The sequence below is a fragment of the Streptomyces lasalocidi genome (genome assembly GCF_005280215.1).
Classification (GTDB): domain Bacteria; phylum Actinomycetota; class Actinomycetes; order Streptomycetales; family Streptomycetaceae; genus Streptomyces; species Streptomyces longwoodensis.
In genome coordinates this window covers 2,551,885-2,759,185 of record NZ_SZNQ01000001.1, presented here as the reverse complement: position 1 = coordinate 2,759,185, position 207,301 = coordinate 2,551,885, and the positions used below count along the sequence as shown (strand labels likewise).

Below are 207,301 nucleotides of genomic sequence, written 5' to 3'. Positions count from 1 at the left end.
CCGCCGGGGGAGCCTCTTCGTCGTCGTGGGCGGGGCGGTGGAGGCCGCTCCACCGCCCCGTCGGGCGCGGTGGACTACCGCGGGGTGACCGCCGGGTCGCGGTCCTGCTCGCCGCCGTCCGTGACCTGCCGCGGACTCCGCCTCGACAGGCCCTCCTTGACGAAGGCGATGACGAGGACGACCGCGGCCACGAGCAGCGACAGCAGCACCGTCTCGCGGCCGTCGTGCTCGGTGTCGGTGAGCATGTAGCCGAGGACGAAGACGATCAGCGCGGCCGTCGCCCAGGTCAGGTACGGGTACAGCCACATCTTCACGACGAGCTTCTCCGGGGCCTCGGCCTGGATGATCCGGCGCATCCGCAGCTGCGAGAAGCAGATGACGAGCCACACGAACAGGGCCACCGCGCCACTGGAGTTGACCAGGAAGAGGAAGACCGAGTCCGGGAACTTGTAGTTGAAGAAGACGGCCACGAAACCGAAGACGACGGACACGACGATCGCGGCCATCGGCACACCGCGCGTGGTGGTCCGGGCGAACGCCTTGGGCGCGTCGCCGCGCTCACCGAGCGAGAAGGCCATCCGGGAGGCCGTGTAGAGGCCGGAGTTCAGACAGGACAGCACCGAGGTCAGCACGATGAAGTTCATGATCTGACCGGCGTGCGCGATGCCGAGGGAGTCCAGGGCGGCGACGTAGGAGCCCTTGTCCTTGATCGACGGGTCGTTCCACGGCAGCAGGCAGATCACCACCAGGATCGAGCCCAGGTAGAACACGGCGATGCGCCAGATGATGCTGTTGGTGGACTTGGTGACGGCCCGCTGCGGGTCCTCGGACTCGCCGGCGGCCAGCGTGGCGATCTCGCTGCCCATGAAGGAGAAGACGACCAGCAGCACACCGGTGAGGATGGCGCCGGGCCCGTGGGGCAGGAAGCCGCCGTGGTCGGTGAGGTTGGACACGCCCGCCTTGTCGCTGTCGACGCCGGGCAGCACGCCGAAGATCGCGAGGGCGCCGACGACGATGAACGCGCCGATCGCGACGACCTTGATGCCGGCGAACCAGAACTCGAACTCGCCGTAGGAGCCGACGGACACGAGGTTGGTGGCGGTCAGCACCACCATGACGATCAGCGCCCAGCCCCACTGGGGCACGGCGGGGATCCAGCCCTCCAGGATCGTGGCACCGGCGGTCGCCTCGACGGCCAGCACGACCACCCAGAAGAACCAGTAGAGCCAGCCGATGGAGAAGCCGGCCCAGCGGCCGAGCGCGCGGTCGGCGTGGGCGGAGAACGACCCGGAGGTCGGGTTGGCGGCCGACATCTCGCCCAGCATGCGCATCACCAGCACCACGAGCGTGCCGACGAGGGCGTAGGACAGCAGGATGCCGGGACCGGTGGTGGCGATGCCGGAGCTGGACCCCACGAAGAGTCCGGCGCCGATGACACCACCGATGGCGATCATCGTCAGATGGCGGTTCTTGAGTCCGGCCTGGAGTCCGGAACCGGGTTCCCCGGATCCGTGCGGGCCTCCGTGGCCGCTTCCGGCCTTCGACAGGGTCGGCTGCGAAGTCATGGACGGATTTCCTTTGCGCCGCTTGAGGGGGTTCCTCGTACGAGCGGTGTACGAGTCGGTCCAGTGAATCGGAGGTGTACGGATCTGGAAACCTTTGATTCCGGATCGTTATTTGAGGTTTCCCTGAGGTTCTGTAGTCTGAGTCACAGGCTGTACGTCGGCCACCCCACGCTGCTGCCCCCTGGCCCCCGTGTCACACTGCACCCATGCGCGTGTATCTCGGCTCGGACCATGCGGGCTACGAACTCAAGAACCACCTCGTCGACTGGCTCAAGGCGGCCGGCCACGACCCGGTCGACTGCGGCCCCCACGTCTACGACGCCCAGGACGACTACCCGCCCTTCTGCCTGCGCGCCGCGGAGCGGACCGCCGCGGACCCGGACTCCCTCGGCATCGTGATCGGCGGCTCCGGCAACGGCGAGCAGATCGCCGCGAACAAGGTCAAGGGCGTCCGCGCCGCCCTCGCCTGGAGCGAGGAGACGGCGTCCCTGGGCCGCCAGCACAACAACGCCAACGTCGTGGCCGTGGGCGCCCGCATGCACAGCACGGAGGAGGCGACGAAGTTCGTCGAGACCTTCCTCGGCACCCCGTTCTCGGGCGACGAGCGCCACGTCCGCCGCATCGACATGCTGGCGTCCTACGAGACGACGGGCGACCTGCCCCCGATCCCGGCGCACCACCCCCAGCAGTAGCGGCCGGCAGGCGCGCGGGGGCGGACCGGAACGGGACGGAAGGACAGGATCAGCGTGCCGGAGGGGCACACCATTCACCGGCTGGCCGAGGACTACGCCGCCCACCTCACGGGCGACGTCACCGCGACCAGCCCGCAGGGCAAGTTCTCCGACGCCGCCGCCCTGATCACCGGCACGCCCCTCGCCACCACCGAGGCCCACGGCAAGCACCTCTTCCTGGGCTTCACCCCCGACACCTGGGTCCACATCCACCTCGGCCTCTTCGGCAAGGTCGCCCTCGGCCCCGCCCCCGCGCCCCCGCCCACCGACACCATCCGGCTGCGCCTGACCACGGACACCGGCTTCGCCGACCTGCGCGGCCCCACCATCTGCGCCCTCGTCACGGACGACGAGAAGCGGGCGGTCCACGCGCGCCTCGGCCCGGACCCCCTGCGCCCGGACGCCGACCCCTCCCTCGCCTGGGCGCGCATACGCCGCAGCCGCACCACCGTCGCCGCCCTGCTGATGGACCAGAAGGTCATCGCCGGCGTCGGCAACGTCTACCGCGCGGAGGTCCTCTTCCGCCACCGCATCGACCCCTACCGCCCGGGCCGCGACATCACCGCCGCCGAGTGGGACGCGCTCTGGACCGACCTGGTCGCCCTGATGCGCGAGGGCGTCCGCACCAACCGCATCGACACCGTCCGCCCGGAACACACCCCCGAGGCCATGGGCCGCCCGCCCCGCGTGGACGACCACGGCGGCGAGGTCTACGTGTACCGCCGCGCGGACCGCCCGTGCCACCTGTGCGGCACCCCCGTCCGCACCGCCGACCTCGCGGCCCGCAACCTCTTCTGGTGCCCCACCTGCCAGACACCCTGACGCGGGTCCCGGGAAGAACCCGTCAGAACCCGTGCGGCAGCCACGGCGCCACCGTGCTGCCGAAGCCCACGGAGGCCTCGGCGAGCGCCCCGCCGCGCAGCTCCCGCACCCGCCCGGCCGCCGCGAGCGACGCCAGCGACACCCCGCCGAGGTACGCCGCACCCAACTCCCGTACCGACAGGGCGAGGTCCGCCGCGTCCGTCGTACGGTCGCAGCTCGCGCCCTTGGTGTCGCCGCTGAGCCGCCAACGCCCGGCGTTCCACGGGCAGAAGTCGTCCGTCACCTCCAGCACGACGTCCACCGGCGCCTGGTACGTCCGCGCCTGGAGCGCCGCCCCGACGTCCACCGGCCGCACGTACAGCGAGTCGCGCACCTGCAGCCCGCACCGCCGTACGTCCGACACCAGGTGCTGCCAGTCCTCGTCGAGCGGCCGCCCGCGCGTCTTCAGCGACGACGTGAGGTCCAGGTCGAACAGGAACCGCCACAGCGCCGCCCGCGCCGCCGGGTCCACCCCGGCCAGGTCCTTGAGCAGCACCTGCCCCTCGGCCCCGGACGGCGTCCAGTCCGGCCGCACCCGGTAGCGCGCGAACCCGACCGTCTCCCCGTCCCGCTGCGCCAGCACGCACTGCAACGGCGACGCCCCGCCCCGCTCGCTCTCCGGGTCCAGCAGCCCCACCCGCTCCCAGCCGGGCCGCCGCGCCAGCATCCCGGGCCGCTCCGGCACCGTCCGCGCGTACACCGCCTCGCACGCCGCGAGCGCGTCACCGGGCGCCGCGTACCGCAGCCGTACGTCCTCGGTGCCGGGCGGCGGGGACAGCCGTACCCGCGCCGTGTCGATCTCCGCGCTCACCGCGAACGTCGCGGCGCCGTACCCGAACCGGCCGTAGATCGCCGGCTCGGACGCCGTGAGCACCGCCAGCGGCTCGCCCCAGGACCGTACGTCCTCCAGCTGCCGGCGCATCATCGACGTCAGCACCCCGCGCCGCCGGTGCGTCGCGGCCACGCTCACCATCGTCACGCCCGCGGCCGGCACCGACGCCCCGCCCGGCACGGTCAGCCGGAACGAGAACGCCCCGGCCGTCCCCACGCACGCGTCCCCGTCCCACACCCCGAGCGACCGGTCGAGCTCGGTCAGCGCCCGCCACGTCGCGCGCTCCTCCGGCGCCTCCGCGACCCCGCCGAACGCCCGCAGCAGCGTGTCGTACCAGCCGTCCCACTCGTCCCGCCGCAGCACCCGGAGGTCGCCCGCGAAGCCACCACGCCCGCTCATGTCACCGTCTCCTCGGTCGGTCCCCCGGTCACCATGGGTCCATCCGTACCAGGGCCGCGCGGGCCCGGGCGAGGCAATTTCCCCGACCCCGGGGCGCGAGCGCTTTCCGTGCAGTTCACTGGAGTCCGCTGTGGAGGCGGGCCCCGGACGGGGGACAAGTGGGACCTCCCGTGCCAAGCAGCGGGTTCGATGGATAGGGTCCCGAACTGATGGCAGCAGGACGAGGGCGGCGCGCGGAAGCCGAGACGGTCACGGCCCGGTTGAAGCACTTGATGCACCGGGTCCGCACCGGCGTGCGCAAAAGCGCCGTCGACTACTTCCGCGGCGACGGCTCCGACTGGATCGCCCTGGCCGGCCTGCTGCTCACCGTCCCGCTCATCGCCGCCGGCACCCTCGCCGCCCCGGTCTGGTGCTCCCCGGCCGCGCTCGTCCTGCCCATCGTCGCCGGCGGCCTCCTGCTGCGCCCGGCCAGCCTGCTCGGCCTGTACGCGGCGGCGGCCACCGCCCTGATCGTGGAGTCGGTGCGGCTCGGCCCGTACACCGAGGGCGGCGCCTCCCGGGTCACCCCCGGCGTGGTCCTCGTGGTCGCGGCATGCGGTTTCTTCGGCCTGCTGATCGCCCAGTTCCGCAGCCGCGTCGGCGTGCCCTGGCGGCGCGGCGGCACCATGCTCTTCGACCTGCGCGAACGCATCCGCGTCCAGAGCAAGCTGCCGAAGCTGCCCAAGGGCTGGCACCAGGAGATGGCGCTGCGCCCGGCCGGCGGCCAGTCCTTCTCCGGCGACTTCGTGGTCGCGGCCCGCACCAACGGCGGCCGCACCCTCGAAGTCGTCCTCACCGACGTCTCCGGCAAGGGCATGGACGCCGGCTCCCGGGCCCTGCTGCTGTCCGGCGCGTTCGGCGGCCTGCTGGGCTCCCTGCCCCCGCACGCCTTCCTCCCCGCCGCCAACGGCTACCTGCTGCGCCAGGACTGGGACGAGGGCTTCGCCACCTCCATCCACCTCGTCCTCGACCTCGACTCCGGCGACTACGAGCTGTACTCCGCGGGCCACCCGCCGGGCCTCCAGCTCAGCGCGGGCAGCGGCCGCTGGGAGGAGAAGGCCGCCGAGGGCCCGCTGCTCGGGGTGTACGAGGGCGCCCAGTTCGACCCGGTCAAGGGGTCGCTGCGCGCCGGCGACGTGCTGATGCTGTTCACCGACGGCCTCGTCGAGACCGCCGAGCGCGACATCGCCGAGGGCATCGACCGCCTCACCGGCGAGGCCGACCGCTACGTCGCCGGCGGCTTCCAGGGCGCCGCCTGGCACCTGATCGAAGCGGTCGCCAAGGACGTCAACGACGACCGGGCCCTGCTCCTCATCTGCCGCGAGGGCGCCACGGCCCTGTCCGGGCCCCGCTGACGCCGCGCGGCAATCGTCCTCCTGTGTCCCGTTGCGCGTCCCCATGACACGGTCATGGAACTGTCCCATGCACGTAACTAGGGCCGGATCCTGATTGCGACGGCAATCGGACACTTGCTACAGATGGGATGCGTACAGATGTGGCAGACAGACCCCAACGGGGGAGGGCGGGTTCGGTATGAAGTTCGACATGGGTGCGCAGACGTTGTCGACCCTGATGCGTGATTCGCGTGGGTCGAGTGACGATCTCGGTTCGTTGATCCGGCAGTTGGTGCAGGCGGCGCAGCCGTTGGAGGGCAAGTTCAACGGCAACGGCCGGGTGATGTTCGACCAGTTCAAGGCGCGTGCGGATGAGATCGCGAGTGAGCTGAACGGTTCGCTGTCGGCGATCCTGGGTGGTCAGTCGGGGATGGAGTCGGCGTTCAGCACGGGTGACCAGGAGCAGGGTGACAACGCGCGGCAGCAGATGTCGGCGGCCAACTTCGACGCGGCCCGCTTCGGCGCCCGCTGAGCTCCAACTCAAGTACCAGTACGTAGCGTTGATTTCCACGGGGAGTGATCTGTGATGGCGGGTGCGGGTTCGGATCGTCGTTCGTACGACGTGGGTGCGTCGACGGATGCGCAGGGGAACATCCAGAGTGTGATCGCGCGTCTGGAGGAGGTCATCGGTCAGCGTGACCGTCAGGTGAAGGCGGCGATGGCGGACTTCACGGCGGATGGTGTGGCGGATGAGTACCACGGCAAGGAGCAGCGCTGGAACCGTGCGTCGACCGAGGTGAAGAACATCATCGGCCTGTTGAAGTCGACGCTGGAGCAGAACGACGGTACGGCGCAGTCGACGCTGTCGCGGGCGAAGTCCGCGGTCGACAACATCGGCTGACGCGGGCGCGACGGCCCGTGGGGCGGCGAGTCCTCGAGCTCGCCCCTGACCTTGACTGACGTAGACGTACGGGGGTTGCAGTGCCCGGCTGGGATCTGAAGCCGCAGGGTATTTCGGGTGTGCTGAAGACGACGGGGGAGACGGCGTCGCATCTGCAGAAGCATGCGACGGCGTTCGGTGAGCATCTGACGTCGGCGGCATCGAGTGCGGGGACGATTTCCGCGGATGCGCCGTCGGGTGGTGAGCAGGCGCAGGGCGGTCTGGTGGCGCTGGCTCTGTCGCAGTACGCGGAGCGGGCGTCGAAGGACTTGTCGTTCGTGGCGGCGCGTGCGGGCAAGTCGTTGCAGGGTGTGGTGGACGCGACGACGGCGTACCTGAACGGCGACGAGGAGATGGCGCTGGAGGCGCAGCGCAACACGCTGAAGGCGCCGAAGCTGGACGCGCCGGGAGTGGGCAAGGCGTGATCAATCCGGAGGAGATCCCGCAGTACACCGGCAAGCCGGGACAGTTCGAAGTGGCCTACACGGCGCTGAAGAAGGACGCCGGGAACATCCGGGACACGGGCAAGGACGTCCACACCCAGTTCCAGGGGCTGTCGGCGTTCTACAAGGCGCCCGAGGCGGAGCAGTTGTTCGCGACGACGAAGCCGGTGCAGGACCGGGCGGAGGATTTCGCCACGGATCTGGAGACGGTGTCGGGCGCGTTGTCGTCGTACGCGACGGAGATCCGTCCGCTGGTCGCGAAGCTGGCGGAGCTGAAGACGAAGGCGCAGACGTTCGTCGCCTCGGTGAAGGACGACGACGACTGGGAGTACGACGAGGACAAGGTCGGCGAGCACAACCAGTTGCGTGATGACATCACGGCGACGGTGGCTGCTTTTTGGGCGGCGGAGCGGACGTGCCACAACAAGATCACCGCGATCTGGAACGGCACGCAGATGGTGGCGGGGGACGGTTCGGAGCGTAAGGACCAGTACGGGTTCAACGCGGAGGACTTGAAGAACGCGAAGCTTCCCTGGGGTGACCCGGTGGAGGAGAAGCACCACTGGTACGAGGTCGGCCACTGGGTGAAGTCCTTCGTGTGGGACGGGCTGATCGTGGACGGGGTGTGGGGCACGATCAAGGGCCTGGGCACCCTGGTGGGCTTCGGCGGCTGGGACGCGATGGGCCAGGCGTGGAAGGGCCTGGCGCAGTTGGCGACCGGCTTGGTGATCACGTCGATGCCGGGTGTGGGCACGGCGTTCTGGCTGCTTCCCGACGACAAGTTGCCGTCCTGGCTTCGTGATTCGCGTACGGCGATGAAGGAGACGGGCAAGGCGCTGGTGGCGTGGGACGAGTGGGGCAAGAACCCCGGCCGCGCAGCGGGCGCCGTCACCTTCAACGTCCTGACGACGGTGTTCACGGGCGGTGCGGGCGGTGCAGCGGCGGGCGCGGGCAAGGCCGGCGCGGTGGCGAAGGTCCTCTCGGTGGCGGGCAAGGCGGGCAAGGTCATCGACCCGATGACGTACATCGCCAAGGGCGCAGGCGCGGGCCTGTCGAAGATCGGGGACATCACCAAGGCGCTGAAGGGCGTCGGGAACATCGAGATCCCGAAGCTGCCGGAGACGGCCATCCATCTGCCGGAGGGGACGTCGGTCCTGCCGGACGGGACGGTGCACCTGCCGGAGGGTGCGGCGGTGCCGGCGGGGCTGCACGAGTTGCCCGGTGGCGGGTTCAAGGTGCCCGACGACGTGCCGGTGGTGCACGAGGACGCGCTGCCGGTGAAGGCGGAGGGCGGCGAGCCGACCCTGTACGCCGACGGCCACGGCAACATCGTGGACGGCCAGGGCAAGATCAAGCTCGACGTGCACAAGCCCGGCCCCCCGGAGCCGGCGCACGGAGCGGGCGGCTCGGACAGCACAGGTCCGGCGGGGTCGGACGTGCCGCGCGTGGACTCCCCGGCGAAGGTCCCGGCGATGGCGGGCGCGGCCCCGCACACGGTGGACGCGGGCACGCACATCAACCTGGGCGACAGCCTGGGGGACGTGGGCCGGGTCGGCGAGGACGTACCGGTGACGCCGGGGGTCCACGCGGGCGGAGACCTCCCGAACGTGCACGCGGGCGGCGACCTGCCGGGCGCGCAGGTGGGCGACCACCTGCCGGGTACCCACGCGGGCGGCGATCTGCCGGGCGGCAGCGCGTCCCACGCACCGGGGGGTTCGGCGGATCACCTGCCGGGCGGCTCGGCGGACCACTTGCCAGGTGGCTCGGCCCACGAGCACGGTGCCGGTCCGTCGGCGAGCCACGAGCCGCCGAGCACCCACCCGGGCGGTCATGGCGACGGCACCGGTCAGGGTCCCAACGGCCACTCGGCCGACGGTGCTCATGACGGCTCGGGAGCAGGTCACCACGACGGCACCACGCACGGGCACGCCGACACCGACGGCGCCGGCACGGGCCATGGCGACGACGCGTCGGGCCACGGCCACGGGAGCGACGCCTCCGGCGGTCACACGGACGACGGCGGTGCCGCCCCGCAAGATCATGCCGACCACAGCGGTCACGGCGATCACGGTGGGCACGACCCGGTCGAGCGGGACGTACGCGTGCCCAGGGGTTCGGCCGTGGAGGACGCGGCGCGGCGGTCCGCGGACCCGATCCAGCTCGGGGACGAGCCGCTGCCGGCTCCGTCCGCGGGCGAGAACTCCCTCGGCCAGGTGCCGGAGAGCCGGGTCACGCGCGACGCGGACGGCCTGATCACGCAGGTCGACGGCCGCAACTTCGAGCACTTCCTGAAGGACCTCTCCTTCCAGCGCGGTGAGGCGTTCCGCCAGGCGAAGGAGATGGGCACGCTGTCGCGCAGGCAGGTCGGGGCGTGTGCCGGCCAGGTCATGGACCTGCGCACCGGGCACATCGTCGAGGCCATCAACGGCAAGTCCGACAACATCATCCCGCCGGACCGCGTCCACCCGACGCTCGCCGCGAACTTCGACGCCCTCCCCGACCCCGTCCCCGGTTACGACCACCCGCTGGGCCATGCCGAGGTGAAGGCGGTCAACGAGCTGCTCTGGGAGCGCACGAAGCAGGGGCTGCCCGACGGTCCTTCGGCCTTGGGCGAGCTGCGTGCGGCGGTCGAATTCCCCTACACGCCGCACATGCAGACGCAGCTGCCCGGACGACCGGCGCCTTTCTGCGTCAACTGCCACCATATGCTGAAGGACGTGGACAGCCTCCACGGCAGGTTCACTGGGAAAGACGCCGACGACAGCAATTGGATTCCGTGATGGCCGAGCCGACCCGTATTGACATCGACGACCCCGAAGTCGATATGGACCCCATGCAGCGCTTGCTGTACCGGGGCGAGCTGTTCACGGGCGAAGTCGTGGAACACCTGGGTGACGCGCTGGTCAGCCTCGAGTGCTACGAGGAGGGCGTGCGGCACGGTCCGAACAAGGAGTGGTACAAGGACGGCACGCTGCGCTCAGAGGGCACGTCGCGCAACGGCCGCCCGGTCGGCGTCTCCCGCGAGTGGCACCCCAACGGCACGCTCGCACACGAGCGGGTGTTCGCCGACGACGGGCTGACCATGCTGGCGGACAGCGAATGGGACGAGGAAGGCCGACCGACGCGGGCGTGGCGCAGGGAGCAGTAGGAGCGGCACACCTGAATGGAAGCCACGACCACTGTCGCACGCTGGACCTGGGGCCGTGACCTCGAAGGTGCCCCCGCCGTCGAGAGCGGCGTGGGTGCGTGTCTGCGAGAACTCCTCACGGCCCACCAGGTCTTGCGCAGTCACCGGCTCATGGTGGGCACCCCGCGGATGTCCGTTTCCGTACACGAAGCCGGCAAGAAGAACACCTACCTCTTCCGGGACGAGACCCAGCCCACGGTCGCTGATTCACCCGTCGAAGCCGCGCAAGAGGTGGCTCGACGCGTGCACGAGGCCATGAGTTCCGGCGAGATCGGGTCCGTGTACGCGCACATCGACAGTCCTGGCGATGTTCTCCTCGGGGATGACTTCCGGAGGGAACCGGGCCTCTTCCTCCTGGGGGGATCGGCTTTGCTGGGCTATGTCGGCGTGGACCTGGCGACCCGGACGGACTTCTGGCTGCCTCATGACCTCAAGGGCAGGGCGCAGCCCGACGTCTACGCCGCGAATGCGCCTCGCTTGTCAGCAGCCCTGCGTGACCTCTCGGAGGCACTGGACTCGGATACGGATCCCGACGACCCGACCTGTTTCGCCAAGCCCAACGAGACGGGCGCCGAGAACTACTTCGACGAGGGCGGCAACGCGCAGGACGTGTGGGACAGTTTCGAACGCCACCCGGTGCGCGGGAGGGCGTGGTGACCGAGCGCACTCGTACCGATAGCGAGACCAGTTGATGGAAAAGGGGACCTCTCGGGGCGGAGCAGCATGTCCCTGTTGATGCGTGCGCCGCGGGCGTGCGCCTCCTGGTTCTGGGACCTTGAGGACTACGCGCCACCGGCGCTCCGGTCGGCGCTGACCGTCGCCGCACGGATGTCCGCGGTCCTGCGCAAGCACGATCTGTTGCAGCCCACGACGCTTGAGTGGCACTGGCTCGTGCCCGCCCTGGGTGGCGCCGTCGGGAAGTCCAGCGTCGGTCTCCTGCGCCCGCTGGACGACGACTGGACAGTCCGGAGGGTCTAAGAACTACGCCCCGTCGCTTTCCCGGAGGCGGAGACGAGCGGCTTCCACGTGCTGAGCACCGGTGAGTGGTCCGACGCGGACGGCGCCCGACACCGCGAGGAGCGCCTGGTCGAACTGACCGTCTCCGCCGAGCCGCTCGGCCTCTCGGCCGATGTCGCCGTGTTCCACGACGTCTGGGGCCCGTTCGACTTCCGGGGATCTCCGCACCCGGCGGCGCACCGGCACAACGCCCCGCGCCTGGCTGCCGCGTTGAGGGAGCTGGAGACACTGCTGGGCGTGCCGGCCGAGCCCGGAGACGCGAGTGCTGGACTCTGAGGCCATCCTTCAGACTCCGCCCCTTGTGTCCCCCATGACTTGGTCACGGGTTTGTGGTGCCTCTGTGACGGCGTGGGGTACCCGATTGCACAGGCAATCCCTCTGTTGATAGGGATGAGTCTGCGTGTAGTGCGCTGTGACGTGAGAGCAGTGACCCAGTGACCTGGACGGGGGCCTTCATGAAGTTCGACATGGGTGCGCAGACGTTGTCGACCCTGATGCGTGATTCGCGGGGTTCGAGTGACGATCTCGGTTCGTTGATCCGGCAGTTGGTGCAGGCGGCGCAGCCGCTGGAGGGCAAGTTCAACGGCAACGGCCGGGTGATGTTCGACCAGTTCAAGGCGCGTGCGGATGAGATCGCGAGTGAGCTGAACGGTTCCCTGTCGGCGATCCTGGGTGGTCAGTCGGGGATGGAGTCGGCGTTCAGCACGGGTGACCAGGAGCAGGGTGACAACGCGCGGCAGCAGATGTCGGCGGCCAACTTCGACGCGGCCCGCTTCGGCGCCCGCTGACCTTCCGACGCGGTCGTTCCGGTCGGGTTCTTTCCTTTTCTTCTCACGGGGAGTGGTTCGTGATGGCGGGTGCGGGTTCGGATCGTCGTTCGTACGACGTGGGTGCGTCGACGGATGCGCAGGGGAACATCCAGAGTGTGATCGCGCGTCTGGAGGAGGTCATCGGTCAGCGTGACCGTCAGGTGAAGGCGGCGATGGCGGACTTCACGGCGGATGGTGTGGCGGATGAGTACCACGGCAAGGAGCAGCGCTGGAACCGTGCGTCGACCGAGGTGAAGAACATCATCGGGTTGTTGAAGTCGACGTTGGAGCAGAACGACGGTACGGCGCAGTCCACGCTGTCGCGAGCGAAGTCCGCGGTCGACAACATCGGCTGAACGCCGCCGAGGAGGCGGCGAGTTGGGTGACGTACGAGGACGACGGGGGTGACTTCCGGTGCCGGGCTGGGATCTGAAGCCGCAGGGTATTTCGGGTGTGCTGAAGACGACGGGGGAGACGGCGTCGCATCTGCAGAAGCATGCGACGGCGTTCGGTGAGCATCTGACGTCGGCGGCATCGAGTGCGGGGACGATTTCCGCGGACGCGCCGTCGGGTGGTGAGCAGGCGCAGGGCGGGTTGGTGGCGCTGGCTCTGTCGCAGTATGCGGAGCGGGCGTCGAAGGACTTGTCGTTCGTGGCGGCGCGTGCGGGCAAGTCGTTGCAGGGTGTGGTGGACGCGACGACGGCTTACCTGAACGGTGACGAGGAGATGGCGCTGGAGGCGCAGCGCAACACGCTGAAGGCGCCGAAGCTGGACGCGCCGGGAGTGGGCAAGGCGTGATCAATCCCGAGGAGATCCCGCAGTACACCGGTGATCTGGCGCAGTTGGAGCTGGATCACGCGGCGTTGAAGAAGGACGCCGGGAACGTCCGCGACACGGGCAAGGACGTCCACTCCCAGTTCCAGGGGCTGTCGGCGTTCTACAAGGCGCCCGAGGCGGAGCAGTTGTTCGCCACCACCAAGCCGGTCCAGGACCGCGCCGACGACTTCGCCACCCACCTGGAGACCGTCTCCGGCGCGCTGTCGTCCTACGCCACCGAGATCCGTCCCCTGGTCTCCAAGCTGAAAGAGCTCAAGACCAAGGCGCAGACGTTCGTCGCCTCGGTGAAGGACGACGACGACTGGGAGTACGACGGCGGCAAGGTCGGCGAGCACAACCAGATCCGCGATGACATCACGGCGACGGTGGCTGCTTTTTGGGCGGCGGAGCGTACGTGCCACAACAAGATCACCGCGATCTGGAACGGCACCCAGATGGTGGCGGGGGACGGCTCTGACCGTAAGGACCAGTACGGGTTCAACGCGGAGGACTTGAAGAACGCGAAGCTTCCCTGGGGTGACCCGGTGGAGGAGAAGCACCACTGGTACGAGGTCGGCCACTGGGTGAAGTCCTTTGTCTGGGACGGGCTGATCGTGGACGGGGTGTGGGGCACGATCAAGGGCCTGGGCACCCTGGTGGGCTTCGGCGGCTGGGACGCGATGGGGCAGGCGTGGAAGGGCCTCGCGCAACTCGCCACCGGTCTCGCCCTGGCGTCGATCCCCGGTGTCGGTACGGCCTTCTGGCTGCTTCCCGACGACAAGTTGCCGTCGTGGATCCGTGATTCGCGTAAAGCGATGAAGGAGACGGGCAAGGCGCTGGTGGCGTGGGACGAGTGGGGGAAGAACCCCGGCCGCGCGGCGGGCGCCGTCACCTTCAACGTCCTGACGACGGTGTTCACGGGCGGTGCGGGCGGTGCCGCGGCGGGTGCGGGCAAGGCCGGCGCGGTGGCGAAGGTGTTGTCGGTGGCGGGCAAGGCGGGCAAGGTCATCGACCCGATGACGTACATCGCCAAGGGCGCAGGCGCGGGCCTGTCGAAGATCGGGGACATCGCGAAGGGCCTCAAGGGGATCGGCAAGATCGAGGTCCCGACGCTCCCGGACGGCTCGGTCCACCTTCCCGACGGCCGGCTCCTGGAGCCGAACGGCAACCTCGTCTCGCCCGACGGCACCATCGACACGACGCCGGTCCCGCACGAGACGGCCCCGGCGTCGTACCAGACGCCCTCCGGCCTTCCCGAGCACTGGACCACCCAGACCCCCGACACGCCGGCCTACGCGGGCGTTCCGCACTCGGCCGACAACGCGGCGTACGCAGGAGCCGGGCACTCGGCCGACAACTCGGCGTACACGGGCGCCGGTCATACGGCGGACGGCACGTCCCACACCGGTGCCGCACACACGGGGGACAGCGGCGCCCACGCCCCCGTCGCGCACGCGCCGTCCGACGGCGTCCACGGCGGCATCCCGCAGTCGACCCCCGCGGCCACCGCGAGCCACGGCGCCTCCACCGGCGCCCACGCGACCAGCGACGGCATCCACGGCGGCGTGCCCCACTCCACCGGCGGCGGTGGGACGTACACCGGCGGAGCGCCCGTGTCCCACGGCATCCAGGGCGGGATCCCGCACAGCACGGGCGACGCGGTCTCGGCGGGCGCGCACTCCGGTACGACGCCGTCGGCCTGGTACCACGACACCCCGGCCGGCGGCGCGACCCACGACGTCCCGACGACCACCCCGCACGAGACCCCGACGACCACCCCGCACACGGACGGCCACACCCCGGACACCCCGCACCCCACGGGCCACGACGCCCCCGACAGCCACCCGCACGACACCCCCAATGGTCACCCGCAGGACGGTGCCGGCCACCACGACGGTGCCGGTCACCACGGCGACGACGCGTCGCACGGCGGCGACCACACGGACGCCGGTGACCACGCGGGCCTCGGCGACGACGGCGTGGACGCTGCTGCTCACCACGATGCCGACGTTCCTGCCGTGCCGGGACACGGGGACGCGGACGTACCGGGACACGGCGCGCCCGAGGAGCCGTTCGAGTACAAGCCGCTCGTCTCCGACACGGAATGGGACCGGCTCACGCCCGCGGAACAGCACCGGGTGGCCTATGCCGAGGTCTCGGACGGGACCAGGTCCTTCCCCGCGGACACGGACGCCATCAAGTACGGGCAGACGTACTGGAACGACTACGCGGAGAACATGCCCGACGCCCGCCGCAAGGCCGTGTGGGACTACACGGACGAGCCGAACTACGGCCTTCCGGCGCCGCACGCCGACGGCTGGGCCACGTACAAAGAGATGAACGGCTTCCTGCGGGGCGACGCCTCGAAGTGGAGCACGTACGTGCAGCACAACATCGACGAGGTGGACGCGGCCCTCGCGGGCCACCCCGTCCCGGAGGACGTCATGGTGGTCCGCGGCACCGGCATCGGGCACCTGCAGTTGGACGACCCCCTCGAGATGCTGGGCAACACCTACACGGACAAGGCCTACATGTCGACGTCCCTGGGCGACCACCCGGTGTCCGCCTTCGCGGGCTCGGAGGCGATCCTCCACCTCAGGGTCCCGAAGGGCACTCCGGCCCTGTGGGTGGAGAAGGTCGGCAAGTTCGGCATGGGCGAGCGGGAGGTCCTGCTGGGCAGGGGGACGCAGTACCGGGTGACCCGCGTGTTCATGGAGAATGGGCAGGTCCAGGTGTACGGCGAAGTGCTGCCCAGGTAGCGAGGAGAGGAAGAACGACCATGAGCCGGGAGCGGAACGTCCAGCCCCGCCTGACCGAGCCTCTTCAGTTCGAGGAAGTGGCGGGCCCGGCCCGTTACTCCCGTACCACGGACAAGCCGGTCCAGTACGTGACCGTCGCCAATGGTCAGGGGACGGTCCTCGGGTACGTGTGGGCGAACGACGAGGACGACGCCGCGGGCTGGAAGGTGCGGAAGGCGGGCGGCGACGAGGCCTTCAACCGCGGAGCCCTCTACGTCTCCCGGCTGCGGGACGCCAAGGCCCGGGGCATCAGTCCCTCGGCTGCCCTGGCGGAACTCCTCCGGGACTCCGACCCCGCCAATCCCAGCCACGTCGTCCCCGGGTCCCTCACCCAGGCCCCGAGCCTCCAGGCCGTGAAGGAACTGGCCGAGGAGAGCTGACGGGACGCGGACGCCGCCATGAGGAGCGGACGAACGGTCAATCCGCGCCTTGCCGCGAACCTGCCGTTCACGGAGGTGGACGCTCCTCCGGCGTACTGCCGGCAGACCGGCGGGCCCGTCGCGTACCTGGCTGTCGCCGACGCGGCGGGCACCGTGATCGGGTACGTGTGGGCCAACGACGGCGACGACGCGGCCGGCTGGGTGGTGCCGCCGGGACTTCCGCCGCGCGCGGTGAACGCCGGAGCGTCGTGGCTGCGGGCGCTGCGCAGCGGCAAGGCCCGGGAGCTCGCCCCCGCGGCGCTGCTCGCCGAGCTGGCGCGCGGCGCGAACGACAGCAAGCTGAGCCACGTCGTCCCCGGCTCCCTCACCGGGGCCCCGTCCCTCGCCGCCCTCCAGGAACGAGCCGTCGGTGACTGAGCCCGCCCGGAAATCCGCGCGCCGTGACGAGGACGTGCACTTCAACTCCGTGGGGGAGGGACCCCCCAGGTACCGCACCCGGACCGACAAGCTGGTCCGTTACCTCACCGTGGTCGACAAGACGGGCGGCGCCGTCCTCGGCTACGTATGGGGGTGCGACGAGGACGACGCTGCTGCGTGGGTTCCCCGCAGCGACGCCGGGGGCCGTGCCCTCGCCGAAGGAGGACATTGGCACACCCGGCTGCAGGACGCCAAGGGACGGGGCATTCCGCCATCTCAGGCGCTCGCGGAGCTGTCGTCCTCGGAGAGTAACCGGGGGCGCGTCCTGCCCGGCTCGCTCACCGACGCCCCGAACTCCGACGCCGTCAAGGCCTTGGCCGCGAGCGGCTCCTGACCGCGTTCGGCCGAGTCGCCCCGGGCGGGGCAACGGCGTTGCCGAAGAACCCGGTTGACGTCCCCCCGGTCCACCACGATATGCATGGCCGTCCGGAAGCCGTCATCCACGGAGAGTCACTCACCCATGGCCACCCCGCCCCAGGGCAACCCGTACGCCGCTGCTCCCCAGGCCGGCGGTCCCCACCCGTATGCCCAGCAGGGCGGTTACCCCCAGGCACCCGCCGTCCCGCCCCAGCAGCCGACCGGCAACCCGTACGCCGCCAACCCCGGTGGGCCCTACGGACACCCTGGCACCCCCTACGCCCCCGCACCACCCCAGACCCACCCCGGCCAGCCCTACGCCCACCCCGGCCACCCGGGCTATCAAGGCCACCCCGCCCACCCCCAACCCCTCGCCTCCGCGTGCAGGTTCTGTGGAGGTTCCCCCGCCGTGCCCGTCACCTTCCGGGCCCACCGTGGGCTGTTGGTCGTCATGACCTTCCGGAAGCTGGACGGGCCGATGTGCGGGACGTGCGGTGTGGCCGTGTACCGGGCGCTCACCACGGAGACCCTCTGGCAGGGCTGGTGGAGTCCCTTCTCGCTGTTCCTGTTCACCCCGTTCACGCTGATCCACAACCTCGTGGTCTCGCGCAAGGTGAAGAAGCTCCAGCCCCCGGCGCCGGGGCAGCACGGGCGGCAGGTCGACCCGGGCGCCCCCGTGCACCGCAGGCCCCTCGCCTACGTCGGCCTCGTCCCGGTCCTGTGGCTCCTGTTCATGATCGTCTCCGGGCTGACGGGCTGACGGGCTGACGCGGAACCCCTGACCCACGGGTCGGCCGACGGAGCACCCACGGCTCCCGCCCGCCCCCGGATCCGCACCCCGGGTGTACTCCCCGCCCTCCCGTGCCTTATGTTGCACGGGCAAAGTAAGGGGGAGCTTGCATGCCGCAGTACGGGCACGGGCACGATGGAAGGCGCGCGTCGTGAGCCTGGGTCTCGCCGAGGTCGAGGCCCTCGCGCTCGCCGCGCACGCCGGGCAGACGGACAAGGCGGGCCGGCCGTACGCCGAGCACCTGCGGGCCGTCGCCGAGGGCGTCCGCGCCCGGGGCGGCGGTGACGAACTCGTCGCCGCGGCCTGGTTGCACGACGCCGTGGAGGACGGCGCACTGAGCGAGGACTGGCTGCGCACCGCCGACCTCGACCGGCGCACCAAGGACGTCGTCCGCGCGGTGACCAAGCAGCCCGGCGAGGCACCACAGGCGTACGCGCGGCGGATCCTCGCCACCCCGGGCGCCCGGCTGGTCAAGGCGGCGGACCTCGCGCACAACGCCGACCCGGACCGGCTCGCCGTCCTCGACGAGGCCACCGCGCGGCGCCTGGAGCGGAAGTACAGCGCCATGAGGCAGTACTTGGGCCTCACCTCGGACGACTGACCGACACCGGCCGGAACCGACCGACCGGCACCGACCGACCGCACCGGCGGACGACACCAGACGACACCAGTACGGGACGACGACTGAATGGCACGGGACTACGACAGCCAACTGCTCGAGTCGGTCGCGGTACGCCGGCGGCGGATGCGCGACGCGCTGCTGTTCGGCACCCAGCGCGGCCGCCGCACCCTGGACGAGCGGCTCGGCAAGGTGTTCGCGGGCATCGCGATCGCGGCCGTGCTGTGCGCCGGCTGCGTCGGCTGGTCCTTCCTCCAGGCCACCCTGGCCAAGCAGAAGGCCGAGCAGGACAAGCAGCGGCAGCAGCAGGAGCAGTTGTACAACCCCTCCGGCAGCAGCCCCTCGGGCAGCCCCTCCGGCAGCCCTTCCGGCAGCGCGAGTGGGGAGAAGCGGTGAGGACAACCGACGTGGGTGACGGGATCACCTCGAACAGGGCCCGTGGCCGAAATGACGCGATGATAGGTTCCGGTGAGTGGTGAGCACTGCAACGACGTCTCGGACCCAGCTGAGCCGAGTCACCCTGATCGGTGAGCGGCGGCGCGCCGACCTCGTCCTGCCGTCGGACACGCCGATCGGTCAACTGCTCCCGGACATACTGCGGTTGCTCGACGACCGGGTCGCTACCCGGCCCACCACGCGGCAACTGGTCACCTCCGACGGCTCGGTGCTGCCGAACGACGCCACGCTGTCCTCGGCCGAGGTCGCCGACGGCGCCGTCCTCCAGCTCGTGCGGGCGCACGCCGCGCCCCCCGCGCCGGTCGTGCACGACGTCACCGACCAGGTCGCCGACGACCTCGACCTGCGTGCCTGGCGCTGGCGTCCGGCCGCGCGCCGGGTCAGCGCCGGGGTCGCCACCGTCGTGTTCGCCGTGGCCGCGGCGGTGCTGGCACGGCACGAGTTCGCGCTGGAGTCCGTCGCCACCGCGCTGCTGGCGGCCACCGTGGTCTTCCTGCTGGCCGGCGCCGTCGTGGCGAAGGTCGGCGAGGGCAACCTGGGGCTCGCCACCGCGCTGCTGTTCGCCGCCGGCGGGCTCGGCCTGCTCGCCGCGTGGACCGCCGCCGACGCCTACGACTGGTCCGGCGAGGCCCGGCTGGCCGGCGTCGTCGGCGCGCTGGTGCTCACGCTGGTCCTGCTCGCCTACTTCTCACCGCTCGGCCGGGGCGGGCTCATCGGTGCCGTCGCCGCCGTCGCCGTGGCCCTCGTCTGGGAGGCCGTCGCCGCCCTTCAGGACCGTCCCGACCGGCTCGGTGCCGTGATGGCCGTGTTCTCCGTGGTGCTGCTCGGCCTGCTGCCGCGGCTCGCGCTGATGGCCTCCGGGCTCACCGGCCTCGACGACCGGCGCTCCTCGGGCGTCTCCGTCAGCCGTCACCAGGTCTCCAACGCGCTCGCCGCCACCCACCGCGGACTCGCCCTGGCCACCGTGGTCGCGGCCGCCTCGGCCGCCGCCGGCGGCTGGCTGCTGACGACCGCCGACGAGCCGACCGTGTGGACGGTGGTCCTCGCCTCGCTCACCGCCGTGGTGCTGCTGTCGCGGGCCCGCGCGTTCCCGCTGGTCGCGGAGGTCGTGGCGCTGTTCGGCGCGGCGGCCGTGCTCGTCGTGCGCCTCGCGGTGCTGTGGCTTGACCACTCCGGCGGGGCCGGTGCGCTGGCCCTGCTGGCGGCGGCCGCGGTGCTGCCGCTGCTGGTCCTCGCGATCGAACCGCCCGAGCACGTGCGGGTACGGCTGCGCAGGCTGGCCGATCTCATCGAGTCCTTCGGCGTGATCGGGCTGTTCCCGCTGGCCGTCGGCGTGTTCGGCATCTACGGGCAGTTGCTCGACAAGTTCTGAGTTCCGAGGGACGACGCGGCGGTGCTCCGGGGGAGGCCGACGCAAGGGGAGAAGGGCGACATGCCGAGCGGTGAGAACTGGCAGAACGACGTGCTGCGCGACCTGAGGGCCGGCGCGGCACCCCAGCAGGCCGCGTCACAGCAGCCCCCGTCGCAGCAGGCCGCGTCACAGCAGCCGGCGGCCCAGCAGCCCCCGTCGCAGCAGGCTGCCGCACAGCAGCCCGCGCCCGACGGGGACGCCCCCGCACCCCGGCCCCCGGCCCACCCCGGCGTGCCCGCGCAGAACGCCCCGGGCCCGGACCGTCCCGACCCGTCCCCCCAGCCCGGGCCCGGCTACGGCTACCCCCAGCAGCAGTCCTCGTACGGCTACCCCCAGCAGCCCGCCCCCGCCTACGGCTACCCGCAGCAGCCGTACGGCGACCAGGGCGCCCCGCCCGCCTCCCCGGGCCCGCAGCAGCCCCACGACGGCGGCCAGGGCGCCGCCCCAGCCGCTCCCTACGCCCAGCAGCCCTACCCCCGGAACCCCGGGCACCAGCCCGCCCCGACCCCCCCGCCGGCCCAGCACACCGCCCCGCCCCCCCAGCCGCACGCACAGCCGCAGCCCCCCGCTCGGGGCGCCGGCGCCGGTGCCGCCGCGGCCGCCGGCCGCCGGGGCTCCGTGCCCGACACCCGCCCCGTCCTGGACAAGCGGCTCTCCGCCGCCGCGCTGAAGCCGCGCCGCGGCGAGCCGTTCGCCGCCCGGGCCCTGCGCGCGGTGCGCCGTACCGTGTCGTCGTCCGCCGCGCGCGAGGTCGCCGGGGCCACCGCGACCGCCGAGGTGCTGCAGCGGCCCGTCACCACCGGGCGGCAGATCGCGGTCACCTCCATCCGCGGCGGCTCCGGCAAGACCACCGTCGCCGCGCTGCTCGGCGCCACCTACGCGCACTACCGGCAGGACCCGGTGCTGATCGTCGAGGCCGACCCGGCGCTCGGCTCGCTGCCGGTGCGGCTCGGCGCGGAGAGCCTGCGCTGGACCACCGGTGACCTCGCCGCCCTCGTCGAACCCCAGATGTCGTTGCTGGACATCACCGGCTACCTCGTGCAACTCCCGGAGAACGCCTGGCTCTTGCCCGGCAGCCAGGGACAGGTGGGCGCGATGCTCGACACCCGCGGCTACGAGCGGGTGATGGTGTCGCTGCGCCGCTACTTCGGCGTGACCGTCGTCGACTGCGAGACGCTGCCCGCCGAAGTGGCCCGTACCGCGCTGTCCGCCGCGCAGGCCCGGGTGCTGACCGTGCCCGCCACCCTGGAGGGCATCGCCAGCACCCGCTCGGTGCTGGAGTGGATGCGCGGCCTGCCCCGGGACATCACCACCTCGACCGTCGTCGTCCTCACCGAGACCGTCCCGCACCCCGGACTCGACCTGGACAAGGCGGCCGAGCAGCTCAAGGCGACCGGGGCGAGCGTGCTGACGCTGCCCTACGACCGGCACCTCGCGGCCGGCGGCGCCATCCGCACCGACCTGCTCGCCCGCGCCACCCGGCAGGCCGTGACCCGGCTCGCCGCGGACGTCTTCGAACTGTCCCAGAAGCGCCGTTGAGCGCCCTCGAAGGGACCCCACAGAGGCCACGACGATGAGTACCCGACTGATCCACCGCCCGGCGCGCACCACCCGGCCGCCGGCCGCCAGCGAACCGCGCACCATAGAGGCGCCGCCCAACCTGCCCGAGGGCAAGGCGGGTTCGATCGCCACGTCGCTGCTGCCCGTGGCCGGCGTGATGTCGTCCGTCGTGATGATGACGGTCGTGCGCAACAGCCAGTTCGCGGGGCTCGGCGCGATCATCCTGGTCGTCACCCTGGCCGGCTCGCTCACCCTGGTCTTCTCCCAGCGCGGCAAGGCCCAGCGCACCCGCCGCACCCAGCGCGAGGCCTACCTCGCCTACCTGGAGGACCTGCGCGAGGAGCTGTCCGGGGAGGAACGCGAGCGCGCGGAGACCGCCCAGGTGCTCAACCCGCCGCCGGACGCCCTCTACGACGTCGTCCGCGACCCGGCCCGGCTGTGGGAACGGCGGCGCCTGGACGGCGACTTCCTGCGCGTGCGGGTCGGCACCGGCGAGATGCCCGTACGGGACCTCAAGGTCGGCCAGCAGGGCTCGTCCGTGCTGACCCCGCCGGACCAGTTCATGCTGAACGAGGCGTCCGCGCTGATGGCCCGCTTCCGCACCGGCACCGACCTGCCGCTGACCGTGCCGCTCGACCGGGTCGGCAACGTCAGCGTCATCGGCCGCCGCGAGGACACCCTGCGGGTCGCCCGCGCCCTGCTCGTGCAGACCGCCGCGATGCACGCCCCCGACGACGTGGCGCTGGCGCTGGCCGCGCCCGGCGACCGCGTCGCCGACTGGGAGTGGGCCAAGTGGCTGCCCCACCTGCTCGACCCCGAGCAGTTCGACGGGCCGGTCAGCGCCCGCCGCATCGCCCCCTCGATGCCCCAACTGGCCCGCCAGATCGGCCCGGAGCTGCGCCGCCGCGCCTCCTACGCGGCCGAGGTGCGCCGCGGCCTGTCCGGCCGGGACGCCCTCGCGATGACCTCGCGGCTGCTCGTCGTCGCCGACGCGCACGGCGACGACGCGGTCGACCTGCCCCGCCCCGACGACGCGGTCGGGCTGCGCGACATGGGCGTCACGGTCCTGCACCTGCTCGACGAGCGGGTGCAGGAACCCGGCAGCGTCGGCGTGCGGATCACCGTCGACGGCGAGCGCATCGCCATCGAGGACCTGCGCGAGGAGGAGCCGATCGGCGCCCACGGCACCGTCGACGAGATCGGCGTGCCGTTCGCCGAGGGCTTCGCCCGCATGCTCGCCCCGCTGCGCCTGTCCGCCGACTCGATGGCCGCCGACGCCCCGCTGAGCGGTCCGGTCGACTTCGCCGACCTCCTCGGCATCGACGACGTCGCCGACCTCGACCTCGCCCGGCTGTGGGCGCCGCGCGGCGAACGGGCCTTCCTGCGCGTGCCGATCGGCGTCAGCGACTCCCACGACCCGGTCCTGCTCGACCTGAAGGAGTCCTCCGAGCTCGGCATGGGCCCGCACGGCCTGTGCGTCGGCGCCACCGGCTCCGGCAAGTCGGAGCTGCTGCGCACCCTGGTCCTCGCCCTGGTCGCCACCCACCCGCCGGAGGACCTCGCGCTGGTCCTGGTCGACTACAAGGGCGGCGCCACCTTCGCCCCCTTCGCCGACCTCCCGCACGTGGCCGGCGTGATCACCAACCTGGAGAACCAGGCCGGCCTCGTCGAGCGCGTCCACGCCTCGCTGGCCGGCGAGGTCAAGCGCCGCCAGCAGGTCCTCAAGGACGCGGGCAACGTCGCCGACATCGGCCACTACGCGGCCCTGCGCGCCGAGAAGCGGCCCGACCTCGACCCGCTGCCGCACCTGTTCGTGGTGATCGACGAGTTCGGTGAACTCCTCACCGCCAAGCCCGACTTCATCGACCTGTTCCTGTCCATCGGCCGCATCGGCCGCTCCATCGGCGTGCACCTGCTGCTGTCCAGCCAGCGCATCGAGGGCGGCAAGCTCAAGGGCCTGGACACCTACCTGTCGTACCGGCTCGGCCTGCGCACCTTCTCCGCCGACGAGTCGCGCACCGTGCTGGACACCACCGACGCCTTCCACCTGCCGCCGCTGCCCGGCTTCGGCTACCTCAAGGTCGACACCAGCCACTACGAGCGGTTCAAGGCCGGCTACGTCTCCGGCGCCTACCGCGGCCCCGTGCGCCGCGAGGAGGAGGACACCGGGCCCCTCGCCCTGGAGTACGAGGCGTACAACACCCTCGGTCAGGAGGAGGGCGCCGCGCCCCAGGAGCCGCAGATGCGGCGCCGGGAGACCGGGCCCACCGAAATGGGCGTCATGGTCCAGCAGTTGGAGAACGCGGGCGCCCGCCCCGTGCGCCAGATCTGGCTGCCCCCGCTTCCCGACGCGGTCGCCCTCGACAAGGTCGCCGGACCCCTGGAGGTCGGCGCGCGCGGCATGCAGCTGGCCAAGCGGCGCGGACCGCTCCGGGTGCCGCTGGGCCTCCTGGACGACCCGACGAAGCAGTGGCAGGGCCAGTGGTACCTGGACCTCACGGTCGCCGGCGGCCACGCGGCCGTCATCGGCGGACCCCAGTCCGGCAAGACCACCCTGCTGCGCACCCTCGCCCTGTCCCTCGCGCTCACCCACACCCCGCAGGAGGTCGGCCTCTACGGCCTCGACCTGGTCGGCGGCGGCCTCCAGGCGCTGGCCGGGCTGCCGCACGTCGGCGGCGTCGCCGGCCGCGCCGACCGGGAGCGCGCCGCCCGCACCATCGACTCGGTGCGCGGCATGCTCGACCAGCGCGAGGAACTGTTCCGCGTCCACAACATCGACTCCCTGGAGCAGTTGCGCACCCTGCGCGCGGCGGGTCGGCTCCCCGAGCTGGCGTCCACGGAGATCGTGCTGCTGATCGACGGGTTCGGCGCCCTGCGCGACGACTTCGAGGAACTGGACGACGCGGTCGTCGACATCCTCAAGCGCGGCAGCGGCTACGGCATCCACGTCGTCGCGGGCATGCTGCGCTGGAACGACGTGCGGATCGCGACCCAGTCGCAGTTCGGCACCCGGGTCGAGCTGCGGCTGAACGACCCGACCGAGTCCAGCATCGAGCGCAAGCTCGCCCAGACCCTCGCCCCGGAGGAGAAGGGCCGCGTCCTCACCGACGGCAAGCTGTTCGCGCAGGTCGCGCTGCCGCGCACCGACGGCCTCGCCGACACCTCCGACCTGGGCGCGGTCCTGGAGCGCACCGCCCGCACGATCCGCGCCACCTGGACGGGCGAGGTCGCCCAGCCGGTGCGGGTCCTGCCGCACGTCCTGGAGCCGCGGCTGCTGCCGGGCCCGGCCGCCGAACCGCGCCGGGTGCCCATCGCGCTGGACCAGACGCACCTCGCACCGGTCATGCTCGACCTGTTCCGGCACGACCAGCACCTGCTGGTCCTCGGCGACAGCGAGTGCGGCAAGACCAACCTGCTCAAGGTGATCGCCCAGGGCCTGATCGAGCGCTACGGCGACGAGGAGCTGGTCTTCGGCGTGATGGACCCCCGCCGCGGCCTGCGCGGCGCCATCCCCGAGGAGTACCGGGGCGGTTACGCCTACAACGCCAAGCTGTGCGGCGCCCTCGCGGCGGGCATCGCCACCGAGCTGGACAAGCGGCTGCCCGACGACGGCGCCGACGGCTCCGACCTGGAGCCGGGCACCTTCTCCGGCCCGCGCATCGTGATCCTGGTCGACGACTACGACGTGCTGACCACCGCCGGCCAGCAGCCCCTCGCGCCGTTCGTGCCGTACATCCCCTCGGCGCAGGACATCGGCCTGCACTTCGTGCTGACCCGGCGCGTCGCGGGCGCCTCCCGCGGGCTGTACGAGCCGCTGATGATGGGCCTGCGCGAGTCGGGCGCCGCCGCGCTGGTGATGACGGGCGACCGCAGCGAGGGCCAGCTCTTCACCGGGGTGTACGCCTCCCAGCAGCCGCCCGGCCGCGGCGTGCTGGTGCGCCGGGGCGAGCCGAACCGGCTGATCCAGACCGTCTACGCGGGGGAGAGGGTGAACCCATGACGAAGGACGTCGTCGCACTCACGAAGAAGATGCCGGACCCGCTGAGCGTGATCGCGGGCCTGCTCTCGGGCGGCCCCGACCTGCTGGTCGGCGCCGAGGCGGAGGGGGCGCTCGTACGACTGCACGACGAGCAGGGCCGCCCGCTGCTGTCGGTGGAGGCCCCGCTGCTCGTGCAGGTCAGGGGCGAGGCCGAACGGCTGCTCGGCGCGAGCGAGCCGGAGGTCCCGTACTGGTGGACCGAGGCGCGCGCCACCACCGGCGTGAAGGAGGCCGAGGCGCTCGCCGGGACCTTCGTGGGGCGCATCGCCACGCTGGTCGGCGGCACCGCCTGGCCGCGCGGGGTGGCCACCTCGATCGGGGTGGTGAACACCGAGGGCATGACGGCCGTGCCGGTGCCGGCGGCCGCGCAGCCCGCCGTGGACGTCCTCACCGACAAGGTCGCCGTGGTGATCCAGGACCGGCCGGTCGTCGCGATGACCTCCTGGCTCGCCGACACCTTCCGGGCGGCCGCCGAGGCCGAGCTGGGCCTGCAGATCGTCACCCCCGCCGGCACCCGGCTGTCGCCGACGGTGCGCGGCGCGCTGCCGGGCTGGCCCTCGCGCTGGGTCGTCCAGGACGAGAAGTGCGGCTACTACGACGGTCTGTCCGGCGCGATCCTGCAGTGGGCGAACGGCCTGTTCGTGACGCTGGAGTCGCCCGACGCCACGGCCGAGGACCCGCGCACCCCCATCGCGGAGACCTTCGCCCAGGGCGCCGCGGACACCGGAGAACGCCAGCTGGCCATCTCCTTCCGCTGCGTCCACCCCGCCGACGACCGGCTGGTGCTCGGCGGCGCCGTGGAGTCGGTCTGGCGCGAGATCACCGGCGAGCCCCCGGCCGGCTGGGGCACCGAGGAGCCCGCCAACCTCCCCTGGTCGCTGCGCCAGCTCACCGACGTGGCGTTCGAGCGGTCGCCGGAGCCGACGTGGGTGGTCGTGGTCGGCTCCCCGGAGCGGCCCGGCCTCGCGACGGTGCGGATCACCCGGACGACGGCGGGCGTCGAGGAGGACGTCACGCTGGCGTTCGGCTACGGCGCCGCCGAGGAGCCCCCGACCGAGTCGGTGCAGAAGGCCGCGGAGGCGCTGGCCACCCGCCACGACCTCCAGTCGATGCTGGTCCAGGTCCGCAGGGCCCGCCGCGACCTCTCCGTCCCGCCGCACTTCGAGGGCCCGGGCGTGCCGTACGCCTTCGTGCTGGGCGCCGAGGAGGTCCGGACGATGCCCGGCGACCGGGCCCGCCGCACGCCGCTGCGCGAGAAGCCGCGGGAGCTGGGCCCGAGGACCCGCCCGGCGCTGTACTACCCGTTCCCGGGCGACCCGTCGGACCTGTCGGGCTGGCAGGACTTCGAGCGCCTGATGCGGCACCTCAAGGGCAGCTGACCCAGGGCAGGTGACCCGGCGCAGCCGACCGGAGCGCGGACCCCTCGTCAGGCGGAGACCTTCTCCCGGCGGGGTTCGCGCTCCTGCGCGGCCCGCACCGGGTCCTTGCGGAACGCCCAGTCCATCCGGGGCTCCACGACGCACCGGAACACCCGCCGCACGGGGCCGCTGCACAGCACGGTGACGGCGGCCGCGACGGCCGCGCTCACCGTGAGCATGCCGAGGTGGGTGTGGAAGAACGGGCGGGCGAACACGCCGCGGTAGTCGGCGGCCTTGATCAGGAAGCCGTGCAGCAGGTAGCCGTACAGGGTGCCGGCGCCCAGCGCGGTGAACCACAGGGTTCGCCCCGGCACCCACGCGAAGAAGCACGCGGTGAGCAGCAGGGAGCAGCCGAACAGCGCGAGCTGCATGACCGGCCCCACCCACCATGGCGCGGCCAGCTCCTGCGCGGCGTCGCGGTGGTAGAACCAGGCGGTGTTCATCCGCGGCACGGCCCAGTACGCGAACGTCAGCGCGAGGGCGAACACGGGGACGGCGGCGATCCGCACGGACCTGCGCCGCACCAGCCGGAAGTGCTCGGGCTTCAGGCACAGGCCGAGGACGAAGAACGGCAGGAACTGCAGCACCCGCTGGAGGTCGAGGTCGTCCCCGATGCCGGGGGTGACGGAGGCCAGCATGGCCAGGACCAGCGCGAGCGGCAGGGGCCACCGCACCAGCTTCCAGACGGGGGTGGTGAGCCGCCAGATGAACAGGGCGACCAGGAACCAGGTCAGGTACCAGGGGTCCAGCAGGGTGATGTCCATGGGCTGCCCGTCGACCGCCTGCCGGAACAGCGGGTACGCCGTCTCGAACACCACGTAGGGCACCGCCACGCCGGTGATGAGCCGTCTCAGCCGGTCGGGGCTGCCGTCGAAGCTGCGGGAGAAGAACCCGGAGACGACGATGAACGCCGGCATGTGGAAGGCGTACACGAACATGTACGCGGCCTGCAGCGTCCGGCTGTCGCCCTTCAGCGGCTCCCAGGAGTGGGCCACGGCCACCAGCACGATCGCGAGGTACTTGGCGTTGTCGAAGAACGCGTCACGACCGGGCCGCGGCGGGCGGGGACTCGGGATCGGGGACGAGGCGGCGTGGAACATCTGAGGCACCCTAGCGGTGTCCGTGGGTTTGCGTAAAACCCCTGAGGTCTTTCCGGGTTGGCGCCGGAGCGGGTCCTTCCCGACTACCCGGAATTCCGACAAGGACACGTGTCATACGGACCACACCTCCGTCCGCTATACCCCTCTTCACCCCCCCAAGTCCCCACGAAACCACCACAAAAAGCCCCACCCTTCCCACCCCCCACCGGCAATTCGCATTCCCCGCGAATACGTTGTGCGGATAAGACGGCGATACGACGCCGAAGTCCCCCGAACGGCCTCCCCCGTACGGCTGTCGAATTGCTGTGCGGCACGACCGGTCCGGCCCCGCCCACGACTGATGTCCCATGACCCGCATGGGGCGGCCCTGTTGGTGGCACGATGGTCCATGCGGGGGTGCGTCCCCGGGCCGGGAGAGCGGACGACCGAGGGTGTGATCAGTTGTGGCCATTTCACTGTCTGTGGTGCTGCTGTTGGCGATCATCCTGGTGGTGTTGATGCGGGGCGGCTCCATCAAGGCGGGCCCGGCGATCGTCGCCATCCTCTTCGGCTTCTTCCTCGCCTCCACGGGCATGGCCCCGTCGATCAACAGGTTCCTGAACTCCCTGGCGGAGACGATCAACTCGATCAGCTTCTGAACACGACCACGGACACCGCGCCCTCGGCACCCCGCCGGCCAGCACGTGAGCGGCGCGGCCGTCCTCCCGCCGGCATGGGCGCTCGACGCCTACGGCGCGGCACCGCCGGCCGACGTACTGCGGCCGACCGCGTGGGCGATTCAGGGGGCTACTTGTGGATCCGGGCGGCACTCAGGCCGCGACCCGGGGCCCGCGATCCATCCGACCCCGGGAGCGACAAAGGCCCAGGAAGCGGGAAAGCACCCGCTCACCTGGGCCTGTGTCGTGCTGGAGCGGGCGACGGGAATCGAACCCGCGTAGCCAGTTTGGAAGACTGGGGCTCTACCATTGAGCTACGCCCGCACACGTGGGCCGCAGGTCGGTGGACCGCGGCGCCTCAGGCATCGTAGCGGGTCGGTGCCCCTCGCCGCACACCCCGTCGACCGGCCACGGGGCGCGTCCGTGGACGCCGCTTGAAACACGGCCGTCGGCGTGCCCGCGGGCATGTACCCTACGTGTCGCACCAGACGGGGTGTGGCGCAGCTTGGTAGCGCGTCCGCTTTGGGAGCGGAAGGCCGTGGGTTCAAATCCCGCCACCCCGACCACGGGAACACCGGTCGCCCCGCGCAGCGCCGCGCTGATCGTCTTTTGGGTGGTTCACGCCCTGCGGTTACTATGCAAGCTGCGCGCCCGTGTGTCCCGGCCTCATCGGCCACGAACTCCTCCGGGCGGCGATCCGCCGGACCAGTCTGGCCCCGGCAGAACCCAAGCAGTCAGCCACAAGGAGACCTAACCGTGAAGAGCGCCGTGGAGACCCTGAACCCGACCCGGGTTCGGCTCACTGTCGAGGTGCCCTTCGAGGAGCTCAAGGACAGCCTCGACGCGGCGTACAAGAAGATCAACCAGCAGGTCACGGTGAAGGGCTTCCGCAAGGGCAAGATCCCCGCCCGGGTCATCGACCAGCGCTTCGGCCGCGGTGCCGTGCTGGAGGAGGCCGTCAACGACGCGCTGCCCAAGTTCTACACGGAGGCGGTCAACGAGGCCGACCTGAACGTGCTGGGCCAGCCGGAGGTCGACATCACCGAGCTGAAGGACGGCGAGACGCTGAACTTCACCGCCGAGGTCGACGTCCGCCCGTCCCTGGAGCTCCCCGAGGACTTCTCCTCCATCGAGGTCGAGGTCGACGCCGTCGAGGTCACCGACGAGGACGTCGAGAAGTCGGTCGAGCAGCTGCGCGAGCGCTTCGCCTCCACCTCCCCGGTCGAGCGGGCCGCCGAGGACGGCGACGTCGTCACGGTGGACCTGGAGGCCAAGGTCGACGGCGAGGTCCTCGAGGACGGCGTCGCCCAGGGCGTCTCCTACACCATCGGCTCCGGCGAGCTGCTCGAGGGCATCGACGACGCCGTCAAGGGCCTGTCCGCCGGTGAGGAGGCCACCTTCACCTCCGAGCTGAAGGGCGGCTCCGCGGCCGGCAAGGAGGCCGAGGTCACCGTCAAGGTCACCCAGGTCGCCGCGCGCGAACTGCCCGAGCTGGACGACGAGTTCGCACAGCTCGCCTCCGAGTTCGACACCCTGGACGAGCTGAAGGCCGACAGCACCAAGCGCCTGGCCGACATGAAGCAGTTCGACCAGGCCACGCAGGCTCAGGAGCGCGTCCTGGACAAGCTCCTCGAGCTGGTCGAGGTCCCGGTCCCCGAGAAGCTGCTCGAGGACGAGGTCAACACCCGCAAGCACAACCTCGAGCACCACCAGCTCGGCCAGATGGGCCTGACCCTCGACAAGTACCTGGAGCTCCAGGGCAAGACCGCCGAGGAGTTCGAGACCGAGACCCGCGAGGCCGCGGTCAAGGGCATCAAGACCCAGTTCGTCCTGGACGAGCTCGTCAAGCGCGAGAAGCTCAACGTCAACCAGGAGGAGCTCACCGAGCACCTCATGCGCCGTGCCGCCTCCTCCGGCATGTCGCCCGACCAGTTCGCCCAGGCCGTCGTCGAGGGCGGCCAGGTTCCGCTCCTGGTCGGCGAGGTCGCCCGCGGCAAGGCCCTGGCCCTGGTCGTGGAGTCCGCCACGGTGAAGGACACCAACGGCGAGGTCATCGACCTCGACGACGAGGACGACGAGGCCACCGCCGAGGCGGCCGACGCCGACACCGAGGCGGGCGACGCCGCCGAGGAGAAGACCGAGGGCTGAACAGCCCCCGCACCGGCCCCCCGGCACCCCTGACGCCCGCCCCGCGGGCCGGGGGAGGGCCACGGAGCCAGGCAGAACGGCACGCAGAACGGGCCCCCGGACCTCACCGGGGGCCCGTTCGCGTCCCCGGTCCCGGCGGCCCGCCACCCGCCCCGCGGCGCGGCGCTACGCCCCCGGCGAACACCTCACTCTGCGGGACTCGCCGAAGGGACCCGCGCGTTAGGGTCCATGAAAGGCAGAACAATGTGAGACGGCCCGGCGCCGTCGTAAGACGAGCAGGTGGATACGTGACGAATCTGATGCCCTCAGCCGCCGGCGAGCCTTCCATCGGTGGTGGCCTCGGCGACCAGGTCTACAACCGGCTGCTCAACGAGCGGATCATCTTCCTCGGCCAGCCGGTCGACGACGACATCGCGAACAAGATCACCGCGCAGCTGCTGCTCCTTGCCGCCGACCCGGACAAGGACATCTACCTGTACATCAACAGCCCGGGCGGTTCGATCACGGCCGGCATGGCGATCTACGACACCATGCAGTTCATCAAGAACGACGTGGTGACCATCGCCATGGGCCTCGCGGCCTCGATGGGCCAGTTCCTGCTCAGTGCGGGCACCCCCGGCAAGCGCTTCGCGCTGCCGAACGCCGAGATCCTGATCCACCAGCCCTCCGCGGGCCTGGCGGGCTCGGCCTCCGACATCAAGATCCACGCCGAGCGGCTGCTGCACACCAAGAAGCGCATGGCCGAGCTCACGGCGCAGCACACCGGCCAGTCGGTCGAGCAGATCACCCGCGACTCGGACCGCGACCGCTGGTTCGACGCCTTCGAGGCCAAGGAGTACGGCCTCATCGACGACGTCATCCCGACGGCCGCCGGCATGCCGGGCGGCGGCGGCACCGGGGCGGCCTGAGGCCGGACGGCCCAGCGGGCCCGACCGGCCCCCAGGGGCCCGACAGGCTCCCAGGGGCCCGACGGGACCCCGCAGGGCCCCGCACGGCCCCCAGTGCTCCAGCAGCCCCCCAGTCACCGCCCGAGCCTTTTCCAGGAGACACCGTGAACGACTTCCCCGGCGCCGGCCTCTACGACCGCACGCGCGCCGAGTACACCGGCCCCACGGCCGAGTCCCGCTACGTCATCCCGCGCTTCGTCGAGCGCACCTCCCAGGGCATCCGCGAGTACGACCCGTACGCGAAGCTCTTCGAGGAGCGCGTGATCTTCCTCGGCGTGCAGATCGACGACGCCTCGGCCAACGACGTCATGGCGCAGCTGCTGTGCCTGGAGTCGATGGACCCCGACCGTGACATCTCGGTCTACATCAACAGCCCCGGCGGCTCCTTCACCGCGCTGACGGCGATCTACGACACGATGCAGTTCGTCAAGCCGGACATCCAGACGGTCTGCATGGGCCAGGCCGCCTCGGCCGCCGCCATCCTGCTGGCCGCCGGCACGCCGGGCAAGCGCATGGCCCTGCCGAACGCCCGCGTCCTGATCCACCAGCCGTACAGCGAGACCGGGCGGGGCCAGGTCTCCGACCTGGAGATCGCCGCGAACGAGATCCTGCGGATGCGGGCCCAGCTGGAGGACCTGCTGGCCAAGCACTCCACCACGCCGCTGGAGAAGATCCGCGAGGACATCGAGCGCGACAAGATCCTCACGGCCGAGGACGCCCTGTCGTACGGGCTGATCGACCAGATCATCTCCACCCGGAAGATGAACAACGCGTCCCTGCGTTGACGCGCAGGCCGAAGCGTCTGCCGCCCCTTGGCACGGTTTGACACGGATCACGTCAAAGCGAACCGTGCCAAGGGGGGCCCGAACGGGGGGCCCGGCAAGGTACCGTCGACATAAGGCAGCACCAGGAGCCGCTGGACTGACGTCCAGGCGTCTCCCAGGCGAAGGGGAAGCACACCGTGGCACGCATCGGTGACGGCGGCGATCTGCTCAAGTGCTCGTTCTGCGGCAAGAGCCAGAAGCAGGTCAAGAAGCTCATCGCAGGGCCCGGTGTGTACATCTGCGACGAGTGCATCGACCTCTGCAACGAGATCATCGAGGAAGAACTGGCGGAGACCAGCGAGGTCCGCTGGGAGGAACTCCCGAAGCCGCGCGAGATCTACGAGTTCCTCGAGGGCTACGTGGTCGGGCAGGAGGCCGCGAAGAAGGCCCTGTCGGTCGCGGTGTACAACCACTACAAGCGCGTACAGGCCGGTGAGAACGGCGGGGGCCAGAGCCGCGAGGACGCCATCGAGCTGGCGAAGTCCAACATCCTGCTCCTCGGGCCCACCGGCTCCGGCAAGACGCTGCTGGCGCAGACCCTGGCCCGCATGCTGAACGTCCCGTTCGCCATCGCCGACGCGACGGCGCTGACGGAGGCCGGCTACGTCGGCGAGGACGTCGAGAACATCCTGCTGAAGCTGATCCAGGCCGCGGACTACGACGTCAAGAAGGCCGAGACCGGGATCATCTACATCGACGAGATCGACAAGGTCGCCCGCAAGAGCGAGAACCCGTCGATCACCCGGGACGTCAGCGGCGAGGGCGTCCAGCAGGCGCTGCTGAAGATCCTCGAGGGCACCACGGCGTCGGTCCCGCCGCAGGGCGGCCGCAAGCACCCGCACCAGGAGTTCATCCAGATCGACACGACGAACGTGCTGTTCATCGTGGGCGGTGCCTTCGCGGGCCTGGAGAAGATCATCGAGACCCGGGCCGGCGCCAAGGGCATCGGCTTCGGCGCGACGATCCGCTCCAAGCGGGAGCTGGAGTCCAAGGACCAGTTCGAGGAGGTCATGCCGGAGGACCTCGTCAAGTTCGGCATGATCCCGGAGTTCATCGGCCGTCTGCCGGTCATCACCAGCGTGCACAACCTCGACCGCGAGGCCCTGCTGCAGATCCTGGTCGAGCCGCGCAACGCGCTGGTCAAGCAGTACCAGCGGCTGTTCGAACTCGACGGTGTGGAACTGGACTTCGAGCGCGAGGCGCTGGAGGCCATCGCCGACCAGGCCATCCTGCGCCAGACCGGCGCCCGCGGCCTGCGCGCCATCATGGAGGAGGTGCTGATGTCGGTGATGTACGAGGTGCCCTCCCGCAAGGACGTGGCCCGCGTCGTCATCACGGCCGACGTCGTCCACTCCAATGTGAACCCGACCCTGATCCCGAGGGACACCCGCGGCCGCGGCCCGGGCGAGCAGAAGACGGCGTGACGCCCCCCGTGTGACGTGCGAAGGGGCCCCGGTCGACCGACCGGGGCCCCTTCCGCGTTCGGGCCCGGTGTCCCGGGCCCGTCCCGCGTCACGCCTTGACGCGCACCTCGTTGCGGAACTTGGCCGTCAGCTCGGCCGCCGCCGTCAGGTCGGCCGACTTGCCGCCCATGGCGTCCGCGAGGTCGACGTGCAGGATCACGCCGATCGTGCTGTGGTCGCCCCAGATGCACACCGGCATGCTGATCTCGCTCGGCCCGGAGGAGGAGGACGACGAGTCGTCCTTGACCTTCATCTCCTGGCACTTGAGGACCGCGTCCTTCAGCCCGGCCGGCTTGAACTCCTTCGGCTGGCCCACGACTTCGCCGTCGCCGTCCTTGAGGGCTTCCTTCTTGGTGTCGGCGAACACGCCGTCCACGACCGCCTCGGGGTCGTCGATGTCGCCGTACACGCCCATGAAGTTGATCATCTTCATGGCCAGCGGGTTGTTCTCGTCGCCCGCCTGGTAACCGGCGTGCACGCCCTCGGCGTTCTTCACGCCGTGCTTCTCGGCGTCCTGGATGTCGCTGTCGTCGAAGCCGCCGGAGTCCACGCTGTCGGACTTCTTGTACTGGGTGAGCACCGTCGCCGGCGTGGTGAGCTTGTGCGGGCCGTCGTCGGCGATGTCCGAGCCGGAGCCGGAGCTGTTGCCCAGCAGCAGGGTCGCGCCGACGGCGATCGCGGCGACGACCGCCACCGCGGCCACGATGATCGCGGCCTTCTTCTTGCCGCCGCCGGACGCCGGCGGCTGCGGGGCGCCGTAGGGGGCCTGGCCGTAGGGCGGCTGGCCGTACGGGGGCTGGCCCATCGGCTGGGTGCCGGGCTGCTGGCCGTACGGCTGCTGCGGCGGCACACCCTGCGGCGCCTGCTGCGGGTAGCCGTACCCCGGCTGCTGGGGGGCCTGCGGCTGCTGGGGGTAGCCGTAACCGGGCTGGGGGGCCTGCGGCTGCTGCTGGCCGTAGGGGCCCGGCTGACCGTACGGTCCGGGCTGCTGGGGCTCCCCGCCGTACGGGCCCGGCTGGTTGTGACTCATTCCTGCGTTCCCCTCCAGAGCTTATGTGTTCCTGACATCCTCACCCAGGCACGGGGCGCACGAAGCGGCGGGGGGCCCACCGTTACAGAACAAACGCGTTTCGGGACGGGGTCGTGACACCTCTAAACTGAGCCCCGTGACCGAGAACGCATCGCAGCAGCCGCCAGCGCCCACCACAGAACTGCCGACCCAGTACGCGCCGGCCGATGTAGAGGGGCCGCTGTACGAGCGCTGGGTGGAACGCGGTTACTTCGAGGCGGACGCCAAGAGCGACAAGCCCCCGTACACCGTCGTCATCCCGCCGCCGAACGTCACCGGCAGCCTGCACCTCGGGCACGCCTTCGAGCACACGCTGATCGACGCCCTCACCCGCCGCAAGCGCATGCAGGGCCACGAGACGCTGTGGCAGCCCGGCATGGACCACGCGGGCATCGCCACCCAGAACGTCGTCGAGCGCGAGCTGGCCAAGGAGGGCAAGTCCCGCCATGACCTCGGCCGGGAGGCGTTCGTCGAGCGCGTCTGGCAGTGGAAGGCCGAGTCCGGCGGCCAGATCAGCGGCCAGATGCGCCGCCTCGGCGACGGCGTCGCCTGGTCCCGGGAGCGCTTCACGATGGACGAGGGCCTGTCCCAGGCCGTCCAGACCATCTTCAAGCGGCTCTACGACGACGAGCTGATCTACCGCGCCGAGCGCATCATCAACTGGTGTCCGCGCTGTCTGACGGCCATCTCGGACATCGAGGTCGAGTACCAGGACGACGACGGCGAGCTGGTCTCCATGCGCTACGGCGACAGGGACGACTCCATCGTCGTCGCCACCACGCGCGCGGAGACGATGCTCGGCGACACCGCCGTCGCCGTCCATCCCGACGACGAGCGCTACCGGCACCTCGTCGGCACGCTGGTCAAGCTCCCGCTGACCGACCGCTCCATCCCGGTCGTCGCCGACGAGCACGTCGACCCCGAGTTCGGCACCGGCGCCGTCAAGGTCACCCCGGCCCACGACCCGAACGACTTCGAGATCGGCCAGCGCCACGGCCTGCCGTCCCTGACGATCATGGACGAGCACGCCGTGATCACGGCCCACGGCCCCTTCCAGGGCCTGGACCGCCTGGAGGCCCGCTCCGCCATCGTCGCCGCGCTGCGCGCCGAGGGCCGGATCGTCGCCGAGAAGCGGCCCTACGTCCACTCCGTCGGCCACTGCTCGCGCTGCAAGACCACCATCGAGCCGCGCCTGTCCATGCAGTGGTGGGTCAAGGTCGGCCCGCTCGCCAAGGCGGCCGGCGACGCGGTCCGCGACGGCCGCGTCACGATCCACCCGCAGGAGATGGAGAAGCGCTACTTCGACTGGGTCGACAACCTCCACGACTGGTGCATCTCGCGCCAGCTGTGGTGGGGCCACCGCATCCCCGTCTGGTACGGCCCCGACGGCGAGGTCGTCTGCGTCGGCCCCGACGAGCAGCCGCCGAGCGGCGAGGGCTGGCGCCAGGACACCGACGTCCTCGACACCTGGTTCTCCTCCGGCCTGTGGCCCTTCTCCACCCTCGGCTGGCCCGAACGGACCGAGTCGCTCGCGAAGTTCTACCCGAACTCCGTCCTGGTCACCGGCTACGACATCCTCTTCTTCTGGGTCGCCCGGATGATGATGTTCGGCCTGTACGCGATGGACGGCACCCCGCCGTTCCACACCATCGCCCTGCACGGCATGGTCCGCGACCAGTTCGGCAAGAAGATGTCCAAGTCCTTCGGCAACGCGGTCAACCCGCTGGACTGGATGGACAAGTACGGCTCCGACGCCCTGCGCTTCACCCTGGCCCGCGGCGCCAACCCGGGCGTCGACGTGCCGATCGGCGAGGACTGGGTCCAGGGCTCGCGCAACTTCGCCAACAAGCTCTGGAACGCCACCCGTTTCGCGCTGATGAACGGCGCGACGGTCGAGGGGCCGCTGCCGGAGCCGTCGGCGATGTCCTCCACCGACCGCTGGATCCTCTCCCGCCTCAACTCGGTCGTCGCCGAGGTGGACGCCTACTACGACGACTACCAGTTCGCCAAGCTGTCCGACACGCTGTTCCACTTCGCGTGGGACGAGGTGTTCGACTGGTACGTCGAGCTGTCCAAGACGGTCTTCCAGGCCGGCGGCGAGCCCGCGAAGGTCTCCCAGCGGGTCCTCGGCGAGGTCCTGGACGTCACGCTGAAGCTGCTGCACCCGGTCGTCCCGTTCGTCACGGAGACCCTGTGGACGACGCTGACCGGCGGCGAGTCGATCGTGATCGCCGACTGGCCGGCCGACAGCGGCTTCCGCGACGCTGCGGCCGAGCGGGAGATCTCCTCCCTCCAGTCGGTCATCACCGAGGTCCGCCGCTTCCGCGCCGACCAGGGCCTGCAGCCCGGCCAGCGGGTCCCGGCCCGGCTGACGCTCGACGGCACCTCGCTCGCGCCGCACGAGACGGCCATCCGCCAGCTGCTGCGCCTGCAGCCGGAGGGCGACTCCTTCACGGCGACGGCGACCCTGCCGGTCGCGGGCGCCGAGGTCGCGCTGGACCTCTCCGGCACGATCGACGTGGCCGCCGAGCGCAAGCGCCTCGCGAAGGACCTGGCCGCCGCGGAGAAGGAGAAGGCCCAGGCGACGGCCAAGCTCGGCAACGAGGCGTTCCTGGCGAAGGCCCCCGACCAGGTGGTCGACAAGATCCGCACCCGCCTCGCCAAGGCGGAGGAGGACATCACCCGCATCCAGTCCCAGCTGGAGAAGCTGCCCCCGGCGTAGCCGACGGCACCACGAGAAGGCCCCCGGCGCACCGATGCGCCGGGGGCCTTCTCGAGTTCCGCTGGAGAACCGGTGCACTGCTCACGGAGCCCGGCCCTGCCGACCTCAGGGGCGCGGGGAACGGCGCGACCAGCCACGACGGACCCGCAGCCGCCCACGGCGACGAGCTCCCACTCGGACCGCGCACCCCGAAGCCGCGGCACGCACACCGCCGCCACGTCCGTAGACTGGGCCCCGTGAGCCACCCCACCGACGACCAGCCCGACCCCGTCGACCCCCTCGACGCCTTCGAGGACCTCATCGCGGAGGAGACCACCCGCGACCCCGACCTGGCGGTGATCGAGGCCGGCAGCCGCACCCTGCGCACCCAGGGCGGCGCGCAGCAGGCCGACGTACCGGGCCGCCCGGAGGACCCCGAGGTCGACCGTGCCCTGCGCGAGGTCGAGGCGGAGCTGGCCTCCCGCTGGGGCGAGACCAAGCTGGAGCCCTCGGTCAGCCGGATCTCCGCGCTGATGGACGTGCTCGGCGAGCCGCAGCGGTCGTACCCCTCGATCCACATCACCGGCACCAACGGCAAGACCTCCACGGCCCGCATGATCGAGGCCCTGCTCGGCGCCTTCGAACTGCGCACCGGCCGCTACACCAGCCCCCACGTGCAGTCGATCACCGAGCGCATCAGCCTCGACGGCGCCCCGATCTCGGCCGAGCGCTTCATCGAGACCTACCGGGACGTCCAGCCGTACGTCGAGATGGTCGACGCGCAGCAGGAGTACCGGCTGTCGTTCTTCGAGGTGCTGACCGGCATGGCGTACGCCGCGTTCGCGGACGCGCCCGTGGACGTCGCCGTCGTCGAGGTGGGCATGGGCGGCTCCTGGGACGCCACCAACGTCATCGACGGCGACGTGGCCGTCGTGACGCCCATCGACCTGGACCACACCGACCGGCTCGGCGACACGCACGCGGCGATCGCCGGGGAGAAGGCCGGCATCGTCAAGCAGGACGCCACGGTGGTCCTCGCCCAGCAGCCGGTCGACGCGGCGCAGGTGCTGCTGAAGAAGGCCGTCGAGGTGAACGCCACCGTGGCCCGCGAGGGCCTGGAGTTCGGCGTCGTCGCCCGGCAGGTCGCCGTCGGCGGGCAGCTGATCACACTGCGCGGCCTGGGCGGCGAGTACCCCGAGGTGTACCTGCCGCTGCACGGCGCCCACCAGGCGCACAACGCGGCCGTCGCCCTCGCCGCCGTGGAGGCGTTCTTCGGCGTCGGCGCCCAGCGCGCCGAGCAGCTCGACGTCGACACGGTGCGCAAGGCGTTCGCGGCCGTCTCCTCACCGGGCCGCCTGGAGGTCCTACGGCGGTCCCCGACCGTCGTCCTGGACGCCGCCCACAACCCGGCGGGCGCCCGGGTCACCGCGGAGGCGGTCGGCGAGGCGTTCGACTTCAGTCGGCTCATCGGCGTGGTCGGCGCGAGCGGCGACAAGGACGTGCGGGGAGTGCTGGAGGCGTTCGAGCCGATCTTCGCGGAGGTCGTCGTCACGCAGAACTCCAGCCAGCGCGCCATGGACGCCGACGAACTGGCCGCGCTGGCCGTCGAGGTGTTCGGCGAGGAGCGCGTCCAGGTCGAGCCGCGGCTGCCGGACGCGCTGGAGGCGGCGATCACGCTCGCCGAGGAGGAGGGCGAGTTCGCCGGCGGGGGCGTGCTCGTCACCGGTTCCGTCATCACGGTGGGCGAGGCACGCCTGCTGCTGGGAAAGGGCTGAGGTCCGACAGTGCGTACGCTTTGCTCCTCGACGCTGATCGGCGAGTTCTTCGTCGTCGGGTTCGCCGGTCTGGTCGCCATGAAGGACCCCGACCTGTCCACGGGCACGGTGTGGACGGTGTGCGGGATCGCCATGTTCCTGTGCGTCGCGCTGTGCGGCGTGGTCACCCGGCCCGCGGGCGTGGTGCTGGGCTGGGCGCTGCAGATCGCGCTGGTCGCGTCCGGGTTCTTCGTGCCGATGATGTTCTTCCTGGGTGTGGTCTTCGCGGCCCTGTGGTGGGCCTCGGTGCACTTCGGCCGCAAGGTCGAGGAGGCGAAGGCGAGGTTCGCGGCGCAGGCCGGCTCCGGCAGCCCTGACGCTGTGTGACAGCGGTCGCGACACGCCCTGTAACCTCAGGGCCAGTCGTGCCGTCCCACCGCACACCTGGCAGGAAAAAGGAGTCCCCCCGTGACCCAGCGCACCCTCGTCCTCCTCAAGCCCGACGCCGTCCGTCGTGGCCTGACCGGCGAGATCATCGGCCGTATCGAGCGCAAGGCGGACTGGCGGATCACCGCGCTGGAGCTGCGCACGCTGGACCGGGCCACGCTGGAGCAGCACTACGGTGAGCACGTCGGCAAGCCGTTCTACGAGCCGCTGGTGGAGTTCATGGCCTCCGGCCCGGTGGTGGCGCTGATCGTCGAGGGCGAGCGGGTCATCGAGGGCGTCCGCCAGCTGGCCGGCCCGACCGACCCGATCGCCGCGGCGCCGGGCTCCATCCGGGGCGACTACGGCGTGATCGTCCGCGAGAACCTGATCCACGCCTCGGACTCGGAGCAGTCCGCGGAGCGAGAGGTCAAGCTCTTCTTCCCGCACCACGCCTGACCCCGCCCCCCGGGTGCCCCGGGGTGCCCCGGGTGCCGTCAGGGGGTCCGTCCCCGCGACACGGCCGGGCCGTCCCACCCCCCGGACGGATTTTTCGTGGATCTTTCTGAGGGAGCGTCAGATCGGTGACCGGTCTGACCTGCGGTGAGCGTACGTTTTCGGCCGTGGCTCGGCATATGCGGTGCCGATCGGGGGAACGCGTGCCCCCGATGGGTCGTCTCACCAAGCGGCCCGGCCGGTCATCTGCTGACAATGGCCAGGACCCTCGCGCAGTGTTCGTGCAGGCGCGTTTACGATGGAAGCCTTCACGTCACAGCACCCACCTCGCCGACCTGAAAAGCCCTCAAAAGCTCGTGGGAAGGCCAGACGAATCCTGATGGGGAACTCAATGTCGTTCATCGGCCGTGACATGGCTGTCGACCTCGGGACCGCCAACACGCTGGTGTACGTCAGGGGTCGCGGGATCGTACTGAACGAGCCGTCCGTCGTCGCGATCAACACCAACACCGGTGGCATCCTCGCGGTCGGCGCCGAAGCGAAGAAGATGATCGGGCGCACGCCGGGCAACATCGTCGCCGTGCGCCCCCTGAAGGACGGCGTGATCGCCGACTTCGAGATCACCGAGCGGATGCTCCGCTACTTCATCCTGAAGATCCACAAGCGGCGGTATCTCGCCCGTCCGCGCGTCGTCGTGTGCGTGCCCTCCGGCATCACCGGCGTCGAGCGACGCGCCGTCATCGAGGCGTCGACCCAGGCCGGCGCCCGCCAGGTGCACATCATCGAGGAGCCCATGGCCGCGGCCATCGGCTCCGGCCTGCCGGTCCACGAGGCCACGGGCAACATGGTGGTGGACATCGGCGGCGGCACCACGGAGGTCGCGGTCATCTCGCTCGGCGGCATCGTCACCGCCCAGTCCATCCGCGTCGCGGGTGACGAACTGGACAACGCGATCATCCAGCACATCAAGAAGGAGTACTCCCTCCTGCTGGGTGAGCGGACGGCCGAGCAGATCAAGATCACCATCGGCTCGGCGTACGACCTCGACTCCGACGAGCACACCGAGATCCGCGGCCGGGACCTCGTCTCGGGACTGCCCAAGACGGTCGTCATCTCCGCCGCGGAGGTCCGCAAGGCGATCGAGGAGCCGGTCAACGCCATCGTGGACGCCGTGAAGACCACGCTCGACAAGTGCCCGCCCGAGCTGTCCGGCGACATCATGGACCGCGGGATCGTGCTGACCGGCGGCGGCGCCCTGCTGCGCGGTTTGGACGAGCGGCTGCGGCGCGAGACCGGCATGCCGATCCACATCGCCGAGGACCCGCTGGACAGCGTGGCCCTCGGCTCCGGCAAGTGCGTCGAGGAGTTCGAGGCCCTCCAGCAGGTCCTGGACGCCGCGCCGCGCAGATGACGTAACGCTTCGATGCCGCCGCACGGGACGACCTCTCTCGTGCGGCGGATCGTCGCTACCGAGGCATAAGCTCCCACGAAAGACCCCGCGGACCCGTCGGCGTCGCGCCGTCCGGGACCGGGTCACCCGAATTCCTAGAGGGAAGGGCACGGCCGCCGCACGTGAGGGACACGAAAGAGAGCCGGCTGCTGCTGGTGCTGCTGGTCGCCGTCGCGTTCGCGCTGATCACGGTGGACATCCGCGGAGGGCAGGACTCGCCGGTCGACGGTGCCCGGCAGGCCGCGGCCGCGGCCTTCGGTCCCATCGAGGACGGCGTGTCCTCCGCGGTCGACCCGGTCGGCAACGCCGTCTCCGCGGTGCGCGACTCCGGGGAGCGCCACGACCGGCTCGCCGAGCTGGAGAAGGAGAACGCCGCGCTCAAGGCGAAGCTCGGCAGCGACGACCGCAACCGCAGCCGTCTCGCCCAGCTCGACAAGATGCTGAAGATCGCCGGCGACGGCCAGTACGGCATCAAGGGCGCGCAGGTCATCGCCATAGGAGCGGCCCAGGGCTTCTCCTGGACCCTCACCATCGACGTCGGCGCCGACGACGGCATCCAGCGCGACATGACCGTCCTCAACGGCGACGGACTCGTCGGCCGGGTCACCACCGTCGGCCCGCACACCGCCACCGTGCTCCTCGCCAACGACCCCGACTTCACCGTGGGCACCCGCATGGAGTCCACCGACGAACTCGGCTTCGCCTCCGGGCAGGGCGACCGCCCGCTGCGCGTCGAACTCCTCAACGGCAAGGCCGAGGTGAAGAAGGGCGACCGGCTCGTCACCTTCGGCTCGCAGGCCGACAAGCCGTTCGTGCCCGGCGTCCCGGTCGGCATCGTCTCCCGCGTCGACCCCTCCGGCGGCGACCTCACCCGCACCCTCTACGTCACGCCGTACGTCAGCTTCACCCAGCTCGACGTCGTCGGCGTCGTCGTCCAGGCCCCGAAGAAGGACCCGCGCGACACGGTCCTGCCCGCCAAGCCGAAGCCGACGCCCACCCCGACGGTCACCGTCACGGTCACCCCGGGCGCCGGGACGTCCGTGGGCGGGCAGCAAGACGGCCGGCCAGAGCAGCAGTAGGAGCTGACTTCCCCCATGCGCGTCAACCGGATCCTGCTCTCCACGGCGCTGGTCGTCGTCGCCCTGGTGGTCCAGGTGAGCGTCCTCGCCCGCCTCCACCTGCCGGGCGCCGTCCCCGACCTGCTGCTCCTCACCGTCCTCGCCCTCGCGATGGTCTACGGCCACGTCGGCGGCGCCCTCGTCGGCTTCGGCGCGGGACTGCTGGCCGACCTCGCCCCGCCCGCCGACCACGCGGCCGGCCGCTACGCCCTCGTGCTGTGCGTCATCGGCTACGTGGCCGGGCTCGTCAAGCCGGAGAACGGCCGCCTGAAGTCCGCGACCGGCCCGATGCTGGTGGTGGTCGGCGCCGCCGTCGGCTCCACGCTGCTGTACGCCGGGGTGGGCGCCCTGGTCGGCGACACCGCCGCCCGCCACGTGGGCCTGCCCGGGCTGCTGTTCAGCGCCGCGCTGTACGACCTGCTGCTCGCGCCGTTCGTGGTGCCCGCCGTGATGGCGCTGGCCCGCCGCGCCGAGAACGACCCGCTGGCCGAGACCACCTCGGCCGCCAAGGCCACCGACATCTCCTCCGGCTGGCTCGCCTCCGGCACGGGACTGCGCATCGGCGGCCAGCGCGGCGGCCTGCGCATGAAGGCGTCCCGCGCGCGCACGGCCCGGGCCGGGCGCATCAAGGGGGTCAAGCGGCTGTGAGGCGCGCGGAGTTCACCCGGACGGGGGAGCCCCGGCCGGAACCGGGCCGCACCGGCCCGTCGTTCATGATTCGTACGCGGTCGCGAGTGGCCGCACACCCGTACGGCGTCGAGAGGGGGAGGCAGCCGCAGTGACCAACATTCCCGAGACCGGCCGGACGCCACGCGTCCAGATCCGGCTCATCGTGATCCAGATCCTCGTCCTCTCCCTCCTCGGCACCCTCGGCGGGCGCCTGTGGTACCTCCAGATCCGTGAGGGCGCGGCGTACGCCAAGGAGGCCTCCGGCAACCACGTCCAGCAGGTCGTCGACCCCGCGGTGCGCGGCTCGATCCTGGACGCGCGCGGAGTGCCCCTCGCCGACAACGAGACACGGCTCGTGGTCTCCGCCTCCCGCACCGACCTGCTGAAGCAGAAGGACGACGGCAAGGCGGTGCTGACCAAGCTGGCCGGAGTCCTCGGCCTGGCCCCGGCCGAGGTCATGATGAAGGTCCGGCTGTGCGACGCCAAGACCCCCCAGCCCTGCTGGAACGGCTCGCCGTACCAGCCCATCCCCATCACCGACGAGGCCACGCCCAAGCAGGCCCTGCAGATCCGCGAGCGCGCCGAGGACTTCCCCGGCATCAGCGCCGAGCCGCAGGCCGTCCGCCGCTACGCGGCGCCGGGCAAGTCCAACACCGCGCAGGTCCTCGGCTACCTCTCGCCGGTCACCGACGACGAGATCCAGCAGGCCCAGGACACCGACTCGCCGTACCTGCGCTCGGACCAGGTGGGCCGCTCCGGCCTGGAGCGCCAGTACGACAAGCAGCTGCGCGGCAAGGCCGGCGTCACCCGCTACGAGGTGGACAACCTCGGCCGGGTCATCGGCGAGGCCGAGGCGACCCCGGCCGAGCCCGGCTCCAACCTCGTCACCAGCATCGACGCCCGCGTGCAGCGGGTCGCCGAGTACGAGCTGAACGCCGCCATGAAGAAGGCCCGCCAGCAGTTCGACAAGATCACCGGGACCAACTACAAGGCGGACTCGGGCGCGGTCGTGGTGATGGAGGCCAGGACGGGCCGGGTCGTGGCCATGGCCTCGGCCCCGACCTACGACCCGAACGTGTGGGTGGGCGGCATCTCCGCCAAGGACTACGCCCAGCTCACCGGCAAGAAGTCCGACTACCCGCTGCTCAACCGCGCCATACAGGGTCAGGCGGCGCCCGGTTCGACGTTCAAGGTGGTCTCCACGGCCGCCGCGGTCGAGGCCGGCTACGAGTTCGACGGCCACTACCCCTGCACCAGCGCCTACTCGGTGGGCGGCCAGGTATTCAACAACTTCGAGGGCGAGAGCTTCGGCCCGATCTCGCTGGGCCGGGCCCTGGAGGTGTCCTGCGACACCGTCTTCTACGGCCTCGCGCACAACGAGTGGAAGAAGGACGGCGGCATCAACCCGGCCAAGGGCGAGCCGAAGGACTTCTTCTTCAAGGCGGCGCACCAGTTCGGCCTCGGCAAGGAGACCGGCGTCGACCTGCCCAACGAGGTCACCGGCCGCGTCCCGGACCGCCAGTGGAAGGAGAGCTACTGGAAGGCCAACAAGGACGCCTGGTGCAGGTCCGGCAAGAAGGACGGCAGCTACGTCGAGAAGATCGCGTACGAGAACTGCCTCGAGGGCAACAAGATGCGCGCCGGTGACGAGATCAACTACTCCATCGGCCAGGGCGACACCCTCGTCACGCCGATCCAGGAGGCCGTGATCTACGGCGCCCTCGCCAACGGCGGCACCATGTACCACCCGACCATCGGCAAGGCGATCGTCAGCGCCGACGGCAGGACGGTCAGCGAGATCAAGCCGAGGAAGCAGGGCAGGCTGCCGATCACCAAGGCCACCCTCAAGGGCATGGACGCGGCCCTGGCGGGCGTGGTGACGCGCGGTACGGCCGCGTGGAAGTTCACCGGCTGGCCGCAGGAGCAGATCGCGCTGCACGCCAAGACCGGTACGGCCGAGGTCTACGGCAAGCAGACCACCTCGTGGCTGGCCACCTACACCAAGGACTACACGGTCATCATGACCATCGCCCAGGCCGGTACGGGTTCGGGCGCCTCCGGTGAGGCGGTGCGCAACATCTACAGCGCGATGTACGGCGTCCAGGCGGACGGCTCGATCGACAAGAAGAAGGCGCTGCTCCCCACGCCGCAGACCGCCCTGCCGAAGATCCAGGCGGACGGTTCGATCACCTCGCCGAAGATCTCCAAGGACCCGGCGAAGGACGCGCTGGCCGACGAGGAGGCCGCCCAGAAGGCCACCTCGCAGGGGACCGCCGCACCCGACGGGACCCAGCCCGCGGCGACCACCGGGTCGACCGGGACGACCAACCGCGACACCCGGCGCCGGCAGCGCCGACGGGGCCGCGGGCGAGGAAGCCGGAGGGTCTGCACATGACCGGCGCGAACGGTTTCTCCGTCTCCGGGTACGGCCCCGAGCGGGCCGGCTGGACCCGGGTCTTCGCCCGGGACGCGATGGCCCGGCGGCTGGACTGGCCGATACTGCTCGCGGCGATCGCCCTGTCCTTCATCGGCTCGCTGCTGGTCTTCTCCGCGACCCGCAACCGCACCGAGATCAACCAGGGCGACCCGTACTACTTCCTGATCCGGCACGCCATGAACACCGGCATCGGGCTGGCCCTGATGATCGCCACGATCTGGCTCGGCCACCGCACCCTGCGCAACGCGGTGCCGGTCCTGTACGGCCTGTCGGTCCTCGGCATCCTGCTGGTGCTCACCCCGCTGGGCTCCACGGTCAACGGCGCCCACTCCTGGATCGTGCTCGGCGGCGGCTTCTCGCTCCAGCCCTCGGAGTTCGTGAAGATCACGATCATCCTCGGCATGGCGATGCTGCTGGCGGCGCGGGTCGACGCGGGCGACAAGCCCTACCCCGACCACCGCACGGTGCTCCAGGCGCTGGGCCTGGCCGCGGTGCCCATGCTGATCGTGATGCTGATGCCCGACCTGGGCTCGGTCATGGTCATGGTGATCATCGTGCTCGGCGTGCTGCTGGCCTCCGGCGCCTCCAACCGCTGGGTCTTCGGCCTGCTCGGCGCGGGCGCCGCGGGTGCGATCGCGGTCTGGCAGCTGCACATCCTGGACGACTACCAGATCGCCCGCTTCGCCGCCTTCGCCAACCCCGAGCTCGACCCGGCGGGCGTCGGCTACAACACCAACCAGGCCCGGATCGCCATCGGCTCGGGCGGGCTGACCGGCGCCGGGCTGTTCCACGGCTCGCAGACCACCGGGCAGTTCGTGCCGGAGCAGCAGACCGACTTCGTCTTCACGGTCGCGGGCGAGGAGCTGGGCTTCGTCGGCGCCGGCCTGATCATCGTGCTGCTCGGTGTGGTGCTGTGGCGGGCCTGCCGGATCGCCCGCGACTCCAGCGACCTGTACGGCACAGTGGTCGCCGCGGGGATCGTGGCCTGGTTCGCCTTCCAGGCCTTCGAGAACGTCGGCATGACCCTCGGCATCATGCCGGTCACGGGCCTGCCGCTGCCGTTCGTGTCGTACGGCGGTACGTCGATGTTCGCGGTGTGGGTGGCGGTGGGGCTGCTGCAGTCGATCAAGGTGCAGCGACCGCTGTCGGCGTGACGACGGTGCGCCGGCCACGCCCCGGCGCACCGCCCGCGCACTGCCGTCGCGCTCCGGCCGGAACTAGAGTCGGCTCATGGCGGAGACGAAGCGCGAGATCGAACGCAAGTACGCAGCCGACGACAGCGGACTCCCGGACCTGACCGGGGTAGCAGGGGTGGCCGCCGTCCTCGACCAGGGCGTCGCCGAACTGGACGCCACCTACTACGACACGCCCGACCTGCGGCTCGCCGCCGCCTCCATCACCCTGCGTCGCCGCACCGGCGGCTCCGACGCGGGCTGGCACCTCAAGCTCCCGGTCTCCCCGGGCGTACGGGACGAGATCCGGGCCCCGCTGTCCGGCACCCTCCCGCCCGCCCTGGCGGCGCTCGTGCGCTCCCGCGTCCGGGACGGCGAGCCGGTGCCCGTGGTGCGGCTGCGCTCCGCGCGCGACGTGCGCCACCTCGTGGACGCCGACGGGGCGTTGCTCGCCGAGGTCAGCCTGGACACGGTGCGGGCCGAGCGGCTGAGCGGGGGCAGCGGCACGGCACAGTGGACCGAGATCGAGGTCGAGCTGGCCGACGGCGGCGACCCGGCCTTCCTGGACCGGGTCGACAAGCGGCTGCGCAAGGCGGGCGTACGGCCCGCGAAGTCCCCGTCGAAGCTGGCCCGGGCCCTGGCGGAGACGGACCCCGGGCCCCTCGACGCCGGTGCCGGCGCGGGGAGCGCGGGCAAGGAGAGCCCGGGCAAGGAGAGCTCCGGCAAGGAGGGTCCGGGCGGGGCGGGCTCCGGCAAGGGCGGCGGCGGCAAGAAGGGCTCGTCCGGCGGGCACGTCACGGCCGGCGCGTACGTGCTGGCGTACCTGCGCGAACAGCGGGACGCGATCGTCGCGCTCGACCCGGCCGTCCGCCAGGAGGTGCCCGACGCCGTGCACAGCATGCGGGTCGCCACCCGCCGCACGCGCAGCGCCTTCCGCAGCTACGCCAAGGTCCTCGACCGCGCCGTCACCGACCCGGTCGGCGCGGAGCTGAAGTGGCTGGCCGGTGAGCTGGGCGTGGACCGCGACCGCGAGGTGCTGACCGCGCACCTCACCGCCGCCCTGGACGACCTGCCCGCCACGCTCGTCGCCGGCCCGGTCCACGACCGGCTGCACAGCTGGGCCCGGGAACGGCACGGCGGCTCCCGCCGGCACCTGATCGGCGTCCTCGACTCCCGCCGCTACCTGAACCTGCTCGACGCGCTGGACGCCCTGCTCGCCGACCCGCCGCTGCGCCGGGCGGCGGCCGCGAAGCCCGCGAAGGTGGCCGCCAAGGCGGTCCGCAAGGACGTCCGGAAGCTGTCGGTGCTGGTCGAAGAGGCCCTGTGGCTCCCCCCGGGGCAGGAGCGCGACGTGGCGCTGCACGAGGCGCGCAAGCGGGCCAAGCGCACCCGGTACGCGGCCGAGGCGGCCGAACCGGCGCTCGGTGCGCCGGCCAGGAAGCTGGTGAAGTCCGTCAAGTCCGTGCAGAAGGTGCTGGGCGAGCACCAGGACAGCGTGATGGCGCGGACGACCCTGGGCGAGCTGGCCGCCGTCGCGCACGCGGCGGGGGAGAGCGCGTTCACGTACGGCGTGCTGTACGGCCGGGAGGAGCACCGGGCGGCCCTGAGCGAGGCGGCGCTGCCCGAGCGGTGGGAGAAGGTGCGGCGGACGACGGCGGTGTGACGCCGGGCGGTCGGGCGGGCCCCGTGGGCGGGTTAGGCTGGATGGTCACTCCTGTCAGCTCACGAAGGTAATCCCGCGATGTCTGTCGAGTCGGTCTTCCCGCAGCTCGAAGCCTTGCTCCCGCATGTGCAGAAGCCGATCCAGTACGTGGGCGGCGAGCTCAACTCCACCGTCAAGGACTGGGACGGCAACGACGTCCGCTGGGCGCTGATGTACCCGGACGCCTACGAGGTCGGTCTGCCCAACCAGGGCGTGATGATCCTCTACGAGGTCCTCAACGAGCAGGAGGGCGTCCTCGCCGAGCGCACCTACAGCGTGTGGCCGGACCTGGAGGCCCTCATGCGGGAGCACGGCGTCCCGCAGTTCACCGTGGACAGCCACCGCCCGGTGAAGGCCTTCGACGTGTTCGGCCTGTCCTTCTCGACCGAGCTGGGCTACACGAACATGCTGGCCGCGCTGGACCTCGCGGGCATCCCGCTGGAGGCCCGCGAGCGCACGGTCGACGACCCGATCGTCCTGGCCGGCGGGCACGCCGCGTTCAACCCGGAGCCGATCGCCGACTTCATCGACGCGGCCGTGATCGGCGACGGCGAGCAGGCCGTCCTCGACATCACGCGGATCGTGCGCGAGTGGAAGGCCGAGGGCCGGCCCGGCGGCCGCGAGGAGGTCCTGTTCCGCCTGGCGCGGACGGGCGGGGTGTACATCCCGCGCTTCTACGACGTGGAGTACCTGCCGGACGGCCGGATCGCCCGCGTCGTGCCGAACCGGTCGGGCGTGCCGTGGCGGGTGTCCAAGCACACGGTGATGGACCTCGACGAGTGGCCCTACCCCAAGCAGCCCCTGGTGCCGCTGGCCGAGACGGTCCACGAGCGGATGTCGGTGGAGATCTTCCGCGGCTGCACCCGCGGCTGCCGCTTCTGCCAGGCCGGCATGATCACCCGCCCGGTGCGCGAGCGCTCCATCACGGGTATCGGCGACATGGTCGAGAAGGGCCTGAAGGCGACCGGCTTCGAGGAGGTCGGCCTGCTCTCCCTGTCCTCCGCGGACCACTCGGAGATCGGCGACATCGCCAAGGGCCTCGCGGACCGCTACGAGGACGACAAGATCGGCCTGTCCCTGCCGTCCACCCGGGTGGACGCCTTCAACGTGGACCTGGCCAACGAGCTGACCCGCAACGGCCGCCGCTCCGGCCTGACCTTCGCCCCCGAGGGCGGCTCGGAGCGCATGCGCAAGGTCATCAACAAGATGGTCTCGGAAGAGGACCTGATCAGGACGGTCGCCACGGCCTACGGCAACGGCTGGCGCCAGGTGAAGCTGTACTTCATGTGCGGCCTGCCGACCGAGACCGACGAGGACGTCCTGCAGATCGCCGACATGGCGACCCGCGTGATCCAGAAGGGCCGCGAGGTCTCCGGGGCCAACGACATCCGCTGCACGGTCTCCATCGGCGGGTTCGTGCCCAAGCCGCACACGCCGTTCCAGTGGGCGCCCCAGCTCTCCGCCGAGGAGACGGACGCCCGCCTGGCCAAGCTGCGCGACAAGATCCGCGGCGACAAGAAGTACGGCCGCTCGATCGGCTTCCGCTACCACGACGGCAAGCCCGGCATCGTCGAGGGCCTGCTGTCCCGGGGCGACCGCCGCATCGGCGCGGTCATCCGGGCGGTCTACGAGGACGGCGGCCGCTTCGACGGCTGGCGCGAGCACTTCTCGTACGACCGCTGGATGGCGTGCGCCGAGAAGGCGCTGGCCCCGTCCGGCGTGGACGTCGACTGGTACACCACCCGCGAGCGCGGCTACGAGGAGGTCCTGCCCTGGGACCACCTCGACTCCGGTCTGGACAAGGACTGGCTGTGGGAGGACTGGCAGGACGCCCTCGACGAGACCGAGGTCGACGACTGCCGCTGGACGCCGTGCTTCGACTGCGGTGTCTGCCCGGCGATGGACACCCAGATCCAGATCGGCCCGACGGGCAAGAAGCTGCTGCCGCTGACGGTGAAGCAGTCGGCGGGGAGCGGACACGCGCACTGAGTGAAGCGCCCCGGTTGAGGCTTTCGTCCTTTTCGGGCAGGTCTTTCTGGGCACCCAGCCGACATGGGCAGTCCCGTCCCTCCCGGCGTGCCGTCGTGGCGCCTGGCTCCCGAGCCGGAGAACGTCGCGGCGGCTCGCTCGTTCGTACGGTCGGCGCTCGACGGTGCCGCCCCGGACCTGGTGGAGACCGCCGCGCTGCTGGCCGGTGAGTTGGTGACCAACGTGGTCCTGCACGCGCGGACCGAGGCGGAGGTATGGGCCTGGACGGTCGACGGACAGGCCCACGTACGGGTCGCCGACCGGCGTCCCGACCGCGGGCTGGTGCCGCGCGGCCGCCACCCCTACGCCACGACCGGCCGGGGTCTGGCGCTGGTGGAGGAGCTGTCCGCCGGCCACGGGGTGCACAGCGGTGCGGAGCGCAAGACCGTCTGGTTCGAGCTGTGGCCCGGCGCGCCCGTGCCCCCGCTGTCCCCCTGGGAGACGGTGGCGCCCTCCGTCGCGCGCGTGGGCGTGACGCTGAGCGACGTGCCCCACGCGCTGTACGGGGCGGCGCAGCAGCACGGCGAGGGGCTGTTGCGCGAGGTGCACCTCGCCGCAGCCGACCCGGGCGGGAAGCCGGGCACCGGTGTGCCGCCGCGGGACCTCGTCGTCGCCCAGGACGCGAGCCACCTGGTCTCCGCCTGCATGACGGCCGCCGTCGAGCGGGAGACCCCCGACAGTGCGACGCTCTCCCTGCGCGTCGCCTTCCCCGCCGACGCCGCCCCCGCGGTCGCCACGCTGCGCCGGGTCCTGGACGAGGCCGACGCGCTCGCCCAGCAGGGCAGCCTGCTCACCCTGCCCGCGCTGCCGCAGATCCGGGCCTTCCGGCAGTGGCTGCTCGACCAGATCACCGGCCAGCTGTCCGGCGGACCCGCCACCGCGTGGACCCTGGCACCCGGCCTGCCCGGCGCGGTCAGCAGGGACCTGGGGCCGTGGGACCCCGCCGAGGCCGAGGCCGCCCACGTGCCGACCGTGGCGGCCGACGACCGCAACCGGATCATCGCGGTGAACGAGGCCGCGGCGAGCCTGGTCGGCTGGCAGCCGCACGAGCTCGTCGGACAGCGCCTGACCGTGCTGATGCCCGAGCACCTGCGCCACCGCCACCTGACGGCCTTCACCTCCCTGCTGCTGACCGGCGAGCCCCGCATCCTCGGCCGGTCCGTACCGGTACCCGCGCTGCACCGCGACGGCCGGCAGATCCCCGTGCGCCTCGCCGTCCAGACGCAGGAGGCGGTCGACGGCCGCACCGTGTTCGTGGCCCAGCTCTCCGCGACGACCGCGCCCCCCGCCCCGTCCGACGACCGGCCCGCCACCCGGCCGGTGCCGCCCACCCCGCACGGGCGGACCACCCCGCGCAGGACGCGGGGCCTGCGCGCGGGCACCGCGGCGCCGGAGTGGCTGGAGCTGTTCGCCGACACCGGCCAGGCACTGGCCGGCACGCTCGACGTGGACGAGGGGCTGCGCCGGACGTGCCACGTCCTGACCCGGGGACTCGCCGACTGGTGCACGGCCGACCTGCTGGACGAGCAGGGCCGGCTGGTGCGGGTCTGCATCGTCCACCGGGACGACCGGGTGCCGATCGCCGAGGAGCACTTCGGCAGGTTCCCGCCGCTCACCGCCGACGCCCGCGGACCCCTGCCGCGGGTGCTGCGCGGCGCGGGCCCGCTGCTGCTGACGGACTCACCGCCGCTCGGCCGGGGCCACAGCCGGGTGGACGCGCGGCAACGGGCGCTGGTGGACCGGCTCGGCGGGAGCAGCGCCGTCGTCGCGCCGCTGCGGGCGCAAGGACGCATCTTCGGCGCCCTGACCCTGGTGCGCGTCCGGGACGAGCACCCCTTCACCCGGCGGGACGTCCCGCTGATCGCGGAACTCGTCCGGGGCATCGCCCTCGGGGTGGACAACGCGCGGCTGCACCAGTCCGTCCACTCCAGCGCCGAACAGCTCCAGCGCGCCCTGCTGCCCACCCTGCCCCGTCACGAGCGCCTGGAGCTGGCCGCGCGCTACCTGCCGTCCAGCGCGACGGCCGAGGTCGGCGGCGACTGGTACGACGTCTTCGTCCTGCCCGGCGGGGAGACCGCGCTGGTCGTGGGGGACGTGGCCGGGCACGACCTGAAGGCGGCCGTCGCGATGAGCGCGCTGCGCAACATGCTGCGCGGCATCGCCGTCGACCGGCAGGAACCGCCCGGCGACGTGCTGCGCCGCCTCGACCTGGCGAGCCACACCCTCGACCAGCGTTCCACCGCCACCTGCGTCTACGGCGTGGTCAAGCAGGACGGCGGGGCGACGCAGTGGCACTACTCGTCGGCCGGTCACCTGCCGCCACTGCTGATCACGCCGTCGGGCGGGGCCCGCTACCTGGACGGGGGCCGGGGCGTGCTCATCGGCATGGACGCGGACCTGCCGCGCGCCTCCGCGCGCGCGTCGCTGCCGCCCGGCTCGACCTTGCTGCTGTTCACCGACGGGCTCATCGAACGCCGCGGGGAGTCCCTCGGCGACGCGATGACCCGCCTGGGCCGGCACGCCGCCGCCCACGCCGGGGACCCGCTGGAGGTGTTCTGCGACGAGCTGGTCATCGCGTTCGGCGCCGACACCACGGACGACGTCGCCCTGCTCGCCCTCCGCCCGACGCCCCCCGACCCCCCGGCCTGAGGCCGACTCCTCGCACTGCGGGCCGACCCGGGCCGCCGCCCTGCATCCGTCCCGCCCCCGGCCGCGTCTACGTCGGTATGGACCACGTGGAGCTGGAGAAGCGGCCGCCGGAACCGTCCGGTCGAGGGCCGGGCGGGGCCGGGGCGTCCGGGGAGCCCGGGGGCTGCCTCGTCGTCGCGATCCGGATGCCCGTGCGGATCGTCGCGCTGGTGCTGGTCGTGCCGGTGCGGATGGCCTGGGACGCGCTGGCCGCCGCCGGGCGGTTCCTGCACCGCACGGTGGGGCGGCCCGTCGGGCGGGCGCTGGCGTGGCTGGCGCGGGCGGTGTGCGTGTGGCCGTTCGTCGCGCTGTGGCGGTGGGTGCTGGTACCGGCCGGGCGCGGGCTCGCGTGGCTGGCGCGGGTGCTCGTCGTGGTGCCGGCCGGGTGGGCCCACCGGTACCTGCTCGCGCCCCTGGGCCGGGGGCTGGTGTGGCTGTACGCGCGCGTGCTGACGCCCGTGGGACAGGGCGCGTGGTGGCTGCTCAGGGGGATTGGCGCCGTCCTCGCCGCCGTCGGGGCCGGCCTGTGGACCGGCGCCGTGTGGCTCGGGCGGTACCTCGTGGTCGTGCCGGTGCGGTGGGCGGTCCGGTACCTCGTGGTCGTGCCGGTGCGGTGGGCGGTCCGGTACCTCGTGGTCGTGCCGGTGCGGTGGGCGGTCGTGTACCTCGTCGTCGTGCCGGTGCGGTGGCTCGTCCGGTACCTCGTCGTCGTGCCCGCCGTCCGGCTGTATGCCCGGGTGCTCACCCCGGCCGGCCGTGCCCTCGCCCGGTGCGTGCGGGGCGTCGTCCGGCTCCTGGGGGTGGTGGTCGCCGGGGTCGTGGCCGCGCTCGTGTGGGCCGGCCGGGTCCTCCTGGTGGTGCCCGCGGTGGCGGCCTGGCGGTGGGTGTTCGTGCCCGTCGGACGGGTCCTCGTGGTCGTGGGGCGCGAGGTGGGGGAGGCCCTGGGGCACGCCTGGCGGGTCGCCGGGTACGTCTCGGTGGCCGTCGGCCGGTTCCTGGCGGCCCTCTTCCGGTGGGTCGTCGTGGAACCGGTCCGCCGGGTGTACCGCGGCGTGCTCACCCCGGTGGGCCACGTCGTGCGGGACGCCGTGCTGCGGCCCGTCGCGGAGGCGGTGCGCGGCGCCGGACGGACCGCCCGGCAGGCCGTCGCCGCGGCCCGGGAGACCGTACGGCAGGCCCGCGCCGATGTTCGTCGCGCGCTGTTCGGGGAACACCCGCAGGGGGACGCCCCGGCCTCCCGGGAACCCCGGCGGCCCGCGGGACGTACTCTTGATGGCAGTACCACCGCACTCACGCATCTCACGAAGGACTAGGACACTGGGCAAGCGACAGCCCGAAGGCCCGCCGCCCGCACCCGCGGTGCAGCGCATCCGACTGCGCTACACCAAGCGCGGCCGCCTCCGGTTCACCAGCCACCGTGACTTTCAGCGCGCCTTCGAGCGTGCGTTGCGCCGTGCCGAGGTGCCGATGGCCTACTCGGCCGGCTTCACGCCGCACCCGAAGGTGTCGTACGCCAATGCCGCACCCACCGGCACGGGCAGTGAGGCGGAGTACCTGGAGATCGCGCTCACCGCGGCGCGTGACCCCGAGACGCTGCGCGTCCTCCTCGACGAGTCGCTGCCCCCCGGGCTCGACGTGGTCGAGGCGGTCGAGGCGCACACGTCGGGGCTCGCCGACCGGCTGACGGCTTCCGTGTGGGAGCTGCGGCTCGACGGCGTGGACCCGGCCGACGCCGACCGTGCGGTGGCCGCCTTCCGGGCGGCCGACACCGTCGAGGTGCAGCGCCTCACCAAGAACGGCGTCCGCACGTTCGACGCCCGTTCCGCCGTGGTGGACCTGCAGAGCCTGCCCGCGGCGGAAACGCACAGTTCGCGGGCTGATAGGCCGAGCGACCAGCCCTGTGCGATACTGCGGCTGGTTGTTCGGCACGTGACGCCTGCCGTTCGACCCGACGACGTCCTGTCCGGTCTCCGCGCCGTGGCCGACCTGGCGCCGCCGGTCCCCGCAGCGGTGACCAGGCTGGCGCAGGGGCTGCTCGATGAAGAGACCGGCACGGTGACCGACCCGCTCGCGCCCGACCGCGAGGCGACGACGGCCCTGAACAAGGCCGATCACGCCGCCGCCGCGTCGGTGCCGGCGTAGAAGGTCCCGCGAAGGACGGACGTCGTAGCGCCGCCCTCGGACTCGGGAGCCACCTGGGTCGGGCAGCGCGTCGACCAGAAGACTTGAAGACTTTCGCCAGGCCGTACGCAAATCGGCGTACGGAACCGGCGAGACAGGACACAGAGAGCTCCCGTGCGGCGCCCGCGCCCCGGACGGCGGCACCGCGCATCGCGCGAGCCGCGGACGTCAACGGTGGTCGATCCCAGGATCGACACCGGACCAGGTGCGGCGCCCGGGAGCCTGACGGGAGAAACGCCCGCATGCTCGAGCCGACCGAACCCACCGAGTCCACCACGGGCTCCGAGGACAACACCCCCAGCGACACCCTGCCGCCGCGCCGTCGGCGCAGGGCCGCATCGCGCCCCGCCGGTCCGCCGGCCGGGGGCTCCGGGGCTCCTGCGGAGACCACCCTGCCGGCCGTGACGGCCGACGGGGACACCGAGACGGACGAGGCCGAGGAGGCCGCCGCGACCGCCGCGGTACCGGACGCCTCCGCACCCGCCGACACCCTGCAGGCCGCCGACGCCGCGGCCTCCGTCGCCTCCGACGAGGAGGCGGCGCCGCGCCGCGCCCGGCGCCGGGTCACCCGCCGGGTCTCCGCACCCACCGGGCCGGCCGCCGCCGAGGCCGCCGAGACCGTGGTGCCCGCGGCGGCCCCCGCCGCCGAGGTGAGCGCGCCCGCCACCGGGACCCCGGAGGCCGTCGCGGCCTCGGAGCCCGCCGAGGAGCCCGCGCCCGCCGGCCGTTCGCGCCGCAGGGCCACCCGCCGCGCCTCCGCGCCCGCCGGTGCCCCGGCAGCGGCCGAGGCCGCCGAGACCGTCGTGCCCGCGACCGGTGACGCCGAGGCGCCCGCCGTGACGGAGACGGTGACGCAGACGCCGTCCACCGAGGCCGCCCCCGCCGACGAGGCGGCACCCCCGGCCCGCACGCGTCGTCGCGCCGCCCGCCGGGCGTCCTCGCCCGCCGGCGCGCCGAAGGCCGCCGAGAGCGCCGAGGCCGACGACACCGTCGCTCAGGCCCCTGAGACCGTCGAGGCGCCCGCCGCGCCCGCCGCCCCCGCCGTCACCGATGCGGACGCCCAGGCCGAGGACGCCGCTCCCCGCCGTGGCCGCCGCCGGGCCACCCGCCGGGTGGCCACGCCGGACACCGCCGCCGCCCGTGCTGACGAGGCGGAGGCCGCCGAGACCGCCGCCGAGGTGGCCGCCGACACCTCCGCCACCCCGGCGCAGGCCGCCGGCACCGCCGCGCAGGCGCCCGTCGCCGACGAGGCGCCCACCGGGCGGGAACAGGCCGCCGAGGAGACCACCGGACGCCGCGGCCGCCGCCGGGTCGTCCGCAAGGCCGCCGTCGGCTTCTCCGAGCCCGCCCGTGGCGGCCGGGAGCGCGGTGGCGAGGACGACGCGCCGCGCAAGCCGGCCCGGCCCGCCGTGGCCGTGTTCCAGCAGCCGGTGTTCGCCGAGCCGAGCTTCCAGACGCCCGAGCGGGCCGCCGCCGAGGCCGCTGCTGCCGTGGCGGAGCCCGAGGCCCCCGAGGCCGAGGAGCTGCCCGAGGAGCAGGGCGCCGGTTCCCGGCGCCGCCGCCGTCGCCGCGGCGCGACCCAGGGCGACGAGACCCCCGAGCCCGCGTTCCAGACGCCGGAGACGGCCCGCAAGCCCGAGCCCGCCGCCGAGGAGCCGGACGAGCCCGAGGACGCCGACGACGCCGAGGACACCGCCGAGGGCGACGACGGCGAGGACACCGGTTCGCGGCGCCGACGCCGCCGGGGTGGCCGCCGTCGCCGCCGCGGTGACGCGGGCGAGGGCGACGCCGAGGGCACGGACGGCGAGTCCGACGTCGAGGAGCAGTCGGCCGAGCAGGCCGCGCAGGACGCCGAGGACACCGCCGAGCAGGAGGAAGAGGACGCCGAGGAGGCGCACGGCGAGGACTCCGGTCCGTCGACCGCGGGCAGCCGGCGTCGTCGTCGGCGCCGTCGCCGGGCCGGTGACGGCAGCTCCGACGGCGAGTCGTCCGACGACGACCCCGAGCGGACCGTCGTCAAGGTCCGTGAGCCGCGCAAGGCCGCCGAGCCGTCCGACGAGGTCCAGTCCATCAAGGGCTCGACCCGTCTGGAGGCCAAGAAGCAGCGCCGCCGCGAGGGCCGCGAGCAGGGCCGCCGCCGGGTGCCGATCATCACCGAGGCCGAGTTCCTGGCCCGGCGCGAGGCCGTCGAGCGCGTGATGGTCGTCCGCCAGCACGGCGACCGTACGCAGATCGGCGTCCTGGAGGACGGCGTGCTCGTCGAGCACTACGTCAACAAGGAGCAGTCGACCTCGTACGTCGGCAACGTCTACCTGGGCAGGGTCCAGAACGTGCTGCCGTCGATGGAGGCCGCCTTCATCGACATCGGCAAGGGCCGCAACGCCGTCCTGTACGCCGGTGAGGTCAACTTCGAGGCGCTCGGCATGGCCAACGGCCCCCGGCGCATCGAGGCCGCCCTGAAGTCCGGCCAGCCGGTCCTGGTCCAGGTGACCAAGGACCCGATCGGCCACAAGGGTGCCCGTCTGACCAGCCAGGTCTCCCTGCCGGGCCGCTACCTGGTCTACGTGCCCGAGGGCTCGATGACCGGCATCAGCCGCAAGCTGCCCGACACCGAGCGGGCACGGCTGAAGACGATCCTCAAGAAGATCGTCCCCGAGGACGCGGGCGTCATCGTGCGCACCGCCGCCGAGGGCGCGAGCGAGGACGAGCTGCGCCGCGACGTCGAGCGGCTCCAGGCGCAGTGGGAGGACATCCAGAAGAAGGCGAAGAACGGCAACGCGCCGACGCTGCTGTACGGCGAGCCGGACATGACCGTCCGGGTCGTGCGCGACATCTTCAACGAGGACTTCACCAAGGTCGTCGTCAGCGGCGACGAGGCGTGGCAGACGATCCACGGGTACGTCGCGCACGTCGCGCCGGACCTCACCGACCGCCTGTCGAAGTGGACCTCCGACGTCGACGTCTTCGCCACCTACCGGATCGACGAGCAGCTGGCCAAGGCCCTCGACCGCAAGGTCTGGCTGCCCAGCGGCGGTTCGCTGGTGATCGACCGGACCGAGGCGATGGTCGTCGTCGACGTCAACACCGGCAAGTTCACCGGTCAGGGCGGCAACCTCGAGGAGACGGTCACCAGGAACAACCTGGAGGCGGCCGAGGAGATCGTGCGCCAGCTGCGGCTGCGCGACCTCGGCGGCATCATCGTGATCGACTTCATCGACATGGTGCTGGAGCAGAACCGGGACCTGGTGCTGCGGCGCCTGCTGGAGTGCCTGGGCCGGGACCGCACCAAGCACCAGGTCGCCGAGGTCACCTCGCTGGGCCTGGTCCAGATGACCCGCAAGCGGGTCGGACAGGGTCTGCTGGAGTCGTTCTCGGAGACCTGCGTCCACTGCAACGGACGCGGGGTCATCGTCCACCTCGACCAGCCGACCACCACGGGCGGCGGCGGCAAGCGCAAGAAGCGCGGGCGCGGTGGCGACGGCCACGAGCACGACCACGGTCACGAGCACGAGGCCGTCGCCGAGGTGACCGAGGCCCCTGAGGCCCCCGAGGTCGCCGGGTCGGCGTCGGCGGAGCACGACACGGAGCGCGTGAGCGAGCCGGTCGCGCTGCCCTCGCCGGACTTCGCCCCGGACGAGGAGCTGTACAGCAGCGTCGCCGAGGCCGAGGCGGCCGCCTCCCGCGGCCGGTCGCGCCGCCGGACGAGCCGTCGCGCGTCGGCCCCGGCGGGCGCGCCGAAGCGGGCGGGCACCGCGGAGGTCGCGGCCACGCCGGCCACGGCGGACGCGCCCACCGCGCAGGACGTCACCGCCGAGGCGGAGGCCGAGCGCCCGGTGGTGCCGGCCGAGGCCACCGGGGCGCACGCCGAGCCGGTCGCCGTCGAGGACCCGGTCGTCGAGGCACCGGCCGCGCCGGAGCAGCCCGCCGAGGACGCCGCGCCCAAGGGCCGTACGCGTCGTCGCGCCACCCGCAAGGCGACCGCCCCGGCCGGTTCGCCGGCGGGAGCGGAGGCCGCCGTGGTGACGGTCACCGAGCCGGCCGCCGCGCCGCAGGAGCCCGAGGCCCCGGCGGAGCAGCCGCAGGCCGCCGCCGAACCGGTCGCCGAGGCCCCCGCTGCCGAGCCGGCCGCCGAGCCGGCCGTCGAGAGCGCGGCCCCGGCCCGCCCGCGGCGCCGCGCGGTCCGCAAGGCCACGGCGCCCACCGCGCCCGTGGAGGCCGCGGTCGTGGTGGTCCCGTCGGCGTCCGAGACGGCTGACGCGTCCGCCACCTCCGAGGCGCCGGAGGCACCGGCCGCCGACGAGGCGGAGGCCGCTCCGGCCAAGAAGACGGCCCGCAAGACCGCCAAGAAGGCCACGGCGAAGAAGGCCGCCACCAAGAAGACGACGGCCACCAAGACCGCCGCGAAGAAGACGGCCGCCAAGAAGACGACGGCCAAGAAGGCGGCCAAGGCGACCGCCAAGAAGACGGTGGCGGCGGAGCAGAGCGCCCCGTCGGTGTCCGCCTCGACGGAGGACTGACCCGCCGGCCCGCGGGCCCGGATCCCCGGATCCGGGCCCGCGGGCCGCGGCGGCTCCGGCCGTGCGGGCACCGTCCGGGGGACGTAACATTGCGTCCATGGCGCGGTCACCATGCGTTCCGTCTGTGAGCCACCGCACGCATTCCCGGGTCTCGCTGTGGTAACCCCGTGGAAAACTCTCGGGCCCGTGCTGGTAACGTGAACTGCGGTCCTGGCCGCCCGAGTCGAGCATGCCGGGACCGCAGCCGCTGAGCACGTCCGGTCCTGAGTCCCGGATACGGCTGTCTTCCCGCAAGGAACCCTTCGGGGGCGGGGTCCTGTGCACAAGCCGTTCGCCGCCCGACAGGTGCCGGCGGACTCCCCAGGGGAGCGGACGTGCCGTGCTCGACACGGTCCCTTCCCGACCCTGCATGAAGTGGCACCTACGAGGTCGCCGTAGAGGAAGGGATGTCGATGACCGACGCCCACGCGTTCATACCGGCCGCAAAGCCCGTGATCGACGAGGCGGAGATCGAGGCCGCCGTGCGCGTCCTGCGCAGCGGAAGGGTCGTCCAGGGCCCTGAGGTCGCCGCCTTCGAGGAGGAGTTCTCGGAGCTGGTCGAGGGGCGCCACTGCGTGGCCGTCAACTCCGGCACCTCCGCGCTGCACCTGACCCTGCTGGGCCTGGGCATCGGCCCCGGTGACGAGGTCATCGTCCCGTCCTTCTCCTTCGCCGCCTCCGCCAACGCGGTCCGGCTGGTCGGCGCCGACGTCGTCTTCGTGGACATCGAGGCCGACTCGTACTGCCTGGACCCGGCCGCCGTGGAGGCCGCCATCACGCCGCGCACCGCGGCGATCATGCCGGTCCACCTGTACGGCCACCCGGCCGCGATGGACCGCATCATGGCGATCGCGCAGCAGCACGACCTCGCCGTCGTGGAGGACGCCTGCCAGGCGCACGCGGCCGCGCTGAACGGCACCCCGGTCGGCGCGTTCGGCGCCGCGGGCACCTTCAGCTTCTACCCGACCAAGAACATGCACAGCCTCGAGGGCGGCATGGTCACCACGGCCGACGCCCAGCTCGCCCGCACCCTGCGCCTGCTGCGCAACCAGGGCATGGAGCAGCGCTACGCCAACGAGATCGTCGGCGCCAACGTCCGGATGACCGACGTGTCCGCGGCCGTCGGCCGGGTCCAGCTGACCAAGCTGGCCGGCTGGACCGAGCAGCGCAACGCCAACGCGGCGTACCTCACCGAGCACATCTCCGCGGCGAACGTGGTCACGCCGACGACCGCCGAGGGTGCCCGGCACATCTTCCACCAGTACACGGTGCGCATCCTCGGCGACCGCGACGCCGCCATGGCGAAGCTCACCGAGGCGGGCGTCGGCAACGCGGTGTACTACCCGACGCCGATCCACCGGCTGAAGCCGTACTGGGAGCCGGACCAGAAGGCCGGCCGCACCTGGGACCTGCCCGAGACCGAGCGCGCCGCCGCCGAGGTCGTGTCCCTCCCGGTCCACCCCGCCCTGACCCGCGAGGACCTGGACCGCATCGTCACCGCCGTGAACGCCCTGGGGGAGCAGCTGTGACCACCAAGCCGCTGCGGGCCGGTCTCGTCGGCCTCGGATCGATGGGCCGGCACCACGCCCGTGTCCTCGCCGGTCTGGAGGGCGTCGACTTCGTCGGCGTCGTCGACCCGTTCGGTGACAAGTACGGTGCCGCGCAGGGCGCGCCCGTGCTGGGCACCGTCGAGGAGCTCATCGCGCTCGGCATCGACTACGCGGTCGTGGCCTGCCCCACCGCGCTGCACGAGGAGGTCGGCCTCCAGCTCGCCGAGGCCGGCGTGTGCGCGCTGGTGGAGAAGCCGGTCGCCGACACCGTCGAGGGCGCGCGCCGGCTCGTGCAGGCGTTCGAGTCCCGTGGTCTGGTGGCCGGTGTCGGCCACATCGAGCGGTGCAACCCGGCGCTGCGCTCGCTGCGCGCCCGCCTGGAGGCCGGCGAACTGGGCGACGTCTACCAGGTCGTCACCCGTCGTCAGGGCCCGTTCCCGCACCGCATCGCGGACGTCGGCGTGGTCAAGGACCTCGCCACCCACGACATCGACCTCACCGGCTGGGTGACCGGCCGCCAGTACGTGTCGATCGCCGCCCACACCGTCTCCAAGAGCGGCCGAGAGCACGAGGACATGGTCTCCGCGGTCGGCCGCCTCGACGACGGCACGATGGTCAACCACCTGGTCAACTGGCTGAGCCCGCTCAAGGAGCGGTTCACCTCGGTGACCGGCGAGCGCGGCTGCTTCATCGCCGACACCCTCACGGCCGACCTCACGTTCCACTCCAACGCGGCCGTCGCGACCGAGTGGGAAGCCCTGCGGGCGTTCCGGGGCGTCTCCGAAGGTGACATGATTCGGTACGCCATACCGAAGCGGGAGCCGCTCCAGGTCGAGCACGAACTGTTCCGGGACGCCGTGCTGGGCAAGCCCGCCGACATCTGTACCCTCCGCCAGGGCATGCGGACGGTCGAGGTGGCGGCGGCGGTGCTCGAGTCGGCGATGGGCATGAGGAGTGTCAGCCTTCAGCCGGAGGACCTGGCGACCAGTGGTACCTGAGAATCACCCGTCGACGGAGCGGCCCGCGCACACCCGCGCGGCGCCGCTCCTCGGCAGCGGGCACGGGGGCTCGCTGACCGGTTCACCGGGCAGCATCAGACGGGCGGGGACCCATGACTAGGGCCCGCCCCCGGCACCTCGCGTCCGAGCGCTCCACCCCCACGCGAGTCCTTCCCCTCACCGCCCGGCCACGCACCGGCCGTCGGCGACCAGGAGCCGGAATATGAGTGCCGTTCCCGACGTCAGTGTGATCGTCGCCGTCTACAACACCATGCCCTACCTGACGGAGTGCCTGAACTCCCTGGTGGGGCAGAGCATCGGCCGCGACCGGCTGGAGATCGTCGCGGTCGACGACGGCTCCACCGACGACAGCGGCCGCGAACTCGACCGGTTCGCCGAGCGCTACCCGGACACCGTCAAGGTGATCCACCAGGCCAACTCCGGCGGTCCCGCCGCGCCCAGCAACCGGGCGCTGGACGTGGCCACCGGGCGGTACGTGTACTTCATCGGCTCCGACGACTACCTCGGTGAGGAAGCCCTGGAGCGCATGGTGACCGAGGCCGACCGGCGCGGCGCGGACGTCGTCGTCGGCCGGATGGTCGGCACCAACGGGCGCTACGTGCACCAGGCGCTGTACAAGGACGGCAACCGGGACGTCACCCTGGACGACTCCGCGCTGCCGTTCACCCTGGCCAACACCAAGCTGTTCCGCCGCGAGCTGGTCGAGAAGCACAAGCTGCGCTTCCCGGAGCACCTGCCCGTGGGCAGCGACCAGCCGTTCACCATCGAGGCGTGCGTGCGCGCGCGGAAGATCTCCGTCGTCGCCGACTACGTCTGCTACTACGCCGTCAAGCGCGGCGACGCCAGCAACATCACCTACCGCGCCGACCACCTGTCCCGGCTGCGCTGCACCGCCGAGATCATGGATTTCACGGCCGCCCTCGTGGAGGCGGGCCCGACCCGGGACGCCGTGCTGCGCCGGCACTTCACCTGGGAGCTGGCCAAGCTCGTCCAGGACGACTTCCCGGGCCTGGAGCGCCCGCTGCGCGAGGACCTGTGCGCCGGAATCGCCAAGCTCGCGGCCGCCTACTTCACCGACGGCATCCGTGACGCCATGGACGTCAAGCGCCGGGTGCGCATAGCCCTCGCCCAGGCCGGCGCCGTCGACGAGCTGACCGAGGCCATCACCGCCGAACGCGACGGGCGCACACCGCCGTTGCTCCTCGAAGCCGACGGCGCCGGCGCCCACGTCCGCTGGCCCGGCTTCCGCGACCCGCGTCTCGGACTGCCCGACCGCACCTTCGCCGTCCTCGGCGAGTCCGTCGCCGCGCACCTCGCGCAGGGCACCGACCTGCTGGCGTCCGCCTGGGAACAGCCGGGCGACGACCTGCTGTACACCGCGTCCGTGCGGGTCCCCGTCGTCGGCGACGTCCGGGGCGCCACCCTGCGGCTGGTGCAGGGCGCCATGCCCAAGTCCGCCGACAAGCCCGGCGCCCGCCGCGTGCCCGCCGGACGTGAACTGCCCGCCCCGGCCGGCGAGATCACCGCCGAGCCGGCCGAGGACGGCACCGCCACGGTGCTGCGCGCCCGCGTCCCGCTGGAACGCCGTACCGTGAAACTGGGCGTGCGCGTCTACCTGGACGTCGCCGGGTCGACGTACGAGATCCCGGTGCGCGGCACCGGCAAGCCGATGCCGCTGGCCCGCCGCTGGGGCCGCGAGGAGGACCCGTACCGCGCGTCCGCCCTCGTCAACGACAAGGGCCGGGTGGTGGTGCACACGGCCCGGATGCACCCGCCGAGGCACACCCTGGCGTTCGAGGCCCTGCGGGGCTTCGCGGGGAAGCTGAAGCGGAAGCTGAAGTCCACGCTGAAGCGCGCGCTCAGGCCCGTGCTGAAGACCAAGCAGAAGTCCCGTAGGAAGTAGCCACTGTCCATGAACATCTGTGTAGTAGCGCTCGGCAAGATCGGGCTTCCGCTGGCCGTGCAGTTCGCGTCGAAGGGCCACAAGGTCATCGGCGCCGACGTCAACGAGAAGGTCGTCGAGCTGGTCAACGCCGGTGTCGAGCCCTTCCCCGGCGAGCACGACCTGGACGTCAAGCTCAAGCAGGCCGTCGACGCAGGCCTGCTGAGCGCCACCACGGACACCGCGTCCGCGGTCGCGCAGTCCGAGGCCGTCGTCGTGGTCGTCCCGCTGTTCGTGGACGCCGAGGGCGTGCCGGACTTCGGCTGGATGGACGCCGCGACCAAGGCGATCGCCCGGGGCCTCAAGCCCGGCACGCTGGTCTCCTACGAGACGACGCTGCCCGTCGGCACCACCCGCACCCGCTGGGCGCCGATGCTGGCCGAGGGCTCCGGCCTGACCGCCGGTGACGACTTCCACCTGGTGTTCTCCCCGGAGCGCGTGCTGACCGGCCGGGTCTTCGCCGACCTGCGCCGCTACCCCAAGCTCGTCGGCGGCATCGACGAGGCGTCGACGCAGCGCGGTGTGGAGTTCTACGAGCAGGTCCTCGACTTCGACGAGCGCGGCGACCTGCCCCAGCCCAACGGCGTGTGGGACCTGGGCACCGCCGAGGCGTCCGAGCTGGCCAAGCTCGCCGAGACGACCTACCGGGACGTCAACATCGGCCTGGCGAACCAGTTCGCGCGCTTCGCCGACCAGAACGGCATCGACGTCAAGAAGGTCATCGAGGCCTGCAACTCGCAGCCCTACAGCCACATCCACCAGCCGGGCATCGCCGTCGGCGGCCACTGCATCCCGATCTACCCGCGGATGTACCTGTGGAACGACCCGTCGGCCACCGTGGTGCGCTCCGCCCGCGAGGCGAACGCCGCGATGCCGGAGTACGCCGTGGACCTGCTGGCCGCCGCCCACGGCGACCTGACCGGCGTCAACGTGCTGGTGCTGGGCGCCGCCTACCGCGGCGGGGTCAAGGAGACGGCCTTCTCGGGCGTCTTCCCGACCGTCGAGGCGCTCCGGGCGCGCGGTGCCCACCCGTTCGTCTCCGACCCGATGTACACGGCCGAGGAGCTGGCCGCGCACGGGCTCACCCCGCACCAGGGCGAGACGGTCACGGCCGCCATCCTCCAGGCCGACCACGCCGAGTACCGCACGCTGACCCCGGCCGACCTGCCGGACGTCACGGTCCTCGTCGACGGCCGCCGCACCACCGACCCGGAGGCCTGGAAGGGCGTCCGCCGGGTCGTCATCGGCGGCTGACCCCCGAAGAGTCACGCAGTGGCCCCGCCCCGCACCCCGGGGCGGGGCCCTTGTGCAGGAAGGTTTCCCATGACCTGGCTGATCACGGGCGGCGCCGGATTCATCGGCTCCCACGTGGTGAAGGCGATGCAGGACGCCGGTGAGCGCGTCGTCGTCCTCGACGACCTCAGCACCGGCCGCGCCGAACGGCTCCCGGACGGCGTGCCGCTGGAGGTCGGCACCGTGCTCGACCGCGACACCGTGGCCCGGGTGCTGCGCGCGCACGCGGTCACCGGTGTGGTGCACATCGCGGGCAAGAAGCAGGTGGCCGAGTCCGTCGAGCGACCGCTGTACTACTACCGCGAGAACGTCGAGGGCCTGCGCGTCCTGCTCGACGCGGCCGTCGAGGCCGGCGTGGGCCGCTTCCTGTTCTCCTCGTCCGCCGCCGTCTACGGCATGCCCGACGTCGACCTCGTCACCGAGGAGACGCCGTGCGCGCCCATCAACCCCTACGGCGAGACCAAGCTCGCGGGGGAGTGGCTGGTGTCGGCGGTGGGCGCCCGGCACGGCATGGCGACCGCGTCGCTGCGCTACTTCAACGTGGCGGGTGCCGCGACGCCCGCGCTCGGCGACGACGGGGTCTTCAACCTGGTCCCCATGGTCTTCGAGCGGCTGGACGCGGGCGAGGCGCCGTGGATCTTCGGCGACGACTACCCGACGCCCGACGGCACCTGTGTACGGGACTTCATCCACGTCGAGGACATCGCCTCCGCGCACGTGGCCGCCGCACGCCGGCTGGCCGCCGACCCTGAGGCCCGGCTGGTCCTCAACATCGGCCGCGGCGAGGGCGTCTCGGTCGCCGAGATGGTCGGTCTCGTCCAGGAGGTCGCGGGCCGTACGGACGTGCGGCCGAAGGTGGCCGAGCGGCGGCCCGGCGATCCGGCGCGCGTGGTGGCCTCGGCGGACCGCATCCGCGCGGAGCTGGGCTGGAGCGCCGAGCGGGACGTGCGCGAGATGGTCGAGTCGGCGTGGGCCGGGTGGCGACTGCGCCACCCGTGAGACGTGGCTCCCGCCCGCTGAGCGGACACGAGTGAGGCCCCCCGGAGGAATCCGGGGGGCCTCACTCGTGTGCTCGGTCGCTCGCCGTGGCTACTTCCGGCCGAGGTCCTCGCCCAGGAACAGCTCCTCGAAGTGCTTCTGCACCACGGGCCAGTCCCACACGGTCAGCGCGTGCTCGGTGGCCCGCTCGCCCGCCGCGCGCCACGCCTCCTCGGTGGCCGTCGTCTTCAGGATCCGCTCGGCCGCCTCCTGCGGGGAACCCACGACCCAGTCCTGCGGGTAGAGGGTGCGGGCGCTGTTCGGCTTGCCCGCGTAGAACGGCCAGTCGCGCACCACCGGGACGGCACCGCTGGCCGCGCCCTCCATCAGGCCGACGTGGCAGCCCTCACGCACCGAGGAGCTGAGGATCGTACCGATGTCGACGAGTTTGCCCGGCACGTCGTCCGTCGGGCCGAGGCGGACCACCGCGCCGGACTCCTCCAGCGGCTGGAGGATCTCCTCGAACTCGCGCAGGTAGTCCCGGGTGGCCTTGCTGGTCCTGCGGTCCATGTCGCCGCCGACCAGCAGCAGCCGGTAGCGGTCGTCGTGCTTGCGGACCCGCTGCAGGACGTCGATGGCCCACTTGGGGTCCTTGGCGACCTGGCTGATGCCGACCAGACCGAGGTTGAACCGCGCCTCGGGCGACTTGGGACGGTCGAAGCCCGCCAGGTCCATCGCGTTGTCGAGGACGTGGAAGCGCGGGGCGTGCTCGCCGCGCAGCATCGGCACCAGCGACGTGGTCAGGTCCTTCACGTGCGGGGCGACGAACACCAGGTCGTCGACGCGCGAGAAGTCCGTCATGTGCGGCCAGCGGGTGAACGCCTCGTAGCTGTGCAGGCGCACCACGACACGGGTGGTGCCGGGGTCGATCGTGGTCAGCATGCCGGCGGGGCCCGCCGCCCACTCCAGGAACACCGTGTCGGCCCAGTTGAGGTGGGGGCGCATCAGGCGCTCCACCTCCTCGTGGTAGTCGCTCTCCCCGTCGGTCAGCCGGTCCTGCAGCATCCGCGGCGCGGCCCAGGAGATGCGCTTGAGGTGCTTGCTGGCGGCCAGGTCCAGGTAGCGCAGCTCGACGCCCGGGTGGTCGCCGAAGTGCTCCTTGATCAGGTGCAGGAAGTTGTCGTTGGCGCTGGTGGTGACCAGCAGCCGCAGCGGGCGGTCGGTCGGCGCGGGCGCCGCCGGGGCCCTGCGGCCGCGCGGCCGGCTCAGGGCCTGCATCGCCGTCGAGCGGTACAGCGGGGCGACGAAGCCCTGCGCGTCCCTCGCCAGCGGGCTGGAGAGCTGGTCGATGTGCAGCACCCGGTGGAAGTCCAGGAACAGCGCCCGGTTCAGCGCCTCCGCGGCCTCCTTGACGTGGCCCTTGGCGAACTCGGCGTCGGCGAGCGCCAGTCGGGCCGCCACCGCCTTCTCGATGCCGCGCGGGCTGATGCCCTTGCCGATCTCCTGCATCGCGGCCTCGTCGTAGAGGTCGGCCTTGAGCTTGAGGTCGGGGATCTTCGCGGCCGCGTCGGCCAGGGTCAGCGCGGCACCGCTGGTGCGGCCGGCCCAGCGCATGCCCTCGGCGACGTACCGCGAGGTCGCGGCGCGCACCTTGGTCGGCATGCCGGGCGCGGTGACGGCGGAGCGCCACAGCCGGGCGCCGACGCCGGAGCGCATCACCGGGCGCGGGGTCGCGGCGCGGACGATCTGCGCGGGCAGGTGGTCCACGGTGCGCTTCACGTCACGGGTGATGGCGTGCAGCGGCGGCAGCACGGAGCCGCGGGCACCGGCGGTACCGCCCTGCGCCTTCAGCTCCTCGACGGCCTTCAGCGCGGGCGCCAGGCCGAACCGGGCGGGTGCGGCGCGGTTGAACTCCGCGAGCCGCCACACCGTGTACACGGCGCCCGGGTCGAGCGCGACGAGGACGTCCGCCTTGCGGGCGCGCGAACGCAGCCAGGAGTCGCGTCCCGCCTGCATCCACACGCGCAGGCCCGCCGGGGACTTGCTGGCCCGGCGGCGCAGCGCCTGGCTGCGGTGCTTGAGGTTGCGCGGGAGCTGGTGCAGCTCGGCCAGCTCGCTCTCGGCGAGCTGCTCCGGGACGCCCTCGGCGTCCATGGGGAACGTGCCCGCGAGGCGGACCCGGGCACCGAGCGCGTTGAACTTGCGCACCGAGTCGGCCAGGACGCCGTACTGCGGCCAGGTGGAGGCGACGAGCAGGACTTCGGTCACTTGGCGAGCTCCTCGACGAGGTTCTTCACGGCGACGGACATCAGCGCCTCGCGAGTGAACTGGTTGGCGTGGGCCATCGCTTCGGCGTGCTCCTCGTCGGTCGTCTCGACGGCCATGTGGGCGGCCCGGACGAACGACTCGGTCAGCCCCTCGACGTCGAGGCCGGGCGCGCCGGTCCACAGCGGGTGGCCGCGCAGCACGTTGGACGCGTCGTGCTCGACGGCGTGCGCCGACACGATGGGCAGGCCGGTCGCCATGTACTCGTAGACCTTGCCGGAGGTGACGTACCGTCCGCCGATGAGGATCAGCACCATGGCGTCCCAGCCGGAGTAGATCGACGCCACCTCGGCCTTGGCGGCGGGGCCGCCGAAGAAGACGCCGTCGGCCTCCGCCTCCTTGAGGACCTCGGCGTGCCGGTTCGCGCCCCGGTTGGCGCCGTTGCCGATGTGGCCGCGCAGCTCGAAGCGCGCGTGGGCCAGCAGCGGCTCCTTCTCACGCGCCGCCCGCCAGGCGTTCAGCACGGTCTCCAGGTGCGGGATGGAGAAGTTGACCGTGCCGAGGTAGCCGAAGACCAGGCCCTTGTCCGGGTCGGCGTTGTGCACCCGGCCCGGGGAGCTGTCCGCGTCGTAGCCGTTGCGCACCACGTGCACGCGGTCGGCGAACTCGGGGTAGCGGGCCCGGTAGTGCTCGGCGATCGGGTCGTTGACGACCCACAGGGAGACGGCCTGGTCGAGGACCTTCTTCTCCCAGCGGCCCTCCTCGGAGTCGCGGGCGAACGCCTCCACGCCGTCGATGACGTCGATGGACCAGCCGTCGCGGAAGTCGACGGCGTACGGCACCCTTTCGTCCTCCCACAGCTTCCAGGCCGCGGCGAGGTTCACGTACGGCACGCAGCTGGCGAGCACCAGGTCGGCCGTCTTCTCCCGGTGGATCTTCGCCACGGCCTGTTCCAGGTCGGAGCGCCACTCGCCGAAGTTCGGCTCGGGGAACGTCTTCGTCTGGCGCCGGCGCAGCGAGGCGACCCAGCCGTTGGGGTTGAGGGCGCGCGCCTCGTCGTAGAGGCGGATGTCCGTCTCCAGGTCCTCACGGGCCAGGGGCAGTTCGACGATCTCGACGCGCGGGTCGACCGCGTCCAGCAGGGAGAGGTCGACGCCGGAGTCGAGCTCCCAGGACTCCCGGGCGATGTTGACCACCGTGACGTCCCAGCCGACCTTCACGAACTGGTTGGCGGTCTCGCGCATGCGGTAGGTGGAGCTCTTCGCGGCGGGCGGGAACCCGATGGCGAGGTAGATGACGTGCGGCCGCCTGCCTTCCGCGGGCGGGCCGGACGGGGACGGGGGAGACGATGCCATAGCTGTCGACGCTAGCACGGTGACGTGCGCGGGAACCGGGCACGGACGGCCGCCCGGGGTTCCGGGCGGCCGAGGGTCCGGAGGACCGCGTCACGCGTGCCGGCGGCCCTCCTTCCACTCCTCCATGAGGCGTACGACGTTCTCGGCGGCCCGGCCGTCGCCGTACGGGGTGCCGGGGTCGCCGGCGGGCACGGGACGGGTCACGGTCGCGGCCAGTTCGTCCGGCGCGAGCGTGTGCGGGTCCGGGACGAGCACGTTCCACCCGGTGTCGACGGTCTCCACCCACTCGGTCTCCGGGCGGATGGTGGTGCAGATGCGTTCCAGCAGGAAGGCCTCCTTCTGGAGGCCGCCCGAGTCGGTGACCACGCCGACGGAGGCGAGGACGGCGGCGACCAGGCTCGCGTACGGCAGCGGACGGCCGACGTGGACGTTGCCCTGGGCCAGGTCGATGCCGTGCGCCTCGGCGCGGGAGACGAGCCGGGGGTGGGCGGCGAGCGCCACCGGCACCGGCAGCTTGGCCAGCGAGCCGAGGATCGCCGACAGCCGCTCGGGGTCGTCGGTGTTGTCCGGGCGGTGCAGGGTCGCCAGCAGGAACGGCTCGGAGGGGTCGATGCCCTCGGGCAGCTCGGGCGCCGGGAACTCGCCGGCCCGGACCTGGTCGCGGATGCGCAGGCAGATGTCGACCATCACGTCACCGGCCAGCCGGGCGCGGTCCGCCAGGCCCTCGCCCGCGAGGTGGCGCATGGCCTCCTCGGTCGGGGCCAGCAGCAGGTCGGCGCAGTGGTCGGTGAGGACGCGGTTGTGCTCCTCCGGCATGCGCCGGTTGAAGGAGCGCAGGCCGGCCTCCAGGTGGGCGACCGGCAGGTGCATCTTCACGGCGGACAGCGCGCCGGCGATGGTGGAGTTGGTGTCGCCGTAGACGAGCACCCAGTCGGGCTGCTCGCGGTCCAGCACCGGGTCGAGCGCCGAGAGCACCGAGCCGGTCTGCACGCCGTGGCTGCCGGAGCCGACGCCGAGGTGGACGTCGGGGTCCGGGATGCCGAGGCCGGAGAAGAAGACGTCGGAGAGGTCCGCGTCGTAATGCTGCCCGGTGTGCACGATGACGTGCTCGTGCTCAGTCCTGGCGAAGGCCGCGGCGATGGGCGCGAGCTTCACCAGTTGAGGACGGGCCCCGACGATGCTGATGACTTTCACTGAGCACTCTTCTTCTAGTCGGATCTTTCCGCACGCAATGGTAGGCAACCAACGTGCTGACCAGCCCCGCCGCCCGAGCGGGCGCGGGGCGTCACGACGTGTTCATGCCGTGGTCAGACAGCGGGTTCGGGCCCGTGCGACCGCCGGATAACGATTGGGTGAACCGGCCGCGCACGCCCACCGAACCACGGATCCCCCTTCTATGGGATGCCCGGGGGGCCCGAATGGTTGCCCTGCGGTCGCGGCGGGCCGTCACCGGCGCCGCTACAGCGCGCGCTCGGTGAGGGCGCCGTCCTCCTCGTCGTACAGGGCACCGGTCTGCGGGCACTCCCACACGCCCGGCTCGCCGTCCCTCGCCACGAGGCGCACGCCCGCGCGTCCGACCCAGCCGACCTGCCGCGCGGGCACGCCCACGACGAGGGCGAAGTCGGGCACGTCCTTGGTGACGACGGCGCCCGCGGCGACCATCGCCCAGCGGCCGATGGTGAGCGGCGCCACGCACACCGAGCGCGCCCCGATCGAGGCCCCGTCGGCGATCCGCACCCCGACGGCCTCCCAGTCGCCGCCGCGCTTCTGCTTGCCCTCGGGGTCCACCGAGCGCGGGTTGTGGTCGTTGGTGAGCACCACGGCCGGGCCGATGAACACGCCGTCGCCGAGTTCGGCCGGCTCGTAGACCAGGGCGTAGTTCTGCAGCTTGCAGTTGTCGCCCATGCGCACGCCCGAGCCGACGTAGGCGCCCCGGCCGACCACGCAGCCCTCGCCGAGCCGGGCGCCCTCGCGGATCTGTGCGAGATCCCACACGCTGCTGCCCGCGCCGATCTCGGCGCCCTCGTCGACCTGCGCACTGGGCTGGACCCTGTAGTTCACTTCTCCGCCTTCCGCTCTTCGGCTCGCCCGGCGAGCATACGGCGAAGGGGCGGTCCGACTGTCACGCGGCGGCTGAAGGGGCGCGGGGGCCGGAGGCACGGTCGTTCCGTGTGCGTTCTGTGTGCGTGCCGTGTCGAAACGTGATTCATGTCATGTCCCTGAGAATCGCAGCGGGTATTGCATGTGCACTTCACGCAAAGCGATGATCCCTTGACCATTTTTTGGATCTCTTTGTCTACGGGGCGCGTGTGTCAAGGGTGGGGAAAGGGTGGCGGCTCGGTGCTGCCATCGCGATGACCGGAGTACTGCTGTCCTGGGGGGTGGGGAACGGCGGTTCGCCCGCCGCGGCCGCCGTCGCCTGTCCCTCGGGCGTCGACTCGGACTTCAACGGTGACGGCGCACGGGACACCGTGATCGCCGACCCCGAGGCGACCGTCGACGGGGTCGCCAGGGCCGGGGCCATCAACGTCGTGTACGGCGGCGGGAAGGGGACGGTGACGCTCACTCAGGCACTCGACGCCATCCCCGGCGTCCCCGAGACGGGCGACCGCTACGGCTTCTCGCTGGCCGTCTACGACGCGGACCTCGACGGCTGCAGCGACCTCGCGGTCGGCGAGCCGTACGAGGACATCGGCACGAACGTCGACTCCGGCGCCGTGCACCTGATCTACGGGTCCCCGAGCGGGATCAATGCCGGCAAGGCGGTCAAGGAGTTCTACCAGGGCACCGACAAGCCGCTCGGCGGCGGTGCCGAGGCCGACGACTGGGTCGGTTACGCCGTCGCAGCCGGGAAGACCGCGGCCGGCCAGCCCTACCTGCTGATCGGCAGCCCGGGTGAGTCCCTCGGCACCATCGAGGACGCCGGCGCCTTCTACTACGTCAGCGGCACCGCCCAGACGGTCACCATGACGGGCCAGGACACCGAGGTCGCCGGCGCCGTTGCCGGGGCGGCCGAGCCGGACGACCGCTTCGGCTCCGCCATCGCCGCCACCCCGACCCACTTCGCGGTCGGCACCCCCGGCGAGGCCCTCGGCACCACCACCTTCGCCGGCGGCGTGGCCCTGTTCACCCACGCCCTCACCAACGGCTACCCCAAGCCGATCGGCGGCCTCGGCCAGGACCAGGACACCATCGGCGGCTCCGAGGAGGTCGGCGACCAGTTCGGCGACGCCCTCGCGATGGTCCCGTACCGCCCCTCCGGCGCCACCTCCACCACCGAGTCGCTGCTCGCGGTCGGCGTCCCCGGCGAGGACCTGTCCACCACCGTCGACGCCGGCGCCGTCCAGGTCTTCCGGATCACCGCGAGCGGCAGCTGGTCCGAGGTCGCCTGGATCGACCAGAACTCCGCCGACGTCGACGGCGACGCGGAGGCGGGCGACTTCTTCGGCAAGCGGCTCGCCGCCGTCAACACCTCGCCGAACGCCACCTCCACGGCCACCACCACCCGCCTCGCCATCGGCGTCCCCGGCGAGGAGTCCTCCGAGGAGCACGCCGACAAGGGCGGCGTCCTCGTCGTCCCGATGGTCGGCGCGCCCGGCGGCTCCGACCAGTGGATCGACCCCGGCTACGGCATCCCCGGCACGCCCGCCCCGCGCCAGCTGGCCGGCCTGTCCCTGGCCGCGACCCCCTCGCTGCTCTACGTCGGCATGCCCTACGGCCCCGCCGAGGGCCACGCGGTGCACGGCTTCCCCTGGAACGTGGCCTCCGGCGGCGCCCCGACCGTGACGTACAAGCCCGGCACGGGCGGCATCCCGGCCGGTGACGTCGCCTTCGGCGCGGCGGCCCGGTGACGCCCCGGCCCCGCCGGACGTCCCGCCGGAGCACGGCCTCCGGCCCGAACCCCTTCACAGACTTGACGCAACTGGAGCGTGGACGCGTGTCCGCAGACAGACACACACCGATGCGGCGAGGCGTGCTCCGGCGCGCCGCCGTGGCGGCCGCCGTCGCCGGCGCGGTGGCGGCCGGGGGCCTGGCCGTCCTCCCGGGCGGTGGCCCGGGGCACGGCCCGGCGCCCGTCGCCGCCGACCAGCCCGTGGTGACCGAGCAGCAGGCCCTCGCCCGGGCCAAGGACAGCGGGAAGAAGACCGAGGTCGTCGGCCTGCGCACCGAGCGGCGCGAGATCTTCGCCGAGCCCGACGGCACCTTCACCGCCCGCGAGTACACCGAGCCCGTGCGCACCGTCCAGGGCGGCAAGTGGGTCCCGATCGACCCGACCCTGGTGCGGCGCGCCGACGGCGGCTGGAGCCCGAAGGCCGCCACCGTCGACCTGGCCTTCTCCGGCGGACAGGCCGGCCGGCCGTTCGTCACGATGCAGCGCGCGGGCCGGGAGTTCGCGCTGACCTGGCCCTACGGCAAGCTGCCCGCCCCGCGCGTCGAGGGCGAGACGGCCACCTACGTCGACGCCCTGCCCGGCGTGGACCTCACCGTGCGCGCCGAGACCGACGGCTTCGGCCACCTGCTGGTCGTCAAGACGCCCGAGGCGGCGGCCGACCCGCGGCTGGCCGCCCTCGACCTCGGCATGACCACCGACGGCCTGAAGGTCGCCGAGGACGCCACCGGCGCGATCGTCGCCGAGGACGCGGTCGTCGGCGGCACCGTCTTCGAGGCGGGCAAGCCGGCGATGTGGGACTCGGCGGCGGTCCGGGAGGCCGCGGCGAAGGAGGACGGGCCGAAGGCGGTCGCGCGCGCGGTGAAGTCGGCCGCGGCATCGGCCGACGCGACGGCAGCCGCCCCCTCCCCGACCGTCGGCCCCAAGGCCCCGGCCGCCTCCAAGGCCCCCGAGGCCGCTCTCGAAGGCCCCGGCGGCGGCGGCAAGGTTGCCCCGCTCGGTGTCGAGGTCGGCAAGGGCAAGCTGCGTCTCCTCCCCGACCAGAAGCTCCTGCGCGGCAAGGACACCGTCTTCCCGGTCGTCATCGACCCGATCCAGCGCACCACCTCGCGCTCCTCGTGGACCGGCGTCATGTCGGGCATGCCCGGTGAGCAGGACTGGAAGTACTCGGGCAGCGCGGGCGTCGGCAAGTGCCCCACCGACTACAACCCGGTCTCCTGCAACGGCGTCGGCGTGCGCCGCGTGATGTTCACGCTGCCGCTCTCCTTCTACAAGGGCAAGCAGATCCTCGGCGCGACGTTCTCCGCCCGCGTCGAGCACATCTACAGCGCGTCCCCGACCGCCGAGCCCATCCAGCTCTACCGCATCGGCGGCCAGAACTACTCGCTCAGCTCGTCCAGCAGCTGGTCCAACACCTCGGACGACTGGGACGACTACCTGCAGACCGTCGACAAGGCGATCTCCCCGACCTCCTGCTCCAGCCAGCCCAACCTCAACTTCGAGAGCGGCGCGACCGGCGAGCTGACCAGCGAGGTCAAGACGGCCGCGGCCGGCGGCTGGAACTCCATGACGCTGGGCCTGCGCGCGGCGGACGAGTCCCGCTTCGCCGAGTGGAAGCGGATCTGCGGCAACGCGTTCCTGTCGGTCAAGTACAACAACCTGCCGCGGCAGATCAAGACGTCGGACATGTCGACCGACCCGGGCGGCGTGTGCAAGTGGGGCTCCGGACGTGCCTACACGGACACCCCGCCCAAGCTGATGGCCATCGCGAGCGACCCCGACCACGGCAACGGCCAGACCGACAAGGTGAAGGTCCAGTTCAAGGTCGAGTGGGGCGGCAGCAGCCCGGGTTCGTACACGTACACCACACCGGACTGGCTGTCCCCGACGACCGCCACCAAGTTCACGCACACCGTGAAGTCGACGATCCCGCAGAACACCGTCATCTACTGGAGCGCCCGCGCCTACGACGGTGACGGCTACGGCCCGTGGAGCTCGGAGGGTGACACCCCCCAGCGCTGCGAGTTCATGTACGACAAGACGTGGCCGGGCAAGCCGCTGGTCCTGTCGAAGCAGTACCCGTCGGACACCGTCTACCACGACGGCGTGGGCACCTACGGCACCTTCACCTTCTCGCCCAACCCGAACGACTCCGTCCTGGACACCGACGTCGTCAAGTACACGTACTCCTTCGACGGTGCGGCGCCGTTGCCGCTGAACCCGTCCACCGGTGGCGGTTCGGTCTCGCTGCAGTGGATGCCGACCCGGTCCGGCCGCCACGTGCTCGAAGTGGTCGCCATCGACAAGGCCAACCACGCCAGCAGCACGCCGTACGACTTCCTGGTGAGCGAGGGCAAGCCGGTCGTCGCCCAGTGGAACCTCGCCGACCAGGCCGGTGACACCGAGGCGCACGACGAGAGCGGCGAGTTCTCGGCCACGGCCGGCACCAACGTCACCTTCGGTGTGGACGGCCCCGGCGGCAAGGTCGACAAGGCCGCCCGCTTCGACGGCAGTTCCGGCGCCTACCTGGACACCAGCGAGACGGTCCTGGACACGTCGAAGAGCTTCAGCGTCAGCGCTTGGGTGCGGCCCACCGCGCTCGACAAGGACATGACGATCGTGAGCCAGGACGGCACCGGCGAGCCCGGCTTCACCCTCGGCTACGACGCGGGCGCCCAGACCTGGAAGTTCGCGGTCCCGGTCAACGACGTCGACTCGCTCGGCGAGTGGAAGGCCGTCTCCACCGGTGTCTCCGTGGTCAAGGACCAGTGGGTGCTGCTGACCGGCGTGTACGACGCCCAGAAGACCGGCGGCCCGCAGCTCCAGCTCTACATCAACAAGGACCTCAAGGGCTCCGCTGCCCGGCGCTCCGCCTGGAAGTCGTACGGTCCGCTGCAGATCGGCCGCACCACGGCCAAGAGCGGCTACCGCGACCACTTCTCCGGCGACCTCGCCGAGGTCCGCGTCTTCGACCGCGTCCTGCCCCCGGCCCAGGTCGCCGAGCTGATGACGGTCAAGCCGCTGCGCAAGGGCTACTGGCAGCTCGACAGTGCGAGCAGCGGCTCCTCCGCCGAGACCGGCGGCGGCCAGGCCCTGACCCTCGCGGGCAACGCGGCCATCTACCGCCCGGCCGACCCGCTGTTCGACACCGCCGCCCTGGTCGGCGACGGCAACCTGGTCCTGGACGGCGACGGGGACTACGCGTCCACCGCGACCGCCCCGGTCTCCGGCAACTCCAGCTTCACGATCTCGGCCCGCGCCCAGCTCACCTCGCTGGACCCGGAGAAGTCCCAGACCGTGCTGTCGCTGCCGGGCGCCAACGCCAACCGGATCCAGGTCCGCTACCAGGCGTCCACCCAGCAGTGGGAGCTGGCCGTCGCGAAGACGGACACGGCCGGCGCGCAGGTCGTCACCTTCACCGACGACCAGGAACTGCCCGACACGGGCGGCTCCGGCCAGCACCTGGCGGTCGTCTACGACGCCTTCGCCAACTCGGTCCGGCTGTACGTCGAGGGCCAGCTCGTGGCGGGTGCCTACGGCAAGGACGACACGTTGTGGTCCGCCACCGGCGGTCTCCAGGTGGGCCGTTCGCTGCGCGGTGGCAGCGAGTACTTCGCCGGTGCCATCGACGAGGTGCGCGTCTACAGCGGTGCCGCCGACCAGATCGCGGTCCAGCAGATGAGCCTGCTGGAAGCCATCACCGACATGTGATGAGCCGTCACCTGACGTGGTGTGCCGGGTCCGTCGGGCCCGGCACGCCCGTCCGGGGCCACTTCCGTTCCTCCTCCTTCCTCGCCTCCTTCCCATCCATGACGTACTCCTTCTGCAAGGGAGTTGTTCCCGCATGCCATTTCGTGGCCGCTCACTGAGCCGCCGCATGCCCAGACGGACGGTCGTCGCGACAGTGATCGGGCTTTCGCTCGCCCTGTCCGCGTCGTCGGTCCAGGCGACGGTGCTCGACGACGGCGCACGGGGCCGCACCAGCCGCCCCGGCGTCCAGGACGACGGCGATCCCGCCAAGGGACGCGACGCCAGATCCACCTCCCGCCCCTCCGACCCGGCGCACAAGGCCGCGGTCAAGGGGCTCGACAAGGCGGTGTGGCCCCACCGGGGCGGCGCCGAGGTGGCCCTCGGAGCCACCACCGAGGCGGGCGGCCTGCCCGTGACGGTCGGCGCGCCCGCCGCGAAGCCGAAGGCCGCCAAGAGCGCGGCCGCCGCGGCCCCCGCGCCCGGCAAGGTCCGCGTCGACGTCCTCGACCCGGCCCGCGCGGCCCGGCTCGGCGCGGGTGTCCTGCTCGGCGTGGCACGCGCCGACGGCGGCGCCCGCTCCGGCAAGGTCCGCCTCAGCGTGGACTACTCGCGCTTCGCCGAGGGCTTCGGCGGCTCCTACGCCTCCCGGCTGCGGCTCGTCCAGCTCCCCGCGTGCGCGGCCCTCGCCGCGCCCGGCAGCAAGGACTGCCCGCAGCAGCCGACCGTGCTCCCCACGGTCAACGACGTCCGCAAGGGCACCGTCTCCGCCGACGTGACCGCCGCCCCGGCCGCCGCCGAGGGCGTGTCCACCATGGCCGGCACGGCCACCTCGCTCGTCGCCGTCGCGGCCGGCCCGTCCTCCGCGCAGGGCACCTACCAGGCCACGGCGCTGGCGCCCTCCGCGAGCTGGAGCGTCGCCACCTCCTCCGGCGCGTTCAACTGGAACTACCCGCTGCGCTCCGTCCCGACGCCGGGCGGCCTGGTCCCCACCGTGGGCCTCGGCTACTCCTCGCAGTCTGCGGACGGCCGCACCTCCGCGACCAACAACCAGGGCTCGTGGATCGGTGAGGGCTTCTCCTACGACCCCGGCTACGTCGAGCGCCGCTACAAGCCCTGCTCCGACGACGGCCACAGCGGCTCCGGCGAGCAGTGCTGGGCGTTCGACAACGCCACCGTCATGCTCAACGGCTCGGCCGGTGAGCTGGTCAAGGACGACACCACCGGCGAGTGGCACATGTCGTCCGACGACGGCAGCAAGGTCGAGAAGCTGACCGGCGCCACCAACGGCGACAACGACGGCGAGTACTGGCGCATCACCACCTCGGACGGCACCGAGTACTACTTCGGCCAGAACCGCCTGCCGGGCTGGACCTCGGGCAACGAGGAGACCAACTCCACCTGGACCGCGCCGGTGTTCGGCGACGACTCCGGCGAGCCCTGCTACAACGCCACGTTCACCAGCGCGCACTGCCAGCAGGCCTGGCGCTGGAGCCTGGACTACGTCAAGGACACCCACGGCAACGTGATGTCCTACTTCTACGACCGCGAGACCAACTACTACGCCCTGAATGGCAAGACGGACGTCAACGGCACGGCGTACCACCGCGGCGGCTACCTCAAGCGCATCGACTACGGCCAGCGCGACGGCCAGGTCTACGCCGCCAAGGCGCCGGCCCGGATCGTGTTCAACACCGCCGAACGCTGCCTGCCCGACGCCGACTTCGACTGTGCGGAGAGCAAGCGCACCAAGGCCAACGCCGCCCGCTGGCCGGACGTCCCGGTCGACCAGGAGTGCAAGTCCGGCACCAAGTGCACCATGCCGGTGCAGACGTTCTGGACCACCAAGCGGCTGACGTCGATCGTCACGCAGATGCGCAAGGACGCCACGACCTACCAGGACGTGGACGCCTGGACCCTCACGCACCTGTTCACGGACAACGGCGACGACTCCAAGACGCTGTGGCTGTCGAAGATCGAGCACGAGGGCCGCGCCGGCACGGCGGTCAAGCTGCCCTCCGTCGACCTGTTCGGCGAGCAGCTCGCCAACCGCGTCGACGCGATCGGCGACAACATCGCGCCGTTCCTCCGTTTCCGCCTGTCGATGGTGCTCAGTGAGACCGGCGCCCAGCTCGACGTCACCTACGCGCCCACCGACTGCACCAAGTCCGCGCTGCCCAAGCCGGGCGAGTCGACCAAGCGCTGCTACCCGGTGAAGTGGGCCCCGCCGGGCTACGTCGACCCGATCACCGACTGGTTCCACAAGTACGTGGTCTCCGCGGTCATCGAGACGGACCGCACCGGCGGTAGCGACTCGATGGTCACCCGCTACGACTACCAGGGCGACGCGGCCTGGCGTAAGGCGAAGCCGGACGGCATCACCGACGCCAAGTACCTGACCTGGGGCGGCTGGCAGGGCTACGGCAAGGTCAAGGTCACCAGCGGCACGTCCGACGTGCAGAAGACCCGGATCGACTACACGTTCCTGCAGGGCATGGACGGCGACGCCGACCCGGCCGGCGGCACCCGCTCGGTGACCGTGAAGGACTCCACGGGCGCCACGTACACCGACGACGAGGAGTTCACCGGCCACCAGCTGGAGGCCGCCACGTACGACGGCAGCAAGCTGATCTCCAAGACGATCGACACCCCGTGGAAGGCGTACACCGCCACCCAGAAGAGCAGTTGGGGCACCACCCGCGCGGCGGTCGTCCGCTCCCAGGTCGGCCGCGGCTTCAGCCTGAAGTCCGACGGGACCTGGCAGGAGACGAAGTCCACCACGACGTACGACGCCGCCAAGGGCGGCCGGGTCACCCAGGTCGAGGACCTCGGTGACGTCGCGTCCGCCAAGGACGACTCCTGCACCCGCACGACGTACGCGGACAACACGGCGAAGAACATCCTCTCGCTGCCGTCCCGGGTCGAGTCCGTCTCCGTGAAGTGCTCCGCCACCCCGGACCGCAAGACCCAGGTCCTCGCGGACGAGCGCACCTCGTACGACAACCTCGCCTTCGGCGCGGCGCCCACCAAGGGCGACGCGACGAAGACCGAGCGCATGACGGCCCACGACGGCACGACCGCGACGTACCAGGTCACCGGCACGACGGCCTACGACACGTACGGCCGCCCGACGTCCCAGAAGGACGCCAAGCTCAACGAGACCAAGACCGCCTACACGGAGACCAACGGCCTGCTGACGCAGACCAAGGTCACCAACGCCCTCGGCCACGTCACGACCACCGACTACGCCCCCGCCTGGGGCATGTCGCAGGGCCAGACGGACCCGAACGGCAAGCGGACCGACCTCGCGTACGACGCCCTGGGCCGCCTCACCTCGGTGTGGCTCGCGGACCGCGCCTCGACGCAGACGCCGAGCATCAAGTACGGCTACACCGTCCGCAAGGACAAGGTCACCGCGATCAAGACCGAGAAGGTCGAGAACGACGGCTCCTACGGCGCCGAGTACCAGCTCTACGACAGCCTCCTGCGCCCCCGCCAGATCCAGACCGAGGGTCCCGACGGCACCCGCATGGTCGCGGACACCTGGTACGACGGCACGGGCAACGTCCGCAAGACGAACTCCACGTACAACGCGGCGGGTCCGGTCTCCGACGAACTGCTGCTGGTGAGCAACGGTCAGGTCGGTGCGCAGAGCCTGCTGGAGTACGACGGGGTCGGGCGCTCCACGGCCCAGATCTTCGCGGTCTCCGGCGCCGAGCAGTGGCGTACCACGACCAGGTACGACGGCGAGCTGACCCATGTCGACCCGCCCGTCGGCGGGGTGCCCACCACGACGGTCACCGACGACCAGGGCAACGTGGCGGAGATCCGCCACTACCGGGGCTCCTCGCCCGGCGCGGGTGTGCCGTACGACTCCACCAAGTACACCTACAACACCAAGGGCCTGCTGGAGACGGTCACCGACGCCAAGGGCAACGTGTGGCGGTACGAGTACGACCAGCTGGGCCGCAAGACCAGGAGCATCGACCCGGACGCGGGCACCTCGCGCACGGAGTACGACGAGCTGGACCGCCCCGTCGTCGCGTACGACGGCCGGCAGAAGAAGACCTCGACGGTCTACGACAAGCTCGGACGCGTGGAGTCCACCTGGCAGGGTGACCCCGGCACGGGCACCAAGCTGAGCGAGACCAAGTACGACAAGGCGGGGTGGCTCGGCCAGGCCTACGGCTTCCTGAGTTACACCTCCCCGACGGAGTACTTCGCCACGGCGATCCAGTCGATGGACGAGTTCTACCGTCCGCTGAAGACCGCCTACCAGGTCCCCGCCTCGCAGGGGTCCCTCGCGGGCACGTACGTCTTCTCCACGTCGTACAACCGGGACGGCACGGTCCGCGGCACCACGATGCCGGCCATCGGTGACCTCCCGGCCGAGGCGCTGACCTACACGTACGACGACCTCCAGCGCCCGGTGACGATGACGGGCTCCACGCCGTACGTCACGAACACCGTCTACTCCGGCAAGAGCCTCGTGCAGCAGCTGGAGCTGTCCACGGGCAGCGGGAAGAAGGTCTGGCAGACCTACAACTACGAGAAGGGCACCGACCGGCTGACCCGTTCGCTGGTCGACGTCTACGGAGCGACCGCCCCGGCGAAGGACTCCCGCTACTCCTACGACCAGGCGGGCAACGTCCTGTCCATCGCGGACACGGCGAACTCCGCGGCCCCGGACGTGCAGTGCTTCGCCTACGACGGCAGGCAGCGGCTGGCGGACGCCTGGACCCCGGCCGCCACGGCGGCCACCGCCGCCGGCACCGGTACCCGCGGCTCCACCACCCCGGTGGACGGCACGGGCCCCTCGGCCTGTGACGCCGCCGCCGGTGCGAGCGCCCTCGGCGGTCCGGCCCCGTACTGGAAGTCGTACGAGACCGACGCCATCGGCAACCGCGTCTCGGACACCGTCCACGACACCGGCCTGGACGCGGCGAAGAACATCACCCGCAGCTACGAGTACGGCACCGCGGGCGCCGCGGGCGACGGCCCGCACCAGGTCACGAAGATCACCGAGAAGACCCCGACCGGCGACCGGCTGTCGTCCTACGAGTACGACGACTCCGGCAACACCACCAAGCGCACCCTCGGCGGCAACGCCCAGGGCCTGCTGTGGGACGACACCGGCAAGCTCAGCGAGGTCACCGAGGCGAACGGCTCGAAGACCAGCTACGTCTACGACGGCTCGGGCAGCCGACTCGTCCGCAAGGACCCGACCGGCACGACCGTCTACCTGCCCGGCACCGAGCTGAAGCTGTCGGCAGATGGCACGAAGACGGAGACCACCCGCTACTACGACTTCGCCGGCCAGTCCGTCGCGGTCCGCACGGCGAACAAGGTCTCCTTCATCGCCTCCGACCACCACGGGACGGGCGAGGTGGCGATCGACGCGGCCACCGGAGCGGTCAGCCAGCGCCGCTACGACCCGTTCGGTGTCGAACGCGGTGAGAAGACCGGCGTGTGGCCGGGGGAGAAGGGCTACGTCGGAGGCACGATCGACGCCTCGACCGGCCTGACGCACCTGGGGGCGCGCGAGTACGACGCGGTGATCGGCAAGTTCATCTCGGTCGACCCGATCATCGACGTCACGCAGCCGCAGCAGATCAACGGCTACGCCTACGCGAACAACTCACCGGTCACGCACGCCGACCCGAGCGGCATGATCATCCCGGAGTGCCGGGAGGGTCTGATCGAGTGCCGGGGCGGCATGCCCGTCACGGACGTCGACCCCGGTGTGCAGAAGGCGCAGCAGGAGACCAGCAAGGCCGCCTCCGAGCTGGCCGGCGCGCAGATGCAGCAGTCCTCCGCCAAGCAGCGCATCAAGTCCGCGGGCAAGGCCCTGGTCAAGATCGCCCGGGACATCCTGGGCGTGGACGCGGCGCTGGACTGCATCTCCAGCGGTGACGTCGGTGCGTGCGGCGAGACCCTGCTCAACATCGCGGGCAGCTTCGCGGGCGGCCTGGCGGGCAAGATCCTCGCCAAGTACGGCGCCCCGTGGAAGTGGGCGAAGGGCATCAAGCTCGCCAAGCGGGTGACCGGCCTGGTCGGCGACCTGATCGGCGGCGTCAAGGGCCTCTGGAAGGCCAACAAGGCGGTCGGCAAGGCCCGCCTGGGCCTGTCCAAGGCGACGGAAAAACTGGCCGCGGCCCAGAAGAAGGCAGCGGAGGCCCTCAAGAAGAGGAAGAAGACCGAGGAGGGCGGCGGCGGTTCCTGCCCGATCGGGGGTAAGCACAGCTTCCTGCCAGGCACGAAGGTGCTGCTGGCCGGCGGGAAGACCAAGAAGATCGAGAAGGTCAGGCTCGGCGACAAGGTCGTCGTGACCGACCCGAAGACGGGTGCCACCAAGGTCCGCGAGGTCGTCGGCACGATCGTCACCGAGGACGACAAGCACTTCGTCGACCTGACGATCAAGACCGCGTCGGGCAAGCCGGAAACCCTGGTCTCCACGACGACCCACCCCTTCTGGGTGGACTCCGAGCGGGCCTGGGTGGAGGCCGGGGACCTCACGCCCGGCATGCGTCTCCACACCGCGAACGGCAGTGCGGTCACCCTCACGGCCACCCGCGACTTCGACCGCCGCCAGCGCACGCACGACCTGACGGTCGCGGATGTCCACACCTATTACGTGTTCGCCGGGCCGGCCCCGCTGCTGGTCCACAACTGCGGCGAGGCATCACTGGAGGCGCAGGCCGATGCCGGGGAGATGCGCGGGAGCGACTTCGCTGCCGAGTACGAGTCCCAGAGCGGTCACGTCTACCGGTCCGACAACAAGGAGCCCGTCACGGCCCCCGACGAGATGGCGGAGATCTTCGAAGAGCAGAGTCATCCGATGAACGGCGGGTGCGCCGAGATGCAGTGCCTGAGCAAGGCCTACGCACGAGAGGGCGCGACGGGCATCCGGGGTGGGAGGATGACCACGGTGCACGTGAGCGACACGGCCAAGGGAGACCACGGGTCTCCGGCCGCACCGTGCAAGGCCTGCCGACGCGTGATGGACAGCCTGGGGGTGGACTACTGATGAGCGGCGGACCCGCCGATCCGGTCTCAGGGCTGAAACCGGAAACGGCCGCTGCCCTCCGGCTGGCGGGCTGGCACCCCGGGCGTCGGATCGACGTTTCCTCCGACGCCCGGGCGCTGGAGGAACTGGGATACGTTCCGAGCCCACCGGCCACCGAGTTCCTGGCGGCTTTCGGAGGTCTGAGGATCGTCCCCTCCCGGGAGGACGGCCCCAACTTCGTCAACGGCGAGCCACTCCTCGTCGACGCGGTGGGAGTCGGGCGTCGGCACCAGGACGAGGCCGCGGTGATCGCCTCGGTCCTCGGCGGGTCGTGGTTCCCCATCGGCTGGTGGCTCAGCTACTCGCACGTCTTCATGGGGCAGGACGGGGCGATGGCCGCCTACGCCAATGGCCTCATCTGGAGCCTGGGACAGACCACGCGCGAAGCCCTGGACCTCATGGTCAGTGCTGACCGCCCGCTGGTCTGCGTCCACGCCCCGGAGGGCGTGAAACCGTGGCCCAGGCCCGGGGCTGGTTCGCCCGTGGATACCACGGACGCGTCCTAGCGGGGGAAAGCGTCACGAGCGGGGCCCGGTTTGACCCCTCAAGCCGGGCCCCGTAGCCTTGACCCTCGGCGTGTCGCCTGACGCGTCACATCCCCGTAAACCTTCTTCCTCCGGGCAGGCCCCCACGGGTCGGTCCGGAGAGGCTGCCCGTGCGCCGGGCGGCTGGCCTGCGGGGGTGCCGTTCTCCGAGCGAAAGAGAGATCCGCGTGTACGCCATCGTGCGCAGCGGTGGCCGCCAGCACAAGGTTGCTGTCGGCGACATCGTTGAGGTTGACAAGATTTCCACCGCCAAGGTTGGCGACACGGTCGAGCTCTCGACCCTGCTCGTTGTCGACGGCGACGCCGTGACCAGCGACCCGTGGGTGCTGGCCGGCATCAAGGTCCAGGCCGAGGTCGTGGACCACCACAAGGGCCAGAAGATCGACATTCTGCGCTACAAGAACAAGACCGGCTACCGTCGTCGTCAGGGCCACCGCCAGCAGTACACGGCGATCAAGGTCACTGAGATCCCCGCGGCTGCGAAGTAAGGGACTGAGGAGAGATGGCACACAAGAAGGGCGCATCGTCCACCCGGAACGGTCGCGACTCCAATGCCCAGCGGCTCGGCGTGAAGCGCTTCGGCGGTCAGGTCGTGAACGCCGGTGAGATCCTGATCCGCCAGCGCGGCACCCACTTCCACCCGGGCGCCGGTGTCGGCCGCGGCGGCGACGACACGCTGTTCGCGCTGCAGGCCGGTGCGGTGGAGTTCGGTACCCACCGCGGCCGCAAGGTCGTGAACATCGTTCCGGTCGCCTGAGCAGGCTGATCGAAACTCTTCGCGAGGCGGACCTCACTTCCCGGGAGGGAAGGCGGGTCCGCCTTTCGCGTGTTACGCAGGAGAGGGCGCGCAGCACCACCCGCGCCGAGAGAAACACCCGTACGTACGGCAGACCGAAGTGCTGGAGGCACCCACATGACCACCTTCGTGGACCGCGTCGAACTCCACGTCGCCGCGGGTAGCGGAGGCCACGGCTGTGCCTCCGTCCACCGTGAGAAGTTCAAGCCGCTCGGCGGGCCCGACGGCGGCAACGGCGGCCGCGGCGGCGACGTGATCCTCACCGTCGACCAGTCCGTGACCACCCTCCTCGAGTACCACCACTCCCCGCACCGCAAGGCCACCAACGGCAAGCCGGGCGAGGGCGGCAACCGCAGCGGCAAGGACGGCCAGGACCTGGTCCTGCCCGTGCCGGACGGCACCGTCGTCCTCGACAAGGCGGGCAACGTCCTCGCCGACCTCGTCGGCCACGGCACCTCCTTCGTCGCCGCCCAGGGCGGCCGCGGCGGTCTCGGCAACGCGGCCCTGGCCAGCGCCCGCCGCAAGGCGCCCGGCTTCGCCCTGCTCGGCGAGCCCGGTGACCTGCGGGACATCGTCCTGGAGCTGAAGACCGTCGCCGACGTGGCCCTCGTCGGCTACCCGAGCGCCGGCAAGTCGTCGCTGATCTCCGTGCTGTCCGCCGCCAAGCCGAAGATCGCCGACTACCCGTTCACCACCCTGGTGCCCAACCTCGGCGTGGTCACCGCCGGCTCGACCGTGTACACGATCGCCGACGTCCCCGGCCTCATCCCCGGCGCCAGCCAGGGCAAGGGCCTGGGCCTGGAGTTCCTGCGGCACGTCGAGCGGTGCAGCGTCCTGGTGCACGTGCTGGACACGGCCACCCTGGAGTCCGACCGCGACCCCGTCTCCGACCTCGACATCATCGAGGAGGAGCTGCGCCAGTACGGCGGCCTGGACAACCGTCCGCGCATGGTCGTCCTCAACAAGATCGACGTACCGGACGGCAAGGACCTGGCCGAGATGGTCCGGCCCGACCTGGAGGCCCGCGGCTACCGCGTCTTCGAGGTGTCGGCCGTCGCCCACACCGGGCTGCGGGAGCTGTCCTTCGCGCTCGCCGAGCTGGTCGCCCGCGCCCGGGCCGCCAAGCCCCGCGAGGAGGCGACCCGCATCGTCATCCGGCCCCAGGCCGTGGACGACGCCGGCTTCACCGTCACCCGCGAGGACGTCGACGGCGAGCCGCTGTTCCGCGTCCGCGGCGAGAAGCCCGAACGCTGGGTGCGCCAGACCGACTTCAACAACGACGAGGCCGTGGGCTACCTCGCCGACCGCCTCAACCGACTCGGTGTCGAGGAGGAGCTGATGAAGGCGGGCGCCCGCTCCGGCGACGGCGTCGCCATCGGCCCCGAGGAGAACGCCGTGGTGTTCGACTGGGAGCCGACCGTCGTGTCCGGCGCCGAGATGCTCGGCCGGCGTGGCGAGGACCACCGCTTCGAGGCCCCGCGCCCGGCGGCCCAGCGCCGCCGGGACCGCCAGGCCGAACACGACGAGGCAGGCCGCGAGTTCGAGGGCTTCGAGCCCTTCTAGACACCCGGCCCCGCCCGGCCCCGAGAGACCCGTTGCCCGAGCAGCGGGTCTTTTGGAATTCCTTGGGGAATGACTGCCGCCGCCCTCCCCGCAATTGCATTCCCGTTTCATTCGTCACACCGCGTGATGCACGGGGAGAACGCGTGACGACCCGCGCGGCGATCTTCACCCACCAGGAGTGCATGGCCCATCCCGGGGCAGGCGAGGTGCGTGGGCTGCGGGCGTGCCGCCGCCCCGATCGGCGTTAAGCTCGTGATCTCGGCTGTGACGAATTCCCTGTGCAGCACCTCACAGGAATGCACCACCCGTGAAGGTGAATGACAGGTGGCGCCCGCATAACCAGGGAGGGACGCTCGCCTTGCATCGCGGTAACCGCAAGTGGGAACCTTTCCCCGTTCCCTGTCGCCCCAAGGTAGGTCACCCTGTGTCCCAGCACATAGCCAAGCCCCGCACGACCGCAGTGATCCTGGCCGGCGGTACCGGTCAGCGCGTGGGTCTGCAGATCCCCAAGCAGCTGCTGAAGATCGCCGGCAAGGCCGTCATCGAGCACACCCTGACCACCTTCGAGCACGCCGACTCCATCGACGACGTCATCGTGCTGATGGCGCCGGGCTACGTCCCGGACGTCGAGAAGATCGTCGCCAAGGCGGGGTTCCGCAAGGTCTCCCGGATCATCGAGGGCGGCGCCACGCGCAACGAGACCACCGAGCGCGCCATCTCGGTCCTGGGCGAGGGGCTGGCCGAGGGCGAGGACGCCAACGTCCTGTTCCACGACGCCGTGCGACCCCTGCTGTCGCGCCGCGTCATTGACGACTGCGTCGCCGCGCTGGAGCGCTACCAGGCCGTCGACGTGGCCATCCCCTCCGCGGACACCATCATCGTCACGCGCACCCACGGCGAGGACGGGGAGTTCATCACCGACATCCCGGACCGCTCCCGGCTGCGCCGCGGCCAGACCCCGCAGGCCTTCAAGCTCTCCACCATCCGGCGGGCCTACGAGGTCGCGGCCGGCGACCCCAACTTCCAGGCCACGGACGACTGCACGGTCGTCCTGCGCTACCTGCCGGACGTGCCGATCCACGTCGTCGCGGGCGACGAGTACAACATGAAGGTCACCCAGCCCGTCGACGTCTTCATCGCCGACAAGCTCTTCCAGCTGGCCTCCACCGCCGCCCCCGAGCAGAAGGGCGAGGAGGTCTACCGCCAACTGCTCACCGGCCGCACCCTCGTCGTCTTCGGCGGCTCCTACGGCATCGGCAAGGACATCGCCGAACTCGCCCGCGGCTACGGCGCCACGGTGTACGCGCTCGGCCGCTCCACCACCGGCACCCACGTGGAGAACCCGGAGGAGGTCGACGACGCCCTGTCCAAGGCGTACGCCGAGACCGGTCGCATCGACTACGTCGTCAACACCGCGGGTGTGCTGCGCATCGGCAAGCTGGCCGAGACCGACAACGCGACCATCGAGGAAGCGCTGAAGGTCAACTACCTTGCCCCGGTGCAGATCGCCCGTTCGGCCTACAAGTACCTCGCCGAGACCAAGGGCCAGCTGCTGCTGTACACCTCCAGCAGCTACACCCGCGGCCGGGCCGAGTACAGCCTGTACTCCTCCACCAAGGCCGCCATGGTGAACCTCACCCAGGCCCTGTCCGACGAGTGGGCGGGCGACGGCATCCGGGTGAACTGCATCAACCCCGAGCGCACGGCCACCCCGATGCGGACCAAGGCGTTCGGGCAGGAGCCCGCGGGCTCCCTGCTGTCCTCCGAGGCCGTGGCCCGCACCTCCCTCGACGTGCTGCTCTCCGAGCTCACCGGGCACGTCATCGACGTCCGCCAGCAGGACCCGACGGCCGGTGCGGGCCAGGGATCCGGGTTCGAGCAGGCGCTGGCCGGTGTCCTGGACCGGCACGACGGCGTGGCATAATCGGCCGCAAATAGCCATACGAATTTCAGGCCTCTGTGGCTCCCCGTTAACCGGAGCACGCAGGGGCCTGAATCCGTAGAACTCGCCCGAAATCTCTCAGCCGACGCACAGGGTCCATTCCGATTCGCCCCGTATTGCCCCGGTCGGCTGGAATCGAAGGACCGAAGAACCGCACACCGCACCCGACCCGGCTGACCGGCCTCCCCCTCCCAGAGCAGGTTCCCCCGTGATAACCAAAGCCATCCGCGTCGCCCGTGTGGGCAGCGCTGCTGAGCTGGCCGCGGCGGCCCTCATGATGCTGGGCTACCCCTGCCTCATGCTGACCGCGCTCCTCCCGAGCGTCCCCGCCTTCGCGGCCGTGGCCGCCGTGACGTACCTCGCGGACCTCTACCTCCACCGCAGGCACAGCTACCTGATCGAGCTGCTGACCAAGGTGCGCGCGGGTCTGTCGATCAGATTCCTCGTCCGTGAGCTGCTGCTGGTGCTGCTCCTGGCCCGCCTGGACCTCTCCGAGGCGGCGGCCTTCTACGCGGCCATCGCCTGCTTCACGGTCTTCTTCGGTCTCCAGGCCCCGCACGGCGCCCTGGTGACACTGATCGGCAAGCGCCGTTCGATGCCCGTCCAGACCCGCAACGTCGACCTGGTCTCGCGCGTCCGCATCCCCGACGCCCCGCCGCGGCTGCTGCTGCGGAACGCCGGCGAGAAGGTGCTGCACCTGGACCTGCCGGCCGTGGTGGGCCTGCTCGTCTGGGCGGGGGGCGGCCCCGCCGCCGCGGCCTTCGCCGGCGTCGGCGTCACCCTCGGCCTGGGCCTGCTGTACGTCCTCGCGCTGGTGCCGTACCTGCGCGCCAAGCGCGTCCCGCCCCGGGCCGACAAGGTGCTCTCCGCGGTCAGCGCCTGGCTGCGCGAGTACCGCCCCGAGACGGTGCTGTACTTCTCGGGCTCCGCCGACTCGGCGTACCAGGTCAACATGTGGCTGGAGACCATGGAGCAGCTGGACTCGCGTCCGCTGGTCCTGCTGCGCGAGCACTTCATCCTGGAGAAGCTCGCCCCCACCACGGTCCCCGTCATCAGCGTGCCCGGGGGAGTGCACCTGATGAACCTGGACCTGTCCACCGTGCGGGTCGCCCTCTACGCGGCGAACGTCGGCAAGAACATCCACCTGCTGCGCGTGCCCACCATGAAGCACGTCTTCATCGGCCACGGCGACAGCGACAAGCTCGCCAGCGTCAACCCGTTCAGCAAGGTCTACGACGAGGTGTGGACCGCCGGCCGGGCCGGCCGCGACCGCTACGCCGTAGCGGACGTCGGCATCCGCGACGAGGACATCGTCGAGGTGGGCCGCCCGCAGCTCGCGCCCATCCAGCCGCGCCGCGAGGCCCCGGCGGGCCGCGTCCCGACGGTGCTCTACGCCCCGACCTGGGAGGGCTGGGACGACAACCCCGGCAACACCTCGCTGATCCTGGCCGGCGAGAACATCGTCAAGCGCCTGGTCGCCGCCGACCCGCCGGTCCGCGTCCTGTACAAGCCGCACCCCTTCACCGGCACCCGCAGCGCCCGCGCCGGCGCCGCCCACCGCCGGATCGAGGCCCTGGTCAAGAAGGCGGCCGCCGAGCGCGCCATGGACCCCCGCTTCACCCCCGACACCGCCGCCCAGGCCGCGGCCAAGGCGGAGCTGGCCCGCGTCGAGCAGCGCCTGGCCGAGCTGGCCCGCACGTTCGAGGGCGGCGGCGACGAGGCCGAGACCGCCCGTGACGGGCTCGTCGACTACCGCAGGCACGCGGAGGTCGCCCGGCTGCGCGCCGAGTGGAACGACGCCTACTGGCGTTCCTTCCCGGAGTGGGAGCACCGCGTGATCACCGGTGCCGAGCCGCGCCTGTACGACTGCTTCAACGTCTCCGAGGCGATGGTCTCCGACATCTCCAGCGTGGTCTCCGACTACATCGCCAGCGGCAAGCCGTACGCGGTGACCGACTCGGCGGGCCTCGGCGCGGAGGAGTTCAAGCGGCAGAACACCGCGGTGCGCGCCGCCGTGATCCTGGACAACGGTGCCGCGGGCCTGGACGCCCTGCTGTCCGCCGTGCGCGACCCGGCCGCCGATCCGCTGGCCGGGGGCCGCAAGGAGCTCAAGGAGTACCTGCTCGGACCGGACGAGCCCACGTCCGTCGAGCGGTTCAACGCCGCGGTCGCCGACCTCGCCCTCAAGTCGGAGGCGCGCAACGCCGGCCAGACGGCGCGGATCGCCGCGACGACCGACGACCCGGGGCTGACGAGCACCAAGGAGGTCCCGGCCGGCTGATTCCCGGCCGGCTGCCCATCCGGCTGATTCCCGGTCGGCTGAGGCGCCGGCCACGGCGTCACCCGTTCGGCCCCACCGCAGGGTCCGGCCCTCCCAGGCCGGGCCCTGCGGCGCGTCCGGGCGGCCCCGGCGGCACGCCGCCGCCCGATTTGGCGGGGCCTTGGCCTGCTCTTCGCGTGCTCTTGGCGTGCTCCGGGTCACAGTGAGTGAGTGAACGCGCCGCCACGATTTCCCGTCTATCAGGTAGCCATAGAAGTATGAGGCGCACATACCAGGACTAGGGGGTCGCGTGACCGTCGCTCAGCCGGACGTCACCGTGGTGATCGGGGCGTACGAGGCGATGCCGTACCTCGTCGAGTGCCTGGCCTCGGTCGAGGCGCAGACGCTCGCCCCCGAGCGCATCGAGGTCATCGCGGTCGACGACGGCTCCACCGACGGCACCGGTGCGTACCTGGAGGAGTTCGCCGCCCGCGTCCCCATGCCGGTCACCGTCATCCGCCAGGACAACTCCGGCGGTCCCAGCGGCCCGCGCAACGTCGGCCTGTCCAAGGCCGCCGGGCGCTACGTGTTCTTCCTGGACGCCGACGACCGGCTCGGGCCCGAGGCCCTGGAGCGCATGGTCGCGATGGCCGACCGCAACGGCACGGACGTCGTGCTGGGCCGGGTCGAGGGCATCAACCGCAAGCCGCCCACCTCGATGTGGGGCAAGACCCTCGACCGCACGGACGTCTACTCGTCCAACATCAAGTTCACGCTCAGTGCGCAGAAGCTGTTCCGCCGGGCGATGCTGGAGCGGTACGCGATGCGGTTCGACGAGTCGCTGTGGACCGGCGAGGACGCGGTGTTCACCCTGGAGGCGTACCTGCGCGCCGACGGCGTCTCGGTGGTCGCCGACTACACCTGCTACTACCTGGTCGGCCGCACCGACGGCAAGCACGTCACCAAGACCGGCGGCTACCTCAAGCGCTTCGACTCCGCGCGCGCCCTCATGGCCCTGATCGAGCGGCTCGTCCCGCCCGGCGCCAAGCGGGACGTGCTCATGGTCCGGCCCTTCCTGGTGACCCTGCTGCCCCAGTTCGGCCCGGTGTTCCTGCGGGACACCGAGGAGGTGCGCCGGCGCAAGCTGGAGCTGGCCCGGCCGATGCTGGACGCCCACTGGAACGAGGGCGTCGCCCACCGCCTCAAGGTCGAGCAGCGGCTACGGCTGCACCTGGTCGCCGCGGGGCGGCCCGACCTGCTCGACGAGGTCCTGCGGTTCCTCCAGGCGAAGGAGGAGCCGGAGCCGGTGCTGGAGAAGCGCGGAACCCGGCTCTACCTGGCCTACCCCCACTTCCGCTCCCGGGCGGCGGGCGTCCCGGACCGGATCTACCTCGCCGAGCCGCGCGAGGCCAAGGGGTACCCCGGCTGGCGCCAGGGGCCGACGACGTCGTTCACCCGCCGCGCGGCCCGCAAGCTGCGCCGCCTGCTGTCGCCGCGGCGTGGGACACCGCGGGGGACCGCGGCGGCCTGAGGGCGGGCCGGCGGCGACCTGACCGCGCGACGGCGGCGACCTGACCGCGCGACGGCGGCGACCTGACCGCGCGACGGCGGCGACCTGACCGCCCGACGGCGGGATCGGCGCCGCCGACGTGCTGCCGGCTACCGGCTACCGGCTCACTGGTCCGAGCCCAGGGCGCGGCGCAGGCGGCCGCCCATCGCGCGCCGGGCGCGGCGGTAGACCGACGGCACCGGCCGCGCGGCGTGCGCCAGGGCCTTGGCGCCCACCCGGTTCTTCGCCAGCTCCCGCTTGAGCTGCGCGTTGTGCGTGTCCAGCTCGGTGATGCGCTGCTGGAGCCAGCCGAAGCGGGTGCTCAGCGAGGCGAGGTCGGTGTCGTTCCAGGGCTGGACGCCCGGCGGGAAGGACAGCGACCGCAGCTTCTTCTCGAAGGCCTCGCCGCCGTCGCCGTGGCTGAAGGTGTTCGGCAGGCCGTTCTTGTCCAGGAACGCCACGAACCGGTCGAAGCGCTCACGGTGGTTGCCGGTCAGCGGGCCGAAGTCGGCCTTCTCGTACAGCTCGGCCGGGTCGGTGTCGGGCGGCGTCTGGTCGAGCCGCTGGTGCGGGATCTCGAAGTAGCGGCACAGCTCCAGCGTGCGCGAGTCGAACGCCAGCACCGTCGCCGGCGTGCCCGCGAGCAGCGCGGCGATGTTGCCGTGGATGCGCGAGCCGAAGGAGTAGTCGAACCCGCGCAGGTCCTCGAGCCAGGTCACCGGGTCCATGTAGACGCGGGCCTTGCCCTCCCGGTACATCGGGTGGTCGGGGTGGGTCGGCATCTCGGTGATGCGCCCGGCCGCGGAGTCCACGTCCCGCCAGTGCAGCTGCCGGGCGTCCTGGATGTTCTGGCCGATGTAGCGCAGGTGCGGGTAGCGCGCGTGGGCGCGGTCGACGATGCGGTGCAGGCCGCCGCCGCGCATGGCGGTGTGCGAGCCGTTGACCGCGATCCGCGACTCGGCGGTCAGCGCCGGCGCCTTCTTCTCGACCGGCAGCTTGTCGCCGTGCAGGAACATCGAGGGGCAGCCGATGACCTCGACGTCCTTGAAGCCCAGGCCGGTGAGGTACTGCTCGGTGAACTCGCCGCGCACGCCGATCGACGCGCTGCGCTCCAGCACCGCCGCGCAGAACGCGCGCACGGTGGGCTCCATGGCCTTCAGCCGGGCGGGGTCGTAGGTGACGCCCGCCTGGGCGCCCACCCCCAGGATGACCACCGGGATCTTGAGCTTCGATATCAGCCGGGTCAGCCGCTGCAGCGAGGGCTCGAAGGACGGCCGGAAGGCGTTGGCCAGCGGGATGACGAAGGCGTCGTACTCCTCGTTGATCCGCCCGGCCGCGGACACGTCGGTCCGCATGCCGTTGGAGACGACCTCGGTCTCCGGCGTGGTGAGGATCTTGTGCGCGGCGTCACTGAAGATCAGGTTGCCGGAGTTGGTGCCGATGACGTCACGGTGGATGGCTTCCTCGACGGGTACGACGTCGAAGGGGCTCTTCCCCGATCTCAGGAGCAGACGCTTCACAGGGCGAACAGTAGGAGACACAAACTTCAAAAGTAGTTTGTGTTTCCTTTAATTACTATCGGAAACCCGTACAACCTTTTTGCCGTACGCGAACCGTGAGCAAATGGTCACCCACCGGCAGCGGTTCGGCACTGTCCGCTGCGTGGACCGGAGCGCGACGCCACGACCCCTTCGCGTAGATTTCCTGACAGGCGGACCACGCCGGGCGCGCCACGCGCCGGGCGGTCCGGCGGCCGGACGAGGGGACAGTGGGCACGGTGGCAGGGGCACGGCAGGCCGTACATGAGGCGCGCAGGATCGTGGTCAAGGTCGGCTCCTCCTCGCTGACCACCGCCTCCGGCGGCCTCGACGCCGACCGGGTCGACGCCCTCGTGGACGTCCTCGCCAAGGTCCGCAGCGGCGGCGAGAGGGAGATCGTCCTGGTCTCCTCGGGCGCCATCGCCGCTGGCCTCGCCCCGCTCGGCCTGCGCCGCCGCCCCAAGGACCTCGCCCGCCAGCAGGCCGCCGCCAGCGTCGGCCAGGGCCTGCTCGTCGCCCGCTACACCGCGTCCTTCGCCCGCTACGGCGTCCGCGTCGGCCAGGTCCTGCTCACCAGCGACGACATGAGCCGCCGCGCCCACCATCGCAACGCCTCGCGCACCCTGGACAAGCTGCTCGCGATGGGCGCCTTCCCGATCGTCAACGAGAACGACACCGTCGCCACCGACGAGATCCGCTTCGGCGACAACGACCGCCTCGCCGCCCTCGTCGCCCACCTCGTCCACGCCGACCTGCTCGTCCTGCTGTCCGACGTGGACGGCGTCTACGACGGCGACCCCAGCAAGCCGGGCACCTCCCGGATCGCCGAGGTGCGCGGCCCCGGGGACCTCGCGCACGTCGAGATCGGCAGCGCGGGCAAGGCCGGCGTCGGCACCGGCGGCATGGTCACCAAGGTCGAGGCCGCCGGGATCGCCGCGGCGGCCGGCGTCCCCGTGGTGCTCACCAGCGCCGTCCACGCCGCCGAGGCCCTGGCCGGCGGGGACACCGGCACCTACTTCCACCCCACCGGCAAGCGGTCCGCCGACCGGCTGCTGTGGCTCCAGCACGCCTCCACCCCGCAGGGCTCGCTCACCCTCGACGACGGCGCGGTCCGGGCGGTCGTCGAGCGCCGCAAGTCGCTGCTGCCCGCGGGCATCGCCGCCGTCGACGGCGACTTCAGCGCCGGTGACCCGGTCGAGCTGCGCGACGGCACCGGACGCCCGGTCGCCCGGGGGCTCGTCAACTTCGACGCCAAGGAGATCCCCCAGCTCATCGGCCGCTCGACCCACGAGCTGGCCCGCGAGCTGGGCCCCGCCTACGAGCGGGAGGTCGTCCACCGCGACGACCTGGTCGTCCTGCGCTGACCGGCCCCGCCCGGGACGGCGCGCCGTGCGGCGACGGCCGGGTCGAACGGGTCCTTCCGGCGAGTCGAACGGCCCGTACCGGTGGGGGACGTTCCGTGAAACCGCCCCACGGAGCCCTGCGGCCTGCTCCACTTTGTCTGGAGGGCGTGTCTCGGGGACGCGTCCCGCACGAGCGCTGCGCATGCGTGAAGGAGGCCGTCGTGGGACGAGTGCGCCCTGGGATGCCGGCGGCCCGTGGCGGCACGAACGACTCCCCGTCGCGGCCGGCGCGGGAGGAGCGCACCTTGACCAGCGTGGCCGCGGGCGACCGGTACGAAGAGCCGAAGGACCTGCCCCGGCTGTGGCACGTCACCCTCAGCGTCTCCGGCGAGGAGGTCCCGCTGGTGGACCTGCGCCGGTCCCTGGAACAGCTCGCCCACGACCACCCCTTCCTCCTGACCAGCCGCTACGCCGGCGACCACGCCGAGATCCGCTACTGGGAGGAGGCCCGCGACCTGCACGACGCCGCCGCCGTCGCGCTGCGGCTGTGGGGCGAGCACCGCCAGTCGGCCGGGCTCCCGCCCTGGGAGATCGTCGGGCTGGAGGTCATCGACCGCGAGACCTACCACCAGCGCATCGCCGAGGGCTACGGCCCACCGCCCGCGGCGCCGGTGGGCGTGCATCCCTTTTGAGTGACCTCGTCCGTGACGCGGGGGAGTCGTCTCGGGACGTGGAACGCGCGCGGGGGAGTCGTCTCGGGACGTGGAACGCGCCGTGAACGCGCCCGCGCGGCGCACTACCCTTCCTCCATGACCACGCTCTCGCCGTACGACTCGATGTCCCCGGTCACCCAGGCCGCCTACCGGGCCAAGGCCGCCGCGGCCGACCTCGCGCCGCTGCCGCGTGCCGTCAAGGACGACGCCCTCCTCGCCATCGCGGACGCGCTGGAGGTCCGCACGAGCGAGATCGTCGAGGCCAACGCCCAGGACGTCGCCAAGGCCCGCGAGGCCGGGACCAGCGAGGCGATCGTCGACCGGCTCACCCTCACCCCGGAGCGGGTGCGCGCCATCGCCTCCGACGTGCGCGACGTGGTCTCCCTGCCCGACCCGGTCGGCGAGGTCGTCCGCGGCTCGACCCTGCCCAACGGCATCGACCTGCGCCAGGTCCGCGTCCCGCTCGGCGTCGTCGGCATCATCTACGAGGCCCGCCCGAACGTCACCGTGGACGCCGCCGCCCTCTGCCTGAAGTCCGGCAACGCCGTCCTGCTGCGCGGCTCCGCCTCCGCCTACGAGTCGAACACCGCCCTCGTCCGGGTGATCCGCGACGCCGTCGGCGGCGCCGGACTGCCCGCCGACGCCGTCCAGCTGGTGCCGGGCGAGAGCCGCGACAGCGTGCGCGAGCTGATGCGCGCCCGGGGCCTGGTCGACGTGCTGATCCCGCGCGGCGGCGCCTCCCTGATCCGGACCGTCGTCAACGAGTCCACCGTCCCCGTGATCGAGACCGGCACCGGCAACTGCCACGTCTACGTCGACGCCCAGGCCGACCTCGACATGGCCGTCGACATCCTGATCAACTCCAAGGCCCACCGGGTCAGCGTCTGCAACGCCGCCGAGACCCTCCTGGTCCACCAGGACATCGCGGCCGAGTTCCTGCCGCGCGCCCTGGACGCCCTCGCCGACGCCGGGGTCACCGTCCACGCCGACGAGCGGGTCATGGCCCACGCCAAGGACTCCCGGGCCACCGTCGTCGAGGCCACCCCGGAGGACTGGGAGACCGAGTACCTCTCCCACGACATCGCCGCCGCCGTCGTGGACTCCCTCGACCGGGCCGTCGAGCACATCCGGCTGTGGACCTCCGGCCACACCGAGGCGATCGTCACCACCTCCCAGCAGGCCGCCCGCCGCTTCACCCAGCTGGTCGACTCCACCACCGTCGCCGTGAACGCCTCCACCCGCTTCACCGACGGCGGCCAGTTCGGCTTCGGCGCGGAGATCGGCATCTCCACGCAGAAGCTGCACGCCCGCGGCCCCATGGGCCTGCCCGAGCTGACCAGCACCAAGTACATCGTCACCGGCGACGGCCACGTCCGCCGCTGAGCCCCCCGGGCGGGACGTCCGCGGCGCTTCGTGAGAGGCGTCTCACCAGACGGATGAATCTCCGTACCGTCTGCCCAAATTGACCCCCCAGGTCTACGCTGGACCCGTGCCGGAGGACGTGGGGGGCACGCCGTTCCCGGACGGCTGGGAGCCCGACGACGACCACGACCGCGGGGTGTCGGACGAAGAGTTCGCCTCCGTGGTCTTCGACGAGGACTTCGTACGGGCGGCCCCGGTCCACGAGCCGACCGCCGTCGAACGCCTCCTTGCCGCCGCCCAGGCCAGAGCCGAGGCCGCCGAGGCCGAGACCCGCCGCGCCCGCAGCCGCGCCGAGCGCTACGACGACGCCTTCGGCTCCGACGGAGCCGGTGGATCCGGCGGTTTCGGCCATGATCGGGACTTCGACGACCTCGACGACGCCGACCTCCTCGACCACTCGTACGGCGCCTCCGGCCCGTACGGCAGACAGGTGGCCCGCTGGCACCGTCCCGTCGCCTGGATGCTCGCCCTGGTGATGGGTGTCGGGATGGTCGCGCTGGCCTTCGCCGCCGTCTACCGGGGTGCCTCCTCCGGGGACCGCGACCAGGCCCCGCCGCCCGCCACGACCGGCCTGGAACAGGGCAGCCGCGTCACCCCGTCGGCCGACGCCGAATTCTCCCGGCCCCCCGTCTCGGCGGTCCCGCGCACCCCCTGAAACCAGCCGTGCCGGCGCCCCCGGGCGGGTGAGAACCTGTCAGAACTTGTCGCGCAGCCCGGCGTTTACCCGGGCTCCTCGCGACCTACTCTCAAAGTATGGGCGGGCCTGGCGACCCACCGGAGGGGACACCCGAGGGCGCTCCCGGAGGTGGCGAGGACGAGTACCGATCCGTCGTGTTCGACGAATCGTTCGTCCGTGCTGCCCGCCTCCAGGAGTTCTCCGCCGAGGAGCGGATGGCCGACCACGCGCCCGCCGTGCGCCGCCGCCCGCCCCTGCACCGCGGCCTCACCCGCCAGCTGCTCGCCCTGTTCGTCCTGATCGCTTTCGCCTTCGGCACCGCGATCTACATGGGCGTCCGCCACCCCTACCAGAGCCCTGGCGCACGGCAGCCCGTCGAGCCGCTGCGGATGACGGTCATCCCGCTCGCCCCGCAGATCGCCGTGCCCGGCACGGCCGACACCGACGCCCTGTACGCGCACAGCCCGGCCGCCCAGTTCCGCCTCGGCGCCGAAGGCATCACGCTGCCCGCCTCCCGGCGCACCGCCCACTTCTCCGACAGCCAGGTCGTCACCGCGCTGACCACGGCCAAGGACTACATCGTGCGGTCCTCGCTCTACCCGGAGGTCCTCACCGGGGACCAGGTGCGTCCGGCGCGGGTGCTGATCGACCCCGACCAGCTGGACCAGTTCGACGAGAGTTTCTCGCACCCCATGGCGGACGGACGGCACGCCCCGACCGGCTGGCTGGTCCGCTTCGACCCGGCCCGCGTCGAGCTCGCCGACCGCAAGGTCCGCGTCCAGGGCACGCTCCAGGCCGCCGAGACCGACGCCGCCACCCTCGAGGTGACCGCCGACCACACCTTCGTCTACGCCCTGCGCCCCAGCGGCGCCGACAGCAAGGCCGCGGCCTCCCTGTTCACCGTCCGCCGCGAGCTGCACTTCCGCTTCGACCGCGAGGACCTGCGCCTGCACCAGACGCAGCTGATCGTCTCCTACGTGCAGGCCGGCCCGCTGTCCTGCACCGACGACTCCACCCACCACCTGCGGCCGCTGCTGGCCGGCCAGACCGCCAGGACCGGCGGCCCGGCCGGCACGGACCCCTACGCCACCGGCAGCGCCACGGCCCTGTGCGGCACCCTGGCGACGAGCGCCCAGCCGAGGGTGTAAGACTCGGCTCGCCCCGCCGTCCCGCGCTCGGGCCTGCTTCGTCGGTCCTGCTTCCTCGCGCCCGCGTGCTCAGTCCTCGTCGCGCGGCGGCGCGTCGGCCGGGGGCTCCTCCGTCGTGGTCCCGTTCCTGGACGTCTGGTCCTTCGGCGGGGTGGCGGCGAAGCCGCCGAAGCCCCGGCGGACCCGGCCGCCCAGGTCGCCCGCGCCGCCCGCGAGGTCCGTGACCAGCTTCATCAGCGGGTCCTTGGACGACTTCACGTGCGTGGCGTAGTGATTGGCCGACTCCCGGAAGGAGTCCGTGACCGACGTGTCCTTGTCCTCGCTGCGCCGCGGGTAGTGCCCGTCCATGAGCCGCTGGTAGTCGCGGGACTCGGCCCACTTCTTCAGCTCGGCGGCCCGCACCGTGGTGAAGGGATGCGAGCGCGGCAGGACGTTCAGGATCTTGAGCACCGAGTCGCGCAGGTCGCCCCCGGCCTCGTACTCCTCGGCCTGCTTGAGGAACGCGTCCACGTTCATCTCGTGCAGGTGGTTGCCACCCGCGATCTTCATCAGGCCGCGCATCGACGCCCGCAGGTCCTGCCCGACGAGCAGGCCGGCCCGGTCCGCGGACAGCTCCGACTTGCGGAACCACTCCCGCAGCGCCGTCACGATCGCCATGATCGCGAGGTTGCCCAGCGGGATCCACGCCACCCGCAGCGCCAGCGTGGTCAGGAACAGCAGGATCGTGCGGTACACGGAGTGACCGGACAGCGCGTGCCCCACCTCGTGGCCGACGACCGCGCGCATCTCCTCCTCGTCGAGCAGCTCGACGAGGCCCGTGGTGACCACGATGATCGGCTCGTCAAGGCCGATGCACATGGCGTTCGGCTGCGGGTCCTGGGTCACGTACATCGGCGGGACCTTCTCCAGGTCCAGGATGTAGCAGGCATCCCGCAGCATGTCGTTCAGGTGCGCGAACTGCTGGTCCGACACCCGCACCGAGTCGGACAGGAACAGCAGCCGCAGGCTCCGCTCGGGCAGCAGCCCGCTCAGCGCCTTGAACACCGTGTCGAAGCCGCTCAGCTTGCGCAGCGCGACCAGCGCGGACCGGTCGGCGGGGTGCTCGTACGCGCGGGAGGAGATCCCCGGGAACCGCCTGCGCTGCCTGCTCGGCACCTTCTCGTGCCCGCTCTGCTGGTGACCGTCGTCGGACATGTCTTCCCCCATGCGCGTGAGAGTGGCCTTTGCGGACCCTTGTACGGCCCTTTGCGCCCCCGAAGCAGGGCCCAGCGTAGGCGGAGTTACGGTGGACGGGCACTACATCGAAGGAGTCCCGCCGTCATGGAGTACCACCCCGCCGCCGCCTGGCTCACCGAGGCCGCGACCGCAGCTCAGCAACAGGGCACGGGGAACCTGCTCAGGATCGTCCTCGTCGTGATGATCCTGGGCTGTGCGCTGACCGCGTGGTTCCTGCTGCGGGGCTACAAGCGGAAAGACGACTGAGCGCCGGCGAAGGTTCCCCGTCGGCGGAGTCGGGGTGATCGCCGCACGGGCCGCCGCTTACGATGGGCCGACGTCTTTATCCCGCCCACACCGGATAGGTCCTGACGAAGATGAGCTTCCACAGCACCGCAGCCCAGTTGGTCACCCTTGCCGCCGAGGGCGAGGAGCACGGCGGCAACCACGAGAGCCTCAGCCCCTACCTCACCGGTGGCAGCGCCTTCTTCATCCTGCTGCTCCTGCTGTGGATCACCACCCGCTTCAACCGCGACCGCTGAGTCACCAAGGGCTCGTACCGGGGCACTGCGGGCCTCCTCCCGCCGGAGCCCTCAGCTCGGGCCGGTAGGGTCTGCACGCATGGGAGAGCAGGACATGCCTACCGGCCCGTCGAACCCCGGCAAGCGCCGCCTCGGCGTGATGGGCGGAACGTTCGACCCGATCCACCACGGGCACCTGGTGGCGGCCAGCGAGGTCGCCGCCCAGTTCCACCTGGACGAGGTCGTCTTCGTCCCGACCGGGCAGCCCTGGCAGAAGAGCCACCGCGCGGTCTCCCCGGCCGAGGACCGCTACCTGATGACGGTCATCGCGACCGCCGAGAACCCCCAGTTCTCGGTGAGCCGCATCGACATCGACCGCGGTGGCCCCACCTACACCGTGGACACCCTGCGTGACCTGCGCGCCCTGAACCCGGACACGGACCTGTTCTTCATCACCGGCGCCGACGCGCTCGGCCAGATCCTCACCTGGCGGGACTCCGAGGAACTGTTCTCCCTCGCCCACTTCATCGGCGTGACCCGTCCCGGGCACAACCTCGCCGACCCCGGTCTGCCGGAGGGCGGCGTCTCGCTCGTGGAGGTTCCCGCACTCGCCATCTCCTCCACGGACTGCCGTGCGAGAGTCGCCAAGGGCGACCCCGTCTGGTATCTGGTGCCCGACGGAGTCGTGCGCTACATCGACAAGCGCGAGCTGTACCGCGGCCAGTGAGCCGAGAGGGGTACCGGTGAACGACCGATACGACGCGGGGTACGGGGGCGACCAGTACGAGCTCGTGGGCTACGACGAGTTCGGCCAGCCGGTCTACCGACCGGTGCCGCCCCGGCAGGACCCGCCCCAGCAGTCCTACGACCCGTACGCCCAGCAGCAGTCCTACGGCTACGACCAGCAGGGCTACCCGCAGCAGGGCGGCCAGGGCGGCTACGACCAGCACGGCGCCCAGGGCTATGACCAGCAGGGTTACGACCAGCAGGGCTACGGGTACGACCCCTACGCCACCGGCCAGCAGCCCCCCACCCGCGCGTACGACCCGTACGACACCGGCCGGCAGGACCCCGTCGGCCAGGCCCCCTACGGCACCGCCCCTCAGTCGGCGCCCGCTCCCGCGTACGACCCCTACGGGCAGGGCGCGACGAGCGGTCGGCAGCCCCGGGCCGAGTCGCGGGTCGCCGAGCAGACCGCCTACATCCCGCAGCAGGCCGGCCCCGCCGCCGACGAGGACGCCCAGCGGTCGCAGGACGCCGACGCACCCCAACGCGAGTACCACACCGAGCAGTTCGCCTTCGTCGAGGACCCCGACGCCGAGTCCGAGGACGTCATCGACTGGCTGAACTTCACCGAGAACCGCACCGAGCGCCGCGAGGAGGCCAAGCGCCGCGCCCGCAGCCGGCTCGTCGCCCTCGTCGTGGTCCTCGCGCTGGTCGCCGTCGCCGGCGTCGGCTACCTCTGGTACGCCGGGAAGCTGCCCGGTCTGTCGTCCTCGTCCGACAAGAAGTCCGGCACCACCGCGGCCCCCGCCGCCCAGAAGCGCGACGTGATCGCGGTCCACCTGCACGACACCTCGGGCGGCGGCACGGCCACTGCCCTGCTCGTCGACAACACCACCACCCGGCAGGGCACCACCGTCCTGCTGCCCAACGCCCTGGTGCTGACCGACGACGACGGCACCACCACGACCCTCGCCAAGTCCGTCGACGACGACGGCTCCTCCGGCACCCGCGAGGCGCTGGACACCGTCCTCGGCACCGACATCCAGGGCACCTGGCGCCTGGACACGCCCTACCTGCAGAACCTCGTCGACCTCGTCGGCACCATCGAGATCGACACCGACACCGACGTCCCCGACCCGGCCGCCAAGAAGAAGGGTGCCGCCCCCCTCGTCCGCAAGGGCGGCAACCAGACCCTCAGCGGCAAGATGGCCGTCGCCTACGCCACCTACCGCGCCGAGGGCGAGGCCCCCAACGCCCAGCTGGAGCGGTTCGGCCAGGTCATGCAGGGCGTGCTGCGCAAGATCTCCTCCGACGCGCAGGCGGCGACGGTCACCGTGCAGACCCTGGCCCAGATCCTCGACCCCTCGCTCACCGACAAGGACCTCGGCACCTTCCTCGCAAAGCTCGCCGACCTCGCCAAGGGCGGCGACTACAAGACCGCCGTCCTCCCGGTGCAGGCCGACGGCACGCTGAGCGCCGAGGCCAGCGCCAGCGTGGTCAAGGACGTCCTCGGCGGCACCGCGAAGAGCCCGGACCGGGACGCCGCGGTCAGCGTCTCCGTGCAGAACGCCAGCGGCCGCAAGGCCGACACCGAGGACGCACGCGTGGTGCTCCTCAACGGCGGCTTCACCTTCGTGGAGGCCGGCACGGCCGCCACGGACCGGGCCACCTCGAAGGTGCTCTACGCGGACGCCGCCGACAAGGAGAACGCCACCGAGGTCGCCAAGACCCTGGGCCTGTCCGCGGGCGTCGTGGCGAAGGGCACCGTCCCCGGCAACGCGGACGTCGCGGTGATCCTGGGCGAGGACTACGAGCCCCAGTCGTCCTAGGGCGACCGGACGGCCGGGGCGATCGCGTGGAAGGCGTGGGCGGCCATGAGACCCTTGGAGTCCAGTGACCGCCTACGGAAAGCCACGCAGTGACCGCCACGGACCGCTCTCTCGAACTCATCAACACGGCCGCCCAGGCGGCGGCCGACAAGCTCGCGCACGACATCATCGCCTACGACGTCAGTGACGTGCTGTCGATCACGGACGCCTTCCTCCTCGCCTCCGCGCCCAACGACCGCCAGGTCAAGGCGATCGTGGACGAGATCGAGGAGCGGCTCTCGAAGGACCTCGGCGCCAAGCCGGTGCGCCGCGAGGGCGACCGCGAGGCCCGCTGGGTCCTGCTCGACTACGTCGACATCGTCGTCCACGTCCAGCACAGCGAGGAGCGTGTCTTCTACGCCCTGGAGCGGCTGTGGAAGGACTGCCCCGAACTCGAACTGCCCGAGGACGCCCGCGCGACCCGCGGCAAGGCGGAGGAGCACGCCAAGCTCCAGGCCGCCGAGGACGCCGACCGGCCGGGCGGTGAGTGGTGATGGGCGCCACGGGTGAGGTGAGCGACCGCAAGGGCCGGGGCCGCCGCGTCATCCTGTGGCGCCACGGCCAGACCGCCTGGAACGTGGAGCGCCGCTTCCAGGGCACCACCGACGTCGCGCTGACCGAGACCGGCGTGGCCCAGGCCCGCCGCGCGGCCCGGCTGCTGGCCTCCCTCGGCCCCGACGCGATCGTCTCCTCCGACCTGTCGCGCGCCGCGGACACGGCCGCCGAGCTGGCCGCGCTGACCGGCCTGGACGTGACCCACGACGAGGCGCTGCGCGAGACGTACGCGGGCGTGTGGCAGGGGCTCACCCACGAGGAGATCGTGGCCCGTCACGGCGAGGAGTACGCCGCGTGGAAGCGCGGCGAGCCGGTGCGCCGCGGCGGCGGCGAACTGGAGACCGAGGTGGCCGACCGCGCCGCCCCCGTCGTGCTGCGGCACGCCGAGAAGCTGCCCGACGACGGCACCCTCGTGGTGGTCAGCCACGGCGGCACCATCCGCACCACCATCGGCCGGCTGCTCGGCCTGGACGCGCACAGTTGGGAGAGCCTGGGCGGCCTGTCCAACTGCTGCTGGTCGGTCCTCGGCGAGGGCGCCCGCGGCTGGCGCCTGCTCGAGCACAACGCCGGCACGCTGCCCGAGCCGGTCCTCGGCGACGACGACTGAGCGGCCCGTGACGGCAACGGGCCCGGATTTCACTTTCCGGCAGGTCACAGGCTAAAGTTCTTCTTGTTCGCCCGCCGAGCGGGAAGAACGCGGGGCTATAGCTCAGTTGGTAGAGCGCCTGCATGGCATGCAGGAGGTCAGGAGTTCAATTCTCCTTAGCTCCACAGATCGACCGGATCGACACTCTGTTGAGTTGTCAAAGATCAGTGGTCGTAGAACGACACATGAGGATCCCGTCCCGGCAGGGGCGGGATCTTTTCATTGCCCCGCCCGCGCCCCGCCGCACAGGCGCCGCAGCAGGTCCGTGCGCCGCTCGGTCTCCTCGTCGTCCGGCGTGTAGACGACGATCCGGCACTCGGGCATCCCGTCGACCGACAGCGACAGGGACGTCATCCGCAGCTCGCCCACCGTCGCGTGCCGGAAGACCTTCACGCGGCGGCCCCGCTCCGCCACGTCACCGGCCTGCCACAGCCGCGCGAACTCGGGGCTCGCCGCCGACAGCCGGGATATGAACTCCTCCCAGGACGGCTCCCCGGCGTGCAGTCCGTACGCCGCCCGCAGGGTCGCCACCATCATCGGCAGCTCCGTCTCCCGGAACATCAGCGGGCAGCGCTCCTCCGGCACGGTGAACAGCGTCCACAGCGCGTTCCTCGGGGTGCTGGGGCCGCCGCCGTCCAGGAACAGGTCGCGGTAGACCTGGTTGGCGGCCAGGATGTCGTAGCGCGCGTTGTAGACCACCGCCGGGCGCGGCACGAGCGCGTCGATGACGCCCTGGACCTCGGGCCCCACGCTCAGGGCCGGCGGCCCCTGCACCGGCGTGTACGGGACCTCCGCCAGGTGGTACAGGTGCTCCCGCTCGGGCGTGTCCAGCCGCAGCGTGCGCGCCACGGCGTCCAGCACCTGCGCCGAGGCGTTGATCGGCCGACCCTGCTCCAGCCACGTGTACCAGGTCACCCCCACGCCCGAGAGCTGGGCGACCTCCTCGCGGCGCAGGCCCGGCGTCCGCCGCCGGAATCCCGGTGGCATCCCCACGTCCGCCGGTGTCACCCTCGCCCGCCTGCCCCGCAGGAAGGCCGCCAGCTCGGTCCGGCGCCGCTGTGTCGTCCGCATCGCCACGTCCCCCATCGCCGCGTCCCGCATCGCTACGGTTCCCATCCGCACGTCCCCCATCGTCACGTCCATGGTCGAAGCCCCTCCCCGTTCCTGCCAGGTGCTGTCAGTACCAGCATCAGCGGGCACTCGGCACCCGTATCGAGGTCTCGTCACGCTCGACGGCATGACGACCACACCCCGAACGGGTCCCGTCCCGGCGCCCGCTCCGATCGCTACTCACAGTGAAAACCCCACCACTGACAACGGCCCCCGGCGGCTCCTCGCCGTCGTGCTCGCGGCCCAGTTCATGGCCCTGCTCGACGTCTTCATCGTGAACGTCGCCGCCCCCACCATCGGTTCCGACCTGCACGCCTCGGGCGCCGACCTGCAACTCGTCGTGGCCGGCTACGCCATCGCCTACTCCGTGCTGCTGATCACCGGGGCCCGGCTCGGCGACCGGTTCGGGCACGGCCGGGTCCACCTCGTCGGCCTCGCCCTGTTCACCACCGCCTCGCTGGCCTGCGGCCTGGCCCAGGGCGTCACCGAGCTGATCGCCTTCCGGCTGGTGCAGGGCGCCGGCTCGGCGGTGATGATCCCGCAGGTGCTCAGCCTGATCCAGCGATCCTTCACCGGCGAGGCCCGGATGCGGGCGCTGGGCGCCTACTCGGCGGTCCTGGCCGTCGGCGCGGCGGCCGGGCAGGTGATCGGCGGCCTGCTGGTCAGCGCCGACCTGCTGGGCACCGGCTGGCGGCCGGTGTTCCTGGTCAACGTGCCCGTGGGCCTGGTCCTGCTGGTCCTCGGCCGCCGGGTGCTGCCCCGGGGCGGCGGCGTCGAGTCGGCGCGCGGCCTGGACGGCCCCGGCCTGGTCCTGCTCGGCGCGGCCGTGTCGCTGGTCACCGTGCCGCTCGTGCTCGGCCAGGAGGAGGACTGGCCGCTGTGGTCCTGGCTGTCCCTGGCGGCCGGCGCGGTCGTGTTCGCGCTGTTCTGCCGTTACGAGGCCCGGCTGGCCCGGCGCGGCGGCGCCCCGCTGATCGCGCCCCGGGTGCTGCGCCACCCCGGCATGGGCCTGGCCGTGCTGCGCATCGGCGCGGTCATGGCGGTCAACGGCGGCTTCCTGTTCGTGCTCACCCTGCACGTCCAGGGCGGCCTCGGGTACAGCGCGCTGCGGGCCGGCCTGACCTTCGCGCCTACCGCGGCCGTGTTCGGTGTGGTCGGGCTCACCTGGCGCCGCTGGCCCGCGGTCTGCCAACGCCTCCTGATCCCCGGCGGGTTCACCCTCACCGCGCTGTCCGTGGCCGGCGTCGGCCTCGCCCTGCGCCACGGCAGCCACGGCGGCGCCTGGGTCTACCTCGCCTACACGGGCGTCGGCGCGGGGCTCGCCCTCGCCTTCAGTCCGACGCTGACCCGGGCCCTCGCCGGGGTGCGGCCCGAGGACGCCGCCGACGCCAGCGGACTGCTCGCCACGGTGACGCAGCTCGGCCAGCTGATCGGTGTGGCGGCCTTCGGCACACTGTTCTTCAACCGGCTTGAGTCACTCGGGGTCCGGCAGGCGTATACCTCTGCGGACGCGCTGATGACCTGCATGTCCGCGCTCGCGGCGACGGCCGCCCTGGGTGCCGTGTCCGGACTGGTACTGAGGCGTCGCTGACCGTATTGGCCCGGCCGTGGCAGAATCAAACGGCCGGAAGGGGGCGCGGCCCGACGGGAGGGAGTAGCGATGCCTGCGAGCATCCTCGAGGAGGGCGGTCACCTCCTCGACGGGGGACCGACACGGGACACGGTCACCCGGCTCAGCTGCCCTTCCTGCGGTTCCGCCCACGTGGCCCAGGTTCTCGGGGACAACGGCGGTGTCTCGTACGTGTGCACGTCCTGCGGCCACAGCTGGAGCTGATCGATGGGTGCACACAGGCGGAAGTGCGACTGGTGCGGGAGCGGCAACCCGATCGTCCGGGACATGGAGCCGGTCAATCCCGACTACCAGTACTGGTGCGAGGAATGCGCGCGGGCGCTGATCATAAAAGGCGACCCCATCGAGACGTACCGCGAACTCGAGGGCGAGCCGATCTACGGACGCCTCCTGGAGGAGCACTGCACGCTCAAGCGGTTCTACTCGTTCGTGACGGCCTAGTCGGCCGCGCGAACAGGGGGAAGCCGGGTGGTCCGGACCCGGCGAAACCGATTTGGTGTTCCACCCCCCGGACCGTGTAATGTTGGCGTCGCCGCCAGGGAGACCGGGCGGACAAGCCGGAAACGCGGTTCGGCCGCGTGGCGCAAGGGGCTATAGCTCAGTTGGTAGAGCGCCTGCATGGCATGCAGGAGGTCAGGAGTTCAATTCTCCTTAGCTCCACAGTTGGTGAAGGCGGGTCATCGTGAGATGGCCCGCCTTCGTCGTGTCCGCACGCGTACGCGCGCACGCGTGGCCGGAAACGACGGCGGGCCGCCCCCCGGACTGGAGCGGCCCGCCGTACGCGCGCGTGGCGCGTCAGCGGCCCAGGGCGCGTCGGCCGCGGCCCTGGGAGAGCACGGGGAGGTTGCGGGACGGCGCCTGTCCGCGGGTGTCCTCCTCGATGCGCAGGGCGAGCGCCGGGCAACGGCGCACCGCGCGCAGCGCCTTGGCCTCGGCGTAGCGCGGCACGTTGGCCTGGGCGACCGTGGGGAAGCCGTCGGCGCCCAGCTGGAAGACCTCCGGCAGGATGTCGGCGCACAGGCCGTGGCCGCGGCACAGGGTCCAGTCGACGAAGATCTTCTGGCGGCTGGGGCCGTTCTCCTCGGCCTCGGCGCCGCCCGGGATGCCCGTGGGCGCCCTGCCCCCCTCGAAGAGCGGGAGAACGCCCTCCACGGGCCGTCCGCAGCCGTTCCCGAGGACATGGGCGGCCAGGTCGTCGGTGAAGGCCTTGATCGTCGACTCCAGGAACATCGCGGAGCCGTCGGGGTGGGAGCACGCGCCGCGCCGCTTGACGTTCTTGGCGACCTGCTTGAGCGCTTCGAGGGCGGCGGGGCCGCCGCCGTTGAGGATGTCCTCCATGCCGCGCGCGGCGGCCGGCAGGCCCAGGTAGCAGGGGCCGCACTGGCCCGCGCTCTCCTCCGCCAGCCACTGCGCCACGCGCAGCGACTCGCCGAGCGGGCAGGTCTCCTGGGTGATCGGCAGGATGGCGCCGGCGCCCAGCGAACCGCCCACCGCGTCCAGGGAGTTGCGGGAGATCACCGCCTCGTTGACGGTGGCCGCGTCGATCCACTTGCCGTGGTAGCCGCCGGTCAGCACGCCCTGGGGGACCGGTGGGGCGCCGGCCAGCTGCAGGACGTAGCGCAGCGGCACGCCCGTGGGGACCTCGATCACCATGGGCCGGGCGACGGCTCCCGAGACGGTGAGCATCACGGTGCCGGGCTCGTCGTACAGGCCGGTGTTGCCGTAGCGCTCGGGGCCGATGCGGGCGGCGATGGCGAGCTGCGCGAACGTTTCCGCGTTGGACAGCAGGGTCGGCGCGCCGCCCACGCCGTTCTGCGAGGCGCTGGTCTTGCGGCCGGGCGGGATGGCGGGGCCGCCGTCGATCGAGCGGACCAGCGACGCGGCGGCTCCGGTGACCATGCGCACCGGGTTGCGCTGCACGAAGGCGCGCAGCGCGGAGCGGCGGGTGTTGCTCAGGCCGCGCTCGGCGAGCGCCGCCTCCATGGAGCGCTGGGTGGACTCACGGGTGACCCCCACCACGAGCGTGCGGGCACCGAGCGCCTCGGCGCACAGCAGGGCGCCGTCCAGGATGAGGTGCGGGGCACGGTTGATGAGCACCGTGTCCTTGCGGCAGGCCGGTTCGTCCTCACTGCCGTTGATGACGACGACCGGCCGGACGCCGCGCTTGATCGCCGCGTCCGCGACGGACCGCAGCTTCTTGTGGAAGGGGAAGCCCGCCCCGCCGCGGCCCCTGAGGTTGATGCGCTCGGCGAGCTGGGCGAGTTTCTCGCCGCCGATCGGTTCGAGCGGCCCGTGCACCTTCAGGTGCATGGGCAGGTCGAGTCGTTCCACAAGGTCGAAGCCCGACGTGAGTTGCGGAAGACCGACCACGCGGACTTCCGGGACGTCGGGCAGGGCCTCGTTCACCTATAGCCTCCGGAAGGCGTGTTCCAAGGTTCGCCCGTACCCGGCGCGTCGAAGGACGCCCCGGGGGATGGTTCATTGGCGGGACCGCTGTTGTACGTGTCATTCGTGTTGTACGTGCCGTACCGGGTGTTCGTCTCACCGGTGTCGTACATGTCACGTCCGCCGTATCCGGCCGCGCCCGGATTGCCGTAGACCGGGATGGTGTATCCGGTGTCCTGGAGCGGGTCGTACGCCGACGGGGGCGCCTCGCCGACCGGCGGCGGCGACGGGATCGGCCAGCTGCCGGAGGTGCTGCCGCCGGAGTCGACCCGCGGGACCGCCTCCGTGGCCTGAAGGTCGAACGGCACGTCCATGCGGGCCGTCTGGTCTGTGTACGGCTGCTGCCCGCGCGGGGGCGTGGCCACGGCGCGGTAGGCGGCCGCGAAGCCGTCCGCCGGCCCCGGTTCCGGGGTGCCGAACAGCGACGACGCCGGGGACCCCACGCGCGTGGACGCCGTGTCGGCGCGGCCGCCGCGGCTCTCGTAGCCGGGCAGCGCGGAGCCGCTCTCGGCGGCCCGGGCGCGGCTGTCCTGGAGCTCCTCGCGCGCGGAGCGCTCCTCGCTGCCGATCACCGCGGCGATGCGGTCGGCCACCCGGCGCTTGAACGGGCGCGGGGCGGCGCGCAGGGCGAGCGCGCCGATGACGCCGACCAGGCACAGCTCGTAGGCGAACATGAAGAACGGCTTGGCGGCACGGCCCGCGAACAGGCCGTGGATCAGCGCGGCACACAGGGCGGGGTAGGCCAGCATGTGCATCGCGCGCCAGCGCGCCGCCACGGGGGCGGGCGAGGCGAACTGGTTGCGCAGCGCGCCGGTGACACCGACGAAGACCATGAGCAGGGCCGCCAGGGAGCCCAGGCCGATCAGTCCGCCGCTGCCCTCGACCCCCAGGCTGAACGGGATCAGCGCGGCGATCAGGACGGTGTGCTCCAGGGTCAGCTTGATGGTGATGTGGATCAGGAGGAACGCGATCGAGGCGACGGCGGTCACCCGGTGGATGCCCTGCGCCACGATCCGCTGGCGCGTGTTGAGGATGAGCCGGTCCTGCGCGACGAGTCCCCAGATCACCGACGAGGTGAGGCTGACCAGGGACAGCACGCCCGCCCCGAAGTCGAGGAACCGCTGGAGCCAGTTGCCTCCGAGCAGGACGACCACGGGTATGAGCAGCAGGACGACAGCCGTCGCCACCCCGTAGGCCGATCGGCCCGGCCTGGGGAGCGAGGTGGTACTACGACGAGGGTTCATGGGGGCAACTCCGAAGCGGTTCGGGAAAGCGGTCCCGCTGCCGAACTGTAAGTGGCGCCATACCGATCAGTAGGAGGTTTGGGTCATTGCGATGTCATCCATGGGCGGCGCGCCGGTTCTGGTGTCCTTTAGCGGCTGTTACGCGAAGTAATCCGTGACCTGGGTCCAGCAGTCCTCCCCGAGAGCGACGTGTCTCCCAGGCATACGCAAGCGCGTCGCAGCTTGCTCAAGGGCTGCGGTACCCTAGCGCCATGCGTGCCGTACGCCTTCTGCTTAGCGGGCCGCGCTGATCAGTCCCGACCACCGCACGGATCGTGGTCGGCATCGGCGCGGCATCCCCTCCTGTGCGAGGGGATTTTTCGTTTCTAGAACGCACAGCCGCCGGCAGAGACGATCGATGGAGCTTTGAGGATCATGAGCGAGACGAACTCCGCTGCCCCCGCAGAGGTGGCCGCGCCGCACCGCTACACGGCGGCCCTGGCCGCCGACATCGAGGCACGCTGGCAGGACTTCTGGGATGCCGAGGGAACGTACGCCGCGCCCAACCCGAAGGGTGACCTGGCGGGGGATCCGGAGCTGGTCGCCAAGCCCAAGAAGTTCATCATGGACATGTTCCCGTACCCCTCGGGTGCGGGCCTGCACGTCGGCCACCCGCTGGGCTACATCGCCACCGACGTCTACGCGCGCTTCCAGCGCATGACCGGCCACAACGTCCTGCACACCCTGGGCTTCGACGCCTTCGGCCTGCCCGCCGAGCAGTACGCCGTGCAGACCGGCACGCACCCGCGCGTGTCCACCGAGGCCAACATCGAGAACATGAAGGCCCAGCTGCGCCGGCTGGGCCTGGGCCACGACAAGCGCCGGTCGTTCGCCACGATCGACCCGGACTACTACAAGTGGACCCAGTGGATCTTCCTGCAGATCTTCGACTCCTGGTACGACCAGGAGGCCGGCCGGGCCCGCCCGATCACCGAGCTGGTCGCCCAGTTCGCGTCCGGTGAGCGCGCCGTCCCGAGCGCCGACGGCTCCCCGCGCGCGTGGAGCGAGCTGAGCGCCGTCGAGAAGGCCGACGTCCTGGGCGAGTACCGGCTGGCGTACGCCTCCGACGCGCCGGTCAACTGGTGCCCCGGCCTGGGCACCGTGCTGGCCAACGAGGAGGTCACCGCCGACGGCCGCTCCGAGCGCGGCAACTACCCGGTCTTCAAGGCCAAGCTGCGCCAGTGGAACATGCGCATCACCGCCTACGCCGACCGGCTGCTGGAGGACCTGGAGGAGCTGGACTGGCCCGAGGCCATCAAGCTGCAGCAGCGCAACTGGATCGGCCGCAGCGAGGGCGCCCGCGTCGACTTCCCGATCGACGGCGAGCGCATCACCGTCTTCACCACCCGCCCGGACACCCTGTTCGGCGCGACCTACATGGTGCTGGCCCCCGAGCACCCGCTGGTCGAGAAGTTCACCGCGGACACCTGGCCCGAGGGCACGCGCGAGGCATGGACCGGCGGCCACGCCACGCCCGCCGAGGCCGTCGCCGCCTACCGCGCGCAGGCCGCCTCGAAGTCCGACGTCGAGCGGCAGGCCGAGGCCAAGGACAAGACCGGCGTCTTCATCGGCGCCTACGCCACCAACCCGGTCAACGGCGAGCGGGTCCCGGTCTTCATCGCCGACTACGTCCTGATGGGCTACGGCACCGGCGCGATCATGGCCGTCCCGGCCCACGACACCCGGGACTTCGCGTTCGCGCGCGCCTTCGAACTGCCGATCCGCTGTGTCGTCGGGCCGACCGACGGCCGCGGCACGGACACCTCCACGTGGGACGACGCCTTCGTCTCCTACGACGCGACGATCGTCAACTCCGCCCGGGAGGACGTCTCCCTGGACGGCCTGGGCGTCGTGGAGGCCAAGGCGCGCGTCACCGAGTGGCTGGAGCGCCGGGGCATCGGCGAGGGCACCGTCAACTTCCGCCTGCGCGACTGGCTGTTCAGCCGCCAGCGCTACTGGGGCGAGCCCTTCCCGATCGTCTACGACGAGGACGGCGTCGCCCACGCGCTGCCCGAGTCGATGCTGCCGCTGGAGCTGCCCGAGGTCGAGGACTACAGCCCGCGCACCTTCGACCCGGACGACGCCGACACCCAGCCCGAGACGCCGCTGTCGCGCAACGAGGACTGGGTCGACGTCACCCTGGACCTGGGCGACGGCCCCAAGCGGTACCGCCGCGAGACCAACACCATGCCCAACTGGGCCGGTTCCTGCTGGTACGAGTTCCGCTACCTGGACCCGCACAACGCCGAGCAGCTGGTCGACCCCGAGATCGAGCAGTACTGGATGGGCCCGCGGGAGGGCCTGCCGCACGGCGGTGTCGACCTGTACGTCGGCGGCGCCGAGCACGCCGTGCTGCACCTGCTGTACGCGCGCTTCTGGTCCAAGGTCCTGTACGACCTGGGGCACGTCTCCTCCGCGGAGCCGTTCCACAAGCTGTACAACCAGGGCATGATCCAGGCCTACGTCTACCGCGACAGCCGCGGCATCGCCGTGCCGGCCGCCGAGGTCGAGGAGCGCGACGGCGCCTACTACTACGAGGGCGAGAAGGTCAGCCGCCTGCTGGGCAAGATGGGCAAGTCCCTGAAGAACGCGGTGACCCCGGACGAGATCTGCGCCGAGTACGGCGCGGACACCCTGCGCCTGTACGAGATGGCGATGGGCCCGCTGGACGTCTCCCGGCCCTGGGACACGCGCGCGGTCGTCGGCCAGTTCCGGCTGCTGCAGCGGCTGTGGCGCAACGTCGTCGACGAGGCCACCGGCGAGCTGACGGTCGTCGACGCCGAGCCCGACGAGGACACGCTGCGCGCCCTGCACAAGGCCATCGACGGGGTGCGCGGCGACCTGGAGGGCATGCGGTTCAACACCGCCATCGCCAAGATCACCGAGCTGAACAACCACCTGACCAAGGCCGGCGGTGCCGTCCCGCGGTCCGTCGCCGAGGACCTGGTGCTGCTGGTCGCCCCGCTGGCCCCGCACATCGCCGAGGAGCTGTGGCGCAAGCTGGGCCACACCGGCTCCGTCGTCCACCAGGACTTCCCGGTGGCCGACCCGGCCTACGTGGTGGACGAGTCCGTGACCTGCGTCGTGCAGATCAAGGGCAAGGTCAAGGCGCGGCTGGAGGTGCCGCCGTCCATCTCCGAGGAGGAGCTGGAGAAGGCGGCGCTGGCCGACGAGGCCGTCGTCAAGGCGCTGGGCGGCGCGGACATCCGCAAGGTGATCGTGCGGGCGCCGAAGCTGGTGAACATCGTCCCGGCGTGACGGGCTGCGCGCACCGGGGGGCTGAGCGTCCGGTGTGAACCGGGCGTGCTGCGCATCCGGCGTGCTGTGCAACCGGCATGCTGCGCGCCCTGCGCGAACCAGGCGTCCGGGCGTCCGGGGCGTCCCCTACGGGGCGGGCCGGGGTCTTCTGCGGGCAGGTTCGGGGTTCATATGGAACTTCGAACCTGCCCCTGCCGTTTACCGTGGGAGAGGACAGCGGTGTGCGCCACGACGCCCGCGCCGCGCCAGGACCGAGGAGGAGCACGTGGAAGCAGTGATCAGTGTCCTCGCCGTGCTCTTCCTGTTTTTCGTGGCCCTCGGCACCTACGCCACGATCAAGGCGGTCGGCGCGGCCAAGCGCGGGGTGGACCGCACCCTCACCCAGGCCCGCCGCACCGTGGAGGACCACACCCTGCGGGCCAAGTCCTTCGCCCAGTTCGGGCCGGCCGCCGAGATCGCCCAGCTCCGGCTGAAGCTGCGCACCTCGATGCGCGCCACCCAGGACACCCTGCACGCGGGCGCCGTCGACGACGAGTCCCTCAAGGAGTCCCTCGGCCTCTTCCGGCGCCTGAGCGCGCACGGTCACGAGCTGGACGAGGAGCTCAAGCGCCTCGAGGCCGAACCGGACCGGGCGACGCTCGTCGAGCGACTGCCCGGGCTGCGCGAGCGCGCCGAGCGGATCACCGAGTCCGCGGACAACCTGCGCTGGGCGGCCCGCGACCGCGCCCGCCGGTTCGCCGACGACGATCTGGACACCCTCAGTGCGCAGATCGACATGGAGACGGGCGCGCTGCGCCACTGGACCACCGCCGATCCCGGCCCCGCCGCCGCGGCCTCCACGACGTCCGCGGGATCCCCGGGCGCCACGGGACCGTCCGCGCAGGCACCTCCGCCGTGGCCCGAGGCCCCCGCCGCCGGCCCCTCGACCGACAGCCGGACCTGGCCCGACCAGCAGGGCACGCGTGCGGACCAGGAAGCGGACCGGCCCGCTATCACCCCGCCGGCACCGCGTCCCACTTACCCTTGGCAGAAGAAACCGCGCCCCGAGAGCACCACTTGATCCGGTCAAGGGCTGTCAAGCCCTGAGGGGCCGGACTGCCCCCCGCACGCTACGGCAGGTAACCTCCAGCTCATGTCCCGCCATGTCGCGATCGTCACGGATTCAACGGCCTACCTGCCGCAGCGGACGATGGAGCGCCACGGCATCACCGCGGTCCCGCTGACGGTGGTCCTGGGCGACCAGGCATTCGAAGAGGGCACCGAGATCACGACCCGCTCCTTGGCGCAGGCACTCCAGAAGCGACGCTCCGTCACCACCTCGCGGCCCAGTCCCCAGCAGTTCGCCGAGACCTACCGCGAGGTCGCCGCCTCCGGTGCCACGGGCATCGTCTCCCTGCACCTGTCAGCGGAGCTGTCGGGCACCTACGACGCGGCGGTGGTCGCCGCCCGCGAGGCGCCCGTGCCGGTGCGGGTGGTCGACACCGGCATGGTCGCCATGGCCCTGGGGTTTTGCGCGCTCGCCGCGGCCGAGACGGCGGAGGCGGGCGGCACGGTGGACGAGGCGGTCACGACCGCGGAGAAGCGGGCCGCCGGCACCTCCGCCTACTTCTACGTCGACACCCTCGAATACCTCCGCCGCGGTGGACGCATCGGCACGGCCCAGGCCCTACTGGGTTCCGCGCTCGCGGTGAAACCGCTGCTCCAGCTGGAGAACGGCCGCATCGACCTGCTGGAGAAGGTGCGCACGGCGTCCCGGGCGATCGCGCGGCTGGAGGAACTGGTCGCCGACCGGGCGGGCAGCGCACCCGTGGACATCGCCGTCCACCACCTGGCCGCGCCCGACCGTGCCTCGGCCCTCGCCGAACGGCTGCGGACGCGGGTGCAAGGGCTGGCCGACCTGCACGTGAGTGAGATCGGCGCGGTGATCGGCGCGCACACCGGGCCGGGGCTGCTGGGGGTCGTCGTCTCACCGCGGTGAGCGACACGCCGGTCATGGCGGGTGTCGCGCGGCTCGCTTCAAGCGCGGTTTCACCCGTGAGAGTGACGGAGTTGTCCACAACCGGGGCGCCGTCCACGGAAATTGAGCAAGATCATCGCGAATCGGCGATGTGTTCCACGCTCGTCGCATGGCTCTTCGATCACGCACCGTCAGCACCACCGCGACCAGCGGCCCCGGCCGGCAGCCCGGCTCCGACGGCCGCACCCGCCACCGCCGCACCCCGGTCCGGGGCCGCACCGCCACGACGCGACCCCGGCAGGCCTCGGCGGACGAACTCCGCCGACGGGCGCGGGTGCTCTTCGCCGAACGGGACGGTGACGGACGGCAACCGCCGGACGGGGCGACGGGGAGGGGCGCCGGTCCAGGTCCGGGCTCGGGCCCGGGCACGGACGCGGGCACAGGCACAGGCACAGGCATCGGTCCGCGGACGGACCACGGGGGCGTCGACACCACGGGCGTCGGCGGGTCCCTGACCGACACCGGCCCCGTCGCCACCCACGGCATGGACAGCTGGCGGGAGCGGGCGGGGTTCGCGGTGCGGGAGCGGATGCCGTTGTGGATGCAGACGCGGTACGGGCTGGAGCGGCGCAGCGTGCTGGCGCTCGCCGTCGTGCTCGTCGTCGCGGCCGCCTTCGCCGTCCAGCACTTCTGGAGCGGGCGCACCCAGACCGTGTCGGCGCCCGAAGTGGTGCGGGCGGTGGCGCCCTATGGCAAGGCGTCCGCCGAACCCACCGCCTCGGCGACCGGAGCGGCGGCCGGACCGCCGTCGGCCCCGGGGGCCAGCGCCTCGCCCGAGATCGTGGTGGACGTCAGCGGCAAGGTGAGGAAGCCGGGGATCCATCGCCTCCCGGCTGGTTCACGGGTGGCGGACGCCCTGCGGGCGGCCGGTGGGGTACGGCCGGGGACGAACACCGACGGCCTCAACCGCGCCCGGTTCCTCGTGGACGGGGAACAGGTGGCGGTGGGGATCACGGGAGCGGCGCCGGGACCCCCGGGGGGCGCGGGTACAAGCGGCGCGGCCGGCGCGGGCGGAGTCGGCGGGGCCGGTGTGGGAGCCGCGCCCGGGGCCCCGATCTCGCTCAGCACGGCGACGGCCGAGCAGCTCGACACCCTGCCCGGGGTGGGGCCCGTGCTCGCCCAGCACATCGTCGACTACCGCACCCGGCACGGCGGTTTCCGTTCGGTCGACGAACTGCGCGAGGTCAACGGCATCGGCGACCGCCGCTTCGCCGACCTGCGGAACCTCGTACGGCCATGAGCACGGACACGGGTACGGGCACGAGCGGGAGCCGAGGCGGCGGGATCCCGCACCCCGATCACGGCCCGGTGGACCTCCGCACGGTGCCGCTCGCGCTGTCCGCGTGGGCGACCGCTGCACTCACGCTCGACGCGGCTGCCGGGGTGGTCGCCGGGCTGGTGGTGGGCTGCCTGGTGGTGGCAGGGGTGTTGCTGACGCGAGGACGCGGGGCCGATTCGTCGGGGAGAGGTGGGAACGGTCGCCCAGGCCGCCGGCGCAGGCGTTCCTGGTCGCGCGTGACCGTGGCCGGGATGCTGTTGTGCGTGGCCGCGGCTGCGGCGTCGGCCGCTCTGCACGGGGCGGACCTCCGGCGGGGGCCGGTTCCGGGGCTGGCCCGCGAGTTCGCCGGGGTGAGCGCCGAGGTGGAGCTGACCGGTGATCCGCGGTTGAGCCGGCCGAGGATCAGCGGGGACCACATGATGCCGGACTCGGTGCTGGTCGACGCGCGGGTGCGCCGGGTGGAGGTGCCGGGCGGGAGCGAGGTCGCGACGCGGACACCGGTGCTGCTCGTGGTGGACGCGGGGCGGCGGGGGAGGTCCGGGGCCGAGGGGGCGGGCTCGCGGAGCCCGGAGGAGTCGCCGTGGCTGGGGCTGCTGCCGTCGACGCGGGTGCGGGTGCACGGCCGGCTGGCGCCCGCCACCACCGGCGGGGACCGGTTTGCGGCGGTGCTGCGGGTCAGGGACCGGGCGGCGCCGTCGGTGGTGCGGGAGGCGTCGGCGGCGCAGCGGCTGGCGGGGCGGTTGCGGGCGGGGCTGCGCGAGGCCACCGACGGGCTTCCCGGGGACGCGCGGGCGCTGCTGCCGGGCCTGGTCGTCGGGGACACCGGACGGATCACACCCGAGCTGGACGAGGCGTTCAAGGAGACGGACCTCGCCCACACGCTGGCCGTGTCCGGCAGCAACCTCACGATCATCCTCGCCCTGCTGATCGGACCGCCGGGACTGGCCCAACAGGTCGAGCGGCGCGGTCTGGCACCCCGGCTCGGGATCTCGCTGCGGTCGACGGCCGTGCTCGGCGGGGTGCTCACGCTCGGCTTCGTCGTGGTGTGCCGGCCCGATCCGAGCGTGGTGCGGGCGGCCGCCTGCGGGGCGGTCGTGCTGCTGGCCCTGGCGACCGGTCGGCGCAGATCGTTGATCCCGGCGCTCGCGACGGCGGTGTTGTTGCTGGTGCTGTACGACCCGTGGCTGGCCCGGAGTTACGGCTTCCTGCTGTCGGTGCTGGCCACCGGCGCGCTGCTGACGCTGGCGCCGCGCTGGAGCGAGGCGTTGCGCCGGCGGGGGGTGCCGGGGCGGCTCGCGGAGGCGCTGGCGGCCGCCGGGGCGGCGCAGGTCCTGTGCGCGCCGGTCGTCGCGGTGCTGTCGGCGCGGGTGAGCCTGGTCGCGGTGCCGTGCAACCTGCTGGTGGAGTTCGCGGTCGCACCGGCCACGGTGCTCGGGTTCGCGGCCCTGGCGACGGCGCCGGTGGCGATGCCGCCGGCCGAGGCGCTGGCGTGGTGCGCCGGCTGGCCGGCCACGTGGATCGCCAAGGTCGCCCGCACCGGGGCGGCGCTGCCGGGCAGCGGGGTGGACTGGCCGGGCAGCTGGACCGGGGCGCTGCTGCTGGCGCTCGTCACGGTGGGGGTGCTGGTGGCCGGACGCAGGCTGCTCGGGCACCCGTGGCTGTGCGCGGCGTGCGGGCTGCTGCTCCTGCTGGTGGTGGTGCAGCCGCCGCCGTTGACGAGGGTGATCACGGGCTGGCCCCCGCCGGGGTGGCGGTTCGCGATGTGTGACGTGGGGCAGGGCGACGCCACGGTACTGGCGGCCGGGCCGGGCACCGGGGTGGTCGTCGACGCGGGCCCCGATCCGGAGTTGGTGGACCGGTGCCTGACGGCGCTCGGGATCACCCGGATCCCGCTGCTGGTGCTGACGCACTTCCACGCCGACCACGTGGCCGGGTTGCCCGGGGTGTTGCGGGGGCGGTCGGTGGGGGCGATCGAGACGACGGCGCTGGCGGAGCCCGAGGACCAGGTGGAGTTCGTCCGGAAGGAGGCGGGGAGCCGGGGGGTGCCGCTGGTCACGGCCGCGGCCGGCGAGCGGCGGCGGCTCGGGGCGCTGGACTGGCAGGTGCTCTGGCCACCCCCGTCCCCACCCCTGCCCCCGTCCCCACCCTCACCCCCACCCCCACTCCCGTCCTCGCCCCCGAGCCGCCCTTCGCCCCTGAGCTCGGGCCCGCCCCCGGGCACGAGTCAGAGCCCGAGTCAGAGCCCGATCCCGATTCCGGGCCCGGCCCTGGAAGGCCCCAACGACGCCAGCGTGACCCTGCTGGTCAGGACCGCGGGGCTGCGGGTGCTGCTGCTCGGGGACCTCGAACCCCCGGCCCAGCAGGCGCTGTTGCGGTCGCCGGCGGCCGGGCTGCTGGGCGGGGTGGACGTGCTGAAGGTGGCGCACCACGGCTCGGCCTACCAGGACCCGGAGCTGATACGGGTCGTGGCGCCGAGACTGGCGTTGATCTCGTGCGGTGCGGACAACGCGTACGGGCACCCTGCTCCGAGCACGGTCGCGGCGCTGCGGGCCGGGGGCGCGGTGGTGCTGCGGACGGACCGGGACGGGGCGTTGGCGGTCAGCGGGGAGGGAGGGGACCTGCGGGTGGCCGTGGGTTGAGGAGGCGGGAGAGCAGGCGGGAGACTGGCCGCATGGATTCCGCACAGGTTGATGCCTATCTGCGTCGCATCGGGGTCGAGCGACCCGCGAGGCCCACCGCCGACGCCCTGCGCGAGCTGCACCTGCGCCACCTGCGCAGCGTGCCGTTCGAGAACCTCTCGATCCACCTCGGCGAGGAGATCGTGCTGGACGAGGAACGGCTGGTGGACAAGGTGGTGGCCGCGGGCCGGGGTGGCTTCTGCTACGAGGTGAACGGGGCGTTCGGGGCGCTGTTGGGCGCGCTCGGGTACGAGGTCGCTCTGCTCGCGGGGCGGGTGTTCGGCGAGGGCCGGCTCGGGGTGCCGTACGACCACATGGCGCTGCGGGTGCGGGCGGTGGACGGGAGCGAGTGGCTGGCGGACGTGGGGTTCGGGGCGCACAGCCACCTTCCGCTGGTGTTCGGGGAGAGGGGGGAGCAGGTCGATCCGGGCGGGGTCTTCCGGATCGTGGAGGCGGGGGAGGCGGGGGACCTGGACGTCGTCCGGGACGGCGGGCCCGAGTACCGGCTGGAGGTGCGGCCCCGTGAGCTGGGGGACTTCGTGGCCGGCGCGTGGTGGCACCGGACGTCGCCGGAGTCGCACTTCACGCGGTCGTTGGTGTGTTCGAGGGTCACGGAGGACGGGGGGAGGGCGACGTTGAGCGGGCGGCGGCTGAAGGTGACGCGGGGGGACGGGGCCGTCGAGGAGCGGGAGTTGGCGGCGGACGAGGAGGTGCTGGCGGCGTACCGGGAGTGGTTCGGGATCGTGCTGGACCGGGTGCCCGTGGTGCGGGAAGCCGGGCGGCAGGGCGGGGCGGGCTGAGCGGGAGAATGGGGGCGTGAGTGACGTGAGACATGTGCTGGTGCTGCCGGACCGGGATGCCGCGGACGAGGCGGTGGAGGCGTTGCGGGAGCGGTTCGGGGTGCGGGAAGAGCTGAGGGTGGTGCGCGACGCGTTGGCGGGGGAGGACGACGCGGAGGACGCGCAGTGGCTGGTGCCGGTGCGGGACGCGGAGGAGCGGCTGGAGGCGGCCGAGCTGGACGCGCTCGCGAGCGAGTGGGAGGGGTGGCGCGAGGAGCCCTGAGCGGGGCGTGCCCGGGCAGGCCGGTGACCGCGCGGGCTGCTGCGCAGGCTGCGCGGCCGGCAGGGGAACGGCTCGGGCTCGCTGTCGGTGGGGCGTGTCATCCTTGGGGCGATGGCCAGGAAGAGTGCGTACGAGGATGTCCTTGCCCCGGTGACGGTTGCCGTGGGGCAGGAGGAGCTGTTGCTCGATCGGGCCGTGCAGGAGGTGGTCGCGGCGGCGAGGAGCTCCGACGCCGACACCGATGTGCGTGATCTGAACCCCGACCAGGTGCAGCCCGGGACGCTCGCCGAGCTGACCAGCCCGTCGCTGTTCGCGGAGCGCAAGGTCGTCGTCGTACGCAACGCGCAGGACCTGTCGGCCGACACGGTCAAGGACGTCAAGGCGTACCTCTCGGCGCCCGCCGAGGAGATCACGCTGGTGCTGCTGCACGCCGGCGGGGCCAAGGGCAAGGCGGTGCTGGACGCCGCGCGCAAGGCGGGGGCCCGTGAGGTGGCCTGCCCCAAGATGACCAAGCCGGCGGACCGGCTGGCCTTCGTGCGGCAGGAGTTCCGGGCCACCGGGCGGTCCGCGACGCCCGAGGCGTGCCAGGCGTTGGTCGACGCCATCGGCAGCGACCTGCGGGAGCTGGCGTCCGCCGTGTCGCAGCTGGTGGCGGACGTGGAGGGGACGATCGACGAGGCCGTCGTCGGGCGGTACTACACCGGCCGGGCGGAGGCGTCGAGCTTCACCGTGGCCGACCGGGCCGTGGAGGGGCGGGCCGCCGAGGCACTGGAGGCGCTGCGGTGGTCGCTGGCCACCGGGGTGGCGCCCGTGCTGATCACCAGTGCGCTCGCCCAGGGCGTGCGGGCCATCGGCAAGCTGTCGTCGGCGCGCGGCGGGCGTCCCGCCGACCTGGCGCGCGAGCTGGGCATGCCGCCGTGGAAGATCGACCGGGTGCGGCAGCAGATGCGAGGCTGGACCCCGGACGGCGTCGCGTACGCGCTGCGGGCCGTGGCCGAGGCCGACGCGGGCGTGAAGGGCGGCGGCGACGACCCGGAGTACGCGCTGGAGAAGGCGGTCGTGGCGATCGCCCGCGCGGCGCGTTCGCGGGGACGCGGCTGATCGCCGGACACGCAGGGGGCGCCGGTCCCCCCCCGCAGCGCGAACCGCCGTCACCCGGAGGACAATCGTGCTGTCAGCCGTACACCGCCGGAGACGGAAAGGTGGCGATCACCATGGCTGAACACCCGCACGCCGCTCTCGTCCGCAAGGGCTACGACGCCTTCCAGCGCGGGGACATGGACACGATGCGGGGCCTGATGACCGGGGACTGCACCCACCACGTGCCCGGTTCGCACCCGCTCTCGGGGGACCACAAGGGGATCGAGTCGGTCCTCGACTACTACGGGCGGCTCGGCTCGGAGACGGACGGGTCGTTCCGGGTGGAGCTGCGGGACGTGCTCGTCGACGGCCGGGGGCACGCGGTGTCGGTGCACCGCTTCACCGCGGACCGGGGCGGGCGGCGCGTCGACGCGATGGGCGGCATCGTCTTCCGGATCGTCGGGGAGAAGATCACCGACCTCGACGAGTGCGTCGCGGACATCGAGCAGGTCGACGAGTTCTGGACGTGACGGGTACGCCCCACCCCGGCACACCGCACACCGCAGCGCACCGCACAACGACCACCGCACACGCCGAGGACCCCGTCGGCCGCCCTGGGGAAGGGCGGGCGACGGGGTCCTCGGGTCACAGCTGGTGCTGGATCCACGCCCGCGTGGCGAACGCAGGCCGCGCGTGGATCCGGGATGCCGGTCGGGAGCGGATGAGAGAGGGCCCGCTCTGGGTCCGTCCGGCGGTCAGATCACAGAGAGGTTCAGCCCTGGAGGGACGCGACCTTGGCGGCCAGCGCCGACTTCTTGTTGGCGGCCTGGTTCTTGTGGATGACGCCCTTCGAGACGGCCTTGTCGAGCTGACGCGCGGCGACGCGCTGGTACTCGGTGGCCTTCTCGACGTCACCCGCGGCAGCGGCCTCGCGGGCCTTGCGGATCGCGGTCTTGAGGGAGGACTTGACGGCCTTGTTGCGCAGCCGGGCCTTCTCGTTGGTCTTGATCCGCTTGATCTGGGACTTGATGTTCGCCACGAATGAGCCTTTTCAGGTTCAGGCACGGAGCCGCTGGGGTCCCGTGCCAGGTGATTTCTTGGGTGTGCCTCGCGCTGAGAGGGCATGAGACACAGCTGCCCAGGCTACCAGTGGCGGGGCGAGTGGCCCAAACCGGTCGCCGGTCCGCGCCCGTGGGACCATGGAGGCTACGTATCGATCCGACCCGAGGCATAAGGCGCCTCAAGAGACAGGACCCTGCGTGCCCGCGACCCCTAACAACGTGCCCGAGCCGAGCCGTACCGACCCGGCGCTGATCCGCAACTTCTGCATCATCGCGCACATCGACCACGGCAAGTCCACGCTCGCCGACCGGATGCTCCAGCTGACCGGTGTGGTCGAGCAGCGGCAGATGCGTGCCCAGTACCTCGACCGCATGGACATCGAGCGCGAGCGCGGCATCACGATCAAGTCCCAGGCGGTGCGGCTGCCGTGGGCCCCCACCCACGACAAGAGCGACACGCACATCCTCAACATGATCGACACGCCGGGGCACGTCGACTTCACCTACGAGGTCTCGCGGTCGCTCGCCGCCTGTGAGGGGACCATCCTCCTCGTCGACGCCGCCCAGGGCATCGAGGCGCAGACCCTCGCCAACCTCTACCTGGCGATGGAGAACGACCTCACGATCATCCCCGTGCTGAACAAGATCGACCTGCCGGCCGCGCAGCCCGAGAAGTTCGCCGAGGAGCTCGCGAACCTCGTCGGCTGCGAGCCGGGCGATGTGCTGAAGGTCTCCGCGAAGACCGGTCTGGGCGTGGAGGCGCTGCTGGACAAGGTGGTCGCCGAGATCCCGGCCCCGGTCGGCGTCAAGGACGCGCCCGCCCGCGCCATGATCTTCGACTCGGTCTACGACTCCTACCGCGGTGTCGTGACGTACGTCCGTGTCATCGACGGCCAGCTCAACAAGCGCGAGCGCATCCGGATGATGTCGACGGGCGCCACCCACGAGCTGCTGGAGATCGGCACCAACTCGCCCGAGATGCTCGCCGCGGACGGCCTCGGCGTCGGCGAGGTGGGCTACCTGATCACGGGTGTGAAGGACGTCCGCCAGTCCAAGGTCGGTGACACCGTCACCAGCCAGGCCAAGGGCGCCACCGAGGCGCTCGGCGGCTACAAGGACCCCAAGCCGATGGTCTTCTCGGGCCTGTACCCGCTGGACGGCTCGGACTACCCGGAGCTGCGCGAGGCGCTGGACAAGCTCCAGCTCAACGACGCGGCGCTGGTCTACGAGCCGGAGACCTCCGCGGCGCTCGGCTTCGGCTTCCGCGTCGGCTTCCTCGGCCTGCTGCACCTGGACGTGATCCGGGAGCGGCTGGAGCGCGAGTTCGGCCTCGACCTGATCGCCACCGCGCCGAACGTGGTCTACCGGGTCGTGATGGAGGACGGCAGCGAGCACGTCGTCACCAACCCGAGCGAGTTCCCCGAGGGCAAGATCAACGAGGTGTACGAGCCGGTCGTGCGGGCCACGATCCTCGCGCCGACCGAGTTCATCGGCTCGATCATGGAGCTGTGCCAGACCCGGCGCGGCACCCTCCTCGGCATGGACTACCTCTCGGAGGACCGGGTCGAGATCCGCTACACGCTGCCGCTCGCGGAGATCGTCTTCGACTTCTTCGACCAGCTGAAGTCCAAGACCCGCGGCTACGCCTCGCTGGACTACGAGCCCACCGGCGAGCAGACCAGCTCCCTGGTCAAGGTCGACATCCTGCTGCACGGCGACAAGGTGGACGCGTTCTCGGCGATCACCCACAAGGACGCGGCCTACGCCTACGGTGTGCGGCTCGTCGCCAAGCTGCGCGAGCTCATCCCGCGGCAGGCCTTCGAGGTGCCCATCCAGGCCGCCATCGGCTCGCGGGTGATCGCCCGCGAGACCATCCGCGCCATCCGCAAGGACGTCCTCGCCAAGTGCTACGGCGGTGACATCTCCCGCAAGCGGAAGCTGCTGGAGAAGCAGAAGGAGGGCAAGAAGCGGATGAAGATGGTGGGTTCCGTGGAGGTTCCTCAGGAGGCCTTCATCGCGGTGCTGTCCAGCGACGACAGCGCGGGATCGGCCAAGGGCAAGAAGTAACCGGCGGTCACGGCCGCCGGCCAGCCGGAAACCGGCCCCACCAGTCGGTCGCAGAAGGGCCTGCCGGACGAAGAACGGCAGGCCCTTCGGCATGTGGGCGGGCGCCGGGCGGGTGTTTCCTGGAGGAAGTGACAGGCCGCTGCCCCTTACATACCAGGCGGTCGGGCCTTACCCTGATGCCTGCTCGGTAGTTACTCGCGAGTTAAACAAGGGCTCGCGGGGGAGGAATCAGCCAGACAGAGCCAGCCGGCCGGGCTGGCCGCACGAGCCAGCCGCACCGTCGCGGGCCCGGAGGATGTCGTGAGCGACACACAGACACTGATCGAGAACCGTCCGCCGTCCGTCGCGGGCCTCTTCCTGGAGCGCGTGGCCGCCACCCCGGACGCGGAGGCCTACCGCTATCCGGTGCCGCCCGCCTCGGGCGAGGGCCCGGACGAGTGGAGGTCGCTGAGCTGGGCGCAGGCGGCCGAGCGGGTCTACGCGATCGCGGCCGGTCTCATCGAGCTCGGTGTGCAGCCCGAGCAGCGCGTCGCGCTGGCCTCCTCCACCCGCCTGGAGTGGATCCTCGCGGACCTCGGCATCATGTGCGCCGGCGCCGCCACCACGACGGTCTACCCGCAGACCAACGCGGACGAGTCGGCGTTCATCCTCTCCGACTCCGGGAGCCGGGTGCTGATCGCCGAGAACGCCGACCAGCTCGCCAAGGCGATCGAGAAGCGCGCCGAGCTGCCCGACCTGACGCATGTGGTCGTGATCGACGGGGCAGGGCTCCAGGACGCCGCGGGCGCGCCGGACGGCGAGGGCCGGGAGTGGATCCTCACCCTCGACGAGCTGGAGAAGCGCGGCGCGGCCCGGCTCCAGCAGGAGCCCGACCTGATCCGGGAGCGGGTCGGCAAGATCGGCAAGGACCAGCTCGCCACCCTCATCTACACCTCCGGCACAACCGGCCGCCCCAAGGGCGTGCGGCTGCCGCACGACAACTGGTCGTACATGGCGAAGGCGATCGCCGCGACCGGGCTCGTCGGCCCGGACGACGTGCAGTACCTGTGGCTGCCGCTCGCGCACGTCTTCGGCAAGGTGCTGACCTCCGGCCAGATCGAGGTCGGCCACGTCACCGCCGTCGACGGCCGCGTCGACAAGATCATCGAGAACCTGCCGGTCGTCCAGCCGACCTACATGGCCGCCGTGCCGCGCATCTTCGAGAAGGTGTACAACGGCGTCGCCGCCAAGGCGAAGGCGGGCGGCGGGGCCAAGTACAAGATCTTCCAGTGGGCCGCCGAGGTCGCCCGCGAGTACGCGAAGGTCACCCAGGACAACTTCCGCCGCACCGGCAACCGCACCGCGCCGTTCGGCCTGGCGGCCAAGCACAAGGTCGCCGACACGCTCGTCTACTCCAAGATCCGCGAGGCGTTCGGCGGCAACCTGCGCGCCTGCGTGTCCGGCTCGGCCGCGCTCGCGCCGGAGATCGGCTACTTCTTCGCCGGCGCCGGCATCCACATCCTGGAGGGCTACGGCCTCACCGAGTCCTCGGCCGCCTCCTTCGTGAACCCGGGCGAGGCCTACCGCACCGGCACGGTCGGCAAGCCGCTGCCCGGCACGGAGGTGCGGATCGCCGACGACGGGGAGATCCTGCTGCGCGGCCCCGGCATCATGCAGGGCTACCACGAGCTGCCCGAGAAGACCGCGGAGGTCCTGGAGGCGGACGGCTGGTTCCACACCGGGGACATCGGTGAGCTGTCGCCCGACGGCTACCTGCGCATCACCGACCGCAAGAAGGACCTGATCAAGACCTCCGGCGGCAAGTACATCGCGCCGGCCGAGGTCGAGGGCCAGTTCAAGGCGGTCTGCCCGTACGTCTCGAACATCCTGGTGCACGGCGCCGACCGCAACTACTGCACCGCGCTCATCTCGCTCGACGAGGTGGCCATCCTCGACTGGGCGAAGGAGAACGGCCTGGCCGGGAAGTCCTACGCGGAGGTCGTCGCCGACCCCTCGACGGTCTCCCTCGTCCAGGGCTACGTCGAGGAGCTCAACTCCGGTCTCCAGCGCTGGCAGACGATCAAGAAGTTCCGGCTGCTGCCGCGGGACCTGGACGTGGAGCACGGCGAGATCACCCCGAGCCTGAAGCTGAAGCGGCCCGTGGTGGAGCGCGAGTACAAGCACCTGATCGACGAGATGTACGCGGGGACGCGGGAGTCGTAGCCCCTGGGGGAGGGGGCGCTCGGAAAGCGCCCCCGAACCGGCCTCCTTCGCGCCCTCTTCGATCCTTCTCCGAGCACATCCGGACTCCCGTCCGCCCCGGACGGCCCACTTCGGCCACCGCGCGCTCACCCGCGTGCCCGGCTGGCACCCTGTCGGCGACGAGCGACGGGTGTGCGGCGCCGAACTGTGCGGGAGCTGTCGATGGGGGTCCTTCCCACGCAACGGGAGACGGTGTCCCGGACCGGTGGCACGCCGCCGGCCCGGCCGCTCCCCCGGGTGCGGGCCACGCTGCCGGGCGGCACCCTGGCGCCCGGCACGGCCCGCGGTCTGCTCGGTGAGGCCCTGCGGGAGTGGGCCGACCTCGGCCTGCCCGTGCCCGCCCGGCTCGCCGAGGACGCGGTGCTGGTCCTCAGCGAGCTGGTCACCAACGCGGTCCTGCACGCCGGCACGGACGTCGACCTCGACTGCCGGCTGGCGGAACCGTGGGAGCCCCGCACGGGCGCGGCGCGGACGGCGTACGACGTCGTCGTCGAGGTCTCCGACCGGCACCCGGGCCGGCACCCCGCGCGTCCCCCCGCCGACGGCACGCCCGAGCCCCACACACCCCCGGCCGGCCTCCCGGAGGACGGCCGCGGGCTGCGCCTGGTCGCGGCGCTCGCCGAGGAGTGGGGCGTGACCTACCGCCGGGGCGCCAAGACGGTGTGGGTCCGTCTGCCCGGCGCGCCGGGACCGGACGGGACGGAGACGACCGGGACGGAGACGGACGGGGATGTCGGCGAGGGCCTGCCCGTCGTGTCGGGGGAGTACCCAGCCCCGGCGCCCGGAGCGTCCCGCACACCCGCCCCGTCATCCGCTGGCCCCACTGCCCCCGATGCCCGCCCCGCCGCGCCCGGCGCCCTCCCCGACCGTGACCAGGACTGGCTCGGCCGGAACGCGCTGTCGTTCCTGGCCGAGGCGTCCGACCTGCTCGCCGGGCAGCTCGACGAGGACCTGGTCGCCTCGCTCACCGGGCAGCTCCTGGTGCCGCGGCTCGCCGACTGGTGCGCGGTGTGGCTGGAGGACGAGGTCGGCGGACGCGGCTGGGGCGACGGCTCCGGGCAGCGGCTCGCCCGCGTCCGGCACGGCAGCGAGGGCCACGTCGAGGAGCTGCGCCGCGCCCTGGAGAAGGACCCGCCGCGCCTCACCGCGACGCCCCTCACCGCGACCCCGCTCACCGCGGCCTCCCTCGCCGGGCCCGTCGAGCTCCCCTGGCCCGGCGCCGCGCCGGGCGGGCCGGGTGCGGTGCTCGCCTGCCGGCTGGTCGCGGGCGGACGCCCGCTGGGCACGCTGGTCATCGGGCGGTCCGGAGCGGAAAGGTTTCCCGAGGAGGTCGCCGGCCTGGTCGAGGACCTCAGCCGCCGGGTCGCGCTCGCCGTCGGCGCGGCCCGCCAGTACGCCCGCCAGGCCACCATCAGCGCCGTCCTGCAGCGGGGCCTGCTGCCCGGCGCGGTCGCCGAGATCCCCGGGGTGCGCAGCGCGCTGGTGTACGAGCCGTGCGACCAGGGCGGCCCGAGCGGCGACTTCTACGACCTGTTCCCGGCGGGTGACGGCCGCTGGTGCTTCGCCGTCGGCGACGTGCAGGGCAAGGGCCCGGAGGCGGCCGTGGTCATCGGCCTCGCCCGGCCCTGGCTGCGGCTGCTGGCCCGCGAGGGGTACGGCGTCGCCGACGTCCTCGACCGGCTCAACCAGCTGCTCCTCGACGACGCCACCGAGGCGGCCGACGCGGCGGCCCGCGCCTTCGCCGGCCCCACGGGCCCCGCCGGACCGGCCGACGGCCCGCAGACCCGCTTCCTCTCGCTCCTCTACGGCGAGCTCGTCCCCTTCCCCGGCGGCGTCCATTGCACCCTCGCCTCGGCGGGGCACCCGCTGCCGCTGCTCCTCGGCCCGGACGGCACCGTACGGACGGTCGCCCAGCCGCAGACCCTGCTCGGGGTCGTGGAGGACGTGGCGTACACCAGCGAGACGTGTGCGCTGCTGTCCGGCGACAGCCTGCTGTGCGTCACCGACGGGGTCACCGAGCGCCGCTCGGGCCCGCGCCAGTTCGACGACGGCGACGGGCTCGCGCACGCCCTGGCCGGGTGCGCCGGGCTGGACGCGGACGGGATCGCGGCCCGGATCCGGCAGCAGGTGCACGCCTTCGGCGGCCGGCCCCCGGAGGACGACCTGGCGCTGCTGGTGCTCCAGGCCGAGTAGCGGGACGTCCGTCGCCCCGCGCCCGGCGAGGTCACCCCGCGGGTGCGGGACAATGGAACGCATGCCTTCCGCACTCCCCGACGGCGAGCCCGTCCCCACCGACGGCGCGCTGCCCGCGTCCGCGCTCGCCGGGGCCGCCGACCGCCCCCTCGGCTTCTACCTGCACGTCCCGTACTGCGCGACCCGCTGCGGCTACTGCGACTTCAATACCTACACCGCCACCGAGCTGCGCGGCACGGGCGGTGTGCTGGCCTCCCGCGACAACTACGCCGACACCCTGGTCGACGAGGTCCGCCTCGCCCGCAAGGTGCTGGGCGACGACCCGCGCGAGGTCCGCACGGTGTTCGTCGGCGGCGGCACGCCGACCCTGCTGGCCGCGGGCGACCTGGTGCGGATGCTCGCAGCGATCCGGGAGGAGGTCGGGCTCGCCCCCGACGCGGAGGTCACCACGGAGGCCAACCCGGAGTCGGTCGACCCGGCCTACCTCGCGGCGCTGCGGGCGGGCGGCTTCAACCGGATCTCGTTCGGCATGCAGAGCGCGCGGCAGCACGTGCTGAAGGTGCTCGACCGCACCCACACGCCCGGCCGCCCCGAGCGGTGCGTCGCCGAGGCGCGGGCGGCCGGATTCGACCACGTCAACCTCGACCTGATCTACGGCACCCCCGGGGAGAGCGACGACGACTGGCGGGCCTCGCTGGACGCGGCGATCGGCGCCGGCCCCGACCACGTCAGCGCCTACGCGCTCATCGTCGAGGAGGGCACCCAGCTGGCCCGCCGGATCCGCCGCGGCGAGGTCCCGATGACCGACGACGACGTGCACGCCGACCGGTACCTGATGGCCGAGGAGGTGCTGTCGGCGGCGGGCTTCGCCTGGTACGAGGTGTCGAACTGGGCCACCTCCGACGCGGGGCGGTGCCTGCACAACGAGCTGTACTGGCGCGGCGCCGACTGGTGGGGCGCGGGGCCGGGCGCGCACTCCCACGTCGGCGGGGTGCGCTGGTGGAACGTCAAGCACCCCGGCGCGTACGCGGCGGCGCTGGCGTCCGGGCGCACGCCGGGTGCGGGGCGTGAGGTGCTGTCCGAGGAGGACCGGCGGGTCGAGCGCGTCCTGCTGGAGCTGAGGCTGCGCGAGGGCGTGCCGCTGTCCCTGCTCAAGCAGGACGGCCTCGCGGCGTCCCGCCGGGCCCTGTCGGACGGCCTCCTCCAGGAGGGACCGTACGGGCAGGGCCGCGCGGTGCTCACCCTGCGGGGGCGGCTGCTGGCGGACGCGGTGGTGCGGGACCTGGTCGACTGAGGGACCGGGCCGCTCTCGACGTCCGGGCCGGCGCCGCCCTCAGGCCCCGGCGTCGCCCGTCACGAAGTCGATCAGTTCCTCCACGCGGCCCAGGAGCTCCGGCTCCAGGTCCTTGTACGACCGCACCCGCTTGAGGATCGCCTGCCACACCGCGCCGGTGTTGTCCGAGGGCCAGCCCAGCGCCCGGCACACCCCGGTCTTCCAGTCCTGGCCGTGCGGGACCCGGGGCCACGCCTCGATGCCCAGGGCGGACGGCTTCACCGCCTCCCAGATGTCGATGTACGGATGGCCGACGACCAGGGCGTGCTCGCTGGTGACCGACTGTGCGATGCGCCACTCCTTGGTGCCGGGGACCAGGTGGTCCACCAGGACGCCGAGGCGGGCGTCGGGGCCGGGGGCGAACCCGTCCACGATCGACGGGAGGTCGTCCACGCCCTCCAGGTACTCCACGACGACGCCCTCGACGCGCAGGTCGTCGCCCCAGACCTTCTCGACCAGCTCGGCGTCGTGCCGGCCCTCCACGTAGATGCGTCCGGCCCGGGCGACGCGGGCGCGGGCACCGGGGACGGCGACCGAGCCGGAGGCCGTGCGGGTGGGGCGTGCAGGGGCGGACGCGGGGGGCCGCACGAGGGTGACCACCTTGCCCTCCAGCAGGAAGCCCCGGGGTTCCAGCGGGAACACGCGGTGCTTGCCGAAGCGGTCCTCCAGGGTCACCGTGCCCGCCTCGCAGCGCACTACCGCGCCGCAGAAGCCGGTACGGGGCTCCTCGACCACCAGGTCGGGCTCCGCCGGGACCTCGGGGACCGGCTGGGACTTCTTCCACGGAGGGGTCAGGTCGGCGGAGTACTGGCGCATTCTGATGACGATAGGGAAAGCTCCCGCGCCGTTACGGCGACACGCCGAACCGGGCCGCCAGCGCGTCGCGTTGGGCGCGGACGAAGGCCGCGTCCACCACCGCGCCGTGTCCGGGCACGTACAGCGCGTCGTCGCCGCCGAACGCCAGCAGCCGGTCCAGCGCGGCCGGCCAGCGCGACGGCACGGCGTCCGGGCCCGCCTGGGGCTCACCGGACTGCTCGACGAGGTCGCCGCAGAAGACCACCTCGGTCTCGCCGGGGACCAGCACGGCGAGGTCGTGGGCGGTGTGGCCGGGCCCCACGTTGGCGAGCAGCACCTGCCGGTCGCTGCCCAGGTCGAGGGTCAGCTCGCCGGAGACCGGGTGACGGGGCCGGACCAGCGCGGTCACGGCCTCCTCGGCGGTGTCCTCGTCCAGCCCGTTGCGCACCGCGTCCGCCCGCAGCTCCTCGGCGCCCGCGGCGAGCACCGCGTCCGTCCCGACCGCGGCGTACACCTCGGCGCCCGCCAGGGCGGCCGCGCCGAACACGTGGTCGAAGTGGGGGTGGGTGAGCGCGAGATGGGTCACACGGCGCCCGGTGAGCCGCTCGGCCTCGGACCGCAGCCGCGCCCCCTCGGCGAGGCTCGACCCGGCGTCGATCAGCAGCGCCCCGTCCCGCCCGGCGACCAGCCCCGCCGTGCAGTCCCAGCCCGGCAGCCGCACCCGCCCCACCCCCGGTGCGACGCGCTCCCACCCCAGCTCTTCCCAAGTCACCGTCATACCGGGACGCTAGCGGTACTGCCCCCGGCCGCGGGGCCGACCTTGCCCTGCCGGTACCCCACCGCCGTACACTGGGCCGGGGAACGCTGGCACTCACGATCGAAGAGTGCCAGGTGGACGTCTCGGGGACGATTTTCTGGAGGTGCGCGCGATGCTGAGTGAACGCAGGCTCCAGGTGCTGCGCGCCATCGTCCAGGACTACGTGGGGACCGAGGAGCCGGTGGGCTCCAAGGCGCTCACCGAGCGGCACAACCTCGGTGTCTCCCCGGCCACCGTGCGCAACGACATGGCGGCCCTGGAGGACGAGGGCTACATCGCCCAGCCGCACACCAGTGCCGGGCGCATCCCGACCGACAAGGGCTACCGGCTCTTCGTCGACAAGCTCGCGGGCGTCAAGCCGATGACGGCGCCCGAGCGGCGGGCCATCCAGAACTTCCTGGGGGGCGCCGTCGACCTCGACGACGTGGTGGCCCGCACGGTGCGGCTGCTCGCGCAGCTCACCCGGCAGGTCGCCGTCGTGCAGTACCCGTCGCTGACCCGGTCCACCGTGCGCCACGTCGAGCTGCTCTCGCTGGCGCCCGCGCGGCTGATGCTGGTGCTCATCACGGACACCGGCCGGGTCGAGCAGCGGCTGGTCGACTGCCCGGCGCCGTTCGGCGAGTCCTCGCTGGCGGACCTGAGGGCGCGGCTCAACAGCCGGGTCGCGGGCCGCCGCTTCGCGGACGTGCCGGGGCTGGTGGAGGACCTGCCCGAGGCATTCGAGGCCGAGGACCGCGGTACGGTCTCCACGGTGCTCTCCACCCTCATGGAGACACTCGTCGAGGAGAACGAGGAGCGGCTGGTGATCGGTGGCACCGCCAATCTCACCCGCTTCGGACATGACTTTCCCCTCACGATCCGGCCGGTGCTCGAGGCGCTGGAGGAGCAGGTCGTGCTCCTCAAGTTGCTGGGCGAGGCGCAGGATCCGGGCGTGACCGTGCGCATCGGTCACGAGAACGCCCACGAAGGACTCAACTCCACGTCCGTCGTGTCGGTCGGCTACGGTTCGGGCGGCGAGGCAGTGGCCAAGCTCGGCGTGGTCGGACCGACCCGCATGGACTACCCGGGAACGATGGGAGCGGTACGCGCAGTGGCACGGTACGTCGGACAGATCCTGGCGGAGTCGTAAGTGGCCACGGACTACTACGCCGTTCTCGGCGTGCGCCGCGACGCGTCGCAGGAAGAGATCAAGAAGGCCTTCCGGCGGCTCGCGCGCGAGCTGCACCCGGACGTCAACCCGGACCCGAAGACCCAGGAGCGGTTCAAGGAGATCAACGCCGCCTACGAGGTGCTCTCGGACCCGCAGAAGAAGCAGGTCTACGACCTCGGCGGCGACCCGCTCTCGCAGGCCGGGGCCGGTGCGGGGGGCTTCGGGGCCGGCGGCTTCGGCAACTTCTCCGACATCATGGACGCGTTCTTCGGCACGGCGTCGCAGCGCGGGCCGCGCTCGCGCACCCGCCGCGGCCAGGACGCGATGATCCGGCTGGAGATCGACCTCGAGGAGGCGGCCTTCGGCACCACCAAGGACATCCAGGTCGACACCGCGATCGTCTGCGGCACCTGCAACGGCGAGGGCGCGGCCCCCGGCACGACCGCCCAGACGTGTGACATGTGCCGCGGCCGCGGCGAGGTGTCCCAGGTGACCCGGTCGTTCCTGGGCCAGGTCATGACGTCCCGGCCCTGCCCCCAGTGCCAGGGCTTCGGCACCGTGGTGCCGACCCCGTGCCCGGAGTGCGCGGGCGACGGGCGGGTGCGCTCGCGGCGGACGCTCACCGTGAAGATCCCGGCCGGCGTCGACAACGGCACCCGGATCCAGCTCGCGGGCGAGGGCGAGGTGGGTCCCGGCGGCGGCCCCGCCGGCGACCTGTACGTGGAGATCCACGAGCTGCCCCACGCGATGTTCCAACGGCGCGGCGACGACCTGCACTGCACGGTCACCCTGCCGATGACCGCGGCGTCGCTCGGCACCAAGGTGCCGCTGGAGACGCTGGACGGCCTGGAGGAGGTCGACATCCGGCCCGGTACCCAGTCCGGCCAGTCGATCCCGCTGCACAACCGGGGCGTCACGCACCTGCGTGGCGGCGGCCGCGGCGACCTCGTGGTGCACGTCGAGGTGCAGACGCCGACCAAGCTCGACCCCGAGCAGGAGCGGCTGCTGCGGGAGCTGGCCAAGCTGCGGGGCGAGGAGCGGCCGCTGGGCCAGTTCCAGCCGGGGCAGCAGGGCCTGTTCAGCCGGCTGAAGGACGCGTTCAACGGCCGCTGATCGGCGCCGCTGCACGGCCGCCGAGGAGGCGCGGGCCCTCCCGCGCCTCCCGATTCGGCGTTGTCCGGCGGACATGACACCATGCCGTCATGTCCTCCGCACTGACCGATCTGTTCCCCCACCCGATCGTGCAGGCCCCCATGGCGGGCGGCGTCTCCCTCCCCGTGCTCGCCGCCGCGGTGAGCGAGGCGGGCGGGCTGGGCTTCCTGGCCGCCGGGTACAAGACCGCCGACGGGATGTACCAGGAGATCAAGCAACTGCGGAGCCTGACCTCCCGCCCCTTCGGGGTCAACCTGTTCATGCCGCAGCCCGAGCACGCCGAGTCGGGTGCCGTCGAGGTCTACGCCCACCAGCTGGCCGGCGAGGCCAGCTGGTACGACACCGAGCTCGGTGACCCCGACAGCGGGCGGGACGACGGCTACGACGCCAAGCTCGCCGTGCTGCTCGACAACCCGGTGCCGGTGGTCTCCTTCCACTTCGGCGTGCCGCGCCGGGACGTGCTGGACGCGCTGCGCCGGGCCGGCACCGTCACCCTGGTCACCGCGACCACCGCCGAGGAGGCGCTCGCGGTGGAGCGGGCGGGCGCCGACGCCGTGATCGTGCAGGGCGTGGAGGCGGGCGGCCACCAGGGCACCCACCGCGACGTCCGGGAGAACGACGGCACGGGCGTGGGGCTGCTCGCCCTGCTCGCGCAGGTCCGCGAGACGGTGGGCCTTCCGCTGGTCGCCGCGGGCGGCCTCATGCGCGGCGGGCAGATCGCCGCCGTCCTCGCGGCGGGCGCGAGCGCGGCCCAGCTGGGCACCGCGTTCCTCGCGACGCCCGAGTCCGGCGCCCCCGCCGTGCACAAACAGGCGCTGACCAACCCGCTGTTCGTCCGCACCGAGCTGACCCGGGCGTTCTCCGGGCGCCCGGCCCGCGGTCTGGTCAACCGCTTCCTGCGCGAGCACGGGCCGTACGCGCCCGCCGCCTACCCGGAGGTCCACCACCTCACCGCGCCGCTGCGCCGGGCCGCCGCCAAGGCGGGGGACGCGCAGGGCATGGCGCTGTGGGCCGGACAGGGCCACCGGCTGGCCCGCGAGCTGCCCGCGGGGCGGCTGGTGGAGGTGCTGGCCGACGAACTCGCCGCCGCCCGGACGTCGTTGTCCTCCTGGGACGGTGCCCGGTGACGGCGCCGGTCTTTGTCGTCGACCGCCTCGACGCGCACGGCGGTCCCTTCGTGCTCGACGGCCCCGAGGGCCGGCACGCGGTCTCCGTGAAGCGGCTGGAGCCGGGCGAGGAGGTCGTCCTCACCGACGGCGCCGGACGCCACGCGACGGGCGAGGTCACCGGCACCGAGGGCAAGGACCGGCTGCTGGTGCGGCTGGCGCCGGTGACGGAGGAGCCCGAGCCGTCGCCGCGGATCACGGTCGTGCAGGCCCTGCCCAAGGGCGACCGGGGCGAACTGGCCGTGGAGATGATGACCGAGGTCGGCGTCGACGCGATCGTGCCGTGGCAGGCGGCCCGCTGCATCACCCAGTGGCGCGGCGAGCGCGGTGCCAAGGCGCTCGGCAAGTGGCGCGGCACCGCCCGCGAGGCCGGCAAGCAGTCCCGCCGGGTGCGCTTCCCCCGGGTCGCGGACGCGGCGAGCACCAAGCAGGTGGCCGCACTGCTGGCCGACGCGGACTTCGCCGCCGTGCTGCACTCCGACTTCGACCACCCCGGCGCGCCGCTGGCCACCGCCGAACTGCCCGCCGAGGGCGACATCGTGCTGGTCGTGGGGCCCGAAGGGGGCGTCGCCGCGGACGAGTTGGCGCTGTTCCTGGAGGCGGGTGCGGGGGCGTACGTGCTGGGCCGTAGCGTGTTGCGCACGTCGACCGCGGGGACGGCGGCCGCGGCCCTGGTCCTCGGCCGCACCGGCCGGTGGTCCTGACCGACCGGACCGATCAGGGGGAGCGCATGGAACTGGCCCAGGTGCGGCTGCTCGTCACCGACTTCACCGCCTGCTACCGCTTCTACGCCGACGTCCTCGGCCTGAAGCCGCAGTCGGGCGCGGAGCGGGGGCCGTACGAGAAGTTCAGCCCGCACACCGGGTCGGCGGGCATCGCGCTGCAGGACCGGGCGATGATGGCCGGGGTCCTGGGGGAGCTGGGCGACGCGGCGACCGGGCACCGCTCGCTGGTCGTGCTGCGGGTGGACGACCTGGACGCCTACTGCGCGCAGCTCACCGCCCGCGGCGCCGTCCTGGCCCACGGTCCGGCCCCGATGACCGACCGGATGCGGGTCGCCCACCTCAAGGACCCGGAGGGCAACCTCGTCGAGCTCCAGGAGTGGCTGCTGCTGCGCGGCTGACGCCGTCGCGCCGACGGCCCGTCACCTCCCACCCGGCGTTGGCCGCATGTGGTCTACCGGGCCGGGGGCGGCGGTGGCAGGCTGCTGTGCATGGGGGCGACGTGGGCGCGGGCGGGACGGGCGCGCGGTGCGAGGGCCTTCGCCGTGGCGGGGCTCGGGGTGCTCGCCGTCGGCGCGGCCGTGGGCTGCGACCCGGGCGGGCTGAACGCGGCCTCCGTGGCGTACACCACCGACCAGGCCGCGACCCGGGAGCTCCAGCACCGCGACGTCGCCGTGCGCTGGCTGACCTGCACCGGCGGCTACGACGACGGCGGCACCCACGGGACGGTCGCCTCCGTGGACCCCACTGGAAGCGCTACCGGGGCGGCACGGCGGGCAAGCTGTGGATCGACCGGGAGGACACCGGGGAGTTCACGCGGCTGCACGAGGACCTCGACGGCAACATCGAGTACCCGCAGTGGGTGGGCGACCGCATCGCCTTCCTGTCCGACCACGAGGGCACCGGCGCGCTGTACTCCTCCCTGGCCGACGGCTCCGACCTGCGCCGCCACACGCCCCTCGGCGGCTTCTACGCCCGGCAGGCGAGCGGCGACGGCCGGCGCGTCGTCCACAGCAGCGCGGGCGAGCTGTGGATCCTCGACGACCTCGACGGCGACGGGCCGCGCCGGCTCGACATCCGGCTCGGCGGGCAGCGCGCCGCCCGCCGGCCGCACCCCGTGGCCGCCGCCCGCTGGCTGGGCGGGGCCGCCCCCGACCACACCGCGCGCGGCAGCGCCGTCGAGGTGCGCGGCGCCGTCCACTGGATCACCCACCGCTCCGGCCCGGCCCGCGCGCTGGCCGCCGAGCCCGGGGTGCGGGCCCGGCTGCCGCGCACCTTCCGCGCCGAGGGCGAGGAGTGGGTGGTGTGGGTGACGGACGCCGAGGGCGAGGACGCCCTGGAGTTCGCGCCCGCCACCGGTCTGACGCCCGGCTCCACCCCGCGCCGGCTGGCCGCCGGGCGGCTCGGCCGGGTCCTGGAACTGGCCGTGGCCCCCGACGGCAGCCGCGCCGCCGTCGCCGCGCACGACGGACGGCTGCTGCTCGTCGAACGGGAGACCGGCGAGGTCCGCGAGGTCGACCGCAGCGACGACGGCGAGGTGTCCGACCTGGTCTTCTCGCCGGACTCGACGTGGCTGGCCTGGTCGCACCCCGGGCCGCGCCCGCTCAGCCAGCTCCGGCTCGCCCACACCACCGACCTGTCGGTCACCGAGGCGACCCCGCTGCGGTTCCGCGACTACGCGCCCGCCTTCACCCTCGACGGCAAGCACCTGGCGTTCCTGTCCACGCGCGCCTTCGACCCGGTCTACGACCAGCACGCCTTCGACCTGTCCTTCGTCGTCGCGGCCCGGCCCCACCTGATCACGCTGGCCGCGACCACGCCCTCGCCGTTCGGCCCGCAGCGCCACGGCCGCCCCTTCGACGCGCCGGACAAGGACGAGACGCCCGACGGCGAGGGCACCCCCGCGACCCGCATCGACCTCGACGGGCTGGGCGAACGGGTCGTGCCGTTCCCGGTGGAGGCCGGCCGCTACTCCTCGCTGCGGGCCGCCAAGGACGGCGTGCTGTGGCTGCGGCACCCGGTGCGCGGCGTCCTCGGCGCCTCCCGGGCCACCCCCGACGACCCCGACCCGCGCACCGAGCTGGAGCGCTACGACTTGGTCCAGCACCGCCTCGACCACCTCGCCGCCGACGCCGACGACTTCGAGGTCAGCGGCGACGGCAAGCGGCTGCTGCTGTGGACCGACGGCAAGCTGAGGGTGGTGCCCAGCGACCGGCGGGCCCCCGGCGACGAGGACGGCGACGGCAACGTCACCGTGGACCTCGGCCGGATCCGCCGCACCGTCGACCCGGCCGCCGAGTGGCGGCAGATGTTCGACGAGAACGGCCGCATCATGCGGGACAACTTCTGGCGCCCGGACCTCGGCGGCGTCGACTGGGACGGGGTCCTGGACCGCTACCGCCCGGTCCTGGACCGCGTGGCCACCCACGACGACCTCGTCGACCTGCTGTGGGAGGTGCACGGCGAACTCGGCACCTCCCACGCCTACGTCGTCCCGCGCGGCGGCTCCGGCCGCGGCCCCCGGCAGGGGCTGCTCGGCGCCGACCTCTCCCGGCACGCGGACGGCACCTGGCGCATCGACCGGATCCTGCCCTCGGAGACCTCCGACCCCGACGCGCACTCCCCGCTCACCGCGCCGGGCGTGGCGGTGCGCGCGGGGGACGCGATCGTCGCCGTGGGCGGCCAGCCGGTCGACCCGGTCACCGGGCCCGGGCCGCTGCTGGTCGGGACGGCGGGCAGGCCGACCGAGCTGACCGTCTCGCCGTCCGGCGGCGGCGAGCCCCGGCACGCGGTCGTGGTCCCGCTCGCCGACGAGGAGGCGCTGCGCTACCACGCCTGGGTCGCCGGCCGGCGCGCCTACGTCCACGAGCGCTCCGGGGGCCGGCTGGGGTACCTGCACGTGCCCGACATGCAGGCGCCCGGCTGGGCCCAGATCCACCGCGACCTGCGGGTGGAGGTGGCCCGGGAGGGGCTGGTCGTGGACGTCCGGGAGAACCGCGGCGGCCACACCTCGCAACTGGTGATCGAGAAGCTGGCCCGGCGGATCGTCGGGTGGGACCTGCCGCGCGGGATGCGGCCGGTCAGCTACCCGGAGGACGCGCCGCGCGGCCCCGTCGTCGCGGTGGCCAACGAGTTCTCCGGCTCCGACGGCGACATCGTCAACGCGGCGATCAAGGCCCTGGGCATCGGCCCGGTGGTCGGCACCCGCACCTGGGGCGGCACCGTCGGCATCGACAGCCGCTACCACCTGGTCGACGGCACGCTCGTCACCCAGCCCAAGTACGCGATCTGGCTGGAGGGTTACGGCTTCGACGTGGAGAACCACGGCGTCGACCCGGACGTCGAGGTGGTCGTACGGCCGCAGGACTGGGCCGCGGGACGGGACGTCCAGCTGGACGAGGCGATCCGGATGGCGCTCCAGGCGCTGGAGACCGGCCCGGCGAAGACCCCGCCCACCCTGCCGTGAGGGCAGGCACCCCCGGGGCGACTACCATGCCCCGTAGATCCAACCGGAGATCCAACCGGAGATCCGACCGGCGTCAGGAGGCACACGCATGGCAGGGGAGCCGCAGGACGACTGCCTGTTCTGCAAGATCGTCGGCGGGCAGGTGCCGGCCACGGTCGTGCGGGAGACCGCCACGACCCTCGCCTTCCGGGACATCAACCCCCAGGCGCCCACGCACGTCCTGGTGATCCCCAAGGCGCACCACGAGAACGCCGCCGCGCTGGCCGCCGCCGCGCCGGAGCTCGCCGCCGACGTGCTGCGCGAGACGCGGGCCGTCGCGGAGGACGAGCAACTGGACAGCTACCGCACCGTCTTCAACACCGGCGGCGGCGCCGGCCAGACCGTCTGGCACGCCCACGCGCACGTCATCGGCGGGCGGGGCCTGGAATGGCCCCCCGGATAGGCCGCGATGTCCGTCCGTGAACTGGTCGTCCTCGGCACCGCCAGCCAGGTCCCGACCCGGCACCGCAACCACAACGGCTACCTGCTGCGCTGGGACGGCGAGGGCATCCTGTTCGACCCCGGCGAGGGCACCCAGCGCCAGATGGTGCGCGCCGGGGTCGCGGCGCACGACCTGAACCGGGTCTGCGTCACCCACTTCCACGGCGACCACTCCCTGGGCCTCGCCGGGGTGATCCAGCGGATCAACCTCGACCGGGTCCCGCACCCGGTCACCGCCCACTACCCGCGCTCCGGGCAGCACTTCTTCACCCGGCTGCGGTACTCCACCGCCTACCGCGAGACCGTGGGCATCACCGAGGCGCCCGTCGACGCCGACGGCACGCTCGCCGTGACCGGCTCGTACACCCTCCAGGCCCGCCGGCTGTCCCACCCGGTCGAGTCCTACGGCTACCGGCTGGTCGAGCCCGACGGCCGCCGGATGCTGCCCGAACGGCTGGCCGCGCTCGGCGTGCGGGGACCCGACGTCGGCCGCATCCAGCGCGAGGGTGCCCTCGGGGACGTGCGGCTGGAGGACGTCAGCGAGGTGCGGCGCGGACAGCGGTTCGCGTTCATCATGGACACCCGGCTGTGCGAGGGCGTGCACGCGCTCGCCGAGGGCTGCGACCTGCTGGTCATCGAGTCGACCTTCCTCGACGAGGACGAGCAACTGGCTGTCGAGCACGGCCACCTGACGGCCGGCCAGGCCGCGGCGGTGGCCCGGGACGCCGGGGTGCGGCACCTGGTGCTGACGCACTTCAGCCAGCGCTACTCCGACCCCGACGAGTTCGAGCGGCAGGCCCGCGCGGCCGGCTTCGAGGGCGAGCTGACCGTGGCCCACGACCTGCTCCGGGTGCCGGTTCCGAAACGACGGTAAACGGCCCGTACGATGCTTTGATGCCTCTGCCGATCGCCGAACTGCACCTGCACATCGAAGGCACCCTGGAGCCCGAGCTGGCCTTCGCGCTGGCCGCGCGCAACGGGGTGACCCTGCCCCACGCCGACACCGACGCCCTGCGCCGGGCGTACGACTTCCAGGACCTGCAGTCCTTCCTGGACCTGTACTACGCGCTGATGGACGTCCTGCGCACCGAGCAGGACTTCGCCGACCTCGCCGACGCCTACCTGGCCCGCGCCGCCGCGCAGGGCGTGCGGCACGCGGAGATCTTCTTCGACCCGCAGGCGCACACCCAGCGCGGGGTGGAGCTCGGCACGGTCGTCGAGGGGCTGTGGCAGGCCCTCGGCCGCAGCGAGGAGCGGCACGGCGTGTCCACCCGGCTGATCATGTGCTTCCTGCGCGACGAGTCCGCCGACTCGGCCCTGGCGACCCTGAAGGACGCCGAGCCGTACCTGGACCGGATCACCGGCGTCGGCCTCGACTCGGCGGAGGTCGGGCACCCGCCGGCGGAGTTCCGTGAGGTGTACGAGGCCGCCGCCGCGCTCGGACTGCGGCGCGTCGCCCACGCCGGTGAGGAGGGGCCGCCCGCGTACATCACCGAGGCCCTCGACGTGCTCGGCGTCGAGCGCGTCGACCACGGCCTGCGCTGCCTGGAGGACCCCGCGCTGGTCGAGCGGCTGGTGCGGGAGCGGATCCCGCTCACCCTGTGCCCGCTGTCCAACGTCCGCCTGCGCGCGGTCGACACCCTCGCCGACCACCCGCTGCCCGCCATGCTGGACGCCGGTCTGCTGTGCACGGTCAACTCCGACGACCCCGCCTACTTCGGCGGCTACGCCGGCGACAACCTCGACGCCGTCCGCCGGACGCTCGGGCTGGACGAGGAGCGGTTGCGCGAACTGGCCCGCAACTCCTTCCTCGCGTCCTTCCTGGACGACGACGAGGAGCGCAGGGCGCGCTACCTCGCCGAGGTGGAGGCGTACCGCTTCTGACGTGTCCCCGGGGCCACTGCGGCGGCTACCTCCACTGGACGGTGCCGCCCGCGGTGGGTGCCGTCGCGGTCGCCTCGATCTTCGTCCGGATCTCCGACATGACGGCCACGATGCGCGCCTCGTGCTCCGGCGACAGCCGCGCCACCGGCACCGAGCAGCTCACCGCGTCCTGCGCCGGGGTGTCGTAGCGCAGCGCGAAGCCGAAGCCGACCAGGCCCAGGACGCCCTCCTCGCGGTCGACCGAGTGACCGCGGGCGCGGGTCGCCGCGAGGTCGGCGGCCAGTGACTCCCGGGTGGTGTGCGTGTTCGGCGTGAGCACCGCGTACGGCCCCTCGGGCAGGTCGGTGTCCGGGCGTTCGGCCAGCAGTGCCTTGCCCAGCGCGCCCGCGTGCGCGGGCAGGCGCCGCCCGACCCTGCTGATCGTCCTGAGGTAGGCGTGCGACTCCCGCGTGGCCAGGTACGCCACGTCCCGGCCGTCCAGGCGCCCCAGGTGGATCGTCTCGCCGAGCGCCTCGGACGCCTCGTCCAGGTACGGGCGCGCGGCGCGCACGCGCGGGTCGGAGTCCAGGTAGCCGGTGCCGGTGAGCAGGGCGCGGATGCCGATGCCGTACAGCGAGCCGGTGACGTCGGTGCGCACCCAGCCGCGGGCGGCGAGGGTTTGCAGCAGCGCGTACATCGAGCTGCGCGGCACGCCCAGTTCGTCGGCCAGCTCCTGGAGCCTGGCCGGGCGGTCACCGCGCTCGGCGAGCAGTTCCAGCAGCTCGACCGTGCGCGCGGCGGACTTCACCTCGCGGACGCCTCCCGTGCCGCCGTCTGTCTCCGCCATGCGCCGATCGTAAGCGGGCGGCCAGGAGCGGGCCGCCCCGGTGGGGGCCATTGACGGGTGTCATTCGCGTATCTAACCTTCATCCCTATACGTGGATGACGTCTACATGGGGAGATGAGCGAGGGTGAGCCTCGACACCGACACGGCCCGGCGGCTGCGGGAGGGCATGGCGCGCGGGGTGCTCTCGTTCCCGCTCACGAGCTTCCGCGAGGACGGCGCCCTCGACCCGGACGGCTTCCGCGCCCACGTCGCCGACCGGCTCGCGGCCGCACCCGGCGCCGTGTTCCCGGCCTGCGGCACCGGCGAGTTCCACGCGCTGGACGAGGACGAGTACCGGCGGGTCGTCGAGATCACCGTCGAGGAGGCGGCGGGCCGGGTGCCCGTCGTGGCCGGCGTCGGGTACGGCTGGGCGCAGGCCGTCCGGTTCGCGCGCCAGGCCGAGGACGCCGGCGCCGACGCGCTGCTCGTCCTGCCCCACTACCTCGTCGCCGCACCGCAGGACGGTCTGGTCGCCCAGCTCGAACAGCTCGCCGCCCGCACCCGGCTCCCCCTGGTCGTCTACCAGCGCGGCCAGGTCGACTACTCCCTCGCCGCGTTCCGGCGCCTCGCGCGCATCCCGTCCGTCATCGGCCTCAAGGACGGCCACAGCGACCTCGACCGCCTCCAGCGGCTCACCCTCGCCGCCCCCGAGGGCTTCCTCTTCTTCAACGGCGCCGCCACCGCCGAGGTCCAGGCCCGCGCCTACGCCGCCGTCGGCGTGCGCGCCTACTCCTCCGCCGTCCACGCCTTCGCGCCCGAGATCGCGAACGCCTTCTTCGCCGCCCTGCGCGACGGCGACGACGGCACCGCCGACAAGCTGCTGCGCGCCTTCTACGTCCCGTTCGTCGAACTCCGCGACCGGACGCCGGGGTACGCCGTGTCCCTGGTGAAGGCCGCGGCCAGGCTGCGCGGCCGTCCCGTCGGGCCCGTGCGCGCCCCGCTCACCGACCCGTCGGCGGCCGACCTGGCCGACCTGCGGACCCTGCTCGCCGCCGGACTCGACCTCGTGGGAGCCGCCCTGTGAACCTCACCGTCACCGACGTCGTCCTCACCCCGGTCCTCGTCGCCGACCCGCCCCTGCTCAACACCCAGGGCGTGCACCAGCCGTACACCCCCAGGCTCGTCGTCGAGGTCGTCACCGCGGACGGGACCACCGGGGTCGGCGAGACCTACGGCGACACCAAGTACCTGGAGCTGGCCCGGCCGTTCGCCGAGAAGCTGAAGGGGCGTCGGGTCAGCGAGCTCAACGCGCTGTCCGCCCTCGCCGACGAGGTCGCGGTGGACGCCTCCCGGGTCTCCGGACAGGTCGACGTCGGCGGGCTGCGCGGCGTCCAGACCGCCGACAAGCTGCGCCTGTCCGTCGTCTCCGCCTTCGAGGTGGCCTGCCTGGACGCCCTCGGCAAGGCGCTCGGGCTGCCCGTGCACGCACTGCTCGGCGGCAAGGTGCGCGACGCCGTCGAGTACAGCGCCTACCTGTTCTACAAGTGGGCGCGGCACCCCGAGGGCGTGCCCGCCGAGCAGGACGACTGGGGCGCGGCGCTCGACCCGGCCGGGATCGTGGAGCAGGCCCGCCGGTTCACCGAGCGCTACGGCTTCACCTCCTTCAAGCTCAAGGGCGGCGTCTTCCCGCCGGACGAGGAGGTCGCCGCGGTCCGCGCCCTCGCCGCGGCCTTCCCCGGACACCCCCTGCGCCTGGACCCCAACGGCGCCTGGTCCGTGGCGACCTCGCTGGAGGTCGCGGCGGAGGTCGGCGGTCTCCTGGAGTACCTGGAGGACCCCGCGCTCGGCACCCCGGCCATGGCCGAGGTCGCCGCCGGGACCGAGGTGCCGCTCGCCACCAACATGTGCGTGACGACGTTCGCCGAGATCGAGGAGGCGTTCCGCCGCGACGCCGTCCAGGTCGTCCTGTCCGACCACCACTACTGGGGCGGCCTGCGCGCCACCCAGCACCTGGCCGCGCTGTGCGCCGCGTTCGGCGTCGGGGTGTCCATGCACTCCAACACCCACCTCGGGATCAGCCTGACCGCGATGACCCACGTCGCGTCCACCGTGCCGAACCTGCACCACGCCTGCGACACCCACTACCCCTGGCAGTCCGAGGACGTCCTCACCGCGCGCGTACCGATCACCGGCGGCCGGGTCGCCGTGCCCGACGGACCCGGCCTCGGCGTCGAACTCGACCGGGAGCGGCTGGCGTTCCTGCACCGGCGGTGGCTGGACGACGACGGCCGGCTGCGCGACCGGGACGACGCGGCGGCCCTGCGCGTCGTCGACCCGAAGTGGGTCACGCCGGCCGTGCCGCGCTGGTAGGGGCAGCGCGGCGCGGGGTGCCGGACGCGACGGACGTCCGGGGCGCGAGCGCCGCCCGGCTGTCGGTGGGGTGGTGCACACTGGCCTGATCCGCACCATGTCAGGGAGTGCACCGTGACCGCGTCCGGCCCGTCCCACGGAAAGGGACCGTCGCCCCTCACCGAGGGCCCGCACCGCCAGGCCCACGTCGACCCCCTGGCCGCCCTGCGCGCGCCCGGCGACCCCCCGTGGGACGTGTACCTCACGGGCACCGTCTTCCTCGACATCGTCTTCACCGGCCTCGACTCCGCGCCGGTGCGCGGCACCGAGTCCTGGGCCCGCGGCATGGGCTCCAGCCCCGGCGGGGTCGCCAACATGGCCACCGCGCTGGCCCGCCTCGGCCTGCGCACCAGCCTCGCGGCGGCCTTCGGGGACGACCACTACGGCGAGTACTGCTGGGACGCCCTCGCGCAGGGCGAGGGCATCGACCTGACCCCGTCGCGCAGCGTCCCCGGCTGGCACTCGCCGGTCACTGTGTCCATGGCGTACGAGGGGGAGCGCACGATGGTCTCCCACGGCCACGAACCGCCCCCCGAGGAGCCCGCCCCCGACTGCCCGCCCCGCGCGCGGGCCGCGGTCGCCTCGCTGGTACCGGGCCGGCCGGCCACCTGGATCGCCCAGGCCGCCGCCCGGGGCACCCGGATCTTCGGCGACGTCGGCTGGGACGACACGGGCGCGTGGGACCTGGCCGGACTGTCCGACCTCGCCCACTGCGAGGCGTTCCTGCCCAACGCCGAGGAGGCCATGCGCTACACCCGCACCGACTCCCCGCGCGCCGCCGCGCACGCCCTCACCGAGCACGTGCCGGTCGCGGTGGTCACGCTCGGCGCGGAGGGCGCGTACGCGGTGGACCGGCGGACGGGGGAGACGGCCGAGGTGCCGGCGATCGCCGTGGAGGCCCTGGACCCTACGGGGGCCGGGGACGTGTTCGTGGCCGGGTTCGTCACCGGCTCGCTCGCGGGCTGGCCGTTGGCGGACCGGCTCGCCTTCGCCGGGCTGGTGGCGGCGCTGTCGGTGCAGGAGTTCGGCGGGTCGCTGTCGGCGCCCGGCTGGTCGGAGATCGCGACCTGGTGGCGCGAGGTGCCCTCGGTCGAGGGCCAGGACCGGGCGGCCCTGAGCCGGTACGCGTTCCTGGAGCGGCTGCTCCCCGACGACGCGGCGCGGCCCTGGCCCCTGCGCCGGGCCGTCCCGACGATCGGCTTCGGCCGTTCGAACTGAGCGGGCCGGACGCGGGACCTCCCGTCGTCCCGGATGCCGGGCCGATAAAACGCCTACGGCGTTGTCGGTGGCCCGGCGTACCCTTGAATTCGCCAGGCCGCCCGTGTGGCGCGCGTGCCGTATCGAGGAGGACGAGCAAGGCCTACAGAGCCGGCCCATGACTCAGACACCCACAGCTCACAGCCCCGCGCAGGGGCAGGCGCGAGCGCAGTTCACCGTTCCCGCCCAGCACCCCATGGTGACCGTGCTGGGATCCGGAGACGCCCTCCTGCGCGTGATCGAGAAGGCCTTCCCGGCGGCCGACATCCACGTCCGGGGCAATGAGATCAGCGCGGTCGGCGACCCGGTCGACGTCGCCCTCATCTCGCGCGTGTTCGAAGAGATGATGCTGGTGCTCCGCACCGGGCAGCCGATGACGGAGGACGCAGTGGAACGGTCGATCGCCATGCTGCGGGCGAGCGAGGCGGGCACCAACGACGGCCAGGAGACCCCGGCCGAGGTGCTCACGCAGAACATCCTCTCCTCGCGGGGACGCACCATCCGCCCGAAGACCCTCAACCAGAAGCGGTACGTCGACGCGATCGACCACCACACGATCGTCTTCGGCATCGGCCCCGCCGGCACCGGAAAGACGTACCTGGCGATGGCCAAGGCCGTCCAGGCGCTGCAGTCCAAGCAGGTCAACCGCATCATCCTGACCCGCCCCGCGGTCGAGGCCGGCGAGCGCCTCGGCTTCCTGCCGGGCACGCTCTACGAGAAGATCGACCCCTACCTGCGCCCGCTCTACGACGCCCTGCACGACATGATCGACCCCGACTCGATCCCGCGGCTGATGGCGGCGGGCACGATCGAGGTCGCCCCGCTGGCGTACATGCGCGGCCGCACGCTCAACGACGCGTTCATCATCCTGGACGAGGCGCAGAACACGAGCCCCGAGCAGATGAAGATGTTCCTCACCCGCCTCGGCTTCGACTCCAAGATCGTGATCACCGGTGACGTGACGCAGGTCGACCTGCCGAGCGGCACCAAGTCCGGTCTGCGGCAGGTGCAGGAGATCCTGGAGGGCGTCGACGACGTCCACTTCGCGCGGCTGTCCTCGCACGACGTCGTCCGGCACAAGCTGGTGGGCCGTATCGTCGACGCGTACGAGCAGTACGACAGCCAGCACGGCACGGAGAACGGCACGCACAAGGGCGGCCGGGGGAAGTCCGCGCACAAGGGGAAGTAGACACAGCACGGCATGTCGATCGACGTCAACAACGAGTCCGGAACCGAGGTCGACGAGCAGGCGATCCTCGACATCGCCCGCTACGCGCTCGCACGGATGCGCATCCACCCGCTCTCCGAGCTCTCGGTGATCGTCGTGGACGCCGACGCCATGGAGCAGCTCCACGTGCAGTGGATGGACCTGCCGGGCCCCACCGACGTGATGTCCTTCCCGATGGACGAGCTGCGCCCGCCGTCCAAGGACGACGAGGAGCCCCCGCAGGGGCTCCTCGGCGACATCGTCCTGTGCCCGGAGGTCGCCGCCCGGCAGGGCACGGAGGCCGCCACGCAGCACTCCATGGACGAGGAGCTCCAGCTGCTCACCGTCCACGGGGTGCTGCACCTGCTGGGGTACGACCACGAGGAGCCCGACGAGAAGGCCGAGATGTTCGGCCTGCAGGCGGCCATCGTGGACGGCTGGCGTGCGGAGAAGGGCCTGACCGGCCCGTCGCCCGCGCCGACCGTGTCATGAGCCCCCAGCTCGTCGCCGGCGCGATCGCCCTGGTCGTCGTCGCCTGGCTCGCCGCCTGCGCGGAGGCGGGCCTCGCACGCGTCTCCAGCTTCCGCGCCGAGGAAGCCGTGCGCACCGGCCGGCGGGGCAGCGCCAAGCTCGCCCAGATCGCCGCCGACCCGACCCGCTACCTCAACGTGGCGCTGCTGGTGCGCGTCGCCTGCGAGATGGCGGCCGCCGCCCTCGTCACCTACGCGTGCCTGCGGGGCATCGACACGACCTGGCAGGCGCTGCTCGCCGCGATCGGCGTCATGGTCCTGGTGTCGTACGTCGCCGTGGGCGTCTCCCCGCGCACCATCGGCCGCCAGCACCCGCTGAACACGGCGACGGCCGCCGCCTACGTGCTGCTGCCGCTGGCCCGGATCATGGGCCCGATCCCGTCGCTGCTGATCCTCATCGGCAACGCCCTCACTCCCGGCAAGGGCTTCCGCCGCGGCCCGTTCGCCTCCGAGGCCGAGCTGCGGGCGCTGGTCGACCTCGCCGAGAAGGAGTCGCTGATCGAGGACGAGGAGCGCCGGATGGTGCATTCGGTCTTCGAGCTGGGCGACACCCTGGTGCGCGAGGTGATGGTGCCGCGCACCGACCTGGTGGTGATCGAGCGCTACAAGACGATCCGCCAGGCCCTGACGCTCGCGCTGCGCTCGGGCTTCTCGCGCATACCGGTCGCCGGGGAGAGCGAGGACGACATCGTCGGCATCGTGTACCTGAAGGACCTGGCCCGCAAGACGCACATCAGCCGGGACGCGGAGAGCGAGCTGGTCTCCACGGCGATGCGGCCCGCGTTCTTCGTGCCCGACACCAAGAACGCCGGCGACCTGCTGCGGGAGATGCAGGAGGAGCGCAACCACGTCGCGGTGGTGATCGACGAGTACGGCGGCACCGCCGGCATCGTCACCATCGAGGACATCCTCGAGGAGATCGTCGGCGAGATCACCGACGAGTACGACCGGGAGCTGCCGCCCGTGGAGGAGCTGGGCGGCGACCGCTACCGGGTCACGGCCCGCCTCGACATCACCGACCTGGGCGAGCTGTACGGCCTGGAGGAGTACGACGACGAGGACGTGGAGACCGTCGGCGGCCTGCTCGCCAAGGCCCTCGGCCGGGTGCCGATCGCCGGGGCGTCCAGCGTCGTGGAGCTGCCCGATGGCCGGGAGCTGCGGTTGACCGCCGAGGCGGCGGCCGGGCGCCGGAACAAGATCGTGACCGTGCTGGTGGAGCCCGTCGGCCCGGCCGCCCGGACCGGCGGGCAGCACAAGGAGCACGCGGGGGTCGACGGGACGGGGGCGGAACCGGCGTGACGCCCCAGGAGCTGCGGGCCCTGTGCCTGTCGTTCAACGCGGCCGAGGAGGACTTCCCGTTCGGCCCGGAGACCTCGGTCTTCCGGGTCCTCGGCAAGCTCTTCGCGCTGACCGCCCTCGACGCCCGGCCCCTCAAGGTCAACCTCAAGTGCGACCCGGAGGACGCGGTGCGGCTGCGTGGGGAGCACCCGGGGCTGGTCCTGCCCGGCTGGCACATGAACAAGCGGCACTGGAACACCGTCGTCGCCGACCGTGACCTCCCGGACCGCCTCGTCCGGGAGCTCGTGGAGGACTCCTACGACCTCGTGGTCGCCGGCCTGCCGCGCGCCGAGCGCCTCCGCCTCGACCGCCCCTGAGCACCGGCCGCGCCCGGCCCGTCCCGTCCGGCGGTACGCGCACCCCGTGACGGGGCGGGCGGCGGGGGTGTTCGTATGCTCGGGGCATGACCGAGAGCAACGCGCTTGACCCCGAGGACCGCAAGATCGTCACGCTGGCCCGTTCCGCGCGGGCCCGCAACGGCGTGCCCGAGGGCGCGGCCGTGCGCGACGACACCGGACGCACCTACGTCGCCGGGACGGTGGAGCTGGCGTCGCTGCGGCTGAGCGCGCTGCGCACGGCGGTGGCGATGGCCGTGGCCTCGGGCGCGAGCTCGCTGGAGGCGGCGGCGGTGGTGACCGGGGCGGACACCGTCCCGGCGGAGGACCTGGCCGCGGTCCGGGACCTGGGCGGCGCGGGCACGCCGGTCCTGCTGGCGGCCCCGGACGGCACGGTGCGCTCGACGGTCCCGGCGGAGTGAGCAGGGCGAGAGCCCGGCGGTGAACCCCGGATCCGGCAGCGGGGCTGTGCGTGCCGGATCCGGGGTCGTCGTGGTCCGCAGTGCGGGTTATTTCACGGCTCCCGCGGTGACTCCGCGGGTGAGGGAGCGCTGGAAGACGAGGAAGAAGACGATCATGGGGATGACACCGAGGAGGGCGGCGGCGCTCATGGCGGTGGGGTCGCTGGTGTACTGGCCCTGCATGACGGACAGGCCGAGCGGGACGGTTTGGTTGTCGTTGGAGATGAGCAGGACGAGCGGGTAGAGGAACTCGTTCCAGCTCCAGACGAAGAAGAACACGCACATCACCGACAGGGTGGGCCAGCTCATGGGCAGGATGATGCGCCACAGGATGGCCCAGCGGCCGGCGCCGTCGAGGGAGGCGGCTTCGATGAGTTCGCGGGGGAAGCTGCTGAAGACGGACGACAGCAGGTAGGTGCCGAACGCGCTGTAGGTGACGCCCACCAGGATGGTGTAGCCGAGCTTCCCGTCGTACAGGCCCATCTCCTTGAACAGGTAGTAGATGGGGTAGACCAGGCCCTCCTGCGGCAGGACGTTGACGCCGAGGAAGAAGACGAGGAACGCGGTGCGCCAGCGGACGCGGCCGATGCCGATGGCGTAGGCGTTGAAGAGGGCGAGGACGACGGCGATGAGGACGACCCCGAGGCTGATCTCGATGCTGTTGATCAGTTTCTGGGTGAAGTCGACGCGCTGCCAGACGTCGCTGATGATGTCCCAGTTCCAGTGCTCGGGCCAGGACAGCGAGCCGTGGGAGCGGTAGTCGGCGCTGGTCTTGAAGGAGTTGAGCAGGATGATCGCGAACGGGGCGAGGAAGGCCAGGACGAAGACGGTGACCGCGGCCACGACGGCGTAGGAGCCGGCGCTGCGGCGCTTGCCCGCGGTGCGGCGCTTGGTGCGCCTGGGTGCGGCGTGGCCCGGGGTGGCCGTCTTGTGCGTGCGGGGCGGGGTGGTGGTGTCGGTGGTCATGGTCATCCGTCCTCGCGGGCCTGGCGGGTGAGCATCGTCCCGGCGATGATCAGCACGAGCAGGGTGATGGTGCTGGAGATCGCGGATCCGTAGCCGACGTCGGCGCGTTCGAAGAAGTTCTGGTAGGCGAAGTAGGCGGGCACGAGGGTGGAGTTCCCGGGGCCGCCGCCGGTGAGGACGAAGATCTGGGCGAAGACCTTCAGGCCGGCGATGGTGGTCGTGACCAGGACGACGTAGACCTCGGGGCGCAGGATCGGCACGGTGATGCGGGTGAAGCGCTGCCACCAGGAGGCGCCGTCCAGGGAGGCGGCCTCGTACAGCTCGGGGTCGATGCGCTGCAGGCCGGACAGGAAGAGCACCAGGGGGTAGCCGAGCTGCATCCAGACCAGGACGGCGAGGACGACCCAGAGGGCGAGGTCGGGGTCGCCGAGCCAGTTCTCGGCCAGGGAACCGAGGCCGACCTTGTCCAGGAGGCTGTTGACGGCGCCTTCCGGGGCGAGGATCCACCCCCACATCAGTCCGGTCACGGCGACGGGGATGACCTGGGGGAGGTAGAGGCCGGAGCGGAAGACGCCGACGAGGCCGTCGCCGTGCTTCTTGCCGATGTAATCGAAGAGCAGGGCTGCCAGGAACAGGCCCAGCAGGGTGGGTACGACCGCGATGCCGACGATGACGAAGGCGATGTTGCGGAAGGAGGCCCAGAAGTCGGCGTCCTGGAAGAGCCGGGTGTAGTTGTCCAGGCCGGTGAAGGTGGGATCGCCGATGCCCTGCCAGGCGGTGAGGCTGTAGTAGAAGGTCATCACCAGCGGGACGACGAGGAAGAGCAGGGCCAGCAGGAGGCCGGGTGCGAGGAAGACGGCGTACCCCGTGGACCGCGGGTGACGTGTGGTTTTCACTGTTGCTCCTAGAGGGGCGGGACGACGGCCCGGTGGGCCCGGGGCGTCGTCCCCGGGGGCAGGCTCAGTGCCGGGTCGCGGTGTACTTCTCGTAGGGTGCGGCGAGCTGGTCGAGGACCGCGTCGGTCTTGCCGCCGTTCATGAGGTTCTGGGTGGCGGCCAGCCAGGTGTCGAAGTAGCCGGCGACGGGCCAGTCGGGGTAGAAGGCCAGACCGCCGCTGGCCTGGTCCTGGTCGAAGGCGTTGATGAGCTGCCGGGACTTGGGGTTGGTGATCTCGTCGGCCTTGGCTGCGAGGGGGACGTTGCCCTCTTCACCTATGAGCTTCTGGATCTTGGGTGACATGGTGATGTCGATGAAGTCCTCGGCGAGCTTCTTGTTCTTCGCCTTGGTGGGGACGACCCAGTTGTTGCCGCCGGCACCGAGGGTCATCCTGCTGCCCGGGTAGGGGGCGGTGGACCAGCGGAAGTCCTTGATGTCGGTGGTCAGGCCGCCGAACCACCAGTTGCCGCCGACCATGATGGGGCGCTTCTGGGACACGAACTGCTCGGTCATGTCGGTGCCCTTGAGGCCGACGTCCTTCTTGTCGAAGTAGCCCTTGTCGACCCATTCCTTGAACTTGTTCACGGCGTAGGTCATCTCGGGGCCGTGGAAGTCGACCTTGCCCTGGTAGCGCTGGTAGTCGTCGACCCACTTCTGGTCGGCCTTGGACAGGGCGAGCAGGTAGAGCCAGTGCATGGCGGGGTGGTCGTTGCCGGCGTTGGCGAGGGGGGTGACGCCGGCGGCCTTGAACTTGGCCAGGGCGGCTTCGAAGCCGGCGAAGTCGGTGGGCTTGGTGACGTGGTACTTCTTGAAGAGGTCGTCGTTGTAGTAGGTGAGGACGAACTCGCCGTAGTTGGGCACGCCGTACCACGTGTCGCCGCCCATCTCGCCGTTCTTGTCGTAGCGGGCGGTGACGGAGGCGCTGTCGCTGATCTTCGTGTCCCAGCCGCGGTCCTTGACGACCGAGGTGAGGTCGGTGAGCAGGCCCTGCTTGGCGAGCAGGCCGGTGGTGGCGTTGCCCTTGTTGTACTCCATGACGTCGGGCGCCTTGTCGGAGTTGAGGATCATGCCGGCGTTCTGCTGGATCTGGTCGAACGTCTTCTGCTCGAAGACGACCTTCACGTCCGGGTGGGTCCTCTTGAACTCGGTGATGGCCGCGGCCCACGCCTTGCCCAGGGCGCCGTCCTTGTCCTCGTAGTGCCACAGCCGCAGGGTCTTGCCGTCACCGGCGGCGGAGTCGGAGCCGCCGCAGGCGGTGAGCGGGGCCAGCAGGGCCACTGCGGAGAGGGCCAGCAGCAGCGGCCTTCTGCGCAGGGAAGAGCGGGTGCGCGGGTTGTTCATGGTGGTTTCCTCGGGGTGCGTCGGTGCGACAGGGCGGGATCACGTCAGGTGGTGGTGCGGCGGCGGTGGACGCGGGCTTCCCACGGCTGCAGGGTGTGCGGGCTCGTGAGGGGTGAGGTGGCGGGCACGTTCGCGATGAGCGTCTCGGTGCCTTCCCAGCCGTCGGGCAGGTCGACGGTGAGGTCGTCGGCGCCGAAGTTGGCCAGGACGAGCAGTTCCGTGCCGGTGCCCGTGTCGTGGCGGGTGAAGGCGTAGAGCTGTTCGTGCTCCGGGTGGAGCATGTGGAAGTCGCCGTGGGTCAGGGCGGGCTCGGTGTGCCGCAGGGCGATCAGGCGGCGGTAGTAGTGGAAGACGGAGTCGGGGTCGGCGAGCTGCGCCTTGGCGTTGACCTCGGCGTGGTCGGGGTTGACCGCGATCCACGGCGTGCCGGCGGTGAAGCCGGCGTGGTCGGTGGCGTCCCACTGCATGGGGGTGCGGGCGTTGTCGCGGCTGCGCTGCCGCAGACCGTCGAGCACCTGCTGTTCGTCGGCGCCCAGGGCGAGCTGGTCGCGGTGGTGGTTGAGGGACTCGATGTCACGGAAGTCGTCGATCGACGTGAACGGCGCGTTGGCCATGGCGACTTCCTCGCCCTGGTAGACGTACGGGGTGCCGCGGTGCAGGTGCAGGACGGTGGCCAGCAGTTTCGCCGAGCGGTACCGGTTGGGCGGTGAGTCGTCGCCGAAGCGGGAGACCACGCGCGGCTGGTCGTGGTTGTTCCAGTACAAGCTGTTCCAGCCGGTCTCGCCCAGGCCGGTCTGCCAGCGGCCGAGGCTGGCCTTGAGGTCGGTCAGCTTCAGCGGGCGGACGTCGAACTTGCCGCCGGGGCCCTGGTCGAGGCCGACGTGCTCGAACTGGAAGACCATGTCGAGTTCGCGGCGGGCGGGGTCGGTGAAGAGCTTGGCCTCCTCCACCGTGACGCCGGGCATCTCCCCGACGGTGAGCAGGCGGCGCGGGTGGCCGGCCAGGACCTCGCGGTGCATCTCGGCGAGGTAGTCGTGGATGCGGGGCCCGCACACGTAAGAGGGGTGGCCAAGTCCGTAGCGAGCGCCCTCGGGGACGATGCCGTCGGGCAGCGCCGGGTCCTTGGAGATCAGGTTGATGACGTCCATGCGGAAGCCGTCGACGCCCCGGTCGAGCCACCAGCGCATCATCGCGTACACGGCCTGGCGGACCTCGGGGTTGTCCCAGTTCAGGTCGGGCTGCTTGCGGGAGAAGGTGTGCAGGTAGTACGCGCCGCCGGCGGTGTCGTACGTCCACGCGGGACCGGAGAACCACGACCCCCAGTTGTTCGGTTCCGCTCCCGGTGTTCCGGGCTCCATGCCCTCCCGGGGCGGGCGCCAGATGTACCAGTCGCGCTTCGGGCCGTCCGGGCCGCCGTCGCGGGAGGCGGTGAACCAGGGGTGTTCGTCGCTGGTGTGGTTGACGACCAGGTCCATGACGAGCTTCATGCCGCGTTCGTGCACGGAGGCCAGGAGCCGGTCGAAGTCGGCGAGGGTGCCGAAGAGGGGGTCGATGTCCTGGTAGTCGCTGATGTCGTAGCCGTTGTCGTCGTGCGGGGAGGGGTAGACCGGGGAGAGCCACAGCACGTCGACGCCGAGTTCTGAGAGGTAGTCGAGACGTTGGGTGATGCCCTGCAGGTCGCCTGTGCCGTCCGCGTCGGAGTCGGCGAAGCTGCGCGGGTAGATCTGGTAGACCACCGCGTTGCTCCACCAGGCGTCGGCAGGGCTGGGCGCGTTTTCGGGCACGTCAAATCCTCATCTTGGCTGCGGGGTACTTGCCGGGACGGTGGGTCGGGGGGCGGGTGATCGGTTGCCGGGGCGGCCGTGCGGGTCAGGAGATCGCGGCGCCGACGGCCTCGCGGATGACGAGACAGGCGGCGCCCCGGGCCCACAGGTCGTGCGTGACGGGGTGGACGTGGACGTCGCAGTCGCGGGCGGCGGTGGAGAAGGCGTGGGCGTCCAGCGCCTGGTTCAGGGCCGGTCCGAACAGGTCGTGGGCGACGGCGCCTTCCCCGGCGAGGATGATCTTCTGCAGGTTGAGCAGGTTGCACATGCCGGCCAGTCCTCGGCCCAGTGCCGTGCCCGCCTCGGCGAAGGCGGAGCGGGCGACGGTCTGCGCCGAGCCGCTTCCCGAGCGGGCGATGTCCATGGCCTCGGTGATGGTGGCGCAGGGCACCCCGGCGTCCTGCAGGTGGCGCAGCACGGCACGGTCACCGGCGAGGGCTTCCAGGCAGCCGCGCCGGCCGCAGCTGCACATCGGGCCGGCCGGGTCCAGGGGCAGGTGGCCGAGCTCTCCGGCCAGGCCGGTCGCACCGGAGAACAGGGCGCCGTCCAGGAGGAGACCACAGCCGATGCCGGGTCCGACGGTGACGACGGCGAAGGAGTCGACGTCCCGGCCCTGCCCGAACCAGCGCTCCGCCACCACGAGGGTGTTGACGTCGTTGTTGACCACCACCGGCAGCCCGGTGGCCGCGCGCAGCGGACCGGCCACGTCGACCTTGTTCCAGTCCAGCAGTGCCGAGTAGCGGCACACACCGGCGGCGGAGTCGACGTGACCGCTGACGCCGACGCCGACGCCGAGCACCCTGTCCGCCGCCTCGGGCGTCTGTGCGAGCAGGCGTCCGGTCAGGGCCGCGGCAGCGGACAGGGCCGTCTCGGGGGTGCGGTCGGCGATGGGTTCTTCGAGGCGGGCGAGGACGTTGGCGGCCATGTCGGTGACGACGCCCGACACCTGCGCGGGACCGATCTTGATGCCGACCACGGTGTGCTTGTCGGGGTTGACGTGCAGCATCTTCTGCGGACGGCCCCTCCCGTTGGGGGCGGTGTCGCTCTCGTGCAGGTAGCCGTGCTCGAGCAGCGGGGGCAGCATGCGGGTGACGCTGGAGGGCACCAGGCCCAGGCGCTGGGCGAGCTGGGTGCGCGACAGCGGACCGGAGGTCAGCACGGTGGCGAAGATCTCCGCGCGGGACTGTTCGCTGACGAGATCCGAGAACCGGACCGGTGAGGGGCTCATCCCTGGTGTCTCCAGACGTGGGTGACGGCGTGTCAGCCGATGTCGACGTGGTTCAGCGCTATCGAACCGCTGTCGCCGGCGGTGCGCATCAAGGTGAGGAGGGTGCGTCTGGAGAGCGCCATGCGTGTCCCCCGGAGGAGTGGTCGCAGGGCCGGTGCGGCTCGACCGGTTGCCTGCGGATGACGGGAGTGTGTCCCCCGAGGTTTTCATGCGTCAAGGAAGAAAAAGGCGCGTTATCGAACCGTGACTGGCGCCCTTGCTCCGGTTTCGCGGCTCTCGCGAGCGTGTATGGGGTGCTGCGGGCACCCCGGGGCAACGAATCTCGCTGATTTCGTTGACACGAGGAAGAAATAGCGGGACGTTAACCGGCGACCGCACCGCGTACACAGCGGCGGGGTCGACCCCTTCTGCGCCAGGGGTGCAGTGTGCGTGACACCCGCATGCACGCACACTGCACCCCGGCGTTGCCCAGCGGCTGCCGCCGAGACCCGCGGCTCGCTGCCGGTGCACCTACCCTCACGGCTCACCCCGGACGTCCGCCCCTGCGGACGGTCCGGCGGCTGGGGTGCGCGCGGACGCCGCCCTTCCCCCAAGCGAGGAGATATGACAGGAGCACGACACCACAGAGTCCGGCGCACCGCACTGGCCATCGGCCTGGTGCTGGCCGCTTCGGGACTGGCCTTCGTGCCGGCTTCCCCGGCATCCGCCGCCACCGTCAGCGACGCCTGGACCGACGCGTCCCGCTACGCGCCCGGCCAGGAAGCGACGGTGACCGCACAGGTCGACGGCAGCGGCCCGGTGACCTTCACGCTCACCCACCTCGGGGACGTGGTCAAGAGCGGCACCGTGCAGGCCGACGGCAGCGGACGGGCCGTGTGGAAGGTGACGCCGCCCTCCACGGACTTCCAGGGCTACCTGGTCGAGATCCAGGCCGGGTCCAGCCGCACCCAGACGGCGATCGACGTCTCCTCCACCTGGACCCGCTTCCCCCGGTTCGGATTCCTGGCCCACTACGGCACGAACATCTCCGCCGACGACGCCAAGGGTGACATCGCCGAGCTCTCCCAGCGCTACCACATCAACGCGCTGCAGTACTACGACTGGCTGTGGAAGCACGAGAAGCCCGTCAAGCACGACGGATCCGGCGTCGCCGGCACCTGGACCGCGTGGAACGGCGACACCCTCAGTTCCACCACCATCCGCAACTACATCGACGCCGAACACGGCCGCGGCATGGCCGCCCTGCCGTACCAGATGTCGTACGCGGCCCTCAACGCCTACGACACCTCCCAGGTCAACCCGGACTGGCGGCTGTTCAACAGCCCCGGCGGCACGGACGAGTGGTACTACCCGATGCTGCCCAACCAGATCCTGCACCTGATGAACCCCGAGAACCCCGACTGGCAGAACTACATCGTCGGCCAGTACCAGGACTCGGTGAACTCCATGGGCTTCGACGGAGCCCACCTGGACCAGATCGGCTACTGGTCGGAGAAGTACGACAAGGCCGGCAACAAGGTCAACCGTCCAGGCGGCTTCGCGCAGCTGACCAACAAGACCAAGCAGGCCCTGCCCGCGGGCCGCAACGCGGTCGGCTTCAACGCCGTCGACGGCTACGGCGACGCCGAACTCGCCAAGTCCAACGCCGACTACCTCTACACCGAGCTGTGGTCGAACTTCGAGACCAACGCCTCGGTCAAGGATTACCTCGAGCGCCAGCGCCAGGCGTCCGGCGGCAAGCCGCACATCACCCCCGCCTACATGAACCGCCCCAACACCCCCGACTCCAGCACCCCGAACAACAACTCCGTATTCGACACCACCTCGGTGCAGCTGGCCAACGCCATGTTCGCGGCCAACGGCGCCAACCACCTCGAGCTCGGCCCCGACGACCACATGCTCAACACCGAGTACTTCCTCAACAAGGACAAGAGCATGTCCGCCGAGCTCAAGGCCTGGGAGAAGACGTACTACGACGTCATCACCGGCTACGAGAACCTCTTCTACGGCCCCGACCTGCACACTGCGTCCAACAAGACCGTCGTCGACGGGGTCAACACCTCCACCGACGGATCCGGCAACACCGTGTGGACCAACCCCATGCGCAACGGCGACACCGACGTCCTGCACCTGATCAACCTGCTCGGCAACGACGGCAAGTGGCGCGACGCAGGCACCGCCACCCCGCCGGTCAGGACCAACGTCCCCGTCAAGTACTACCTGCGCGACGGACAGCAGGCCCCCGCGGCCCTGCGCATCGGCAGCCCCGACCGCGACGGCGGCCGCTCGGCCAACCTGCCCTTCACCACCGGCAGCGACTCCTCCGGCACCTACCTCAAGTTCACCGTCCCCGAACTGAAGAACTGGGACTTCGTCTACTTCGACCGCACCGCCAACACCGACGACCCCGGCGACGGCGGCACCGACCCGGGCAACGGATCTGGCACCGGCAAGCAGCTCGTCAACGCGGGCGGCAAGTGCGCCGAGGCCAAGGACGGCGCGAGCGCCAACGGCACCCCCGCCCAGCTCGCCACCTGCGCCGGCACCGACCGGCAGAAGTGGACCCTGAACGGCACCGAGCTGCGCGTCCTGGGCAAGTGCCTGGACGTCGAGGGCGGCAACACCGCCAACGGCACCAAGGCCCACCTGTGGGACTGCGGCGGCTACGACAGCCAGAAGTGGGCCTTCCAGTCCAACGGCACCCTGAAGAACCTCAAGTCCGGGCGCTGCCTCGACATCGAGTACCAGAGCACCGCGGACGGAGCACGGCTCCACCTGTGGGACTGCGGCACCTGGAACAGCCAGAAGTGGTCCCTGACCAGCTGAACCAGCCGCCCCGCACAACCGGCTGGGCCGCCCGCCGCCCGCCTCGTGCGGCGCGAGCGCAACCGTACGGGCCCTGAGCCCGTACCCCCCGATCGGCCGGCATCCCCGCTTGAGGGTGCGGGGATGCCGGTCCCCCTCCAGAGCCTGCGCCGTGGCGCTCGCAGCAGTGCCGTCGCAGCGAAGCTCACTCCAGGAAGGACACCCGCGGTGAATCCCGAAGCGATCAGCGCTCCCGTCGTCCTCGCGCTCTACCGGATCGTGGTGGGCTTCCTGTTCGCCTGCCACGGCACGGCCACCCTGTTCGACGTCCTCGGCGGCCCGCACGGGTCGGCACCTGCCGTGGGCCAGTGGCCGGGATGGTGGGCCGCCGCCATCCAGCTGGCCGGAGGGCTCCTGGTGGCGCTCGGCGTCGGCACCCGCCCGGCAGCGGTCGTCTGCTCCGGCTCCATGGCCTACGCCTACTTCGTCGAGCACCAGCCCCACGCCCTGTTCCCCATCGAGAACGGCGGCGAGCCCGCCGCCCTCTTCTGCTGGGCCTTCCTGCTCATCGCCGCCTCCGGCCCCGGCACCTGGACGGCGAACACGCTCATCCGTCCCACGACTGCGGCCGCCCCGAAGCAGCAGCAGGTGAGCCGGCCCGAAAGCTGACCCGAACAGCACCCTCCCAGCACACGCAAGGCCCTGACCGGCCGGCGTCGCCGACCGGTGTCCCACTCGGAGAACCATGGAGGAGTACCCACCATGAACCGCGCACCCGCAACGACGTCCCGCCGCACCGCGTTGGGCGCCGCCGCGCTGGCCACCGCCCTGCTGGGCCTGATGGCGCAGGCACCGACCGCCTCCGCCCACGGCACGGTCATCGCCCCGCAGACCCGCAACTACGGCTGCCTGCAGCGCTGGGGCTACAACGAGCCCAACGAGGCCCAGGACCCCATGTGCTACCGCACCTACCACGAGAACCCCAACGCGATCACCGCCTGGAAGGCCGTCTACGCCAACAACACCGGCGACAACTACCAGCAGGTCATCCCCAACGGCCAGATCTGCAGCGCCGGCGGCCAGGGCGAGACGAACTACGCACCCCTGGACCGGCCCGGACCGTGGATCACCAGCAGCATCGGCTCGAACTTCACCGTCGACCTCTACGACGAGGCGCGCCACGGCGCGGACTGGCTGGAGGTCTACGTCACCAAGCAGGGCTTCAACCCCGAGTACCAGCTCATCAACTGGGACGACCTGGAGCTGGTGAAGAAGACCGGCCGCTACCCCTACCAGGCGCACTACGTCACCGACGTCACCACCTCCGGCTACAGCGGACGGCACGTCGTGGTCACCGTCTGGAAGGCCTCGCACATGGACCAGAAGTACTTCCTGTGCAGCGACGTCACCTTCAACTGACCGAGTCGGCCCGCACCTCGTAGCACGCGGCCCCGCGAGCACACCGCGCGAACGGTCTCGCGGGGCCGGCCCCCTTCACCCCACGCGCAGCCACCGCTGCGCCGGCACTGGTCTGGAGGCGCCGGATGGCCCACCGAGGCACCCTGCCCGCACGCGCCCGTCACCCACATCCGCCCCGTCAGGACCCCTCGGCGCCACCCCCGCACCGCCACCGGTACGCAGCCGCGCTGCACCGGTCGGCCGAGCGCTACCGGCCCGCCAGCCCCATCCTCCTGCGCGTCAGCGTGGGCATCATCTACTGCTGGTTCGGCGTCCTCAAACTCTTCCCCGCCACCAGCCCCGCCGAGCACATCGCCATCCAGACCATGACCAAGCTGACCGGCGGCTCGGTTCCCGCGCAGGTGTCGCTGCCGTTACTGGGCACCGCCGAGACGCTGATCGGCCTCGCCCTGGTCACCGGAGTCCTCCTGCGCCACGCCCTCGCCGCCTTCTACGCCCACATGAGCGGCGTGTTCTCCTCCCTGGTCCTGCTCCCGGACGCCATGTGGCACCACGGCATCCCCACCCTCGACGGCCAGTACGTCCTGAAGAACCTCGTCCTGATCGCCGCCTGCCTCGCCGTCACGGCCGACGAGCTCACCCGCTGACCGACGCCCGGCCGCGCAGCATCGCACCACTGGCACCGCACACCCCAGGAGACCAGCCCCGTGGGCAGCACCATCACCCTGAAGCGACTCAGCAAGACCTACCCGGGTGGCCACACAGCCGTCCACGACGTGTCCCTGCACCTGCACCCCGGGGAATTCCTGGTCCTCCTGGGGCCATCAGGGTGCGGAAAATCCACCCTGCTCCGCATGATCGCCGGCCTCGAGGACATCACCAGCGGCGACCTGCTCCTCGACCAGCAACCCGCCAACGACCTGCCCGCCAGCGAACGCAACGTGGCCATGGTCTTCCAGAACTTCGCCCTCTACCCCACCATGACCGCCGCCGACAACATCGCCTTCCCCCTCACCGCACGCGGAGAAGAAGAACAGGAGATCGCCCGGGCCGTCGACGACGTCGCCGAGCGGCTCGGCATCCGTTCCCTGCTGCAACGGACCCCCGCCCAGCTCTCCGGAGGGGAACGCCAGCGCGTCGCCATGGGACGCGCCGTCATCCGCCAGCCCTCGATCTTCCTCATGGACGAACCACTCGCCAGCCTCGACGCACGCCTGCGCGTCCGGCTCCGCACCGAGATCCTGTCCGTCGTACGCCGCGCCCGAGCCACCACCATCTACGTCACCCACGACCAGACCGAAGCCATGGCCCTGGGCGACCGCATCGCCGTCCTGCGCAACGGAGCCCTCCAGCAAGTCGGCACCCCCGCCGACCTCTACAGCCTGCCCGACAACGCCTTCGTCGCGTCCTTCCTCGGCACGCCCCAGATCAACCTGCTGCACGGCACCCTCTACGCCCCGATCGACAGCGGCATGACCCTCAGCCTCGGCGCCCAGGAACTCCCCCTGCCCCAGGAACCGGGCCACGACATGCTGCGCATCCTGCAAGGCCGGCCCCTCCTCGTCGGCCTGCGCCCCGAAGCACTGCGCACAGGGGGAGAACCGGCCCCCCACGAGCGTCGGCTGCACGCCATGGTCACCCACGTCGAGCACCACGGCCACGAGACCCTCCTGCACGTCACCACCGGCTCACGACACGCAGACGTGCCCCACCCCACACCCGCGGACGACCAGCCCCAGCACCGGACGAACGCCCTGCCCCGACTCCTGCACCACATCGGCGCACGCCTGCGCGGTGCCCTCCAGCAGCGCCCGCCCGCACCACCGCGGCCCGCACCGCCCCTGCCCGACGACTACGGGGTCGGTGAACTCGTCCTCCGCGCACCGCACGACCTGCACTGCCGGCCGGGCGACCGCTTCACGCTCCTCGTCGACATGCGGGCCCTGATGCTCTTCGACGCCCACGGAGACCGCGTCTTCCCCCGCCCCCTGCACCGTCCCGAACTCTGACCGGCGAGCGTCCCGCGCCAGGGATCCGCACCTCCGCGCGGTGGCTCAGAGCGCGTCGGGGCCGCGTTCGCCGGTGCGGACCCGGACGACCGTCTCCACCGGCAGCGCCCACACCTTGCCGTCCCCGATCTTGCCGGTGTGCGCGGCCCGGACGATCGCGTCGATCACCGGGTCCGCGTCGGCGTCCTCGACGACCACCTCGATGCGCACCTTCGGCACCAGGTCCACCCGGTACTCGGCGCCCCGGTACACCTCGGTGTGGCCGCGCTGCCGGCCGTAGCCGCTGGCCTCGGTGACGGTCAGGCCCTGCACGCCGAGCTCCTGCAAGGCGTTCTTGACCTCGTCGAGGCGGTACGGCTTGACGATGGCGGTGATCAGCTTCATGCCTGCGGCTTGACCTTCTGGGCGGAGGGGAGGACGGAGTGGGCGACCGGGGCGCCATGGCCCAGGACCCCGTGATCGTAGGCGGTCTCGGCGTGCACCGTAAGGTCCAGGCCGGTGTGCTCCTGCTCCTCGCTCGCGCGGAAGCCCATCAGGCGGTCGAGCACCTTGCCGAGGGCGAAGGTCACGCCGAACGCGTACACCGCGACGACCACCACGGCGACGAGCTGCTTGCCCAGCTGGGCGAGGCCGCCGCCGTACAGCAGGCCCTCCGCGCCGCCGGTCATGGCCCGCTCGGCGAAGACGCCGATGAGCAGGGTGCCGACGATCCCGCCGACCAGGTGGACGCCGACGACGTCCAGCGAGTCGTCGTAGTCCAGCTTGAACTTCCAGCCCACGGCGTACGAGCAGACGACGCCGGCGGCCAGGCCGACCACCAGGGCGCCGAGCAGGGACACCGAGCCGCAGGACGGGGTGATCGCCACCAGGCCCGCGACCGCGCCGGACGCGGCGCCCAGCGTGGTGGGGTGGCCGTCGCGCCGCTGCTCGACGAAGAGCCAGCCGAGCAGGCCGGTGCAGCCCGCGGCGAGGGTGTTGAGGAACACCGCAGCGGCCAGGCCGTTCGCGGCGAGCACCGAGCCCGCGTTGAAGCCGAACCAGCCGAACCACAGCAGGCCGGCGCCCAGCACCACCATGGGCAGGTTGTGCGGGCGCATCGCGTCCTTCTTGAAGCCCAGGCGCGGGCCCAGGACCAGGCACAGGGCGAGCCCGGAGGCGCCGGAGGTGATCTCGACGGGCAGGCCGCCGGCGAAGTCCAGGGCGCCCAGGTGGGTCAGGATCCAGCCGCCCGGACCCCACACCCAGTGGGTGACCGGAACGTATACCAGCAGCGCCCACACCGGCACGAAGACCAGCCACGCGGCGAACTTCGCACGGTCGGCGACGGCGCCGCTGACCAGGGCCGCCGTGACGATCGCGAAGGTCAGCTGAAACGTGGCGAACAGCAGCGTGGGCACCGTGCCCCGGACGCTGTCCGGGCCGAGGCCCGCGAGGCCGAGGTGGTCGAGGCCGCCGATCAGCCCGGCGGCGGTGTCGCCGCCGAAGGCGAGCGAGTAGCCGGCCGCCAGCCAGACGACGGTCACCAGGGCGATCGACACGAAGCTCATCATCAGCATGTTCAGGACGCTCTTGGTGCGGACCATGCCGCCGTAGAACAGGGCCAGGCCCGGCGTCATGAGCAGCACGAGCGCGGTGGCGGCGAGCAGCCAGGCGGTGTCGCCGGTGTCGATCCGCGGTGCGGCGAAGGTCGTCACGGGGTCTCCAACGGTGCGAGGGCTCGCGAGGGCTCGTCAGAGGGTCACCGCTGCGCGTTTCCGGTTGCGTACGGGTGTGTTTCCGTGACGTTTCGTTGCGGGCGGGTTTCCGGACCCTCACCGGCGGGGCGGCGTCGCGGGCGTGGTGCGGCGGGGCTCCGGGGATCAGGGAGAATGGGCGGCATGAGCGTTCGTACCCAGTCATCCGAGCAGTCGGCCGAGGCCGCGCACCGGGCCGGTTTCGCCTGTTTCGTGGGGCGGCCCAACGCGGGCAAGTCCACCCTCACGAACGCTCTGGTCGGGAAGAAGGTGGCGATCACCTCCAACCGGCCCCAGACCACGCGGCACACCGTGCGGGGCATCGTGCACCGGCCCGAGGCCCAGCTGATCCTGGTGGACACCCCGGGGCTGCACAAGCCGCGGACGCTGCTCGGCGAGCGGCTCAACGACGTGGTGCGCGCCACCTGGGCCGAGGTCGACGTGATCGGCTTCTGCCTGCCCGCCGACCAGAAGATCGGGCCCGGCGACCGGTTCATCGCCAAGGAGCTGGCCGGGATCAAGCGGACGCCCAAGATCGCCATCGTCACCAAGACCGACCTGGTCGACTCCAAGGCGCTGGCCGAGCAGCTCATCGCGGTGGACCAGATGGCGCGCGAGCTCGGGTTCGAGTGGCAGGAGATCGTGCCCGTGTCGGCGGTCGGGGACCAGCAGGTGGCGCTGCTCGCCGACCTCCTGGTGCCGCTGCTGCCGGAGGGGCCGGCGCTGTACCCCGAGGGCGACCTCACCGACGAGCCCGAGCAGGTGATGGTGGCCGAGCTGATCCGCGAGGCCGCCCTGGAGGGCGTGCGCGACGAGCTGCCGCACTCCATCGCCGTGGTCGTGGAGGAGATGCTGCCGCGCGAGGACCGGCCGGCGGACCGTCCGCTGGTGGACATCCACGCCAACATCTACATCGAGCGGCCCAGCCAGAAGGGCATCATCATCGGCCCGAAGGGCAAGCGGCTGAAGGACGTGGGCGTGAAGTCCCGCCAGCAGATCGAGGCGCTGCTCGGCACGCCGGTCTTCCTCGACCTGCACGTGAAGGTGGCCAAGGACTGGCAGCGCGACCCCAAGCAGCTCCGCCGCCTGGGCTTCTGAGCCCCGGGGCGCGCCCGGCCTCAGACCGCGCCCGGCGTCAGGTCCTGCAGTCCCACCACCCGCAGCAGGTGCAGGCGCTCGTGGGACTCCGTGCCCGGGCGGGCCGTGTGGATGAGCAGGTGCTGGTGGTGGTCGTCGGTGAGCAGCAGCTCGCAGTCGAGCTCCAGCAGGCCGACCACCGGGTGCTGGAAGCGCTTGACCGAGGCCCGGCGCACCGCCACCTCGTGCCGGTCCCACAGCGCGGCGAACTCCTCGCTGGACGCCCGTAGTTCGGCCACCAGGGCGGCCGGTTCCGGGTCGTCGGGGCGGGCCGCGGCCACCGCGCGCAGGTTCGCCACGTGGGCGCGGGCGTGCTCGGCCCGGTCCTCGGAGGGGAACAGGTCGCGGCCCGCACGGTCGAGGAAGAACCGGCGCACCACGTTGCGCTCGTGCGGCGGGCGGGCCAGCACGTCCCCGCTGAGCGCCCGGGACATCGCGTTCTGCGCCAGCACCTCGCCCACGTCGGTCATCACCAGCGCGGGCGTGTCGTGCAGCCGGTCCAGGACCAGCAGCAGGCCGGGGCGCACGTGGGCGGCCGGCGCGTCCCGGCGCGGGGGCTCCTCGCCGGCCAGGTGGAACAGGTGGTCGCGCTCGTCGTCGGTCAGGCGCAGGGCCCGTGCGAGCGCGGTGAGCATCTGCCGGGACGGGCGCGGACCGCGGGACTGCTCCAGCCGCGTGTAGTAGTCCACCGACATGCCGGCCAGCGCCGCCACCTCCTCGCGGCGCAGCCCCGGCGTGCGGCGGCGGGCCCCGGCCGCGAGGCCCACGTCGGACGGGTTCAGCCGGGCGCGGCCGCGGCGCAGGAAGTCGGCGAGTTCGGCTCGGTTCACCCCTCCAGCGTCCGTCACCGCGTGCGGGTTATCCAGGGACTGCCGGTCCCCCGATCCACGGGTCTCTCCCGGTCCCGCCCTCCCGGCCGCAGGGTGGTCGTACCGGACGGACACGAGGAGAAGATCATGCTGACACTGGTGACGGGGACGACGGGACGCGTCGGCAGCAGGTTCGCGCCGCGGCTGCTGGGACAGCGGCGGCCGGGCGACACGGTGCGCGTCCTGGTGCGCGACGCCGCCCGCGCGGAGCGGCTCGCCGCGCTGGGCGCCGAGGTCGTCACCGGCGACCTGCGCGACCCGGAGGCGCTCGGCAAGGCGGTGGCCGGGGCGGACGCGGTGGTGAACGTCGCCGCGACCTTCCGCGGGGTGCCCGACGAGGAGGCGTGGGCGGTGAACCACGGCGCCGCCGTGGAGCTGGGCCGCGCCGCGCTGGCCGCCGGAGTGGGCCGCTTCGTGCAGGTCAGCACGGCGAACGTGTACGGCGTCGGCCGTGGCCGCCCGCTGACCGAGGACGACGAGAGCCGGCCCGGCGGCGAGATGTGGGGCGCCTACGCCGAGTCCAAGATCCGGGCCGAGCGGGACCTGCTCGCCCTGGACGGCCTCGACGTACGGATCGGGCGGCTGCCGTTCGTCTACGGCGACGGCGACCCGCACCTGGCGGAGTCGCTGCGCTGGGCCGCGCACTGGGCGGCGGCCCAGCGGCTCCAGATGGTGCACCACGCGGACGTCGCCCAGGGCCTGCTGCGGCTGCTGCACGCGCCGGGCATCGGCGGCCGCGTCTACAACATCACCGACGACGCCCCGGTCACCACGGTCGAGCTGTACCGCCTGAACGGCGCCGAGGTGCCCGCCGAGGTGTCCGCCCGCACGGACCCCGACCCGTTCTTCGGGGTCCTGTCCACCGAGCGGATCCGCCGGGAGCTCGGCTACCGCCCGGTCCACCCCTCGGTGTGGGCGGCCCGGGACGCGGGTGCCCTCTGACCGGCGGGGCGGTCACCCCCTGGTCCGCAGCGCCTCCCGCAGCCAGGTGTAGGACGCCTTGGGCGTGCGCTCCTGCGTCGTGAAGTCGACGTGGACCAGGCCGAAGCGGCGGGCGTAGCCCTCGGCCCACTCGAAGTTGTCCAGCAGGGACCACACGAAGTAGCCGCGCACGTCGACGCCGGCGGTGTGGGCGTCGTGCAGGGCGCGGATGTGGGCGTCGAGGTAGGCGATGCGCTCCTGGTCGTCGACGCCGTCGTAGCTGCAGCCGTTCTCGGTGATGATCACGGGCGGGAGCCGGTCGCCGTAGCGGGCCTTGAAGGTGGTGAGCAGTTCGGTCAGCGCCTCGGGGACCACCGGCCAGCCGAAGTCGGTGACCGGCCGGCCCTCGATCTCCCGCACGGTGAAGGGGAGTTCGGCGGGCATGCGGACGCCCCCGAACTCGATGTCGGTGCCCTGCGGGGCGCCCACCTTCGTCGGGGCGTAGTAGTTGATCCCGTACCAGTCGAGCGGCTCGGAGATCACCTCCAGGTCGGCCGCCACGTCCCCGGGCATCAGCTCGCCGATCCCCTCCGGGTACGCGCCCAGCAGGACCGGTTCGGCGAACAGGCGGTTGAGCAGCAGGTCGTAGAAGTCCGCCGCCTCGACGTCCGGCCCGTCCCCGGAGGCCGGCCAGGTCGGGCCGTGGGAGTTGGCGATGCCGACGTCAGCGGCGCCGGCCGCGCGCAGCGCCCGGACGGCCAGGCCGTGGGCCAGCAACTGGTGGTGGGCGACCGGGAGCGCGTCGAACAGCAGCCGCCTGCCGGGGGCGTGCACACCGAGCGCGTGGCCCAGCAGGGTGTGCTCGGCGGGCTCGTTGAGGGTGATCCAGGTGCTCACGCGGTCGCCGAGCCGGTCGGCGACGGCGGACACGTGGTCCGCGAAGCGCGCGGCGGTGTCCCGCCGCAGCCAGTCCAGGGGGGCGGGCAGGTCCCAGTGGAAGAGGGTGGGGACCGGGCGGACGCCCGCCGCGCACAGCTCGTCCACCAGCCGGTCGTAGAAGTCCAGCCCGCCCGGGCGGTTCACCCGCGGCCAGGAGACCGAGAAGCGGTACGCGTCCACCCCGAGCCCGGCGAGGAGGGCCACGTCCTCGCGGTAGCGGTGGTAGTGGTCGCAGGCCACGGCGGCCGTCGAGCCGTCCTTCACCCGGCCCGGCTCGGCGGTGAACTCGTCCCACACGGACGGGTCGCGCAGGTCCGCGGCGCCCTCGATCTGGTGGGCCGAGGTCGACACGCCCCACAGGAAGCCGGGCGGGAACGGGGGGATCGCGGTGCGTCGGTCAGTCGCCATGCGCGGATCATCCGTACCGGCGGTAACGGAAGTCAACGGGCGGGCCGCAACAGGCGGTCGGGCGGAGCGTGCGCGACGACCCCGGCGCGCGGGTCGCCGCTCAGGCGCCCTCCTTCAGCACCCGTGAGATCAACTCCCGCTGGTCCTCCGTCAGCCGGGGGTCCGCGCAGTACACCGTCCGGGCGTCCACCGTGATCCGGTAGGCGAACCCGTCCGGGACGCCGGCCGGGGGCGTGCCCCGGCCGGACGCGACCGCGCGCTCGGCCAGGGCCCGCCACTCCGCGGCGTCCGGCCGCCCCGAGGTGTCCACCTCGCCCCGCCGCTCGATACCGGCGAACCCGCCCGTGCGCCTCACCTGAATCCGCATGGGTCCTGTCTAGTACGGACGGGCGCGATCCGCACCCCTGCCCTTGCGGGCGGGCTCCCGCTCACAGGGTCCGCACGCCCACCTGCTCCCACGCCTTGCGCACCGCCTCGAACTCGTCGCCGCCGTCCCCGAACCGCTCCCGCGCCGCCTTGACGGTGAGCCCGGCGAAGTCGGCGAACAGGGCGCGCTCGGCGAGCTCCCCGCCGGTGAGGACGTCGTACCAGATCTGGCCGGCCTTCTCCCAGGCGTGGCCGCCGAGGGCGGTGGCGGCCAGGTAGAACGCGTGGTTGGGGATGCCCGAGTTGATGTGGACGCCGCCGTTGTCCCGGCCGGTGCGCACGTAGTAGGCCATGGTCGCGGGCTGCGGGTCCTTGCCGAGCACGTCGTCGTCGTACGCGGTGCCCGGCGCCTTCATCGAGCGCAGCGCCGAGCCGGTGACGCCGGGGGCGAGCAGCCCCGCGCCGATCAGCCAGTCGGCGTCGCCGGCGGTCTGGCCGAGCGCGTACTGCTTGATCAGCGAGCCGAAGACGTCGGACACCGACTCGTTCAGGGCGCCCGACTGGCCGTAGTAGGTGAGGTTCGCGGTGTGCTGGGTGACGCCGTGGGTGAGTTCGTGCCCGATGACGTCGAGGGGCAGCGTGAAGTCGAGGAAGACCTCGCCGTCCCCGTCGCCGAACACCATCTGCTCGCCGTTCCAGAAGGCGTTGTCGTACTGCTCGTCGTAGTGGACGGTCGCGACCAGCGGCAGGCCCTCGCCGTCGATGGAGTGGCGGCCGTAGACGCGCAGGAACAGCTCGAAGGTGGCGCCGAGGCCGGAGTAGGCGCGGTTGACCGTGGCGTCCTGGCCGGGCGGCTCGCCCTCGCGGCGCACCGCGGTGCCGGGCAGGTCGGTGCGGTGCCCGGCGTCGTGGATCGTGCGCGTCGGCTGGTCCGACGGTGCCTTCGGGCCCGGCTCCGCCGCGAGGCGGAACTCGGTGGTCACCTGGCGCAGTGCGCGCAGCTCGCCGTCGCGCCGCAGGGTGTGGCGGGCGGGGCCGGAGCGGGCGGGGTCCTCGCTGCGGGCCAGCTTGTCGAGGACGTGGGGCGGGACGACGGTGCAGAAGACGGGCTGGAAGCCCCCGTGGGTGGTCATGCCCGGCACCTTCGCACCGGGTGACCGCACTGTCACTACTCGCCACCATGATTGGTGAAATACCCGGACATGCGGTCCCTGTCCGGGCGGTCCAGTGGTATGGCGCGCATCCAGTGGTGTGGCGCGCGTCCAGTGGCATGGCGCACTTTTTGTCGCGATCGTCCGCACGCGTCCACGCGGTCCCGCATACTGATACGGGCCCGCGCGCACCGGATCCCTTCGCTAGGCTGCGAGGCATCATGCGTTTCGGGCTGCTTCTCCTTAGCTGCCGCGGCGAGGGCCTGTAGTCGAGGCCGACCCCCTCCCCGCGGAGCTCGGTGTTGCGTCGTCGGCCGTCCATTCCGGACACCCTGAGGAGCCCGAAGCATCATGGCCAACCGCCAGCAGCCCAGTTCCATGCCGGTCCACAAGTACGGCCAGTACGAGCAGGTCGAGATCCCCGACCGCACCTGGCCCGACCGGCGGGTCACCGCCGCCCCCCGGTGGCTGTCCACCGACCTGCGGGACGGCAACCAGGCACTGATCGACCCCATGTCGCCCGAGCGCAAGCGCCGGATGTTCGACCAGCTGGTCGCGATGGGCTACAAGGAGATCGAGGTGGGCTTCCCCGCCTCCGGCCAGACCGACTTCGACTTCGTGCGCTCCATCATCGAGGAAGAGGGCGCGATCCCGGACGACGTGACGATCTCCGTACTGACCCAGGCCCGCGAGGACCTGATCGAGCGGACCGTGGAGTCCCTCAAGGGCGCCCGCCGGGCCACCGTCCACCTGTACAACGCCACCGCCCCCGTCTTCCGCCGGGTGGTCTTCCGCGGCTCGAAGGACGACATCAAGCAGATCGCCGTCGACGGCACCCGCCTGGTGATGGAGTACGCGGAGAAACTGCTGGGCCCCGAGACGGAGTTCGGCTACCAGTACTCGCCGGAGATCTTCACCGACACCGAGCTGGACTTCGCGCTGGAGGTCTGCGAGGCGGTCATGGACGTCTGGCAGCCCGGCCCGGGCCGCGAGATCATCCTGAACCTGCCCGCCACCGTGGAGCGTTCAACGCCCTCCACGCACGCGGACCGCTTCGAGTGGATGCACCGCAACCTGTCCCGCCGCGAGTACGTCTGCCTGTCCGTCCACCCCCACAACGACCGCGGTACGGCCGTGGCGGCGGCCGAGCTGGCCCTGATGGCCGGCGCCGACCGCGTCGAGGGCTGCCTGTTCGGGCAGGGCGAGCGCACCGGCAACGTCGACCTGGTCACCCTGGGCATGAACCTGTTCTCCCAGGGCGTCGACCCGCAGATCGACTTCTCCGACATCGACGAGATCCGCCGTACGTGGGAGTACTGCAACCAGATGGAGGTCCACCCGCGCCACCCGTACGTGGGCGACCTGGTCTACACGTCCTTCTCCGGCTCCCACCAGGACGCCATCAAGAAGGGCTTCGACGCCATGGAGGCGGAGGCCGAGGCCAAGGGCGTCACGGTCGACGACATCGAGTGGGCGGTGCCGTACCTGCCGATCGACCCCAAGGACGTCGGCCGCTCCTACGAGGCCGTCATCCGCGTCAACTCCCAGTCCGGCAAGGGCGGCATCGCGTACGTCCTGAAGAACGACCACAAGCTGGAACTGCCGCGCCGGATGCAGATCGAGTTCTCCAAGCTGATCCAGGCCAAGACGGACGCCGAGGGCGGCGAGATCACGCCGAAGGACATCTGGGCCGTCTTCCAGGACGAGTACCTGCCCAACCCGGACAACCCCTGGGGCCGCATCCAGGTCCGCACCGGCCAGTCGACCACCGACACGGACGGCATCGACACCCTGACCGTCGAGGCGACCGTCGACGGCGAGGACACCGTCCTGTCCGGCTCGGGCAACGGTCCGATCTCGGCCTTCTTCGACGCCCTGCAGTCCATCGGCATCGACGTACGCCTGCTGGACTACCAGGAGCACACGATGAGCGAGGGCGCCTCCGCGCAGGCCGCCTCGTACATCGAGTGCGCGATCGACGGCCAGGTCCTGTGGGGCATCGGCATCGACGCGAACACCACGCGGGCGTCCCTGAAGGCGGTCGTCTCCGCCGTGAACCGGGCCGCGCGCTAGCTCGTCCGGGAGGTCCCGCCCCGCCGGTTCCGGTGGGGCGGGACCTCTTGTTTTCGGCCAGAGGACCGTGCGGGTCACGGAAAGGTCTCGTCCGGGGTGCTGACTCCACGTCCGTGATGTGGCTAACATCACGCAAGCGCGGCGATGTTGCCGCGTGGTTACGGAGGTGCGACGTGCTGCCAGTACGGGGACGAGACGGCCGTGCCGTCAGGGGTGCGCGCATCCTGGGCACCCGCACCGCGTGGACACCCGTGGGCGACGGGGAGTTCTTCTGCCCCGGCTGCGGGGGCGACCGCAACTACCAGCGCCTCACCGGCCGTCGGCGCTTCACCCTGCTGGGCGTTCCCGTCCTCCCGCGCGGTGAGACCGGGCCGGTCGTGGCCTGCGCGGCCTGCCACGGCCACTTCGGCACCGACGTCCTCGACCACCCGACCACCACCCGCTTCTCCGCGATGCTCCGCGACGCCGTCCACACCGTCGCCCTCGCGGTCCTCGCGGCGGGCGGCACCTGCGCCCGCGCGTCCCTGGAGGCGGCCGCCTCAGCCGTGCGCGCGGCCGGGTTCGACGACTGCACCGAGGAACAGCTCGACGCCCTGGTGGAGGCCCTGGCCGCGGACACCGGCCGGGTCTTCGGCGAGCCCTGCGGTGCCGGGCTGGCCATAGAGCTGCACGAGGCCCTCGACCCGCTCGCCCCGCACCTCGCCACCATCGGCCGCGAGGCGATCCTGCTCCAGGGCGCCCGGATCGCCCTGGCCGACGGGCCCTACACGCCGGCGGAGCGGGAGGTGCTGGCCACGGTCGGCGCGGCCGTCACCCTCTGCACGGACGACGTGACCCGGCTGATGGCGGCGGCGGCGCGCACACCGTCCTGAGCGCATGCCCTCACGGGTGGCCGGGCCATGGCGTGCCCGGTCGCGGACGTCCCGCGCGGGCAGTATGGGGGCGACACCGGCCCGCCTCCCGAGGGACAGGGATGACACTCCTGCGCAGAGCCGTCCTCGCCACCGCCGTCCTGCTCACCCCGTACGCCACCGCCCGCCCGGCCCCGGCCGCCGGACGCCGCCCGCCCGGCACCGCACCGGACGCTTCCGCACCGGACCCCTCCGCACCGGCCCACTCCGCAGACGCTTCCACCCCGGACCCCTCCGCAGCCGACACCTCCGTGCCCTACGTCGCCGGCCGGGACGGCTACGCCGCCTACCGCATCCCCGCCGTCGTCCGCACCCCGCGCGGCACGCTGCTCGCCTTCGCCGAGGGCCGCCGCGACGGTCCCGGCGACACCGGTGACATCGACCTCGTCGTCCGCCGCTCCGCCGACGGCGGCCGCACCTGGGGCCCGCCGGCGGTGGTCGCCGCCGGGAACGGGGACACCCGCGGCAACCCGGCACCCGTGGTCGACCCGCGCACCGGCGCCGTCGTGCTGGTCAGCTGCTCCAACGGCGGCGCCGTCACCGAGGCCCAGATCATGCGCGGCGAGGTCCCGCCCGAGCAGGGCCGCCGGGTGTGGGTGCAGCACAGCCACGACGACGGCCGGCACTTCGGCGCGCCGCGCGAGATCACGGCCTCGGTCAAGCCCGCGTCCTGGCGCTGGTACGCCACCGGCCCCGGACACGCCGTGGCCCTCACCCGGGGCCCGTACGCGGGACGCCTGGTCGTGCCCGCCGACCACTCCACGCCCCCGCCGCCCGGATCCCCCGACACCGGCCGGGAGTCCCGCTACTACGCCGGCCACTGCCTGGTCAGCGACGACGGCGGCCGCACCTGGGGCCTGGGCTTCACCGACGACGACCCCGACGGCCCCGCCGGCACCGCCGGCACCGTGAACGTCAACGAGACCACCGCCGCCCAGCTCCCCGACGGACGTCTGTACCTCAACGCCCGCGACCAGGGCGGCACCGCGTCCGGCAACCGCGTCGACGCCCACTCCGGCGACGGCGGCCGCACCCTCACCCGCCCGTACGCCCCGCAGCCCACGCTCGCGGACGTCCCCGTGGTCCAGGGCAGCGTGCTCCAGCTCGACGGCGCCGGTGCCCCGCTGCTGTTCTCGGCGCCGTCCCGGCCCACCGCCCGCCAGGCACTCGCGGTCTGGCGCAGCACGGACGGCGGGGCCACGTTCACCCGGGCGCTCACCCTGTCGGACCGGCCCGCCGCCTACTCCGACCTGGTGCAGGTGGACGCGCGGACGGCCGGGGTGCTGTACGAGACGGGCAGGACGGGGCCGTACGAGACGATCGCGTTCCGGCTGCTGCCCCTGGCGGAGCTGTAGCGCGGGCCCCGGGTCAGAGGAGTCCGGCCTCGACCAGGTGCCGCCGCACCTCGGCCACCTCCGCGGGGGACAGCGGCACCTGGGGCTCCGCCGTCGCGGGGCAGGCGATCACGCCGCGCAAGTGCAGGGCCGCCTTGAACGCGCCGAGCGCGGACGAGCCGGCCCCCACCCGGCCGGCGCCGGCGTGGACCAGGCCGTACAGCGCGCAGAGCCGTTCCTGGACGGCGCGGGCCTCCTCCCGGCGTCCGGCCCGGCACAGCCGGTCCAGGCGGACGTAGCCGTCCGGGTCGACGTTGGCGAGGCCGGGCACGGCCCCGTGGCCGCCCAGCGCGAGGGCCGCGTCGACCAGCAGCTCGGAGCCGGTCAGGGCACTGAACCCGGGCAGGTGGCGGGTGCCGGTGACCACGTCGCGGAAACCGGCCAGGTCGCCGCTGGAGTCCTTCAGCCCGGCCAGCACCCCGTCCGACGCCAGCTGCACGACGAGGTCGGCGGACAGCTTGGTGGGGATGGCGGACGGCAGGTCGTAGGCGAGCACCGGGACCGGGCTCGCCGCGGCGGCCAGCCGGAAGTGGCGGGCCGTCTCCGCCGGCCCGAGCCGGGCGTAGAACGGGGAGATCACGACCACCGCGTCCGCGCCCGCCGCCGTCACCGACGCGATGTGCTCCAGCACCCGGGGCGTGGTCATGTCGATCGCCCCGGCCAGCACGGGCAGCTGCCCGCCCAGGTGCCCGGTGACCGCCTCCACCACCCGCCGCCGCTGCCCGTCGGTGAGGAACGCGGCCTCCGACGTCGTCCCGAGCAGGAACAGGCCGTCCACCCCGGCGGCCACCAGGTGGTCGACCAGCCGCAGCAGCGAGGCCACGTCCACCTCGCCGTCCGGGTCGAGCGGGGTGCAGACGGGCGGGATCACACCGGTGAGCGGGGCGGGGAGCGACATGGTCCTCCTGGTGCCGGGCGGACCCTACGGGAGGGTGCGCTGGTACGACGGGTCGTGGTCCGAGTCGTACACCAGCTTGCCCGAGGAGTCGTAGCCCTTGACGTGCGGCGCCGCCGTGACCTGCCGGTCCAGCTCGCCCGCGGCGACGAACCAGCCGTGGTCCAGCACGGCCCGGGCCGTCGCGCCGCCGTAGGACACGGTCACCTTCGCCACCGACGGCTCCACCGTGCCGACGGCCCCCCAGCGGAACGGCAGTTTCCAGTGGCCGCTGTCCAGCAACGACTGCTGGTACAGCTTGCCGCCGTTCATGTCGGGGAAGACCGGCCCCAGGCCGTCGCCGGACAGGTCGCCGCCGCTGGTGTTCAGGCCGGTCACCGCGCCGTCCACCAGCTTGCAGATCAGCCGGCGCGACGACGAGACGGCCACCAGGAACCGCCCGTCCCCGGGGGAGTTGGAGTCGCCCGTGCTGCGCCCGGCGAGCAGGAGCCGGTAGTCGGCGGGCACGCCCAGGGCCTCGCCGCCCGCGGTTCCGTCGCCCTCCCGGCCGTGGGCGAGGCACGAGGCCAGACCGTCCGCGGCCTGCTCGAAGGTGATCCCGTCCAGCAACTGCCCCGGCGTGGCGGGCCGTCCGGGCCCGGCGGGCGTCGCCACGGCCGTCGGCGAGGGGGTCCGCGGGGCGCCGGCCGACGGCTTCCCCGCCGCCGGCCCGGCACCCCGCCCCCCGCTTCCCCCGCCCCACGCGTACGCCCCCACGGGCGCCACCGCCAGCACGGCCAGCGCCAGCCCGGCGACCGCCAGCCGGCGGCGCCGCTCCAGCACGCCCCGCCGCCGGATCACCGGGTACGGCGCCGGTGCGGGGTGGAAGGCGTAGGCGTCCTCGGCGAGCAGCCGGCGCAGGCGCTCCTCGAAGTCCCGCACCCCCTCGCCGTCCTGGTCCTCTTCCGTTGTGCGCGGTTCCTCGCTCACCGCTCGCCTCCCTGACCCGCGGCCCTCGTGGACGCGCCCACCGGGGCCAGCCCCGGACAGGCGCGCAACTTGGCCAGGCCCTTGGACGCCTGGCTCTTGACCGTGCCCGTCGAACAGCCGAGCACCTCGGCCACCTCCGCCTCGGACAGGTCCTCCCAGTAGCGCAGGACGACCACTGCCCGTTGCTTCGGCGGCAGGGCGGCCAGCGCGTCGAGGAGAACCCCGCGCTCCTCGACGCGTCCGGCGCCCTCGTCCCGCCAGGCCACCTCGGGCGGTGCCGCCGTCAGCGACTCCGTGACCCGGCGCTTGCGGAAGCGGTCGCTGTTGCAGGTGACGAGCATCCGCCGGACGTACGCCTCCGGGTTGTCGGCGCGCGCAACGCGCCGCCACGAGCGGTACGCCTTGGCCAGCGCGGTCTGCGTCAGGTCCTCCGCGTGGTGGGCGTCGCCCGTGAGCAGGTACGCGGTCCGCACCAGCCGTGACCACCGCGCCCTGACGAACTCCTGGAACTGGTCCTCCAGCCCGTCCTGCATCCAGCACCCCCTCCTCGCCCACCAGACCACCGGGGGGTGGCGGGGGGTTGCCCGGGGGCGGGGGTTTTCCGGGGGCGGCCCCGGCCGGCCGTATCCGGTTGCCCGGCGTGGGGGACGTGCGCTCGGATGGGGGCCCGGCCGCAGGAGGGGAGCGTGAGGTGCGTGGGGAACGGCGGCGAAGCGGGCGCCTGGGAGGCGGGCGGTGCCGGGGTGCTGCGGCTGCCGTCCGGGCGGCTGGTGCGCGGACGCGGGCTGCGGCGGGGGCCGGCGACCGGCGGTCCCGACCCGACGTACGGGCTCTACCTGCTCGGCGGGCCGCCGCCGGCCGTCCCCTGGGAGGCGCGCTGGATCCGCTGGCCCGACTTCCGGCTGCCCGCCGACCCGGACGCGGCGGCCGCCGCGCTCACCGAGGCGTGGCGGCGCGCCGCGACCGGCCGGGTGGAGGTCGCCTGCGGTGGCGGGCGCGGCCGGACGGGGACGGCGCTGGCGTGTCTGGCGGTGCTGGACGGCGTCCCCGCACAGGCGGCGGTGGCGTACGTGCGCCGGCACTACCACCGGCGTGCGGTGGAGACCCCCTGGCAGGCCCGCTACGTACGGCGGTTCGGGGCGGCGCGGACGCAACGCCCATGACGCCTACGGGAGTTGACCGGCACCGGCGCCGCGGTGAGCTCACGGCGCCGGTGCCGGTCACGGACTCACGGGCTCACGCGCTCACAGGGCCAGGGTCATCAGCAGGCGGTGTTCGCCCGGGCCGAAGTAGTCCCGCACGGGGCCGCCGGGGGCCGGGGTGAAGCCGAGGGAGTCGTAGAGCGCGACGGCGGTGGCGTTGTCGGGCTCGACGGACAGGACCACGGTGTGCGCGCCCCGGCCGCGCAGATGGCTCAGCACCTCGGTCATCAGCTGCCGCCCCCACCCCTGCCGGCGCACCTCCGCCGTGACGGCGAGGCTGAGGATCCAGCTCTCGGCGTCGTCGGTGCCGGTGGACATCACGTAGCCCCTGAGCTCGCCGTCGCCGTCCTCCAGCACGAACATGTGCTCACGGAACGCGTCGAAGAACTGGCGCACCACGAAGAATGGATAGGGCGCGGCCGGAAATGCCTCCTTGTCGACACGGACGATGTCGGGTAGGTCCGTCTCGGTGACCGCTCTGATCCGTGGTGGTCTATTCCGTGCGGTCCGGCTCAAAAACGAACCCGGGGTCGACGGATAGCGATCCCTGGGAGGAATCATGAGTTCCCCTTAAGTGACGGATCGGACCTTGCGTGATTACCTTATGATCGTCCATGATTGCCCCATGTGGGCAGGTCCTACAACCCCCGGGCTGCTGCTAGGCTGAACCATGACCTCGGGACCGCACACCGCTGAGCAGCCGACGCTCAATAAGGATGTTCCATGGGACTCCTTTGACCCCGGTGCGTACATCGGCAATAACTACCTCGACATGAAGACGGTGGATGAGGAGATCGTTTCCCGCGTACGCGATCATTTCAGTGATCGGCTGCGGGGGAGCGACCGGGTGCTTTCGGGGATCGACGTCGGTGCGGGTCCCAACCTCTACCCCTCGCTCGCCATGCTCCCGTGGTGCCGGCACATCACCCTGCTGGAGTGGTCGGCGAACAACATCGAGTACCTGCAGCGCCAACTCCCGGGCTACGAGGGGCACTGGGAGCAGTTCTGGAAGGTGCTGCGCGAGGGCCCGGCGTACGAGGGGCTCAACCCGAGGACTCTTTTCCGGGACGCCGCGCACCCGGTCCGGGGCAGCCTTTTCGACCTCTGCCACACAGAGCGCCGGTGGGACGTCGGCACCATGTTCTTCGTCGCCGAGTCCATCACCGAATCCCTCGAGGAATTCCGGCGGGGAGTCGGCTGCTTGATGAATGCCCTGAAGCCCGGCGCGCCTTTCGCCGCCGCATTCATGGAGCATTCCGAGGGGTACCGGGTGGGCGATCTGGAATTCCCGGCCACCTATGACATCGACACCGACGAGGTGCGCGCCGCGCTCCAGGACTTCGCCCACCTCGACGACGTGCACCGCATGGCCGACGTCGGCCATCTCGTGCGCCACGGGCACACCGGAATGATTCTCGTCTGCGGCCGCCGGAAGGAATGACCGGCCTTCTTTCCGCCGCCAGGGAGTCGGGCCTGTTTGAGGGGAATGGGCATGCAGATCAAACCGCGTCAGAACCTGCTCGAGGTGTGGCAGTCAGTGGCCCGCCACTCCTTCGAGGACGGGGAGTGGGACTGGGGTGAGTGGGGAGGGCGCAGCAGTGTCGCCGACGCGGAGCGGCTGCTCTGCCTGCTGTACCCGGCGACGGAGATCACCTCGTTCCGCCTGGACGACCCGGACACCACCCAGGAGGACGTGGAGCGGGCCCTGCGCGCCGCGGGCGACTCCGCGGAGATCCCCGGCAACCTGGTGAAGGTCCTCACCGCCTTCATGGACAGGCACCGCACCGGCGACAGTCCCACGTTCTCCGGCGGCCACTACTTCACCGCCGCGGACCCCGCCCAGGAGCTGGCCAAGGAGCAGCGCGAGACCGGCGTGGTCGACTCCTACTCGATGTCGGTCACGCTGTGCCTGGCCACCCTCGGCTTCCTCAAGGTGTACCGGACCAAGACCCAGCGCCCGAGCACCCTGGAGCTGATCGACCGGCTCCAGGAGGCCACCAGCACCCGGCTGACCGCCGCCATGGTCGCCCTGCTGCGCTCCTTCACGGTCAACGTCGTCGACGTCCCCTCCCCGCAGGGCCAGTCCCTGGTCCGGCTGCTGGGCCAGGGCCGGCTCTCCGAACGGCAGGTCGTGCAGCGCTTCCAGGACCGCTTCAAGGCCCTGCGCGCCGTCATCAGCGAAAGCGTCACCCTCGGCCTCGACAGCGACATCGCCGACCAACTGCGCAACGACAACCGCCTGTTCGAGTGCGGCTGGTCCTGGAGCGTGGTGCGCGACGCCCCCGAGGTGGAGACCGGCGAACCGGTCGGCAAGCAGCCCCAGGGCGTCGCCGGCGCGGTGCCCTACCTGTACTTCACCGTCGTCGCCCTGGACGGCATCCCCGACCTGTTCTCCGAGCGCACCCTGGTCCTCGGCCTGCTCAACGCCGAACAGCAGAAGCTCGCCGACGCGCTGCGGCTGCGCTGGGAGATCACCCAGCAGTACTGGTCGGCGATCGCCCGCTTCGGCGACGGCACCTGGCCGCTGGAGGAGATCCCCTGGCGCACCACGCTCCAGCAGCTGGAGTCCGAGTACTTCTCCCTGTCCGTGGCCTCCATCCTGGTGCACGACCTGGTCCGCCGCCGCGCCACCGACGACGACCTCACCCGCACCGTCGCCGTCATGGAACGCCTCGCCGAACGCGGCCGGGTCACCAGCGGCATGACCCGCGACGACCCGGCGATCGCCCTGCACAACCCGGGCATCAGCCTGCCGCTGCTCGGCAGCGAGGACATCGGCCCGGCCATGAAGTGGACCATGTCCGACTTCTCCGCGCAGCTGCTCAAACGGACCGTGCAGCTGTGCTCGCTGTCCCGGCGCAGCGACGCTCAGGACCGGCTGCTCCGGCTCGCCGAGGACATCCTCGAACACCTCTGGCAGCGCCGCATCGCCGACGGCTCCGGCACCGGCCTGTGGGACAACGTCCACGCCGTCTACCCCGAGTCGCCGACCCGCCAGGGCCCGGTCACCCAGGGCCCGGTCTCCTGGAGCATCACCGAGCGCGTCACCGAGTGCATGGTCGCCGCGTACGGCCTGTACGCCCAGCCGCCGATCCGCAGCGCCCAACTCGCCACCCTCGCCCGGGAGATGATCAGCGAGGCGGCCCACCTGTTCGGCAAGGTGCAGATGGACCAGCCCGCGCCGCCCGCCAAGAGCCGGCAGGGCGAGGCCATGATGGCCGTCGAGGTCGACCTGCGCCGCGCCCGCGCCCTCGTCGACGTCCAGCCCGGCACCGCCTACGCGCTGGCCCTCGGGGTGCTCACCCGGCTCGACTCCCTGGCGCGCGCCCGGGAGAACACCGGCTCGGGGGTGTGAGGCGTGCTCGTCTTCGCCGCCTCCGACAAGGGGGGCACCGGCCGCTCCGTCACCAGCGCCAACCTCGCCTACCACCGCGCGCTGGACGGGGACGACGTCTGCTACCTGGACTTCGACTTCGGCTCGCCCACCGCCCCGGCCGTCTTCGACCTGCCCGACGTCCTCGCCGAGGCCGAGGGCAAGGGGCTGCACTCGTACCTGAAGGGCAAGACCGGCGAACCCCTGCGGGTCGACGTGTGGGCCCGCACCGAACACCCCGTGCTGCGCACCCGGCCCTCCGGGTCCGGCCGCCTGGTGCTGCTGCCCGGCGACCGCACCGGCGGGGAATTCGTCACCGACGAGGAGAACCTGCACCGGTGCGTGGACCTCGTCCTGCGGCTGAAACGGGAATTCGACGTCATCGTGGTCGATCTGAGCGCCGGCCGCAGTTATGCCATGGACCTCGCACTCGCCGCCACCGTTCCGCGCAGCGCGCTCGCCCGCATCACCACGCGCTGGCTCGTCTATCACCGCTGGACCCGTCAGCACGTGATGGCGGCCGCCGAACTCGTGACGGGAAAACAGGGCATTGTCCGGGCCGGAGTCGCCATGGGCCACGACGAGACGGCCCTTTCCGGATCGATCCGCTTCGTACGGGCCGCCGTGCCCGATCTGCAATCACCGCTGTGGTCCCAGGCACGCCCCGAACAATCCGTGTGGATGCACGAACGCGACCGTCAACTCGAGTCAATGGCAGCGGGTTTGGGGATCGGAAAGACGCGGGCCCTGGCGTCCATTCCGCTGGAACCCGTCCTGCAATGGCGGGAACAGCTCATCACCTACGAGGACGTCGTCGACAGCCGCGTCGCCAACCTTGAGACCTGGCAGGCGATGGGGGACCTCGCGCAGCGGCTGGGCGACGACAAGTACTGGGGGCAACTGTGAAGGGTTCCCTCCCGGGCGAGGAGACCTCCTTCCACGAGACCAGTGCCGAGCCGCACACCGCGTCCGTGCCGTTCTCCCACCTGTCCCTGGAACTGGGGCACCTGTACATGGAGGACTTCGCCGAGGGCCCGGACCGGCTGCGCCGGCACTTCGCCGCCGTACGACCCTGGGCGGACGCCGTCCGGGCCGGGCTGGGGCCGCTGCCCGAGGGCCGGCGCCCCCGGATCAGCACCTGCTTCCTCGTCGACGACTACTTCAGCCGTCTGGCCACCCCCGCCGAGCTGGCCCCGCCGCTGCTCGCCGCCGCCCGAGAGGCCGGCCTGACCATCGACTACCTGGCCCGCGAGTCCGGCTGCGCCGCGCCCGACCCCGCCCACCCGGGCAGCGCGCCGCTCGCCGAGTCCGTGCTGCACCGGCTGGTGGAGTCGCCGCCGCCCGGCAGCACCGGGTACCGCCCGCCCGTCGGCCGCACCGGCTGGCTCACCAACGGCCGCCGCACCCCCTCGCGGCGCACCTCCGCCGCGCTCGACGCGAGCGACGTCTGGCAGCCGCCCAGCGAGACCCTCGCCCGGGGCCACTCCGTCTTCATGGACGTCGAGCTGTTCAGCGGCACCGAGGAGGACCGCACCTGGTCCTGCGCGTTCCTGGCCTCGGTGTGGCAGCTGGCCCGCCTCGGGCTGCTCCGCGACAACGGACGCGCGGTCCTCACCCCCGTCGCGCAGGACCCCGGCGGCTTCCCGGCCGACTGGGACGCCCTGCCGCCCGTCGTGCAACTCACCCCGGACGCTGCGCCGTTCACCGCCTACGGCACGTGCAGCGTGCTCCCGGGCCGCTTCCTGCCCGTCGAGCACGCCGTACGGGTCGTGCTCGACCAGGTGCAGCTGGAACCCGACGTGCTCGAGCAGGCCGCGCGGCGCTCCGCCGCCGAGGGGTATCCGTTACCGGCCGGGGTCGTCGAGCGCACCTCCTACGTGTTCCCGCCGGGACTCTGACGTGGGCGCCCAGGAGAGCACCCCGCGGCCGGCGCGTCCGGTCCTCGCCTGCGGCGAGGTGCGCACCTGCCTGCTGCCCACCCGGGACGCCGTGGACGAGGGGGCCGCCGAGGCGCTGCTGCGGCTGCGCGCCGACGAACGCGTCCGGGTCTCCCGCCGCCCCAACCGCTGCGCCGTCTCCCCGGACGTCCTGACCGGCGTCGACTGCCGGCTGCCCACCGCCAACGGCGCCAAGGTCCGCGCGATCGGCACGGTCGCCGCCCGCGCCGTCCTCACCGAGGGCCGGGTGCTCCAGTCCACCGCGTACTTCGCCGCCCCCGCCGACGGGCCCGACAGCCGCCGCCCCTGGGGCTACTACCTCGTGCGGCCGGGCCTGCTGGTGCCGGTCGGCCGCCTGCCCGCGCCCGCCGTCGCCGAGGGCTTCCTCGCCGGGCACCGGCCCGGGGAACTGGACGTCGGCTCCGTCGCCGAGAGCCTGCTGGCCCGCATCTCGCGCGCCCCGCTGCTGGACTACGACACGCCGCTCAACACGTCGAGCACCGTCCTGCGCTGGACCGCCCGGCCGACGCCCGCGGACAGCGAGCCGTCCCTGCGCTTCACCGTCGGCGAGGAGGGCCTGCGCACCGTCGCCCTGCGGCTGCCCGAGGGCACCCCGCCCGCCGCCGTCGCCGGGCTCTGCGAGGACCTGGCGCTGCACGACTGGCTGCTGACCACTGTCGGCGACAAGCTCGACGGGGTACGGCTGGGCACCGACGACCAGGCGGCCGTGCGCAAGGTGCTCGGGCCGCTCGTCGACCACCTGCTCCACCTGTGGATGCCCCGGGCCCGCCTGGAGCGCGTCCTCGCGGGACTGTGGGACGCCCTGGAGGAGGCGCCCGGGTTCACCCGCCAGTGGGACGCACTGGCCCAGCGCATCCGCGACCAGCTCGCCCTGCGCGCCCTGCTCGCCCGCCGCGAGGCGCTGGACGCCCGGCTCACCACCCGCTGAGCCACCCGCACGCAGAACACGGCACGAAGAGGAACCACACGGCACGACCCACGACAGACAGACGGTCCGCGCACCATCCCAACGGGGGGACACAAGAGATGCCTGGCCCGACGCTCCCGCGCCATCCCGACCGCACCGACGTACCGCGCCGCTCCGACGCCGACAGCGCCCGGCGGGTGACCCAGAAGGTCCTGGTCACCATCGTCATCGGCGGAGTCGTCTACGTCCTCACCAACGTCCTGCTGCCCGAGGACGACGGCCCCTGGCAGCTCGTGCTGTCCGTGCTGTGCGGCGGGGCGGTGCTGCTCACCCAGTTCATGATCTCCTTCGCGCACCAGCTGACCGACCTGAAGTACGTGGTCGAGAAGCGCTTCGCCGACATCGGCGAGGCGACCAAGCTGTTCAACGAGGTGGAGAAGTTACGCGGCGACGGCGTGCCCCGGCTCGCCGAGCACGCCACCAAGGTCGTCTCCACCGGGCCCGACATCCTGCACGACTTCGCGCACGAGGAGATCAACCGGCTGGCCGCGCAGATGGAGGACCTCACCAACCTCAGCGCCGAGACGCCGGGCGAGAACCACGACTGGCTGATGACGCTCACCAAGTGCACCCGCAGCAGCATCGACGCGATCAGCACCACGGTCGTCGACGACGGCTTCTGGTCCACCGAGCCCGCCAGCCGCTACCTCACCGCGCAGCGGGAGGCGATCCTGGAGCGGCACATCACCGTGCGGCGGCTGTTCATCGTCAAGGAGCGCGGGGAGCGGGCCGCCCTCGCCCCGATCTGCGAGGAGCAGCGGCTGATGGGCATCGAGGTCCGGGTGGTGGCGCTGGACCAGCTGCCCGCGCACCTGCGCCGGGGCAAGATGATCGACTTCATCGTCTTCGACGGGGCGCTGAGCTACGAAATACACGCCGACCAGCTCAGCGTGAACTCCTCGACGACCGTCAACGCCCGCGCCGACCTGGTGCAGCCGCTGATCCGCCGCTTCGACCAGCTCTGGGACGCCGCCCGCGAGCAGCAGTCCCCGAACGGCCGGCCCGACCCGGACGGCCTGCGCACCCTGACCAACGGCCCGGACCCGGCCGGTGCCTGACCGGCCGGGCCCGGGGGTGCGCCCGTGGGCGGGGGACCTCAGAACAGCTTGGTGCCCTTCAGCCGCGCCTTGACCGCCTCGCGGCCGTTGCCGAGGATCATCCGGCGCACGACCGGGTCGGCCTCGGTGGCGGCCCAGCGGACCATCTTCAGCAGGGTCTTGGGCCGCGGGTTGAGGAAGCGCACCTCGCGCTCGGCGTATCCGAAGTTCTTCGGGACGAAGTCGGCGGCCAGCAGCCGGTCGTAGAGCAGGTCGGCGGCGTCCGCGGCGGTCACCGCGCCGGCCTCGACCGCCTCGCACTGCTTGACCATCGTCTCGTACAGGTCGGCGAAGCCGTCGTGGTCCGGCCAGTACAGGCCCGGGTTGGGCACCTCCTCCAGGTCCGTGAAGTGGCTGTCGCGGCCGTCGCGGCGGAACTTGGTCAGCGCGCTCTGCATGCGGTACACCCCCGCGTTGGCGCCCCACGCCCAGATCCTGAACACCGCGCTCCACAGGTCGTAGTCGGTCCAGGAGATGTACGACGAGTTGACCAGGGTGTCGTTGTGGTCGAGCAGGCCCTGCTGGAGCCGGTCCACCGGGGCGAAGCGCTCGGCCGAGAAGTCGTCGTCCTGCACCGCCCGCAGCAGCCGCCAGGCGAGCAGGTTCAGCGCCTCGGTGGTGTTGGACAGGCCGCGGGAGAACAGCGGGTCGATGAAGCCGGCCGCGTGCGACAGCAGGAACCAGCGGTCGCCCGCGGTCCGCGAGGAGGAGTACTGCAGCCGGCCCGTCGCCGTCCACTCGCGCACCGGCTTGATGCCCTCGAACTGCCGCGCGATGTCCGGGAACGGCGCCGCCAGCGCGTGGAAGTCCTCCTCGGCGCTCAGCCCGGCCGGCTTGGGGTAGCGGCGCGGGTCGACGGTCATGCCCACGCTGCACAGGGGGTTCTTGGACCACTTGTTGTTGTCGAAGGCGATCACCCAGCCCCAGCCGCGCTCGAACATGTGGTGCACGGTGCCCTCGTACCAGGGCACCGGCGGCCGCCAGTTCTCGGGCACGGTGTCGAAGAGCCGGTCGGTGGGCGTGATGCCGACGACGTGGTTCCACACCGAGCGCGAGTGGTGCTTGAACCGGCAGGGGTCCTCGCGCAGGCCGAACTTCTCGGCGACGGGGGAGCGGAAGCCGCTCGCGTCCACCAGGTAGCGGGCCCGGTACTCGCCGTCCTGGCCGGACAGGGTGACGCCCGAGCCGTCGAAGTCGATGTCGGTGACGCGGAAGTTCTGCCGCGCGACACAGCCGTACTTGACCGCGACGTGGAAGAGGTACGAGTCGGTGTCCTGCCGGAACAGGTGCGCGGCCTCGTGCAGCAGCTGGGGCGGGGTGGCGAACTCGTTGACCTCGCGCGGGTTCTGCGGGGCGCCCTCGTGGTGCAGCAGGAACCCGAAGTGGCGCTTGACGCCGAAGCGCGGCCCGATCGCCCGGGTGGTGTCCGTGAACGACGCCAGGTGCGCGATCTCCGGCACGTCGTAGCGCTCGGCGAGCGTGCGCAGCGAGACGAGCGTGAACGGGATCGTCGACTCGCCGATGGCGAACCGTGGGTGCGAGCCTGCGTCCAGCAGCAGCGTCCTGACCCCCTGCCGGGCGAGGATCGCGCCCAGGATCGACCCGGCCACCCCCGACCCGAGGATCGCGACGTCGTACCTCTGCGTGCCCCGTGGCTCCATGTCCTGTCTCCTTGTCGGTCGTCTCGCCGCGACGGCCGCCGCTGTGGGGGGCGGTGTCGCGGAGTGGGTCTCGCCCCGGGCGGTGCCTGCCCGGACGGTGGCGCTACGGCGATCGGTGTCGGGGGATGGGGGTGGTGCTCCTGCGGGACCGCTCGGCCGGCGTCGGCCCGCCGGTCAGCGGCGCGCCGCGCGCAGGCGTTCGCCGAGCAGTCCGCGCAACGCCCCCTTGAGCAGCACGGCGGTGTCCTCCGGGGCCTCGGCGCGGACCCAGCGGGCGGCCCGCAGCAGCCGGGCCGGGGTGTTGTGGAAGAACCGGTCGGCCGGGTCGGCGAGCCCCAGCGGCGGCGGGACGTAGTCGGCCTCGCGCAGCGCGGCGAAGATCCGCTCCGCCGCGTCGGCGGGGGTGCGCCGGCCCGCCTCGACGTCGGTGCACAGGGTGCGGGCCAGCGGCGCGAGGGAGGCGAAGTGCGCGCCGCCGGGCCGGTCCGGCCCCTCCAGCGCGCGGAAGACGGCGTCGTCGCCGGTCCTCGCGTAGGCCGCGTTCGCGTGCTCGACGGCGAGCGCGCCGAGCACCGTGCTCAGCGTCCACAGCCGGACCACGGCGTTGAACAGCGCGGGGTCGCGGAACGCCACGAACGAGGCGCGGGTGAGGTCGTCGTGCGCGCCGAGCAGGGAGCGCTGGAGGTCCTCGACGGGCAAGAAGCGCTCCGTGGACCAGTCGCCGTCGCGCGCGGCCGCGATCAGCCGCCAGGCCAGGGCGTTGACGACCTCCAGGCTGTGCCCGAGCCCGCGGGAGTAGAGCGGGTCGACGAACCCGGCCGCGTGGGAGGCGAGGCAGTAGCGGTCGCCGACCATGCGGCTCACGGAGTGCTGGACCGGGTCGGCCGAGGCCCACGGGCGCACGGCCCGCGCACCCGCGAACTGCCGCGCCACGTCCGGAAGTCGCCCCAGGACGGCGTCGAACTCCTCCTGCGGCGCCCGCCCGTCCGCCGCCGGGTGCCGGCGCGCGTCCAGGACGAGCCCCACGCTGCACGGGCCGTCGCCGCCGCGCCGCCGGTTGCCGAACGGGATCACCCACAGCCAGCCGCCGTCGAAGACGTGGTGCAGGGTGCCCTCGTGCCACCGGCCCGGCTGCCCGCCGGCCCGCCCGGCCGGGGTGTCGTCGTACGGCGTCACCCCGGTCATGTGGGTGTACAGGCAGCGCGACCGGTGGTCCCAGGCGGCCGGCTCCTCGCGCAGCCCCAGCTCGCGGGCCACCGGGGAGCCGGGCCCGCTCGCGTCCACGACGTACCGCACGGCGGTCTCCGTGCCGTCGGCCGTGCGCAGCCACGCCCCGCGGTCCGCCTCGACGCGCACGCCCTCGACTTGGGCCCCGGCGCCGGTGCGCACCTCGGCGCCGGTGCGCCCGGCCAGCGCGAGCAGCCGGGCGTCGACGTCCTCCCGGTACAGGTGCGGCGGGTCGGGCACGACGGAGGGGTTGACCACCTGGTACACCTCGCCGGGGTACTGGAGCAGCCCCGGGCGGTGCAGCACGAAGCCCACGTTGCGCAGCACCCCCGAGCGGGCCGACAGGGTGCCCGCGACCTGCTCGGCCGAGCCCAGGGCGGCGATCTCCGGCACGTCGTAGCGCCGGGCGACGGCCCGGGCCAGCGCCGCGCTGTAGGGCACCATCGACTCGCCCACGGCGAACCGCGGGCCCGGTGCCGCCTCCAGCAGCAGCGTCCGGACGCCGGCCCGGGCCAGGACCGTCGCGAGCAGCGAGCCCGCGAAGCCGCCTCCAATCACGCCGACGTCGTACTCCGCCGGGCCGTTCCCACCGTTCGTCGTGTCCACGGGGCCTCACCGTCGCTCGGATGCGGCGCGCAGCAATGCAGCGCACACAAATGCATGGCGCGTTGAATTCTACGGACGTTGAGTTACGGTGCAATGGGCCGGGTGCCGCCGTGCGCGGTTTTCAGCCGAGGCGGGGCGGTCGCCCGCGACCGGTCAGGTCCGGGCCCCGGGCACGACGGGTCCGGGGCCGGGCTCCGGCTCCAGCGCCATGGGATCCCGGCGCACGGCGGCGTACAGCAGCGGTGTCGCCAGCAGCAGGACCCCCGCGAGCCCGATGGCCAGGCGCGGGCTCGTCAGCTCGGCCAGCAGGCCCCACAGGGCGGTCAGGGCCGCCACGCTCGTCTTGGTGCTCACCGACCAGGCCGACAGGGTGCGGGTGACCCGGTCGGACGGGGTCAGCTCCAGGCGGGTGGTGGCGAGCACCGGGTTGTAGACGCCCGCGCAGGTGATCAGGGCCAGCTCGACCACCATGACCGTGACCAGACCGGTCACCCCCGGCCCGACGAGGACCAGCCCGACCGGCCACACGGCGCGCAGCGTGCCCGCGGTCAGCAGGACCCGGCGGCGGCCGTACCGGGCCACCAGCCGGCGCGACAGGCGCGAGCCGATCAGACCGCCCGTGCAGGGCACCGCGAAGGCCAGGCCGTACTGCCAGGGGGAGAAGCCGAGCGGGCCGAGCATCAGCACCGCCAGCAGCGGGGCGGACACCATGATCAGGCCGTTCACCAGCGCGGTGTTGACGAACAGGGGCCGCAGCACGGGGTGGGTGAGGATGTAGCGCCAGCCCTCCAGCAGCTCGCCCGCGCTGAGCCGGCCCGCCTTCGCGGGCGCCGCCGGGGCCGGTTCGTCGTCGCCGACGGCGCGCAGGCCGAGCGCCGACAGCAGGTAGCTCACCGCGTCCGCGGCCACCGTCACCACCGGGCCGAACAGGCCGATCGCCGCCCCGCCGAGCGGGGGGCCGACCATGGTCGCCGACCACATCGTCGACTCGAAGCGGCCGTTGGCCACCAGCAGGTCCTCCCGCGGCACCAGCCCCTTCAGGAACGCCCCGCTCGCCGCGGTGAAGGTGATGTCGGCGGCGGCCACCAGGACCGACACCAGCAGCAGCTGCCCGAGCCCCAGCAGCCCGAGCCCGTACGCCACGGGGATGCTCAGCAGGGCCGCGCAGCGCAGCAGGTCCGCGCCGATCATCACCGGCCGCTTGCGCCGGAACTCCACCCACGGCCCCAGCGGCACCGCCGCCAGCGCCCCCACGGCGGGCCCCATCGCCGCCAGCGCCGCCACCTCGAGCGCACCGGCGTGCAGCACCAGCACGGCGATCACCTGGAGCGCGTCGAAGGCCAGCCACGTCCCGAACGTACTGACCGCGTACGCCCCCCACAGCCACCCGAAACTGCGCCCCAGCGACCCCTGCGCCACGTGGTCCCACCTCCCGTACGAACCGGGCGATCCTAGTGGGTGCGGCACGGCGCCCCCGCGCGTAGGCGAGAATGGACCCATGACTGCGTCCCGTCTCCACCGTGGCCCGGCGCGTAACCCTGCGCGGGGTGCGGGTTCCCACCGGGTCCGGGCGGTGCGGGGAGGGCGGTCGTGAGTCTCTTCCGGGACGACGGCGTCGTCCTGCGCACCCAGAAGCTCGGCGAGGCCGACCGGATCATCACGATGCTCACCCGCGGGCACGGGCGGGTGCGGGCGGTGGCGCGCGGGGTGCGGCGCACCAAGTCGAAGTTCGGGGCCCGGCTGGAGCCGTTCTCGCACGTCGACGTGCAGTTCTTCGCGCGCGGCAGCGAGCTCGTCGGGCGCGGGCTGCCGCTGTGCACCCAGAGCGAGACCATCGCACCGTACGGCGGCGGCATCGTCACCGACTACGCCCGCTACACGGCCGGGACGGCCATGCTGGAGACCGCCGAGCGGTTCACCGACCACGAGGGCGAGCCGGCCGTGCAGCAGTACCTGCTGCTGGTCGGGGCGCTGCGCACGCTCGCCCGCGGCGAGCACGCCCCGCACCTGGTACTGGACGCGTTCCTGCTGCGCTCCCTGGCCGTCAACGGCTACGCCCCGAGCTTCGGCGACTGCGCCAAGTGCGGCATGCCCGGCCCCAACCGGTTCTTCTCGGTGGCCTCCGGCGGCACGGTCTGCGCCGACTGCCGGGTGCCCGGCAGCGTCGTGCCGTCCCCGCAGACCCTTGTCCTGCTGGGCGCGCTGCTCACGGGAGACTGGGAGACGGCCGACGCCTGCGAGGCGCGGTACGTCCGCGAGGGCAGCGGACTGGTCTCCGCCTACCTGCACTGGCACCTGGAGCGCGGACTGCGCTCCCTGCGGTACGTGGAGAAGTGACCGCCCCGGCCCGCGCGGGCCGGAGCGGCCGAAGAGCAAGCAAGCAAGAGCAGAGGGACACGAGGGAGACGAGAAGCACATGGTCGTACGCGGCATCCTGGGGCGTCAGCGGCGCGAGTACCGGGCGCCCGAGCCGCACCCGTCCGGCGCGCGTCCGCCGAAGCTCCCGGGCGAGCTGGTCCCCGAGCACGTGGCGATCGTCATGGACGGCAACGGCCGCTGGGCCAAGGACCGCGGGCTGCCGCGCACCGAGGGCCACAAGGTCGGCGCCGAGCGCGTGCTCGACGTGCTCCAGGGCTCCATCGAGATCGGCGTCCGCAACATCTCCCTCTACGCCTTCTCCACGGAGAACTGGAAGCGCTCGCCCGACGAGGTGCGCTTCCTGATGAACTTCAACCGCGACTTCATCCGCAAGACCCGCGACACGCTCGACGAACTCGGCGTGCGGGTGCGCTGGGTGGGCCGGATGCCCAGGCTCTGGAAGTCGGTCGCCAAGGAGCTCCAGATCGCCCAGGAGCAGACCAAGGGCAACGACCGCCTGACGCTGTACTTCTGCATGAACTACGGCGGCCGCGCCGAGATCGCCGACGCGGCGAAGGCGCTCGCCGAGGACGTGCGGGCCGGCCGCCTGGACCCGTCCAAGGTCAACGAGAAGACCCTGCAGAAGTACCTGTACTACCCGGACATGCCGGACGTGGACCTGTTCCTGCGGCCCAGCGGCGAGCAGCGCACCTCCAACTACCTGCTCTGGCAGAGCGCGTACGCCGAGATGGTGTTCCAGGACGTGCTGTGGCCGGACTTCGACCGCCGCGACCTGTGGCGCGCCTGCCTGGAGTTCGCCTCCCGCGACCGCCGCTTCGGCGGCGCCATCCCCAACGAGGAACTGCTGGCCATGGAGGGCCACAGCCCCGACGAGCCCTCCTGAGCGACGGACGGGCGGGCACCACACACGACGACGCCCGCCCCGCACCCCGCGCGAGGCGGGGGCGGGGCGGGCGTCGTGTGTGCCGGGGTGGCGCGGACCGGGGGTCAGCAGCCCACGAGGCGGGACGCGAGGTAGCCCTCGATCTGGTCGAGGGACACGCGCTCCTGCTTCATCGAGTCGCGCTCGCGCACGGTGACCGCGTTGTCCTCGAGGGTGTCGAAGTCGACGGTCACGCAGTACGGGGTGCCGATCTCGTCCTGTCGGCGGTAACGGCGGCCGATGGCGCCGGCGTCGTCGAACTCGATGTTCCAGTGCTGGCGCAGGGCCTGGGCGAGGCCCTTGGCCTTGGGCGACAGCTCCGGGTTGCGGGACAGCGGCAGGACCGCGGCCTTCACCGGCGCGAGGCGGTGGTCCAGGCGCAGCACCGTCCGCTTCTCCAGCTTGCCCTTGGCGTTGGGCGCCTCGTCCTCGACGTACGCGTCCAGCAGGAAGGCGAGCATCGCCCGCCCGACACCGGCCGCCGGCTCGATGACGTACGGCGTCCAGCGCTCGCCGGCCTCCTGGTCGAAGTAGGAGAGGTCCTGGCCGGAGGCCTTGGCGTGCGCCGACAGGTCGTAGTCGGTGCGGTTGGCGACGCCCTCCAGCTCACCCCACTCGGAGCCGCCGAACTGGAAGCGGTACTCGATGTCGGCGGTGCGCTTGGAGTAGTGGGAGAGCTTCTCCTTCGGGTGCTCGTACCACCGCATGTTCTCCTCGCGCAGGCCCAGGCCGGTGTACCAGTTCCAGCGCTGCTCCATCCAGTACTCCTGCCACTGCTCGTCCTCGCCCGGCTTGACGAAGAACTCCATCTCCATCTGCTCGAACTCGCGGGTGCGGAAGATGAAGTTGCCGGGCGTGATCTCGTTGCGGAAGGACTTGCCGGTCTGGGCGATGCCGAACGGCGGCTTGCGGCGCGAAGTGGTCTGCACCTGGGCGAAGTTGGTGAAGATGCCCTGGGCGGTCTCCGGGCGCAGGTACGCGATGGAGCCGGTGTCCTGGGTGGGGCCGAGGTGGGTGGAGAGCAGGCCCGAGAACTGCTTGGGCTCGGTGAACTGACCCTTGACGCCGCAGTTGGGGCAGTTGATGTCGGCCAGGCCGTTCTCCGGGGCGCGGCCCTTCTTCTCCTCGTACCCCTCCTCCAGGTGGTCCGCGCGGAACCGCTTGTGGCAGGAGGTGCACTCGGTCAGCGGGTCGCTGAAGGTGGCGACGTGGCCGGAGGCGACCCACACCTCGGGGGCGAGGATCACGGACGAGTCGAGACCGACGACGTCCTCGCGGGAGGTCACCATGTAGCGCCACCACTGGCGCTTGATGTTCTCCTTCAGCTCGACACCGAGCGGCCCGTAGTCCCAGGCGGCGCGCTGACCGCCGTAGATCTCACTGCAGGGGAAAACGAAGCCACGGCGCTTGCTCAGGCTGACGATGGTGTCGATCTTGTCGGCGGCCACGGTGCTCTCTTCATTACGACGACGGGCGACGAAGCGAGGTGCTTCCAGCGAATGCTTCAGCGTACCGGCGCGGGCTCCCCCTCAACCAAATCGGGGGCCTGGCAGGGGGGCAAACCGGGGCCGGTCCGGCCCCCTGACGAGGCTTGTTGACAACGGTTTCCATCTTCGTTGAAAATGACTGTCATGAACGTACGACGACGCCTCATATCCGCCGCGGCGGTCACGGCCACCACCGTCCTCGGGATCGCCACCCTCACCGCCTGCGGCGGCGACACCGCGGCAGCGGGCAACACGGACGAGTTCGACGTCGTCGCCTCCTTCTACCCGATGGCCTTCCTCGCCGAGCGGATCGGCGGGGACCACGCGCACGTCACCAGCCTCACCCAGCCCGGCCAGGAGCCCCACGACCTGGAGATCAGCGCGCGGCAGACCGCGCGGCTCCAGGAGTCCGACGCGGTGCTCTACCTCAAGAACCTCCAGCCCTCCGTCGACGACGCCGTCGCCCAGTCCGGGGTCAGGACGAAGATCGACGCCGCGTCCCTGACCTCCCTGGAGAAGCACGGCAACGAGGTCGGCGGCCACGCGGCCGAGCACGACGACCACGAGGGCTCCGAGGGCGGGGAGTCGTCCGGCCTCGACCCCCACATCTGGCTCGACCCGGTGCGCTACGCCCAGGTCGCCGAGGGCGTCGGCGCGGCCTTCGCCAAGGCCGACCCCGGCCACGCGGCCGACTACCGCAAGAACACCGCCGACCTGGTGCGCCAACTGGACGCCCTGAACACCGAGTTCAAGACCGGCCTGGCCGCCACCCGGACCAAGGTCTTCCTCACCACCCACGCCGCCTTCGGCTACCTCGCCGAGCGCTACGGCCTCACCGAGGAGGCCATCAACGGCCTCGACCCCGAGTCCGAGCCCAGCGCCGCGCGCGTGAAGGAGCTGGAGAAGATGGCGAAGGCCGACGGGGTCACCACCGTCTTCTACGAGACGCTCGTCAGCGACAGGACGGCGAAGACCGTCGCCAAGGACGCGGGCCTGCGGACCGACGTCCTCGACCCGATCGAGGGCATCACCGAGAAGTCGCGGGGCGAGGACTACCTCCAGGTCATGCGGGCCAACCTCACGGCCCTGAAGACCGCCCTGGGGGCGAAGTGACCGACCGGACCGACCGGACAGACCGGGCCGACCGCAACGACAAGCCGGGGAGCGGCATGAGCGAGCCCGTCCTGGCGCTGCGCGGCGTCCGCGCCGAACTCGGCGCGCGCCCCGTCCTGCGCGGCATCGACCTGACCGTGGGCCGCGGCGAGGTCGTCGCCCTGCTCGGCGCGAACGGCTCCGGCAAGTCGACGGCCGTGCGCACCGTCATCGGCCAGGTCCCGGTGAGCGCGGGCACCGTCGAGCTGTTCGGCACGCCGCGGGCCCGCTTCCGCGACTGGGCCCGCCTCGGCTACGTGCCGCAGCGCACCACCGCCGCCGGCGGGGTGCCGGCCACCGTGACCGAGGTGGTGTCCTCGGGCCGGCTCTCCCGCACCCGCTTCGGCGTGTTCCGCAAGGCCGACCACGCGGCCGTACGGCACTCCCTGGAGCTGGTCGGCCTCGCGGACCGGGCCAGGGACCCGGTCGACGCCCTCTCCGGCGGCCAGCACCAGCGCGTGCTGATCGCCCGGGCCCTGGTCGCCGAGCCGGAGCTGCTGATCATGGACGAGCCGATGGCCGGTGTCGACCTGGCCAGCCAGGAGGTGCTCGCCGCGACCCTGCGCGAGCAGGTCGCCCGGGGCACCACCGTCCTGCTCGTCCTGCACGAGCTGGGCCCGCTGGAACCCCTCATCGACCGCGCGGTGGTGCTCCGCGACGGCTGTGTGCTGCACGACGGCCCGCCCCCGCGGGCGGTCGGCCAGCACGCCCTCCCCGGCCACGACCACGTCCACCCGCACTCACCGGCCGACGCCCACCCTCTCCGCACGGGACTGCTCAGCTGATGGAAATCCTCGACTACGCCTTCATGCAGCGGGCGCTGCTCGCCGCCGTCCTGGTCGGCATCACCGCCCCCGCCGTAGGCATCTACCTCGTCCAGCGCCGCCAGGCCCTGATGGGCGACGGCATCGGACACGTGGCCATGACCGGCGTCGGCCTCGGCTTCCTGCTGTCCACCTCCCCGGTGTGGACGGCCACCCTCGTGTCGGTGCTGGGTGCCGTCCTGATGGAGCTGATCCGCTGGTACGGCAAGACCCGCGGCGACATCGCCCTCGCGATGCTCTTCTACGGCGGCATGGCCGGCGGCGTGCTGTTCATCAACCTCGCGCCGGGCGGCTCCAACGCCAACCTCACCTCGTACCTCTTCGGGTCCCTGTCGACGGTGTCCGAGTCGGACGTGACGGCGATCTGCCTGCTCGCGGCGTTCGTGGTGCTGGTCGCCCTGGGCCTGCGCCGGCAGTTGTTCGCGGTGAGCCAGGACGAGGAGTTCGCCCGGGTGACCGGGCTGCCGGTGCGCGCCCTGAACCTGCTGACGGCGGTCACGGCCGCGGTCACGGTGACGGTCGCGATGCGGGTGGTCGGCCTGCTGCTGGTGTCGGCCCTGATGGTCGTGCCGGTCGCCGCCGCCCAGCAGCTGAGCCGCAGCTTCGCCGCGACGTTCGCCGTCGCCGTCGCGATCGGCGTCACGGTGACCATCGGCGGCACCGTCACCTCGTATTACCAGGACGTCCCGCCCGGCGCGACGATCGTGCTGCTGACCATCGCCGCGTTCCTGGTGCTGACCGCCCTGGCCGCCCCGCTGGCCCGGCGGCGCGCCCGCGCCCTGGCCGCCGGCAGCCCGCCCGGGGACCCGGCGGAGTGCGCGATTCCGGCCACGCGCGCGCCCGACGGCTCAGTCGGCGTCTGACCGGCCGGGAGCCGGGCTGGCACAATGGCCCGGCAGGTGCCGACGCGAGCCATCCGAAGGAGTGACCGGTGACGACCGCTGGACCGCCCGTGAAGGGCCGCGCCACCCGGCAGCGTGCCGCCGTGGCGGCGGCGCTCGACGAGGTCGACGAGTTCCGCAGCGCCCAGGACCTCCACGACATGCTCAAGCACAAGGGCGACTCGGTCGGTCTGACCACGGTCTACCGCACCCTGCAGTCCCTCGCCGAGGCCGGCGAGGTCGACGTGCTGCGCACCTCCGACGGCGAGTCCGTCTACCGCCGCTGCTCCACCGGCGAGCACCACCACCACCTGGTCTGCCGCGCCTGCGGCAAGGCCGTCGAGGTCGAGGGCCCGGCGGTGGAGAAGTGGGCCGAGGCGATCGCCGCGGAGCACGGCTACGTCAACGTGGCCCACACGGTGGAGATCTTCGGCACCTGCGCGGACTGCGCCGGCCTGACCGGACGCGACACCCGGACGAGTAACGAATAACAGATATTGAAATCTGTCAGTCGTCATGCCAAGCTGAGGGCATGACGATGCACACGCGCACGCTCGGAACCACCGGTCCCCAGGTCTCCGCCCTCGGCCTCGGCTGCATGGGCATGTCCGCGCTGTACGGCGAGGCGGACCGGGCGGAGTCGATCGCCACGATCCACGCCGCCCTGGACGCCGGGATCACCCTGCTCGACACCGGCGACTTCTACGCCATGGGCCACAACGAGATGCTGATCGGCGAGGCCCTGCGCACCGCGCCCGCCGCCCTGCGGGAGCAGGCCCGGGTCAGCGTGAAGTTCGGCGCCCTGCGCGACCCCGACGGCGCCTGGAGCGGGTACGACGGCCGCCCGGCCGCCGTGAAGAACTTCGCCGCGTACTCCCTCCAGCGCCTCGGCGTCGACCACATCGACGTCTACCGCATCGCCCGGCTCGACCCCGACGTCCCGGTCGAGGAGACCGTCGGCGCCATCGCCGAGCTCGTCGAGAAGGGGTACGTCCGGCACATCGGCCTCAGCGAGGTCGGCGCCGCGACGATCCGCCGCGCCGCCGCCACCGCCCCGATCTCCGACCTCCAGATCGAGTACTCGCTGATCTCCCGCGGCATCGAGGACGAGGTCCTGCCCACCACCCGCGAACTGGGCATCTCCGTCACCGCCTACGGCGTCCTGTCCCGCGGTCTGATCTCCGGCCACTTCACCCCCGACCGCCGGCTCGCCCCGAACGACTTCCGGGCCATGTCGCCCCGCTTCCAGGGCGAGAACCTCCAGCACAACCTCGGCCTCGTCGAGGCGCTGCGCGCGATCGCCGCGCACAAGGGCGTGACCGTCGCGCAGATCGCCATCGCCTGGGTGCTCTCCCGGGGCGAGGACATCGTGCCGCTGGTCGGCGCCCGCACCCGCGAGCGCCTGGCCGAGTCCCTGGGCGCGCTCGACGTCACGCTGGACGAGGCCGACCTCGACGCCATCGAGCGGGCCGTGCCCGCGGACGCCGCCGCCGGCGACCGCTACCCGGCCGCGCAGATGGCTCACCTCGGGAGCAAGTGAGGCCACCGGGTACGGTCTAGGACATGGCAGCGACCACCGAGACCCTGACCGCCGAGCGCATCCTCGAGGCGACCGAGGAGGTGCTGCGCCGCCACGGACCGGCCAAGGCCACCGTGGTCGACGTGGCCCGCGCGCTCGGCGTCAGCCACGGCAGCGTCTACCGCCACTTCCGTACCAAGGCCGCGCTGCGCGAGGCCGTCACCAAGCGCTGGCTGGACCGTACCTCCGAGCGGCTCGCGGTGATCGCCGCCGAGGACCGCGACGCCGGGGACCGGCTGCGGGACTGGCTCGCCGCGCTGTTCGAGGCCAAGCGGCACAAGGCGGGCGACGACCCGGAGCTGTTCGCCACCTACATGGTGCTGGTCGAGGAGAGCGGCCCCGCCGTCGGCGAGCACATCGAGGACCTCACCGCGCAGCTCGCCGTCGTCATCGGCGCGGGCGTCGCCGACGGCACCTTCACGGCCCCCGACCCGCTCACCGCGGCCCGCGCCGTCTTCCACGCCACCGGCCGCTTCCACGACCCCTGCCACGCCCGCGAGTGGACCGGCCCCGGCATCGAGGACGAGTTCACGGCGGTGGTGGACCTGCTGCTGCGGGGCCTGCGGCCCTGACGGGTTCTCCCTCGGATCACGCCGCGGCTTCCGGCCGCTCCTGCCGTTCGTCCCGCGTCACCAGTGCGTGCAGCCGGTCCAGGCGCTGCCGGCTGTCGTCGTCCGCCGGGGCGTACGTCACCATGCGGGCGCCGAACTCGGGGGTCAGCCAGAGGTCCGTGTGGTGCAGGGTGAGCAGGCCGACCCAGGGGTTGCGGAACAGCTTGATCCGGGTGGGGCTGGCGTAGACCTCGTAGCGGCGCCAGTTCTCCCGGAACGACGGAGACCGCTCCTCCAGCCGCGCCACGAGCATCTTCCAGGCGGGCTCGCCCAGATGACCGGCCATGGACGCCCGCAGCTTGGCCGCCATGACCCGCTCGGCCTCCTCCAGGTGCACGATCGAGGCCCGCCACTGCGGGTCGGTGTGCACGAGGAGCATGCAGTTGCGGTCCTCGGGCGGGACCGCGTCCAGGTCGCCCAGGAGGCGGCCGTAGACCCGGTTGTACGCGAGGATGTCGTAGCGGCTGTTCTGGATGCAGGCCGGCAAGGGCTCCAGCCGGCGCAGCATCTCCTCCAGCGCCGGGGTGACCGACGGGCAGCGCGCGGCGGGCGTCGGATCCGTCGCGCCGGCCAGCTGGAAGAGGTGGGCGCGCTCGCCGGCGTCGAGCATCAGGGTGCGGGCGAGGGCGTCGAGGACCTGCACGGAGACGTGGATGTCGCGGGCCTGTTCCAGCCAGGTGTACCAGGTGACGCCGACCGAGGAGAGCTGGGCGACCTCCTCCCGGCGCAGGCCCGGTGTGCGGCGGCGGGTGCCGCGCGGCAGGCCCACCTGCTCGGGGGTGATCCGCTCGCGGCGGCTGCGCAGGAACCCGGCCAGCTCGTGCCGCCGGATCTCCCGGCCGTCCCGCGCGGCCGCGCTCGTGGTGTGCGGGTGGGTGATCGCCGTACTCGCCATGTCTCCAGGGTGCCGTGGCGCGGATCCTGTTGCCAGGTACTCCTGCTACCAGGACAAGGACACTCTGGTACCCGTCTGGGCCGGGGCGCAGGCTCGGTCCCGTGACCGAGACAACACGCACGACCGGACCGACCGCACCCACCGGAAGGACCCCCACCCCGGGCACCCCGGACATCCCGCGCACCGCGTCGGCACCGCCCGCACTGGGCACGCTGGGACTGTTCACCGTGCTGCTGGCGGCGTCCCTGCCGCTCGTCGACTTCTTCATCGTCAACGTCGCCCTGCCCACCATGGGCCGCGACCTCGGCGCGAGCGAGTCCGTCCTGGAACTCGTCGTCGCCGGGTACGGCGTCGCCTACGCCGTGCTGCTCGTCCTGGGCGGTCGGCTCGGCGACCTCTTCGGGCGGCGCCGGCTCTTCCTCGGCGGCATGGCCGCCTTCGGCCTGACCTCGCTGGCCTGCGGCCTCGCGCCGGACGCCTGGACGCTGGTCGCCGCCCGCGTCGCGCAGGGCGCGTCGGCCGCCGCGATGCTCCCGCAGGTCCTCGCCACCATCCAGGCCGCCACCGAGGGCCCCCGCCGGGCCCACGCGATGAGCCTGTACGGCGCCACGGCCGGCCTGTCCATGGTGGCCGGCCAGATCCTCGGCGGGGTCCTGGTCGCCGCCGACCTCGCGGGCACCGGCTGGCGGTCGGTGTTCCTGGTCAACGTGCCCGTCGTGGTCGTCGGCCTGGTGCTGGCCGCCCGCGCGGTGCCCGAGACCCGCTCCCGGCGCCCCGAGCCGGTGGACGGGCCCGGCACGGCGCTGCTCGCGGCCGCGCTGCTGACGCTGCTCGTCCCGCTGACCGAGGGCCGGGCGGCCGGCTGGCCGCTGTGGACGTGGCTGTCCCTGGCCTCGTTCCCCTGTGCGGCGGGCGCGTTCTGGGCCGTGGAGCGCCGGGCCGACCGGCGGGGCCGTACACCGCTGGTGCCGCCGAGCCTGCTCGCGCTGACCTCGCTGCGGCGCGGACTGGTGATGATCGTGCCGTTCTCGATCGGCTTCAGCGGCTTCATGTTCGTCATCGCGGTCGCCCTCCAGCGGGGCGCGGGCCTGGACCCGGTCCCGGCGGGACTGGCCCTCGCCCCGATGGCCGTGGTGTTCCTGTGCGTCTCGCTGGCCGGTCCGCGGCTGGTCACCCGGTACGGCACCCGGGTGGTGGGCGCGGGCGCGGTGCTCCAGGGCGTCGGCGTGGCGCTGATGATGCTGGCGACGTGGCGCTCGTGGCCGGACCTCGGCCTGGTCGAGCTGCTGCCGGGCGCGGCGGTGGCCGGCGCCGGTCAGGCGCTCCAACTGCCGGTGCTGATGCGGATCGTGCTGTCCGAGGTGCCGCCGGCCCGGGCGGGCGTGGGCGGCGGGGTCATGGTGACCACCCAGCAGTCGGCCCTGGCCCTGGGCGTGGCCACCCTGGGCACCCTGTTCCTCTCCCTGGTCCCCCACACGGGCATGCGCGACGCCCTGCTGTGGACCCTGACGGCCCAACTGACCGGAGTCCTCCTCACAGGCGTCCTCAGCCTGCGCCTGCCACGCACGGTGCGCTGACACCCCGGGCCGGCGTCCGCACCTCAAGGGGCGCGGGGAACTGCGCGACCAGCCACGAACGACCCGCACCCGCCAGAGCACAACGACCCCCGACGGCGCCTAGGCCCGTGACTCCAGCCGCGGCGCAGCGCCCCGCACCTCACCCACCTCCAGGTCCGACGCCACCCGCTCCACCGACCGCCGCGCCCACGCCCCGCTGCTCACTGCCCCGAGCACCAGCACCAGCACCCCGCACCCCACCAGGATCCACCACCCCGGCACCGCCGCCGCGACGAACGACCCCCGGTACGACCCCGCGCCGATCCCCGACGCCAGCACCGCGCCGATCACCGCGACGCCGAGCGTCTGGCCGAGTTGGCGGCTGGTGGAGGCGACCGCCGCCGCCAGGCCTGCCTGGGCGCGGGGCATGCCGGAGACGGCGGTATTGGTGATCGGGGCGTTCACGAAGCCGAAGCCGATGCCGAACAGGACGTACCCGAGGAACAGCGTGCCGTCCGACGTCTCCGCCTCGAACGCGGCGAACAGCACCCCGCTCACCGTCATCGTCGCGCCCGCGACGAGCAGCGGCAGCCGCGGCCCCCGGGTGCCGACCAGCCGTCCGGACAGCGGTGCGCACAGGAACATCGGGACGGCCATCGGCAGCATCCACAGGCCGGCGTGCAGCGCGTCGAGCCCCCGTACGTTCTGCAGGTACAGCGTGGACAGGAACAGGAACCCGCCGAGCCCCGCGAACGCGCAGATCGCGACGAGCGTGGCGCCGCTGAACGGCACGGAGCGGAAGAAGCGCAGGTCGATGAGCGGTTCGTCGCGGCGGGGCTCGTACCACAGCAGCCCCAGCAGCCCGGCGAGGGCGATCGCCGCGAACGGCAGGACGGTGGCGGGGCCGCTCTCCGGCGCCTCGATGATCGCGTAGGTCAGCGAGCCGAACAGGACGATCACCAGCACCTGGCCCACCGGGTCGGGACGGCGAGCCCGGGGCGCGCGGGACTCGGGCACGAAGCGCAGGGTGAGCAGCAGGGCGGCCAGGCCGATCGGCAGGTTCACCCAGAAGATGGAGCGCCACCCCACGGACTCCACCAGCAGGCCGCCGACCAGCGGGCCGGCCGCCATGGAGATGCCGATCACCGCGCCCCACACACCGATGGCGCGGGCCCGCCCGCGCGGGTCGGTGAAGGTGTTGGTGATGATCGACATGGCGACCGGGTTGAGCATGGAGCCGCCGACCGCCTGCACCATGCGGAACACCACCAGCAGTTCCAGGCTGGGGGCGAGGGAGCACAGCAGCGAGCCGAGGGCGAACAGGACGAGCCCGGTCAGGAAGACCTTCCTGCGTCCGATCCGGTCGGCGGTGGAGCCCGAGAGCATCAGCAGCGAGGCGAGGACCAGGGTGTAGGCGTCGATGCTCCACTGGAGCCCCGCCGTGCTCGCGTCCAGGCCGCGCTGCATGGCGGGCAGGGCGACGTTGAGCGCGGTGGTGTCGAGGCTGACCATCAGGAGGCTGAAGCAGCAGATCGTCAGGACCAGCAGGCGCCGGCGGTGGCTGAGCTCGGGCATAGGTGAATAGTACGCCTAACTAAAGAATGTCGCCCCACCGGGTGCCGTACGGGAGAATGGGGGAATGCCCACGACCGCGCCCGCCCAGAACACGACCCTGCAGATCGGCCCGCACGCCGTCCGGCCCCCGGTGGTCCTCGCCCCCATGGCCGGCATCACGAACGCCCCGTTCCGCACGCTGTGCCGGGAGTTCAGCGGCGGCAAGGGCCTCTTCGTCAGTGAGATGATCACCACGCGGGCGCTGGTCGAGCGCAACGAGAAGACCATGCAGCTGATCCACTTCGACGCGAGCGAGGACCCGCGCTCGATCCAGCTGTACGGCGTCGACCCGGCGACCGTCGGCAAGGCCGTCCGCATGATCGCGGAGGAGGGCCTGGCCGACCACATCGACCTCAACTTCGGCTGCCCGGTGCCCAAGGTCACCCGCCGGGGCGGCGGCTCCGCCCTGCCGTACAAGCGCCCCCTGCTGCGGGCCATCCTGCGCGAGGCGGTCACCGGGGCCGGCGACCTGCCGGTCACCATGAAGATGCGCAAGGGCATCGACGACGACCACCTCACCTACCTCGATGCCGGCCGCATCGCCGTCGAGGAGGGCGTCACCGCCATCGCCCTGCACGGCAGGACCACCGCCCAGCACTACGGCGGCACCGCCGACTGGGAGGCCATCGCCCGCCTCAAGGAGCACGTGCCGGAGATCCCCGTCCTCGGCAACGGCGACATCTGGTCCGCCGAGGACGCCCTGCGCATGGTGCGCGAGACCGGCTGCGACGGCGTCGTCGTCGGCCGCGGCTGCCTCGGCCGCCCGTGGCTGTTCGCCGACCTGGTCGCCGCCTTCGAGGGCCGTACGACCGACCTGGCGCGCCCCGCGCTGCGGGAGGTCGCCGACGTCATGGTCCGGCACGCCACCCTGCTCGGGGAGTGGATCGGCGACGAGGCACGGGGCGTGATCGACTTCCGCAAGCACGTCGCCTGGTACCTCAAGGGCTTCGCGGTCGGCAGCGAGATGCGCAAGCGGCTGGCGATCACCTCGTCGCTGGCCGAGCTGCGGGCCGGCCTCGACGAGCTGGACCTGGACCAGCCCTGGCCGGACGGCGCCGACGGGCCCCGCGGCCGTACGTCCGGCAACAACCGGGTGGTGCTGCCGGACGGCTGGCTGAAGGACCCGTACGACTGCGCGGGCATCGGCGAGGACGCCGAGCTGGACACCTCGGGCGGCTGACCTCCGCCCGCCCGGGGCGTCAGCCCCCGCTCGGGTGCGGGGTGGAGCCGTAGGCCAGCAGGAAGCGGTCGCGGAAGGCGCTCATCTTCCACACCGGGGCGCCGTGCGCCGGGCGCAGCCCGTCCGTCCAGCCCCAGTCGGCGATCCGGTCGAGGACCTTCGGGTCCTTGGCCACG

At 72.3% G+C, this 207,301-nt stretch carries 170 protein-coding genes, 4 tRNA genes and 1 pseudogene (1 of these 175 cut by a window edge); 134 read left to right on the top strand and 41 right to left on the bottom strand.

Going from position 1 to position 207,301, the window contains the following annotated elements; genetic code table 11:
- Positions 1-74: 74 nt before the first annotated feature.
- A complete protein-coding gene (locus tag E4U91_RS12240) occupies positions 75-1,565 on the bottom strand; it encodes an amino acid permease (protein WP_241678569.1) in 1,491 nt (496 codons plus the stop codon).
- Positions 1,566-1,771: 206 nt separating this feature from the next.
- Here E4U91_RS12240 and E4U91_RS12235 point away from each other — a divergent pair, with 206 nt between their 5' ends.
- Together E4U91_RS12235 and E4U91_RS12230 are read left to right on the top strand one after the other, a co-directional pair.
- Positions 1,772-2,257, top strand: coding sequence for a ribose-5-phosphate isomerase (locus E4U91_RS12235; RefSeq protein ID WP_067236545.1), 486 nt, complete (start codon positions 1,772-1,774; stop codon positions 2,255-2,257).
- 54 nt (positions 2,258-2,311) lie between these two features.
- Positions 2,312-3,118, top strand: coding sequence for an Fpg/Nei family DNA glycosylase (locus E4U91_RS12230; protein ID WP_137306879.1), 807 nt, complete (start codon positions 2,312-2,314; stop codon positions 3,116-3,118).
- A 22-nt stretch (positions 3,119-3,140) separates the two neighbouring features.
- Here E4U91_RS12230 and E4U91_RS12225 read toward each other — a convergent pair whose 3' ends face one another.
- Positions 3,141-4,388 (bottom strand): GNAT family N-acetyltransferase, encoded by a 1,248-nt coding sequence (locus tag E4U91_RS12225; RefSeq protein ID WP_137306878.1) that lies wholly within the window; start codon positions 4,386-4,388, stop codon positions 3,141-3,143.
- A gap of 209 nt (positions 4,389-4,597) precedes the next feature.
- Here E4U91_RS12225 and E4U91_RS12220 point away from each other — a divergent pair, with 209 nt between their 5' ends.
- The 23 genes from E4U91_RS12220 to E4U91_RS12110 all read left to right on the top strand — a co-directional run bounded on the left by E4U91_RS12220 (position 4,598) and on the right by E4U91_RS12110 (position 27,239).
- A complete protein-coding gene (locus tag E4U91_RS12220; protein WP_137306877.1) occupies positions 4,598-5,782 on the top strand; it encodes a PP2C family protein-serine/threonine phosphatase in 1,185 nt (394 codons plus the stop codon).
- A gap of 178 nt (positions 5,783-5,960) precedes the next feature.
- On the top strand, positions 5,961-6,293 hold the full coding sequence (locus E4U91_RS12215) for a hypothetical protein (protein ID WP_067241078.1): 333 nt from the start codon (positions 5,961-5,963) through the stop codon (positions 6,291-6,293).
- Positions 6,294-6,347: 54 nt separating this feature from the next.
- Positions 6,348-6,662 carry a pore-forming ESAT-6 family protein gene (locus tag E4U91_RS12210; protein WP_137310785.1) on the top strand — a complete coding sequence of 105 codons (315 nt, stop codon included), beginning with the start codon at positions 6,348-6,350 and terminating at the stop codon, positions 6,660-6,662.
- A gap of 119 nt (positions 6,663-6,781) precedes the next feature.
- Positions 6,782-7,126 (top strand): DUF6507 family protein, encoded by a 345-nt coding sequence (locus E4U91_RS12205; protein WP_137306871.1) that lies wholly within the window; start codon positions 6,782-6,784, stop codon positions 7,124-7,126.
- Positions 7,123-9,924 carry a YwqJ-related putative deaminase gene (locus E4U91_RS12200; RefSeq protein WP_137306876.1) on the top strand — a complete coding sequence of 934 codons (2,802 nt, stop codon included), beginning with the start codon at positions 7,123-7,125 and terminating at the stop codon, positions 9,922-9,924. Before E4U91_RS12205 ends, E4U91_RS12200 begins: the two co-directional genes overlap by 4 nt.
- Complete coding sequence (locus E4U91_RS12195) at positions 9,924-10,292, top strand: toxin-antitoxin system YwqK family antitoxin (protein WP_137306875.1); 369 nt, start codon at positions 9,924-9,926, stop codon at positions 10,290-10,292. Before E4U91_RS12200 ends, E4U91_RS12195 begins: the two co-directional genes overlap by 1 nt.
- A 15-nt stretch (positions 10,293-10,307) precedes the next feature.
- Positions 10,308-10,988 carry a hypothetical protein gene (locus tag E4U91_RS12190; protein ID WP_137306874.1) on the top strand — a complete coding sequence of 227 codons (681 nt, stop codon included), beginning with the start codon at positions 10,308-10,310 and terminating at the stop codon, positions 10,986-10,988.
- A gap of 66 nt (positions 10,989-11,054) precedes the next feature.
- Positions 11,055-11,309 (top strand): hypothetical protein, encoded by a 255-nt coding sequence (locus E4U91_RS12185; protein ID WP_137306873.1) that lies wholly within the window; start codon positions 11,055-11,057, stop codon positions 11,307-11,309.
- A gap of 48 nt (positions 11,310-11,357) precedes the next feature.
- On the top strand, positions 11,358-11,624 hold the full coding sequence (locus tag E4U91_RS12180; protein ID WP_137306872.1) for a hypothetical protein: 267 nt from the start codon (positions 11,358-11,360) through the stop codon (positions 11,622-11,624).
- Between the two features lie 179 nt (positions 11,625-11,803).
- Positions 11,804-12,136, top strand: a complete 333-nt coding sequence (locus tag E4U91_RS12175; protein WP_067241078.1) for a hypothetical protein — start codon at positions 11,804-11,806, stop codon at positions 12,134-12,136.
- Between the two features lie 62 nt (positions 12,137-12,198).
- Positions 12,199-12,513: a pore-forming ESAT-6 family protein gene (locus E4U91_RS12170; RefSeq protein WP_137310785.1), complete on the top strand. Its 315-nt coding sequence runs from the start codon at positions 12,199-12,201 to the stop codon at positions 12,511-12,513.
- Between the two features lie 97 nt (positions 12,514-12,610).
- Positions 12,611-12,955 carry a DUF6507 family protein gene (locus E4U91_RS12165; protein ID WP_137306871.1) on the top strand — a complete coding sequence of 115 codons (345 nt, stop codon included), beginning with the start codon at positions 12,611-12,613 and terminating at the stop codon, positions 12,953-12,955.
- Positions 12,952-15,732, top strand: coding sequence for an ADP-ribosyltransferase (locus tag E4U91_RS12160; RefSeq protein WP_137306870.1), 2,781 nt, complete (start codon positions 12,952-12,954; stop codon positions 15,730-15,732). The genes E4U91_RS12165 and E4U91_RS12160 overlap by 4 nt, the downstream gene beginning before the upstream one ends.
- Positions 15,733-15,752: 20 nt before the next feature.
- Positions 15,753-16,151 (top strand): hypothetical protein, encoded by a 399-nt coding sequence (locus tag E4U91_RS12155; RefSeq protein ID WP_137306869.1) that lies wholly within the window; start codon positions 15,753-15,755, stop codon positions 16,149-16,151.
- Positions 16,152-16,169: 18 nt separating this feature from the next.
- Positions 16,170-16,568 carry a hypothetical protein gene (locus tag E4U91_RS12150; RefSeq protein WP_137306868.1) on the top strand — a complete coding sequence of 133 codons (399 nt, stop codon included), beginning with the start codon at positions 16,170-16,172 and terminating at the stop codon, positions 16,566-16,568.
- A complete protein-coding gene (locus E4U91_RS12145; protein WP_137306867.1) occupies positions 16,561-16,962 on the top strand; it encodes a hypothetical protein in 402 nt (133 codons plus the stop codon). The genes E4U91_RS12150 and E4U91_RS12145 overlap by 8 nt, the downstream gene beginning before the upstream one ends.
- 126 nt (positions 16,963-17,088) lie before the next feature.
- Positions 17,089-17,745 carry a hypothetical protein gene (locus E4U91_RS38955; protein ID WP_241678568.1) on the top strand — a complete coding sequence of 219 codons (657 nt, stop codon included), beginning with the start codon at positions 17,089-17,091 and terminating at the stop codon, positions 17,743-17,745.
- 181 nt (positions 17,746-17,926) lie between these two features.
- The gene (locus E4U91_RS12135) at positions 17,927-18,376 is read left to right on the top strand and encodes an HD domain-containing protein (protein WP_137306866.1); all 450 of its coding nucleotides are present in this window, start codon (positions 17,927-17,929) and stop codon (positions 18,374-18,376) included.
- A gap of 87 nt (positions 18,377-18,463) precedes the next feature.
- Positions 18,464-18,790, top strand: coding sequence for a hypothetical protein (locus E4U91_RS12130; RefSeq protein WP_137306865.1), 327 nt, complete (start codon positions 18,464-18,466; stop codon positions 18,788-18,790).
- Between the two features lie 76 nt (positions 18,791-18,866).
- Positions 18,867-20,222 (top strand): type VII secretion integral membrane protein EccD, encoded by a 1,356-nt coding sequence (gene eccD / locus E4U91_RS12125; protein WP_137306864.1) that lies wholly within the window; start codon positions 18,867-18,869, stop codon positions 20,220-20,222.
- A 60-nt stretch (positions 20,223-20,282) separates the two neighbouring features.
- Positions 20,283-21,800 carry a nucleotide-binding protein gene (locus tag E4U91_RS38950; RefSeq protein WP_137306863.1) on the top strand — a complete coding sequence of 506 codons (1,518 nt, stop codon included), beginning with the start codon at positions 20,283-20,285 and terminating at the stop codon, positions 21,798-21,800.
- Positions 21,801-21,834: 34 nt separating this feature from the next.
- Positions 21,835-25,821, top strand: a complete 3,987-nt coding sequence (gene eccCa / locus E4U91_RS12115) for a type VII secretion protein EccCa (RefSeq protein ID WP_137306862.1) — start codon at positions 21,835-21,837, stop codon at positions 25,819-25,821.
- Positions 25,818-27,239, top strand: coding sequence for a DUF6177 family protein (locus tag E4U91_RS12110; RefSeq protein WP_137306861.1), 1,422 nt, complete (start codon positions 25,818-25,820; stop codon positions 27,237-27,239). Before eccCa ends, E4U91_RS12110 begins: the two co-directional genes overlap by 4 nt.
- A 47-nt stretch (positions 27,240-27,286) precedes the next feature.
- Here the strand turns inward: E4U91_RS12110 and E4U91_RS12105 are convergent, their stop codons facing one another.
- Complete coding sequence (locus E4U91_RS12105) at positions 27,287-28,378, bottom strand: acyltransferase family protein (RefSeq protein ID WP_137306860.1); 1,092 nt, start codon at positions 28,376-28,378, stop codon at positions 27,287-27,289.
- 443 nt (positions 28,379-28,821) lie between these two features.
- On the opposite strand from E4U91_RS12105, the gene E4U91_RS12100 reads away from it, so the two are divergent.
- On the top strand, positions 28,822-29,016 hold the full coding sequence (locus E4U91_RS12100) for a hypothetical protein (protein ID WP_067241091.1): 195 nt from the start codon (positions 28,822-28,824) through the stop codon (positions 29,014-29,016).
- Between the two features lie 268 nt (positions 29,017-29,284).
- Here the strand turns inward: E4U91_RS12100 and E4U91_RS12095 are convergent.
- Positions 29,285-29,358: transfer RNA gene (locus E4U91_RS12095), tRNA-Gly, on the bottom strand.
- Between the two features lie 165 nt (positions 29,359-29,523).
- Here E4U91_RS12095 and E4U91_RS12090 point away from each other — a divergent pair.
- The 5 genes from E4U91_RS12090 (at position 29,524) to clpX (ending at position 34,377) form a co-directional block, all read left to right on the top strand.
- Positions 29,524-29,600, top strand: a tRNA-Pro gene (locus tag E4U91_RS12090).
- 190 nt (positions 29,601-29,790) lie between these two features.
- Complete coding sequence (gene tig / locus E4U91_RS12085) at positions 29,791-31,182, top strand: trigger factor (protein ID WP_168218106.1); 1,392 nt, start codon at positions 29,791-29,793, stop codon at positions 31,180-31,182.
- A gap of 299 nt (positions 31,183-31,481) precedes the next feature.
- Entirely contained in the window at positions 31,482-32,090 is a 609-nt protein-coding gene (locus tag E4U91_RS12080; protein WP_055623941.1) for an ATP-dependent Clp protease proteolytic subunit, read from the top strand.
- Positions 32,091-32,233: 143 nt separating this feature from the next.
- Positions 32,234-32,914 (top strand): ATP-dependent Clp protease proteolytic subunit, encoded by a 681-nt coding sequence (locus tag E4U91_RS12075; RefSeq protein WP_137306858.1) that lies wholly within the window; start codon positions 32,234-32,236, stop codon positions 32,912-32,914.
- Positions 32,915-33,090: 176 nt separating this feature from the next.
- Positions 33,091-34,377: an ATP-dependent Clp protease ATP-binding subunit ClpX gene (gene clpX, locus E4U91_RS12070; RefSeq protein ID WP_137306857.1), complete on the top strand. Its 1,287-nt coding sequence runs from the start codon at positions 33,091-33,093 to the stop codon at positions 34,375-34,377.
- 88 nt (positions 34,378-34,465) lie between these two features.
- On the opposite strand, the gene E4U91_RS12065 is transcribed toward clpX, so the two are convergent.
- On the bottom strand, positions 34,466-35,446 hold the full coding sequence (locus E4U91_RS12065; RefSeq protein WP_137306856.1) for a hypothetical protein: 981 nt from the start codon (positions 35,444-35,446) through the stop codon (positions 34,466-34,468).
- Between the two features lie 136 nt (positions 35,447-35,582).
- Here E4U91_RS12065 and E4U91_RS12060 point away from each other — a divergent pair, with 136 nt between their 5' ends.
- The 20 genes from E4U91_RS12060 (at position 35,583) to galE (ending at position 67,623) form a co-directional block, all read left to right on the top strand.
- Complete coding sequence (locus E4U91_RS12060) at positions 35,583-38,207, top strand: valine--tRNA ligase (protein ID WP_137306855.1); 2,625 nt, start codon at positions 35,583-35,585, stop codon at positions 38,205-38,207.
- A 236-nt stretch (positions 38,208-38,443) separates the two neighbouring features.
- Positions 38,444-39,961 (top strand): bifunctional tetrahydrofolate synthase/dihydrofolate synthase, encoded by a 1,518-nt coding sequence (gene folC, locus E4U91_RS12055; protein WP_137306854.1) that lies wholly within the window; start codon positions 38,444-38,446, stop codon positions 39,959-39,961.
- Positions 39,962-39,970: 9 nt separating this feature from the next.
- Positions 39,971-40,327, top strand: coding sequence for a DUF4233 domain-containing protein (locus E4U91_RS12050; RefSeq protein ID WP_137306853.1), 357 nt, complete (start codon positions 39,971-39,973; stop codon positions 40,325-40,327).
- 81 nt (positions 40,328-40,408) lie between these two features.
- Positions 40,409-40,822 carry a nucleoside-diphosphate kinase gene (gene ndk, locus E4U91_RS12045; protein WP_137306852.1) on the top strand — a complete coding sequence of 138 codons (414 nt, stop codon included), beginning with the start codon at positions 40,409-40,411 and terminating at the stop codon, positions 40,820-40,822.
- 388 nt (positions 40,823-41,210) lie between these two features.
- The gene (locus tag E4U91_RS12040) at positions 41,211-42,230 is read left to right on the top strand and encodes a rod shape-determining protein (protein WP_030779466.1); all 1,020 of its coding nucleotides are present in this window, start codon (positions 41,211-41,213) and stop codon (positions 42,228-42,230) included.
- Positions 42,231-42,391: 161 nt separating this feature from the next.
- Entirely contained in the window at positions 42,392-43,348 is a 957-nt protein-coding gene (mreC, locus tag E4U91_RS12035; protein WP_137306851.1) for a rod shape-determining protein MreC, read from the top strand.
- Between the two features lie 15 nt (positions 43,349-43,363).
- A complete protein-coding gene (gene mreD, locus E4U91_RS12030; protein WP_137306850.1) occupies positions 43,364-44,035 on the top strand; it encodes a rod shape-determining protein MreD in 672 nt (223 codons plus the stop codon).
- Between the two features lie 130 nt (positions 44,036-44,165).
- Positions 44,166-46,451, top strand: coding sequence for a penicillin-binding protein 2 (gene mrdA / locus E4U91_RS12025; RefSeq protein WP_137306849.1), 2,286 nt, complete (start codon positions 44,166-44,168; stop codon positions 46,449-46,451).
- Positions 46,448-47,647: a rod shape-determining protein RodA gene (rodA, locus tag E4U91_RS12020; RefSeq protein ID WP_137306848.1), complete on the top strand. Its 1,200-nt coding sequence runs from the start codon at positions 46,448-46,450 to the stop codon at positions 47,645-47,647. Before mrdA ends, rodA begins: the two co-directional genes overlap by 4 nt.
- Positions 47,648-47,723: 76 nt before the next feature.
- The gene (locus E4U91_RS12015) at positions 47,724-49,328 is read left to right on the top strand and encodes a CYTH and CHAD domain-containing protein (protein WP_137306847.1); all 1,605 of its coding nucleotides are present in this window, start codon (positions 47,724-47,726) and stop codon (positions 49,326-49,328) included.
- Between the two features lie 78 nt (positions 49,329-49,406).
- The gene (locus E4U91_RS12010) at positions 49,407-51,356 is read left to right on the top strand and encodes a TIGR03960 family B12-binding radical SAM protein (protein WP_137306846.1); all 1,950 of its coding nucleotides are present in this window, start codon (positions 49,407-49,409) and stop codon (positions 51,354-51,356) included.
- Between the two features lie 63 nt (positions 51,357-51,419).
- Entirely contained in the window at positions 51,420-54,044 is a 2,625-nt protein-coding gene (locus E4U91_RS12005; RefSeq protein ID WP_137306845.1) for a SpoIIE family protein phosphatase, read from the top strand.
- A gap of 86 nt (positions 54,045-54,130) precedes the next feature.
- Positions 54,131-55,396, top strand: coding sequence for a hypothetical protein (locus E4U91_RS12000; protein WP_479681759.1), 1,266 nt, complete (start codon positions 54,131-54,133; stop codon positions 55,394-55,396).
- 46 nt (positions 55,397-55,442) lie between these two features.
- Positions 55,443-56,225 (top strand): TIGR03936 family radical SAM-associated protein, encoded by a 783-nt coding sequence (locus E4U91_RS11995; protein ID WP_137306844.1) that lies wholly within the window; start codon positions 55,443-55,445, stop codon positions 56,223-56,225.
- Positions 56,226-56,506: 281 nt separating this feature from the next.
- A complete protein-coding gene (locus tag E4U91_RS11990) occupies positions 56,507-60,781 on the top strand; it encodes an Rne/Rng family ribonuclease (RefSeq protein WP_137306843.1) in 4,275 nt (1,424 codons plus the stop codon).
- 452 nt (positions 60,782-61,233) lie between these two features.
- A complete protein-coding gene (locus E4U91_RS11985; protein WP_137306842.1) occupies positions 61,234-62,349 on the top strand; it encodes a DegT/DnrJ/EryC1/StrS family aminotransferase in 1,116 nt (371 codons plus the stop codon).
- Positions 62,346-63,368, top strand: a complete 1,023-nt coding sequence (locus E4U91_RS11980) for a Gfo/Idh/MocA family protein (protein WP_137306841.1) — start codon at positions 62,346-62,348, stop codon at positions 63,366-63,368. Before E4U91_RS11985 ends, E4U91_RS11980 begins: the two co-directional genes overlap by 4 nt.
- A 223-nt stretch (positions 63,369-63,591) precedes the next feature.
- Complete coding sequence (locus E4U91_RS11975) at positions 63,592-65,292, top strand: glycosyltransferase family 2 protein (protein ID WP_137306840.1); 1,701 nt, start codon at positions 63,592-63,594, stop codon at positions 65,290-65,292.
- 9 nt (positions 65,293-65,301) lie between these two features.
- Complete coding sequence (locus E4U91_RS11970) at positions 65,302-66,585, top strand: nucleotide sugar dehydrogenase (RefSeq protein ID WP_137306839.1); 1,284 nt, start codon at positions 65,302-65,304, stop codon at positions 66,583-66,585.
- A gap of 69 nt (positions 66,586-66,654) precedes the next feature.
- Entirely contained in the window at positions 66,655-67,623 is a 969-nt protein-coding gene (galE, locus tag E4U91_RS11965; protein ID WP_137306838.1) for a UDP-glucose 4-epimerase GalE, read from the top strand.
- 90 nt (positions 67,624-67,713) lie between these two features.
- Here the strand turns inward: galE and E4U91_RS11960 are convergent, their stop codons facing one another.
- The 4 genes from E4U91_RS11960 to E4U91_RS11945 all read right to left on the bottom strand — a co-directional run bounded on the left by E4U91_RS11960 (position 67,714) and on the right by E4U91_RS11945 (position 73,283).
- Positions 67,714-69,870 (bottom strand): glycosyltransferase family 4 protein, encoded by a 2,157-nt coding sequence (locus E4U91_RS11960; RefSeq protein ID WP_137306837.1) that lies wholly within the window; start codon positions 69,868-69,870, stop codon positions 67,714-67,716.
- A complete protein-coding gene (locus tag E4U91_RS11955) occupies positions 69,867-71,111 on the bottom strand; it encodes a glycosyltransferase (RefSeq protein ID WP_174867925.1) in 1,245 nt (414 codons plus the stop codon). The genes E4U91_RS11960 and E4U91_RS11955 overlap by 4 nt, the downstream gene beginning before the upstream one ends.
- 201 nt (positions 71,112-71,312) lie before the next feature.
- A complete protein-coding gene (gene wecB / locus E4U91_RS11950; RefSeq protein ID WP_137306835.1) occupies positions 71,313-72,416 on the bottom strand; it encodes a non-hydrolyzing UDP-N-acetylglucosamine 2-epimerase in 1,104 nt (367 codons plus the stop codon).
- Positions 72,417-72,680: 264 nt separating this feature from the next.
- Complete coding sequence (locus E4U91_RS11945; RefSeq protein WP_137306834.1) at positions 72,681-73,283, bottom strand: acyltransferase; 603 nt, start codon at positions 73,281-73,283, stop codon at positions 72,681-72,683.
- A gap of 293 nt (positions 73,284-73,576) precedes the next feature.
- Between E4U91_RS11945 and E4U91_RS39570 the strand changes: the two genes are divergently transcribed.
- The 10 genes from E4U91_RS39570 (at position 73,577) to E4U91_RS11895 (ending at position 94,561) form a co-directional block, all read left to right on the top strand.
- Entirely contained in the window at positions 73,577-75,073 is a 1,497-nt protein-coding gene (locus E4U91_RS39570; protein WP_277755288.1) for a VCBS repeat-containing protein, read from the top strand.
- 86 nt (positions 75,074-75,159) lie between these two features.
- Positions 75,160-78,822: a LamG domain-containing protein gene (locus tag E4U91_RS11935; protein WP_137306833.1), complete on the top strand. Its 3,663-nt coding sequence runs from the start codon at positions 75,160-75,162 to the stop codon at positions 78,820-78,822.
- 166 nt (positions 78,823-78,988) lie between these two features.
- On the top strand, positions 78,989-85,885 hold the full coding sequence (locus tag E4U91_RS11930; protein ID WP_168218105.1) for a polymorphic toxin-type HINT domain-containing protein: 6,897 nt from the start codon (positions 78,989-78,991) through the stop codon (positions 85,883-85,885).
- Complete coding sequence (locus E4U91_RS11925; RefSeq protein ID WP_137306832.1) at positions 85,885-86,430, top strand: SUKH-3 domain-containing protein; 546 nt, start codon at positions 85,885-85,887, stop codon at positions 86,428-86,430. The genes E4U91_RS11930 and E4U91_RS11925 overlap by 1 nt, the downstream gene beginning before the upstream one ends.
- A gap of 206 nt (positions 86,431-86,636) precedes the next feature.
- Complete coding sequence (gene rplU, locus E4U91_RS11920) at positions 86,637-86,957, top strand: 50S ribosomal protein L21 (RefSeq protein WP_004931419.1); 321 nt, start codon at positions 86,637-86,639, stop codon at positions 86,955-86,957.
- 14 nt (positions 86,958-86,971) lie between these two features.
- Entirely contained in the window at positions 86,972-87,226 is a 255-nt protein-coding gene (gene rpmA / locus E4U91_RS11915) for a 50S ribosomal protein L27 (RefSeq protein ID WP_067241160.1), read from the top strand.
- A 156-nt stretch (positions 87,227-87,382) separates the two neighbouring features.
- Positions 87,383-88,828: a GTPase ObgE gene (obgE, locus tag E4U91_RS11910; protein WP_137306831.1), complete on the top strand. Its 1,446-nt coding sequence runs from the start codon at positions 87,383-87,385 to the stop codon at positions 88,826-88,828.
- 424 nt (positions 88,829-89,252) lie between these two features.
- The gene (locus E4U91_RS11905; protein ID WP_137306830.1) at positions 89,253-90,752 is read left to right on the top strand and encodes a bifunctional cytidylyltransferase/SDR family oxidoreductase; all 1,500 of its coding nucleotides are present in this window, start codon (positions 89,253-89,255) and stop codon (positions 90,750-90,752) included.
- Between the two features lie 226 nt (positions 90,753-90,978).
- On the top strand, positions 90,979-93,051 hold the full coding sequence (locus E4U91_RS11900; protein ID WP_241678567.1) for a hypothetical protein: 2,073 nt from the start codon (positions 90,979-90,981) through the stop codon (positions 93,049-93,051).
- Between the two features lie 289 nt (positions 93,052-93,340).
- Complete coding sequence (locus E4U91_RS11895; RefSeq protein WP_137306829.1) at positions 93,341-94,561, top strand: glycosyltransferase family 2 protein; 1,221 nt, start codon at positions 93,341-93,343, stop codon at positions 94,559-94,561.
- Between the two features lie 143 nt (positions 94,562-94,704).
- Here the strand turns inward: E4U91_RS11895 and E4U91_RS11890 are convergent, their stop codons facing one another.
- Complete coding sequence (locus E4U91_RS11890) at positions 94,705-96,099, bottom strand: polysaccharide pyruvyl transferase family protein (protein WP_137306828.1); 1,395 nt, start codon at positions 96,097-96,099, stop codon at positions 94,705-94,707.
- A gap of 257 nt (positions 96,100-96,356) precedes the next feature.
- On the opposite strand from E4U91_RS11890, the gene proB reads away from it, so the two are divergent.
- The 5 genes from proB to E4U91_RS11865 all read left to right on the top strand — a co-directional run bounded on the left by proB (position 96,357) and on the right by E4U91_RS11865 (position 101,419).
- A complete protein-coding gene (gene proB, locus E4U91_RS11885; protein ID WP_137306827.1) occupies positions 96,357-97,481 on the top strand; it encodes a glutamate 5-kinase in 1,125 nt (374 codons plus the stop codon).
- Between the two features lie 209 nt (positions 97,482-97,690).
- On the top strand, positions 97,691-98,152 hold the full coding sequence (locus E4U91_RS11880; RefSeq protein ID WP_137310779.1) for a hypothetical protein: 462 nt from the start codon (positions 97,691-97,693) through the stop codon (positions 98,150-98,152).
- Between the two features lie 117 nt (positions 98,153-98,269).
- On the top strand, positions 98,270-99,556 hold the full coding sequence (locus E4U91_RS11875; protein ID WP_137306826.1) for a glutamate-5-semialdehyde dehydrogenase: 1,287 nt from the start codon (positions 98,270-98,272) through the stop codon (positions 99,554-99,556).
- Positions 99,557-99,662: 106 nt separating this feature from the next.
- Positions 99,663-100,250 carry an SCO2584 family spore wall biosynthesis protein gene (locus E4U91_RS11870; RefSeq protein WP_438948337.1) on the top strand — a complete coding sequence of 196 codons (588 nt, stop codon included), beginning with the start codon at positions 99,663-99,665 and terminating at the stop codon, positions 100,248-100,250.
- A 98-nt stretch (positions 100,251-100,348) separates the two neighbouring features.
- Positions 100,349-101,419: an SCO2583 family membrane protein gene (locus tag E4U91_RS11865; RefSeq protein WP_137306824.1), complete on the top strand. Its 1,071-nt coding sequence runs from the start codon at positions 100,349-100,351 to the stop codon at positions 101,417-101,419.
- Between the two features lie 69 nt (positions 101,420-101,488).
- Here E4U91_RS11865 and E4U91_RS11860 read toward each other — a convergent pair whose 3' ends face one another.
- Positions 101,489-102,613, bottom strand: coding sequence for a M48 family metallopeptidase (locus E4U91_RS11860; RefSeq protein ID WP_137306823.1), 1,125 nt, complete (start codon positions 102,611-102,613; stop codon positions 101,489-101,491).
- A 126-nt stretch (positions 102,614-102,739) separates the two neighbouring features.
- Here E4U91_RS11860 and E4U91_RS38070 point away from each other — a divergent pair, with 126 nt between their 5' ends.
- The 7 genes from E4U91_RS38070 to E4U91_RS11835 all read left to right on the top strand — a co-directional run bounded on the left by E4U91_RS38070 (position 102,740) and on the right by E4U91_RS11835 (position 107,075).
- On the top strand, positions 102,740-102,901 hold the full coding sequence (locus E4U91_RS38070; RefSeq protein ID WP_168218104.1) for a hypothetical protein: 162 nt from the start codon (positions 102,740-102,742) through the stop codon (positions 102,899-102,901).
- Positions 102,902-103,011: 110 nt separating this feature from the next.
- On the top strand, positions 103,012-103,176 hold the full coding sequence (locus E4U91_RS38065) for a hypothetical protein (RefSeq protein ID WP_168218103.1): 165 nt from the start codon (positions 103,012-103,014) through the stop codon (positions 103,174-103,176).
- Between the two features lie 79 nt (positions 103,177-103,255).
- Positions 103,256-103,882, top strand: coding sequence for a nicotinate-nucleotide adenylyltransferase (nadD, locus tag E4U91_RS11855; RefSeq protein WP_067241178.1), 627 nt, complete (start codon positions 103,256-103,258; stop codon positions 103,880-103,882).
- A 16-nt stretch (positions 103,883-103,898) separates the two neighbouring features.
- Positions 103,899-105,710 (top strand): LCP family protein, encoded by a 1,812-nt coding sequence (locus E4U91_RS11850; RefSeq protein WP_137306822.1) that lies wholly within the window; start codon positions 103,899-103,901, stop codon positions 105,708-105,710.
- A gap of 89 nt (positions 105,711-105,799) precedes the next feature.
- Positions 105,800-106,243, top strand: coding sequence for a ribosome silencing factor (gene rsfS / locus E4U91_RS11845; RefSeq protein WP_137306821.1), 444 nt, complete (start codon positions 105,800-105,802; stop codon positions 106,241-106,243).
- Complete coding sequence (locus tag E4U91_RS11840; RefSeq protein WP_137306820.1) at positions 106,243-106,911, top strand: histidine phosphatase family protein; 669 nt, start codon at positions 106,243-106,245, stop codon at positions 106,909-106,911. Before rsfS ends, E4U91_RS11840 begins: the two co-directional genes overlap by 1 nt.
- A gap of 91 nt (positions 106,912-107,002) precedes the next feature.
- Positions 107,003-107,075 (top strand) — tRNA-Ala (locus E4U91_RS11835).
- 94 nt (positions 107,076-107,169) lie between these two features.
- Here the strand turns inward: E4U91_RS11835 and E4U91_RS11830 are convergent.
- Positions 107,170-108,021, bottom strand: a complete 852-nt coding sequence (locus E4U91_RS11830; protein WP_137310778.1) for a helix-turn-helix transcriptional regulator — start codon at positions 108,019-108,021, stop codon at positions 107,170-107,172.
- Positions 108,022-108,187: 166 nt separating this feature from the next.
- Here E4U91_RS11830 and E4U91_RS11825 point away from each other — a divergent pair, with 166 nt between their 5' ends.
- The 4 genes from E4U91_RS11825 (at position 108,188) to E4U91_RS11810 (ending at position 110,350) form a co-directional block, all read left to right on the top strand.
- Complete coding sequence (locus E4U91_RS11825; protein ID WP_137306819.1) at positions 108,188-109,651, top strand: MFS transporter; 1,464 nt, start codon at positions 108,188-108,190, stop codon at positions 109,649-109,651.
- Between the two features lie 69 nt (positions 109,652-109,720).
- On the top strand, positions 109,721-109,894 hold the full coding sequence (locus tag E4U91_RS11820) for a hypothetical protein (protein WP_137306818.1): 174 nt from the start codon (positions 109,721-109,723) through the stop codon (positions 109,892-109,894).
- A gap of 3 nt (positions 109,895-109,897) precedes the next feature.
- A complete protein-coding gene (locus tag E4U91_RS11815; protein ID WP_067241185.1) occupies positions 109,898-110,131 on the top strand; it encodes a hypothetical protein in 234 nt (77 codons plus the stop codon).
- A gap of 146 nt (positions 110,132-110,277) precedes the next feature.
- A tRNA-Ala gene (locus E4U91_RS11810) sits at positions 110,278-110,350 on the top strand.
- A 135-nt stretch (positions 110,351-110,485) separates the two neighbouring features.
- Here the strand turns inward: E4U91_RS11810 and E4U91_RS11805 are convergent.
- Both E4U91_RS11805 and E4U91_RS11800 read right to left on the bottom strand, forming a co-directional pair.
- The gene (locus E4U91_RS11805) at positions 110,486-112,096 is read right to left on the bottom strand and encodes an NADH-quinone oxidoreductase subunit NuoF family protein (protein WP_137306817.1); all 1,611 of its coding nucleotides are present in this window, start codon (positions 112,094-112,096) and stop codon (positions 110,486-110,488) included.
- Positions 112,093-113,322, bottom strand: a complete 1,230-nt coding sequence (locus E4U91_RS11800; RefSeq protein ID WP_137306816.1) for a ferric reductase-like transmembrane domain-containing protein — start codon at positions 113,320-113,322, stop codon at positions 112,093-112,095. The genes E4U91_RS11805 and E4U91_RS11800 overlap by 4 nt, the downstream gene beginning before the upstream one ends.
- Before the next feature lie 471 nt (positions 113,323-113,793).
- Here E4U91_RS11800 and leuS point away from each other — a divergent pair, with 471 nt between their 5' ends.
- The 9 genes from leuS to E4U91_RS11755 all read left to right on the top strand — a co-directional run bounded on the left by leuS (position 113,794) and on the right by E4U91_RS11755 (position 125,322).
- Positions 113,794-116,676, top strand: coding sequence for a leucine--tRNA ligase (leuS, locus tag E4U91_RS11795; RefSeq protein WP_137306815.1), 2,883 nt, complete (start codon positions 113,794-113,796; stop codon positions 116,674-116,676).
- Between the two features lie 265 nt (positions 116,677-116,941).
- Complete coding sequence (locus E4U91_RS11790) at positions 116,942-117,736, top strand: hypothetical protein (protein WP_137306814.1); 795 nt, start codon at positions 116,942-116,944, stop codon at positions 117,734-117,736.
- 72 nt (positions 117,737-117,808) lie between these two features.
- Positions 117,809-118,654 carry a DegV family protein gene (locus E4U91_RS11785; protein ID WP_137306813.1) on the top strand — a complete coding sequence of 282 codons (846 nt, stop codon included), beginning with the start codon at positions 117,809-117,811 and terminating at the stop codon, positions 118,652-118,654.
- Positions 118,655-118,802: 148 nt separating this feature from the next.
- On the top strand, positions 118,803-119,933 hold the full coding sequence (locus tag E4U91_RS11780; protein ID WP_137306812.1) for a ComEA family DNA-binding protein: 1,131 nt from the start codon (positions 118,803-118,805) through the stop codon (positions 119,931-119,933).
- Positions 119,930-122,611 (top strand): ComEC/Rec2 family competence protein, encoded by a 2,682-nt coding sequence (locus E4U91_RS11775; RefSeq protein WP_137306811.1) that lies wholly within the window; start codon positions 119,930-119,932, stop codon positions 122,609-122,611. Before E4U91_RS11780 ends, E4U91_RS11775 begins: the two co-directional genes overlap by 4 nt.
- Positions 122,612-122,643: 32 nt before the next feature.
- On the top strand, positions 122,644-123,450 hold the full coding sequence (locus E4U91_RS11770) for an arylamine N-acetyltransferase family protein (RefSeq protein ID WP_137306810.1): 807 nt from the start codon (positions 122,644-122,646) through the stop codon (positions 123,448-123,450).
- Between the two features lie 16 nt (positions 123,451-123,466).
- A complete protein-coding gene (locus tag E4U91_RS11765; protein WP_137306809.1) occupies positions 123,467-123,712 on the top strand; it encodes a hypothetical protein in 246 nt (81 codons plus the stop codon).
- A gap of 111 nt (positions 123,713-123,823) precedes the next feature.
- Positions 123,824-124,813 (top strand): DNA polymerase III subunit delta, encoded by a 990-nt coding sequence (holA, locus tag E4U91_RS11760; protein WP_137306808.1) that lies wholly within the window; start codon positions 123,824-123,826, stop codon positions 124,811-124,813.
- Positions 124,814-124,926: 113 nt separating this feature from the next.
- Complete coding sequence (locus E4U91_RS11755) at positions 124,927-125,322, top strand: nuclear transport factor 2 family protein (RefSeq protein ID WP_137306807.1); 396 nt, start codon at positions 124,927-124,929, stop codon at positions 125,320-125,322.
- A 242-nt stretch (positions 125,323-125,564) separates the two neighbouring features.
- Here the strand turns inward: E4U91_RS11755 and rpsT are convergent, their stop codons facing one another.
- The gene (gene rpsT, locus E4U91_RS11750; protein ID WP_067241202.1) at positions 125,565-125,831 is read right to left on the bottom strand and encodes a 30S ribosomal protein S20; all 267 of its coding nucleotides are present in this window, start codon (positions 125,829-125,831) and stop codon (positions 125,565-125,567) included.
- Between the two features lie 220 nt (positions 125,832-126,051).
- Here rpsT and lepA point away from each other — a divergent pair, with 220 nt between their 5' ends.
- From lepA to hemW, 4 genes are all read left to right on the top strand, one after another.
- Positions 126,052-127,920, top strand: coding sequence for a translation elongation factor 4 (gene lepA, locus E4U91_RS11745; RefSeq protein ID WP_137306806.1), 1,869 nt, complete (start codon positions 126,052-126,054; stop codon positions 127,918-127,920).
- A gap of 300 nt (positions 127,921-128,220) precedes the next feature.
- Positions 128,221-130,122, top strand: coding sequence for an AMP-dependent synthetase/ligase (locus tag E4U91_RS11740; protein WP_137306805.1), 1,902 nt, complete (start codon positions 128,221-128,223; stop codon positions 130,120-130,122).
- Between the two features lie 201 nt (positions 130,123-130,323).
- Positions 130,324-132,354 (top strand): SpoIIE family protein phosphatase, encoded by a 2,031-nt coding sequence (locus E4U91_RS11735; RefSeq protein WP_137306804.1) that lies wholly within the window; start codon positions 130,324-130,326, stop codon positions 132,352-132,354.
- A 61-nt stretch (positions 132,355-132,415) separates the two neighbouring features.
- The gene (hemW, locus tag E4U91_RS11730) at positions 132,416-133,648 is read left to right on the top strand and encodes a radical SAM family heme chaperone HemW (RefSeq protein WP_137306803.1); all 1,233 of its coding nucleotides are present in this window, start codon (positions 132,416-132,418) and stop codon (positions 133,646-133,648) included.
- Between the two features lie 39 nt (positions 133,649-133,687).
- On the opposite strand, the gene E4U91_RS11725 is transcribed toward hemW, so the two are convergent.
- Positions 133,688-134,503, bottom strand: coding sequence for a DUF3097 domain-containing protein (locus E4U91_RS11725; protein WP_137306802.1), 816 nt, complete (start codon positions 134,501-134,503; stop codon positions 133,688-133,690).
- 31 nt (positions 134,504-134,534) lie between these two features.
- Complete coding sequence (locus E4U91_RS11720) at positions 134,535-135,260, bottom strand: MBL fold metallo-hydrolase (protein WP_137306801.1); 726 nt, start codon at positions 135,258-135,260, stop codon at positions 134,535-134,537.
- Positions 135,261-135,411: 151 nt separating this feature from the next.
- Here E4U91_RS11720 and hrcA point away from each other — a divergent pair, with 151 nt between their 5' ends.
- From hrcA to E4U91_RS11695, 5 genes are all read left to right on the top strand, one after another.
- The gene (gene hrcA / locus E4U91_RS11715) at positions 135,412-136,428 is read left to right on the top strand and encodes a heat-inducible transcriptional repressor HrcA (protein ID WP_137306800.1); all 1,017 of its coding nucleotides are present in this window, start codon (positions 135,412-135,414) and stop codon (positions 136,426-136,428) included.
- Positions 136,429-137,562, top strand: coding sequence for a molecular chaperone DnaJ (gene dnaJ / locus E4U91_RS11710; RefSeq protein WP_137306799.1), 1,134 nt, complete (start codon positions 136,429-136,431; stop codon positions 137,560-137,562). It abuts the gene before it with no gap.
- A gap of 89 nt (positions 137,563-137,651) precedes the next feature.
- Entirely contained in the window at positions 137,652-138,728 is a 1,077-nt protein-coding gene (locus E4U91_RS11705; RefSeq protein WP_137306798.1) for a nitronate monooxygenase, read from the top strand.
- Positions 138,725-139,471, top strand: coding sequence for a 16S rRNA (uracil(1498)-N(3))-methyltransferase (locus tag E4U91_RS11700; RefSeq protein ID WP_137306797.1), 747 nt, complete (start codon positions 138,725-138,727; stop codon positions 139,469-139,471). Before E4U91_RS11705 ends, E4U91_RS11700 begins: the two co-directional genes overlap by 4 nt.
- Before the next feature lie 26 nt (positions 139,472-139,497).
- Positions 139,498-139,890, top strand: coding sequence for a VOC family protein (locus E4U91_RS11695; protein ID WP_137306796.1), 393 nt, complete (start codon positions 139,498-139,500; stop codon positions 139,888-139,890).
- A 53-nt stretch (positions 139,891-139,943) separates the two neighbouring features.
- Here E4U91_RS11695 and E4U91_RS39765 read toward each other — a convergent pair whose 3' ends face one another.
- On the bottom strand, positions 139,944-140,183 hold the full coding sequence (locus tag E4U91_RS39765; RefSeq protein WP_168218028.1) for a hypothetical protein: 240 nt from the start codon (positions 140,181-140,183) through the stop codon (positions 139,944-139,946).
- A 54-nt stretch (positions 140,184-140,237) separates the two neighbouring features.
- On the opposite strand from E4U91_RS39765, the pseudogene E4U91_RS11690 reads away from it, so the two are divergent.
- The 4 genes and pseudogenes from E4U91_RS11690 to E4U91_RS11675 form a co-directional block, all read left to right on the top strand.
- Positions 140,238-142,955, top strand: a pseudogene (locus E4U91_RS11690) (S41 family peptidase); the annotation flags it as partial.
- A gap of 88 nt (positions 142,956-143,043) precedes the next feature.
- Positions 143,044-143,397 (top strand): HIT domain-containing protein, encoded by a 354-nt coding sequence (locus E4U91_RS11685; RefSeq protein WP_137306795.1) that lies wholly within the window; start codon positions 143,044-143,046, stop codon positions 143,395-143,397.
- A gap of 6 nt (positions 143,398-143,403) precedes the next feature.
- Positions 143,404-144,309, top strand: coding sequence for a ribonuclease Z (locus E4U91_RS11680; protein WP_137306794.1), 906 nt, complete (start codon positions 143,404-143,406; stop codon positions 144,307-144,309).
- Positions 144,310-144,329: 20 nt separating this feature from the next.
- Positions 144,330-145,319, top strand: coding sequence for an adenosine deaminase (locus tag E4U91_RS11675; protein ID WP_137306793.1), 990 nt, complete (start codon positions 144,330-144,332; stop codon positions 145,317-145,319).
- A gap of 25 nt (positions 145,320-145,344) precedes the next feature.
- Here the strand turns inward: E4U91_RS11675 and E4U91_RS11670 are convergent, their stop codons facing one another.
- On the bottom strand, positions 145,345-146,145 hold the full coding sequence (locus E4U91_RS11670) for an IclR family transcriptional regulator (RefSeq protein ID WP_137306792.1): 801 nt from the start codon (positions 146,143-146,145) through the stop codon (positions 145,345-145,347).
- 124 nt (positions 146,146-146,269) lie between these two features.
- Between E4U91_RS11670 and E4U91_RS11665 the strand changes: the two genes are divergently transcribed.
- The 8 genes from E4U91_RS11665 (at position 146,270) to E4U91_RS11630 (ending at position 153,622) form a co-directional block, all read left to right on the top strand.
- Positions 146,270-147,208 carry a 5-dehydro-4-deoxyglucarate dehydratase gene (locus E4U91_RS11665; protein WP_137306791.1) on the top strand — a complete coding sequence of 313 codons (939 nt, stop codon included), beginning with the start codon at positions 146,270-146,272 and terminating at the stop codon, positions 147,206-147,208.
- Positions 147,205-148,494, top strand: a complete 1,290-nt coding sequence (locus E4U91_RS11660) for a glucarate dehydratase family protein (protein WP_137306790.1) — start codon at positions 147,205-147,207, stop codon at positions 148,492-148,494. Before E4U91_RS11665 ends, E4U91_RS11660 begins: the two co-directional genes overlap by 4 nt.
- A gap of 114 nt (positions 148,495-148,608) precedes the next feature.
- The gene (locus E4U91_RS11655; RefSeq protein WP_137306789.1) at positions 148,609-149,751 is read left to right on the top strand and encodes a carbohydrate kinase family protein; all 1,143 of its coding nucleotides are present in this window, start codon (positions 148,609-148,611) and stop codon (positions 149,749-149,751) included.
- A gap of 157 nt (positions 149,752-149,908) precedes the next feature.
- Positions 149,909-150,979 carry a PhoH family protein gene (locus E4U91_RS11650; protein WP_137306788.1) on the top strand — a complete coding sequence of 357 codons (1,071 nt, stop codon included), beginning with the start codon at positions 149,909-149,911 and terminating at the stop codon, positions 150,977-150,979.
- A 12-nt stretch (positions 150,980-150,991) separates the two neighbouring features.
- The gene (gene ybeY / locus E4U91_RS11645) at positions 150,992-151,489 is read left to right on the top strand and encodes an rRNA maturation RNase YbeY (protein ID WP_137306787.1); all 498 of its coding nucleotides are present in this window, start codon (positions 150,992-150,994) and stop codon (positions 151,487-151,489) included.
- Positions 151,486-152,826: a hemolysin family protein gene (locus tag E4U91_RS11640; protein ID WP_241678566.1), complete on the top strand. Its 1,341-nt coding sequence runs from the start codon at positions 151,486-151,488 to the stop codon at positions 152,824-152,826. Before ybeY ends, E4U91_RS11640 begins: the two co-directional genes overlap by 4 nt.
- Positions 152,823-153,182, top strand: a complete 360-nt coding sequence (locus E4U91_RS11635) for an MmcQ/YjbR family DNA-binding protein (RefSeq protein WP_137306786.1) — start codon at positions 152,823-152,825, stop codon at positions 153,180-153,182. Before E4U91_RS11640 ends, E4U91_RS11635 begins: the two co-directional genes overlap by 4 nt.
- 86 nt (positions 153,183-153,268) lie before the next feature.
- On the top strand, positions 153,269-153,622 hold the full coding sequence (locus tag E4U91_RS11630) for a cytidine/deoxycytidylate deaminase family protein (protein WP_067241243.1): 354 nt from the start codon (positions 153,269-153,271) through the stop codon (positions 153,620-153,622).
- 87 nt (positions 153,623-153,709) lie between these two features.
- Here the strand turns inward: E4U91_RS11630 and E4U91_RS11625 are convergent, their stop codons facing one another.
- From E4U91_RS11625 to E4U91_RS11605, 5 genes are all read right to left on the bottom strand, one after another.
- On the bottom strand, positions 153,710-154,627 hold the full coding sequence (locus E4U91_RS11625; protein ID WP_137306785.1) for a carbohydrate ABC transporter permease: 918 nt from the start codon (positions 154,625-154,627) through the stop codon (positions 153,710-153,712).
- A 2-nt stretch (positions 154,628-154,629) separates the two neighbouring features.
- Entirely contained in the window at positions 154,630-155,523 is an 894-nt protein-coding gene (locus tag E4U91_RS11620) for a carbohydrate ABC transporter permease (protein WP_241678565.1), read from the bottom strand.
- A 64-nt stretch (positions 155,524-155,587) separates the two neighbouring features.
- On the bottom strand, positions 155,588-156,904 hold the full coding sequence (locus E4U91_RS11615) for an ABC transporter substrate-binding protein (protein ID WP_137306784.1): 1,317 nt from the start codon (positions 156,902-156,904) through the stop codon (positions 155,588-155,590).
- A 44-nt stretch (positions 156,905-156,948) separates the two neighbouring features.
- Positions 156,949-158,688, bottom strand: coding sequence for an alpha-glucosidase (locus E4U91_RS11610; protein WP_137306783.1), 1,740 nt, complete (start codon positions 158,686-158,688; stop codon positions 156,949-156,951).
- 85 nt (positions 158,689-158,773) lie between these two features.
- Positions 158,774-159,955: an ROK family transcriptional regulator gene (locus E4U91_RS11605; protein ID WP_137306782.1), complete on the bottom strand. Its 1,182-nt coding sequence runs from the start codon at positions 159,953-159,955 to the stop codon at positions 158,774-158,776.
- 603 nt (positions 159,956-160,558) lie between these two features.
- Between E4U91_RS11605 and E4U91_RS11600 the strand changes: the two genes are divergently transcribed.
- From E4U91_RS11600 to E4U91_RS11580, 5 genes are all read left to right on the top strand, one after another.
- Positions 160,559-162,781 carry a glycoside hydrolase family 66 protein gene (locus tag E4U91_RS11600; protein WP_137306781.1) on the top strand — a complete coding sequence of 741 codons (2,223 nt, stop codon included), beginning with the start codon at positions 160,559-160,561 and terminating at the stop codon, positions 162,779-162,781.
- A 207-nt stretch (positions 162,782-162,988) separates the two neighbouring features.
- Complete coding sequence (locus E4U91_RS11595) at positions 162,989-163,429, top strand: DoxX family protein (protein WP_241678564.1); 441 nt, start codon at positions 162,989-162,991, stop codon at positions 163,427-163,429.
- A gap of 93 nt (positions 163,430-163,522) precedes the next feature.
- Positions 163,523-164,179: a lytic polysaccharide monooxygenase auxiliary activity family 9 protein gene (locus tag E4U91_RS11590; RefSeq protein ID WP_137306779.1), complete on the top strand. Its 657-nt coding sequence runs from the start codon at positions 163,523-163,525 to the stop codon at positions 164,177-164,179.
- A gap of 125 nt (positions 164,180-164,304) precedes the next feature.
- Positions 164,305-164,826 (top strand): hypothetical protein, encoded by a 522-nt coding sequence (locus tag E4U91_RS11585; RefSeq protein ID WP_241678563.1) that lies wholly within the window; start codon positions 164,305-164,307, stop codon positions 164,824-164,826.
- A gap of 60 nt (positions 164,827-164,886) precedes the next feature.
- Entirely contained in the window at positions 164,887-166,188 is a 1,302-nt protein-coding gene (locus E4U91_RS11580) for an ABC transporter ATP-binding protein (protein ID WP_137306778.1), read from the top strand.
- 45 nt (positions 166,189-166,233) lie between these two features.
- On the opposite strand, the gene E4U91_RS11575 is transcribed toward E4U91_RS11580, so the two are convergent.
- Positions 166,234-166,572, bottom strand: a complete 339-nt coding sequence (locus tag E4U91_RS11575; protein WP_067241245.1) for a P-II family nitrogen regulator — start codon at positions 166,570-166,572, stop codon at positions 166,234-166,236.
- Positions 166,569-167,882: an ammonium transporter gene (locus E4U91_RS11570; protein WP_137306777.1), complete on the bottom strand. Its 1,314-nt coding sequence runs from the start codon at positions 167,880-167,882 to the stop codon at positions 166,569-166,571. Before E4U91_RS11570 ends, E4U91_RS11575 begins: the two co-directional genes overlap by 4 nt.
- 183 nt (positions 167,883-168,065) lie before the next feature.
- On the opposite strand from E4U91_RS11570, the gene era reads away from it, so the two are divergent.
- Complete coding sequence (gene era / locus E4U91_RS11565; RefSeq protein WP_067241249.1) at positions 168,066-169,019, top strand: GTPase Era; 954 nt, start codon at positions 168,066-168,068, stop codon at positions 169,017-169,019.
- 20 nt (positions 169,020-169,039) lie between these two features.
- On the opposite strand, the gene E4U91_RS11560 is transcribed toward era, so the two are convergent.
- Positions 169,040-169,888: a helix-turn-helix transcriptional regulator gene (locus tag E4U91_RS11560; protein ID WP_137306776.1), complete on the bottom strand. Its 849-nt coding sequence runs from the start codon at positions 169,886-169,888 to the stop codon at positions 169,040-169,042.
- Between the two features lie 126 nt (positions 169,889-170,014).
- On the opposite strand from E4U91_RS11560, the gene E4U91_RS11555 reads away from it, so the two are divergent.
- Positions 170,015-170,869, top strand: a complete 855-nt coding sequence (locus tag E4U91_RS11555; RefSeq protein WP_137306775.1) for an NAD-dependent epimerase/dehydratase family protein — start codon at positions 170,015-170,017, stop codon at positions 170,867-170,869.
- Positions 170,870-170,881: 12 nt separating this feature from the next.
- Here E4U91_RS11555 and E4U91_RS11550 read toward each other — a convergent pair whose 3' ends face one another.
- From E4U91_RS11550 to E4U91_RS11540, 3 genes are all read right to left on the bottom strand, one after another.
- Complete coding sequence (locus tag E4U91_RS11550) at positions 170,882-172,195, bottom strand: GH1 family beta-glucosidase (protein ID WP_137306774.1); 1,314 nt, start codon at positions 172,193-172,195, stop codon at positions 170,882-170,884.
- A 100-nt stretch (positions 172,196-172,295) separates the two neighbouring features.
- A complete protein-coding gene (locus E4U91_RS11545; RefSeq protein WP_137306773.1) occupies positions 172,296-172,562 on the bottom strand; it encodes a protealysin inhibitor emfourin in 267 nt (88 codons plus the stop codon).
- Between the two features lie 61 nt (positions 172,563-172,623).
- Positions 172,624-173,694 carry a M4 family metallopeptidase gene (locus E4U91_RS11540; protein ID WP_137306772.1) on the bottom strand — a complete coding sequence of 357 codons (1,071 nt, stop codon included), beginning with the start codon at positions 173,692-173,694 and terminating at the stop codon, positions 172,624-172,626.
- 369 nt (positions 173,695-174,063) lie between these two features.
- Between E4U91_RS11540 and leuA the strand changes: the two genes are divergently transcribed.
- From leuA to E4U91_RS11520, 3 genes are all read left to right on the top strand, one after another.
- On the top strand, positions 174,064-175,785 hold the full coding sequence (gene leuA / locus E4U91_RS11530) for a 2-isopropylmalate synthase (protein ID WP_137306771.1): 1,722 nt from the start codon (positions 174,064-174,066) through the stop codon (positions 175,783-175,785).
- Between the two features lie 173 nt (positions 175,786-175,958).
- Entirely contained in the window at positions 175,959-176,657 is a 699-nt protein-coding gene (locus E4U91_RS11525; protein WP_137306770.1) for a TerB family tellurite resistance protein, read from the top strand.
- A 101-nt stretch (positions 176,658-176,758) separates the two neighbouring features.
- The gene (locus tag E4U91_RS11520) at positions 176,759-178,051 is read left to right on the top strand and encodes a sialidase family protein (protein ID WP_137306769.1); all 1,293 of its coding nucleotides are present in this window, start codon (positions 176,759-176,761) and stop codon (positions 178,049-178,051) included.
- 13 nt (positions 178,052-178,064) lie between these two features.
- Here the strand turns inward: E4U91_RS11520 and E4U91_RS11515 are convergent, their stop codons facing one another.
- From E4U91_RS11515 to E4U91_RS11505, 3 genes are read right to left on the bottom strand one after another with little or no spacing between them, the layout of a single operon-like run.
- Positions 178,065-178,988, bottom strand: coding sequence for a dihydrodipicolinate synthase family protein (locus tag E4U91_RS11515; RefSeq protein WP_137306768.1), 924 nt, complete (start codon positions 178,986-178,988; stop codon positions 178,065-178,067).
- A gap of 24 nt (positions 178,989-179,012) precedes the next feature.
- On the bottom strand, positions 179,013-179,954 hold the full coding sequence (locus E4U91_RS11510) for a hypothetical protein (RefSeq protein WP_137306767.1): 942 nt from the start codon (positions 179,952-179,954) through the stop codon (positions 179,013-179,015).
- The gene (locus tag E4U91_RS11505) at positions 179,951-180,487 is read right to left on the bottom strand and encodes a SigE family RNA polymerase sigma factor (RefSeq protein WP_137306766.1); all 537 of its coding nucleotides are present in this window, start codon (positions 180,485-180,487) and stop codon (positions 179,951-179,953) included. Before E4U91_RS11505 ends, E4U91_RS11510 begins: the two co-directional genes overlap by 4 nt.
- Before the next feature lie 153 nt (positions 180,488-180,640).
- On the opposite strand from E4U91_RS11505, the gene E4U91_RS11500 reads away from it, so the two are divergent.
- Positions 180,641-181,117, top strand: a complete 477-nt coding sequence (locus E4U91_RS11500) for a phosphatase domain-containing protein (RefSeq protein ID WP_241678562.1) — start codon at positions 180,641-180,643, stop codon at positions 181,115-181,117.
- Positions 181,118-181,198: 81 nt separating this feature from the next.
- Here the strand turns inward: E4U91_RS11500 and E4U91_RS11495 are convergent, their stop codons facing one another.
- A complete protein-coding gene (locus E4U91_RS11495) occupies positions 181,199-181,717 on the bottom strand; it encodes a GNAT family N-acetyltransferase (protein WP_137306765.1) in 519 nt (172 codons plus the stop codon).
- Positions 181,718-181,826: 109 nt separating this feature from the next.
- On the opposite strand from E4U91_RS11495, the gene E4U91_RS11490 reads away from it, so the two are divergent.
- The 6 genes from E4U91_RS11490 to E4U91_RS11465 all read left to right on the top strand — a co-directional run bounded on the left by E4U91_RS11490 (position 181,827) and on the right by E4U91_RS11465 (position 188,512).
- Entirely contained in the window at positions 181,827-182,597 is a 771-nt protein-coding gene (locus E4U91_RS11490; RefSeq protein ID WP_137306764.1) for an SCO2525 family SAM-dependent methyltransferase, read from the top strand.
- A 51-nt stretch (positions 182,598-182,648) separates the two neighbouring features.
- Positions 182,649-184,511, top strand: a complete 1,863-nt coding sequence (locus E4U91_RS11485) for an SCO2524 family protein (protein WP_137306763.1) — start codon at positions 182,649-182,651, stop codon at positions 184,509-184,511.
- 3 nt (positions 184,512-184,514) lie between these two features.
- Positions 184,515-185,435, top strand: coding sequence for an SCO2523 family variant P-loop protein (locus E4U91_RS11480; RefSeq protein ID WP_137306762.1), 921 nt, complete (start codon positions 184,515-184,517; stop codon positions 185,433-185,435).
- Positions 185,432-186,427, top strand: coding sequence for an SCO2522 family protein (locus E4U91_RS11475; protein WP_137306761.1), 996 nt, complete (start codon positions 185,432-185,434; stop codon positions 186,425-186,427). The genes E4U91_RS11480 and E4U91_RS11475 overlap by 4 nt, the downstream gene beginning before the upstream one ends.
- 1 nt (position 186,428) lies before the next feature.
- On the top strand, positions 186,429-187,415 hold the full coding sequence (locus tag E4U91_RS11470; protein ID WP_137306760.1) for an SCO2521 family protein: 987 nt from the start codon (positions 186,429-186,431) through the stop codon (positions 187,413-187,415).
- A 98-nt stretch (positions 187,416-187,513) separates the two neighbouring features.
- Positions 187,514-188,512 (top strand): hypothetical protein, encoded by a 999-nt coding sequence (locus E4U91_RS11465; RefSeq protein WP_137306759.1) that lies wholly within the window; start codon positions 187,514-187,516, stop codon positions 188,510-188,512.
- Between the two features lie 38 nt (positions 188,513-188,550).
- Here the strand turns inward: E4U91_RS11465 and E4U91_RS11460 are convergent, their stop codons facing one another.
- From E4U91_RS11460 to E4U91_RS11450, 3 genes are all read right to left on the bottom strand, one after another.
- Entirely contained in the window at positions 188,551-190,212 is a 1,662-nt protein-coding gene (locus E4U91_RS11460) for an NAD(P)/FAD-dependent oxidoreductase (RefSeq protein ID WP_137306758.1), read from the bottom strand.
- Positions 190,213-190,386: 174 nt separating this feature from the next.
- Positions 190,387-192,045 carry an FAD-dependent monooxygenase gene (locus E4U91_RS11455; protein ID WP_137306757.1) on the bottom strand — a complete coding sequence of 553 codons (1,659 nt, stop codon included), beginning with the start codon at positions 192,043-192,045 and terminating at the stop codon, positions 190,387-190,389.
- A gap of 153 nt (positions 192,046-192,198) precedes the next feature.
- A complete protein-coding gene (locus E4U91_RS11450; RefSeq protein WP_241678561.1) occupies positions 192,199-193,464 on the bottom strand; it encodes an MFS transporter in 1,266 nt (421 codons plus the stop codon).
- Positions 193,465-193,635: 171 nt separating this feature from the next.
- On the opposite strand from E4U91_RS11450, the gene recO reads away from it, so the two are divergent.
- A complete protein-coding gene (gene recO / locus E4U91_RS11445) occupies positions 193,636-194,382 on the top strand; it encodes a DNA repair protein RecO (protein WP_137306755.1) in 747 nt (248 codons plus the stop codon).
- Between the two features lie 79 nt (positions 194,383-194,461).
- Positions 194,462-195,307 carry an isoprenyl transferase gene (locus tag E4U91_RS11440; RefSeq protein ID WP_137306754.1) on the top strand — a complete coding sequence of 282 codons (846 nt, stop codon included), beginning with the start codon at positions 194,462-194,464 and terminating at the stop codon, positions 195,305-195,307.
- Between the two features lie 104 nt (positions 195,308-195,411).
- Here E4U91_RS11440 and E4U91_RS11435 read toward each other — a convergent pair whose 3' ends face one another.
- On the bottom strand, positions 195,412-196,794 hold the full coding sequence (locus E4U91_RS11435; protein WP_067241287.1) for a glycine--tRNA ligase: 1,383 nt from the start codon (positions 196,792-196,794) through the stop codon (positions 195,412-195,414).
- A gap of 183 nt (positions 196,795-196,977) precedes the next feature.
- On the opposite strand from E4U91_RS11435, the gene E4U91_RS11430 reads away from it, so the two are divergent.
- The 6 genes from E4U91_RS11430 (at position 196,978) to E4U91_RS11405 (ending at position 201,841) form a co-directional block, all read left to right on the top strand.
- The gene (locus E4U91_RS11430) at positions 196,978-197,946 is read left to right on the top strand and encodes a metal ABC transporter substrate-binding protein (RefSeq protein WP_137306753.1); all 969 of its coding nucleotides are present in this window, start codon (positions 196,978-196,980) and stop codon (positions 197,944-197,946) included.
- A gap of 56 nt (positions 197,947-198,002) precedes the next feature.
- Positions 198,003-198,770, top strand: a complete 768-nt coding sequence (locus E4U91_RS11425; RefSeq protein ID WP_137306752.1) for a metal ABC transporter ATP-binding protein — start codon at positions 198,003-198,005, stop codon at positions 198,768-198,770.
- A complete protein-coding gene (locus E4U91_RS11420) occupies positions 198,770-199,672 on the top strand; it encodes a metal ABC transporter permease (RefSeq protein ID WP_137306751.1) in 903 nt (300 codons plus the stop codon). Before E4U91_RS11425 ends, E4U91_RS11420 begins: the two co-directional genes overlap by 1 nt.
- Before the next feature lie 68 nt (positions 199,673-199,740).
- Positions 199,741-200,181, top strand: coding sequence for a Fur family transcriptional regulator (locus E4U91_RS11415; RefSeq protein WP_137298261.1), 441 nt, complete (start codon positions 199,741-199,743; stop codon positions 200,179-200,181).
- Between the two features lie 41 nt (positions 200,182-200,222).
- A complete protein-coding gene (locus E4U91_RS11410; protein WP_137306750.1) occupies positions 200,223-201,230 on the top strand; it encodes an aldo/keto reductase in 1,008 nt (335 codons plus the stop codon).
- A 23-nt stretch (positions 201,231-201,253) separates the two neighbouring features.
- Positions 201,254-201,841, top strand: coding sequence for a TetR/AcrR family transcriptional regulator (locus E4U91_RS11405; RefSeq protein WP_137306749.1), 588 nt, complete (start codon positions 201,254-201,256; stop codon positions 201,839-201,841).
- Positions 201,842-201,857: 16 nt separating this feature from the next.
- Here the strand turns inward: E4U91_RS11405 and E4U91_RS11400 are convergent, their stop codons facing one another.
- Positions 201,858-202,775 (bottom strand): helix-turn-helix transcriptional regulator, encoded by a 918-nt coding sequence (locus E4U91_RS11400; protein WP_137306748.1) that lies wholly within the window; start codon positions 202,773-202,775, stop codon positions 201,858-201,860.
- A 173-nt stretch (positions 202,776-202,948) separates the two neighbouring features.
- Here E4U91_RS11400 and E4U91_RS11395 point away from each other — a divergent pair, with 173 nt between their 5' ends.
- Positions 202,949-204,352, top strand: a complete 1,404-nt coding sequence (locus tag E4U91_RS11395) for an MFS transporter (protein ID WP_137310774.1) — start codon at positions 202,949-202,951, stop codon at positions 204,350-204,352.
- Between the two features lie 99 nt (positions 204,353-204,451).
- Here the strand turns inward: E4U91_RS11395 and E4U91_RS11390 are convergent, their stop codons facing one another.
- Positions 204,452-205,906: an MFS transporter gene (locus E4U91_RS11390; RefSeq protein WP_137306747.1), complete on the bottom strand. Its 1,455-nt coding sequence runs from the start codon at positions 205,904-205,906 to the stop codon at positions 204,452-204,454.
- A gap of 64 nt (positions 205,907-205,970) precedes the next feature.
- Between E4U91_RS11390 and dusB the strand changes: the two genes are divergently transcribed.
- Positions 205,971-207,125 (top strand): tRNA dihydrouridine synthase DusB, encoded by a 1,155-nt coding sequence (dusB, locus tag E4U91_RS11385; RefSeq protein WP_137306746.1) that lies wholly within the window; start codon positions 205,971-205,973, stop codon positions 207,123-207,125.
- 19 nt (positions 207,126-207,144) lie between these two features.
- Here dusB and E4U91_RS11380 read toward each other — a convergent pair whose 3' ends face one another.
- Positions 207,145-207,301, bottom strand: partial view of an LTA synthase family protein gene (locus E4U91_RS11380; protein ID WP_137306745.1) — the final stretch only. The gene runs 1,910 nt beyond the window's last position; the window shows 157 of its 2,067 coding nt (coding positions 1,911-2,067); its start codon lies beyond the right edge, outside the window; the stop codon is at positions 207,145-207,147.

Coding starts and splice junctions, on each gene's coding strand:
- E4U91_RS12235 (WP_067236545.1), top strand. CDS start 1,772: ATGCGCGTGTATCTCGGCTCGGACCATGCGGGCTACGAACTCAAGAAC.
- E4U91_RS12005 (WP_137306845.1), top strand. CDS start 51,420: ATGGGCAGTCCCGTCCCTCCCGGCGTGCCGTCGTGGCGCCTGGCTCCC.
- E4U91_RS12190 (WP_137306874.1), top strand. CDS start 10,308: ATGGAAGCCACGACCACTGTCGCACGCTGGACCTGGGGCCGTGACCTC.
- E4U91_RS12175 (WP_067241078.1), top strand. CDS start 11,804: ATGAAGTTCGACATGGGTGCGCAGACGTTGTCGACCCTGATGCGTGAT.
- E4U91_RS11550 (WP_137306774.1), bottom strand. CDS start 172,195: ATGGCGACTGACCGACGCACCGCGATCCCCCCGTTCCCGCCCGGCTTC.
- E4U91_RS12195 (WP_137306875.1), top strand. CDS start 9,924: ATGGCCGAGCCGACCCGTATTGACATCGACGACCCCGAAGTCGATATG.
- E4U91_RS12240 (WP_241678569.1), bottom strand. CDS start 1,565: ATGACTTCGCAGCCGACCCTGTCGAAGGCCGGAAGCGGCCACGGAGGC.
- E4U91_RS12155 (WP_137306869.1), top strand. CDS start 15,753: ATGAGCCGGGAGCGGAACGTCCAGCCCCGCCTGACCGAGCCTCTTCAG.
- E4U91_RS39570 (WP_277755288.1), top strand. CDS start 73,577: ATGACCGGAGTACTGCTGTCCTGGGGGGTGGGGAACGGCGGTTCGCCC.
- E4U91_RS11555 (WP_137306775.1), top strand. CDS start 170,015: ATGCTGACACTGGTGACGGGGACGACGGGACGCGTCGGCAGCAGGTTC.
- E4U91_RS11705 (WP_137306798.1), top strand. CDS start 137,652: ATGTCCTCCGCACTGACCGATCTGTTCCCCCACCCGATCGTGCAGGCC.
- E4U91_RS11865 (WP_137306824.1), top strand. CDS start 100,349: ATGGGCGGGCCTGGCGACCCACCGGAGGGGACACCCGAGGGCGCTCCC.
- E4U91_RS11650 (WP_137306788.1), top strand. CDS start 149,909: ATGACTCAGACACCCACAGCTCACAGCCCCGCGCAGGGGCAGGCGCGA.
- E4U91_RS11930 (WP_168218105.1), top strand. CDS start 78,989: ATGCCCAGACGGACGGTCGTCGCGACAGTGATCGGGCTTTCGCTCGCC.
- E4U91_RS11465 (WP_137306759.1), top strand. CDS start 187,514: ATGCCTGGCCCGACGCTCCCGCGCCATCCCGACCGCACCGACGTACCG.
- E4U91_RS11840 (WP_137306820.1), top strand. CDS start 106,243: ATGGGCGCCACGGGTGAGGTGAGCGACCGCAAGGGCCGGGGCCGCCGC.
- E4U91_RS12150 (WP_137306868.1), top strand. CDS start 16,170: ATGAGGAGCGGACGAACGGTCAATCCGCGCCTTGCCGCGAACCTGCCG.
- E4U91_RS12110 (WP_137306861.1), top strand. CDS start 25,818: ATGACGAAGGACGTCGTCGCACTCACGAAGAAGATGCCGGACCCGCTG.
- E4U91_RS11815 (WP_067241185.1), top strand. CDS start 109,898: ATGGGTGCACACAGGCGGAAGTGCGACTGGTGCGGGAGCGGCAACCCG.
- E4U91_RS11390 (WP_137306747.1), bottom strand. CDS start 205,906: ATGCCCGAGCTCAGCCACCGCCGGCGCCTGCTGGTCCTGACGATCTGC.
- E4U91_RS11400 (WP_137306748.1), bottom strand. CDS start 202,775: ATGGCGAGTACGGCGATCACCCACCCGCACACCACGAGCGCGGCCGCG.
- E4U91_RS11625 (WP_137306785.1), bottom strand. CDS start 154,627: ATGACCACCGACACCACCACCCCGCCCCGCACGCACAAGACGGCCACC.
- E4U91_RS11575 (WP_067241245.1), bottom strand. CDS start 166,572: ATGAAGCTGATCACCGCCATCGTCAAGCCGTACCGCCTCGACGAGGTC.
- E4U91_RS12220 (WP_137306877.1), top strand. CDS start 4,598: ATGGCAGCAGGACGAGGGCGGCGCGCGGAAGCCGAGACGGTCACGGCC.
- E4U91_RS11420 (WP_137306751.1), top strand. CDS start 198,770: ATGGAAATCCTCGACTACGCCTTCATGCAGCGGGCGCTGCTCGCCGCC.
- E4U91_RS11545 (WP_137306773.1), bottom strand. CDS start 172,562: ATGCGGATTCAGGTGAGGCGCACGGGCGGGTTCGCCGGTATCGAGCGG.
- E4U91_RS11430 (WP_137306753.1), top strand. CDS start 196,978: ATGAACGTACGACGACGCCTCATATCCGCCGCGGCGGTCACGGCCACC.
- E4U91_RS11680 (WP_137306794.1), top strand. CDS start 143,404: ATGTCCGTCCGTGAACTGGTCGTCCTCGGCACCGCCAGCCAGGTCCCG.
- rpmA (WP_067241160.1), top strand. CDS start 86,972: ATGGCACACAAGAAGGGCGCATCGTCCACCCGGAACGGTCGCGACTCC.
- E4U91_RS11975 (WP_137306840.1), top strand. CDS start 63,592: ATGAGTGCCGTTCCCGACGTCAGTGTGATCGTCGCCGTCTACAACACC.
- E4U91_RS11605 (WP_137306782.1), bottom strand. CDS start 159,955: ATGAGCCCCTCACCGGTCCGGTTCTCGGATCTCGTCAGCGAACAGTCC.
- era (WP_067241249.1), top strand. CDS start 168,066: ATGAGCGTTCGTACCCAGTCATCCGAGCAGTCGGCCGAGGCCGCGCAC.
- eccCa (WP_137306862.1), top strand. CDS start 21,835: ATGAGTACCCGACTGATCCACCGCCCGGCGCGCACCACCCGGCCGCCG.
- ybeY (WP_137306787.1), top strand. CDS start 150,992: ATGTCGATCGACGTCAACAACGAGTCCGGAACCGAGGTCGACGAGCAG.
- E4U91_RS11540 (WP_137306772.1), bottom strand. CDS start 173,694: ATGACCACCCACGGGGGCTTCCAGCCCGTCTTCTGCACCGTCGTCCCG.
- E4U91_RS11505 (WP_137306766.1), bottom strand. CDS start 180,487: ATGCAGGACGGGCTGGAGGACCAGTTCCAGGAGTTCGTCAGGGCGCGG.
- E4U91_RS11770 (WP_137306810.1), top strand. CDS start 122,644: ATGGATTCCGCACAGGTTGATGCCTATCTGCGTCGCATCGGGGTCGAG.
- E4U91_RS11990 (WP_137306843.1), top strand. CDS start 56,507: ATGCTCGAGCCGACCGAACCCACCGAGTCCACCACGGGCTCCGAGGAC.
- E4U91_RS11685 (WP_137306795.1), top strand. CDS start 143,044: ATGGCAGGGGAGCCGCAGGACGACTGCCTGTTCTGCAAGATCGTCGGC.
- E4U91_RS11630 (WP_067241243.1), top strand. CDS start 153,269: ATGACCGAGAGCAACGCGCTTGACCCCGAGGACCGCAAGATCGTCACG.
- E4U91_RS38065 (WP_168218103.1), top strand. CDS start 103,012: ATGAGCTTCCACAGCACCGCAGCCCAGTTGGTCACCCTTGCCGCCGAG.
- E4U91_RS12065 (WP_137306856.1), bottom strand. CDS start 35,446: ATGAGTCACAACCAGCCGGGCCCGTACGGCGGGGAGCCCCAGCAGCCC.
- E4U91_RS38955 (WP_241678568.1), top strand. CDS start 17,089: ATGGCCACCCCGCCCCAGGGCAACCCGTACGCCGCTGCTCCCCAGGCC.
- leuS (WP_137306815.1), top strand. CDS start 113,794: ATGAGCGAGACGAACTCCGCTGCCCCCGCAGAGGTGGCCGCGCCGCAC.
- E4U91_RS11515 (WP_137306768.1), bottom strand. CDS start 178,988: ATGTCGCTCCCCGCCCCGCTCACCGGTGTGATCCCGCCCGTCTGCACC.
- hemW (WP_137306803.1), top strand. CDS start 132,416: ATGCCTTCCGCACTCCCCGACGGCGAGCCCGTCCCCACCGACGGCGCG.
- E4U91_RS11695 (WP_137306796.1), top strand. CDS start 139,498: ATGGAACTGGCCCAGGTGCGGCTGCTCGTCACCGACTTCACCGCCTGC.
- E4U91_RS11825 (WP_137306819.1), top strand. CDS start 108,188: ATGACGACCACACCCCGAACGGGTCCCGTCCCGGCGCCCGCTCCGATC.
- E4U91_RS11520 (WP_137306769.1), top strand. CDS start 176,759: ATGACACTCCTGCGCAGAGCCGTCCTCGCCACCGCCGTCCTGCTCACC.
- E4U91_RS12015 (WP_137306847.1), top strand. CDS start 47,724: ATGGCGGAGACGAAGCGCGAGATCGAACGCAAGTACGCAGCCGACGAC.
- E4U91_RS11780 (WP_137306812.1), top strand. CDS start 118,803: ATGGCTCTTCGATCACGCACCGTCAGCACCACCGCGACCAGCGGCCCC.
- hrcA (WP_137306800.1), top strand. CDS start 135,412: ATGCTGAGTGAACGCAGGCTCCAGGTGCTGCGCGCCATCGTCCAGGAC.
- E4U91_RS38070 (WP_168218104.1), top strand. CDS start 102,740: ATGGAGTACCACCCCGCCGCCGCCTGGCTCACCGAGGCCGCGACCGCA.
- E4U91_RS11410 (WP_137306750.1), top strand. CDS start 200,223: ATGACGATGCACACGCGCACGCTCGGAACCACCGGTCCCCAGGTCTCC.
- E4U91_RS11720 (WP_137306801.1), bottom strand. CDS start 135,260: ATGACGGTGACTTGGGAAGAGCTGGGGTGGGAGCGCGTCGCACCGGGG.
- E4U91_RS11425 (WP_137306752.1), top strand. CDS start 198,003: ATGAGCGAGCCCGTCCTGGCGCTGCGCGGCGTCCGCGCCGAACTCGGC.
- E4U91_RS11495 (WP_137306765.1), bottom strand. CDS start 181,717: ATGATTCCTCCCAGGGATCGCTATCCGTCGACCCCGGGTTCGTTTTTG.
- E4U91_RS11925 (WP_137306832.1), top strand. CDS start 85,885: ATGAGCGGCGGACCCGCCGATCCGGTCTCAGGGCTGAAACCGGAAACG.
- E4U91_RS11860 (WP_137306823.1), bottom strand. CDS start 102,613: ATGTCCGACGACGGTCACCAGCAGAGCGGGCACGAGAAGGTGCCGAGC.
- E4U91_RS11830 (WP_137310778.1), bottom strand. CDS start 108,021: ATGCGGACGACACAGCGGCGCCGGACCGAGCTGGCGGCCTTCCTGCGG.
- E4U91_RS11490 (WP_137306764.1), top strand. CDS start 181,827: ATGACCTCGGGACCGCACACCGCTGAGCAGCCGACGCTCAATAAGGAT.
- E4U91_RS11970 (WP_137306839.1), top strand. CDS start 65,302: ATGAACATCTGTGTAGTAGCGCTCGGCAAGATCGGGCTTCCGCTGGCC.
- E4U91_RS11600 (WP_137306781.1), top strand. CDS start 160,559: ATGACAGGAGCACGACACCACAGAGTCCGGCGCACCGCACTGGCCATC.
- E4U91_RS11755 (WP_137306807.1), top strand. CDS start 124,927: ATGGCTGAACACCCGCACGCCGCTCTCGTCCGCAAGGGCTACGACGCC.
- E4U91_RS12010 (WP_137306846.1), top strand. CDS start 49,407: ATGTCTGTCGAGTCGGTCTTCCCGCAGCTCGAAGCCTTGCTCCCGCAT.
- E4U91_RS12040 (WP_030779466.1), top strand. CDS start 41,211: ATGTCGTTCATCGGCCGTGACATGGCTGTCGACCTCGGGACCGCCAAC.
- E4U91_RS11820 (WP_137306818.1), top strand. CDS start 109,721: ATGCCTGCGAGCATCCTCGAGGAGGGCGGTCACCTCCTCGACGGGGGA.
- E4U91_RS11675 (WP_137306793.1), top strand. CDS start 144,330: ATGCCTCTGCCGATCGCCGAACTGCACCTGCACATCGAAGGCACCCTG.
- E4U91_RS11440 (WP_137306754.1), top strand. CDS start 194,462: ATGGTCGTACGCGGCATCCTGGGGCGTCAGCGGCGCGAGTACCGGGCG.
- E4U91_RS11785 (WP_137306813.1), top strand. CDS start 117,809: ATGTCCCGCCATGTCGCGATCGTCACGGATTCAACGGCCTACCTGCCG.
- E4U91_RS11640 (WP_241678566.1), top strand. CDS start 151,486: ATGAGCCCCCAGCTCGTCGCCGGCGCGATCGCCCTGGTCGTCGTCGCC.
- E4U91_RS11460 (WP_137306758.1), bottom strand. CDS start 190,212: ATGGAGCCACGGGGCACGCAGAGGTACGACGTCGCGATCCTCGGGTCG.
- leuA (WP_137306771.1), top strand. CDS start 174,064: ATGGCCAACCGCCAGCAGCCCAGTTCCATGCCGGTCCACAAGTACGGC.
- E4U91_RS11615 (WP_137306784.1), bottom strand. CDS start 156,904: ATGAACAACCCGCGCACCCGCTCTTCCCTGCGCAGAAGGCCGCTGCTG.
- E4U91_RS12080 (WP_055623941.1), top strand. CDS start 31,482: ATGCCCTCAGCCGCCGGCGAGCCTTCCATCGGTGGTGGCCTCGGCGAC.
- E4U91_RS11590 (WP_137306779.1), top strand. CDS start 163,523: ATGAACCGCGCACCCGCAACGACGTCCCGCCGCACCGCGTTGGGCGCC.
- E4U91_RS12225 (WP_137306878.1), bottom strand. CDS start 4,388: ATGAGCGGGCGTGGTGGCTTCGCGGGCGACCTCCGGGTGCTGCGGCGG.
- E4U91_RS12185 (WP_137306873.1), top strand. CDS start 11,055: ATGTCCCTGTTGATGCGTGCGCCGCGGGCGTGCGCCTCCTGGTTCTGG.
- E4U91_RS11955 (WP_174867925.1), bottom strand. CDS start 71,111: ATGCGCGAGACCGCCAACCAGTTCGTGAAGGTCGGCTGGGACGTCACG.
- E4U91_RS12130 (WP_137306865.1), top strand. CDS start 18,464: ATGGCACGGGACTACGACAGCCAACTGCTCGAGTCGGTCGCGGTACGC.
- E4U91_RS11405 (WP_137306749.1), top strand. CDS start 201,254: ATGGCAGCGACCACCGAGACCCTGACCGCCGAGCGCATCCTCGAGGCG.
- E4U91_RS11585 (WP_241678563.1), top strand. CDS start 164,305: ATGGCCCACCGAGGCACCCTGCCCGCACGCGCCCGTCACCCACATCCG.
- E4U91_RS11670 (WP_137306792.1), bottom strand. CDS start 146,145: ATGGCGGAGACAGACGGCGGCACGGGAGGCGTCCGCGAGGTGAAGTCC.
- obgE (WP_137306831.1), top strand. CDS start 87,383: ATGACCACCTTCGTGGACCGCGTCGAACTCCACGTCGCCGCGGGTAGC.
- E4U91_RS11985 (WP_137306842.1), top strand. CDS start 61,234: ATGACCGACGCCCACGCGTTCATACCGGCCGCAAAGCCCGTGATCGAC.
- mreD (WP_137306850.1), top strand. CDS start 43,364: ATGCGCGTCAACCGGATCCTGCTCTCCACGGCGCTGGTCGTCGTCGCC.
- galE (WP_137306838.1), top strand. CDS start 66,655: ATGACCTGGCTGATCACGGGCGGCGCCGGATTCATCGGCTCCCACGTG.
- dusB (WP_137306746.1), top strand. CDS start 205,971: ATGCCCACGACCGCGCCCGCCCAGAACACGACCCTGCAGATCGGCCCG.
- E4U91_RS12105 (WP_137306860.1), bottom strand. CDS start 28,378: ATGTTCCACGCCGCCTCGTCCCCGATCCCGAGTCCCCGCCCGCCGCGG.
- E4U91_RS12170 (WP_137310785.1), top strand. CDS start 12,199: ATGGCGGGTGCGGGTTCGGATCGTCGTTCGTACGACGTGGGTGCGTCG.
- E4U91_RS12210 (WP_137310785.1), top strand. CDS start 6,348: ATGGCGGGTGCGGGTTCGGATCGTCGTTCGTACGACGTGGGTGCGTCG.
- E4U91_RS38950 (WP_137306863.1), top strand. CDS start 20,283: ATGCCGAGCGGTGAGAACTGGCAGAACGACGTGCTGCGCGACCTGAGG.
- E4U91_RS11775 (WP_137306811.1), top strand. CDS start 119,930: ATGAGCACGGACACGGGTACGGGCACGAGCGGGAGCCGAGGCGGCGGG.
- E4U91_RS11725 (WP_137306802.1), bottom strand. CDS start 134,503: ATGCGCCAGTACTCCGCCGACCTGACCCCTCCGTGGAAGAAGTCCCAG.
- E4U91_RS11875 (WP_137306826.1), top strand. CDS start 98,270: ATGACCACGCTCTCGCCGTACGACTCGATGTCCCCGGTCACCCAGGCC.
- E4U91_RS11735 (WP_137306804.1), top strand. CDS start 130,324: ATGGGGGTCCTTCCCACGCAACGGGAGACGGTGTCCCGGACCGGTGGC.
- nadD (WP_067241178.1), top strand. CDS start 103,256: ATGGGAGAGCAGGACATGCCTACCGGCCCGTCGAACCCCGGCAAGCGC.
- rodA (WP_137306848.1), top strand. CDS start 46,448: ATGACCGGCGCGAACGGTTTCTCCGTCTCCGGGTACGGCCCCGAGCGG.
- E4U91_RS12215 (WP_067241078.1), top strand. CDS start 5,961: ATGAAGTTCGACATGGGTGCGCAGACGTTGTCGACCCTGATGCGTGAT.
- holA (WP_137306808.1), top strand. CDS start 123,824: ATGGCCAGGAAGAGTGCGTACGAGGATGTCCTTGCCCCGGTGACGGTT.
- E4U91_RS11485 (WP_137306763.1), top strand. CDS start 182,649: ATGCAGATCAAACCGCGTCAGAACCTGCTCGAGGTGTGGCAGTCAGTG.